General features: G+C 69.4%; 232 protein-coding genes, 1 tRNA gene and 4 pseudogenes (2 of these 237 running past the window's edge). 102 read left to right on the forward strand and 135 right to left on the reverse strand.

Going from position 1 to position 221,389, the window contains the following annotated elements:
- The 6 genes from rfbB to AB0B45_RS11425 all read right to left on the reverse strand — a co-directional run.
- Window positions 1-594: the 5' portion of a dTDP-glucose 4,6-dehydratase gene (rfbB, locus tag AB0B45_RS11400; RefSeq protein ID WP_358128495.1), read on the reverse strand. Its footprint begins 333 nt before the window's first position; 594 of the gene's 927 nt are visible here — the first part of the coding sequence; the start codon lies at window positions 592-594; its stop codon lies beyond the left edge, outside the window.
- Window positions 591-1,655: a glucose-1-phosphate thymidylyltransferase gene (locus AB0B45_RS11405; RefSeq protein WP_358128498.1), complete on the reverse strand. Its 1,065-nt coding sequence runs from the start codon at window positions 1,653-1,655 to the stop codon at window positions 591-593. Before AB0B45_RS11405 ends, rfbB begins: the two co-directional genes overlap by 4 nt.
- Before the next feature lie 2 nt (window positions 1,656-1,657).
- On the reverse strand, window positions 1,658-3,112 hold the full coding sequence (locus tag AB0B45_RS11410) for a sugar transferase (RefSeq protein ID WP_358128500.1): 1,455 nt from the start codon (window positions 3,110-3,112) through the stop codon (window positions 1,658-1,660).
- A 228-nt stretch (window positions 3,113-3,340) separates the two neighbouring features.
- Window positions 3,341-3,682: a hypothetical protein gene (locus AB0B45_RS11415; RefSeq protein ID WP_358128503.1), complete on the reverse strand. Its 342-nt coding sequence runs from the start codon at window positions 3,680-3,682 to the stop codon at window positions 3,341-3,343.
- Window positions 3,683-3,710: 28 nt separating this feature from the next.
- Window positions 3,711-4,325 carry a GntR family transcriptional regulator gene (locus tag AB0B45_RS11420; protein WP_358128506.1) on the reverse strand — a complete coding sequence of 205 codons (615 nt, stop codon included), beginning with the start codon at window positions 4,323-4,325 and terminating at the stop codon, window positions 3,711-3,713.
- Window positions 4,288-5,175 carry an EamA family transporter gene (locus AB0B45_RS11425; protein WP_358128509.1) on the reverse strand — a complete coding sequence of 296 codons (888 nt, stop codon included), beginning with the start codon at window positions 5,173-5,175 and terminating at the stop codon, window positions 4,288-4,290. The genes AB0B45_RS11420 and AB0B45_RS11425 overlap by 38 nt, the downstream gene beginning before the upstream one ends.
- A gap of 63 nt (window positions 5,176-5,238) precedes the next feature.
- On the opposite strand from AB0B45_RS11425, the gene AB0B45_RS11430 reads away from it, so the two are divergent.
- From AB0B45_RS11430 to AB0B45_RS11440, 3 genes are all read left to right on the forward strand, one after another.
- The gene (locus tag AB0B45_RS11430) at window positions 5,239-5,646 is read left to right on the forward strand and encodes a ribonuclease domain-containing protein (RefSeq protein ID WP_358128512.1); all 408 of its coding nucleotides are present in this window, start codon (window positions 5,239-5,241) and stop codon (window positions 5,644-5,646) included.
- Window positions 5,643-5,945, forward strand: a complete 303-nt coding sequence (locus AB0B45_RS11435) for a barstar family protein (RefSeq protein WP_358128515.1) — start codon at window positions 5,643-5,645, stop codon at window positions 5,943-5,945. The genes AB0B45_RS11430 and AB0B45_RS11435 overlap by 4 nt, the downstream gene beginning before the upstream one ends.
- Window positions 5,946-6,034: 89 nt before the next feature.
- Window positions 6,035-6,361: a DUF742 domain-containing protein gene (locus AB0B45_RS11440; protein WP_358128518.1), complete on the forward strand. Its 327-nt coding sequence runs from the start codon at window positions 6,035-6,037 to the stop codon at window positions 6,359-6,361.
- 39 nt (window positions 6,362-6,400) lie between these two features.
- Here AB0B45_RS11440 and AB0B45_RS11445 read toward each other — a convergent pair whose 3' ends face one another.
- The 6 genes and pseudogenes from AB0B45_RS11445 to lpdA form a co-directional block, all read right to left on the reverse strand.
- Window positions 6,401-6,793 (reverse strand): hypothetical protein, encoded by a 393-nt coding sequence (locus tag AB0B45_RS11445; RefSeq protein ID WP_358128520.1) that lies wholly within the window; start codon window positions 6,791-6,793, stop codon window positions 6,401-6,403.
- 22 nt (window positions 6,794-6,815) lie between these two features.
- Window positions 6,816-7,070 (reverse strand): annotated as a pseudogene (locus AB0B45_RS11450) (GNAT family protein); the annotation flags it as partial.
- A 43-nt stretch (window positions 7,071-7,113) separates the two neighbouring features.
- On the reverse strand, window positions 7,114-7,926 hold the full coding sequence (locus tag AB0B45_RS11455) for a phosphotransferase (protein ID WP_358128522.1): 813 nt from the start codon (window positions 7,924-7,926) through the stop codon (window positions 7,114-7,116).
- A gap of 14 nt (window positions 7,927-7,940) precedes the next feature.
- Window positions 7,941-8,462 carry a hypothetical protein gene (locus AB0B45_RS11460; RefSeq protein ID WP_358128525.1) on the reverse strand — a complete coding sequence of 174 codons (522 nt, stop codon included), beginning with the start codon at window positions 8,460-8,462 and terminating at the stop codon, window positions 7,941-7,943.
- Window positions 8,463-8,497: 35 nt separating this feature from the next.
- On the reverse strand, window positions 8,498-8,830 hold the full coding sequence (locus tag AB0B45_RS11465) for an MmcQ/YjbR family DNA-binding protein (RefSeq protein WP_358129415.1): 333 nt from the start codon (window positions 8,828-8,830) through the stop codon (window positions 8,498-8,500).
- 59 nt (window positions 8,831-8,889) lie between these two features.
- A complete protein-coding gene (gene lpdA / locus AB0B45_RS11470; protein WP_358128527.1) occupies window positions 8,890-10,269 on the reverse strand; it encodes a dihydrolipoyl dehydrogenase in 1,380 nt (459 codons plus the stop codon).
- Between the two features lie 74 nt (window positions 10,270-10,343).
- On the opposite strand from lpdA, the gene AB0B45_RS11475 reads away from it, so the two are divergent.
- Both AB0B45_RS11475 and AB0B45_RS11480 read left to right on the forward strand, forming a co-directional pair.
- Entirely contained in the window at window positions 10,344-10,859 is a 516-nt protein-coding gene (locus AB0B45_RS11475) for a TetR/AcrR family transcriptional regulator (protein ID WP_358128530.1), read from the forward strand.
- Window positions 10,860-10,938: 79 nt separating this feature from the next.
- Window positions 10,939-11,166: a DUF4267 domain-containing protein gene (locus AB0B45_RS11480; RefSeq protein ID WP_358128532.1), complete on the forward strand. Its 228-nt coding sequence runs from the start codon at window positions 10,939-10,941 to the stop codon at window positions 11,164-11,166.
- A 27-nt stretch (window positions 11,167-11,193) separates the two neighbouring features.
- On the opposite strand, the gene AB0B45_RS11485 is transcribed toward AB0B45_RS11480, so the two are convergent.
- Entirely contained in the window at window positions 11,194-11,553 is a 360-nt protein-coding gene (locus AB0B45_RS11485) for a hypothetical protein (RefSeq protein WP_358128534.1), read from the reverse strand.
- Between the two features lie 170 nt (window positions 11,554-11,723).
- Between AB0B45_RS11485 and AB0B45_RS11490 the strand changes: the two genes are divergently transcribed.
- Genes AB0B45_RS11490 through AB0B45_RS11505 form a run of 4 tightly spaced genes read left to right on the forward strand, consistent with a single transcriptional unit; the run spans window position 11,724 to window position 15,475 of the window.
- Window positions 11,724-12,326 (forward strand): biotin transporter BioY, encoded by a 603-nt coding sequence (locus AB0B45_RS11490; protein WP_358128536.1) that lies wholly within the window; start codon window positions 11,724-11,726, stop codon window positions 12,324-12,326.
- Between the two features lie 7 nt (window positions 12,327-12,333).
- Window positions 12,334-13,695, forward strand: coding sequence for an AMP-binding protein (locus tag AB0B45_RS11495; RefSeq protein ID WP_358128539.1), 1,362 nt, complete (start codon window positions 12,334-12,336; stop codon window positions 13,693-13,695).
- A gap of 1 nt (window position 13,696) precedes the next feature.
- Window positions 13,697-14,800, forward strand: coding sequence for a thiolase family protein (locus tag AB0B45_RS11500; protein ID WP_358128542.1), 1,104 nt, complete (start codon window positions 13,697-13,699; stop codon window positions 14,798-14,800).
- Window positions 14,801-15,475: an ABC transporter ATP-binding protein gene (locus AB0B45_RS11505; protein WP_358128544.1), complete on the forward strand. Its 675-nt coding sequence runs from the start codon at window positions 14,801-14,803 to the stop codon at window positions 15,473-15,475.
- 40 nt (window positions 15,476-15,515) lie between these two features.
- On the opposite strand, the gene AB0B45_RS11510 is transcribed toward AB0B45_RS11505, so the two are convergent.
- Window positions 15,516-16,709, reverse strand: a complete 1,194-nt coding sequence (locus AB0B45_RS11510) for a transposase (RefSeq protein ID WP_358128547.1) — start codon at window positions 16,707-16,709, stop codon at window positions 15,516-15,518.
- Window positions 16,710-16,849: 140 nt separating this feature from the next.
- On the opposite strand from AB0B45_RS11510, the gene AB0B45_RS11515 reads away from it, so the two are divergent.
- On the forward strand, window positions 16,850-17,446 hold the full coding sequence (locus AB0B45_RS11515) for an energy-coupling factor transporter transmembrane protein EcfT (RefSeq protein ID WP_358128550.1): 597 nt from the start codon (window positions 16,850-16,852) through the stop codon (window positions 17,444-17,446).
- Between the two features lie 71 nt (window positions 17,447-17,517).
- Complete coding sequence (locus AB0B45_RS11520; protein ID WP_358128553.1) at window positions 17,518-18,249, forward strand: hypothetical protein; 732 nt, start codon at window positions 17,518-17,520, stop codon at window positions 18,247-18,249.
- Window positions 18,250-18,343: 94 nt separating this feature from the next.
- Here the strand turns inward: AB0B45_RS11520 and AB0B45_RS11525 are convergent, their stop codons facing one another.
- Together AB0B45_RS11525 and AB0B45_RS11530 are read right to left on the reverse strand one after the other, a co-directional pair.
- Entirely contained in the window at window positions 18,344-18,823 is a 480-nt protein-coding gene (locus tag AB0B45_RS11525) for a pyridoxamine 5'-phosphate oxidase family protein (RefSeq protein WP_358128555.1), read from the reverse strand.
- Complete coding sequence (locus AB0B45_RS11530; RefSeq protein WP_358128557.1) at window positions 18,820-20,205, reverse strand: MFS transporter; 1,386 nt, start codon at window positions 20,203-20,205, stop codon at window positions 18,820-18,822. Before AB0B45_RS11530 ends, AB0B45_RS11525 begins: the two co-directional genes overlap by 4 nt.
- Before the next feature lie 121 nt (window positions 20,206-20,326).
- On the opposite strand from AB0B45_RS11530, the gene AB0B45_RS11535 reads away from it, so the two are divergent.
- The 8 genes from AB0B45_RS11535 (at window position 20,327) to AB0B45_RS11570 (ending at window position 25,329) form a co-directional block, all read left to right on the forward strand.
- Window positions 20,327-20,725 (forward strand): helix-turn-helix domain-containing protein, encoded by a 399-nt coding sequence (locus tag AB0B45_RS11535; RefSeq protein ID WP_358128560.1) that lies wholly within the window; start codon window positions 20,327-20,329, stop codon window positions 20,723-20,725.
- A gap of 38 nt (window positions 20,726-20,763) precedes the next feature.
- Complete coding sequence (locus AB0B45_RS11540; RefSeq protein WP_358128563.1) at window positions 20,764-21,138, forward strand: hypothetical protein; 375 nt, start codon at window positions 20,764-20,766, stop codon at window positions 21,136-21,138.
- 156 nt (window positions 21,139-21,294) lie between these two features.
- Window positions 21,295-21,795, forward strand: coding sequence for a hypothetical protein (locus AB0B45_RS11545; protein ID WP_358128566.1), 501 nt, complete (start codon window positions 21,295-21,297; stop codon window positions 21,793-21,795).
- 13 nt (window positions 21,796-21,808) lie between these two features.
- On the forward strand, window positions 21,809-22,228 hold the full coding sequence (locus AB0B45_RS11550; protein WP_358128569.1) for a hypothetical protein: 420 nt from the start codon (window positions 21,809-21,811) through the stop codon (window positions 22,226-22,228).
- Between the two features lie 2 nt (window positions 22,229-22,230).
- Window positions 22,231-22,458 (forward strand): helix-turn-helix transcriptional regulator, encoded by a 228-nt coding sequence (locus AB0B45_RS11555; protein WP_358128571.1) that lies wholly within the window; start codon window positions 22,231-22,233, stop codon window positions 22,456-22,458.
- Between the two features lie 5 nt (window positions 22,459-22,463).
- Window positions 22,464-23,432, forward strand: a complete 969-nt coding sequence (locus AB0B45_RS11560) for an NAD(P)-dependent alcohol dehydrogenase (RefSeq protein WP_358128574.1) — start codon at window positions 22,464-22,466, stop codon at window positions 23,430-23,432.
- A 110-nt stretch (window positions 23,433-23,542) separates the two neighbouring features.
- Window positions 23,543-24,682, forward strand: coding sequence for a histidine kinase (locus tag AB0B45_RS11565; RefSeq protein ID WP_358128577.1), 1,140 nt, complete (start codon window positions 23,543-23,545; stop codon window positions 24,680-24,682).
- Window positions 24,679-25,329, forward strand: coding sequence for a response regulator transcription factor (locus AB0B45_RS11570; protein WP_358128580.1), 651 nt, complete (start codon window positions 24,679-24,681; stop codon window positions 25,327-25,329). Before AB0B45_RS11565 ends, AB0B45_RS11570 begins: the two co-directional genes overlap by 4 nt.
- Before the next feature lie 17 nt (window positions 25,330-25,346).
- On the opposite strand, the gene AB0B45_RS11575 is transcribed toward AB0B45_RS11570, so the two are convergent.
- Window positions 25,347-26,084 (reverse strand): DUF2306 domain-containing protein, encoded by a 738-nt coding sequence (locus AB0B45_RS11575; RefSeq protein ID WP_358128583.1) that lies wholly within the window; start codon window positions 26,082-26,084, stop codon window positions 25,347-25,349.
- Window positions 26,085-26,287: 203 nt separating this feature from the next.
- On the opposite strand from AB0B45_RS11575, the gene AB0B45_RS11580 reads away from it, so the two are divergent.
- Complete coding sequence (locus AB0B45_RS11580) at window positions 26,288-27,274, forward strand: NAD(P)-dependent alcohol dehydrogenase (RefSeq protein WP_358128586.1); 987 nt, start codon at window positions 26,288-26,290, stop codon at window positions 27,272-27,274.
- Window positions 27,275-27,362: 88 nt separating this feature from the next.
- Here AB0B45_RS11580 and AB0B45_RS11585 read toward each other — a convergent pair whose 3' ends face one another.
- Both AB0B45_RS11585 and AB0B45_RS11590 read right to left on the reverse strand, forming a co-directional pair.
- Window positions 27,363-28,367, reverse strand: coding sequence for an NAD(P)-dependent alcohol dehydrogenase (locus AB0B45_RS11585; protein ID WP_358128589.1), 1,005 nt, complete (start codon window positions 28,365-28,367; stop codon window positions 27,363-27,365).
- Window positions 28,368-28,400: 33 nt separating this feature from the next.
- On the reverse strand, window positions 28,401-28,796 hold the full coding sequence (locus AB0B45_RS11590) for a nuclear transport factor 2 family protein (RefSeq protein WP_358128592.1): 396 nt from the start codon (window positions 28,794-28,796) through the stop codon (window positions 28,401-28,403).
- A gap of 88 nt (window positions 28,797-28,884) precedes the next feature.
- Here AB0B45_RS11590 and AB0B45_RS11595 point away from each other — a divergent pair, with 88 nt between their 5' ends.
- The gene (locus AB0B45_RS11595; RefSeq protein ID WP_358128595.1) at window positions 28,885-29,469 is read left to right on the forward strand and encodes a TetR/AcrR family transcriptional regulator; all 585 of its coding nucleotides are present in this window, start codon (window positions 28,885-28,887) and stop codon (window positions 29,467-29,469) included.
- On the opposite strand, the gene AB0B45_RS11600 is transcribed toward AB0B45_RS11595, so the two are convergent.
- Both AB0B45_RS11600 and AB0B45_RS11605 read right to left on the reverse strand, forming a co-directional pair.
- Window positions 29,466-29,906 (reverse strand): pyridoxamine 5'-phosphate oxidase family protein, encoded by a 441-nt coding sequence (locus AB0B45_RS11600; RefSeq protein WP_358128597.1) that lies wholly within the window; start codon window positions 29,904-29,906, stop codon window positions 29,466-29,468. The genes AB0B45_RS11595 and AB0B45_RS11600 overlap by 4 nt on opposite strands.
- Window positions 29,907-30,028: 122 nt before the next feature.
- Window positions 30,029-30,514, reverse strand: coding sequence for a MarR family transcriptional regulator (locus AB0B45_RS11605; RefSeq protein ID WP_358128600.1), 486 nt, complete (start codon window positions 30,512-30,514; stop codon window positions 30,029-30,031).
- Window positions 30,515-30,758: 244 nt separating this feature from the next.
- Here AB0B45_RS11605 and AB0B45_RS11610 point away from each other — a divergent pair, with 244 nt between their 5' ends.
- A complete protein-coding gene (locus AB0B45_RS11610) occupies window positions 30,759-32,057 on the forward strand; it encodes an MFS transporter (protein ID WP_358128603.1) in 1,299 nt (432 codons plus the stop codon).
- A 298-nt stretch (window positions 32,058-32,355) separates the two neighbouring features.
- Here AB0B45_RS11610 and AB0B45_RS11615 read toward each other — a convergent pair whose 3' ends face one another.
- Complete coding sequence (locus AB0B45_RS11615; protein WP_358128606.1) at window positions 32,356-32,760, reverse strand: nuclear transport factor 2 family protein; 405 nt, start codon at window positions 32,758-32,760, stop codon at window positions 32,356-32,358.
- Window positions 32,761-32,853: 93 nt separating this feature from the next.
- Here AB0B45_RS11615 and AB0B45_RS11620 point away from each other — a divergent pair, with 93 nt between their 5' ends.
- Window positions 32,854-33,387: a helix-turn-helix domain-containing protein gene (locus AB0B45_RS11620; RefSeq protein WP_358128609.1), complete on the forward strand. Its 534-nt coding sequence runs from the start codon at window positions 32,854-32,856 to the stop codon at window positions 33,385-33,387.
- On the opposite strand, the gene AB0B45_RS11625 is transcribed toward AB0B45_RS11620, so the two are convergent.
- On the reverse strand, window positions 33,384-34,466 hold the full coding sequence (locus tag AB0B45_RS11625) for an IS630 family transposase (protein WP_358128613.1): 1,083 nt from the start codon (window positions 34,464-34,466) through the stop codon (window positions 33,384-33,386). The genes AB0B45_RS11620 and AB0B45_RS11625 overlap by 4 nt on opposite strands.
- A gap of 106 nt (window positions 34,467-34,572) precedes the next feature.
- Here AB0B45_RS11625 and AB0B45_RS11630 point away from each other — a divergent pair, with 106 nt between their 5' ends.
- A complete protein-coding gene (locus tag AB0B45_RS11630; protein ID WP_358128616.1) occupies window positions 34,573-34,917 on the forward strand; it encodes a hypothetical protein in 345 nt (114 codons plus the stop codon).
- Between the two features lie 213 nt (window positions 34,918-35,130).
- Here AB0B45_RS11630 and AB0B45_RS11635 read toward each other — a convergent pair whose 3' ends face one another.
- From AB0B45_RS11635 to AB0B45_RS11645, 3 genes are all read right to left on the reverse strand, one after another.
- Window positions 35,131-35,493 carry a DUF2203 domain-containing protein gene (locus tag AB0B45_RS11635; RefSeq protein WP_358128619.1) on the reverse strand — a complete coding sequence of 121 codons (363 nt, stop codon included), beginning with the start codon at window positions 35,491-35,493 and terminating at the stop codon, window positions 35,131-35,133.
- 1,155 nt (window positions 35,494-36,648) lie between these two features.
- Window positions 36,649-36,861, reverse strand: coding sequence for a hypothetical protein (locus tag AB0B45_RS11640; RefSeq protein ID WP_358128622.1), 213 nt, complete (start codon window positions 36,859-36,861; stop codon window positions 36,649-36,651).
- Window positions 36,862-36,890: 29 nt separating this feature from the next.
- Entirely contained in the window at window positions 36,891-37,640 is a 750-nt protein-coding gene (locus AB0B45_RS11645) for a L,D-transpeptidase (RefSeq protein ID WP_358128624.1), read from the reverse strand.
- A gap of 90 nt (window positions 37,641-37,730) precedes the next feature.
- On the opposite strand from AB0B45_RS11645, the gene AB0B45_RS11650 reads away from it, so the two are divergent.
- From AB0B45_RS11650 to AB0B45_RS11665, 4 genes are all read left to right on the forward strand, one after another.
- Entirely contained in the window at window positions 37,731-38,417 is a 687-nt protein-coding gene (locus AB0B45_RS11650) for a response regulator transcription factor (RefSeq protein ID WP_358128627.1), read from the forward strand.
- Complete coding sequence (locus AB0B45_RS11655; protein WP_358128630.1) at window positions 38,414-40,207, forward strand: ATP-binding protein; 1,794 nt, start codon at window positions 38,414-38,416, stop codon at window positions 40,205-40,207. The genes AB0B45_RS11650 and AB0B45_RS11655 overlap by 4 nt, the downstream gene beginning before the upstream one ends.
- 297 nt (window positions 40,208-40,504) lie before the next feature.
- Window positions 40,505-41,107 (forward strand): hypothetical protein, encoded by a 603-nt coding sequence (locus AB0B45_RS11660; protein WP_358128633.1) that lies wholly within the window; start codon window positions 40,505-40,507, stop codon window positions 41,105-41,107.
- Window positions 41,108-41,805: 698 nt separating this feature from the next.
- Window positions 41,806-43,179, forward strand: a complete 1,374-nt coding sequence (locus tag AB0B45_RS11665; protein WP_358128635.1) for a hypothetical protein — start codon at window positions 41,806-41,808, stop codon at window positions 43,177-43,179.
- 286 nt (window positions 43,180-43,465) lie between these two features.
- Here AB0B45_RS11665 and AB0B45_RS11670 read toward each other — a convergent pair.
- Window positions 43,466-43,573, reverse strand: a pseudogene (locus AB0B45_RS11670) (peptide-methionine (S)-S-oxide reductase); the annotation flags it as partial.
- Window positions 43,574-43,649: 76 nt separating this feature from the next.
- Window positions 43,650-44,507, reverse strand: coding sequence for a hypothetical protein (locus AB0B45_RS11675; protein ID WP_358128638.1), 858 nt, complete (start codon window positions 44,505-44,507; stop codon window positions 43,650-43,652).
- Window positions 44,508-46,165: 1,658 nt separating this feature from the next.
- Here AB0B45_RS11675 and AB0B45_RS11680 point away from each other — a divergent pair.
- Window positions 46,166-46,771 (forward strand): SMI1/KNR4 family protein, encoded by a 606-nt coding sequence (locus tag AB0B45_RS11680; RefSeq protein ID WP_358128640.1) that lies wholly within the window; start codon window positions 46,166-46,168, stop codon window positions 46,769-46,771.
- Between the two features lie 175 nt (window positions 46,772-46,946).
- Here the strand turns inward: AB0B45_RS11680 and AB0B45_RS11685 are convergent, their stop codons facing one another.
- Complete coding sequence (locus tag AB0B45_RS11685; RefSeq protein ID WP_358128644.1) at window positions 46,947-47,267, reverse strand: hypothetical protein; 321 nt, start codon at window positions 47,265-47,267, stop codon at window positions 46,947-46,949.
- Entirely contained in the window at window positions 47,264-47,917 is a 654-nt protein-coding gene (msrA, locus tag AB0B45_RS11690; protein ID WP_358128647.1) for a peptide-methionine (S)-S-oxide reductase MsrA, read from the reverse strand. The genes AB0B45_RS11685 and msrA overlap by 4 nt, the downstream gene beginning before the upstream one ends.
- Before the next feature lie 114 nt (window positions 47,918-48,031).
- Between msrA and rarD the strand changes: the two genes are divergently transcribed.
- Window positions 48,032-48,973: an EamA family transporter RarD gene (rarD, locus tag AB0B45_RS11695; RefSeq protein ID WP_358128649.1), complete on the forward strand. Its 942-nt coding sequence runs from the start codon at window positions 48,032-48,034 to the stop codon at window positions 48,971-48,973.
- A 409-nt stretch (window positions 48,974-49,382) separates the two neighbouring features.
- Here rarD and AB0B45_RS11700 read toward each other — a convergent pair whose 3' ends face one another.
- The 19 genes from AB0B45_RS11700 to AB0B45_RS11790 all read right to left on the reverse strand — a co-directional run bounded on the left by AB0B45_RS11700 (window position 49,383) and on the right by AB0B45_RS11790 (window position 68,755).
- Window positions 49,383-50,372 (reverse strand): polyprenyl synthetase family protein, encoded by a 990-nt coding sequence (locus tag AB0B45_RS11700; RefSeq protein WP_358128651.1) that lies wholly within the window; start codon window positions 50,370-50,372, stop codon window positions 49,383-49,385.
- 9 nt (window positions 50,373-50,381) lie between these two features.
- Window positions 50,382-51,884: an NADH-quinone oxidoreductase subunit NuoN gene (nuoN, locus tag AB0B45_RS11705; protein ID WP_358129417.1), complete on the reverse strand. Its 1,503-nt coding sequence runs from the start codon at window positions 51,882-51,884 to the stop codon at window positions 50,382-50,384.
- 44 nt (window positions 51,885-51,928) lie between these two features.
- A complete protein-coding gene (locus AB0B45_RS11710) occupies window positions 51,929-53,446 on the reverse strand; it encodes an NADH-quinone oxidoreductase subunit M (protein ID WP_358128653.1) in 1,518 nt (505 codons plus the stop codon).
- Window positions 53,446-55,272, reverse strand: coding sequence for an NADH-quinone oxidoreductase subunit L (gene nuoL / locus AB0B45_RS11715; RefSeq protein WP_358129420.1), 1,827 nt, complete (start codon window positions 55,270-55,272; stop codon window positions 53,446-53,448). The genes AB0B45_RS11710 and nuoL overlap by 1 nt, the downstream gene beginning before the upstream one ends.
- A 66-nt stretch (window positions 55,273-55,338) precedes the next feature.
- A complete protein-coding gene (gene nuoK / locus AB0B45_RS11720) occupies window positions 55,339-55,635 on the reverse strand; it encodes an NADH-quinone oxidoreductase subunit NuoK (RefSeq protein ID WP_358128655.1) in 297 nt (98 codons plus the stop codon).
- Window positions 55,632-56,444, reverse strand: a complete 813-nt coding sequence (locus AB0B45_RS11725; RefSeq protein ID WP_358128656.1) for an NADH-quinone oxidoreductase subunit J — start codon at window positions 56,442-56,444, stop codon at window positions 55,632-55,634. Before AB0B45_RS11725 ends, nuoK begins: the two co-directional genes overlap by 4 nt.
- A complete protein-coding gene (nuoI, locus tag AB0B45_RS11730) occupies window positions 56,437-56,952 on the reverse strand; it encodes an NADH-quinone oxidoreductase subunit NuoI (protein ID WP_358128658.1) in 516 nt (171 codons plus the stop codon). Before nuoI ends, AB0B45_RS11725 begins: the two co-directional genes overlap by 8 nt.
- Window positions 56,939-58,285, reverse strand: coding sequence for an NADH-quinone oxidoreductase subunit NuoH (gene nuoH / locus AB0B45_RS11735; protein WP_358128660.1), 1,347 nt, complete (start codon window positions 58,283-58,285; stop codon window positions 56,939-56,941). Before nuoH ends, nuoI begins: the two co-directional genes overlap by 14 nt.
- Window positions 58,282-60,654 carry an NADH-quinone oxidoreductase subunit G gene (locus AB0B45_RS11740; protein WP_358128662.1) on the reverse strand — a complete coding sequence of 791 codons (2,373 nt, stop codon included), beginning with the start codon at window positions 60,652-60,654 and terminating at the stop codon, window positions 58,282-58,284. Before AB0B45_RS11740 ends, nuoH begins: the two co-directional genes overlap by 4 nt.
- On the reverse strand, window positions 60,651-61,940 hold the full coding sequence (gene nuoF / locus AB0B45_RS11745; protein WP_358128665.1) for an NADH-quinone oxidoreductase subunit NuoF: 1,290 nt from the start codon (window positions 61,938-61,940) through the stop codon (window positions 60,651-60,653). Before nuoF ends, AB0B45_RS11740 begins: the two co-directional genes overlap by 4 nt.
- Window positions 61,937-62,593, reverse strand: a complete 657-nt coding sequence (nuoE, locus tag AB0B45_RS11750; RefSeq protein WP_358128668.1) for an NADH-quinone oxidoreductase subunit NuoE — start codon at window positions 62,591-62,593, stop codon at window positions 61,937-61,939. The genes nuoF and nuoE overlap by 4 nt, the downstream gene beginning before the upstream one ends.
- Window positions 62,594-62,657: 64 nt before the next feature.
- The gene (locus AB0B45_RS11755) at window positions 62,658-63,983 is read right to left on the reverse strand and encodes an NADH-quinone oxidoreductase subunit D (RefSeq protein ID WP_358128670.1); all 1,326 of its coding nucleotides are present in this window, start codon (window positions 63,981-63,983) and stop codon (window positions 62,658-62,660) included.
- Window positions 63,980-64,657, reverse strand: coding sequence for an NADH-quinone oxidoreductase subunit C (locus AB0B45_RS11760; RefSeq protein ID WP_358128672.1), 678 nt, complete (start codon window positions 64,655-64,657; stop codon window positions 63,980-63,982). Before AB0B45_RS11760 ends, AB0B45_RS11755 begins: the two co-directional genes overlap by 4 nt.
- Entirely contained in the window at window positions 64,654-65,205 is a 552-nt protein-coding gene (locus AB0B45_RS11765; protein WP_358128673.1) for an NADH-quinone oxidoreductase subunit B family protein, read from the reverse strand. The genes AB0B45_RS11760 and AB0B45_RS11765 overlap by 4 nt, the downstream gene beginning before the upstream one ends.
- 2 nt (window positions 65,206-65,207) lie before the next feature.
- Window positions 65,208-65,567, reverse strand: coding sequence for an NADH-quinone oxidoreductase subunit A (locus AB0B45_RS11770; RefSeq protein ID WP_358128674.1), 360 nt, complete (start codon window positions 65,565-65,567; stop codon window positions 65,208-65,210).
- Between the two features lie 76 nt (window positions 65,568-65,643).
- Window positions 65,644-66,882 carry a geranylgeranyl reductase family protein gene (locus AB0B45_RS11775; RefSeq protein WP_358128676.1) on the reverse strand — a complete coding sequence of 413 codons (1,239 nt, stop codon included), beginning with the start codon at window positions 66,880-66,882 and terminating at the stop codon, window positions 65,644-65,646.
- 281 nt (window positions 66,883-67,163) lie between these two features.
- Window positions 67,164-67,403 carry a DUF397 domain-containing protein gene (locus tag AB0B45_RS11780; protein ID WP_358128678.1) on the reverse strand — a complete coding sequence of 80 codons (240 nt, stop codon included), beginning with the start codon at window positions 67,401-67,403 and terminating at the stop codon, window positions 67,164-67,166.
- A gap of 225 nt (window positions 67,404-67,628) precedes the next feature.
- A complete protein-coding gene (locus AB0B45_RS11785; RefSeq protein WP_358128680.1) occupies window positions 67,629-67,835 on the reverse strand; it encodes a DUF397 domain-containing protein in 207 nt (68 codons plus the stop codon).
- Window positions 67,836-67,894: 59 nt separating this feature from the next.
- Window positions 67,895-68,755, reverse strand: a complete 861-nt coding sequence (locus tag AB0B45_RS11790; RefSeq protein ID WP_358128681.1) for a DUF5753 domain-containing protein — start codon at window positions 68,753-68,755, stop codon at window positions 67,895-67,897.
- Window positions 68,756-69,057: 302 nt separating this feature from the next.
- Between AB0B45_RS11790 and AB0B45_RS11795 the strand changes: the two genes are divergently transcribed.
- Window positions 69,058-69,681: a hypothetical protein gene (locus tag AB0B45_RS11795; RefSeq protein ID WP_358128683.1), complete on the forward strand. Its 624-nt coding sequence runs from the start codon at window positions 69,058-69,060 to the stop codon at window positions 69,679-69,681.
- Here the strand turns inward: AB0B45_RS11795 and AB0B45_RS11800 are convergent.
- Entirely contained in the window at window positions 69,663-70,382 is a 720-nt protein-coding gene (locus tag AB0B45_RS11800; protein ID WP_358128685.1) for a demethylmenaquinone methyltransferase, read from the reverse strand. The genes AB0B45_RS11795 and AB0B45_RS11800 overlap by 19 nt on opposite strands.
- 78 nt (window positions 70,383-70,460) lie before the next feature.
- Between AB0B45_RS11800 and AB0B45_RS11805 the strand changes: the two genes are divergently transcribed.
- Window positions 70,461-71,642 (forward strand): hypothetical protein, encoded by a 1,182-nt coding sequence (locus tag AB0B45_RS11805; RefSeq protein ID WP_358128687.1) that lies wholly within the window; start codon window positions 70,461-70,463, stop codon window positions 71,640-71,642.
- Here AB0B45_RS11805 and AB0B45_RS11810 read toward each other — a convergent pair.
- Window positions 71,639-71,857 carry a DUF4229 domain-containing protein gene (locus AB0B45_RS11810; RefSeq protein WP_358128689.1) on the reverse strand — a complete coding sequence of 73 codons (219 nt, stop codon included), beginning with the start codon at window positions 71,855-71,857 and terminating at the stop codon, window positions 71,639-71,641. The genes AB0B45_RS11805 and AB0B45_RS11810 overlap by 4 nt on opposite strands.
- A gap of 255 nt (window positions 71,858-72,112) precedes the next feature.
- On the opposite strand from AB0B45_RS11810, the gene AB0B45_RS11815 reads away from it, so the two are divergent.
- The gene (locus tag AB0B45_RS11815; protein ID WP_026214226.1) at window positions 72,113-72,334 is read left to right on the forward strand and encodes a BldC family transcriptional regulator; all 222 of its coding nucleotides are present in this window, start codon (window positions 72,113-72,115) and stop codon (window positions 72,332-72,334) included.
- A gap of 215 nt (window positions 72,335-72,549) precedes the next feature.
- Here AB0B45_RS11815 and AB0B45_RS11820 read toward each other — a convergent pair whose 3' ends face one another.
- Both AB0B45_RS11820 and AB0B45_RS11825 read right to left on the reverse strand, forming a co-directional pair.
- Window positions 72,550-72,792, reverse strand: coding sequence for a hypothetical protein (locus AB0B45_RS11820; RefSeq protein ID WP_358128691.1), 243 nt, complete (start codon window positions 72,790-72,792; stop codon window positions 72,550-72,552).
- A 10-nt stretch (window positions 72,793-72,802) separates the two neighbouring features.
- Window positions 72,803-73,843: a hypothetical protein gene (locus tag AB0B45_RS11825; RefSeq protein ID WP_358128693.1), complete on the reverse strand. Its 1,041-nt coding sequence runs from the start codon at window positions 73,841-73,843 to the stop codon at window positions 72,803-72,805.
- A 253-nt stretch (window positions 73,844-74,096) separates the two neighbouring features.
- Here AB0B45_RS11825 and AB0B45_RS11830 point away from each other — a divergent pair, with 253 nt between their 5' ends.
- Window positions 74,097-74,396, forward strand: a complete 300-nt coding sequence (locus tag AB0B45_RS11830) for a PLD nuclease N-terminal domain-containing protein (RefSeq protein WP_358128694.1) — start codon at window positions 74,097-74,099, stop codon at window positions 74,394-74,396.
- Between the two features lie 36 nt (window positions 74,397-74,432).
- Here the strand turns inward: AB0B45_RS11830 and ccsA are convergent, their stop codons facing one another.
- Genes ccsA through AB0B45_RS11855 form a run of 5 tightly spaced genes read right to left on the reverse strand, consistent with a single transcriptional unit; the run spans window position 74,433 to window position 78,950 of the window.
- Window positions 74,433-75,431 carry a cytochrome c biogenesis protein CcsA gene (gene ccsA, locus AB0B45_RS11835; protein ID WP_358128696.1) on the reverse strand — a complete coding sequence of 333 codons (999 nt, stop codon included), beginning with the start codon at window positions 75,429-75,431 and terminating at the stop codon, window positions 74,433-74,435.
- A complete protein-coding gene (locus AB0B45_RS11840) occupies window positions 75,421-76,977 on the reverse strand; it encodes a cytochrome c biogenesis protein ResB (protein WP_358128698.1) in 1,557 nt (518 codons plus the stop codon). The genes ccsA and AB0B45_RS11840 overlap by 11 nt, the downstream gene beginning before the upstream one ends.
- Complete coding sequence (locus AB0B45_RS11845) at window positions 76,977-77,699, reverse strand: cytochrome c biogenesis protein CcdA (RefSeq protein ID WP_358128700.1); 723 nt, start codon at window positions 77,697-77,699, stop codon at window positions 76,977-76,979. The genes AB0B45_RS11840 and AB0B45_RS11845 overlap by 1 nt, the downstream gene beginning before the upstream one ends.
- Entirely contained in the window at window positions 77,692-78,261 is a 570-nt protein-coding gene (locus tag AB0B45_RS11850) for a TlpA disulfide reductase family protein (RefSeq protein WP_358128702.1), read from the reverse strand. Before AB0B45_RS11850 ends, AB0B45_RS11845 begins: the two co-directional genes overlap by 8 nt.
- A 56-nt stretch (window positions 78,262-78,317) precedes the next feature.
- Window positions 78,318-78,950 carry a histidine phosphatase family protein gene (locus AB0B45_RS11855; protein ID WP_358128704.1) on the reverse strand — a complete coding sequence of 211 codons (633 nt, stop codon included), beginning with the start codon at window positions 78,948-78,950 and terminating at the stop codon, window positions 78,318-78,320.
- 50 nt (window positions 78,951-79,000) lie between these two features.
- Between AB0B45_RS11855 and AB0B45_RS11860 the strand changes: the two genes are divergently transcribed.
- Entirely contained in the window at window positions 79,001-79,843 is an 843-nt protein-coding gene (locus AB0B45_RS11860; RefSeq protein WP_358128706.1) for an EamA family transporter, read from the forward strand.
- A 26-nt stretch (window positions 79,844-79,869) separates the two neighbouring features.
- Here AB0B45_RS11860 and AB0B45_RS11865 read toward each other — a convergent pair whose 3' ends face one another.
- Window positions 79,870-80,787 carry a LysR family transcriptional regulator gene (locus AB0B45_RS11865; RefSeq protein ID WP_358128707.1) on the reverse strand — a complete coding sequence of 306 codons (918 nt, stop codon included), beginning with the start codon at window positions 80,785-80,787 and terminating at the stop codon, window positions 79,870-79,872.
- Window positions 80,788-80,860: 73 nt separating this feature from the next.
- Here AB0B45_RS11865 and AB0B45_RS11870 point away from each other — a divergent pair, with 73 nt between their 5' ends.
- The gene (locus tag AB0B45_RS11870) at window positions 80,861-81,754 is read left to right on the forward strand and encodes an EamA family transporter (protein ID WP_358128709.1); all 894 of its coding nucleotides are present in this window, start codon (window positions 80,861-80,863) and stop codon (window positions 81,752-81,754) included.
- A gap of 18 nt (window positions 81,755-81,772) precedes the next feature.
- Here AB0B45_RS11870 and hemL read toward each other — a convergent pair whose 3' ends face one another.
- The 7 genes from hemL to AB0B45_RS11905 all read right to left on the reverse strand — a co-directional run bounded on the left by hemL (window position 81,773) and on the right by AB0B45_RS11905 (window position 89,302).
- Window positions 81,773-83,062, reverse strand: a complete 1,290-nt coding sequence (gene hemL, locus AB0B45_RS11875) for a glutamate-1-semialdehyde 2,1-aminomutase (RefSeq protein WP_358128711.1) — start codon at window positions 83,060-83,062, stop codon at window positions 81,773-81,775.
- A gap of 82 nt (window positions 83,063-83,144) precedes the next feature.
- Window positions 83,145-83,771 (reverse strand): bifunctional DNA primase/polymerase, encoded by a 627-nt coding sequence (locus tag AB0B45_RS11880; protein WP_358128713.1) that lies wholly within the window; start codon window positions 83,769-83,771, stop codon window positions 83,145-83,147.
- A gap of 132 nt (window positions 83,772-83,903) precedes the next feature.
- Window positions 83,904-84,887 carry a porphobilinogen synthase gene (gene hemB, locus AB0B45_RS11885; protein ID WP_358128715.1) on the reverse strand — a complete coding sequence of 328 codons (984 nt, stop codon included), beginning with the start codon at window positions 84,885-84,887 and terminating at the stop codon, window positions 83,904-83,906.
- Between the two features lie 38 nt (window positions 84,888-84,925).
- Window positions 84,926-86,431 carry a uroporphyrinogen-III synthase gene (locus AB0B45_RS11890; RefSeq protein ID WP_358128716.1) on the reverse strand — a complete coding sequence of 502 codons (1,506 nt, stop codon included), beginning with the start codon at window positions 86,429-86,431 and terminating at the stop codon, window positions 84,926-84,928.
- Between the two features lie 35 nt (window positions 86,432-86,466).
- Window positions 86,467-87,366, reverse strand: coding sequence for a hydroxymethylbilane synthase (gene hemC / locus AB0B45_RS11895; RefSeq protein WP_358128718.1), 900 nt, complete (start codon window positions 87,364-87,366; stop codon window positions 86,467-86,469).
- Window positions 87,363-88,619, reverse strand: a complete 1,257-nt coding sequence (locus tag AB0B45_RS11900; RefSeq protein ID WP_358128720.1) for a glutamyl-tRNA reductase — start codon at window positions 88,617-88,619, stop codon at window positions 87,363-87,365. The genes hemC and AB0B45_RS11900 overlap by 4 nt, the downstream gene beginning before the upstream one ends.
- Entirely contained in the window at window positions 88,616-89,302 is a 687-nt protein-coding gene (locus AB0B45_RS11905) for a redox-sensing transcriptional repressor Rex (RefSeq protein WP_358129423.1), read from the reverse strand. Before AB0B45_RS11905 ends, AB0B45_RS11900 begins: the two co-directional genes overlap by 4 nt.
- 102 nt (window positions 89,303-89,404) lie before the next feature.
- On the opposite strand from AB0B45_RS11905, the gene AB0B45_RS11910 reads away from it, so the two are divergent.
- Window positions 89,405-89,641, forward strand: a complete 237-nt coding sequence (locus tag AB0B45_RS11910) for a glutaredoxin family protein (protein ID WP_358128722.1) — start codon at window positions 89,405-89,407, stop codon at window positions 89,639-89,641.
- A gap of 19 nt (window positions 89,642-89,660) precedes the next feature.
- Here the strand turns inward: AB0B45_RS11910 and AB0B45_RS11915 are convergent, their stop codons facing one another.
- Window positions 89,661-91,238, reverse strand: coding sequence for an antibiotic biosynthesis monooxygenase (locus AB0B45_RS11915; protein ID WP_358128724.1), 1,578 nt, complete (start codon window positions 91,236-91,238; stop codon window positions 89,661-89,663).
- A 255-nt stretch (window positions 91,239-91,493) separates the two neighbouring features.
- Between AB0B45_RS11915 and AB0B45_RS11920 the strand changes: the two genes are divergently transcribed.
- The 3 genes from AB0B45_RS11920 (at window position 91,494) to AB0B45_RS11930 (ending at window position 93,672) form a co-directional block, all read left to right on the forward strand.
- Window positions 91,494-92,069 carry a sigma-70 family RNA polymerase sigma factor gene (locus AB0B45_RS11920; protein WP_358128726.1) on the forward strand — a complete coding sequence of 192 codons (576 nt, stop codon included), beginning with the start codon at window positions 91,494-91,496 and terminating at the stop codon, window positions 92,067-92,069.
- A gap of 71 nt (window positions 92,070-92,140) precedes the next feature.
- Complete coding sequence (locus tag AB0B45_RS11925; RefSeq protein WP_358128727.1) at window positions 92,141-92,770, forward strand: DUF5667 domain-containing protein; 630 nt, start codon at window positions 92,141-92,143, stop codon at window positions 92,768-92,770.
- A gap of 29 nt (window positions 92,771-92,799) precedes the next feature.
- Complete coding sequence (locus AB0B45_RS11930) at window positions 92,800-93,672, forward strand: HAD-IB family hydrolase (RefSeq protein ID WP_358128730.1); 873 nt, start codon at window positions 92,800-92,802, stop codon at window positions 93,670-93,672.
- Between the two features lie 25 nt (window positions 93,673-93,697).
- On the opposite strand, the gene AB0B45_RS11935 is transcribed toward AB0B45_RS11930, so the two are convergent.
- From AB0B45_RS11935 to AB0B45_RS11970, 8 genes are all read right to left on the reverse strand, one after another.
- Window positions 93,698-94,690 (reverse strand): alpha/beta hydrolase, encoded by a 993-nt coding sequence (locus tag AB0B45_RS11935; RefSeq protein ID WP_358128732.1) that lies wholly within the window; start codon window positions 94,688-94,690, stop codon window positions 93,698-93,700.
- Between the two features lie 16 nt (window positions 94,691-94,706).
- Window positions 94,707-95,750, reverse strand: coding sequence for an LCP family protein (locus AB0B45_RS11940; protein WP_358128735.1), 1,044 nt, complete (start codon window positions 95,748-95,750; stop codon window positions 94,707-94,709).
- A 2-nt stretch (window positions 95,751-95,752) separates the two neighbouring features.
- Complete coding sequence (locus AB0B45_RS11945) at window positions 95,753-96,334, reverse strand: RNA polymerase sigma factor (RefSeq protein ID WP_358128739.1); 582 nt, start codon at window positions 96,332-96,334, stop codon at window positions 95,753-95,755.
- Between the two features lie 98 nt (window positions 96,335-96,432).
- Window positions 96,433-97,299 (reverse strand): lysophospholipid acyltransferase family protein, encoded by an 867-nt coding sequence (locus tag AB0B45_RS11950; RefSeq protein WP_358128741.1) that lies wholly within the window; start codon window positions 97,297-97,299, stop codon window positions 96,433-96,435.
- A 23-nt stretch (window positions 97,300-97,322) separates the two neighbouring features.
- On the reverse strand, window positions 97,323-98,303 hold the full coding sequence (locus AB0B45_RS11955) for an NAD-dependent epimerase/dehydratase family protein (protein WP_358128743.1): 981 nt from the start codon (window positions 98,301-98,303) through the stop codon (window positions 97,323-97,325).
- A gap of 20 nt (window positions 98,304-98,323) precedes the next feature.
- Window positions 98,324-98,422 carry an AURKAIP1/COX24 domain-containing protein gene (locus AB0B45_RS11960; RefSeq protein ID WP_018654693.1) on the reverse strand — a complete coding sequence of 33 codons (99 nt, stop codon included), beginning with the start codon at window positions 98,420-98,422 and terminating at the stop codon, window positions 98,324-98,326.
- Between the two features lie 153 nt (window positions 98,423-98,575).
- A complete protein-coding gene (locus AB0B45_RS11965) occupies window positions 98,576-98,779 on the reverse strand; it encodes a helix-turn-helix domain-containing protein (RefSeq protein WP_026214222.1) in 204 nt (67 codons plus the stop codon).
- Window positions 98,780-99,091: 312 nt separating this feature from the next.
- Window positions 99,092-99,874, reverse strand: coding sequence for a phosphatase (locus tag AB0B45_RS11970; protein WP_358128746.1), 783 nt, complete (start codon window positions 99,872-99,874; stop codon window positions 99,092-99,094).
- A gap of 122 nt (window positions 99,875-99,996) precedes the next feature.
- Here AB0B45_RS11970 and AB0B45_RS11975 point away from each other — a divergent pair, with 122 nt between their 5' ends.
- Window positions 99,997-100,644, forward strand: a complete 648-nt coding sequence (locus AB0B45_RS11975) for a Chromate resistance protein ChrB (RefSeq protein ID WP_358128749.1) — start codon at window positions 99,997-99,999, stop codon at window positions 100,642-100,644.
- 25 nt (window positions 100,645-100,669) lie between these two features.
- Here the strand turns inward: AB0B45_RS11975 and AB0B45_RS11980 are convergent, their stop codons facing one another.
- Entirely contained in the window at window positions 100,670-101,833 is a 1,164-nt protein-coding gene (locus AB0B45_RS11980; RefSeq protein ID WP_358128752.1) for an acetoin utilization protein AcuC, read from the reverse strand.
- Window positions 101,834-102,013: 180 nt separating this feature from the next.
- On the opposite strand from AB0B45_RS11980, the gene AB0B45_RS11985 reads away from it, so the two are divergent.
- From AB0B45_RS11985 to AB0B45_RS12000, 4 genes are all read left to right on the forward strand, one after another.
- Entirely contained in the window at window positions 102,014-103,111 is a 1,098-nt protein-coding gene (locus AB0B45_RS11985; protein ID WP_358128755.1) for a histidine kinase, read from the forward strand.
- Window positions 103,108-103,752, forward strand: coding sequence for a response regulator transcription factor (locus AB0B45_RS11990; protein ID WP_358128757.1), 645 nt, complete (start codon window positions 103,108-103,110; stop codon window positions 103,750-103,752). The genes AB0B45_RS11985 and AB0B45_RS11990 overlap by 4 nt, the downstream gene beginning before the upstream one ends.
- 81 nt (window positions 103,753-103,833) lie before the next feature.
- Window positions 103,834-104,727, forward strand: a complete 894-nt coding sequence (locus AB0B45_RS11995) for an ABC transporter ATP-binding protein (RefSeq protein ID WP_358128760.1) — start codon at window positions 103,834-103,836, stop codon at window positions 104,725-104,727.
- Window positions 104,724-105,473: an ABC transporter permease subunit gene (locus AB0B45_RS12000; RefSeq protein WP_358128763.1), complete on the forward strand. Its 750-nt coding sequence runs from the start codon at window positions 104,724-104,726 to the stop codon at window positions 105,471-105,473. Before AB0B45_RS11995 ends, AB0B45_RS12000 begins: the two co-directional genes overlap by 4 nt.
- Before the next feature lie 81 nt (window positions 105,474-105,554).
- On the opposite strand, the gene AB0B45_RS12005 is transcribed toward AB0B45_RS12000, so the two are convergent.
- The 6 genes from AB0B45_RS12005 to AB0B45_RS12030 all read right to left on the reverse strand — a co-directional run bounded on the left by AB0B45_RS12005 (window position 105,555) and on the right by AB0B45_RS12030 (window position 111,359).
- A complete protein-coding gene (locus tag AB0B45_RS12005) occupies window positions 105,555-106,739 on the reverse strand; it encodes an ABC transporter permease (protein WP_358128766.1) in 1,185 nt (394 codons plus the stop codon).
- A complete protein-coding gene (locus AB0B45_RS12010; RefSeq protein ID WP_358128769.1) occupies window positions 106,736-107,524 on the reverse strand; it encodes an ABC transporter ATP-binding protein in 789 nt (262 codons plus the stop codon). The genes AB0B45_RS12005 and AB0B45_RS12010 overlap by 4 nt, the downstream gene beginning before the upstream one ends.
- A complete protein-coding gene (locus AB0B45_RS12015) occupies window positions 107,521-108,852 on the reverse strand; it encodes an efflux RND transporter periplasmic adaptor subunit (RefSeq protein WP_358128773.1) in 1,332 nt (443 codons plus the stop codon). Before AB0B45_RS12015 ends, AB0B45_RS12010 begins: the two co-directional genes overlap by 4 nt.
- A gap of 22 nt (window positions 108,853-108,874) precedes the next feature.
- The gene (locus AB0B45_RS12020) at window positions 108,875-109,111 is read right to left on the reverse strand and encodes a hypothetical protein (protein ID WP_358128777.1); all 237 of its coding nucleotides are present in this window, start codon (window positions 109,109-109,111) and stop codon (window positions 108,875-108,877) included.
- A 417-nt stretch (window positions 109,112-109,528) separates the two neighbouring features.
- Entirely contained in the window at window positions 109,529-110,323 is a 795-nt protein-coding gene (gene proC / locus AB0B45_RS12025; protein ID WP_358128781.1) for a pyrroline-5-carboxylate reductase, read from the reverse strand.
- Between the two features lie 148 nt (window positions 110,324-110,471).
- Window positions 110,472-111,359: a proline dehydrogenase family protein gene (locus AB0B45_RS12030; RefSeq protein ID WP_358128784.1), complete on the reverse strand. Its 888-nt coding sequence runs from the start codon at window positions 111,357-111,359 to the stop codon at window positions 110,472-110,474.
- 376 nt (window positions 111,360-111,735) lie between these two features.
- Here AB0B45_RS12030 and AB0B45_RS12035 point away from each other — a divergent pair, with 376 nt between their 5' ends.
- From AB0B45_RS12035 to clpB, 6 genes and pseudogenes are all read left to right on the forward strand, one after another.
- Window positions 111,736-112,155, forward strand: a complete 420-nt coding sequence (locus AB0B45_RS12035; protein WP_358128787.1) for a hypothetical protein — start codon at window positions 111,736-111,738, stop codon at window positions 112,153-112,155.
- Window positions 112,156-112,654: 499 nt separating this feature from the next.
- Window positions 112,655-114,526, forward strand: a complete 1,872-nt coding sequence (gene dnaK, locus AB0B45_RS12040; RefSeq protein WP_358128790.1) for a molecular chaperone DnaK — start codon at window positions 112,655-112,657, stop codon at window positions 114,524-114,526.
- Window positions 114,527-114,528: 2 nt separating this feature from the next.
- The gene (gene grpE, locus AB0B45_RS12045; protein ID WP_358128793.1) at window positions 114,529-115,119 is read left to right on the forward strand and encodes a nucleotide exchange factor GrpE; all 591 of its coding nucleotides are present in this window, start codon (window positions 114,529-114,531) and stop codon (window positions 115,117-115,119) included.
- A gap of 24 nt (window positions 115,120-115,143) precedes the next feature.
- Window positions 115,144-116,328, forward strand: a complete 1,185-nt coding sequence (dnaJ, locus tag AB0B45_RS12050) for a molecular chaperone DnaJ (RefSeq protein WP_358128796.1) — start codon at window positions 115,144-115,146, stop codon at window positions 116,326-116,328.
- Window positions 116,329-116,332: 4 nt separating this feature from the next.
- Window positions 116,333-116,629, forward strand: a pseudogene (locus AB0B45_RS12055) (helix-turn-helix transcriptional regulator); the annotation flags it as partial.
- A 58-nt stretch (window positions 116,630-116,687) separates the two neighbouring features.
- Window positions 116,688-119,255, forward strand: coding sequence for an ATP-dependent chaperone ClpB (gene clpB, locus AB0B45_RS12060; protein ID WP_358128799.1), 2,568 nt, complete (start codon window positions 116,688-116,690; stop codon window positions 119,253-119,255).
- A 53-nt stretch (window positions 119,256-119,308) separates the two neighbouring features.
- Here clpB and AB0B45_RS12065 read toward each other — a convergent pair whose 3' ends face one another.
- From AB0B45_RS12065 to AB0B45_RS12075, 3 genes are read right to left on the reverse strand one after another with little or no spacing between them, the layout of a single operon-like run.
- On the reverse strand, window positions 119,309-122,503 hold the full coding sequence (locus tag AB0B45_RS12065; RefSeq protein ID WP_358128802.1) for a DUF87 domain-containing protein: 3,195 nt from the start codon (window positions 122,501-122,503) through the stop codon (window positions 119,309-119,311).
- Complete coding sequence (locus AB0B45_RS12070; RefSeq protein WP_358128805.1) at window positions 122,500-123,123, reverse strand: hypothetical protein; 624 nt, start codon at window positions 123,121-123,123, stop codon at window positions 122,500-122,502. The genes AB0B45_RS12065 and AB0B45_RS12070 overlap by 4 nt, the downstream gene beginning before the upstream one ends.
- Window positions 123,065-124,036, reverse strand: coding sequence for a DUF559 domain-containing protein (locus AB0B45_RS12075; protein ID WP_358128808.1), 972 nt, complete (start codon window positions 124,034-124,036; stop codon window positions 123,065-123,067). The genes AB0B45_RS12070 and AB0B45_RS12075 overlap by 59 nt, the downstream gene beginning before the upstream one ends.
- Window positions 124,037-124,285: 249 nt before the next feature.
- On the opposite strand from AB0B45_RS12075, the gene AB0B45_RS12080 reads away from it, so the two are divergent.
- Window positions 124,286-124,924: a hypothetical protein gene (locus AB0B45_RS12080; RefSeq protein WP_358128811.1), complete on the forward strand. Its 639-nt coding sequence runs from the start codon at window positions 124,286-124,288 to the stop codon at window positions 124,922-124,924.
- A gap of 134 nt (window positions 124,925-125,058) precedes the next feature.
- On the opposite strand, the gene AB0B45_RS12085 is transcribed toward AB0B45_RS12080, so the two are convergent.
- Complete coding sequence (locus AB0B45_RS12085) at window positions 125,059-125,556, reverse strand: hypothetical protein (protein WP_358128813.1); 498 nt, start codon at window positions 125,554-125,556, stop codon at window positions 125,059-125,061.
- Window positions 125,557-125,752: 196 nt separating this feature from the next.
- Here AB0B45_RS12085 and AB0B45_RS12090 point away from each other — a divergent pair, with 196 nt between their 5' ends.
- Window positions 125,753-126,073 carry a hypothetical protein gene (locus AB0B45_RS12090; RefSeq protein ID WP_358128817.1) on the forward strand — a complete coding sequence of 107 codons (321 nt, stop codon included), beginning with the start codon at window positions 125,753-125,755 and terminating at the stop codon, window positions 126,071-126,073.
- Here AB0B45_RS12090 and AB0B45_RS12095 read toward each other — a convergent pair.
- The 4 genes from AB0B45_RS12095 to AB0B45_RS12110 form a co-directional block, all read right to left on the reverse strand.
- Window positions 126,045-126,614 carry a TetR family transcriptional regulator gene (locus AB0B45_RS12095; protein ID WP_358129425.1) on the reverse strand — a complete coding sequence of 190 codons (570 nt, stop codon included), beginning with the start codon at window positions 126,612-126,614 and terminating at the stop codon, window positions 126,045-126,047. The two genes, AB0B45_RS12090 and AB0B45_RS12095, sit on opposite strands and share 29 nt — an antisense overlap.
- Window positions 126,615-126,780: 166 nt before the next feature.
- Entirely contained in the window at window positions 126,781-127,569 is a 789-nt protein-coding gene (locus tag AB0B45_RS12100; protein ID WP_358128820.1) for an alpha/beta fold hydrolase, read from the reverse strand.
- Window positions 127,570-127,578: 9 nt separating this feature from the next.
- On the reverse strand, window positions 127,579-128,652 hold the full coding sequence (locus AB0B45_RS12105) for a CapA family protein (RefSeq protein ID WP_358128822.1): 1,074 nt from the start codon (window positions 128,650-128,652) through the stop codon (window positions 127,579-127,581).
- A gap of 14 nt (window positions 128,653-128,666) precedes the next feature.
- Window positions 128,667-129,515, reverse strand: coding sequence for a helix-turn-helix transcriptional regulator (locus AB0B45_RS12110; RefSeq protein WP_358128825.1), 849 nt, complete (start codon window positions 129,513-129,515; stop codon window positions 128,667-128,669).
- A 69-nt stretch (window positions 129,516-129,584) separates the two neighbouring features.
- Between AB0B45_RS12110 and AB0B45_RS12115 the strand changes: the two genes are divergently transcribed.
- The gene (locus tag AB0B45_RS12115) at window positions 129,585-130,973 is read left to right on the forward strand and encodes an MFS transporter (protein WP_358128828.1); all 1,389 of its coding nucleotides are present in this window, start codon (window positions 129,585-129,587) and stop codon (window positions 130,971-130,973) included.
- 403 nt (window positions 130,974-131,376) lie between these two features.
- On the opposite strand, the gene AB0B45_RS12120 is transcribed toward AB0B45_RS12115, so the two are convergent.
- Window positions 131,377-131,601 (reverse strand): DUF397 domain-containing protein, encoded by a 225-nt coding sequence (locus tag AB0B45_RS12120; protein ID WP_358128830.1) that lies wholly within the window; start codon window positions 131,599-131,601, stop codon window positions 131,377-131,379.
- Window positions 131,602-131,654: 53 nt separating this feature from the next.
- Entirely contained in the window at window positions 131,655-132,491 is an 837-nt protein-coding gene (locus AB0B45_RS12125) for a helix-turn-helix transcriptional regulator (RefSeq protein WP_358128833.1), read from the reverse strand.
- A gap of 584 nt (window positions 132,492-133,075) precedes the next feature.
- Here AB0B45_RS12125 and AB0B45_RS12130 point away from each other — a divergent pair.
- From AB0B45_RS12130 to AB0B45_RS12155, 6 genes are all read left to right on the forward strand, one after another.
- Window positions 133,076-133,309: a hypothetical protein gene (locus AB0B45_RS12130; protein WP_358128835.1), complete on the forward strand. Its 234-nt coding sequence runs from the start codon at window positions 133,076-133,078 to the stop codon at window positions 133,307-133,309.
- A 1-nt stretch (window position 133,310) separates the two neighbouring features.
- Window positions 133,311-133,949 carry a hypothetical protein gene (locus AB0B45_RS12135; protein WP_358128837.1) on the forward strand — a complete coding sequence of 213 codons (639 nt, stop codon included), beginning with the start codon at window positions 133,311-133,313 and terminating at the stop codon, window positions 133,947-133,949.
- Between the two features lie 124 nt (window positions 133,950-134,073).
- Window positions 134,074-136,170 (forward strand): molybdopterin-dependent oxidoreductase, encoded by a 2,097-nt coding sequence (locus AB0B45_RS12140; protein WP_358128839.1) that lies wholly within the window; start codon window positions 134,074-134,076, stop codon window positions 136,168-136,170.
- 46 nt (window positions 136,171-136,216) lie between these two features.
- Complete coding sequence (locus AB0B45_RS12145; protein ID WP_358128843.1) at window positions 136,217-136,837, forward strand: HD domain-containing protein; 621 nt, start codon at window positions 136,217-136,219, stop codon at window positions 136,835-136,837.
- A 30-nt stretch (window positions 136,838-136,867) separates the two neighbouring features.
- Window positions 136,868-137,752, forward strand: coding sequence for a Rieske 2Fe-2S domain-containing protein (locus AB0B45_RS12150; RefSeq protein ID WP_358128846.1), 885 nt, complete (start codon window positions 136,868-136,870; stop codon window positions 137,750-137,752).
- 28 nt (window positions 137,753-137,780) lie between these two features.
- Window positions 137,781-138,599, forward strand: a complete 819-nt coding sequence (locus AB0B45_RS12155; RefSeq protein ID WP_358128848.1) for an NAD(P)H-binding protein — start codon at window positions 137,781-137,783, stop codon at window positions 138,597-138,599.
- On the opposite strand, the gene AB0B45_RS12160 is transcribed toward AB0B45_RS12155, so the two are convergent.
- From AB0B45_RS12160 to AB0B45_RS12175, 4 genes are all read right to left on the reverse strand, one after another.
- Window positions 138,578-138,826: a hypothetical protein gene (locus AB0B45_RS12160; RefSeq protein ID WP_358128851.1), complete on the reverse strand. Its 249-nt coding sequence runs from the start codon at window positions 138,824-138,826 to the stop codon at window positions 138,578-138,580. The genes AB0B45_RS12155 and AB0B45_RS12160 overlap by 22 nt on opposite strands.
- 29 nt (window positions 138,827-138,855) lie before the next feature.
- Window positions 138,856-139,611, reverse strand: coding sequence for a sulfite exporter TauE/SafE family protein (locus AB0B45_RS12165; RefSeq protein ID WP_358128853.1), 756 nt, complete (start codon window positions 139,609-139,611; stop codon window positions 138,856-138,858).
- 300 nt (window positions 139,612-139,911) lie between these two features.
- A complete protein-coding gene (locus tag AB0B45_RS12170) occupies window positions 139,912-140,832 on the reverse strand; it encodes an SPFH domain-containing protein (RefSeq protein WP_358128856.1) in 921 nt (306 codons plus the stop codon).
- A gap of 82 nt (window positions 140,833-140,914) precedes the next feature.
- Window positions 140,915-141,703, reverse strand: coding sequence for an ABC transporter ATP-binding protein (locus AB0B45_RS12175; RefSeq protein ID WP_358128859.1), 789 nt, complete (start codon window positions 141,701-141,703; stop codon window positions 140,915-140,917).
- 66 nt (window positions 141,704-141,769) lie between these two features.
- Between AB0B45_RS12175 and AB0B45_RS12180 the strand changes: the two genes are divergently transcribed.
- A complete protein-coding gene (locus tag AB0B45_RS12180; RefSeq protein WP_358128862.1) occupies window positions 141,770-142,483 on the forward strand; it encodes a hypothetical protein in 714 nt (237 codons plus the stop codon).
- Between the two features lie 340 nt (window positions 142,484-142,823).
- Here AB0B45_RS12180 and AB0B45_RS12185 read toward each other — a convergent pair whose 3' ends face one another.
- Window positions 142,824-145,742, reverse strand: a complete 2,919-nt coding sequence (locus tag AB0B45_RS12185) for a serine/threonine-protein kinase (protein WP_358128864.1) — start codon at window positions 145,740-145,742, stop codon at window positions 142,824-142,826.
- A gap of 191 nt (window positions 145,743-145,933) precedes the next feature.
- On the opposite strand from AB0B45_RS12185, the gene AB0B45_RS12190 reads away from it, so the two are divergent.
- Entirely contained in the window at window positions 145,934-146,593 is a 660-nt protein-coding gene (locus tag AB0B45_RS12190) for a hypothetical protein (RefSeq protein ID WP_358128866.1), read from the forward strand.
- A 385-nt stretch (window positions 146,594-146,978) separates the two neighbouring features.
- Here AB0B45_RS12190 and AB0B45_RS12195 read toward each other — a convergent pair whose 3' ends face one another.
- Window positions 146,979-147,584, reverse strand: coding sequence for a response regulator transcription factor (locus AB0B45_RS12195; RefSeq protein WP_358128868.1), 606 nt, complete (start codon window positions 147,582-147,584; stop codon window positions 146,979-146,981).
- Window positions 147,581-148,666 (reverse strand): GAF domain-containing sensor histidine kinase, encoded by a 1,086-nt coding sequence (locus AB0B45_RS12200; RefSeq protein WP_358128872.1) that lies wholly within the window; start codon window positions 148,664-148,666, stop codon window positions 147,581-147,583. Before AB0B45_RS12200 ends, AB0B45_RS12195 begins: the two co-directional genes overlap by 4 nt.
- Before the next feature lie 123 nt (window positions 148,667-148,789).
- On the opposite strand from AB0B45_RS12200, the gene AB0B45_RS12205 reads away from it, so the two are divergent.
- From AB0B45_RS12205 to AB0B45_RS12215, 3 genes are all read left to right on the forward strand, one after another.
- Window positions 148,790-149,446, forward strand: a complete 657-nt coding sequence (locus AB0B45_RS12205) for an SDR family NAD(P)-dependent oxidoreductase (RefSeq protein ID WP_358128874.1) — start codon at window positions 148,790-148,792, stop codon at window positions 149,444-149,446.
- Window positions 149,447-149,556: 110 nt separating this feature from the next.
- Window positions 149,557-150,555, forward strand: coding sequence for an S-adenosylmethionine:tRNA ribosyltransferase-isomerase (locus AB0B45_RS12210; RefSeq protein WP_358128877.1), 999 nt, complete (start codon window positions 149,557-149,559; stop codon window positions 150,553-150,555).
- A 113-nt stretch (window positions 150,556-150,668) separates the two neighbouring features.
- On the forward strand, window positions 150,669-151,217 hold the full coding sequence (locus tag AB0B45_RS12215) for a hypothetical protein (protein WP_358128880.1): 549 nt from the start codon (window positions 150,669-150,671) through the stop codon (window positions 151,215-151,217).
- A gap of 66 nt (window positions 151,218-151,283) precedes the next feature.
- On the opposite strand, the gene AB0B45_RS12220 is transcribed toward AB0B45_RS12215, so the two are convergent.
- On the reverse strand, window positions 151,284-152,165 hold the full coding sequence (locus AB0B45_RS12220; RefSeq protein ID WP_358128883.1) for a lysophospholipid acyltransferase family protein: 882 nt from the start codon (window positions 152,163-152,165) through the stop codon (window positions 151,284-151,286).
- Window positions 152,162-152,845 (reverse strand): GNAT family N-acyltransferase, encoded by a 684-nt coding sequence (locus tag AB0B45_RS12225; RefSeq protein WP_358128886.1) that lies wholly within the window; start codon window positions 152,843-152,845, stop codon window positions 152,162-152,164. The genes AB0B45_RS12220 and AB0B45_RS12225 overlap by 4 nt, the downstream gene beginning before the upstream one ends.
- Before the next feature lie 104 nt (window positions 152,846-152,949).
- Here AB0B45_RS12225 and serB point away from each other — a divergent pair, with 104 nt between their 5' ends.
- Window positions 152,950-154,164 (forward strand): phosphoserine phosphatase SerB, encoded by a 1,215-nt coding sequence (serB, locus tag AB0B45_RS12230; RefSeq protein WP_358128889.1) that lies wholly within the window; start codon window positions 152,950-152,952, stop codon window positions 154,162-154,164.
- A gap of 33 nt (window positions 154,165-154,197) precedes the next feature.
- Here the strand turns inward: serB and AB0B45_RS12235 are convergent, their stop codons facing one another.
- The 5 genes from AB0B45_RS12235 to AB0B45_RS12255 all read right to left on the reverse strand — a co-directional run bounded on the left by AB0B45_RS12235 (window position 154,198) and on the right by AB0B45_RS12255 (window position 160,751).
- Window positions 154,198-156,231: an FUSC family protein gene (locus AB0B45_RS12235; RefSeq protein WP_358128892.1), complete on the reverse strand. Its 2,034-nt coding sequence runs from the start codon at window positions 156,229-156,231 to the stop codon at window positions 154,198-154,200.
- A 13-nt stretch (window positions 156,232-156,244) separates the two neighbouring features.
- Entirely contained in the window at window positions 156,245-156,712 is a 468-nt protein-coding gene (locus AB0B45_RS12240) for a histidine phosphatase family protein (protein ID WP_358128894.1), read from the reverse strand.
- Window positions 156,713-157,115: 403 nt separating this feature from the next.
- Window positions 157,116-159,431 carry a sodium-translocating pyrophosphatase gene (locus tag AB0B45_RS12245; RefSeq protein ID WP_358128897.1) on the reverse strand — a complete coding sequence of 772 codons (2,316 nt, stop codon included), beginning with the start codon at window positions 159,429-159,431 and terminating at the stop codon, window positions 157,116-157,118.
- Between the two features lie 538 nt (window positions 159,432-159,969).
- Entirely contained in the window at window positions 159,970-160,398 is a 429-nt protein-coding gene (locus tag AB0B45_RS12250; protein WP_358128899.1) for an ATP-binding protein, read from the reverse strand.
- Window positions 160,399-160,400: 2 nt separating this feature from the next.
- Entirely contained in the window at window positions 160,401-160,751 is a 351-nt protein-coding gene (locus AB0B45_RS12255; protein WP_183652283.1) for an STAS domain-containing protein, read from the reverse strand.
- 140 nt (window positions 160,752-160,891) lie between these two features.
- Between AB0B45_RS12255 and AB0B45_RS12260 the strand changes: the two genes are divergently transcribed.
- Window positions 160,892-163,510, forward strand: a complete 2,619-nt coding sequence (locus AB0B45_RS12260) for a DEAD/DEAH box helicase (RefSeq protein ID WP_358128902.1) — start codon at window positions 160,892-160,894, stop codon at window positions 163,508-163,510.
- A 259-nt stretch (window positions 163,511-163,769) separates the two neighbouring features.
- On the opposite strand, the gene AB0B45_RS12265 is transcribed toward AB0B45_RS12260, so the two are convergent.
- The gene (locus AB0B45_RS12265; RefSeq protein ID WP_358128905.1) at window positions 163,770-165,404 is read right to left on the reverse strand and encodes a hypothetical protein; all 1,635 of its coding nucleotides are present in this window, start codon (window positions 165,402-165,404) and stop codon (window positions 163,770-163,772) included.
- 718 nt (window positions 165,405-166,122) lie between these two features.
- On the opposite strand from AB0B45_RS12265, the gene AB0B45_RS12270 reads away from it, so the two are divergent.
- Window positions 166,123-166,806, forward strand: a complete 684-nt coding sequence (locus AB0B45_RS12270) for a GAP family protein (RefSeq protein WP_358128908.1) — start codon at window positions 166,123-166,125, stop codon at window positions 166,804-166,806.
- Between the two features lie 87 nt (window positions 166,807-166,893).
- On the opposite strand, the gene AB0B45_RS12275 is transcribed toward AB0B45_RS12270, so the two are convergent.
- The 8 genes from AB0B45_RS12275 to AB0B45_RS12310 all read right to left on the reverse strand — a co-directional run bounded on the left by AB0B45_RS12275 (window position 166,894) and on the right by AB0B45_RS12310 (window position 173,796).
- Window positions 166,894-167,562 (reverse strand): Rv3654c family TadE-like protein, encoded by a 669-nt coding sequence (locus AB0B45_RS12275; RefSeq protein WP_358128910.1) that lies wholly within the window; start codon window positions 167,560-167,562, stop codon window positions 166,894-166,896.
- Complete coding sequence (locus tag AB0B45_RS12280) at window positions 167,484-167,819, reverse strand: TadE family type IV pilus minor pilin (RefSeq protein WP_358128913.1); 336 nt, start codon at window positions 167,817-167,819, stop codon at window positions 167,484-167,486. Before AB0B45_RS12280 ends, AB0B45_RS12275 begins: the two co-directional genes overlap by 79 nt.
- A gap of 383 nt (window positions 167,820-168,202) precedes the next feature.
- Window positions 168,203-168,451 (reverse strand): DUF4244 domain-containing protein, encoded by a 249-nt coding sequence (locus AB0B45_RS12285; protein ID WP_358128916.1) that lies wholly within the window; start codon window positions 168,449-168,451, stop codon window positions 168,203-168,205.
- Window positions 168,452-168,597: 146 nt separating this feature from the next.
- Entirely contained in the window at window positions 168,598-169,365 is a 768-nt protein-coding gene (locus AB0B45_RS12290) for a type II secretion system F family protein (protein WP_358128918.1), read from the reverse strand.
- The gene (locus AB0B45_RS12295) at window positions 169,362-170,063 is read right to left on the reverse strand and encodes a type II secretion system F family protein (protein ID WP_358128921.1); all 702 of its coding nucleotides are present in this window, start codon (window positions 170,061-170,063) and stop codon (window positions 169,362-169,364) included. Before AB0B45_RS12295 ends, AB0B45_RS12290 begins: the two co-directional genes overlap by 4 nt.
- Before the next feature lie 148 nt (window positions 170,064-170,211).
- Window positions 170,212-171,381 carry a TadA family conjugal transfer-associated ATPase gene (locus tag AB0B45_RS12300; RefSeq protein WP_358128924.1) on the reverse strand — a complete coding sequence of 390 codons (1,170 nt, stop codon included), beginning with the start codon at window positions 171,379-171,381 and terminating at the stop codon, window positions 170,212-170,214.
- Window positions 171,378-172,418 carry a septum site-determining protein Ssd gene (ssd, locus tag AB0B45_RS12305; protein ID WP_358128927.1) on the reverse strand — a complete coding sequence of 347 codons (1,041 nt, stop codon included), beginning with the start codon at window positions 172,416-172,418 and terminating at the stop codon, window positions 171,378-171,380. Before ssd ends, AB0B45_RS12300 begins: the two co-directional genes overlap by 4 nt.
- Window positions 172,419-173,010: 592 nt before the next feature.
- Entirely contained in the window at window positions 173,011-173,796 is a 786-nt protein-coding gene (locus AB0B45_RS12310) for an oxidoreductase (RefSeq protein ID WP_358128930.1), read from the reverse strand.
- Between the two features lie 199 nt (window positions 173,797-173,995).
- On the opposite strand from AB0B45_RS12310, the gene acs reads away from it, so the two are divergent.
- The 5 genes from acs (at window position 173,996) to AB0B45_RS12335 (ending at window position 179,219) form a co-directional block, all read left to right on the forward strand.
- A complete protein-coding gene (acs, locus tag AB0B45_RS12315) occupies window positions 173,996-175,984 on the forward strand; it encodes an acetate--CoA ligase (RefSeq protein WP_358128932.1) in 1,989 nt (662 codons plus the stop codon).
- A gap of 222 nt (window positions 175,985-176,206) precedes the next feature.
- Window positions 176,207-177,433, forward strand: a complete 1,227-nt coding sequence (gene nhaA / locus AB0B45_RS12320) for a Na+/H+ antiporter NhaA (RefSeq protein ID WP_358128935.1) — start codon at window positions 176,207-176,209, stop codon at window positions 177,431-177,433.
- 31 nt (window positions 177,434-177,464) lie between these two features.
- The gene (locus AB0B45_RS12325; protein ID WP_358128938.1) at window positions 177,465-177,875 is read left to right on the forward strand and encodes a phage holin family protein; all 411 of its coding nucleotides are present in this window, start codon (window positions 177,465-177,467) and stop codon (window positions 177,873-177,875) included.
- Window positions 177,868-178,785, forward strand: a complete 918-nt coding sequence (locus AB0B45_RS12330) for an alpha/beta hydrolase (protein ID WP_358128941.1) — start codon at window positions 177,868-177,870, stop codon at window positions 178,783-178,785. Before AB0B45_RS12325 ends, AB0B45_RS12330 begins: the two co-directional genes overlap by 8 nt.
- Window positions 178,782-179,219 carry a DUF309 domain-containing protein gene (locus AB0B45_RS12335; RefSeq protein WP_358128944.1) on the forward strand — a complete coding sequence of 146 codons (438 nt, stop codon included), beginning with the start codon at window positions 178,782-178,784 and terminating at the stop codon, window positions 179,217-179,219. The genes AB0B45_RS12330 and AB0B45_RS12335 overlap by 4 nt, the downstream gene beginning before the upstream one ends.
- Here the strand turns inward: AB0B45_RS12335 and AB0B45_RS12340 are convergent.
- Entirely contained in the window at window positions 179,216-180,409 is a 1,194-nt protein-coding gene (locus tag AB0B45_RS12340; protein WP_358128947.1) for a MarP family serine protease, read from the reverse strand. The genes AB0B45_RS12335 and AB0B45_RS12340 overlap by 4 nt on opposite strands.
- An 82-nt stretch (window positions 180,410-180,491) precedes the next feature.
- On the opposite strand from AB0B45_RS12340, the gene AB0B45_RS12345 reads away from it, so the two are divergent.
- Window positions 180,492-181,004, forward strand: a complete 513-nt coding sequence (locus AB0B45_RS12345) for a HEAT repeat domain-containing protein (RefSeq protein ID WP_358128950.1) — start codon at window positions 180,492-180,494, stop codon at window positions 181,002-181,004.
- Here the strand turns inward: AB0B45_RS12345 and AB0B45_RS12350 are convergent.
- Together AB0B45_RS12350 and nth are read right to left on the reverse strand one after the other, a co-directional pair.
- The gene (locus AB0B45_RS12350; RefSeq protein WP_358128953.1) at window positions 180,966-181,613 is read right to left on the reverse strand and encodes a CoA pyrophosphatase; all 648 of its coding nucleotides are present in this window, start codon (window positions 181,611-181,613) and stop codon (window positions 180,966-180,968) included. The genes AB0B45_RS12345 and AB0B45_RS12350 overlap by 39 nt on opposite strands.
- Before the next feature lie 187 nt (window positions 181,614-181,800).
- Window positions 181,801-182,520: an endonuclease III gene (nth, locus tag AB0B45_RS12355; RefSeq protein ID WP_358128956.1), complete on the reverse strand. Its 720-nt coding sequence runs from the start codon at window positions 182,518-182,520 to the stop codon at window positions 181,801-181,803.
- 192 nt (window positions 182,521-182,712) lie between these two features.
- Here nth and AB0B45_RS12360 point away from each other — a divergent pair, with 192 nt between their 5' ends.
- A complete protein-coding gene (locus tag AB0B45_RS12360; RefSeq protein ID WP_358128959.1) occupies window positions 182,713-183,393 on the forward strand; it encodes a Crp/Fnr family transcriptional regulator in 681 nt (226 codons plus the stop codon).
- On the opposite strand, the gene AB0B45_RS12365 is transcribed toward AB0B45_RS12360, so the two are convergent.
- The 4 genes from AB0B45_RS12365 to AB0B45_RS12380 are packed head-to-tail and all read right to left on the reverse strand — an operon-like array spanning window position 183,375 to window position 185,614.
- Window positions 183,375-184,163 carry an MBL fold metallo-hydrolase gene (locus tag AB0B45_RS12365; RefSeq protein ID WP_358128962.1) on the reverse strand — a complete coding sequence of 263 codons (789 nt, stop codon included), beginning with the start codon at window positions 184,161-184,163 and terminating at the stop codon, window positions 183,375-183,377. The genes AB0B45_RS12360 and AB0B45_RS12365 overlap by 19 nt on opposite strands.
- A complete protein-coding gene (locus AB0B45_RS12370) occupies window positions 184,160-184,963 on the reverse strand; it encodes an NUDIX hydrolase (RefSeq protein ID WP_358128965.1) in 804 nt (267 codons plus the stop codon). Before AB0B45_RS12370 ends, AB0B45_RS12365 begins: the two co-directional genes overlap by 4 nt.
- Window positions 184,964-185,006: 43 nt before the next feature.
- A complete protein-coding gene (locus AB0B45_RS12375) occupies window positions 185,007-185,462 on the reverse strand; it encodes a RidA family protein (protein WP_358128968.1) in 456 nt (151 codons plus the stop codon).
- A complete protein-coding gene (locus tag AB0B45_RS12380; RefSeq protein WP_183652343.1) occupies window positions 185,459-185,614 on the reverse strand; it encodes a hypothetical protein in 156 nt (51 codons plus the stop codon). Before AB0B45_RS12380 ends, AB0B45_RS12375 begins: the two co-directional genes overlap by 4 nt.
- Before the next feature lie 164 nt (window positions 185,615-185,778).
- On the opposite strand from AB0B45_RS12380, the gene AB0B45_RS12385 reads away from it, so the two are divergent.
- Both AB0B45_RS12385 and AB0B45_RS12390 read left to right on the forward strand, forming a co-directional pair.
- The gene (locus AB0B45_RS12385) at window positions 185,779-186,783 is read left to right on the forward strand and encodes an ArsA-related P-loop ATPase (RefSeq protein WP_358128971.1); all 1,005 of its coding nucleotides are present in this window, start codon (window positions 185,779-185,781) and stop codon (window positions 186,781-186,783) included.
- A 55-nt stretch (window positions 186,784-186,838) separates the two neighbouring features.
- Window positions 186,839-187,993, forward strand: a complete 1,155-nt coding sequence (locus AB0B45_RS12390; protein ID WP_358128974.1) for an ArsA family ATPase — start codon at window positions 186,839-186,841, stop codon at window positions 187,991-187,993.
- Between the two features lie 96 nt (window positions 187,994-188,089).
- Here the strand turns inward: AB0B45_RS12390 and AB0B45_RS12395 are convergent, their stop codons facing one another.
- Window positions 188,090-188,386, reverse strand: a complete 297-nt coding sequence (locus AB0B45_RS12395; protein ID WP_148036282.1) for a WhiB family transcriptional regulator — start codon at window positions 188,384-188,386, stop codon at window positions 188,090-188,092.
- Between the two features lie 244 nt (window positions 188,387-188,630).
- On the opposite strand from AB0B45_RS12395, the gene AB0B45_RS12400 reads away from it, so the two are divergent.
- A complete protein-coding gene (locus AB0B45_RS12400; RefSeq protein WP_358128977.1) occupies window positions 188,631-190,907 on the forward strand; it encodes a transglycosylase domain-containing protein in 2,277 nt (758 codons plus the stop codon).
- A gap of 81 nt (window positions 190,908-190,988) precedes the next feature.
- On the opposite strand, the gene AB0B45_RS12405 is transcribed toward AB0B45_RS12400, so the two are convergent.
- On the reverse strand, window positions 190,989-191,441 hold the full coding sequence (locus AB0B45_RS12405) for a GatB/YqeY domain-containing protein (protein ID WP_358128980.1): 453 nt from the start codon (window positions 191,439-191,441) through the stop codon (window positions 190,989-190,991).
- 30 nt (window positions 191,442-191,471) lie between these two features.
- Here AB0B45_RS12405 and AB0B45_RS12410 point away from each other — a divergent pair, with 30 nt between their 5' ends.
- Window positions 191,472-192,365: a metallophosphoesterase gene (locus tag AB0B45_RS12410; protein ID WP_358128983.1), complete on the forward strand. Its 894-nt coding sequence runs from the start codon at window positions 191,472-191,474 to the stop codon at window positions 192,363-192,365.
- 63 nt (window positions 192,366-192,428) lie between these two features.
- Window positions 192,429-192,502, forward strand: a tRNA-Pro gene (locus AB0B45_RS12415).
- 314 nt (window positions 192,503-192,816) lie between these two features.
- Here AB0B45_RS12415 and AB0B45_RS12420 read toward each other — a convergent pair.
- Window positions 192,817-193,473, reverse strand: coding sequence for a hypothetical protein (locus AB0B45_RS12420; protein WP_358128985.1), 657 nt, complete (start codon window positions 193,471-193,473; stop codon window positions 192,817-192,819).
- Between the two features lie 92 nt (window positions 193,474-193,565).
- Here AB0B45_RS12420 and AB0B45_RS12425 point away from each other — a divergent pair, with 92 nt between their 5' ends.
- Window positions 193,566-194,510: a D-2-hydroxyacid dehydrogenase family protein gene (locus AB0B45_RS12425; protein WP_358128988.1), complete on the forward strand. Its 945-nt coding sequence runs from the start codon at window positions 193,566-193,568 to the stop codon at window positions 194,508-194,510.
- 132 nt (window positions 194,511-194,642) lie between these two features.
- On the opposite strand, the gene AB0B45_RS12430 is transcribed toward AB0B45_RS12425, so the two are convergent.
- Both AB0B45_RS12430 and AB0B45_RS12435 read right to left on the reverse strand, forming a co-directional pair.
- On the reverse strand, window positions 194,643-195,020 hold the full coding sequence (locus tag AB0B45_RS12430) for a DUF2255 family protein (RefSeq protein ID WP_358128990.1): 378 nt from the start codon (window positions 195,018-195,020) through the stop codon (window positions 194,643-194,645).
- Between the two features lie 237 nt (window positions 195,021-195,257).
- On the reverse strand, window positions 195,258-195,773 hold the full coding sequence (locus tag AB0B45_RS12435) for an alcohol dehydrogenase catalytic domain-containing protein (protein WP_358128993.1): 516 nt from the start codon (window positions 195,771-195,773) through the stop codon (window positions 195,258-195,260).
- Window positions 195,774-196,134: 361 nt separating this feature from the next.
- Here AB0B45_RS12435 and AB0B45_RS12440 point away from each other — a divergent pair, with 361 nt between their 5' ends.
- Entirely contained in the window at window positions 196,135-196,977 is an 843-nt protein-coding gene (locus AB0B45_RS12440; protein ID WP_358128996.1) for a hypothetical protein, read from the forward strand.
- 71 nt (window positions 196,978-197,048) lie between these two features.
- Here AB0B45_RS12440 and AB0B45_RS12445 read toward each other — a convergent pair whose 3' ends face one another.
- From AB0B45_RS12445 to AB0B45_RS12455, 3 genes are all read right to left on the reverse strand, one after another.
- On the reverse strand, window positions 197,049-199,817 hold the full coding sequence (locus AB0B45_RS12445; protein WP_358128999.1) for a molybdopterin cofactor-binding domain-containing protein: 2,769 nt from the start codon (window positions 199,815-199,817) through the stop codon (window positions 197,049-197,051).
- The gene (locus tag AB0B45_RS12450; RefSeq protein ID WP_358129002.1) at window positions 199,814-200,653 is read right to left on the reverse strand and encodes an FAD binding domain-containing protein; all 840 of its coding nucleotides are present in this window, start codon (window positions 200,651-200,653) and stop codon (window positions 199,814-199,816) included. Before AB0B45_RS12450 ends, AB0B45_RS12445 begins: the two co-directional genes overlap by 4 nt.
- A 70-nt stretch (window positions 200,654-200,723) precedes the next feature.
- Window positions 200,724-201,692 carry an antibiotic biosynthesis monooxygenase gene (locus AB0B45_RS12455; protein ID WP_358129005.1) on the reverse strand — a complete coding sequence of 323 codons (969 nt, stop codon included), beginning with the start codon at window positions 201,690-201,692 and terminating at the stop codon, window positions 200,724-200,726.
- Window positions 201,693-202,013: 321 nt separating this feature from the next.
- Between AB0B45_RS12455 and AB0B45_RS12460 the strand changes: the two genes are divergently transcribed.
- Genes AB0B45_RS12460 through AB0B45_RS12470 form a run of 3 tightly spaced genes read left to right on the forward strand, consistent with a single transcriptional unit; the run spans window position 202,014 to window position 203,841 of the window.
- On the forward strand, window positions 202,014-202,355 hold the full coding sequence (locus AB0B45_RS12460; protein ID WP_358129008.1) for a metalloregulator ArsR/SmtB family transcription factor: 342 nt from the start codon (window positions 202,014-202,016) through the stop codon (window positions 202,353-202,355).
- Window positions 202,356-202,367: 12 nt separating this feature from the next.
- Window positions 202,368-203,447, forward strand: coding sequence for an ACR3 family arsenite efflux transporter (gene arsB / locus AB0B45_RS12465; protein ID WP_358129011.1), 1,080 nt, complete (start codon window positions 202,368-202,370; stop codon window positions 203,445-203,447).
- Window positions 203,440-203,841 carry an arsenate reductase ArsC gene (locus AB0B45_RS12470; protein WP_358129014.1) on the forward strand — a complete coding sequence of 134 codons (402 nt, stop codon included), beginning with the start codon at window positions 203,440-203,442 and terminating at the stop codon, window positions 203,839-203,841. The genes arsB and AB0B45_RS12470 overlap by 8 nt, the downstream gene beginning before the upstream one ends.
- A gap of 34 nt (window positions 203,842-203,875) precedes the next feature.
- Here AB0B45_RS12470 and AB0B45_RS12475 read toward each other — a convergent pair whose 3' ends face one another.
- Window positions 203,876-204,256 (reverse strand): metalloregulator ArsR/SmtB family transcription factor, encoded by a 381-nt coding sequence (locus AB0B45_RS12475; protein ID WP_358129016.1) that lies wholly within the window; start codon window positions 204,254-204,256, stop codon window positions 203,876-203,878.
- 76 nt (window positions 204,257-204,332) lie between these two features.
- Window positions 204,333-205,727 (reverse strand): FAD-dependent oxidoreductase, encoded by a 1,395-nt coding sequence (locus AB0B45_RS12480; protein WP_358129018.1) that lies wholly within the window; start codon window positions 205,725-205,727, stop codon window positions 204,333-204,335.
- Between the two features lie 313 nt (window positions 205,728-206,040).
- Between AB0B45_RS12480 and AB0B45_RS12485 the strand changes: the two genes are divergently transcribed.
- The 11 genes and pseudogenes from AB0B45_RS12485 (at window position 206,041) to AB0B45_RS12535 (ending at window position 211,999) form a co-directional block, all read left to right on the forward strand.
- Window positions 206,041-206,529, forward strand: a complete 489-nt coding sequence (locus tag AB0B45_RS12485; RefSeq protein WP_358129020.1) for a hypothetical protein — start codon at window positions 206,041-206,043, stop codon at window positions 206,527-206,529.
- 5 nt (window positions 206,530-206,534) lie between these two features.
- Window positions 206,535-207,767 carry an SRPBCC family protein gene (locus tag AB0B45_RS12490; protein ID WP_358129022.1) on the forward strand — a complete coding sequence of 411 codons (1,233 nt, stop codon included), beginning with the start codon at window positions 206,535-206,537 and terminating at the stop codon, window positions 207,765-207,767.
- 31 nt (window positions 207,768-207,798) lie between these two features.
- Window positions 207,799-208,002, forward strand: a pseudogene (gvpJ, locus tag AB0B45_RS12495) (gas vesicle protein GvpJ); the annotation flags it as partial.
- A gap of 241 nt (window positions 208,003-208,243) precedes the next feature.
- Window positions 208,244-209,023: a GvpL/GvpF family gas vesicle protein gene (locus tag AB0B45_RS12500; RefSeq protein WP_358129024.1), complete on the forward strand. Its 780-nt coding sequence runs from the start codon at window positions 208,244-208,246 to the stop codon at window positions 209,021-209,023.
- On the forward strand, window positions 209,023-209,283 hold the full coding sequence (locus tag AB0B45_RS12505) for a gas vesicle protein GvpG (protein ID WP_358129027.1): 261 nt from the start codon (window positions 209,023-209,025) through the stop codon (window positions 209,281-209,283). Before AB0B45_RS12500 ends, AB0B45_RS12505 begins: the two co-directional genes overlap by 1 nt.
- Window positions 209,284-209,287: 4 nt before the next feature.
- A complete protein-coding gene (gvpO, locus tag AB0B45_RS12510) occupies window positions 209,288-209,617 on the forward strand; it encodes a gas vesicle protein GvpO (protein ID WP_358129030.1) in 330 nt (109 codons plus the stop codon).
- An 11-nt stretch (window positions 209,618-209,628) separates the two neighbouring features.
- Entirely contained in the window at window positions 209,629-210,015 is a 387-nt protein-coding gene (gene gvpJ, locus AB0B45_RS12515; RefSeq protein WP_358129033.1) for a gas vesicle protein GvpJ, read from the forward strand.
- Entirely contained in the window at window positions 209,999-210,796 is a 798-nt protein-coding gene (locus tag AB0B45_RS12520; RefSeq protein ID WP_358129036.1) for a GvpL/GvpF family gas vesicle protein, read from the forward strand. The genes gvpJ (AB0B45_RS12515) and AB0B45_RS12520 overlap by 17 nt, the downstream gene beginning before the upstream one ends.
- Window positions 210,789-211,016, forward strand: a complete 228-nt coding sequence (locus AB0B45_RS12525) for a gas vesicle protein (protein ID WP_358129039.1) — start codon at window positions 210,789-210,791, stop codon at window positions 211,014-211,016. The genes AB0B45_RS12520 and AB0B45_RS12525 overlap by 8 nt, the downstream gene beginning before the upstream one ends.
- 5 nt (window positions 211,017-211,021) lie before the next feature.
- A complete protein-coding gene (locus tag AB0B45_RS12530) occupies window positions 211,022-211,324 on the forward strand; it encodes a gas vesicle protein K (protein WP_358129042.1) in 303 nt (100 codons plus the stop codon).
- 63 nt (window positions 211,325-211,387) lie between these two features.
- Window positions 211,388-211,999, forward strand: a complete 612-nt coding sequence (locus AB0B45_RS12535) for a hypothetical protein (protein WP_358129045.1) — start codon at window positions 211,388-211,390, stop codon at window positions 211,997-211,999.
- A 10-nt stretch (window positions 212,000-212,009) separates the two neighbouring features.
- Here AB0B45_RS12535 and AB0B45_RS12540 read toward each other — a convergent pair whose 3' ends face one another.
- Entirely contained in the window at window positions 212,010-213,626 is a 1,617-nt protein-coding gene (locus AB0B45_RS12540) for a beta-N-acetylhexosaminidase (RefSeq protein ID WP_358129048.1), read from the reverse strand.
- Window positions 213,623-214,864 carry a Gfo/Idh/MocA family oxidoreductase gene (locus AB0B45_RS12545; RefSeq protein ID WP_358129051.1) on the reverse strand — a complete coding sequence of 414 codons (1,242 nt, stop codon included), beginning with the start codon at window positions 214,862-214,864 and terminating at the stop codon, window positions 213,623-213,625. The genes AB0B45_RS12540 and AB0B45_RS12545 overlap by 4 nt, the downstream gene beginning before the upstream one ends.
- Window positions 214,865-214,943: 79 nt before the next feature.
- Here AB0B45_RS12545 and AB0B45_RS12550 point away from each other — a divergent pair, with 79 nt between their 5' ends.
- The 5 genes from AB0B45_RS12550 (at window position 214,944) to AB0B45_RS12570 (ending at window position 220,350) form a co-directional block, all read left to right on the forward strand.
- Window positions 214,944-216,098 carry an ROK family transcriptional regulator gene (locus AB0B45_RS12550; protein WP_358129054.1) on the forward strand — a complete coding sequence of 385 codons (1,155 nt, stop codon included), beginning with the start codon at window positions 214,944-214,946 and terminating at the stop codon, window positions 216,096-216,098.
- Between the two features lie 72 nt (window positions 216,099-216,170).
- Complete coding sequence (locus AB0B45_RS12555; RefSeq protein ID WP_358129057.1) at window positions 216,171-217,412, forward strand: sugar ABC transporter substrate-binding protein; 1,242 nt, start codon at window positions 216,171-216,173, stop codon at window positions 217,410-217,412.
- Window positions 217,409-218,356, forward strand: a complete 948-nt coding sequence (locus tag AB0B45_RS12560; RefSeq protein ID WP_358129060.1) for a sugar ABC transporter permease — start codon at window positions 217,409-217,411, stop codon at window positions 218,354-218,356. The genes AB0B45_RS12555 and AB0B45_RS12560 overlap by 4 nt, the downstream gene beginning before the upstream one ends.
- The gene (locus AB0B45_RS12565; protein ID WP_358129063.1) at window positions 218,349-219,173 is read left to right on the forward strand and encodes a carbohydrate ABC transporter permease; all 825 of its coding nucleotides are present in this window, start codon (window positions 218,349-218,351) and stop codon (window positions 219,171-219,173) included. The genes AB0B45_RS12560 and AB0B45_RS12565 overlap by 8 nt, the downstream gene beginning before the upstream one ends.
- Before the next feature lie 22 nt (window positions 219,174-219,195).
- Complete coding sequence (locus tag AB0B45_RS12570) at window positions 219,196-220,350, forward strand: hypothetical protein (RefSeq protein WP_358129065.1); 1,155 nt, start codon at window positions 219,196-219,198, stop codon at window positions 220,348-220,350.
- Window positions 220,351-220,396: 46 nt separating this feature from the next.
- On the opposite strand, the gene AB0B45_RS12575 is transcribed toward AB0B45_RS12570, so the two are convergent.
- Window positions 220,397-220,570: a CsbD family protein gene (locus AB0B45_RS12575; protein ID WP_358129068.1), complete on the reverse strand. Its 174-nt coding sequence runs from the start codon at window positions 220,568-220,570 to the stop codon at window positions 220,397-220,399.
- A gap of 101 nt (window positions 220,571-220,671) precedes the next feature.
- Here AB0B45_RS12575 and AB0B45_RS12580 point away from each other — a divergent pair, with 101 nt between their 5' ends.
- Window positions 220,672-221,389, forward strand: partial view of an alpha/beta hydrolase gene (locus AB0B45_RS12580; RefSeq protein ID WP_358129071.1) — the 5' portion only. It continues 170 nt past the right edge of the window; the window shows 718 of its 888 coding nt (coding positions 1-718); the start codon lies at window positions 220,672-220,674; its stop codon lies off the right edge, out of view.

A 221,389-nucleotide genomic window follows, 5' to 3' on the forward strand; every position in this document is an offset into this window, starting at 1 on the left:
GTACAGGGGGACCTTCCTGCCTGTGAGCAGGTTGGTCACGAACAGCGGGATGACCTTCTCCGGGTACTGCATCGGCCCGTAGTTGTTGCCGCATCTGGTGATCGACACGTTCAGCCCGTGCGTGATCGCGTAGGCGCGGGCGATCAGGTCTCCGCTCGCCTTCGAGGCCGCGTACGGCGAGCGCGGCCGCAGCGGCGCGTCCTCCTTCCACGACCCGGCGTCGATCGAGCCGTAGACCTCGTCGGTCGAGACCTGCACCACCCTCGGCACGGCCGCCGCGACGCAGGCCTCCAGCAGCGTCTGGGTGCCGAGCACGTTGGTGCGCACGAACTCGCCCGCGCCCTCGATCGAGCGGTCCACGTGCGACTCGGCGGCGAAGTTGACGACGAGGTCGTGCCCGGGGACCGTCTCAGCGAGCACGCTCGGGTCGCAGATGTCGCCATGGACGAAGGTGTGCGGGACCCCTTCGAGGTTGCGCCGGTTGCCCGCGTAGGTGAGCTTGTCGAGCACGGTCACCTCGGCCTCGCCCGACATGAGCCGGGCGAAGTGCGAGCCGATGAAGCCGGCGCCCCCTGTCACCAGGATTCTCTTCATGAACTGATCTGCACCTTGCTGTGATCGCCCAGCACGAGTCTGTGGGCTCTTGGTGTGTTGGGCGCCGGCGTCACCTGGACGTCGTGGCCGATGAGCGACGACTCGATCCTGCCCACCCCTTCGATGGAGGAGCGGGCCAGCACGATCGAGTACTCGATCTCGCTGTGGGAGATGACGCAGTCGGCGCCGATCGAGGTGAACGGGCCGACGTAGCTGTCGCTGACGCGCGCGCCCGAGCCGATGACCGCCGGCCCGACGATACGTGAGTTCTCGACCGTCGCGTCCGCCTCCACCACGACCCTGCCGATCAGCTCGCTGCCGGTGGACGTGCCGAGCAGGCGTGGTTCGAGCGACTCCAGGACCAGCCGGTTCACCTCCAGCATGTCCTCGACGTTGCCGGTGTCCTTCCAGTAGCCGGTGATCGGGGTGGACTCCACCCTGCGGCCGTCGTCGATCAGCCACTGGATCGCGTCGGTGATCTCCAACTCGCCCCGCCACGACGGCTTCAGCTCGGCCACCGCCTCGTGGATGGCCGGGCTGAACAGGTACACCCCGACCAGGGCGAGGTCGCTCTTGGGCGCGGCGGGCTTCTCCTCCAGCCCGACCACCCGGCCCGCGTGATCGAGCTCGGCCACGCCGAACTGCCGCGGGTCGCCGACCCTGGTCAGCATGATCTGCGCGTCGGGCCGCTCGGCGGTGAACGACGACACGATCTCGTTGATCCCGCCGACGACGAAGTTGTCGCCCAGGTACATGACGAAGTCGTCGTCGCCCAGGTAGTCGCGGGCGATGAGGACGGCGTGCGCCAGGCCGAGCGGCGCCGTCTGGCGCAGATAGGTCACCTGTACGCCGAAGGCGGAGCCGTCGCCGACCGCCGCCTCGATCTCGGCGTGGCTGTCGCCGACCACGATGCCGATCTCCGCGATGCCCGCGGCCGCGATCGACTCCAGCCCGTAGAAGAGCACGGGCTTGTTGGCCACGGGCACGAGCTGCTTGGCCGAGGTGTGGGTGATCGGCCGCAGCCGGGTACCCGATCCTCCCGCCAGCACGAGTGCTTTCACCGCTAGTAAGCCCCTTCTCCGCGGGTCACGACCGACCAGGTCTTCCAGAGGATCTGCAGGTCGAGGATGAGCGACCACCTCTCGACGTAGCGCAGGTCGAGCCTGACCGATTCCTCCCAGCTGAGGTCGGATCGGCCGCTGACCTGCCAGAGGCCGGTCATGCCCGGCTTGACGACGAGCCTGCGGCGCACGTCCGTGCCGTACTCGGCGACCTCTTCGGGCAGCGGCGGCCTGGGCCCGACCAGCGACATCTGACCGCTGATGACGTTGAACAGCTGGGGGATCTCGTCGAGCGAGTAGCGGCGCAGGAAGCGGCCGATCCCGGTGATCCTTGGATCGTTCCTTATCTTGAAGAGAACGCCGTCGACGTCGTTGGCCTCCAGCAGCGAGCTCTTGAGCCGTTCGGCGTCCACGACCATCGTCCTGAACTTCCACACCCTGAACTCCCTGCCACCCTTACCCACCCTGACCTGCCTGAAGAAGGCGGGCCCCGGGCTGGTCACCCTGATCAGCAGCGCGATCAGCACGAACGCCGGGAGCAGCACGACGAGCGCGAGGCTGGCCATCACGCGGTCGAAGATGTTCTTGACGATCTGCTTCGCCCCGTCGAACTCCGGATGGTCGACGTGTAACAGCGGCATCCCCGCGACCGGGCGGATGCTGATGCGCGGCCCCGCCACGTCCATGAGAGCCGGCGCGACGAACAGGTCGGTGCGCTGCTCCTCCAGGCTCCAGGCGAGCCTGCGCAGCGTGCCGCCGTCGAGTTCGGGGCAGGCGGCGACGGCGACGGCGTCGGCCTGTGTGCGGGACACGGCCTCGGCCACGTCCCCGAGCCCGCCGAGCACGGGCAGGCCGTCCACGTCGCGGTCGCCCTGCGTTATGGGCAGGCAGACGCCCACGACCCGCATCCCGTGATGCGGTTCCCTCCTGAATTGCATGATCAGATCGAGTACGGCGGCGCGATGGCCCACGGCGATGACATGACGCATGTACTCCCCGCGGACCCTGGCTAAATGGAGTTTTTTGCGCACCCGAAATCTGAACACCAGGGTCAGGACGAGTGCGAGCGGAAGGGCGGCCATGACGAAACTCCGCGCGATGCCGGTCTGCGTGGCATAAGCGCCAATCGCCACCGCGGCCATCAGTCCCACACCGCCGTTGAATACCGCCCTGAACTCCTCGCTCCCCTCGCCGTGTCCCCTTTCCCTGTAGGCCGCGCTCAGCTGCATGCTGACGGGCCACGACACCGTCAGCACCGCGCCGACCATGAGATCCTCGGTCGGAATGTAGGCCCCGAACAGCAGTTTCGTCCCCACCACCACGGCGCACGCCGCGAAGGCGCACGCCACGTCACCTGCTCGTAGAAACCGGACATAGGGCCGAGTCCAAATGCTCGGCGCCCTTTCTGGCACCCTTTGGAGAAGCACGACATCGGGCTCCCCCGCTCCCACGCTCATAGCACCCCACCCTGGAAATCTGCTACGACATCGCAAGACGCCCATCCGCCCCGGTGGTTTACACCCTTCGCTTCGACACCAAGAGCGGCAATCCCCACTAAAGAGTAAAGATCAAGTCGGGATCCGGATATAAGAGCAGATGACCAACATCGGACGCATTTCGCGCTTGACGGGAACGGTCCATTAGTGCCAAAAGCACAGGTGATCACATGCTGTGACAGTGTGTGATCAGTCGTATTCGAGGTCAGGGAGCGAGGAGGGCGGCTCAGGACTCCGCCACACCACGATCACTCCGTCACGGGCGGTCTCCGCCGCCAGGTGCAGCCGATCGAGATCGAAGTCGGGCAGGTAGCGCAGCCGGGCGAGGAACGTGGCGTCGGTGGCCGACCTGGGCACGACGCAGCCCTCCCCGTCGCGGTCGAGGAGGATGTAGAGGATCTCGGTTTCGGTCTCGGCCGCGACTCGAACCTCGACGACGTCCTCCCAGGCGAGGGCCTCGACGCTGCCGTCAGCGTAGTGACGGGTCACGCCCTCCTCTGTGACGTACACGTAGGAGTCCGGCACGTGCATGGCCGCGATTCTTGCGACCTTTGCCCTGTTACCGCAAGGGATCGGAGCCCCAGGAATGGCCGAGATGCTCCTTGACAACAGTCTGTGCGTCGCCGCCCGCTATCGCGTCAAGAAGTGCGCGGTGTTCGGCGACCAGTTGCTCGCGGTCCTCGTACACCCTGCGCAGCCCGACGAGCCCCAGCCGCGTCTCCGCGGCGAGCGCCCCGTACAGCCTGACCAGCCGCGGGCTGCCCACCGCCTCGATCAGCGCGGCGTGCAGCGCCATGTGCTCGGCCACCACGTCCGACCACGGCGCGTCGTCCGGCAGCGCGGCCATCCGCTCCAGCGCCGCGTCGGCCTCGGGCACCCTCCGGCCCGCCAGTGCGCGCGCCATCAGGTCCTCCAGCGGCCTGCGGACGAACATCAGGTCGTCGAGGTCCTCGATCGTCACCTCGGGGACATAGGCGCTGCGGTTACGCTCGCGCCTGAGCAGCCCCTCGTGGACGAGCGCGGCCAGCGCCTCCCTGACCGTGGGCCTGGCGACGCCGTAGAGTGCGGCGAGCTCCTGCTCGGGCAACGGCGTGCCCGGATCGATCTCGCCCGACAGCACCCGCTGCCGCAGCGCGTCAGCGAGCGCGCTGACCGTCGACACCGGCCTCAGCACTGATCGGCTCCCTTTCTGGTGCCGGCCGTCCTTCCCTGGTCGGCTTTCTGCTCGGGACGGCCACCGCCACGAGGCTAACGCCCAGGAGCACCAGCCCGCCCCATGACACGGGGCTCAGTGTCTCGTGCAGCACGACCAGGCCGAGCAGCGCGGCGACCGCGGGCTCGGTGAGGGCGAGGGTGGCCGCGGTGGCGACGGGGGTGGTGCGCAGGCCCCTGCCGTACAGGAAGTAGGCCAGGGCCGTGGTGCCGAGGCCGAGGTAGAGGGCGGCGAGCAGGCCGCGCGGCTCGGCGAGCCAGCCGGGACCCGTCGCGATCAGGATCGGCAGCATGATGGCGGCGGCGCCGCCGAACATCACGCCCATCACGCCGTCGGACGGCGCGCCTGCGTCGATGGCGCGGGCCGCCGTGACCGCGTAGAAGGCATAGAGGAGGCCGCCGAGCAGAGCCAGGAGCACGCCTTCGACGACCTGGTCGCCCGCTTGGGCCCCGCCGCCCGCGACCAGCGCGGCGCATCCCGCGATGGCGGCGGCCGTCGCCGCTGCCCACCGCGCGGAGAACTGCCGGGAGAGCAGTCCGGTGAAGACGGGGCCGCTGCCGATCGCGACGACGGTGCCGATGGCCACCCCCGTACGGCTGACCGCGGCGAAGAAGCACAGCTGGTAGGCGGCCACGGCGACCGCGCCCAGCAGCAGGGCGGGCGTGATCCGCACCCCTCTGGCCATGAAGGCGAGCACGAGCCCGCCGATGACGAGGCGAGCCGCGGCGACGGAGACGGGATCGGCGGTGATCAGCAACCCTGCCGTGCCGGCCGTGCCCCAGAGGACCGCGGCAGCGAGGACGTTCTTCATAAGAGGATTGTCTGACAACTAGACAAAGTTCGTCCAGTCATTTGTCCGGGTACGCCAGGAGAGGTGAATCTCAGGGGCATCGCGGCGCTCCCGCTCGCCATCGGAACGTTCATCGGGGGCTGCGGCGCCGCCACCGCTCCGGCGACACTGCCCGAGGAGTCGCGCTCCGCGCCCCCACCGGCGGCACTGCCCGAGAAGGCGCTGTCCGCGCTTCCTCCTGAGGCGGCCAAGACCTGGCGGCTCATCCAGAGCGACGGCCCCTTCCCCTACCGGCGCGACGGCGTGGTCTTCCAGAACCGCGAGCGCATCCTGCCCCAGCAGAAGCGCGGCTACTACCACGAGTACACGGTGCCGACCCCCGGCTCACCCGACAGGGGGGCGCGCAGGCTCGTCACCGGCGCCAGGGTCGACGAGCTCTACTACACGGGCGACCACTACCGGTCCTTCGTCGCGGTGGACGTGAAGCGATGAGATTCGAGCACCGGGTCGACGGCGCGCGGCTCGACACCTCCGACAGCGTGATGACCGCCATCGCCTCCGCGCTGAAGTTCCCCTCCTACTTCGGCTACAACCTCGACGCCCTCTACGACAGCCTCACCGACCTGTCGTGGCTCCCCCCTGGTGAGCACGTGCTCGTCTGGACGAACCCGGGGGCGTTGCGCGCGGCCGACGCCACCGCCTACGACGCGATCGCCGTCGTGCTGGCCGACGCGGTCGCCGACGGCACCGGCGGCGACGCCTATCTGTCCATCGTCCTGCGGGCCGACTGAGCCCCGCTTGTCGGCGGGGAAGCGCCCCGCCGATACTGTCTCCGACGGGTCAGAGGTTGCTACTGTTGGCCGCTCCCCGGAGGCGAGGAATGAGTGAAGACTGGTTAGTACGGCCGTACATGATGACGCGCGGCCGGACCCGCCCCATCGGCGAGGACTTCGACCTCATCGCCATCGTGGCCGCCACGGGCGTGCCCTCGCCCTCGGCGGGTCTCACCCCCGAATACCTCAAGGTGCTCGCCGCCTGCCGCCACCCCGTCTCGGTCGCCGAGGTGGCCTCCGCCACCGGGCTGTCGATCGGCGTGGTCCGCGTGCTGCTCGGCGACCTGCGCGAGCGCCAGCTGGTCACCGTACGGCAAGCCGCCGAGGACGTGGGCGTGCTGCGTGAAGTACTGCAGGGCCTCAGGTCTCTGTGATCCCGTCCGGCCCCTCCATGAGACGCGCGCCGCAGGCCCTCACGTCTCCGTGACCTCTTCCGCGATCTCCTCCATGAGCTGCTCGAGCAGCCACCTCGCGGGCGAGACGACCTCCCCCACCTGCTCGTCCAGCAGGGATAACGCCTCGTGGATGCTCTCCGCCCTCACGGTCGGCAGCTCGACCAGCGCCCGCTCCTCCACCATCGCCTCGCCGCTGACCTGGAAGAATGTCTCCGAGTGGGCGAAGGACACCGAGAAGCGCACCGCCCGCCCGTCCGGCAGGGAGAACAGCACGCCCGTCGTCCATCCACCCGGCTGGAACCAGGTCAGCGACTCGCGCCTGAGAAAGGGATGGCGCAGCTCGTCGAACGCGGCCGCCGCCCGGCTCATGGCCGCCAGCAGGCCGGCCGCCGCCCGGCTCTCGCTGTCCACAGCCTGAGGGTAGAGGAGCGGATCAGTCGGTGGCCAGCCGAGCGTGCCGTTCGACGTCGTGGCGAACCCCGTCGTAGACGAGCTTTCCGCGCTCCACGCCCTCGGGACGGAAGCCCGCGTTGATCGCGACCCGGCACGAGGCGGGGTTGTTCATCCGGTGCCCGAGCTCCAGCCGGTACAGGCCGCGCTCGGCGAACGCCCACTCCGCCAGCAGGCTCGTGGCCCGCGCGGCCACACCCCTGCCGCGGGCGCGGGCGGTGGTCCAGTAGGAGACCCAGCCGTTGTCGTGCCTGTCGTCGTACGTTGCCGGTGGGCGTCGTTCAACGGCTCGTCACCCTGGCCGCGGGCTCCGGTGATCGACGGATGGCGGTCCGCGCCTCCTGCCCGAGGGTGAGGCGGGCCGCCACGCCCTCCAAGCCGGACTCGACGCTGGACGGATCATCGGTGTCGAGGCCGTAGAGGACCTCGTGCCAGGGGCCCAGCCGGTGCCAGACGAGCGCGCGGTCGCGCTCCTGCTCGCTCACGCCGTACTCGTCGGCGACGGCGTCGGCGAAGGGGCGGGGCGTGCCGTACAGGATCCAGGACAGATCCAGCGCCCGGTCGCCCACGTGGGCATCGGAGAAGTCGATCACGCCGGTCAGCTCGCCGCCCTCGGCCAGCAGGTGCTCAGGGCCCAGGTCGCCATGGACCACGGTGTCGGCGGGCAGCTCGCCGACCCTGTCGAGCAGCGCGTGGGCGGGGGCGCGATCAGCGACCATGGGGACGACCACGTCACGGAGCCGTTCGACGAGGGCTTCGCGTTCCTCGGCGGCCCTGTCGGGCAGGCCGCGCTCGACCGCCTCAGCCACGTCCGCGCGGTGGAGCGCCCTGAGGAAGGCGCCGATCCTGCGGCCGTGGGCGGCGGTCAGCTCACCCACCGGGCCGCCGGGAACGGCCTCGTGCCTGACGACCAGCGGATCCGCGTCGACCACCCAGGGAACGGGAACCCTCATCGGGAGCTGCGGGGCCAGCCACGGCATCACCGTGGTCTCCATCATCAGCAGCTCGGCCACCTCGGGCCTGCGCGGCCGCCGCTCGATCCATCTGCCGTCGACCAGCGTCGCCACGCTGTCCCAGCCTTGCGTCAGATCCACGGCGTCGAAGTAGATCACACCGCCGCGGACCGCCGCCGCCCGATTTCCAGCGCTCGCCTGTGACCAGGGGGCCTCACCAGGATGCGGCGCGCTGTCGCGATGCCAGGCCGGTTGAATGTGAGCAGCATCCGGGGCGGACGCCCCCTGCTGCCGGCTGCCCAAGCAACGATCTTCGGAACGGAGTCAGCATGACAGTCCAGATCGTCTACGAGACCCATTCGCTCACCGATGACAACGAGAAGGGCATCGCGACCGGCTGGCTGCCCGGCAAGCTCTCCGAGCAGGGACGGCGACTCACTGTCTTGGCCGCCGAACGTGCCAAGCACATCGACGATCCCTTTCCCGGCGGGCAAAGCTACCGTCAGGTCCTCGAAGCCACCAACGACTTCCTGCACGATCTGGCGACTGACTGGGACGGCGGCCACGTCCTCGTGATCGCACACTCCGCCAACAAATGGGCGTTCGACTGCCTGCTGGCCGGAGCCTCGATCGAGGACCTGATCGACGCCCCCTTCGGATGGCAGGAAGGCTGGCACTACGTCCTCCCCACCGGCGGGCATGGCCTTCGCCGTCACACGGAGGTCAGCAGCCGCTTGGGCGCCGACAGCGACCAGGCCTCGAAGACCATCTCGGTCAGCTCGTCGGCCTCGATGCCGCCCAGCCGCACCACGACCCAGCCGAACCTGCCCGCGGTGAACTGGACCTCGAACACCTCGGGCCGCTCGGCCACCAGTGCGAGCTGCTCCTCCACGGTGGCCTTGAGCCCGACCGTCTCGGTCTCCTCCCACAGGTAGCCGAACCCCTTGCCCGCCACCTTGAAGCCGACATAGCCGGCGCTCTCGTGCTGCGACACCTCGGGCAGCCGCATGACGATCCGCAGGAACTCCTCGACGCTCACACCCATGTCCCCGATGTAACCAGACGGCACCGACAGTTCGGACGCGTCCCTCGCAGCCGGGAAACTCACATGTTGATCATGTGACCCGCGAGACCGTGGATCGCCTCCTTGACCGCCTCGCCCAGCGTCGGGTGGGCGTGGACGTTGCGCGCGACCTCGTGCACGGTCAGGTCCCACTGCTGGGCCAGGGTCAGCTCGGGCAGCAGCTCGGTGACCTCGGGACCGATCAGGTGGGCGCCGAGCAGCTCGCCGTGCGTGTCGTCGGCGACGATCTTCACGAAGCCCTGGGCGTCGCCGAGCCCGTGGGCCTTGCCGTTCGCGGTGAAGGGGAACTTGACGATCTTCACGTCGTAGCCCAGGTCGCGCGCCTGCGCCTCGGTGAAGCCGAAGCTGGCGATCTGCGGCTGGCAGTAGGTCGCGCGCGGGATCATCACGAAGTCGAGCTCCATGGTCTCCGCGCCGCCGATCGTCTCGGCCGCGATGACGCCCATGGACTCGGCGGCGTGCGCCAGCATCAGCTTGGCGGTCACGTCGCCGATGGCGAAGATGTGCGGCACGTTGGTACGGCCGCGCCCGTCGACCTCGATGGCGCCGCGGTCGGTGAGCTTCACGCCGGTGTTCTCCAGGCCGTAGCCCTCGACGCGCGGCTGGAAGCCGATCGCCTGCAGCACCTTGTCGGCCTCGAGCACCTGCTGCTGACCGTCCTTGGTGACCGTCACCTTCACGGAGGCGCCGGTGTCCTCGATACCGTCGACCCTGGTCGAGGTGAGCACGTCGATGCCGAGCTTGCGGTAGCGCTTGGCCAGTTCCTTCGACACCTCCTCGTCCTCCAGGGGCACCATCCGGTCGAGGAACTCCACGATCGTCACCTTGACGCCGTAGTTGTGCAGCACGTAGGCGAACTCGACGCCGATGGCGCCCGCGCCCGCGATGATGATGCTGCCGGGGAGCTCCTCGGTGAGGATCTGCTCCTCGTAGGTGACCACGCGGTCCGACAGGCTGGTGCCGGGGATGAGCTTGGTGGTGGTGCCCGCGGCGATGATGCAGTGGTCGAAGGTGATCGTCTCGCCGTTCACCTCGATGGAGTTGGCGTCCCGGAAGGTGCCGCGACCGTCGAACTCGGTGATCGCGTTCTTCTTCATCAGGAAGTGGACGCCCTTGACGCGGCCGTCGGCGACCTTGCGGCTGCGCTCGAAGGCGGCGCCGTAGTCGAAGGTCACCTCGCCGTTGATGCCGAAGGTCTTGGCTTCCTTGGTGAAGATGTGCGCCAGCTCCGCGTTGCGCAGCAGCGCCTTGGAGGGGATGCAGCCCACGTTCAGGCAGACGCCGCCCCAGTACTTCTCCTCGATGACGGCCGCGCGAAGGCCGAGTTGGGCGGCGCGGACGGCCGCCGTGTATCCCCCGGGGCCCGCGCCGAGGACGACAACGTCGAAGTGAGTGCTCATGACCCGGACACTATTGGACGGCGCTCGGTGCGCCGAACTTGACCCCGTTAGTGATTAGCCACTAACTTACTTTCATGGTCAGAATGAGCGCCGAGGAACGGCGCGAGAGCGTCATCCGCGCCGCGATCTCCGAGTTCGGGCGCGGCGGCTACCACGGCACCTCCACCGAGGCGATCGCCCGCCGCGTCGGGGTCAGCCAGCCATACCTCTTCCGGCTCTTCCCCGGCAAGCAGGCCATCTTCCTGGCCGCCGCCACCCGCTGCCTGTCGGAGACCCGCAGGATGCTGGAGGAGGCCATCGACCCCGACGACCCGCACATGTCGATGGCCGCCGCGTACAAGGAGCTCATCAAGGACCGCGACATGCTGTTCATGCAGATGCAGGTCTACGTGGCCGTCGCCGCGATGGAGGAGGAGTTCGGCACGGAGATCCGCAAGGTGTGGGAGGACTGGTGGGACTCCATGCACCTGCTGCTCGGCGCGGACGTGCACGAGACCACCTTCTTCATGTCGTACGGCATGCTGATCAACACGCTGGTGTCGCTCGGCTTCCCTCCCGACCACCGCGTCTGGTCCAATTTCGCCCCCTGACCGCCGCCCTTCCCCCATCCCACGGGAAGGCATATTCCCGCAAAACTTAGTGACCAATAACTAACAAAGGAGCACGGCCATGTCCCGTGTCGCCACCGCCCTCGCGGTGCGCGCCCTCGGCTTCACGATGCTCGCCATAGCCTTCATCCCCCTCGGCGACGCCGTCGTCGTCCTCAGCCAGCACGGGGTGCCCGCCCTGGCGTACCTCATGCACGGCGGCACCGCCGTGATCGTCGCCCTGACCGGCGCGCTCCTCCTGCGTACCTCCCGCCCCCAGCCCACGCCCGCCCAGCCGCGCAACGCCTGAGCTCCACGGGTTCCCACCGGGACTCCGTCACGGTTCCTCGGCCGGCTCGGTGTCCTCCTGGGAGGGCTTGAGCATCCGCCCGACGACGAAGCCCACCGCGACCGCTCCTACCGCGAAGAGCACGGGGCGCTTCCTGGCGAACTCCCCGACGTCCCGTGCGATCCCGGCGAATCCCCGCCGCTCCAGATAGTCGGCCGCCCGCTGTCCCACGTCCGCGATCTCCTGGACCGCCGCGTCCACCGGCGAGCCCGGCTCACCGCCGCCCGTCGTCGACGCCAGCTCGTCGGCCCACTGGCGGATCCCGCGCGCGGCCCTGTGCGCCTGGGAGTCCGCCTCCCTGCCGACGCGCTCCTTGAGGTACTCGACGACTCCGTTGGGCTCGGACATCACGACGACACCTCCAGACGACGGGGCCTGCTTCTACCCACGCCAGGGCAAACCACGCATGTCAGTGGGCCAGGTACCGTTGTCACGTCCTTGTAGCTCAGACGAACGCCAAGAATGTTGTGGGATCTCTCCATGCTTGAACCCAGACGTCCTGGTGTGGGATCAGACGCATGATGAATGAATCCCCCAGCCGCCGCAGGTTCCCGACCGGGGACCTCGCCAGGATCAGCGTGTTCGCCGCGCTGATCGCCGTCCTCGGTCTGCCGGGCGCGCTCAACGTCTTCGGCAACGCCGTCCCCATCACGCTGCAGACGTTCGGCGTGATGCTGGCCGGCGCGATCCTCGGTTCGTGGCGCGGCGCGCTCGCGGTCGCGGTGCTGGTCCTCCTGGTGGCGGCGGGTCTGCCGCTGCTGGCGGGCGGGCGCGGCGGGCTCGGCGTGTTCACCGGCCCGTCGGTGGGCTTCCTGCTCGGATGGATTCCAGGAGCGGCCCTCACCGGGTGGATCGTCGAGCGCGGTGGCAAGTCGCCCGGTATCTTCCGGCTGCTCGTCGCGTGCCTCGCGGGCGGCGTCGGCGTGATCTACCTGTTCGGCATCCCCGTCCAGGCCGCCGTCACCGGGCTGCCGCTCGGCAAGGCGGCACTGCTCAGCCTGGCGTTCGTGCCCGGCGACGTGGTCAAGGCGATCCTCGCGTCGGTCGTGACGCGCGGCACGCAGCGGGCCTACCCCGACGCGATCCCCGCCGTCCACCGCGAGCGGATCAAGGCCGGTTGAGCCGAGCATGCCCGTCGCCGCGCAGGTCCAGCGCCATGCCATCGAACGCCCTCACCAACTGGCGCTGTGCGGCCCCGAAGGTTCCCTCACCTACGCCGAACTCTGGCGGGAAGTGATCGCCCGGCCCCTTCCAGGCAAGGGGCTGGTCGCGATCACCCTGACCGACCCCGTCGACCAGCTCGTCGCCGTGCTCGCCGCCGACCTGGCGGGCGCCACGCCGCTGCTCTGCGAAGAGGACCAGCGCGCGAGGGTGGCGGCCACGGTCCCCGTCGACCTGCACGTCGACATACCCCTCCCGGCCGCGGCCCCCTTCGACCTGCACGTCGACGCATCCCTCCCGGCCACAGGCACCGCGGAGGCGTCGGCGGATCCCGCCGACGACGACCTGGCGTGGGCGTGCCTGACCTCGGGCAGCACCGGCAGGCCGCGCGCCGTGGTGCGCACCCGCGCGTCGTGGGCGGGCTCCTTCCCGCATCTCAGCGAGCTGACCGGCGTCGGCCCCGACGACGTCGTGCTGGTGCCCGGCCCGCTGGTCTCCTCCCTGTACGGCTTCGCCGCCGTCCACGCGCTGGCGACCGGCGCGACGGTCGTCGTCCCCGGACGCTGGTCGCCCGGCTCGCTGACCGTCCAACTCAGGCGGGCGACGGTCGTCCACGTGGTGCCGCACCGGCTGCCCGCCGTGCTCGACGTGCTGGAGGAGGTCGGCGGCCCGCTGCGCACCGCGATAGTGGGCGGCGCGGCCCTGCCTCCCCACGCGCGGGACGCGGCCGCGCGCGCCGGAGTCAGGATCGTGTCGTACTACGGCGCGACCGAGATGTCGTTCGTCGCCGTCGACGCCGACGGCACGGGACTGCGCCCCTTTCCCCAGGTCGAGATCCAGGTGCGCGAGGGCGAGGTGTGGGCGCGGTCGCCGTGGCTGGCCGAGGGCTACATGGCAGGGGCCAAGGGCCCGCTGAAGACCGACGGCGAGGGCTGGATGAGCGTCGGCGACCTCGCCGAGCCGTACGCGCCCGGGCAGCCGCTGCGGCTGCGCGGGCGCGGCGACGGCGCGATCCAGACCGGCGGCGCGACCGTGGTGCCCGAGGACGTCGAGGCCGTGTTGCGCGGTGTGCCGGGCGTCACGGACATCGTGGTCATCGGCTCGCCGCACCCCCAGCTCGGCTCGGTCGTGACCGCGGTGCTGGAGGGATCCCCTCCCCCGCGGGCGGCGCTCGAAGCGGTCGCGCGCGGCGGCCTCGACGCGGCACAGCGGCCGAGACGCTGGTACGCCGTGGGCGACCTGCCCCGCACCCCCACGGGCAAGCCCGCGCGCGGCCTGGTCGCCGCCCGGCTGGCCAGTGGCGATCCCGAGATCAGGCGGCTCGTCTGAGATGAGCGAACAGCCCGTCGTCGTGGCCGCCCGCCGTACCCCCATCGGCACCGCGGGGCACGCCTACAAGTCGTTGACGGCCGACCAGCTCGCCGCGCCCGTGATCGCGGCGGTGGCGCGGGAGGTCCCGCACCTCGCGGTCGACGACGTCGTGCTCGGCAACTGCATGGGTCCCGGCGGCAATCTCGCCCGCGTCTCGGCGCTCGCGGCGGGCCTGGGGCACGAGGTGCCGGGCGTCACCGTGGACCGCCAGTGCGGCAGCGGCCTGGCCGCGATCCTCCTGGCGGGGCAGGCCGTCCGCGCGGGAGAGGCGGGCCTGGTCGTCGCCGGTGGCGTGGAGAGCGCGTCGACCGCGCCGCTGCGGACCATGCGCGGCGCCGCCGAGCCGTACCAGAGGGCGCCCTTCGCGCCCGAGGGCCACCCCGATCCCGACATGGGGCCCGCCGCGGAGGCCCTCGCGGCCGCGCGCGGGGTGTCGAGGGAGCGCCAGGACGACTACGCCCGACGTAGCCACGCCAGAGCCGTCGCCGCCCGCTTCGACCACGAGCTCGTCGAGATCGACGGCAGGCTCGCCGACCAGCGGCCCCGCGTCCTGCGCGAGGAGACGCTCGCGCGGCTGCCCGCCGCCTTCGTCCCCGGAGGCACGGTTACCGCGGGCAACTCCTCGCCCATCAGCGACGGCGCGGCCGCCGTCGCCGTCGTGCCCGAGCGGCTGCGCGCGGGGATGCCGGGGCTGCGGCTGAAGGCGGGCGCGGTCGTCGGCTGCGACCCTTCGCTGCCCGGCTGGGGTCCTGTGCCGGCCGTACGGCGGGTGCTGAGCCGTACCGGAGTGACCATGGAGGACATCGCCGCGGTGGAGATCGTGGAGGCGTTCGCCGCGCAGGTCCTCGCGGTGACCGACGCTTTGGAGGCCGACATGGACCGCGTCTGCTCCGAAGGCGGCGCGCTCGCCCTCGGCCACCCGTGGGGCGCGACCGGCGCGGTGGTGGTGACCAGGCTGTTCACCAGGCTCGTGCGTTCGGGCGCGCCCTCGGGGACCCTGGGACTGGCGACCGCAGCGGTCGGCGGCGGCATGGGCGTCGCGGCCCTGTTCGAGGTGGTGTGAATGATCGAGTTCACCGGCGTCAACGTCACGCTCGGCGAGCGCGAGGTGCTGTCGGACCTGACGCTGGCGCTGCCCGAGCGCAGGATCGGCGTCGTCGGCGCGAACGGCTCGGGCAAGAGCACGCTCGCCCGCCTGATCAACGGCCTGGCCCTGCCGACCTCGGGCGAGGTCACCGTCCTCGGCCTCGACACGCGCCACCACGGTTCCCGCATCAGGCGCGACGTGGGGTTCCTGTTCACCGACCCCGACGCGCAGATCGTGATGCCGACCGTCGCCGAGGACGTCGCGTTCTCGCTGCGCCGCAAGGGCCTGTCCCGCGCCGAGGTCGAGGAGCGGGTGCGCGAGGTCCTGACCAGGTACGGCCTGGCCGACCACGCCGATCACCCCGCCCACCAGCTGTCCGGCGGGCAGAAGCAGCTGCTGGCGCTGTGCGCGGTCCTGGTGCTCGAACCACAGATCCTGATCATGGACGAGCCGACCACGCTGCTCGACCTGCGCCACTCCCGCCTGGTCGCCGACCTGCTGCGCGTCCTCCCCCAGCAGGTCGTCGTCGTCACCCACGACCTCGGCCTGCTCGACTCCTTCGACCGCGTCATCGTCCTCGACCAGGGCCGCGTCGTCGCCGACTCGACACCCCAGGCGGCGGTCGACCACTACCGGAAGCTCATGTCTTGACATCCTCCCCCTCGTGAACGAGGAGGATTCCAACCCGTTCCTACGCTGGAAGGAGGACAGGTTGAGGTTCGCGGTTCATCCGCCCCGGCAACCCGGAGCGTCCCCGCGCAGCCACCGCATGCCCTGCGGCGGTATCTCGGACGTTGCGTGCCGCGTTCACGTCGGCGTTGGCCCGATGCCCGCAGGCCACGCACAGGAAGAGGGCTTGGCTCTCGCGACTCTCCCTGGCGAGGTGCTTGCAGGCGTTGCAGGTCTGCGACGTGTAACGCGGGTTGATCTTTTGGACGCGATCGGCAGCCTTGTGCTCCAGCCGCTGCACGAGCCGACCCCATCCAGCGGCGAGGATCCCCCGGTTCAGGCCCGCCTTCTGCCGGACGTTCCTGCCCGGCGCTTCGATGGTGCCCTTCGCCGACCGCGTCATGTTGCCGATGGTGAGGTCTTCGACGGCGATCACATCGAACCGTCGCGCGAGATCGGTGCTGGTCTTCTCCACCCAATCCTTGCGCCGGTCGCTCTCGCGCGCCTTCAGGCGCGCGATGGCGGCCTTGATCTTGCCGCGCCGGTTGGAGCCGCGCTTGGCGCGGGCCAGCTTGCGCAGCAGCCGCACCAGCCGCCTCTTTTCGCTCTCCCGCAGGCCGGGCGCGTGCAGCAGCTCGCCCGTGGACAGTGCCGCGCTGACGCTCACGCCACGGTCGACTCCCACCACCTCGCCCGTGCCCGGTCCGGCGATCGGCTCGGGGATGGCGGCGAAGGCGACATGCCATCGTCCCGCTCGGTCGCGGGTGACCCGGTAGGACTTCACCCCGTCGGGTACGGCACGCGACCAGCGCAACCGCACCCACCCCACCTTGGGGATCTTCACCTCGCCCACCTGCCGCGAGACGCGGCGCACATCGCCCGCCTTGACCGCGACAATTCGAAACCCTTCGTGCCGTCCGGCCTTGCGCCAGCTCGGCCGCCGGTGCGTCCCGGCGAAGAAGTTGGCCATGGCCTGGGCGAAGTCACGCAACGCCTGCTGCTGGACGGTCACCGATCCCGCGGCCAGCCAAGGGTTGGCCGCTCGCGCCTCGGTCAGCTGGCGGCACTGTTCGGCAAAGCCCGGCGCGCCCTTGCGGCCCGGCTTCCAATGCGCGTGCTGCTCGACGGCGAGGTTCCACACATACCGGGCGTGCCCGCAATGCTCGGCCAACGCCTGCTCTTGGGCGGGCGTTGGCTGAAGGCGGTAGCGGGACACGCCGATCAACCTAGCGGGAAGGACCGACAAATCTTGATGCGCGCTTCGCGCTCAGGGCTGTCCTGGCTTCGCCGGGCCACCCCTTGCAGGGTCCGGATTCCTCCCGGCCCTGAAGAGCCGAGCTTCCTCCAGAGGTTCCGGTGATCGGGTTCTACGTGCCGGGCGACTCGCTTCTGCACCGGCTGCCCGCGGGCGCGAAGCTGCTCGGCCTGGCACTGCTGTGCACGACGCTGCTCCTGCTGGGGGCGCCCGTGGCGCTCGGCGCGTTCACGACGCTGGTCGTGCTGCTGTACGCCGTCTCAGGGGTGGGCCCCGCCGCGGCGTGGGCGCAGGTCAAGCCGGTGCGCTGGTTCGCGGCGGTGCTGTTCGTGATGCAGTTCGTGCTGGTGGACCTCTACGGGGCGGTCTCCTCCACCTTGCGGATCGTCCTCGCCGTGGCCCTGGCGGGGCTGGTCACGCTCACCACCAGGTTCGCGGACATGATGGCCTTCATGGAGCGCTGCTTCGGCCCGCTGCGCTCCCTCGGGATCGACCCGTTCCGCGTCTCGCTGCTGCTGTCGCTGACCGTGCGCAGCGTCCCCGTCATCGCGGAGCTCGCCACCAGGGTGCGAGAGGCGCAGCGGGCGCGCGGCGTCTCGTGGAGCATGCGGGCCTTCGCCGTCCCGCTGGTGGTCAGCGCCCTGCGGCACGCGGACGCCCTGGGCGAGGCCCTGAGCGCCCGCGGCCTGGACGACTAGTACCAGGACTACCCCACACTCTCGCCTCAGCGCCCATGTGCCCCTCTGCCTGCGCCGATTCAATGGCAGACATGACGATCAACCACCCCGCACCCCGTCCGACACTCCCCGGTCCCTGGGTCGAGGGTGTCGGCCTCCTGCTCGGTCCGCTGCTGCTCATCGCCGGCGTGCTGGCGCGGCTCGGCGAGAGCGACTTCTTCCCCGGCCAGCTCGCCGCCTACGCCGCCGCCCCTGGCCGGATGATCCTGTCCTACAGCCTGTTCGCCGCGGGAGTCGTGCTGCTGTGGCCCGCTGTGACCTCCCTGGCGCGCGGGATCGGCCTGTCCCACCCCGGCTGGGCCCGCTGGGGCGCCACCCTGGTGATCCTCGGACTGTTCGGGCGCGTCTTCCACGCCGGCGTCAGCCACCTGGCCTTCCAGCTCGTCGACGTCCTCGGGCTGCCCGCCGCCCAGAAGGCGGTCGAGACCACCTACGGCGCCTTCCACGTCTTCAAGGCCGTCAACCTCTTCATCATGACCGGCTGGATCGTGCTGGCCGTCGGCGCCTTCCGCGCCAAGGCGTTCGGCGCGGGCCCGGTGGGCATCGTCCGCTGCCTCGCCCTCGCCCTGGCGGCCGGGCTGCCGCTCGGCGTGCTCAAGGGCAGCAGCGACCCGATCTCCCTCGTCGCCCTCCTCGGCCTGGCCGTCGCGCTGATCCCCCTCGGCGTCACCGTCCTCAAGCAGGCGCCCGCCCCCAGGTGGTGGGCCGTCGCCCTGACCGTCGCCCTGGTTCCCGTCGCCTTCGTCCTCGGCGTCTCCGGCTGACCTCCGAGGATCCTGGCGACGTCCCCCGAAGAACCCCGGCCCGCATCCCGCACGCGCACGGGGTTCGGTCCGGCTGGACGGGGTGCCGTCCGCGCTAGGCGAGCGCGGGGCTCTTCCGCCAGATCCTGCTGCGCAGGTCCCTGCCGCGGATGACCTGGATGCGGTACGGCTCCAGCCGCAGGACGTGCAGCTTCGGGTCGGACGGCGAGCGCCAGAAGTTCCCCAGGTCGTAGCCCGCCCCTCTCGGGCTGGTCCTGCGGTACAGGTCCCACACGCGACGCCTGGTGTCCAGATCGTCGACCCACTCGGCGACCGCGTCGATGGCCACGGAGTCGTTGCCGCGCGACCAGTAGGAGAAGCTCGTGTTCGGGTTCCCCGCCAGGTGGGCGGCCTTGACGGGCGTCTTGTAGGTGGCCAGCCAGCCGAGTGGCTGACCGTCGGCGTTCTCCCAGATGGGGATGAGCACGCGGGTGCGCGGCCTGTTGGCGGCGTCGACCGTGACCATGGTGGAGTACACGATCGAGCCGACGAAGGCGTTGAACTCCTGCTCGATGTCGGCGAAGGCGGTGGTCATCGGGTGCTTCCCTTCCTGAGTCCGAAGGCGCTGACCGCGGCGGCCAGCCCTGCCGCGACGAGCGGCACGACGAGGGCGGACCTGTAGCTTTCGGCGAGGTCCTGCGAGGTGACGATGACCGCGGTGGTGGCGGCCAGGCCGAGCGCGGCCCCGAACTGGAACGAGGTGTAGAGCAGGCCGCCGGCGAGCCCCTGCTCGCTCTCGTCGATGCCGTCGGTGGCGACGATCGTCAGCGGGCCGTAGGCGAGCGCGAACGCGACACCGAGAATGATCATCGTGGGGAACATGGCGGCGTAGGTCCAGTCCATGCCGACGGGCAGGAACAGCGCGTACGACAGTGCGGCTAGCAGCAGGCCGTACAGGATGACCTTGGCGTTGCCGAAGCGGTTGACCAGCCTGGGTGTCAGCGTCGGCGCGAGGATGGCGTCGGCGCCGATGGCCAGCATGGCCAGGCTCGTCTCGAGCGAGGTCCAGCCGCGCAGCTCCTGCAGGTAGAGCACGGCGACGAACTGGAAGCCGAAGAACCCGGCCGAGAACAGCAGCCCGGCGAGGTTGGCGCGCAGCAGCGGTCCCGAGCGGAGGATGCCGAGCCGTACGAGAGGATGAGGCGACCTGCGCTCGATCACGATGAAGGCCGCGAACAGCGCCAGCCCCGCGGCGATCGTGGCCGCTGTCACGCCGGGACCCACGTGGGTCGCCCGCTCGATGCCGACGACCAGCAGCATGATCGCGCCGGTGACCGTGACCGCGCCCGCCAGATCGACCCGCTGCCCCTTCGGCCGCCGCTGGTCGGCCTTCGGGATCAACGGCACCGCCGCCACCAGGATGACGAGCGCCAGGACGGCAGGCGCGAACAGCACCCACCGCCAGTCGGCCTCGGCGAGCAGGCCACCGAGCACCAGCCCGAGCGAGAACCCGCCGGCCGCGGTGCCCGAGTAGACCAGAAGCGCCTGGTTGCGCTGCCTGCCCTCCTCGAAGCTGGTCGTGATGATCGACAGGCCGGCCGGCGTCATGACCGCCGCCGCGACCCCCGCCACGAAGCGGGCGGCGATGAGCATCCACCCCTCGACGGCCATGCCGCCCACCGCGGAGACCACGAGGAAGACCGCGAGCCACCACAGGAACATCCTGCGCCGCCCGAACAGGTCGGCGGCCCTGCCGCCCAGCAGCATGAACCCGCCGTAGCCGAGCACGTAGGCGCTCATCACCCACTGCAGCTCGCCGGTGGTCAGGCCGAGATCGGTCCTGATCGCGGGCAGGGCGACGTTGAGCATGGCGACGTTGATGCCTTCGAGGAAGATCGCGCCACACAGGACGAAGAGCATGCCCCACGCGCGCGGCGTCATCCGCTCGAGCGGAGGCGATTGAACGATGGCAGACACGGCGAATCCTTAGGTATCGAAAGGTATGTCGGTTCCTTCTTGTAACCGAGAGCATCATGCGTCACCATGGGGAACCATGGAAGACGGCACTTCAAAGGCACCGAGTTACTGCTGCGGAACCATGGATGACGAGGTCATCCAGTGGGACACGCGGGCTGACTGCGAGGTCCGTCAGATCCTCGACCGCATCGCCGACAAGTGGTCGCTGCTCGTGATCGCCCTTCTTGAGCGCCGCACCATGCGCTTCACCGAGCTCCGCCGCGAGATCGACGGCGTGAGCCAGCGCATGCTGACGGTGACGCTGCGACAGCTCGAACGCGACGGGCTCGTCCAGCGGACGGTCCACCCCGTGGTGCCGCCGCGCGTCGACTACGCCCTGACCCCGCTCGGCGCGACGTTGCACGAGGCGATCAAGACACTGGTCGTCTGGACCGAGGAGCACCAGAACCACATCGCGGTCGCACGGTCCGCCTACGACGCCAGGGTCGCCGCCGAGGAGCGGCCGCTCGGCGTCTCCTAGATCAAATCTGTCGTAGGTGATCGCTACTGTGGCTCGCCATGAGCCAAGAGACCGTGATCGCGACCTGGCGGCAGCTCCTGCACCCCGCCAAGTCCTGGGTGCTGTTCGCCAACGGCACCTGCGTGATCCTGATGGAGCCCGCCGGCGACCTCGCCGAGCAGGCGAAGGAGCTGCTGAGCGAGTACGGCCCCGCGCGGGCCGGCACGCCCGCGGGTGACTTCACCACGATCGACCTCGACGACGCGCCGGGGTGGGCCGTGACGGGCCACCACCCCGACATCCTCACCTACGTCGCGGAGGACGAGCTCGACGCCCGTGACGACCTGACCGTCGGGCTGTTCGGGCGGGGCAAGCGCGACCAGGACGGGCACGAGCTGACAATCGTCCACGTCGAGGACAAACGCGCCTCCTGAAGCCCCTCTCGGAGCGGTCTCCTCATCGCCTCCACAACTCGTGCACGTCGGCCGCGTGGTCCTCGACCACCCGGCTGTCCTCGTCGAACACCATCGTCGGCCTGGTCGCCTCGGACCAGGCGGGCCATCCTGGGGCTCGCCGAGCGACAGCCGCGGATGCAGCGCCTGGTACCCCTTGAGCACGCCGCTGCGCACCCGCAGCTTCAGCAGCGCCAGGCGCACCACGAACGGCTTGAGCCGCGCGGCCAGACCGGTCGGCACGAACCAGAGCCGATACTCCTCGCTGGTCTGCCAGAAGATCACCGGCTTGCCCGGGTCGAGGTCGAGCCCGGTCAGCAGCTCGCCGTCCAGCACGGGGCCGAACCCAGGCCCGCCCATCAGCGAGCCCTTGCGCGCCACCGCCACCTGCGCGTCGAGCACCGCTCGGGGTCGACGGCGGCGAAGGCGGCGGCCGTGGCCGGCACGCCGAGTCGTTTGGCGATCATCGCGGTGGTCTTCCTGGCGGCCTCGACGGTGCCCGCCGCGGGCGGTCCGCTCTGCACGATCACCCGGCTGAACAGCCCGGCGGCGGCCGCCGCTCGACCTTCAACGGTGATGTTAAGAATCGTTGACGTGATGTATGCGTTGCTTTACATTCGTCATGTCAGCTTTCTTTGACATTGGGGCATGCATGTCAGCCGAAGAGAAACGTGTCTGGATCTACGCCGTCATCGCGATCGGCGTGCCCGCGGTCTACTTCACGATCATCCTCAGGCAGGTTCCGACCACGGACGTCACACAGATCGCCTACGTGTGGCCGCTCCTCACGGCCATCGGCATCGCGATAGCCGTGAACGTCGTCGCGAGCATCGTGACCGCGATCGCCTCCCCCAAGGAGGCGAACCTGAAAGACGAGCGAGACACCGACATCCACCTGTACGGCCAGCGCGCCGAGTACTACGTCCTCGTCATCGGCGCCGTGGCGGCGTTGGGCCTGACACTGGCGAGTTTCGAGCACTTCTGGATCGCCAACGCGCTCTACCTGACCTTCGTCCTTTCAGCACTCACCTCGTCGATCGTGAAGATCGTCGCCTACCGCCGGGGCTTCTAGCGATGGTCAAGCCCACCAAGGTCACGAACGTGATCCGAGCTCTCCGGTTCGCGCACGGCGAGATGACACAGGCGGACCTGGCGGATCGCATCGGAGTGACCCGCCAGACCGTCATCGCCATCGAGCAGGGCCGTTACTCGCCTTCGCTGGAGATGGCCTTCCGGATCGCCCGGGTGTTCGACGCCCCCCTCGACGAGGTCTTCCAGTACCCCGACACCGAAGAAGCGTGATGGCGATGAAAGCCATGGTCCGAGAGACCTACTGTTCCCCTGACCTGCTGCGACTCGCCGACATCGACCAGCCGGACGTCGGGGACGACGACGTGCTCGTCCGTGTGCGCGCGGCCGGCGTCGACCAGGGCGTCTGGCACCTCGTCACCGGCCTGCCGTACCTCAGCCGGCTCTCCGGCGGACTGCGCAAACCGAGGGCCCGCGTTCCCGGCCAGGACGTCGCGGGCCGCGTCGAGGCCGTCGGCAGGAACGTGACCCGGTTCCGGCCCGGCGACGAGGTGTACGGCACCTGCGACGGCTCCTTCGCCGAATACGCGTGCGCCCGGGAGGACAGACTCGCCCCCAAACCGGCCAACCTCACCTTCGAGCAGGCGGCGGCAGTCCCGGCCTCCGCTCTCGCCGCCCTCCAAGCCCTTCGCGACCGGGGCTCGGTCCAGGCAGGCCAGAAGGTCCTGATCACCGGCGCGGGCGGCGGAGTGGGAACCTACGCCGTCCAGCTGGCCAAGGCGTTCGGCGCGAACGTCACCGGCGTGTGCGGCACAACGAAAACGGACCTGGTCCGCTCGCTCGGCGCCGACGACGTCGTCGACTACACCCGCGAGGACTTCACCGAAGGGACGCGCCGGTACGACCTCATCCTCGACGCCGCGGGCCATCGTTCGCTGTCACGCCTCCGGCGCGCCCTCACCCGCACGGGAACGCTCGTCATCATCGGCAGCGAAGGAGGAGGGCGGTGGCTGCAAGGCACCGATCGCCAGCTCCGCTCGCTCCTGCTGTCGCCGTTCGTACGCCAGAGGCTGCGCGCTCTCCTCTCGACGCCACGTCAAGAAGACCTTCGGACCCTGACGGAACTCATCGAGACGGGCAGGATCACGCCGGCCGTCGACCGGACGTACTCACTGGACCAGCTCCCCGAAGCCGTCCGCCACCTGAGAAACGGCCACGCGGCCGGCAAGGTCGTCATCACCCTATGAGTCCCATCCCCGAACCGAGGACCCTGTACGGGTGGGCAGAAAGTAGGCACGTCGGCGAAATGTCCCGTCGCGTACCTCGAGCTCGGCACGGGCTCTCGTACCATGATTTGGTGCACGGCCTCATTCGCTCCATATGGAACGAGCCACGTCCCCCCGGCCCGCCGCTGCGGGTGTGGCGGGACTGGGCGCTCGTGGGGGTGCTCGTGCCGATCGCGGTGCTCGAAGGAGTCCTGCGGCCGGATCTTCCGTGGCGGGCCATCGCGACGATCGTCACTGTCGGGCTGGTGCCCACGCTGTTGTGGCGCAGGAGCAGACCGCTGCTGATGCTCGCGATCGTCTTCGGCACCACGAGCCTGGCCCCGCTGCTGACGGGCGGCGACCCGGTAGAGACGTACACGATGGTGTATCTGCTGTTCTTGGTGTACGCGCTGTTCCGGTGGGGGTCCGGACGCGAGGCCGCGATCGGCTTGACGATCATGCTCGTCTCGGTCTGTCTCTCGATCGGCTTCGACCGCCTCGTCCTCGCCGACGCGGTCGCCGCATTCGCCGTCATGTTCTCGGCCATCGCCATGGGCGTGGCGCTCCGGTACCGGGCCAGGGCGAGGGCGCGCGAGCTCGACCAGGTCAAGCTGCTCGAACGTGAACAGCTGGCCCGTGACCTGCACGACAGCGTCGCTCACCACGTCTCGGCGATGGCGATCCGCGCGCAGGCGGGCCTGGCGACCTCGGCCTCACGACCGGAGGCGGCGACGGAGGCGCTCCGCGTGATCGAGGCCGAGGCGGCGCGAGCCCTCGACGAGATGCGCACCATGGTCGGCGTCCTGCGCCAGAACCAAGCGGCGGACCTGGCTCCCGGCCGGCGCGTCTCCGATCTCGAACAGCTGGCGAGCCGAGGCCCCTCGGGCCCGTGCGTCGACGTGGAGATCGCGGGTGACCTCGACGACCTCCCCCCGTCGGTCGGGGCCGCGATCTACCGCCTCGCCCAGGAGGCGGTCACCAACGCCCGGCGACATGCGCGTCACGCCACCCGCATCGAGGTCCGCGTCGCCGCCGACGACACGTCGGTGCACCTGCGCGTGAGCGACGACGGCGACAGCGGCCCCATCCGCCAGACCGGCTCTCCGGGATACGGGCTCATCGGCATGATCGAGCGCGCCGACCTGCTCGGCGGCACCTGCGTGGCCGGTCCCGACCCCGATCGAGGCTGGACGGTGACCGCCGTACTGCCTCGAACCCGGCCGGCGACATGAGCATCCGGGTGATCGTCGCCGACGACCAGGAGATCGTCCGCACCGGGCTCACCATGATCCTCGGCGCTCAGCCGGACATCGAGGTCGTCGGTGAGGCCGCCGACGGGCGGCGAGCCGTCGAGCTCGCGCGGCGCCTACGCCCCGACGTGTGCCTGTTCGACATTCGCATGCCCGGCCTCGACGGCATCGAAGCCACCCGTTGCCTCGCGGGGCCGACCGTCGACGACCCCCTCGCCGTCGTCGTCATCACCACGTTCGACCTCGACGAGTACGTCTACGCCGCCCTGAGAGCCGGTGCCCGGGGTTTTCTGCTCAAGAACGCCGGCGCCGAGCTGCTCTCCCAGGCCGTCCACGCCGCCGCCAACGGCGACGCGCTCATCGCCCCGAGCATCACCGCACGACTGCTCGGCACCTTCGCCCGCAGCGGGCCCGCTTCACCGCCTGCGCACCCCATCGAGACGCTCACGGACCGGGAAGAACAGATCCTGGCCACCGTGGCACGCGGGCGAACCAACAGCGAGATCGCCGACGAGCTTCACATCTCTCTCAGCACCGTCAAGTCCCACATCGCGAGCCTGATGGCCAAGCTCTGCGCCCGCAACCGCGTCGAGATCGCCATGTGGGCCTACCAGACCAACCGCGTCTAGAGCCGCGCCGACACCCTTCACCGCCCCGTGGCAGTGGCGTCGGTACGGCCTGGCGAAGGGACGCGCCGGATGGGCGCCGACCGCCTACGGATGATCCATTCGACCACGGCGAGGTTGATCACCCATCCGGCGCCCATGAGCAGCGCTCGGGGGAACTCGCCGGGCGTGCCGATGATCAGGAACCAGGGCAGATGGGTCAGCGCCTGCGTGCCCGCGCCCAGGCCGATCGCGTAACCGCGCATCATCCAGGCTTGGTGCCCGGCGATGTCCCGCCTCCGGATCGCGGCGAGGCCGAGGACAAGGGACAGAACCATGGCCGCGCCGAACACGAGCCGGAAGCAGGTGACAAGATCTCCATCACCCTCGGGGCGGGGGTAGAACAGGGTCATCCACAGACCCGTCAGCGCCGCGACGAGTCCAGAGGGGACCAGGAGTCGTCCGGCGACGCGGTGCCAGCCGGGCCTCCGGCGGCGGAACCCGGGAGCGAACTGGAAGGCCCCCAGCAGGCTGTACAGACTGACGCTCATGATGTGCAGCACCACGGGCAGCGGCGCGGCGAAGAACCGCGCGTTCTCCGGGGTGATCGCCGCGCCGCCGAGCAGACCGGTCATGCGGACGGCACCGGCGGCCACGGGAACGGCGCTGAGTGCGAGCAGCGCGGCGGGCACGAGCCACCCCGCCCTCGCGGAGGAGGGTCTGGCAGGAGTCCGCGCTTCGCTCCGGTCGTCCGTCAGCTTCGTGCTCTCGTCTGTCATGACCCGATCGTGACGGCTGAGGCGATCGCGGCTCATCGACAGAAAGGCCCGACCTGAGGTGGCCGATCGTCCGTCAATCAGGCGTACTTTCGGCCGATGAGCCCTCTGTGCAGGTCTTCTACGGTCATGTCATGCCCCGCCGTCGATCTGTGAGTGCGGCGGTCCCCGGGGGACCCGCACCCGCGGTGAATGAGGAGAATGTGATGAAGGCGTTCGTCCTGCGCTCGTTCGGCTCGCCCGACGTACTGGATCTCACCGACGTCGGCAAGCCCGTGCCTCGCGACGACGAGGTGCTGGTCCGGGTACGCGCCACCTCCGTCCAACCGTACGACTGGCACTTCATGAGAGGGGAGCCGTACATCGCGCGCCTGATGGGCGGCGGCCTCGGGCTGCGCAAGCCGAAGATCGGCATCCTGGGCGCCGACATGGCCGGGCAGGTCGAGGCGGTCGGCAAGGACGTCACGGAGTTCCGCCCCGGCGACGAGGTGTTCGCGATGCCCAAGCAGGGCGGCTTCGCCGAGTACATGTGCGTCGGGGAAGGCGAACTGGCGCCGAAACCGAAGAACCTGTCGTTCGAGCAGGCGGCGGCGGTGCCGATGGCGGCCAACACCGCCCTGCTGGGCCTGCGCGACCAGGGACGCGTCCGGCCTGGGCAGAAGGTTCTCGTCAACGGAGCCTCAGGAGGCGTGGGCACGTTCGCCGTGCAGATCGCCAAGGCGTTCGGCGCGGAGGTCATCGGCGTCTGCAGCACCCGGAACGTCGACCTGGTCCGATCGATCGGCGCGGACGAGGTCATCGACTACACCGAACAGGACTTCACCAGGAACGGACAGCGCTACGACCTCCTGCTGGACGTCGCGGGAAGCCACTCGGGACCGGCATGCCGGCGGGCGTTGACCCCCAAGGGGACCTACGTCGGCGTCGGCGGGCCGGCCGGCCGATGGCTGCAACCCGCTGGTCGCATGTTCGCGACGCTCGCGGTGTCACCGTTCGTGTCCAAGAGAATGGTCATGGCGGACGTGGTCCGATGCACCGAGAACAAGCGGAACCTGGTGACGCTGACCGAGTTCATCGAGGACGGGAAGATCACTCCGGTCATCGACCGGAGTTACCCCTTCGAGGAGATCCCGGCGGCCATCAGATACCAGGAAGAGGGGCACGCCCAGGGAAAGGTCGTCATCGTGGTCTGACGCCGAACCCGCCGCGTGCACGACGGTCGGCGTCTCCGCCCACGTCGGGCCCATGGGGCAGCGCCTTTCCCCGAACCGGCCGAGCGGTTCACACGGCGATGACGACCTTGCCGAATGCCTGGCCCGACGCGTAGTAGCGGTAGGCGGCGGGTGCGTCGTCGAAGGCGAAGACCCTGTCGATGACCGGGCGCAGCCGATGGGTGTCGATCGCGTCGTTCATCGCGAGGAACTGGGCGCGGCTGCCGACCGCGACGGCCCGGACGGTGGCCCCGGAGGCGAACAGCGTTCGGGGGTCGAGCGGCGGGACGGTTTCGGAGAGGAAGCCCACGCAGGCGACATGCCCTGCTATCGCCACCGCCCTGAGCGACTGCTCCAGCAGACCGGCGACATCGATGACGCGGTCGGCCCCTCGACCGCCGGTCAGCTCGACGACCTTGCCGGGCCAGTCAGGGTCGGCCCGGTAGTCGAGGACGTGGTCGGCGCCGAGTTCGGTCAGCCGTGCGGCCTTCGCAGGACTGCTCGTGGTGGCGATGACCCGGGCTCCGAGCGCTTTGGCGAACTGCAGGGCGAACAGCGAAACGCCGCCTGACCCTTGGACGACCAGGGTGTGGCCCGGTTGCAGGCCGACGCCGTCTCCGGTCAGGGCGTTCCAGGCGGTGACCGCGGCGCACGGGAGTGTCGCGGCCTCCTGGTAGGTGAGGTGACCGGGAATCGGGACGAGCGCGCGCTCGTCGACCAACGCGAGCTCGGTGAGCATGCCATCCAGCGAGCCGCCCAGCTGCGGCAGATGCTCGACTCCGAACGGGCCGTCCTGCCAGCTGGGGAAGAGGGTGGCCGTGACGCGGTCACCGACGCGTGCCGTACTCACGCCAGGCCCGACGGCGACGACGTCGCCGGCGCCGTCCGAGACCGGGACCACATCGGGTTTCACCGGCAGCACGTAGTCGCCGCGCAGAACCATCAGCTCGCGGAAGCTCAGCGAGGTGGCCCGTACGGCGATCAGGACCTGCCCGGGGCCTGGAACCGGCTCCTCGTGCTTCCTGATCGCCAGACCTTCCAGCCCGGCACCGCTGTCCAGGTGATAGCTACGCATGAACGGGGTTCCTTCTCTCTCGACGTACGGCGATCAGCCGTTGAGGCCGGTCTCGACGGCCAGCGGCACACCGGCCGTCTTGCTGAACCCGAGGGCCTCGATGATCAGGCCGTCACGCACGTGCATGACGTTCACGCCACTCACCCAGTCGGCGGGGCCGTCGCCGAAGCGGTACCGCCAGCGGATCGTCGCCCGCTCGCCGGCGACGATGACCTCCTGGGGCTCGAACTGGGTGGTGCGGTCCTCGGCGAGCGCCCCCCACCACGCCAAGCAGGCCTCGCGACCCACGACCCGCTCGCCGCTGGGGGCGGGCTGGACCGCCTCCATCACGCAGTCCTCGCCGACGAGATCGGTGAGCACGCCGGCGTCGTGGTGGATGAAGGCGTGGTTGAAGCGGTCGATGACTTCGGACGTCGTGCGGACAGACATGGGTTCTCCTCAGTAGATAGACCGATCGGTCTCCCCAAACCATATAGACCGGTTGATCTACTCGTCAACTGGTGGCAAGCTGGAGCCCGTGAGTACACGCACCGCTCCGGGGCCACGCGAACGCCTGCTGAAGGCCGCCAAGCACCTGACCTACAGCCATGGCATGGGCATCGGCGTCGACGCCGTCCTGAAAGAGGCGAATGTCGCCAGACGTTCGCTGTATGAGCACTTCGGTGGCAAGGACGGGCTGCTCGCCGAAGTCCTGCGCCTGAGCACCGCCGAGGACGAAGCCCGCTACCGGCGGACCATGGACGCCGCCGGGCAGGACCCCCGCGACCGCCTCCTGGCCGTCTTCGACGAACTCGCCAGGGTCATCGACACACCGGACTTCCGCGGCTGCCGTTACCTGGCCGCCGATCTCGCTTTGACCGACCCCGCCCATCCTGGACACGCCATCACGCGTGACTACCGCGACCACGTCCACCAGCTGCTCGAACACGAGCTGGTCGCGCTCGGACACCCTCAGCCGGGACTGGCGGCCGGCCAACTCCTCCTGCTCATCGACGGCATACTCGCGGCCGGAGCCACCCGACCGGAAACCCACCCCGCGGCCGCCGCCCGCGAACTCGCCGAACACATCCTCGACACGCAAGCGCGCTTCACCCGGCGCTAGCCGCTGAACTCCTTGCTGAAGTCGTAGGTCCGCCAGCGCTCGGGCCGCACGCGGACGGTGACCATCGTCCGCACGAAGTCCTTGATGTCGTCGAAGAACCGCTCGCCCGCCTCGGCGCCGAGGTAGCGAATCGACCACTTGCGGTACTCGTCCACATCGGTCGGCTCATAACCCACAACAGTGCCTTCAACAGAGACGTACTTGTACGGCATCGCCTCCTGTTGCGCCGTGAATCCGATCTGGCCCGCTTCGCGGATCAGAGCCATCTTCACGCTGTCAGGGCTCGTGGCGAACGTGATCTCACCACCGGGCTCGTAGCCGTACCAGATGGGCACCGCCATGGGCGGCCGCCCGTCGGAACCCGCCACGCTCAGCACCCCGATGTGCGTCTCGGCCAGGAAGCTCTCCCGCTCGGCCGTGGTCATCCTCGTCGACATGATCTGCTCCTCAGGTCCGGGTTCGTGCCTTCACCCTGCCCGGGGCCGCTGATGGTCGACTGACGGTTCGCTGGGGGTAGACGTCGGCACCCTCATAGGCGCGAAAGGGCCGCACACCTGGCTTACGTGGTCCGAGCTGCGCCCGTGCCCGACTTGCGGTCACCCGGAAGGGGGAGAGCGGCGAGCGCGTCGACCAGAGGCGCCAGTTCCGGCAGCTCCTCACCCTGTCGCAGGGCGCCGGCCAGCGACTCGTCGTGGGTCGGCCGCGCCCGTTCCAACGCTGCCCGGCCGTCGGTGGTGAGCTCGGTGTAGATGCCTCGGCGATCGTCGGGGCACAGGTACCGCTGCAGCAGCCCGCGCTGTTCGAGCCGGGTCACCAGCCGGGTGGTGGCCGACCGGCTCAGCACCACGGCCCTGGCCAGCTGATTCATCCGCAGGTAAAAGCCGTCCTGCCGGGACAGCACGTCGAGCACGCTGTACTCGCTCACCGACAGGTCGTGCTCGCGCTGCAGCGCCCGTTCGAGCGCGTCCTCGATCCTCGCGTACAGCGCGGCCAGAGTGCGCCAACCCTGCGCGCGGGCCTCGGCGGCGTCGTCATCGATCTCCACGGGCACCACACCTCCTTGCGAACAACTGCTTGCATGCGACACTATTGCTGATGCAACATGGCGCGTGTGCAACTATCGCGGACGCCGCTGGTTGCATACGCTCCAGATCAGTTTACGGGAGAGGACGAGCGTGACTCGGAGTGAAGAGCGAGCGGGAGGCGACGCCTCGGCGGTGCCCGCGTTCCGGAAGCATCCCCTGCGCTGGTCGGCGCGGCAGTGGATCGCGCTTCTCGTCTTCAGCGGGGTGATCCTGCTCGACGGCCTGGACATCTCGATGATCACTGTCGGGATACCGGAAATCCAGCACGAGCTCGGGATCAGTGCGGCCACCGCGCAGTGGTTGCTGAGCGGCTACATCCTGGCGTTCGGCGGCTTCCTCCTGCTGGGTGGACGATGCGCCGACTTGTTCGGCCGGCGGCGGGTGTTGGTGATCGCCATGGCCGTGTTCGCGATCGTGTCGCTGCTGGGCGCGTTCGCCGACAACGCGGTCCTGCTGATCGTCTCGCGCTTCGTCAAGGGTATGGCGGCAGGCTTCACCGCCCCGGCAGCCATGTCGCTGCTGACCACGACCTTTCCCGAAGGCCCGCAACGGAACAAGGCGTTCGGCATCTTCAACGTCTTCGAAGCCTCGGGATACTCCTCCGGACTGCTGATAGGCGGCCTGCTCGCAGGGCTGAACTGGCGAGGCATCTTCGTCCTGCCGGCCCCGATCGCCGTACTGATCCTGGTGGGAGCGCTGTGGGTCCTGCCGCCTGATCCGCCGCGCACCGAGCGGCCGCGGCTCGACATCGGCGGCGCCGTGACCCTACTCGGCGGGATGCTGCTGCTCATCTACACCGTGGTCGCCGCAGCGGATGTCGGCTGGACCTCGCTGCCGACGCTGACCGGCCTTGCCCTATCGGTGCTGTTGCTCGTTGGTTTCCTCGCCATCGAGCGAACGGTGAGACAACCGCTTATTCGGTTGGGCATCTTCCGCAACCGGAGCCTGGTGACCGCCAACATCAGCGCCGCCCTGCTGTACGGGGGCGCCATGGGCTTCCAGTTCCTGCTTGCCTTGTACCTGCAGAACCTACAAGGCTGGCAACCGTGGCAGATGGCATTGGTACTGCTGCCGGCGGGGCTCATGGTGGTCGTCATCGGACCCAGACTCGGGGCTCTGATGGACAGGTACGGCGTGACCAAGGTACTGATGGCCGGGCTCGTAGCATTCGTACCGTGCTACCTGCTGATGCTGGGCATCGGCCCCGAGCCGGACCTGTGGACAGTGTTGCTGCCCGCCTCACTCCTGTGGGGTGTGGGCTTCGCGCTCAGCATCGCGGCGCTGATGGTCGCCGGCACCAGCGGGGTAGCCGACCACGAGCAAGGGGTCGCCGCCGGGCTGCTCAACAGCTCGCTGCAGGTCGGCGGCGCCTTCGGCCTCGCGGTCGTCACCGCGGCGATCGTGCCCGGCACGCAGCTGGCCATGCTCTATCCGGGAGTGGCGGTCATCCTCGCATTCGCAGTCCTGACGCTGCTCGCGCAGCTGATACGCAAACAGGGATGACCATCACGCGGCGGAGCGGAGTCGAAACCGTCGCACCCGAGCACGCCAGCTCGATCTGCTCGACGCCCAGCTCCACAAGGTTGCCGAGTCGGTGTACCGGGGTGACGAGCAGGCCCTGCGCGACCAGGGCAGGTTCCTCGAAGACCGCTTCGGCGGCTCCGGCCTGGATCTCTGACCGCCCCGGCTTCGTCACTCGACGGGACGGAAGACGAGCAGCGAGCGCGGGCGCTTGCCTAGTGCAGCGCCGCAGAGATCCCTGAGGGGTGGTCGACTGTTCGTTACGGGAAGTCGCTCAGGGCTATCCGGCGCCCAGGGGCGCCCGCCGGGCACGGACCTTGCGGTGGGTGATCCGCCAGCCGCGGTCCCCGCGCGAGATCGTGTCCTCGTACGTCGCGCTTCCGCACGTGCCGTCCGCCATGATGCCGATGCCCTTGGACAGCGCGCGTACGTGATCGTCGGCCACCTTGGTGATGACGACGTTGGTCACGTGATGCCCGACCGGATTGCCCTCGCCCAGCGCGAGCGCCGCCTCGCGGATCGCGGTCAGCCCCTGGACGACCCCGAAGCCGAAATCGCTGACGTCGTAGACGACGTCGGCGGTGAACAGCTCGTCCAGCCGGTCGAGCTCGCCGTTGTCGATGAGGTGGCCGTGCATCGAGATCAGCTCGGTGACGGCGATGCGGTCGTCGGCGGTAAATGCCATGAGAGTCCTCCAGCCCCACGAAATGGGGAGCTCCCCGTTTACGTCCACTACAGTAACCGGGGATGTCCCCATTTACAACGCTGGAGCGAGCTCATGGCACGCAGAGCGGATGCAGCAAGGAACGCCGAGTCGCTGATCTCGGCGGCGAGGGAGCTCTTCGACGAGCAGGGGTCCGACGTGGCGCTGGACGACATCGCGCGGCGCGCGGGGGTGGGCAATGCCACCCTCTATCGCCATTTCCCCACCCGCGGCGATCTGCTCGTCGCCGTCTACGCCGAGGAGGTGGCCGAGCTGTGCGAGCAGGGCCAGGCGCTGCTACACGCGCCCTCGGCGGCCGACGCGCTCTTCAACTGGCTGGATCGCTTCGTGGTCCACGTCGCGACCAAACGCGCCCTCGCCATGGGCGCCACCGACAGCAGGCGGGCGGAACTGTTCGACCGCTGGCACGAGTCGATGAGGTCGGCCGCGTCGGGCCTCCTGCTTCGCGCGCAGCAGGAGGGCGCCGTCCGTTCCGATCTCGACGTGGCTGACCTGCTGGCCCTGACGAGCGCGGCGGCCATGACCGGCGCCGAGGCCGGCCACGCGCAGCGCCTCCTGCGGATCCTGCGGCACGGCCTCCAGGTCTAGTCGCTGCGACGAACGAGATAGCGGTCGTGTTCCACGCGGGCGTCGTAGCGCCAGCGGTAGGGCCGAGCTATCGCGTTGTAACGGATGGTGAAGTCGTCGATCTGGGCCATCAGATCCTCGCGGGAGGTGAACTCGCCACGTCGCAGCAGGCGACGGGTGAGCGCGGAAGACCACATCTCGATCATGTTCAGCCAACTGGCGTGCTTGGGCGTGTAAGTGACCTTGAATCGGGGGTGCGCGGTCAGCCAGGCGCGGGTGGCGCGGGAGGTATGGTTGGACCCGTTGTCCATGATCAGGTAGATGGTCAGGCGCGGATCGATCACCTTGTCGAGCATCGCCAAGAAGGCGATGAAGTTCACCGAGTTGTTGCGGTCGATTCGCTCGGCCCAGACCTGGCCGTCGGCCACGTCCATCGCGGCCAGGATGGAGACGGTGCCGTGCCGGATGTACTCGAACTCGCGGCGTGCAGCCTGTCCCTTCCCGGCCGCCCGTTCGGGATACTTGCGGGACTTGGCCTGCATGCTGGTCTTCTCATCCACGCTGAGCAGCACGCCATCGGCCGGTGGCCGCAGATAGAGATCACATACCTGTGCGGCCAGGTGCCAGAACTGCTCGTCATCGAGGCGGTTCAGCCAACCGCGGACCTTGTGCGGTCGCAGGTCCGCCTCGGCCAGGACCCGGCCAACCTGCGATGGCGAGATGCCCACCTCGGCCGGCCGCTGCGCGATCAAGGCGTGCGTCCAGGTCGCCGCCCCCGATGGCGGGGCGCTGGTGGCACAGGCGATCACCTGCAGCCGGACTTCGGGCCCGTAGGTCTCTGGCCGTCCTGGCCGGGGTAAGTCGAGCAGCCCCTTGATGCCATAGTAGGCAAACCGGCCGCGCCACTTGCGCACGGTGGTCTCGGTCGTATCCAACCGGGCTGCCACCTTGGCCGAGGACAGACCCTCAGCCACCAGCAGCACAATTCGGGCACGCAGCACCAGGAACTGCGGGCTCGATGGTCGCGCCACGATCTTCCCCAGCCGGCGGCGACGCCGATGACCCACCTTGACCGCGACAGCACTGACCGGACCGGCCATCGCCCCTCCTCCCACAGTCGGGCGATCTCCTCCAGATCGCCCGACAATGCCCGCATCCGGCTTGCGGGGTGGGACGACACGCCATCCATCGGCCACAATCGGATCCATGCCAGTGCCGCCCAAGCAGGTCAAAACCCTCGTCGAGGACGATGTCGACTCGCACGCCTTCCAGCACTGGCCGCAGTTGGGCGAGGTCACGGTCCGCTGGCGCGGCTCCTACGGCTATCTGACCGGCCACTGGGACCACGACGTGGACGACACCGGCTTCCCGCTGGCCCGTATCGAGTACCTCAGCGATCCCGACGCGTGGGCGTTCGCGATCTACCAGGCCAGCAGCGACACCTTCCAGGACACCACCCTGCTCACTGGCCAGCGAACCGGTTCGCCCAGCCAAGCGCTCGACTGCGCGTGCACCGTCCACCTCGCCACCGAATCCGCTCGCGATCAGTGACCGGACGAACCCCTTAAGGATCTCTGCGGTGCTGCACTAGAGCCTCTCCGATCACGATCTGCCCCGGCCAGAGGCTCCTGGGAGAGACCGATCCTCAAAAAGAGAGGCGACGTCTCCCGCCTTCGGATCGGCCCTCAAGAGAAAGGCAACGTCGGCCACTCCGGGTCAAGCTTCAGGGAGGGGAGGCAGCGCCGACCGCCGTCGGGTCAGGCTTCAGGGGAGGCGGCGCCGACCGGGAAAGCCGAGCTCGCTGCGGTGGTACCAGCCGAGCTCGGTCTCGCCCTCGATCCAGCACAGTCGCACGGACACCCCACCGAGAACCGCCGGAAAGTCTACGAGCACCGGCGCGATGCCTTTGATCTCGATCTGCCGCTCCTCGAACCAGCCGAGGATCTCGGCGATGCGCGCTTCCATGGCCTTGGCCTCGGGCAGGCCGCCGAGCGGAGATCGCACGCCGCCTCTGAGGTCGTGGCCGAGCTCGGCGAGATCGGCGCGGATGGCGACGAGCTCGTCCACGAGCCCGCACACCTGCGGCATGAGACCCCGCGCCTCCTCGACCGTGAAGATTCTGTCCACAGGAGAACGCTATCGGCGGCATTCACCCCAGAGCACCGCCGACGTCACCTCGATCAGAACCTCTGGCAAGCAAGTACGGCTTACGCCTTGCCCGCCGCCATCCCCGAACCCCCAGCCGGAACTTGACCTACCGAGGTGCTCGGCCCAGCAGACCGAGACCCCGTCGACGATCGACGTCCGCACCAGCAGTGCGTCCGATAGCCGTAGAACTCACGCGAACAGATCTCCTCAGTCACCGGCTCGATCCTCAGCCGCGACAGGTACCACCTGAGGCGATCACTTTTCACGCGTACATCTTGCGCCTCGATCGGCGTCATCGCACTGACGACGACCCGGAAGTCGTTGTCCTGTGCCTCCCGTACGATCGCGGTCGCCCGCTGGTCGGCCTCACACCACTTGACGAGCCCCTCGCAGTCCAGAACGACGGTGCCCGCACTCAGCTTGCTTCGGGCGCGCGCCACCCGTCCTCCTCCAGGAGCTCGGGTGCGGACTTCACGCTGCGGAACAGTTCGGCCGCCTCATCGCGAAACGGCGCCTACTCCCACGAGGTCGTAGCCCGGTGGCCGGATCACTCAGGCTTGACGCTGGCGCCTCCTATCCAGCAGCAACCTCCGGGATTCTTCAAGGTACTGGTGGTGGTAGCACTGGCCTCACGCATCGATAGCCCGCTATTCGGTGCCCCTAGGGTGTCGAGGCGACGCATAGATCACCAGACGGTACGGATGGCACCGAAGGACACAGCGGAGGAACGTAAGGGACGTCGGTCCCTCCACCTGCTTTGAAGAACGAAGCATCGGGCCGCTCTCTCGATCCAGGGAGGCGGCGTCTCTTCATGTTCGGGCAAGCCCGCGCAGGCGGTGTTGGCGCACGGGGTCCTGCTCCTGCCCGCGATGGCCTGGTCGCTGACGCGACCGCGGGCAGGAGAGGAGGTACGGCCGCACCTGGTACAGCTGGCCGGCGTGCTCTACGGCGGCAACACCGCGCTCGTCTCGGGCCTGGCGCCGGCCGGGATCACCGTGGTGAGCCCGTCGACCGCGTCCGTGCTCCGCTCGGGGCGGTCAGCACCCTCGCCCTCGTCGCGCTCGCGGCGAGGGCGAGGGCGAGGGCGCCAGGGTGCAGCGCCGCAGACCCGAGGGCTGCGGCGCCGCACCACGATCAGCCGGTGTAGGCCGGCCTGGCGACGACTGGCTCCGGACCCGCCGTCGTCTTGACCGTGGGCCGCTGGTCGGCCGGCGCCGCGGCGGGCGAGGCGGCGGGCGAGGCGGACGGCTTCGTGGGATCGGCCGTGGCCGTGCCCGAGAAGCCTGCGAGGCCCGCGGTCAGGGCCAGCACCGCGCTGATGCCGACGAGTGTGGCTTTGATCTTCATAGGGTTCCCCTGTTCATTCACGTCGGGCCTCAGCCCTTGACGACGACCGGAGTACCGATCGCCAGGTTGTTCGCCATCCAGGTGATGTCGTCGTTGCTGACCCGGACGCAGCCGTGGCTGGCCCGCGTGCCGATGGCGGAGGGTTTGTTCGTCCCGTGGATTGCCAGCTGGCCTGGGCCGCCGGCGAAGCTCTTCAGCACCGGCGAGAAGCCGCTCAGCCCGAAGGCGTAGGCACCGAAGGCCCCGCCCTGGTCGACGGGCTTCACCAGCTCGGTGAAGAAGTAACGACCTGGCGGTGTCGGCGTGCCCGCTTCGCCGGTCGCGACCTTGCCCGTCCTGACGGCCCTGTCACCGTCATAGACCGTGAACCTGAACGCCCCGCGATCGATCTCCACCCGGTAGGCGGTCTCCGCGAGCGTCACGTCGGTGGCCTTGATCCAGCCCTTGCTGCCGTTCGGCCGGATCGGCAGCAGCACCTGGAGCCACGCGCCCTCGTCACGTTCCACCAGAAAGACACGCGCCGCTCCGTAGGCGTTGGGGCTCGTGATCGTCCTCTGTGCCACCCCCTCCTTGTTTCCGTAGACCGTGATCCGAGATCCCTTGACGGTCGCGATCTTCGAACTGGCGCCGGTCGCCGGCTCGCGCCGTACGGCGCTGCTCGCGGAACTGGCGCCGGCCGCCGGCTCGCGCCGTACGGCGCTGCTCGCGCTGCTCACACAGCCGGCCAGCAGGAAGGCGAGTGTCGCCGCAGCAGCCGTACGAAGCAGGTTGGTTCTCACCTGCCGCAGCCTGGCGACAGAATGTGTGAAACCTGTTTGGTCGTCATGCGGATCCCATGTGCACCCCTGACATGGGCATAACCTCAGCCCATGTGCGCGTACGTGCTGGTCGCCGAGGATGATCCCAAGCAGGCCGAACTGCTCAGGCGGTATCTGGAGCGGGAGGGCCACGAGGTCCTCGTCGTGCACGACGGGCGTTCCGCGATCGACGAGGCGCGGCGGGCGGATCCCGACCTCGTGGTGCTCGACGTGATGATGCCGAAGGTTGACGGGTTGGACGTCTGCCGGGTGCTGCGTGCCGAGTCCGACCTGCCGATCCTGATGCTGACCGCCAGGTCCACCGAGGAGGATCTGCTGTTGGGGCTCGACCTCGGTGCTGACGACTATGTCGCCAAGCCGTACAGCCCGCGTGAGCTGATGGCCCGCGTGCGGACCCTGCTGCGCCGTACCGGGAAGTCCCAGGACGCCGATCGGCAGGTGTTCCAGGCGGGCGATCTCCTCGTCGACCCGGTCAGGCACACCGTCACCGCGGCGGACACGCGGGTGGATTGCACGCTCGCGGAGTTCCGGATCATCGAGACGCTGGCCGCCGAGCCGGAGCGGGTGTTCACCAGGAAGCAGTTGCTGGAGCGCATCCACGGCTTCGACAGGTTCATCACCGAACGCACGGTCGACGTGCATGTGATGAACCTGCGCAAGAAGATCGAGCCTGATCCGCGCCGCCCGGTCCGGCTGCTGACCGTGTACGGCGTCGGCTACAAACTGACCCACGCATGAGGTCGTTGTTCGTCAGGCTGCTCACGAGTTCGGCTGTCGTGGCGGTCTGCTCGATCACGGCGACCGCGTGGCTGGCTGCCAGCAGCACCTCTGGCGCCATCCAGCGCGAGCAGGGCCAGACGCTGGCCAGCGACGCCCGGATCAACAACAGCCTGCTCGGCTACGCCTCCCACCATTCGGACTGGTCGGGCGTCGCCGCCACCCTGCGCGATCTCGCCGCCCAGAACAGCCGCCGCATCGCGCTGGCCACCGAGAACGGCACCCTCATCGCGGACTCGGCGACCGCCGGGATCCCACTGCCCGCCAAGGTGTCGGCCGTCGTCGACCCGCTGGCCGTGGACGTGACCCTGGTGCCGGGGGCGGCCAGGGACCGTATCGATCCACGCGCGGTGGGTCCTTTCCTGCTGTCCGCCCGCGATCGCGCCCGGCTGAGCAAGGCCGCCGACACCTACGCCGCCTGCGCGGGCCGCACCGGGCAGGCCGTACAGGTGACCGTCTCGAACACCGGGAGGCCCCTCGTAACGACGCTCAGCCAGGGGGTCAGCCAGGAGTCGAGCCCGATGCCGAGCCCGATGCCGACCGCGGCCCCCGTCGTGGTGGGCGCCTGCGACGCCACCACCTTCAGCACGCCGACGCGCACCGAGAAGACCGCGTTGAAACAACTCAACCTCCTGGTCAGCAGGTGTCTCAAGGGCAAGGGCGCGGAAAGGGGCTCGGTCGGCCTCGACTTCACCTGGGTCTCCAAGGAGAAACAGCCGATGCCGCCGGTCGCCGAACCCGATCAGGTGATCTCCTCCTGCATCGTCACGGCCCGCAAAGAACAGCTCGATCCCTACGTCGCCCCCGCGGCGTACCTGTACATCGGCTCTCCCGCCGAGGCCACCGGCCAGCGCATCCCGCTGCCCTCGATCGCCGGTGCCGCCCTCCTCGTGCTCGTGCTGACCGTGGGCGTGAGCGTCATGGCGGCCAGGCGCCTGGTCAGGCCCGTCAACGCGCTCACCCACGCCGCGCAGCGGATGCGTGACGGGGACAGCTCCGCCCGCGTCACGGTCAGGACCACCGGCGAGATCAGCGAGCTCGCCACGGCGTTCAACGAGATGTCGGAACACCTCCAGCGCATGGAGGAGCAGCGCAAGGCCATGGTCAGCGACGTCTCCCACGAGTTGCGCACACCGCTGAGCAACCTCAGGGGCTGGCTGGAGGCCGCCCAGGACGGCGTCGCCGAGTTGGACCCCGCGCTGATCGCCTCGCTGGTCGAGGAGATCCTGCTGCTGCAGCACATCGTCGACGACCTTCAGGAGCTCGCCCTCGCCGACGCGGGCAAGCTCCGTCTGCACGTCGAACCCGTCCACCTCGGCGACCTTCTCGACCAGGTGACCACCGCTCACCGAGGCCGGGCCGAAGCCGCAGGGCTCACGCTGACCACCGTGATTACCGATGACCCCCCGCTGACCGCGGATCCGGTACGGCTCCGCCAGGCCATCGGCAACCTGGTGACCAACTCCCTGCGCTACACGCCACGCGGTGGGCACATCACACTGGGCGCCCGCCAGGATGGCGACCAGGTCGTCGTCGAGGTGACCGACACGGGGATCGGGATCCGCGCCGAGTATCTCCCCCACGTCTTCGACCGGTTCTGGCGGGCGGAGAAGTCCCGCAACCGCCAGACCGGCGGCAGCGGGCTCGGGCTCGCCATCGTGCGCAACCTGGCTGAGGCGCACGGCGGCACAGCCACGGTCGCCAGCGTGCCAGGTGTCCGCACGACGTTCACCCTGCGTCTTCCGTCGTAGTGGCCCGCCGTGCCACCAGGAGCAGGCGGGGGGCTCCGCTCGATCTGACGCTCCGCTGCGGCGTCAACGTAGGCGGAGAACCCGCGAGCTCCAACTCATTTCCGGACCGCCCGAATGTTCCCTGCTCGCAGGGAAACACCGACCTTGGCGCGGGGCCGGTCCTACATCCGAGAAGCCCTTCTGGCAGTGATCATCTGTCCGGCCGGAAAAGGACGCAGGAGATTTGGCCCGACCTGCTTGAGCCGATCTGGCGAGAGGACTGCGAACCAAGCCGTTCCCTCCGGCATCAAACTCTTCATGATCAGCGTGACACTCTCCTTGCTGCTGGCCCTGTCCCCGGCGACGGTGACCGAGATGCCGAAGAACTTCCTGCTCACCGAACGCGACGCGCGCAGGCACCTGGGCCCCGACGAGGCAGAGGAACAGGGCTACAAGATCAGCGACAAGCTCACCGAGCCGTTGGAGCTGAACCCGTGCGGGCACCAGCACGCCGTCGACCGCGACCGGGTGGCAGCCCGCACGATTACGCACTGGACCAGCGCACCTAGCGCCTCCTCCGAACAGCTCGTCATCTACAAGAGCCCCCGTGCCGCCCATTCCGCGCTTACCCGTCTGCGCACCGAGGTCAAGCGGTGCGCGCGCAAGGGCGACCCGTCGGCGCCCGAACTCAAGATCCAGTGGCGGACGAGTAAGGCCAAGGCGGGAGACGAGGCCATAGGCATGGGTTATCAGACCTGGCAGGACGGCAGCGTGAACCAGACGATCACCGGTATCGCCGCGCGCCGAGGCAGTGCACTGATGATCTACACGACCGACGAGGGAGCCTACGACCCCGGCCGACTGACCAAGGACGCCAGGAAGATGGCCGCCAGGGTGTGTAAGGTTCCCGGCGTTTGCTAGCGGGTTCTAAGACACTCTGAGCCCAGGACGTCCAAAACGTCCTCCGCATCCCCAAGAAGACTGTCTCCCTTGTTCAAGGGGCGACAGTCTTCTTACTCACCTCATCAAATCGCCGATCACAGCCGGACTTCTACGGACGCAACCGGACGCACACCCAAGAGCCCGTCGTCCCCTCGCAGCAAGACCGCAGCGCTCGGCGAATCACCGCAAGGCACACACACGAATCCAGGCAAAGAGATCCCACGACTACCGATGACCCGTCGGATAGACCCGGCCCGACAGCAGGTGTCCACGCAGAGCGCGCCATCCACCTTCTCGCCGCACTCCATTCCTGTTTCTCGCTGCTGGTACCACCGCCATAGGCCGTCTTCCGGCTGCTGTCGCCGAAACGCCTCTGTCTCCTGATCGACACCGGACGTGCCGGGCGATCCGAGGCCAGGATCTAACTATCTCCGCAGGTCTACGCCTCGCCAGAAGTCAGGCCGACCGGGCAGGAAACGCCCGCCCCTACGAGCGTGTATCTATGTGGGGCAAACCCGTCCTCGTCGCCAGGTCCTGCATCGTCGAACTGGTAGCACGCTGCCTGGTGGTTCCGGTTGCCGCGCAAAGGACGAGACGCTGTGGCCCTCGCTTACTAGATCTTGGAAGCGGGCTCCACTACTATGCGAACACAAGTTCTATAATCGCGGGGAGCGCCCGTGTCCTCGCCAAGACAGTTACCGAGCGGCACATTAAGCCGACGATTTAACGGACGATTTACCCGCAAGCTGACGGTCGTATGCGTCACTCTCGCGCTGGTAACCAGCTTGGCCGTCTCGCAAGCGACAACCGCCACGGCCGCCGACTCGCTCACCTACCTGGGCGACCTCACAGGCAGCAGCGATGTGGCCGTCGGTGGCGGCAAGGTCTTCGTCGCCGTGGACGACCGGATCATCGTCGCAGACACCGAAGGCACCCTTACTGGGGTCATCACCGGCGTGTCCGAAACACGCGACCTGGTCACCTCACCTGACGGCACTCGCTTGTACGCAGCCCTCCGAGGGTCGAACGAAGTGGCCGAAATCAACACCACCGACCTAGCCATCACCCGGCGCATCAATCTGACCGCCTACCCCTGCCCGGACCGGCTCGCGCTGTCTGGACATTGGCTGTGGGTCTCCCACGGTTGCCCAGCCACAAGTTCCGGCGGCGCACTCAGCCTCGATATGTCTCTCTCCACGCCACAGCCTGCCCCCGTGTCCATCAACCCCGTCAATGCGCCACAGATCGTCGCCGCAGGGAACACACTGGTGCTCACTGAGGACAAGGACCTGTGGGTGTACGACATGCAGGGCGGCACCGTCACGCTTCGCGGCACTATAGACGCCTATGACCATGGCCTTTGGAACGGCTGGGGGGACATCGCCCTGGCCCCGGACGGCTCGACTGCTTACACGACACCCGGATCTGCGAACGACTTCGAAGCCTGGGACCTGACTACCCTCACCCGGACCCGTTCCTACGGCAAAGAAGAGGGCGTCCTGGGCTACAGGAGCATTACCGTCAGCCCGGACGGAGCCCAACTAGCCGTCTCTCGAGACACCGATAACGTGGACGACGAGCCGTTAGTGCTGTTTGACGTGAACACGGGGGCGAAGGCTCAGATGTTCGGCGAGTCCCTCCTATGGACTCATGGTCTAGCCTTCTCCGATTCCGACCTGTTCGCCGTGGTCGAGAAGACCATTGATCGCAGCCTTCACCTGTTGCGGCTACATGGCGCCAGACTCCCATCATGCAAGCTCGTCGTGACTGGTCCGGAGAAGTCGCAGCCGCGCAAGACCATAACGTTCACTGGTCAGCTCACGGAGCATGACAGCTCCGCTCCCGGTGTTCAGCAGCTCACAGTTGCCCTCCGCCGGCGGGACGGCACGACTACGATGCTGCCGGACGTCACAACGAACGCGGACGGCACGTACACCTTCAGCCACACCCCCTATCTCGAGGACGAGTGGAGCTATGACGTCTACCGCGAAAACACTCCAAATAGCCGGAGCTGCAAAGCCTCCGCGATCGTGAACGTCTCCAGGTTCTGACCGCCTGGAATCTACAGCGCTGCCCAACATGCACGCCTGACATCTCGGAGATCGTCCGGCCCGGTGTGCGAAGCGGCTCCCCGCCGAACGGAGAGCCGCCCAGGCCCACTCCCGCCAGCTCCGAGCCGCGTCAGACCCCAACAGCTCGGAAGGGTTCTCGCATGTTGGACGCCTGGATATCCAAGAGCTCACTGCCGCTCCCAACACCTGACAACAGCGCCGGCCCCGTCTCAAGCAAGGTTCTCGCGCTCTCTTCCTGCTTCATCCAGCGTGGATCAGGTACTGATCAGGCATCGCCAGACGTGAGCCCGACCGGGCAAGAGACTCCAGTCCCGCCGATCCCGCAATACCCTCCGGGGTTCTTTAAGAGATACTGCTGGTGGTAGACCTTCGCCAGGCGCGATCGGGAGCTCCCCCATGGCTCAGCGTTGAGGATCGAAGACGTCCCGTCGGCTACCGTTCAGCCGGAACTACTCGGAGCCCTGCCCGAACTCCGCTTGGACCTGAAGGACGATCTGCTCTTCGCTGGGCAGGTAGGCGGCATAAAAGGCTTTGCCGCACTCGAGGTCGTCAAGGGCTACCTTGATCTCCCGGTCCAGGTAGCGCCGCGCCTCGGAGGCCGAGAGGTCGGTCGGCATGTACCACGGCCCCTTGACAGGGTCGAAGGCTGGGACGTCATCACCGCCCTCCCGGCGCGCGATCTCGTGCATCTCCTTCGCGAACTTCTTCTGCCCCCATGCCACCATGGCCGTCGGGTTGGTGGAGGACACTTGGTACCCCTTACCCGTCATGCAGTCGGCCATGGCCGAGGCAAGCCCGGCGAGATTCGAGTCGCCGTCGAGCACGCGCTTGGTGCGCTGATCTATGAGGTCGCTGGCCTGGTCGAGCCAGTCTCTTTGTGACTTCACGTTCTTGCCGGTGACCTGGTTGATCGCCAGGGCCTCACAGGCTTCCGACGCGTTGTCATAGGCCTTCTGCTGGGTGAGCGACAGGTCCTGCTTGAACGCATCGTTGGGGTTCGCGGGCGGTTCGCCGGACTCGCGACCCCGCGTCTCCCGGCGGTTGACCAACATGTAGGAGACGTTGAAGCCGTACTTCGAGCGATCAGCCCTCATGGCCGCGTAGTCGCCGGCTGCGGCATTGTCCTGCTCCCTGTTCAGCTCCGTCGCGACAGGCACGAACGCGACATATCGGAAGCCTTTCCCTTTCATGCAGTTCGCTTTGAGCGCCTGGATCTTGTGCCTGCTGTCCCGCTTGGGGGTTGGCGAGGCCGACTGCTGCGCGGTGGTTCCGGTGCCGCATCCGGTCAGCACTACGAGGGCGGCCAAGACCAGCAATGATCTTTTTGGCATGCCGAGGACCATACTACGCGTAACGAAGTATGGTCAACGAGATCAGATTCTTCTTCGGCCCCAGCAACGTCGCCATTCACGACGTCGCGGTTGCCGTGGAGCTGGGCGACGCCGACGAAGCCATCCGCCGTGGCTCCTCACTCACTCTGGCCGCGAGCGTCCCCGCCGAACGAGCCAGCCATCACTACATCGACCTGTCCCGCGCTTGGCTGTGGGCAGGCAAGCGCGACAAGGCCCTGAGCTGCGTCCTGACCGCCGAGACGATCGCACCCCAGCGAACCCCGCTACCACCCGATGGCCCGCGAGACAGTGGGCCGCCTCCTCACCGTCCAACGGCGCATCCCCGAGAACCTGCGCGGTGTAGCCATACGCATGGGCCTGGGCCGGGCCCGGAGTATCACAAGGTCGTGAAACTTGTGACCTTCAGGGGCATGCACGCTTCGATTCATGGACGCCACAAGCCCCCAGGCGCGAGGACCGTTCAGGACAAACGAAGGCACTTCGCAGCCATCAACGTACGCGGTTGATGCCGCCGAACGCCTCCTGATACCCCATGACATCGCGGCCGACGTTCACGACGGCCACGAACTGGCCTTGGTGTCGGTGTGGGTCGGCCTGGTGGTCTGGTGCGACGGCGACCGCTTCTGGTGGCGCAGTGGCTGGGACGCTCGGCGCAGCAGGGCTGTCTACGCCTGGCACCCACAATGGAAGCCGACCGGGCCGCCGCTCGGATTGCCCGCCGCTACGCCCAACTGCAAACGGAGACTGTCACCGCAGCCACGCACGGATCAACGAGGGCGGCCGAAGGCTCGCGGTGAACCCGGATCAACCAGGAGTAGGCGACCGAGTCAAGATCGTGGATCTGCTCCGCAGCCACGCCCGCACCAGGGCATACGCCAGTTGGCTACTCGGACGATGCGGCACGGTCGTAGCCATCTTGCAGTACGGCAAGGTCGCGCAGGTCGAACTCGACGGCCAAGCGTCCGAATTACCCGGCGGTGTCCGCCGCTGGCCCCTGGACTGGGCTGACCTCCTCGTAGAACCCGTGATGCCTACACCAGCCGAACCCACCACGAGCTACGGCACGGGCGTATGTGTGGCGGGAAACCAAAGGCTCAGACATGCGGTGCGACCGAAACAGGCAAGAGGACTATGCCCCGAACCGGTACGTCCATTGATGATCAGCAACTGGCAGGTCCCGTTCGCGCCCAACCTGGCTCACACCTGCGAGAAGTGCATTCACCTGGCGGCAATCACCAGCTGACCTTCCGCTTTTCGGGCGGAGCAATCACCCTGATCGTCTTGCCCAACATGAGGTCAGACGGTCGTGCACGGCTGCCGCCGTATGCTCATGGAAGCCGATGTTGTCGTCAACAGCACCACCCTGCCCGTTGGCAAGACCCGACGAAGGAGGGTCGCGGCAGCGATCGCCCCAGCCCGCACGGACAGCACCGAAGTGGCGATCGTCATGGCCTCAGCAGGACTCTCACGGAGGACACCCGCGTTAGGAGAGCGACGCTCCTGTGGTCCGGTGTGCTGGGTGACCTGCGGGATGCCAAGCATCGATAGATGCCGTACCTTGATCATCTCGCGCATGTCCCACACCTGGTTATCGGGAGGGACGGCCCAAGCTTGTGCTGCACGTGCAGCAGCCACTCGAAACGGGATATCTTCTCGCGATGAGTGCCCAGTACGCATGGTCTGAACGCTTCCCTGCAAGCCATCCGGTGACCGAGGGTTCTGATCACCCGGCGGTCAGTCCACTCGGCGATCTGTATCCCCCGGCTACCGAAGCAGAGATCCGCGAGCTTGAAGAGCGGCTGGGCGTGGAGCTGCCGCCGAGTTACCGGCAGTTTCTCCTGTTCGCCAACGGGTGGGGCAGCGACGATGACTGCTGCCTGCTGCGTGTCGAAGAAGTCGGCTGGCTCCGTGATGTCGATCCCTCGATCGCCGAGAGCTGGTCAGAACCCAAGCAGGAGAACTCATGGAGCGTGCCCGACGAGCTCTACTTCGTCTACGGACTGGAGCAGGACTCCATTCATTACAGAGGGGAGTATGTGCCCGACACCCTTCTGGCCGGGTATTGGGATGATGGAGTGGCTCTCCTCAATCCCCACGTCCGCACCGCTGAAGGTGAGTGGGAAGCCTGGTATCTCGCGCCATGGAAACCCGGCGCTGAGCGTTACAGGTCCTTCTGGGACCTCGCAATGGATGAGCTGCGAATGCGATACGCGCGTTGATGTCCCTTTCGTCGTTGAGTTTCGCCGTCTCGGTCCTTCGTGGCGGTGGTGATGCGCGTGGGCGGCGCTGGCCGCGACCGGCCGGAGAGCCGCAGCGCGGCCAGTGACCGCCCTGACGCGCGCCGACCGCCGCAGGCGGGCGGCCCTGACCCAGTAGAGAAAATCGTCGCCGATGTTACTGTCCGTGACGGTCAGCCAGCGTAACCCGGCCGAGGATCTGGTCCGTGATCCTGACGGACCGGGCCACATAGGCGCGGGCCTCGCAGCCACGAACGCGCTTCGACACCCAGCGCAGATCACGGGCGCACGAGCTCAGGATGCGCCGCTGCTCAGCATCGATCGCACCCCGCTGGGAACCAACGTACGAGGTCACGATGCCTGCCATATAGGAGTCGGCCAGCACGAAGTCCGGGAAGACCTCTGCCATGCTCGGGTACGGCTGGCCGACGTGCTGCGCCCACAGCACCGAGACCTCGTCGAAGACCGCCTTGTTCACTCACCAGCAGGCGCGACGCCTACCGGGCAGGCGACCCCGGTCCCTCCTATCCCGCAGTAGCCGTCTTTGTTGCGGTGAAGGTACTGCTGGTGGTAGTCCTCGGCGTAGTGGAACTCGCCTGCCTGAGCGATCTCCGTGGTGATCTCGCCGTACCCCGCCGAAGCCAGCACCTGCTGGTAAGCGTCACGGGACGCCAGTGCCGCCTTCTCCTGCTCGGGCGAGTGGAAGTACACCGCCGAGCGGTACTGCGAGCCCACGTCGTTGCCCTGGCGCAAGCCCTGGGTCGGGTCGTGCGCCTCCCAGAACACCTTGAGCAGTTCCGTGTACGACACCTTGGAGGGGTCGAACACCACCCTCACGACCTCGGCGTGTCCTGTGAGCCCGGAACACACTTCCTCGTACGTGGGGTTCGGGGTGTAGCCGCCCTGGTAGCCCACCGCGGTGGACACCACGCCCGGAGTCTGCCAGAACTTCCGCTCGGCGCCCCAGAAGCACCCGAGCCCGAAGTCCGCGATCTCGCCCTCGGCTCCGACGAGCGGTGCGTCGAGCACCGCGTGGCGCGCGGGTACCGGCATCGGCGTCGAACGCCCAGGTAGGGCGTCCGAGGGGTTCACCATCGATGTCTTGTGCGAGCCGAACAGCCAGCCCATGATCCACCTCCTCCTTCATCAACCCTACGTCCCACAACACTTAAGAACCCCTACATCATCCCAGATAGCAATACGCATTTGTATTTAATGAAGTAAGGGGCGAAAATTGGTTACATGCCTGACCAACGTCGTGGAGTCCTCTATGGTGTCGCCGCCTACGCGCTCTGGGGACTCTTCCCGCTCTACTGGCCACTGCTCAAGCCCTCAGGGGCGATCGAGATTCTCGCGCACCGCATGGCGTGGTCGCTGGTGGCCGTGGTGGCGATCCTCGCCGTACGCAGGCACTGGTCGTGGTTCAGGCAGCTTCAGCCCAAGCAGTTCGGGCTGCTGGCGCTGGCGGCGCTGCTCATCACCGTCAACTGGGGCACCTACATCTACGGCGTCAACTCAGGCCACGTGGTGGAGTCGGCGCTCGGCTACTTCATCAACCCGCTGGTGAGCGTCCTGTTCGGGGTGATCCTGCTGAAGGAGCGCCTGCGGACGCTGCAGTGGGTGGCGGTCGGGTTCGGCACGCTGGCCGTACTGGTGCTGACCATCGACTACGGCCGCCTGCCGTGGATCGCGCTCACGCTGGCGATGAGCTTCGGCATCTACGGCCTGGTGAAGAAGAAGGCGAACGTCGGGGCGGCGGAGAGCCTCACGATCGAGACGCTGGTGCTGCTGGCGCCCGCGCTGGTCTACCTCGTGTATTTGGAGCAGTCCGGCGGCTCGACGTTCGGCCACCACGGGCCGTGGCACGCGCTGCTGCTGGCGGGCGGCGGCGTGGTGACGGCGGTGCCGCTGCTGTTCTTCACGGCCAGCGCGATCAGGGTGCCGCTGACCACGATCGGGCTGCTGCAGTACATCGCCCCGATCCTGCAGTTCCTGGTGGGCGTGCTGATCGCGAAGGAGACGATGCCGCCCAGCCGGTGGGCGGGGTTCGCGATCGTGTGGCTGGCGCTGGCGGTGTTCACCTACGACAGCCTGCGGGCGGCGCACCGGGCCCGCCGCGCCGAACCGCAACCCGTCTCATCCGGTACGGCAAGCCACCCTGGCGCCTCCGCCGGTCACCGCTGACCGTCCGGCGAAGGCGCGCCGCCCAGCAGGACTCCGGTCCCCGCCGCCACGGCGCCCCCACGATCCATCACGCCCCAACTCGCGACACAGGGCGGCGGCGAAGATCTCTCGAGGCGAAACCGCCGCCGAGAACGTGTGAGGTTCCGCAGGGTGATGGCGGCTGCCTGGCGGGAGGCGCCACTGACCGTGAAGGCCCGTCGAGGGCACCACCGACCAGGACCCCGGGGTCCCGCAACGCCCGCCGACCGACCGTGAAGGCCCGGAGGTCACCGACGAGGACGTCGGAGGTCCATCATGGGACGGGATGGCGACGGTCCCCGGAAGGCCCCACCGACGAGGGCGTCAGGACTCCCGGGCGGCGACACCGGCCAAGCGGGCGGGTCACCACGGCGAGCCGCGTGCGCGGGCGTCAGCCCGAGCGCTCCACCACGTAGTCGCACAAGGCCAGGAACGCCGCCCGCGCCGGAATGTCAGGCAGCGCGCCCAGGTCGGCCCGAGCCCTGTTCACCCAGGCGTCCAGTTCCTGCCGGGCCCGCGCCATCCCCTGGTCGGCCCGCAGCAGTTCCAGCGTCTCAGCCACGTCCTCCTCGGCCACCGGCCCTGCCAGCAGCTCCCGAAGCCGCGCGGACGGCGACGACTCCAGCGCGTAGAGGACGGGCAGTGTCCTGATCCCCTCGCGCAGGTCGGTGCCGGGCGTCTTGCCCGACTCGGCGGACTCCGACGCCACGTCCAGGAGGTCGTCGCCGAGCTGCCACGCCACCCCGATGGCCTCGCACGCGCTGGACAGTCGTTCGACGACGTCGGCGGGCGCGCCGGCCAGCAGGCCGCCGAAGCGTCCGGACGTGGCGATGAGGGAGCCGGTCTTGTCGGCGAGCACCCTGATGTAGTGGTGGATCGGGTCGACGCCCGCGGAGGGGCCGATCGTCTCGCGGATCTGCCCGCGCACCAGGCGGGAGAACGTCTGCGCCTGGATCTTGATGGCCTCGGCGCCGAGGTCGGCGAGGATCTCCGACGCCTGGGCGAACAGGTAGTCGCCGGTGAGGATCGCCACGGTGTTGTCCCACCGGGCGTTGGCCGAGGGGGATCCCCTGCGTACGGGGGCCTCGTCCATGACGTCGTCGTGGTAGAGCGTGGCGAGGTGGGTGAGTTCGATCACCACCGCGGCGGGCACGACGCCCGGCGCGGAGGGATCGCCGAACTGCGCGGCCAGCAGCACCATCATCGTGCGGAAGCGCTTGCCGCCCGCCTCGATGAGATGCTTGGACGCCTCCGTGACGAAGGCGTCCTCGCTCTCGACCGAGGTGCGCAGCAGCTTCTCGACGGACGCGAGACCGCTGGCCAGGTCTTGCGCCAACCGCTCATCGTCGATGGGCAGATCAACAACCGGTGGCGCAGACATATATACCCCTTAGCGGATGAACAAGGCAGAGGCAGCCTTGTCGGCGAGATCCAGGACAGGCTGCGGGAAAACCCCCAGCACTACCGTAACCGCTGCCGCAAGAGTGATAACAGCCGCGGTGGCCGCAGAGGGCACCGCGATGGTGGGACCGTCGGCTGCGGGCTCGCTGAAGAACATCAGCACGATCACGCGAACGTAGAAGAACGCGGCGATCGCGGAGGTGACCACACCGACGATGACCAGCGGCGTCGCGCCGTTGGCCACGGCGGCGACGAAGACCGCGTACTTGCCGAAGAACCCGCTGGTGAGCGGGATGCCGGCGAAGGCCAGCAGGAAGAAGGCGAAGACGCCCGCCAGCACGGGCGACCGCTTGCCGAGGCCGGCCCAGCGAGACAGGTGGTTAGCCTCGCCGCCCGCGTCGCGCACCATCGTGACGACGGCGAACGCGCCGACCGTGGAGATGCCGTAGACGAGCAGGTAGAACATGATCGCCGACAGCGTGCTGGAGTTGCCCTCCGCCTGCCTGCTGGTCGCGATCACGCCGATGAGCAGGAAGCCCGCGTGCGCGATCGAGGAGTAGGCCAGCATGCGCTTGATGTCCGTCTGGGTGATCGCGAGGACCGCGCCGACGACCATCGTGAGGATGGCGACGCCCCACATGACCGGACGCCAGTCCCAGTCGAGGTTGCCCAATGCCACCCAGAAGACCCTCAGAACCGCGCCGAAGGCCGCGACGAGCGTGCCCGAGGCCATGAGCGCGGTGATGGGGGTCGGAGCGCCCTGGTAGACGTCAGGCTTCCACGCCTGGAAGGGCGCGGCGCCGATCTTGAACATCAGGCCGACGCCGAGCAGCGCGAGACCGATGAGGAGCATCGTGTCCAGGCCGCCCACCGAGCCGAGCGCCGCGCTGATCTTGGCCAGGTCGACCGAGCCGGCGAAGCCGTAGATGAAGGCCATGCCGTACAGGAAGAAGGCCGAGGAGAACGCGCCCAGCAGGAAGTACTTCATCGACGCCTCCTGCGACAGCAGGCGGCGACGGCGGGCCAGCCCGCACAGCAGGTACAGCGGCAGCGACATGACCTCGAGGCCGACGAACATCACCAGCAGGTCGTTCGCGGAGGCGAACAGCAGCATGCCGCCGACCGCGAACAGGATCAGCGGGTAGATCTCGGTGTGCGCGCCACCGGTGATCTCTGCCTCCTCCTCGGCCGCGCTGCCGGGTACGGCGGCGGCGGAGGCGACGAAGTTGTCGTCGTCGAGGACCATCAGCGTGCTGGCGAAGGCCAAAACGAGGATGACGCCCCAGAAGAACAGGGAGGGACCGTCGACGGCGACGGCGCCCATCGCCGCGGCCGAGGACGGCACCCCGCTGATCACCTGGAAGATGACGAGCACGAACGCGCCCGCCATGCTGAGCAGCGTCAGCGGCACTTGGATCGACTTGCGCAGGTAGCGAGGCGCGAACGCCTCCACCAGCACGCCGATGATCGCCGCGCCGAAGATGACGAGCATCGGCGCCAGCAGGCCGTACTCGATCGTCGGCGCTTGGATGGTGTTCACTGTCCGGCCCCCTTCTCGGCAATCGCCGGGGTGAACTTCTCCACCTGGACGGAGACCAGGGTGTGGTCCACGGCCGGGTTGATCACGTCAAGCAGCGGCTTGGGGTAGAAGCCGAGCCCGATGATCAGGGCGATCAGCGGGGCGACCACCCACAGCTCGCGGCCGTTGAGGTCCTTGAACTCCTTGACCGGCTCGGCCGTCGGGCCGGCCGCGACCCGCTGGTACATCCACAGGATGTAGATGGCCGCCAGGATCACGCCCGTCGCCGCGATGATCGCAGGGACCATGTAGCGCTCGTAGGTGCCGATCAGCACCATGAACTCGCTGACGAACGACGACAGCCCGGGCAGCGACAGACCGGACAGGCCCGCGATGAGGAACACCCCGGCCAGCTTCGGCGTCACCTTCTGCACGCCTCCGTAGTCCTCGATGTACGGCGAGCCGCGCCGCGCGATGAGGAACCCGGCGATCAGGAACAGCGCGCCGGTCGAGAAGCCGTGGTTGACCATGTAGAGCGTGGCGCCGGCGCCCGCGTCGTTCGTCATCGCGAACACGCCGAGGGCGATGAAGCCGAAGTGCGAGATCGAGGTGTAGGCGATCAGGCGCTTCATGTCGGTCTGGCCGATGGCCACGATCGCGCCGTAGATGATGCCGACCACCGACAGCACGATCACCAGCGGGGTGAAGAACTTCGACGCGTCGGGGAACAGCTCCAGACAGAAGCGGAGCATGCCGTACGTGCCGACCTTGTCCAGCACACCCACCAGGAGCACGGCCGCGCCCGCGGGGGCCTGCGCCGCCGCGTCGGGCAGCCAGGTGTGGAACGGCCACAGCGGCGCCTTCACGGCGAAGGCGAAGAAGAAGCCGGCGAACAGCCACTTCTGCGTGGTCGGGTCCTGGATGGCGCCGATCAGCTCGGGGAACAGGAAGGTGTTCTTCCCCGCGATGACGTAGAGGCCGATGACCGCGACCAGCATGAGCAGGCCGCCGAACAGCGAGTAGAGCAGGAACTTGACGGCCGCGTAGGACCGCTGCGCTCCGCCGTACGACCCGATCATGAAGTACATCGGGATCAGCATGGCTTCGAAGAAGACGTAGAACAGGAAGATGTCGGTCGCCGCGAAGACGCCGATCATCATGGCCTCGAGCACCAGCAGGAGCGCGAAGTACGTCTTCACCGAGTACTTGGCGTGCGGAGCGTCGGCGTCGTACCAGGAGGCCAGCACCACGATCGGCACCAGCACCGCCGACAGCGCGATCAGCACCAGCGCGATGCCGTCGACGCCGACGCCGTAGTGGACGCCGAAGCGCGGGATCCAGTCGTAGGTCTCGACGAACTGGAAGCGCGGCCCCTTCGGGCTGAACTGCACGGCCATCGCGATGGTGAGCGCCAGCACGACGACCGAGACGCCCAGCGCGAGCTGCTTGGCCAGCTTGCCGTTGCCCTTCGGCGTGAGGGCCACCAGGACGGCGCCCACCACGGGCACCGCCATCAGGATCGTAAGCCAGGGCATCACAGGTTCCCTACAAGGAGCAGAGCGCCGGCCAGGAGTGCGGCGCCGAAGAGGATGGACAGCGCGTACGTCCGCGCGAAGCCCGTCTGGAGCCGGCGCAGCCGTCCCGACGTGCCGCCGACGGCCGCCGCCAGCCCGTTGACCAGGCCGTCGATACCGCGGTTGTCGAAGAACACCGCGATGCGGGTGAGCCACTGTCCTGGACGCATGAGCAGTGTCTCGTTGAGTGCGTCGCCGTACAGGTCACGCCTGGCGAACGTGGTGAGGAATGAGCCGCGAGGCGCGGTCTCGGGGACCTCGGCCCTGCCGTACCTGACCCAGGCGAACGCGGCGCCCACGGCCACCAGTGCCAGCGTCGCCAGGCCGGGAACGCTGGCGAAGTGGAACACCGGCAACTCCTCGGGCAGGCCGACGGCCGGAGCGAGGAACTTCATGAGCCGGTTGTCCAGGATCAGGTAGCCGCCGAGGAAGATCGAACCGATCGACAGGATGATCAGCGGGACCGTCATGACGGAGGGCGACTCGTGCGGGTGCGCCTCAGAGTCCCAGCGACGCTTGCCGAAGAAGGTCATGAAGACCATCCGCGACATGTAGAAGCCGGTGATGCCGGCGCCGATGACGGCGAGCCAGCCGAGGATCTGGTTGTGCTCCATCGCGGTCTCGATGATGCCGTCCTTGGTGAAGTAGCCGGACAGCAGCGGGAAACCGATGATCGCCAGGTAGCCGATCATGAAGGTCACCGCGGTCACCTTCATGACGGAGAACAGGCCGCCGTACTTCCTCATGTCGACCTCGTCGTTCATGCCGTGCATGACCGATCCGGCGCCGAGGAACATGTTGGCCTTGAAGAAGCCGTGCGTGATCAGGTGGCCGATCGCGAACGCGTACCCGGCGGGGCCGAGGCCCGCGCCCAGCATCATGTAGCCGATCTGCGACATCGTCGAACCGGCCAGGCCCTTCTTGATGTCGTCCTTCGCGCAACCGATGATGGCACCGGCCAGCAGCGTGGCCACGCCGACGATGGTGACGACCAGCTGCGCGGTGGGCGCGGCCTCGAAGATGAATCCGGAGCGGACCACCAGGTAGACACCGGCGGTGACCATGGTCGCGGCGTGGATGAGGGCCGAGACCGGGGTCGGGCCCTCCATCGCGTCCAGGAGCCAGGACTGCAGCGGCAGCTGGGCGGACTTACCGCAGGCGCCGAGCAGGAGCAGCAGGCCGACGGCGGTGAGCGTGCCCTGCGAGGCCTCGCCGACCTTGGCCGAGATGTCGCCGAAGGCGAGGGAGCCGAACGTCGTCCACATCGTGAAGATCGCGATCAGCAGGCCGAAGTCGCCGACGCGGTTGACGATGAAGGCCTTCTTGGCCGCGACCGCCGCCGACGGCTTGAACTGCCAGAAGCCGATCAGCAGGTAGGAGGCGAGACCGACGCCCTCCCAGCCGATGAACAGGCCGACGTAGTTGGCCGACAGCACCAGGAGCAGCATGGCCGCGACGAACAGGTTCAGGTAGGCGAAGAACCTGCGCCGGTCGGGGTCGTGCGCCATGTAGCCGATCGAGTAGATGTGGATCAGCGAACCCACACCGGTGATAAGCAGGCAGAAGCTGATCGACAGCGGGTCGATCAGCAGGCTCATGTCCGCCATGCCGGGAATGAAGTCGTACAGGTGAATGCTGTAACGACCACCATTGAGCTGGAGGAAGGCAAGCACCGCGACGACGAACGAACCCACCGGCATCAGGACGCCCAGGTAGTGCCCCCAGGCGTCGGTACGGCGGCCGCCGAGCAACAGGATCGCCGCGCCCAAGAGGGGCAGTGCGATCATCAGCCATGAGGCCCCGATCACTCCACCGGAGTGCGGGATGATCTCAGCCGGTTCCACTGTCACCTCTTAGTACTTCAGCAGGTTGGCATCGTCAACGGATGCCGACCTGCGGGTTCGGAAGATCGTCACGATGATCGCCAGACCGATCACGACTTCCGCGGCGGCCACGACCATCACGAAGAAGGCGATGATCTGGCCGTCGAGGTTGCCGTGCATGCGGGCGAAGGTGACGAACGCGAGGTTGCAGGCGTTGAGCATGAGCTCGACGCACATGAAGACCACGATCGCGTTGCGCCTGATCAGCACGCCGAGCGCGCCGATCGAGAAGAGCAGTGCGGAGAGGACCAGGTACTCGGTGGTCACTTGGTCACCTCGCCCATGTGCTCGGATTCCTTCGACGAAGCCTCGGTCACGGGTTTCTCCTCGACCGCGTGCTTGATGGCCTCGGCGAGCTTGGGGTCGTCGGGCAGGTGACCCTGCTCGACGTCGTAGCGCGCGAGGTGCCGGTTGACCGACAGCTCGGAGACCGAGCCGTCGGGCAGCAGCGCGGGCATGTCGATGGCGTTGTTCCTGGCGTAGGTGCCGGGCGCGGGCAGCGGCGAGGGGTCGCCCTCGGCGAACCTGGCGCGGGCCAGGTCCTTCTGCGAGGCCCTCGGCTCGGCCTTCTCGCGGTGCGCCAGCACCATCGCGCCGAGCGCGGCGGTGATCAGCAGCGCCGAGGTGACCTCGAAGGCGAAGACGTAGCGGGTGAACACCAGCCTGGCCAGCGCCTGCACGTTGCCGCCGGCCTGCTCGGTGGCGGCGGCCATGCCCGCGGGCTCGGGGACGAACAGCGCGTTCCCGATCGCGAGGATCACCAGGACGGCGAAGCCGATGCCGGCCAGGCCGGCCCAGAAGCGCTGTCCCTTGAGCGTCTCGACCAGCGAGTCCGCCGAGTCGACGCCCACCAGCATGAGCACGAACAGGAAGAGCATCATGATCGCGCCGGTGTAGACGATGACCTGCACCGCGGCGAGGAAGGGTGCCTCCTGCACGGCGTAGAGCACCGCGAGGCTGAGCATGACGCCGCCCAGGAGGAGCGCCGAGTAGACCGCCTTACGGCTGAAGATCATTCCGAGTGCCGCGCCGACGGATACGACGGCGAGCACCCAGAACGTGATGGTCTCACCCATTCTCGCGCCCCAAGCGGTAGTAGTCCTCTTCGGTCTCGCCGAGCCGCATGGGGTGCGGAGGCTGCTCCATGCCCTGGGTGAGCGGCGCGAGCAGCATCTCCTTGGTGAAGATGAGGCTCTCGCGGCTGGAGTCGGCGAGCTCGTACTCGTTGGTCATCGTCAGCGCCCTGGTCGGGCACGCCTCGATGCACAGGCCGCACAGGATGCACCGCAGATAGTTGATCTGGTAGGTGCGTCCGTAGCGCTCGCCGGGTGAGTAGCGCTCGTCCTCGGTGTTGTCGCCGCCCTCGACGAAGATCGCGTCGGCGGGACACGCCCATGCGCACAGCTCGCAGCCGACGCACTTCTCCAGCCCGTCGGGCCAGCGGTTCAGCTGGTGACGACCGTGGAAGCGAGGAGCCGTCGGCTTCTTCTCCTCCGGGTAGTTCGTCGTGACCGGCTTCTTGAACATCGTGTGAAAGGTCACGCCGAACCCCTTCACGGGGTTCAGCCAATCAGTTGCTCCCACTGGGAACCTCCTTGCGCTCCACCCCGTGGTAGTGCGGCAGGTCAAGCGGCGGCACAGGGAAGCCGCCGGCCGTCGGCTCGCTGGCGAGCTGCTCGAACTCGGCCGCGACCCTGGCCTTCTCCGCGTCCTTGCGACGCTGGTTCACGGTGTCGAAGCGCCACCAGATGGCGAAGGCTCCGACGATCACGATCGCCCCGATGACGTACACGAACGTCTTGTCGACGCCGTCGGTCCTGAGCAGCTTGACGGTGGCCACGAGCATGATCCACGCCAGGTTGAGCGGGATCAGCACCTTCCAGCCCAGCGCCATCAGCTGGTCGTAGCGCACGCGGGGCAGCGAGGCGCGGACCCAGACGACGAACGAGAAGACCAGGATGAACTTGATCAGGAACCACAGGAACGGCCAGTAGCCGGTGTTCGCGTCGTCCCACAGCGAGATCGGCCACGGAGCCCGCCAGCCGCCGAGGAACAGCGTGATCGCCATCGCCGAGGCGGTGAAGGTGTGCAGGTACTCGCCCATCATGATCAGGGCGAACTTCAGCGACGAGGAGTACTCGGTCTGGAAGCCGCCCACCAGCTCGCCCTCGCCCTCGGGCAGGTCGAACGGGATGCGCGCGGCCTCGCCGAAGGCGCAGACCACGTAGATCAGGAACGACGGCAGCAGCAGGATCACGTACCACGACGGCATCGGGATGCCCAGCCCGCCGAGCTGCAGCGTGCCGCCCGACGCCTGGGAGTGGACGATCTCCGAGGTGGACAGCGTGCCCGCGAACAGGAACACCGCCACGAACGACAGACCCATCGCGATCTCGTAGGAGACCACCTGGGCCGCCGACCGCAGACCACCGAGCAGCGCGTACGGCGAGCGGGACGACCAGCCCGCCAGCACCACGCCGTAGACCGACACCGCGCCCATCGCCAGCATGAACAGCACCGCGACCGGCAGGTCGACCAGCTGCAGCGGCGTCTTCACGCCGAACATGTTCACGATCGGCCCGAACGGGGTGATGGAGAAGGCCAGGAAGGCGGGGACCACCATGATGACCGGGGCCAGCAGGTAGAGCACCTTGTCCACGGTGTTGGGGAAGAGGTCTTCCTTCAGGCCCATCTTGATGCCGTCGGCGACCGACTGCAGCAGACCGAACTTGCCGGCCCTGTTGGGGCCGTAGCGGTTCTGCATGCGGGAGATCAGCTTGCGCTCGTACCAGACGCCGAACAGGATGCCCAGCATCAGGAAGGCGAAGACGCCGACCGCCTTGATGATGGTGATCCAGAGCGGATCCTTGCCGAAGTCGGCGAGGGTCGGATCCGTCGCGAGGACTGTCAAGCTCATGAGGCGCTCCCGATCCTGACGATGTCGCCGGCCAGCACGCGCAGGTCGCGCGTGACCGCGCTGCCGGCGGAGTTCGTCGGCAGCCAGACCACCCGGTCGGGCAGGTCCGCGACGCGCACCGGCAGTGACACCGTCTCACCGATTACGATCTTGCCGCCGTCGACCACGCCGATCTCGGCCGCGGTGCTCTCCGACACCAGCGCCTCGACCGGGCGGGCGGTGCCCGCGAGGTACGGCTCGCCGTCCTGCAGGCGGCCGGCGTCGAGCAGCTGGTGCCACGTGGCCAGCACGGCCTCGCCCGCCTGCGGCGCAGGCTGGGCCGCGGCGGCGGCGTTCGGCGCGCCGACGCGGGTGCCGCGCCACGCGCCGAGGCCGCTGAGCTCCTTGCGGGCGGCGGCCGCGTCGGGCAGGCCGAGGTGCACGTCCATGTGGTCGGCGATGGCGGACAGCACGCCCAGGTCGCTCATGATGCCGGGGACCCGCAGCGCGCGCTCGAACGAGCGGCCGCGGCCCTCCCAGTTCACGAACGTGCCGGCCTTCTCCGCGACGGCGGCGACCGGCAGGACCACGTCGGCCCTGTCGGTGACGGCGCTGGCGCGGATCTCGAGGCTGACGATGAACGGCGTGTTCTCCAGGGCGGCGAGCGCCGCCTCGGAGTCGGCCAGGTCGTGCGGGTCGACGCCCGCGACGAGCAGCGCGTCGATCTCCTCGTTCAGCGCGGCGGCCAGGATCGCGTCGGTGCCGCGGCCAGGCGTGGCCGGGATGGAACCGACGTTCCACGCCCTGGCGACCTCGGCCCTGGCGCTCTCGTCCTCGACCGGGCGGCCGATCGGCAGCAGGTTGGGAAGCGCGCCCGCCTCGATGGCGCCGCGCTCACCGGCCCTGCGCGGGATCCACGCCAGCTTGGCGCCGGAGGCGGCGCTGAGCCGTACCAGAGCCGACAGCGCGCCGGGGACGGCGGCCAGCCGCTCGCCCGCCAGGATGATCGTGCCCTCGGCCACGGAGCCGAGCTCGTTGAGAGCGTCGGCCTCGCGGCCCGGCAGCGTCCTGATGAGCGCGCCGCCCATCTTGGCCAGGCCCTCGGTGGCGAACGGCGCGATCGAGGTGACCTTCAGGCCCTTCTTACGCCACGCCTTGCGCAGGCGCAGGAAGACGATCGGCGACTCCTCGTCGGGCTCGAATCCGACCAGGAGGACGGCCGGGGCCTGCTCCAGGTCGGTGTAGGAGATCTCGATGCCCTTGCCTGCGACCGCGTGCGCGAGGAACTGCGCCTCCTCGGCGCTGTGCGGCCTGGCGCGGAAGTCGACGTCGTTGGTGCCGAGCGCCACGCGGGCGAACTTGGCGTAGCCGTAGGCGTCCTCGACGGTCGCGCGACCGCCGACCAGGACTCCGGCCTTGCCGCGCGCCTTGGCCAGACCGGCGGCGGCGACGGCGAGGGCCTCGGGCCACGAGGCGGGGACCAGCATGCCGTCCTCGTCGCGGATCAGCGGCGTCCTCAGCCGGTCGGGCTGCGTCGCGTACGTGAACGCGAAGCGGCCCTTGTCGCAGTTCCACTCCTCGTTGACCTGCATGTCCATGCCGGCCAGACGGCGGGTGACCTTGCCGCGGCGGTGGTCGGTGCGCAGCGCGCAGCCGCTGGCGCAGTGCTCGCAGGCGCTCGGGGAGGAGACCAGGTCGAACGGCCTGGCGCGGAAGCGGTAGGCACCGCTGGTCAGCGCGCCGACCGGGCAGATCTGGATGGTGTTGCCGGAGAAGTAGGAGTCGAACGGCTTGCCGTCGGCGACGCCCACCTGCTCCTTGGCCCCGCGCTCGAAGAATTCGATGAGCGGGTCGCCCGCGATCTCGTCGGAGAAGCGGATGCAGCGCTTGCACTGCACGCAGCGCTCCCTGTCCAGCAGGACCTGCGCGGACAGCGGGAGCGGCTTGGGGAAGGTGCGCTTGTGCTCGTGGAAGCGCGACTCGCCCTGCCCGTTGGACATCGCCTGGTTCTGCAGGGGGCACTCGCCGCCCTTGTCGCAGACCGGGCAGTCCAGCGGGTGGTTCATGAGCAGCAGCTCCATCGCGCCGCGCTGCGCCTTCTCGGCGACCGGCGAGGTGAGCTGGGTCTGCACGACCATGCCTTCGGCGACCTCGATCGCGCACGACGGCTGCGGCTTCGGGAAGCCGCGGCCGTTGCCCGCGTCGGGGATGTCGACCAGGCACTGGCGGCAGTTGGCCGCGGGGTCGAGCAGCGGGTGGTCGCAGAACCTGGGGATCTGGATGCCCAGGAGCTCGGCGGCCCTGATGATCAGAGTGCCCTTGGGCACGGTGACCTGGAAGCCGTCAATCGTGAGGGTGACGACTGTGGTCTCTACGGCTGTCGTTGTCACTTGTCACCCCACAGAGTGGACTTCTTGCGGTCGAACGGGCAGCCGCCGACCTCGAAGTGCTTGAGGTACTCGTCGCGGAAGTACTTCACCGACGAGTGGATCGGGCTGGTCGCGCCGTCGCCCAGGGCGCAGAAGGACCGGCCCAGGATGTTGTCGGCGATGTCAGTGATCAGCGAGAGGTCGTCCTCGGTGCCCTGACCGGCCTCCAGGCGCTTGAGCACCTGCTTGAGCCAGTAGGTGCCCTCACGGCACGGCGTGCACTTGCCGCACGACTCGTGGGCGTAGAACTCCGTCCAGCGCAGCACCGTGCGGACCACGCAGGTGGTCTCGTCGAAGATCTGCAGCGCGCGGGTGCCGAGCATCGAGCCCTTGGCGCCGACCGCCTCGAAGTCGAGGGGGACGTCGAGGTGCTCGTCGGTGAAGATCGGCGTGGAGGAGCCGCCGGGCGTCCAGAACTTGATCTGGTGCCCCTCGCGGATGCCGCCCGCCATGTCGAGCAGCTCGCGCAGCGTGATGCCGAGCGGCGCCTCGTACTGGCCCGGACGGGTGACGTGGCCGCTCAGCGAGAAGATGCCGAAGCCCTTGGACTTCTCCGTGCCCATCGAGGCGAACCAGTCGGCGCCGTTCGCGACGATCGAGGGAACACTGGCCACAGACTCCACGTTGTTCACAACAGTGGGCGAAGCGTACAGGCCCGCCACGGCAGGGAACGGAGGCTTGAGACGCGGTTGACCCCTGAAACCCTCCAGCGAGTCGAGCAGAGCCGTCTCCTCGCCGCAGATGTAGGCGCCGGCGCCGCTGTGGACGACCAACTCCAGGTCGTAGCCCGAGCCGAAGATGTCGTTGCCGAGGTAGCCCTTCTCGTACGCCTCGCGCACGGCCGCGTGCAGCCTGCGGATGACGTGCAGCACCTCGCCGCGCACGTAGATGAAGGCGTGGTTGGCGCGGATGGCGTAGGAGGTGATGATGACGCCCTCGACCAGCGAGTGCGGGTTGGCCATCATCAGGGGGATGTCCTTGCAGGTGCCGGGCTCCGACTCGTCGGCGTTGACGACGAGGTAGTGCGGCTTGCCGTCGCCCTGCGGGATGAAGCCCCACTTCATGCCGGTGGGGAAGCCTGCGCCGCCGCGGCCGCGCAGACCGGAGTCCTTGACCGCCTGGATGACGGCGTCGGGGTCCATGCCGAGCGCCTTCTTCGCCGCGTCGTAGGGCCCGTAGCCCTCCAGCGTGAAGGAGTTGGCCTGATCCCAGTTGGCCGTCAGGACCGGGGTGAGAGTCGTGCTCATGCCTCGGGGGCCTTCCATCCGTTGGCCTTGGCGACCTTCAGGCCCTCCAGCGAGGGGCCCGCCGCCGACGGGCCGTCACCGGCCAGGTCGTCGGGCAGCCCTGCGAGCACCCGCGAGGCCTCCTTGAAGGTGCACAGCCGCTTCGGACCGCGCGTGGGCGAGACGCTCTTGCCGTCGCGCAGATCGTCGACGAGCTGCTTGGCCGTCTCGGGCGTCTGGTTGTCGAAGAACTCCCAGTTGACCATCATGACGGGGGCGAAGTCGCAGGCGGCGTTGCACTCGATGCGCTCCAGCGACACCCTGCCGTCGGAGGTCGTCTCGTCGTGGCCGACGCCGACGTGCTCGGACAGCTCGTCCCAGATCTGGTCGCCGCCCATGACGGCGCACAGCGAGTTGATGCACACGCCGACGTGGTAGTCGCCCATCGGCTTGCGCTTGTACATCGAGTAGAACGTCGCCACGCCCACGACCTCGGCCTTGCTCACGCCGAGCATCTCCGCGCAGAACTCCTGGCCCTCGTCGGAGACGTAACCGTCCTCCGACTGCACCAGGTGCAGCAGCGGCAGCAGCGCCGAGCGCGCCTTCGGGTAGCGCCCGATGATCTCCTTGGCGTCCCTCTCAAGACGCTCCCGGACTTCCGGCGAGTAACTCATGCGTCCTCCTTCGTCGGACCCATGAGTTGCACTGCTGTGTCCATTGTTCGGTCTCTGCGCTCCCTCACCTGTCAACACCTCCCATGACCGGGTCAATGGATGCCACGGCCGCGATCACGTCGGCGACCTGGCCACCCTCGCAGGTTGCCGGTACGGCCTGCAGGTTCGTGAAGGACGGCTCGCGGAAGTGGACACGGTACGGGCGGGTGCCGCCGTCGCTGACCACGTGCGCGCCGAGCTCGCCGCGGGGAGACTCCACCGAGGCGTAGACCTGGCCGGCCGGAACCCTGAAGCCCTCGGTGACCAGCTTGAAGTGGTGGATCAGCGCTTCCATGGAGCTGCCCATGATGTGCGCGATGTGGTCGGGCGAGTTGCCGAACCCGTCGGGGCCGAGCGCCAGCTGGGCGGGCCAGCCGATCTTCTTGTCCTCGATCATGACGGGCTTGTTCTTCAGCGGTCCCGCGATGCGGTCGAGAGCCTGCTCAATGATCTTGAGCGACTCCTCCATCTCCTTCATGCGAACGAGATAGCGGCCGAAGACGTCGCAGCTCTGCTCGGTGGCGATGTCGAACTCGTAGGTCTCGTACCCGCAGTACGGCTGCGCCTTGCGCAGGTCCCACGGCAGGCCCGCGGCCCTGAGCATCGGACCCGTGACGCCGAGCGCCATGCAGCCGGTCAGGTCGAGGTAGGCCACGTCCTTGGTGCGGCGGGTGTAGACCGGGTTCTCGTCGAGCAGCTTGCGGATGTCCTTGATGCGCTTGGGCATCTCCTTGAGGAACTCGCCGACCTTGTCGACCGTCCCGGCGGGCAGGTCGACGCTCACGCCGCCCGGCCTGACGTAGGCCATGTTCATCCGCAGACCCGTGATGTACTCGAACAGGTCCATGACCATTTCACGGTCGCGGTAGCCGAAGAGGAACGGCGTGGTCGCGCCCAGCTCCATGCCGAACGTGCCCATCGCGACCAGGTGCGAGGAGATCCTGTTGAGCTCCATCATCATGACGCGGATGGCCTGCGCCCGCTCGGGGACGCGGTCCTCGATGCCGAGCAGCCGCTCCACGCCCAGGCAGTAGGCCGTCTCGTTGAACAGCGGCGCGAGGTAGTCCATGCGAGTGACGAACGTGGTCCCCTGGGTCCACGTCCTGAACTCCATGTTCTTCTCGATGCCGGTGTGGAGGTAGCCGATGCCGGTACGGGCCTCGGTGACCGTCTCACCGTCGAGGGTCAGGATGAGCCTGAGCACGCCGTGTGTGGAGGGGTGCTGCGGGCCCATGTTGATGACCAGGCGCTCGTCCTCGGAGTCGCGCACCGCGCCGACGACGTCGTCCCAGTCGGCGCCGTTGACCGAGTAGACCTTGCCCTCGGTCGCCTCGTCGTAGCTCGTACTCATGCGTACGACCTCCTGTTGTCCGGGGAGGGGATCTCGGCGCCGCGGTACTCGACGGGGATGCCGCCGAGCGGGTAGTCCTTGCGCTGCGGGTGACCGTCCCAGTCGTCCGGCATCATGATCCGGGTCAGCGCGGGGTGGCCGTCGAAGACGATCCCGAAGAAGTCGTAGGCCTCACGCTCGTGCCAGTTGTGCGTCGGGTAGACGCTCACCGTGGACGGGATGTGCGGGTCGGAGTCCGGCGCGCTCGCCTCGACGCGGACGCGCCTGTTGTGGGTGATGGAGCACAGGTGGATGACCGCGTGCAGCTCCTCGCCCACGAGGTTCGGGTAGTGGACGCCGCTCACGCCCAGGCTGAGCTCGAAGCGCAGCTCGGGCTCGTCGCGCAGGCGCTGGCAGACCTCCACCAGCTTCTCGCGCTTGACGTGGAGGGTCAGCTCGTTGCGGTCGACGACGACGCGCTCGACGGCGTCGTCGACGAACGACTCCAGCTTGTCGACGAGCTCGTCGAAGTAGCCGCCGTATGGGCGGGGGGTCGACAGGCGGGGCGCCCGCCGTACGACGAGGCCGCCGAAACCGGAGGTGTCGCCGGTGCCGGCCGCGCCGAACATGCCGTGGCGGACCACCGGCTCTTCGGGCAGCCGCTCGCTCGGCACCTCGGGGAGGTTGTCGCTCACTTGGCGGCCTCCTGGTCGATCAGGGGGAGCGTACGGAGCGCCTGCAGCTCGAGCTCGTCGATCTGCTTGGCGCGGTGCGCGCCGAACTTCGTGTTCTGGATCTTGTCGTGCAGCTTCACGATCGCGTCGATCAGCATCTCGGGCCGAGGGGGGCACCCCGGCAGGTAGATGTCGACGGGCACGATGTGGTCGACGCCCTGCACGATGGCGTAGTTGTTGAACATGCCGCCGCTGGAGGCGCACACGCCCATGGCGATGACCCACTTGGGCTCGGCCATCTGGTCGTAGATCTGCCTGAGCACCGGCGCCATCTTCTGCGACACGCGGCCCGCGACGATCATCAGGTCGGCCTGCCGGGGAGACGCCGAAGCGCGCTCCATGCCGAAGCGCGCCAGGTCGTAGTGCGATGCACCGGTTGCCATCAGTTCGATCGCGCAACAGGCGAGACCGAACGTGGCCGGCCACACCGAGTTCTTCCTGGCCCATCCAGCGGCCGCTTCGACCGTGCTGAGGATGAACCCGCTCGGGAGTTTCTCTTCAAGTCCCATATCTAGTCCCAGTCCAGACCCTTGCGGCGCCACACGTAGGCATAGGCTACGAGCACGGTGACGATGAACAGCACCATCTCGACCAGCCCGAAGACCCCGAGCATGTCGAACGACACGGCCCAGGGGTAAAGGAAGATGATCTCGATGTCGAACACGATGAACAGCATCGCGGTGATCATGTATTTCAGCGGGAAGCGTCCACCACCGACGGGCTGGGGCGTCGGCTCGATGCCGCATTCGTAGGCGTCAAGCTTGGCGCGGTTCCAGCGCTTGGGACCGGTGAACGGGGCGATCGCGACCGAGAAGAGCGCGAACCCTCCCGCGAGAACGGCGAGCACCAGGATGGGCACATAGAGATCCATCGCTACGCCTCCTCTCCCATCTCCACGCGCGCGGGCGCGCAGTCTGATCTGTAAGTGTGCCGGGCGGATGAAAGGTTCATGCTGGTGGGACGACCTTCGCGAGAGCGTTGATGATCCGGTCTGACGCGTCGCCTCGCCGGTCGGTGAGATTACCAAGGAGTTTGAGGGCGAAGCGCATCAGCCTGGGGTGGTGCAGCCCATGGCGTGTGCCGAAGCTCATCACGCCAGGCTTCCCAATAGCTTCGACAAACCACCTGCCAAGCGTGAAATATCCGCCGTATGCGTCTTTGAGCACCTGCGGGTAGGCCCGCAGGATCCGCTCCTGCTGCGCGGACGTGGTGCCGCGCAGCGCCTTGACGATCACCTCGGCCGCGATCTCGCCGGTCTCCATGGCGTAGGCGATGCCCTCGCCGTTGAACGGGTTGATCGCGCCGCCCGAGTCGCCCACGAGCACCAGGCCCCGGGTGTAGTGCGGCTGCCTGTTGAACGCCATCGGCAGCGCCGCCCCCCTGATGGAGGTCGTCATGTTGTCCTCGGTGAAGCCCCACTCGGCGGGCATGTTCCTCGTCCACCGCTTGAGCAGGTCGCGGTAGTCGATGTTCTTGAACGCGTCGCTGGTGTTGAGCAACCCGAGGCCCACGTTTGAGGTGCCGTCGCCCACGCCGAACACCCAGCCGTAGCCGGGCAGCAGCGTCTCGCCGTCCCAGAGCTCCAGCCAGATCTCCAGGTAGTCGTCGTCGTGGCGGGGGGACTCGAAGTAGGTCCGTACGGCGACGCCCATCGGGCGGTCTTCCCGCTTGTACAGCCCCATCGCCAGCGCGAGCCTGGTGGAGTTGCCGTCGGCGGCGACCACCAGGCGGCTGCGGTAGGAGACGCCGTCCTTGGTCGTGACGCCGACGATGTGGCCGCTGCGGTCGTCCAGGATCGGGCCGGTGACGTTGACGCCCTCCATCAGGCGGACGCCGCCCTTCACCGCGTTGGCCGCGACGATGTGGTCGAAGTCCTGCCTGGTGCGCACGAGGCCGAAGTCGGGGAAGCTGTCGAGCTGCGGCCAGTCGAGGTCGTAGCGCCCGCCGCCGCCCACGACGCGCAGGCCCTTGTTCCTGACCCAGCCGGGGGCGTCGATGTCGACGCCCATGTTCATGAGCTGCTTGACCGCCCGCGGGGTCAGACCGTCGCCGCAGACCTTCTCACGGGGGAAGCGCGTCTTCTCGAGAAGCAGGACGTCGAGCCCGGCCTGGGCGAGATAGAACGCCGTCGCCGAACCCGCGGGACCCGCGCCGACGACGATGACGTCAGCGTCGGTCGCGTTCACTGTCGCGCCCGCTTCGCCGCTGGCCGGCTCGTTCCTCGCGCTGTCACGGCGGGCTCCTGCGCTTGCCTGATGTCGGCTGGCACGGTCACGGACCTGTCCTGTCCTACACGCTGGTCGGCCTCGGAGTGTTGGCCTTCGTTCCTTTGTGAAGCTCTTCACAAACTTTGTCGGCACGCAGTCTAGCGCTTTTCCGGCACCAGGTGGCAGCCGGGTAGGCGCTTACCCATGAAGAAGGCCCCCCGTCCACGACAGAGGGCCTTGACTCGAGCACCGGTTCGGGGTCAGACGTCGAACTCGGCGTTGCGAACCCCGGCGACGAACGCCCGCCACTCACCCAGTGTGAAGGCCAGCACCCCGCCCGACGGGTCCTTCGAGTCCCGGATCATCACCCCGCCGTCGGCACCCCGAGCGAACTCGACGCACTCCCCTGTCGGGCCACTGAATGAGCTCTTGCGCCAGGTGGTGTCCGGGCCGCTAGAAGGGACGCTGGGAAGATCTGCCCCGAACACCGCACTGTTCACATCTCATCCAAGAAGAAGTAGGCGCAATGGCGCGTCGTCGCAGCCGCGCGCAGGTGTGGACCAACGGGCCAATCCTGAAGGGATTGAACCTCAAGATCGTCGATCGACACCAGACAGTTATCAAAACGAGGCTGGCAGGTTAGAAACTTATCACCCTTATACTCTGGATACTACGGTCTTACCTGCACAAATGCCCGCACGGGCGGCCGCGCCCGCCCGTGCCGTTCACTCCTCGTCGAACTCGCCGTTCATCACCCCGGCGAGGAAGGCCTTCCACTCCGCGAGGCTGAACACCAGGACCGCGCCGTCCGGCTGCTTGGAGTCCCTGACGAGCCTTGCCTGGCCGGCCCTTGCGACCTCCACGCACTCACCGCTGATGTTGCTGAAGCTGCTCTTGCGCCACACGATCTCTTCAGAGGTCGTTGACTCCATGGGCATATCCTCACTGTCGGGGGGCCAAGGAGGGCATACCCCAACAGAGAGAGGCCAATTCACCGAGCGTGCTCTCCGATGAGTTTCAGCGAATCCTCTTCCGATAGCGCGGAGGCGGACACCTGGTCAAAGACACGCTCGTAGGCGAAAGTCTTCTGTTCGTTCTCCTCGAGAATCGCGTCGGTGGCGTTTTCGATGTAGATGAGGTCGTCGTGAAGCCGATCGAGCCCCTCACGCTGCGGAAACTTCAGCAGAACGAAGCTGTGATAGGCCGACGAGCGGTCGAGCGGCACCACCCGAACGGAGACGTTCGGCAGCTCGGCAACCTGGAGCACGTGCCTGAGCTGGTTACGCATGACTTCGGCTGAGCCGAACCTCCGCAGGATTACCGACTCCTCGAGCAGAGCCACGAGTTTCAGCGGATCGGGCGTCTCGAGAATGCGCCCTCGCCGCGCTCGTACTTTGACCAGCCGGTCAATGTGCGTCTGCGGCTGCGGGCTCCACGCGTCGCCGAAGCTTATGAGCGCCTGGGCGTATTCGGCGGTCTGCAACAAGCCGGGAAAGATGACGTTCTGCCATGTGAGCATGGTCTCGGCACCGGACTCGAGGCCGATGAAGGTGGCGTAGGACTCGGACAGCGAGTCGCCGTGCGCCTCCCACCAGCCCTTGCCCTCCGCCTCCGCCGCCAGAGCGAGCAAGGCTTCACGGACGGCGGGCCGTACCTGATAGAAGTCGGCCAGCCTGGCGACATCCTCGCGATGGGCGGCCACTTGGGCCTTCTCCATGCGGGACACCTTGGATGAGGATCCGTCCAGGACCTGGGCGACCTGGGTGCCCGTTACCTGGGCATCCTCGCGGAGTCGACGCAGCTCTGCGGCGAGACGGCGTCGGCTGACGGTGGGGCTCGGCTCCCGCGCCACTCAGCTCTCCTCACAAGCGTGTCGAAGTACTACCCATCGCTTGGAAGGGTTGAACCCTTCCAAAGGCGGGCATCTCTCCAATAATCCCAGCGGGAATTGCACGACACTTCCCGGAGGGAAATCTTCATTCTAGCTCTTGGCCGTGCGAGAAGCGGTGAATCGACGTGAAGAAGCGCGCACCTCCCCCACGAACGTTCGAGCCGGATGTCCACGCAGACGACGCGGGCGGATGGTCCCAGCTCCATCCGCCCGGAAGTCCCTCAGCACCGCGTACCTACGACAGGGCATCGGAGCCGTGAGACATGACCAGAGTCACCCCCCGGTGTGGATCGCGCAAGGGGAGCTTCCTCCTCTGGAGCTCGGCGAATATCGGCACGACGAAGAACGACCCCCGCTTACGCGAAGCGGTAGGTGACGGCGGCGGACATCCGCGCAACCACCCGCGCATCCCGCAGGCGCGGGACCTGCCCGCGCGCCTCGGGGCGGTGTTCAGGTGGCGGACGGAGGCGGCGGTGGCCGGCCTGCTCTCGATGGCCGCCGCCCAGGTGGCGGCGTGGACGAACGGCCTCACGGCGGGAATGGCCGTGGTCGGCGTCGCGCTCGCCTGCACGGGCACGCCGTACGTCAGGCGGGAGATCGTGGGCCAGGCGGTGGCGGTGATCGTACGGCACCGCTTCCAGGGCCTGGCGAAGAGGACGTCCATGCGCACGGAGAAGGGCCGCCTCCCGCTCGTGCTCAGGATGAGCGTGGAAGGCACGAGCGTGCTGCTGCTCCTCGGGTTGCGGTCGGGGCTGAGCCTCGAACTGCTGGAGGACTACGCGGCCGAGATCAGGACCGCCTGCCTGGCGCAGGCGGTCGTCTTCTACCGGCACCCGGCCAACGGCGGCCTGGTGACCATGGAAGTGGTTCAGCCCTGGGGCTTGTAGCCCCGGTGGATGGCGACGATGCCAAGGTTGAGGTTGCGCCAGGCGACCCGCTCCCAGCCGGCCCGCTGGATGATCCTGGCCAGGGCCGGCTGGTCGTGCCAGTCCCTGATGGACTCGGCGAGGTACTCGTAGGAGTCGTCGTTCGAGCCGAAGACCTTGGCCACCACGGGCAGCAGCTTCATCAGGTACTCCCGGTAGACCAGGTCGAAGGACTTGACCGTCACGTGGGAGAACTCGAGGATCACCAGCTTGCCGCCCGGCTTGGTGACGCGGAGCATCTCGCGCAGCGCCTGCTCGGTGTCGTGTACGTTCCGCAGGGCCACCGAGATCGTCACGGCGTCGAAGACATCGTCGGCGAACGGCAGGTTCAGCGCGTCGCCCGCGATGAACGGCACGCCCCTGCCCGTGAGGGCGTTGCCGCCCCTGCGCCTGACGCCGGTGGCGAGCATGCCGAGGGAGAAGTCGGAGGCGATCGCGCGGGCGCCGAGCCCGGTGAAGGAGTCGGTGGAGGTGCCCGTTCCGGCCCCGAGGTCGAGGACGATCTCGCCAGGGCCCGCGTCGACGGCCTCGGCGACGGCCTTGCGCCACAACCGCACCTGGCCGAGCGAGATGACGTCGTTCACGAGGTCGTATCGCTTGGCCGTGCGATCGAACATCGCGGCGACCTCATGCGGCTGCTTGTCCAACTGAGCGCGGGTCATGGGGACAAGCCTAGGGCTTAAGCGACAATAAACCGGAAGTAGCAACTCGATTACTCAGAGTCTGCTAAGACTTTGCAAATGCTTGCCCGAACCACCCTCGCGGCGCTCGTCGCCGTCATGCCCATCGCGCACGCACGCGTGGTGGCGACGAATCCCGTCGACACCACGCCCCATGTCCTCGATGGCATTGTCAACGCCATCACCGTGGTCGGCGACACGGTCGTCGTCGGCGGCGCCTTCACCGAGGTGAGCGACGCAAGCCAGTCATTCACCGTGGAACGTGACAATCTCTTTGCCTACAACCTGCATACGGGCGAGATCCTGCCGGACTTCGCCCCCTCGTTCGCGGAGCCCGTCTACGCGCTGGCCCCCGGCGCGGGCGACACCGTCTACGTCGGCGGCAGCGGTCTCGTACGGCTGCGCATGGCCGACGGCTCCGCCGTGGAGAGTTTCGACCCGCGCATCAGCGGCGGCACGGTCTCGACCCTGGCCATGAGCGGTTCGAAGCTGTACGTCGGCGGCGACTTCACCAGCCCGCGCGTGGCTCTGGCCAGGCTCAACGCCACGACGGGCGCGCCCGACCCCGGCTTCGCGATCAGACCGGGCGCCCCGCGCACTCCCAAGGTCAAAGTGCACGCGCTGGCCGTCTCACGCGACCGGCTGATCGTCGACGGCAGCTTCACCACCCTGGACGGCCTGCCCAGAGCCCAGCTCGGCCTGATCGACATCAGCCATGTACGGGCGAAGGTCGCCGACTGGCGCACCGACGCCTACGCCGCGACGTGCATGGACGTCTTCCCCTCCTACGTGCGAGGCCTCGACGTCGCCCCCGACGGGAGCTACTTCGTCATCGTCACGACGGGCGGCCCAGGCCGCGGGGGCAAGCTGTGCGACAGTGCGACCAGGTTCGAGACCCACGCCACGGGCGTCAGGGTCAAGCCGACCTGGGTCAACTACACAGGCGGCGATTCGCTCTATTCGGTGGCCGTGACGGGCGCGGCCGTCTACGTAGGCGGCCATCAACGCTGGATGGACAATCCGCGGGGCCGAGACTCGGCGGGACCCGGGGCAGTGCCACGCGAGGGGATCGCGGCCATTCACCCCCGCTCAGGAAAGGCGCTCAGCTGGAATCCCGGCAGGGAGCGTGGGATCGGAGTCAAGGCATTTCTGGCGCACAAGGACGGACTACTCGTTGGTAGTGACACAACGCGACTGGGACGGGAGTACCATGCCCGGATTGGCATGTTCCCCCTGCCCTAGTCGTCCTCCGGCTTCGGCCGGTCGACCTTGTCGCTGATGCGTGCGCTCATGGCGTCACGCTGCTTGGACAGCAGGACGTAGCTGGCAATCCCACTGATCACGAACGCCACGGCGATCAAGAGCAGTGGGTCTCGGACGTTCAACAGGTACAGCACACCCAGGGTCACGACAAACAGGCTGATCCGCGACGCGGTGTAAACGAGAACGGGACGCACAGGTCGAGGTTACTCGGCCCTGAGGTCGGTCGCTCTACGCACCAGGCGCGAGCGCTGCTACTGTTCCCAGTAAGGCGCTTTCGTAAAGAAACACCCACGAGAGCCCCAAAAAGGCTCTATCATATAACAATCGGGCAGTCGGCCGATAACATCCCGTGATCTTTGTTGAAAAGCGCGGATATATCAGGCTTCGCTCGACACACTGGGTACCTGTCCGCCCGCTGGCAGGAAGCGGGATGCGAGGGGGAGAGATTGGTGGAGAGTAGCAGCGAGCGTCTGCTGACGCCGGGAGAGGTCGCCGCCCTCTTTCGGGTAGACCCAAAGACGGTGACGCGCTGGGCCGCGGCAGGCCGCATCAGTAGCATCCGTACCCCCGGAGGGCACCGTCGCTTCCGCGAGTCGGAAGTACACGCCCTTCTTCGTGGCGAGGACGTCCTTACGGCCGACCGGCCCGCAGGTGAGTCCCCGCGCGTCTGACGTCCGTCATCGGTGATCCTGCGCGTGCAACCCGGAAACACGCAGGGTCACCCGACAGACCTGTCAGCCGTACGGCAAGCCAAGCCGAGCCCACCGCGGGCACGTGGCCGAGGCCCGTCCTCCACGCCACTCCAGCGGGACTCCGGCCGGCCGCCGTCACGTCGCACGGTCCAAGGGTCGAGTCGTGATGCGCTCCCCCGCCCCGCCCGTGAGGGTCAGCCGTCCTCCTGCTCGGACTTGAAGGCGAGGAACGCGCGCTCCAGCTCGTCGTTCTCCTCCTTCCACCGCCTTCGCCGCTCGGCCAGTTCCTCCTCGGTCAGCGCCTCGGCCAGCCACCGCTCGTAGTCCGGGTCGCCGGGCCCCACCTCGACGTACGCGTTGCCGATGAGACGCCCGTCTTCGCTGGTCAGGCTCTCCGGCACGCGCAGAGTCCCGTCAGCGAGCCGGATCACGTACATGGCTGATCACCTAGATTCCGTAGCGCCGGTTGAAGAACAACATGACATTGAGCGCCATCCGCGTGTCACCGCCCAACATGTCGACCAGAGCGGGGCGCTGGCGCGAGGCGATCGCCGCGAAGGCGTCCGCGAAGAACTCCTTGCGCCCGAGCCCGCCGCCCTGGCGGTGGAAGGAAGAGGCCAGAAGGGGTTCGGCCTGCTCGTAGAGTGCCACGAACTCCGGGGAGTCCGACACCCAATCGCCGTACGGCGCGTCGACGTCGTCGATGGCGTGGCCGACCTCGTGCATCATCACGTCCGGCGTGGGTGAGGGGCGGTCGCCGACGACGATCTTGCGGTCGCCGTACGCGCCCGCGCAGATGTCCCACGTCGCCCGTCCCGACGGGAGCGGCGCTCCGCGCAGGTAGCCCATGTCGTCGAGGTCGGGGACGCCGCCCTCGCCGACGTAGATGCCCTCCAGCCCGTCGGCGAGCAGTTCCTTGAGCCGTTCCGGCAGCCTGGCCAGGCTGTCCACGGCTCTGACGGCGTCGGCCGACGGCGGGCCGTTCCTGGCGTCCCACTGGCGGTGCAGGATGGCTTCGAGGCGCCCGCAGTGGGTCAGCCCGTCGCCCTTGGCCGGTACGTCGGGCCGGTTGGGCTGCGCTCTCGGGCGCTCGTCGACTCGCTCGAAGTCCTGCCAGGTGTACTGCGGCCGGTCGATCACGGAGGCGGCGTGACGGTCGCTCCTGACGCCGTCGCCGCGTTCCTTCTCCAGGCCTCCCGCGTAGGGATGCCCGCCCGCCCTCCCGTCCTGGCGGTACAGGCTCTCGTACGGCCTGCCGTACACAGGACCGGCAGGCCGCGCCGTGCCGCGCTCAGCGGGCCACACGGGCGGCCCCTGCTCGGGGCCGCTCTCGGGCTCCTGCGGACGGTCGGCCCTGTCACCGCCCCAGAACGACTCGCGTGCCGCGTCCGAACGACGCGACGACAGGTAGGAACCTCTCCGCCACCAACGACTGCCCCTTCGATGACGGCCCCTGTCGCCGGTCCGCCGATCGTCAGAAAAGGCCATCGCACCTCTCCACGACGTTGGAGCCGCCGGCTCCATGCCCTCGCCCGCGGCGCGGCGCCGCGGTGACCGCTCTCCCGCGTCATCCCTGCGCGGGAACTTCGAGACGTGCAGTCGCCCGGGCGGTGCCCTGTGGCGCCTCCTTGGCCGGGCTCCCGAGAAACAGCTACCACGGTACGACGCCGATCTTCCCGAGTCACCCGATATGGGGCAGCACGCCGGCACGATCACGTGATTGATGGCCTACAGTACGGGCATGCCTGGCGTGCTTCTCGGACTGGCTGTTCTGGCCTTCTGGCTCTACTCGTTGTTCGACGTCATCACGACTCCCGACGAGGAGTCCAGGAACCTGCCGAAGATCCTCTGGGTGCTCATCGTCGTCTTCGTGCCGCTGATCGGCAGCGTGTTCTGGCTGCTGCTCGGCCGTCCGACCCGTTCACGCCCGTTCCATCTGCCGGGCCGCTCCATCATGGACAAGGGCGAGGCCCCCCGCGGCCCCGACGATGACCCCGACTTCCTGCGCGACCTCGACCGTCGCATGCGCGACGACGACTGACCGACACCGCCGCCACTCGCGGCACGTGGCGGCGGGTCAGCCGCCGACGTCGGCGTAGCTGTGCAGGCCGCCGAGGAAGATGTTGACGCCCACCAGATTGAACAGCAGGCACGCGAACGCCACCAGCTGCACGATCGTGGCGGCGCGCCCGCGCCAGCCCGCGGTGGCGCGCGAGTGCAGGTAGGCGGCGTAGGCGATCCACGTGATGAACGCCCAGATCTCCTTCGGGTCCCAGCCCCAGTAGCGGCCCCACGCCTTGTCGGCCCACATCGCCCCCGCGATGACGGCGAACGTCCAGATCGGGAAGGCCAGCACGATCGCCCTGTGGGCGACCCGCTCGAGGTCGTCGCGAACGGGCAGGCGGGAGAAGCCCTCGCCGCGGAGCAGGTAGAGGATGCCTGAGACGCCCGCCACGATGAACAGGCCACTGGCGATGACCGCGGCCGAGACGTGGATGGCGATCCAGTAGGAGTTCAGCGCGGGGACCACGGGGCCCGCCTGGACGTGCAGCCAGATGACCGCGAACCCGAGCCCGAGCGCCGCCGTCACCATGACGAACGCGCCGAGGAAGCGGACGTTGGCCCGCAGCTGGGTCACCAGGAAGGCGGTCACCGCGGCGAAGCAGATGGCGACCACGAATTCGTACATGTTGCCCCACGGCCAGCGGCCGACGGACACGCCGCGGGTGACGATGGAGCCCAGGTTGGCGGCCCAGCCGAGCCAGCCGAGCACGACGGCGATCCGCCCCGCGATGGGCGCCCACGAGGGCGGCTCGGGCGGGCTGACGACGACGGCGCCACCCCCTGCCTCGGCCAGACCGCCTCCTGAGGAGCCTGCGGCGACCGTGGCCTTCGCGGCGTCGGGCACGCCCTCGGTGACCCCGGCCTCGGTGACGGTGATCGAGGTGGCGCCCGAGTTGGTGCGGGCCCTGCCGAACGCCAGCTCGAGCGCGAACCCGATCATCGCGGCCAGGTAGAGCAGCACTGTCGCGAGGACGAGGTCGTCGCTCAGTCCTGCCAGTTGGTCAGCGGACATCCTTCACTCCTGCGGATAGGACCTTGACGATGTCGGCGAACTCCTCGGCGAAGCCCGCACCCGAGCCTTCTGTGCGCGTCAGCCCGCCCACGTCCGCGGCGCCGTCCTTGATCCGGACGAAGACGCGGCGGCGGCGGATCATGAGCGACATGACCAGGGCGACGGTCGCGAGCGCGGAGGCCAGCAGCGCTGGCATGCGTCCTGGGTCGTGGGCGATCTGGAGCGTCATCCACTCCTTCACACCGGTGAACTCGATCTTCCCCACGCCGCCCGGCAGGTCGAATGACTGGCCGACCGCCAGCGGCTCGGGCGCCTTCGACCCCATGACGAGGGGGTTCAGCTTCTTCATGACCTCGGGCGGCGCCAGCTCGTACACCGACTGCGGCTTGCCCGACCGCACGCCCAGGTCACCGGAGAAGGCTCCGAGGATCTTCGCCTCGGGATTGGCGGCACCGGGGAAGGCGGAGACGGAGCTGCCGTCGCCCAGCCGCACGCTGGTCGGCAGGAAGGTGAGCAGGAGGCCCAGCTGCGTGGGCTGGGCGTCGGGCACCTTGACGACGCAGCCGGAGGTCAGCGTCGCCTTCTGCTCGATGAGGCACGGCACGGGCCCGTCGAAGGCCACCTGCCCCTTGCCGTCGGTCACCTTGAACACGGGCGCGTAGCCGTGGCCGATCAGGTAGGTGAGCGTGCCCGCGATGTCGAGCGGCTCGTTGACCTTGAGGTCGTAGTCGCGCGGGGCGGCCTCGGGCGAGTCCTGCACCGACAGCTTGGCGGTGTAGGCGAGCTCCTGGCCGCGCTTGGCGCCCCCGACCTGGTAGGAGGCCTGGAAGTCCTTCAGCGTGAAGGAGAACGGCTCCAGCGACTCGGCGGAGACCCGGTTGCCCGGCATGTAGCGGTCGTAGGCGGCCACGGTGTTGGCGAAGCCGTCGCCCTCGACGACCAGCACGTTGCCGCGGTAGCCGTACAGGGAGCCGATCCCGACCGAGACCAGCAGGCCGAGCAGCGCGACGTGGAAGAGCAGGTTGCCCGTCTCGCGCAGGTAGCCCTTCTCCGCCGACACCCAGCCGGGTCCCGTGGTCACCCTGAAGCGCAGCTTCCGCAGCCTGCGGGCCGCCTCCTCGGCGTCGAGCGAGCCCTCGACCGCGGCGTGGTACGGCAGGCGCGACAGGTTCTTCGGGGCCGTCGGCGGCTTGCGGCGCAGCTCCTTCAGGTAGGTGGTGGTGCGCGGGACGACGCAGCCGATCAGCGAGGTGAACAGCAGCAGGTAGATGGCCGCGAACCAGGGCGCGCTGAAGACGTCGAACAGGTGGAGCCTGTCGTACCACTCGGCCAGCGCCGGATCGTTCTGGTAGATCAGCGCGACCTTGTCGGGTTCGACCGAGCGCTGCGGCACCAGCGAGCCGGGGATGGAGGCCAGCGCGAACAGGAACAGCAGGATGAGCGCGGTCTTCATCGAGGTCAGCGTGCGCCAGAACCAGCGCAGCCAACCGACGAGGCCGAGCCTGGCGGGCTTGGGCGTCTCCGTCTGCAGCTCGTCGACCGTCATCAGATCACCGGCTCGAATCCGCCGATCCACGTCTGCATGCCCGCGATGATCTGCCCCCAGAACCCGGTGACGAGCAGGAGGCCGACCGTCACGAGCATGCCGCCGCCGATCCTGGTGATGAGCCGTGAGTGCTTGCGGATGGCGCGGAAGGTGCGCAGCGCCTTGCTGTAGGCCAGGGCTGCGATCACGAACGGCAGGCCGAGCCCGAGGGCGTAGGCGACGGCGAGGAAGGCGCCTCTGGCCGCGCTGCCCTCGTTGTAGCCGAGCGAGAGCACGACGGCGAGCGTGGGACCGATGCACGGGGTCCAGCCCAGGCCGAACACCACGCCGAGCAGCGGCGCTCCCGCCAGCCCCGCGTTGGGCACCCGGTGGATGCGCACGTCGCGCATGAGCCCGGGGATGACGCCGAGGAAGGCGAGGCCGAGCACGATCGTCAGCACGCCGACGATCTTCGTGATGACATCGGCGCTGCCGTACAGGGCCGAGCCGAGGCCGCCGAACAGCGCGCCGCCCGCGACGAACACCACCGCGAAGCCCGCGACGAACAGGCCGGTGCCGAGCACCAGCCTGCCGCGCTTGGGGTCGGCGCTCATGCCCGTCACGTACGACAGGTAGCCGGGCACCAGCGGGAGCACGCACGGCGACAGGAACGACACCAGGCCCGCCAGCACCGCGATCGGCACGGCGAGCAGCAGCGAGCCCGAGGCGACGACGTCACTCATCGCGCACCTGGGTCACGGCTTTGAGCAGGTCGTTGTACTTGACCGCGCCGAGCGCCCTGGCCGCCACCCTGCCCTGCTCGTCGATGATGAGCGTGGAAGGGATCGCGGCGGGCGGCACGGTGCCCTGGAACGACAGCGCCACCTTGCCCGGCTGGTCGAAGATGCTGGGGTAGCCGGGCTGCTCGGTGCGCTCGAAGGCCAGCGCGTCGGCCTGGCGGTCCTTGAAGTCGATGCCGACGAACTCCACGCCCGCCGACTTGGTCTTGGCGTGGATGTCCTTGAGCACCGGCGCCTCTGCCCTGCAGGGGCCGCACCACGAGGCCCAGAAGTTGAGCACGACGACCTTGCCCTTGTGCGCGGCGATCGAGGCCTTGGAGCCGTCGAGGGTCGTGCCCTCGACGGCGGGCGCCTGCTTGCGGTCGGCCGCGGGGAACACGGTCACCTTGCCGTCGCCCGCGACGAACCTGGTGTCGCCCGCCTGGGGCTGACCGCTCGCGCTGCCAGCGCAGCCGGAGACGGCGAGCATGGCCACGAGGACGAGGGCATGGGGTTTCGCGCGCACGGGAGAATGATCTCCTTGTACTACAGCCGGTAGAGCTTGCCACTCTACCGGCGGAGTCACGCGCCCGGGACGCTGGGGCCGCCCTTGACGAGCGCGGCGGCGGGCTCGCTGTAGCCGATGCTGACCAGCCTGTCGCCCTCGAACGTGAAGGTGGTCAGGCTGGCGAGCGCGCACTGGCGGCGGCGGGGGTCGTGCCACAGCCTGCGTCCTTCCGCCGCCGTCCTGATCATCCAGATCGGCAGCTGGTGGCTGACCAGCACCGCCTCGTGGCCGCGGGACTCGACGCGCGCGCTGTCGACCATGGCCCGCATCCGCGCCACGACCTGCACGTACGGCTCGCCCCACGAGGGCCGTCCCGGATGCCAGAAGTGGCGGAAGTTGCGCGGGCTCCTGACCAGGCCCGCGACCTTCCGGCCTTCGAGCACGTTGCCCGCCTCGATCAGCCGGTCGTCGAGGACGACCTCGAGCCCGAGCTTGTCGGCCACGGGGGCGGCGGTCTCCTGCGCGCGTTCGAGCGGGGAGCTGTAGACGCGGACGATGTCGCGGTCGGCCACGGACTTGGCGACCGTCTCGGCCATGAGGTGGCCGGTCTCCGACAAGTGGTAGCCGGGCAGCCTGCCGTACAGAATGCCTTGGGGATTGTGCACCTCGCCGTGCCGCAGCAGGTGAACGACGGTGGTCTCAGCCATGGTGGCCCCACCCTATCCGTTCCGATCGTTACGCCTGCGAAAGTGGAGGTGTGAACCCCCTCGCACTCGCCCTCGTCATGGTCGCCGCCGTCTCCCACGCCGGATGGAACCTGCTGAGCAAGCAGGCCGCGAAAGCCGACGCCGTGGTCTTCCTGTGGTTGGTCGCCGCCGCGTCGACCGTGCTGTGGACGCCCGCCGCGCTCGTCTCCGGCGCCGTGCCGTCGTGGCGCGTGGTGCCGCTGATCTGCGTGAGCACGTCCCTGCACCTGGCCTACTTCGTGCTGCTCCAGCGCGGCTACCGCTACGGCGACCTGTCGGTGGTCTACCCGGTGGCGAGGGGCACGGGGCCGATGCTGGCCAGCACCGTCGCCGTGGTGTTCCTCGGCGAGCACCCGACACACCTCGGCATCGCGGGCATCCTGCTGGTGGGCGTCGGCGTGTTCCTGCTCAGCGGGGGCGGCGCGGGAGACGTCAAGGGGCTGCTGTTCGGGCTGATGACGGGCATGTTCATCGCCGCCTACACCGTCTGGGACGCCCAGATGGTGAAGGAGTTCGCGGTCGTCCCGATGGTGCTGATCTATCTCGGCGAGATGTTCAGGATGCTGGCGATCACGCCGTTCGTGCTCGGGGGCAGGCGGCGGCTGATCGCCGAGGTGTGGCGGGAGCACTGGAAGCGGGTGCTGGGCGCGGCCGTGCTGGTGCCGCTGTCGTACCTGCTGGCGCTGTTCGCCTTCCGGCTGGCGCCGGTCAGCGTGGTCGCGCCGATGCGGGAGGTGAGCGTGCTGATCGCGGTCGTTATGGGAGGGCGACTGCTGGCCGAGGGCGACCTGCGGCGCCGGCTGGTCGCCGCGGGGGTCATCCTCGGCGGGATGGTCGCGATCGCGATCAGCTGAGAGGGGTGCGCACGCACCCCTCGTGATCAGCTGATCCAGCCGAGCTCCAGCTCCTTGCTGGCCTCCACGAGCGCCTCGACGGCCGCGCGGATCGCGGGCCGCCTGGCCGCGTCCTTGCGCCACAGCGCGTAGATGCGGCGGGTCTGCCTGGGCCTGATCGGGACCATCCGCACCCCCGCGGGGACGTGGACCCTGCCGAGCCTTGGCACGATCGCGCAGCCGAGGCCCGCCTCGACGAGCGCGAGCTGGGTCGGGTACTCGTCGGCGGTGCAGGCGATCTCGGGCTCGAGCTCGGCGCTGCGCAGGGTGAACACCAGCCAGTCATGGCAGATCGTGCCGGCCGAGGAGCTGATCCACCTGTCGTCGCACAGCTCGGCCAGCTCCACCTCCTTGCGCTCGGCCAGCGGGTGGGCGGCGGGCATGGCGACGTCGGCGATGTCGTCGAGCAGTGTCGCCCTCGACAAGCCCTCCGGTACGGCGAGCGGCCTGTTCATCCAGTCCTGCACGACCACGAGGTCGAGCTCGCCCCGCGCGACCTCCCTGAGCTGCCGCTCGGGCTCGCGCTCGCTCAGGTGCACGGCCAGGTCGGGATGGCGCTGCCGCAGCAGGTTCAGCGCCTGCGGCATCAGGCCCCTGGCGGCCGTCGGGAACGCGCCCACGGCGAGCCTGCCGACGACCTCGCCGCGCAGCGCCTCGAAGTCGGCCTCGGCGGTCTCCACCAGGGCCAGGATGCGTTCCGCGTGCTCGGCGAGCAGCCCTGCGGCGTCGGTGAGCTTCACGCCCCTGCCGTTGCGTTCGAGCAGCGTCGCGCCCGTCTCCCGCTCCAGCTTGGCGAGCTGCTGGGAGACGGCGGACGGTGTGACCATCAGCGCGTCGGCGGCGGCGCCCACCGACCCGTAAACATGGACGGCATGCAGCGCCTTCAGCCGGTTCAGGTCGAGCATGTAGCTATTCTAAACCTTTCCCCTTAGAAGATGTCGCTTGTGCTCAATAGTCGCCTCTTGTGAGCATGGACGCATGCGTTTGCGGCATTTGTTGCTGGCTGTCGGCCTCGCCGCTGTGTGGGGATTCAATTTCGTCGTCATGGAGGTCGGGCTCAGGCACTTCCCTCCCCTGCTCTACGCGGGGCTGCGCTTCACGCTCGCGGCCTTCCCCGCGCTGCTGTTCGTCGGCAGGCCGGGCGTGGCATGGAAGTGGATCGCCGGCGTGGCCGCCTCGGTCGGCGTCGGGCAGTTCGGCCTGCTGCTCGTCGGCATGCGGGCCGGCATGCCGCCGGGACTGTCCTCGCTGGTGCTGCAGACCCAGGCGCTGTTCGTCGTGGTGTTCGCGGCCGTCCTGCTCGGCGAGCGGCCCGGCGTGCGCAGGATCACAGGACTCGCCGTCGCCTTCGCCGGGCTGGCCATCGTGGCATACGACTTCGGCTCGGGCGGCCCCGTGGGCGCGTTCGTGCTGTGCGTGGGGGCGGCCGCCGCCTGGGGCCTCGGCACCGTCATCCAGCGCAAGGCCGCGCCGCCCGACTCGCTGCGCTTCATGGTGTGGGTCAGCGCGCTGTCGGCTCCCCCTCTCCTGCTGCTGTCGCTGGCCGTGGAGGGCGTGCCGCACCTGACGTTCGCGTGGGAGGGCGTGGGGTCGCTGGTGTACGTGGCGTTCGTCTCGACGCTCGGCGGATTCGGGGTGTGGGGGTGGCTGCTGCGGCGCTACGACGCCTCGACGGTCGCGCCGTACACGCTGCTCATCCCGGTCTTCGGACTGTCGTCGGCGGCGCTGGTGACCGGGGAGAGCATCTCCTGGCTCAAGCTGGCGGCGGGGGTCCTCATCGTCTCCGGCGCGCTGTACGCGGGCACCAGGCCCCGAGCCGCCCGCCGGCGCGACGAACCCCTCACCCCGGCCGTCACGGCCGGCCGCCCCTGACCCCCACCACCCGAGGTGCTAGCTCGCCGCCGCGGCGGCCTCGGCCGCCGCGGGGAGGGCCTCGACGATCGCGCCGAGCGCCTCCTCGTCGTGCGCCGCCGACAGGAACCACGCCTCGTACGCCGACGGAGGCATGTAGACGCCCTGGTCGAGCATCGAATGGAAGAACGCGGTGTACGCCTTGGTGTTCTGCGTCTGCGCCGCGGCGAAGTCAGTGACCTCCCGATCGGTGAAGAAGATCGAGAAGAGGCTTCCCGCGCTCTGGAGCCGGTGCGGGACGCCCGCCGCCTCCAGCGCCTTCGTGGCCGCGAGCGAGACCGTCGAGGCCGCCGCGTCCACCCTGGCGTAGGCGTCGTCGTCCAAGCCGCGCAGCGTGGCCAGGCCCGCCGCGCACGCCAGCGGGTTACCCGACAGCGTGCCCGCCTGGTAGACGGGCCCCTCGGGCGCCAGGTTCGCCATGACGTCGGACCTGCCGCCGAAGGCCGCGGTAGGCAGGCCGCCACCCATGACCTTGCCGAACGTCATGAGGTCGGCGTCGACGGGGTCGAGACCGTACCAGCCCGCCTTGGACACCCTGAAGCCCGTCAGCACCTCGTCGAGGATGAGCAGGGCGCCGTTGGCCGCGCACAGCTCCTTCAACCGCTGGTTGAAGCCCGGCAGCGGCGGGACCACGCCCATGTTGGCGGGGCAGGCCTCGGTGATCACACACGCGATCTCGGCGGAGCGGAAGGCCTCCTCGACCGCCGCCAGGTCGTTGTACGGCAGGACGATCGTGTCGGCCGCCGCGGCACCCGTGACGCCAGGCGTGTCGGGCAGGCCGAACGTGACCACGCCCGAGCCGGCGGAGGCGAGCAGCGCGTCGACGTGGCCGTGGTAGCAGCCGGCGAACTTGATGATCTTGGAGCGGCCGGTGAAGCCGCGGGCCAGCCGTACGGCGCTCATGGTCGCCTCGGTGCCGGAGCTGACCAGGCGCAGCTTCTCCACCGGCGCCACCCTGGCCACGATCTCCTCGGCCAGCTCGACCTCGCCCGGGGTGGCGGTGCCGTACGACATGCCGTGCTGGAGCGCGTCGGAGACGGCCTCGACCACGGACGGGTGACGGTGACCGAGGATCATCGGACCCCACGAGCAGACCAGGTCGACGTAGCGGTTGCCGTCGACGTCGGTGATGTAGGGGCCCTGGCCCGACGCCATGAAGCGGGGCGTTCCCCCTACGGCGCCGAACGCCCTCACCGGGGAGTTGACGCCTCCGGGGACGACGGCGCGGGCTCGCTCGAAAAGGTCCTCAGACTTCTGTGTACGGCTCACGCGTTCCAGCCTACGGTCCCCCGCACTCGCCCACCTCGACGGGCACGGACCTCACCCGCCGGCTCGGCCAGGGAGCCGGACGTCAGACGAGCCAGTCCAGGACGCGGAGCGGGTCGGGAAGGGGGCGGCCGTCGGGGGGCCGCAGCCAGGAGACCGGCTGCCCGGTGGCGAGGGAGGACGGCGGGGCGAGGACGTAGCTGTCGCGGCAGTGCCACCGAAGGCCAGGCGTCTCGTCGATCGTGGTGGGCGCGACGTCGAGGCTGCACGACCACCACTCGTCCTCGTCCTCGGGGTTGCCGCGCGTGGCCACATAAAACAGGACCCGGTCGCCATGAGAGGCGACCGGGCCGGAGGGGAAGTCGGCGGCGTCCATGCGGGACAGGGCGGTGAGGCCTGCCGTGAGCGGTACGTCGAAGACATCGAACACGCGTCCCGTCGGGAGGATCACGTTGGCTTCGGGCTCGCGCTGCCACCAGCGGGTCAGCAGCGCGGTGTCCGTCGTGGCCTGCAGGGACCAGGCCGGCGAGAGGGGGTGCGCGCCGGGGTCGGGACAGCCGATGCGGTCGCAAGAACAGGCGCGGGCTCCACGGCGTAGCGGATGAGCGCCCGGCACGCTGGCCCAGCCGAGGGCGGCGTACTGCAGGACCGAGTCGACGCGGGTCGGGCGCGCCCGCTTTTTGGTACGCCGAGCGAGTGGTACCCCCACCATGGTGTCTCCCCGTTCGAGTCCCGTGCCGAAGAAGGGTCCCCGGGCACTCGAGAAGGCTTCACAAGGGACACACCAGCACTTGTCCTCGCACTCTAACGCATAGGTCCCATGACCCGACGGGAAACCCCGCCGTCAAATGCGCCGGGCCACTTCCGTCGCCCAGTACGTGAGAATCAGGTCCGCCCCGGCGCGTCGGATGGCGACGAGCGACTCCATGATCGCGCGGTCGCGGTCGATCCAGCCGTTGGCGGCCGCCGCCTCGATCATCGCGTACTCGCCGCTGACCTGGTAGGCGGCGACGGGCACCTCGGCCGTGTCGCGGACCTCGCGCAGGATGTCGAGGTAGGCGAGGGCGGGCTTGACCATGACGATGTCGGCGCCCTCGGCGACGTCGAGCCGTACCTCGCGCAGCGCCTCCCCCACGGGGCCCGCCGGGTCCTGCTGGTAGGCCTTGCGGTCGCCGAAGTTCTTCGGCATCTCGACGGCGTCGCGGAAGGGGCCGTAGAAGGCGGAGGCGTACTTCGCCGCGTAGGCCATGATCGGGATCTGCGAGAAGCCGGCCGCGTCGAGGCCCGCCCTGATGGCGCCGACCTGGCCGTCCATCATGCCGCTCGGCGAGATCATCTGGGAGCCGGCGCGCGCCTGGGCGACGGCCATGGAGACGTAGCGGTCGAGCGTGGCGTCGTTGTCGACCTCGCCGTCGGGCGTCAGGATGCCGCAGTGGCCGTGGTCGGTGACCTCGTCGAGGCAGGTGTCGGCCATGACGACCAGCGCGTCGCCCACCTCGGACACGATGTCGCGCAGCGCCTGCTGGGTGATGCCGTCGGGGTCGTCGGCGGCCGTGCCGTACGAGTCCTTGACCGCCGGGACGCCGAACAGCATCACGCCGCCCACGCCTGCCTCGGCCGCCTCGTGGACGGCCTTGCGCAGCGAGTCGCGGGTGTGCTGGACCACGCCCGGCATCGAGCCGACGGGCTGCGGCTCGATGATGCCCTCCTTGACGAACGCGGGAAGGATCAACTCGGAGGCGTGCAGCCGCGTGCCGGTCACCAGCCTCCGCAGGGCGGGCGTACGGCGCAGCCGCCGCGGACGGACGGTCGGGAACTCGGCGGTCATGACTCTCCTCACACTTCCCCGGAGTGGGGCTACCAGGGTTATTTGGTGCGCCTGCGCGCGCCCCGGCGGTTCTGTGACGGCCTGCGCGGGACATCGCCCGACTCCAGCGCCGCCTGCCTCTGCTTACGACCGTACTCCGCCAGAGCGGCGGCGAGGGCGGAAGCCGACGGCTTGTCGGCCATGACGTCGACGCGCAGCCCGAACTCCTCGGCCGTCTTGGCGGTCTGCGGCCCGATGACCGCGATCACGGTGACGTTGTGCGGCTTGCCCGCGATGCCGACGAGGTTCCGCACGGTCGAGGATGAGGTGAACAGGACGGCGTCGAACCCGCCGCCCTTGATCGCCTCGCGGATCGGCGCGGGCGGAGGAGCGGCGCGGACGGTCCTGTACGCCGTGACGTCGTCGCACTCCCAGCCCAGCTCCGTCAGCCCCGCCACCAGCGTGTCGGTGGAGATGTCGGCGCGCGGCAGCAGGACCCTGTTGATCGGGTCGAGCATCGAGTCGTACGGCGGCCACTCGGCCACCAGGCCCTCGGAGGACTGCTCGCCCGAGGGAAGCAGGTCCGGCTTCACGCCGAAGTCCACCAGCGCGCTCGACGTGGCGTCGCCGACGGCCGCGACCTTGAGCCCGGCGAAGGCGCGGGCGTCGAGACCGTACTCCTCGAACTTCTCGCGCACGGCCTTGACGGCGTTGGCGCTGGTGAAGGCGACCCACTCGTAGCGGCCCGTGACCAGGCCCTTGATGGCGCGGTCCATCTGCTGCGGGGTACGCGGCGGCTCGACCGAGATGGTCGGCACCTCCTCGGGCACCGCGCCATAGGACCGCAGCTGCTCCGACAGGCCCGCGGCCTGCTCCTTGGTGCGCGGCACCAGCACGCGCCAGCCGAACAGCGGCTTGGTCTCGAACCACGACAGCCTGTCGCGCAGGCCGACCGCCTCGCCGACCACGATCAGCGCAGGCTCGGTGAAGCCTGCGTGCTTGAGGTCGGGCTGGAGCCTGCCGAGCGTGGTGGCCACGGTGAACTGCTCGGTCGTGGTGCCCGCGCTGCTGACGGCGACGGGGGTGGAGTCGGCCTTGCCGTTGGCGAGCAGCGCCTTGCCGATCGCGACGGCCTGGTCGATGCCGTTGTAGATGACCAGCGTGCCGGGGCAGGCGGCGTGGGAGGCCCAGTCCTGATCCTGCGAGGCGTCGACGATCCTGAACTCAGGGACGTCGGAGGCGGGCGGGATGCCCGCGTAGGTGAGCACGGCCGTGGCGGGAGGGACGCCGGGCACGATCTCGAAGTCCACCTCCGCGGCGGCGCACGCCGCGACCTCCTCGGTGATCGAGGAGAACAGCATCGGGTCGCCCTCGCACAGCCGTACGACGAGCTTGCCTGCCTTCGCGCGCTTCACGAAGTCGTCCTGGACGACCTCCACGCCTTCCTTGCAGTGCTTGAGAAGGTGCCCGAAGGTCTCCTGGTCGAGCACGACGGCGTCGGCCTTGCCCAGGAGCTCGGCGCCGCGGAGCGTGAGCAGGCCTGCGTCGCCTGGACCCGCGCCCACGAAGGCGACGAAAGCGGAGGTTGGACTATCGGAGCTCAAAGGGACTGCTCCCCCATCAATCTGTCGGCCCCCTCGGCGATCATGGCGGCCGCGAGCTCGCGGCCCAGCTCCATGGCCTCCGAAGGAGAACCGGCGGCGGACTTGCGCACCGCTTCCCGGCCGTCGAGGGCGACGACCGCTGCGGTCAGGTTCAGCGTGTGCCCGTCATCGAGGGCGAACGCGCCGACCGGGGCCGAGCATCCCGCCTCGAGAGCGGACAGCACCGCGCGCTCGGCCGTCACCGCGGACCTGGTCCGCGGGTCGTCGAGCACGCTGAGGAAGTCGACCAGGTCAGACCTGGTCGAGAGGCACTCTACGGCCAAAGCGCCCTGACCGGGAGCAGGCAGCATCTCCTCGACCTCGAAGATCTGGGAGATCTCCGCCTGCCTGCCGATGCGGGTGAGGCCCGCGGAGGCCAGGACGACCGCGTCGAGCTCGCCCGAGGTGACCTTGCCGATGCGCGTGTCGGCGTTGCCGCGGATCGGCACGTAGTCGAGATCGTCGCGCAGGGCGCGCAGCATCGCGATGCGCCGCGGCGAGCCGGTGCCGACCTTCGCGCCAGGCGCCAGGTCGGCGAACTTCGTCCTGCCCACCAGCGCGTCGCGGACGTCGTGACGCTCGGGCAGCGCCGCGAGCGTGAAGCGAGGGTCCTGCTTGGTCGGCAGGTCCTTCAGCGAGTGGACGGCGAAGTCGATCTCGCCCTCGTCCAGCTTGTCGCGCAGCGCGCTGACGAAGACGCCGGTGCCGCCCAGCTGGGACAGCTGAGCCTTGGACACGTCGCCGAACGTCGTGATGCCGACCAGCTCGATCGTCTGGCCGGTCTTCGCCGTGTACAGGTCCGCGACCATCTGCGACTGGGTCGTCGCCATGAGGCTCCGACGGGTGCCGAGCTTCACAGGTCCACCCCTCTCACGGCCTCGGGCACGGTGGGATCGAGATCGAACAGCTCGCGCAGAGCCTCCGCATAATGATCACCGGCAGGCGAGGTCGCGAGCTGCTTGACACGCACAGTCGGCTCGTGCAGCAGTTTGTCGACCACCCGCCTGACGGTCTGCGCGACCTCGTCGCGGGCCCGCCCCTCGAGCTCGGGCAGGCGCATCATCAGCCTGCCGAGCTCGGCCTCGACGACGTCGGCCGCCTTGCTGCGCAGCGCCACGACGGTCGGGGTGACGCGGGCGGCTCGTTCGGCCGACAGGAACGCGTCGAGCTCCTGCGCGACCAGCCGCCGCACCGCCTCGACCGCGTCCCGCTCGCCGGCGCCGACGCCCGACTCCTGGATCGTCTCCAGGTCGACGAGGGTGACGCCGTCGATGGCGCGGACGGCGGGGTCGATGTCGTGCGGCAGCGCGAGGTCCAGCAGGAAAGCGGGGCGCTCGAGCATGTCGGGCGTGATGACGTGGTGGCCGGCGCCCGTGCAGGAGATGACGAGGTCGGCGTCCCTGAGCTCGTGGGAGACGCCGGACAGCTCGACGGCCCTGCCGCCGACCGACTCGGCCAGCCGTACGGCCTTGTCATAGGTGCGGTTGGCGACCACGACGTCGGTGACGCCCACCCGTGCCAGCGTGGCGACGGCCAGGCCGCTCATCGCGCCGGCGCCGACCACCAGGGCGCGCCTGCCGGTCAGGTCGCCGGCGAACGACAGCCCCGCGGTGACGAGCGAGGCGCCCGCGCGGTCGATGCCGGTCTCGGCGTGAGCGCGCTTGCCGACGCGCAGCGCCTGCTGGGCCAGTTCGTTCAGGGTGGCGCCGACCGTGCCGTGCTCCTGGGCGAGCTTCAGCGCCTGGCGGGTCTGGCCGAGGATCTGCCCCTCGCCGACCACCATCGACTCCAGGCCTGAGGCGACGGAGAACAGGTGCTCGACCGCGCTGTCCTCGTAGTGCACGTAGAGGTGCGGCGTCAGATCCTCCACGGGGACGCCGGAGTGCACTGCCAGCAGGTTCGTGATCGCGGTGACACCCGCGTGGAACCTGTCCACCGCGGTGTAGACCTCGACCCTGTTGCAGGTCGAGACGACCATGACCTCTGCGACGTTCACCTCCCTGTGAACGTCCTGCAACAGTTTCACCAGCGCGTCGCCGGACACCGACACACGCTCGAGCAAAGACACCGGAGCGGTCCGGTGACTGAGTCCGATCGCAAGAACGCTCACTGGCTGTCCACGGCCATCAACGGCCCCCCACTCATCCGATCCGCTTTGCGTTGCTCGTGGAACGCGAGGATCTGCAGCTCGATCGACAGGTCGACCTTTCGGACATCAACAGTGTCAGGCACGGAAAGCACGACTGGGGCGAAGTTCAGGATGCTGGTCACGCCTGTGGCGACCACACGGTCGCACAACTCTTGCGCCGCTGCCGCCGGTGTGGCCAGCACGACGATCGAGACCCCTCGCCTCTTGATGACGGCTTCCAGTTCGTCGATGTGCTCAACATTCAACCCCGCTATGTCGTCGCCCACGATTTCGGGGTCGGCGTCGAGCAGCGCCGCGACGCGGAAGCCCCTGGAGACGAACCCCCCGTAGTTGGCGAGCGCGCGGCCGAGGTTACCGACTCCGACGATCGCGACGGCCCAGTCCTGGGTGAGGCCGAGCTCCCTGGAGATCTGGTAGACGAGGTACTCCACGTCATAGCCTACGCCCCGGGTGCCGTACGAGCCGAGGTGCGACAGGTCCTTGCGGAGCTTGGCCGAGTTCACCCCCGCCGCGGTGGCCAGGTCCTCCGAGCTCACCGTGGCGATGCCGCGCTCTGCCATCCCGTTGAGCGCCCGCAGGTACAACGGGAGCCTGGCCACCGTCGCCTCGGGGATGCCGCGGTCGCGCGGTTGGGACTGACGCATCACGTGCCGAGGCTCCTTGGGACTGCGCGAAGAGTAATGTGGCCGCCTTTCAGACTAATCCCTTTGTGAACCGACGCACAAAGTCGTGACTAGGCTGAGGGCATGCACCGCATCACATTGCTGGGCAAGCCAGGCTGCCATCTGTGCGAAGACGCGCGCGCGATCATCGCCAGAGTGGCGGCGGACATGGGCGTGCCGTGGGAGGAGGTCGACATCAACTCCTCACCCGAGCTGACCGAGAAGTACTGGGAGATGATTCCCGTCACTCTCATCGACGGGGTGCAGCACGACTTCTGGCGGGTCTCCGAACCCCGCCTGCGCGCTGCCCTGTCCGGCTGACCGGTCGGTACGGCACGCGTCAGAGCTGGAAGGCCGTCGGCAGCGGCACGACCTTGGCCGCGTTGACGTTGAGCTCGATGACGTTGGTGGCGAGCACCATCGACTGGCGTTCGGTGAGGAAGCGCTCCATGTGGGGCTGGCGCTGGTGCTCGCCGTAGGCGACCTCGTCGCGGTAGAGCTCGTAGACGATCCGCTGAAGCGGGGCCGACTTGACCGCGTGGCAGGCGTAGACCAGCGTGTCGGGCTCGCTGCGCCGTACGGCGTCGACGGTGTGCTCGGCCAGCCGGTCGAACGCGTCGCCGGAGCCGTCCATGATCGTGAAGACGGTCAGCAGGCCGTAGATGCTCGGCGAGGGGCGCGAGGTGCCCTCGGCGGGGACCGTGGTGGAGCCGGTCGTGAATCCGGGGATCTCGGCGCCAGGGTAGACGGCGCCGGTGGCGGGCATGCCGTACTCGGGCTCGCGGGCGCGTGAGCCGTACCCGTGAGGGCCCGCTGACAGGCCCTCGGGCACGCCGAACATGCCGGTCTCAGGCGGCGCCTGGGAATGGGCGCCCGGCATGCTGTGCGGGCCTGTGTGGGGGTTCGCGTTCGGGTTGTTCGGGTTCAGGTGGGCGCCGGTGTGCTGGCCGGGCTGCGGGCCGCTGGGCGGGATCGAGCCGTAGCCGCGGTCGTCGCCGTTGGCCATGAAGGAGCCGGTGGCCGGGCCCGAGGCGAAGGGATCCATCCTGGCCGCGTAGTCGACCTCCTGCTCGCCCGCACGGTACTCGGCGACCAGGTCGCCGAGCCCCGACCTGCGGGGCTGCGCGGCCGGCTGCTGGACGGCCTGGGGCTGCGGCGCGGCGGGCTGCGGCGAGGACGCGGCCCTGCGGCCCGCAGGACGGGAGCCCCAGGCCTCCTCGCCGATGTCGTCGTCCTCCTCGTCGTACGGCGCGAGCGGGCGCAGCACGGAGTACCAGATGGCGGCCGCGGCGACGACGAGCAGCGCGACGGTGAAGAAGGCGGGCACGCTGAAGCGCACGGAGCCGACCAGCGCGATGGCGCTGGGCGCGACGACCAGGCTGGCGTGCAGGTTGTCGGTGTCGTATTCGTCGCCGTTGCGCCAGCGCAGACCCGCCACCACCAGGCAGCCGAGCATGGTGAGGACGACGAGCGCGTGGACGCCGGTCAGGACCGATCCCGCGACCAGGTCCCAGTGGAGGCTGCCGGAGGGCAGGGTCTCGTTCTTGAGCTTGGCCTCCTCGACCACGGGGTCGAGAACCAGGATGTAGGTGGAGACGATGGTGACGGCGGCGCCCAGGAGCCAGGAGACGAAGCTGGCACGGCCCTTCTCGGCGAGCAGCTGGACCAGGCCGATGGTCAGCCACAGCGGCGCCAGGAGCGCCCCGAACAGCTGGTAGAGCCTGAAGGTGAGAGGTCCGAAGGTCTGAAGGCCGCCCAGGCCGACCACGGCAAGGCAGAGGCAGAGGGCGATCGCCGCCACGATCCAGGCGATCAGCCAGCCGTCACGGTCTTCCAGAAAGCGGCGCACCAGCGCGAACGCGGCGATCCCGGCAAGCAGGGCGCCGGCGAACGCGATCACTGCGACGAGGAGTTCCATGGTGCCCCCAATGCTGCCGGACATTACCTCTCAACCGGTAGTCGAAGAGGGAAGCAGGTCGATCCACACGGTATCCGCCGGTTTCTGGTAGTCATGCCGTGCCCTGTGTGGATTGTGGAATTTCCAGTTGATTTCTAGAGTGTTCGAGCACGCCGCACCCCTTACCCCTAGGGATACCGGATGCCTGACTCGTGGTCGTTCGCCGGGCTACTTCCTCCATCCACGACCGGAGGAGCACGGACGAGCGAACTTGCCGTGCGCGAAGACGTCCCAGACACGGAGCACGGTGAGCTGCGCGCGCTGGTCTTACGGGCGAAGGCCGGCGACAACGACGCTTTCGGAACGCTCTACGACCGCTATCTCGATCTGGTCTATCGCTACATCTACTTCAGGGTCGGCTCCCATCCGCTCGCCGAGGATCTCACCAGCGAGACCTTCCTTCGCGCCCTTCGACGAATCACCGACTTCACCTGGCAGGGCCGTGACTTCGGCGCCTGGCTCGTGACCATCGCGCGAAACCTCGTCACCGATCACTTCAAGTCGAGCCGCTACCGCCTGGAGGTCACGACGGCCGAGGTCCTCGACGTCCCCATCGACGGGGCGCACATCCCTGAGAACGCCGTCGTCACGGCGATCATCAACGACCGCGTGCTGCGCGCCGTACGGGAGCTCAATCCCGAGCAGCAGGAATGCGTGGTCCTGAGGTTCTTGCACGGCCTGTCACTCGCGGAGACCGCACTGATCATGGGGAAGAAGAGTGGAGCGATCAAAGCGCTGCAGTTCCGAGCGATCCGATCGCTGGCCAGGGCCCTCAAGCCCGATCTGGCGTAACCTCACCCCTCGGCAGGTCGTTAGGCATGTATCACCGGTAGATCGTCATTCGGGGGCGGCAGGGAGCATTCATGGGTAGGTCGTCATTCCAACGTCGGCTGTCCGCTCATGATGCCCTCCTAGGCCAGCTGAACGACCTCGGCGAGAACCTCCCGCTCGGCGGCGGCCCCGACCCCGCGTTCAGGGCGAGGCTGCGCGAGACGCTCATGTCCGAGACCCTGGCCGCCGCGCCTCCCCGGCGCGGGCGCAGGCCGCTGCGCTGGCTGTCGCCGCTGCTCGCGGCGGGCCTGGCGACGGCCATGGTGCTGTCGGTGCTCGTGACCTACCGCGCGGTGCCCGGCGACATGCTCTACCCGCTCAAGCGGGCGGCGGAGGGCGCGATCACCGAGCTGAACCCCGACAAGGCAGGCAGCGCTCTCGACGCCGCCGGCGAGCGGGCCGAGGAACTCGGGGCGCTGCTCGACGCGGACGGCGGAGGACCGCACGTCGGCGCCACCCTCCAGGAGATGGAGGAGAGCACGCGCTCGGCGATCGAGCGGATGGACAGGGCGGTGCCGCGCGACCAGTCGAAGATCAACAAGTTCGTCGAGGAGCAACACGAGAAGGTCGACCCCATGCTGGAGCGGCTCAACGACGTCGACCAGCAACAGGCAAACGGTTACCTGGACTACATCGACGGGCTACGTCTGCCGACGGGATAGTCACCGTATCCCGGTTAAGCTGAGGGGCTATGAGGCGGCTACTACGACGGCATCGGGCGACTGAGGCGGAGATCGCCGGCGAGGTGGCGGCAGCCGCCGCGGTGGCCACCGTCCCCGCCGACCCCGACCTGCAGGCCGCGGCCTTCTTCGACGTCGACAACACGATGATGCGCGGCGCCTCGATCTACCACTTCGCCCGCGGTCTGGCCACACGCGGCATGTTCACCACCTCCGACCTGCTGAAGTTCGCGGTCGGCCAGGCGGTCTTCCGGCTGTTCGGCAACGAGAACCCCGAGCACATCGCGGTGGCCCGCGAGACCGCGCTGGCCTTCGTCGCGGGCAGCAAGGTCGACGACGTCGTACGGCTCGGCGAGGAGATCTACGACGAGGAGATGTCGGACAGGATCTGGGCCGGCACCAGGGCACTGGCCCAGTCGCACCTCGACGCGGGGCAGCGGGTCTGGCTGGTCACCGCGACCCCGGTCGAGCTGGCCAGGGTCATCGCCCAGCGGCTCGGTCTGACCGGGGCGCTCGGCACGGTCGCCGAGTCGCAGGAAGGCGTCTACACGGGGCGCCTGGTCGGCGACCTGCTCCACGGTCCCGCCAAGGCCGAGGCGGTGCGGGCGCTGGCCCGCCGTGAGGGCCTCGACCTGACCCGCTGCACCGCCTACAGCGACTCGGCCAACGACCTGCCGATGCTCTCGCTCGTGGGGCGGGCGGTGGCCATCAACCCCGACTCGGAGCTGCGCGAGCACGCCAAGAAGCACAGCTGGCCGATCCGCGACTTCCGTACCGGGCGCAAGGCCACGCTGACCGCGCTGCCGATCGCGGCGGGCGTGGGCGCGGTCGCGGGCGGCGTCGCAGCGGGCATCGCGCTGCGCCGCCACTACCGCTCCACCTGACTGCTCCACCCGCCCGCCAGAGCCCTCAGACGCGCTCTTCCCGAGGCGCGCGGTCCCCGAGGCGGGCGGAGCAACGTTCCAGCAGGGCGGCGAGCTCCACGCTGACCGCCGTCGGGCTCTCCAGCCCGACCATGTGTCCCGCGCCCTGCACCACGACCAGCCTGGCCGACGGCAGGGCGTCGGCGATCCTTCGGCTGTGGACGAGCGGGGTGAGGCGGTCGAGGTCGCCGACCAGCACCAGCGTCTCCACCGACGCCAGCGCCTGTAACGCCGCCAGCTTGTCGTGGGCGACCATGCCGTGGAAGAAGCCCGCCATCACCGTCGCGGGCGTGGCCGCGATCATCCTGTTGACGAAGCGCAGGTGCTCCCTGCGCGGGCCGAACGCCATGGAGCGGGTGAGGGGCAGTGTCGTGACCGGGGTGATCAGCCGATCCCGCAGTCCGTTCACGAGCAGCGGGGTGACGCGCGGCGCGAACCTGCCGATCGGGCCAGGCAGGCCGAACGCGCTCTCCCCCAGCCGGCCCGACGACGTGCTGACGAGCGCCGCGCCGACGATGCGCGACCCGAACAGCGAGGGGCGGGCCGCGGCCAGCCCCATCACCGTCATCCCGCCCATGGAGTGGCCGACCACCACCACGGGCAGTTCCGGCGGCACGACGGCCTCGATGACCGTGTGCAGGTCCTCGCCGAGCTGCTCGATCGTGCAGCGGTCCGCGGCGCCCTCGGTGGATTCGCCGTGCCCTCGCTGGTCGTAGAAGACGAGCATGGCGCGTCCGGCCAGCGCCTCCCGCTGGAAGTGCCACGAGTGCCTGTTGAGCACCCAGCCGTGGGCGAACACCACGGCGTACGACGGCGACTCGGGCTCATCGACGTCCACGGCCAGCCGTACGCCGTCAGGGGTGGTGACGGTGCGGACGCGTCCGCGCATCGTCACCAGGTGAGGGGCGCGCCGCGCTCGGGCGGCCGCCCCGATGGCCACACCTGCCAGCACCCCTGCCGCCATCGCCCACGCTCGCATGACGCAGACGATACTCCTACTGGACTTTTTGTCCAATAGGCTGGTCGTGGGCGATCGCCTTGAACAGCCGACCCGCCTCGGGGTCCTTCCACTTCAGACGATTCTGGTCTTGAGGATGGGGCACGACGGGGACGGTGAGGAAGGAGACCTTGGCGCCCGACATGCCCCGCGCGATGTCGGACATCTCCTTCACCCCGAGCTTCTCATCGGTGGTGACGGCCTTGCTCGCGGCCTGGATGAACGCCGCGAGCTTGGTCGGATCGCTCCTCACCTCGCGCACCATCGCGGTCATGAACCCCTGCTGGCGCCTGATCCGGCTCAGGTCGCTGCCGTCACCGTACGCACGGAGCCTGACGTAACCCAGCGCCTGTTCCCCGTTGAGCTCGTTCTCGCCCGCCGGCAGCGTCAGCTTCGACTTCGCGTCCTTGATGGGGGTGGGCACCTTCACGCGGACGGTCCCGATCGCGTCCACCATCTCCTTGAACCCGGAGAAATCGATCTCGACCGCGTGGTCGACCCTGACGCCCGTCGCCTTCTCCACGGTCTGCCACGCGCACTGCAGTCCGCCCGCGTTCAGCGCGGAGTTGATCATTCCCTCCGACACCTTGGCGCAGGCGGGCAGCTTCACGATCGAGTCGCGCGGCAGGCTGACCGCTGACACGGACTCGCCGTCGGCCGACAGGTGCAGCAGCACGATCGTGTCGGACCTGGCGGAGTCCATCCGGGCTTCCACCGGCCCGTACTTGGCGTTGCCCTCGCCCTGACGGGTGTCGGAGCCGACGAGCAGCACATTGAGCGCCTCGCTCGCCTTGACGGGGCGGTTCCCCACGGGCGGTGGCACCGTCCTTCCCGCCAGCTGCTGGCCTCCCTGAAGCAGGACCATGGGGACGGCGACGGCCGCCGCCGTCGCGACGGCGGCGAGGCCGAGCGTCGGCCAGCCACCCAGCCTGAACCTGCGGCGCGGCCGTTCCATGAAGCGCGCGCGCTGGCGGACCAGCGAAGCGGGCGGCTCGTGCTCCAGCCCGTTCCCGAAGTCGCGAAGCATCCTGAGATCGTCCATGGTCACGCCTCCTCCAGCATCGGATTGGTGTCGCCGAGCGCCGCGCGGACCTTCCTGCGCGCTCTGTTGAGACGGGAGCGCACGGTTCCGACCGGAATGGACAGCGCCTGCGCCACCTCCTCATAGGCCAGGTCGCCCCATGCGACCAGCAGCAGCACGTCCCTGTCCCTCGCGGGCAGCGCGGCGAGCGCGCTGGCCAGCAACGGCCTGACAGCCTGCGCCGTCACCCCCGTCACGACCCGCTCAGCCGGCGACTCGGCCACGCCGTCCAGCGGCATGCGCAGCAGCGCCCGGTAGCGGGCCGCCTCGCTCCTGTGATGGCGCGAGAGCAGTTTGGTGAGGATGCCGAACAGCCAGGGCCTGGCATCGACGTACGACGTGTCGTACTTCTTTCGTTTCGAGAACGCGACGAGGAACGTCTCCCCGACCAGATCCTCTGCGGGCTCAGGACCCAGGCGTCGGGAGACGTAGCGGTACAGCATCCCTGAATAGCGGTCGAACAGCTCGGCGAACTGTTCGGGGTCGGCCAGGGAGCCTCGGATCAGCTCATCGTCCCTGAGCCTGACGGCAAACGGCGCGGTCAACAGGCCGCCCCCTTCGTGGAATCAACGCGGTCCCCGGTATCTCTCCGTTCGGCGCCATCCGGGTTCACGCGCCGCGGGTACGGCGTGCCGTACCGAGGTCAGAAGAAGGCGTGGCCGCGGCGCAGGCGCAGGGCCGTGAGCATCTGCTGGACGACCTCGCGGACGTGGTCGGTGAGCTCGAAGACGAGCATCGGGTCGTCGGCCGCCGCGGGCTCGAGGACGTCCGTCCTGATCGGCTCGCCGAACTCGATCATCCACTTCGACGGCAGCGGGATCAGGCCCAACAGGCCGAACCACGGGAAGAGAGGCGTGATCGGCAGGTACGGCAGGCCGAGCAGACGCGCGAGGAACCGGAGATCACCGATCTTGGGGTAGATCTCCTCCGCGCCGACGATCGCCGTGGGCACGATGGGCACGCCCGCGCGGATGGCGGAGGCGACGAAGCCGCCCCTGCCGAAGCGCTTCAGCTGGTATCTCTCGGAGAAGGGCTTGCCGACGCCCTTGAAGCCCTCGGGGAACACCCCGACGAGCTCGCCCTTGCGCAGCAGGCGGTCGGCATCCTCGGGGCAGGCCAGGGTGTGGCCGGTCTTGCGGGACAGATGGCCGAGCACGGGCAGCTGGTAGACGAGGTCGGCGCCGAGCAGCCGCAGCGCGCGCCCGGCCTCGTCGTGGATGGCCACCTGCATCATCAGGGCGTCGACGGGGAGCGTGCCCGAATGGTTGGCGACCATCAGCGCGCCGCTGTCGGGGGGGATGTTGTCCAGGCCGACGGTCTCGACGCGGAACCACCGGTGGTAGAGCGGCCTGATCAGCTCCAGCAGGACCTTGTCCGTGAGCTCGGCGTCGTAGCCGAACTCGTCCACCTCGTACTCGCCGGTGAGGCGGCGGCGCAGGAAGGCCAGCAGGCGAGCGACGGCGTCGTCGTCGCCACCGGCGTAGGAGGGCGCCTCGGTGATGGGAATCACCCGGCGCTCCTCGGGAGAGGCGCTCAACTCCTGACACCTTTCCTCGACCGCAGGAAGTCGTCGAACGCCGCGGCGGTGGTGAACTTGGGCTTCCAGCCGAGCTCGGCCGCCAGCTTGGCGCCGTCGACGGCCCTGCCGTGGGACAGCAGCCGCAGCTGCTCGGGCGAGAAGTCGACCAGTCCCGCGCCGCGGGCCGCCTCGCCCAGCATACGGAAGGCGGGGGCGAGGAGCGGGAAGGCGAAGGCGCCCGCTCTGCGCGCACATTGCGACAGCAGAAGCACGCCTTCCCCGGTCACGTTGTACGTGCCGGGGTGATCTTCCAGCGCCATCCGCCGCAACACCTCGACCGCGTCGTCCTCGTGGACGAACTGCAGCCGGGGGTCGAAGCCGAACACGGTCGGCAGGACGGGCTGGCTGAAGTAGCGCGTCAACGGCGAGTCGACGCCGGGGCCCATGAAGTTGGCGAAACGCAGCATCGACACCGTCAGGTCGGGACGACGGCGCGCGAAGCCCCGGACATAGCCTTCGACCTCGGCCGCGTCCTTGGCATAGCCGTGGGACGGGCTGTCGTGAGGTTCGACGTCCTCGGTGAACACCGCCGGATCCATGGGCGACGAGCCGTAGACCGCGGTGGTGGAACGGACCACCACACGGCGCACGGTCGACGACCGCTGACAGGCACCGAGCAACTGCATGGTGCCGATGACGTTGTGCTCTTTCATGGAGGCTCGGCCCGCGCTCCGCGAGGGAGCGCTGACGAGGCTCATGTGCACAACGATGTCGATGTCCGCAGCCGCGATCACCTGAGCGATGTCGGGGCTGCGAAGATCCACCCGGACGAATTCCGTCCGGCCGAGGGAGATGCCGCCATCTCGGGTGAGCGAGGGGGGCGGCACGGTGTCCACTCCGATGACACGACTGATGTCCGGGTCCGCCGCGAGAACGCTCGCCACCCGGGCACCGATGTGGCGCGAGACCCCGGTGACAAGCACGGTGTGGGTCATCGGCGCCTCACAGACTGCGTCTACTTCTTGTTACGGCGCTGGATGCGCGTCTTCTTCAGCAGCTTGCGGTGCTTCTTCTTGGCCATCCGCTTGCGGCGCTTTTTGATCACAGAGCCCACGGGACCCCCAGGTAACTGATAGCAAGGCTGAATCGGTGTGCGAGCGCACACCGGTCAACAGACTACCGGCGATCCACGGTAGATCGCCCCCTGGGGGTAACCGTGTGGCAACACTCGCGATGTGACCACCGATCACACCGCTACCTCCAAAGCCTATCCGGCCTCGATGTACGCCTCCCTCAGGTAGTCGTGGACCGCCTGCTCGGGAACTCGGAACGAGCGGCCGACCCTGATGGCCGGGAGCTCGCCGGAGTGCACCAACCGGTACACCGTCATCTTGGACACCCGCATGACCGTGGCCACTTCAGCAACGGTCAGGAACTTCACCTCGCTGAGAGGTCTTTCGCCTGCACCCATCGGACGCCTCTTCCGCACGTGTTTCCGGGTTATCCCCACTGGTGCCATTGCTCACGCACGTGTACTGCCGTCAGCGTAAGTCGGGACTCCGAGTGCGCAAACCCCCTACTTTCCCAGTTATCGGAGCCGCCTGTCAGCGGAACCAGCAAACTCGCTGGCCAGCAGCCGGGCCGTGCCCCTCGCCTGGACGTTGGAACCGTCCATGTTCGTACACATAAGAGTCGCCCAGCCCCCCTCAAAAGTTGGCAAAGGGACGACGAGCCTCTTGGAATGCAGGCGCGAAAAGACGGTATAGGGAGGGCCGAATTCAACTCAAAGGGCGTGTGAGACTCGTGTGACGAGCCGATCGGTCAACGGCGCGTAATAGCGCGGTAGCACATTGTCATCGAGCGGCACCACAACGTCGATCTTCCCCTCCGCCTCGCCGAGGAAGAGCGCGGGGTCGTTGCTGTCGGCGAACCCGACGGTCGGAATGCCCGCCTGACCCGCCGCGCCCGCCCAACCGTGATCGGCGATCACGAGGTCGGGGCGCTCGTCGCCGAGCTCGGCCAGCATGGCCTCCATCGGCGTCGAATCGTGCGTGTGGACGAAGCCGCCCCTGTCGTCGAGCATCGCCACGTCGCCCAGGTAACGGATCTTACGCTTCCTGCCGAAGCCCGCGCCCCAGTAGGTCCAGCCTTCGGCCGGGGTCAGCAGCGTCGCTCCCCTCGCCGCCACGGCCGCGGCCAGCGGCAGGTGGATGGCGAGCAGCCCGGTCGGATGTCCTGTCGCGAACAGCACGCGCGGCGAGGGCCTGGTCAGGACGGCGGCGATCCGCTCGGCCATGAGGTCGAGCGCGTCGATCGTGCGCTCGGGGTCGATGGTGTCCTGGCCCTCGCGGTGTCCCGGGTCGGCGACGACGCCGGCCGACTTGGCCATCTGGGCGAGGACGTCGCGGTAGGACCAGTTCTCTAGGCCGGTCAGACCGAACAGGAAGTAAGGATCACGGTTCGCGACGGACCTGTAGTGGTCGAGGTTGTTCTCCCTGCTGGTGGCCACATCTCCGGCGATGCGCGTCCTGATCAGGTGCTCGCGGAGCTCGTCGCGGGTCAGCACTTGACTCTCCTTCCCACCTGTCGGAGCCTAACGCCTCCACAAATGGTCTGAACCACCGCGTACCTCACGAAATTCCTATCGCCTCGCCGGTAGTGTTGGTCACTTCCATCAGGGGAGTGCCGATGACCTCGCCCGCTTCTGCCTCCGCCTCGCGGAGGAGGGGGAAGACCCAGCCTCGTCCCGAGGCCGCCGCGTCAGGCCGGCCGACGGTACCGCCCTTCTGGCTGCTGCTCACCTACAAGGTGCCGAGCGAGCCTTCACGGGTACGGGTCTCGGTCTGGCGCGAGCTCAAGCGCCTGGGAGCGCTCTACCTGCAGCAGGCGGTCTGCGTCCTGCCCGACGTGGGCAAGGTGGGCGAGGACCTCGACCAGATCAGGCAGCGGATCAGGAACCTGGACGGCACGTCCTACTTCTTCAGGGTCCCGCCGGGCGACCACGAGCAGGACGCCTCGCTGGTGGCGAGCTTCAAGGAGATGGCCGCCAAGGAGTACAGCGAGATCGTCGAGGAGTGCCGGACGAAGTTCGTGAAGGAGATCGAGTTCGAGCGCTTCCGCGAGAACTACTCCTTCGAGGAGGCCGAGGAGATCAGGCAGGACCTCGAGAAGATCCACCGCTGGTTCGCCAGGGTGGTGGAGCGCGACTGGTTCGGCGGCCCTGGCCGTACCGACTGCGAGCAGTGGCTTTCGACGTGCGAGAGCCTGCTCGAGGAGTTCGAGGCCGACGTCTATGAGCGCACGTCGGGCACGGGGAGGGCGGGAGAGGCGCCGTGAGCGTCTCCCATGGGCGCTTCGCGGGTCAGGGCATCGGGTCGAGGCCGTGGAAGGGGAACACCGCGTGCCTCGTCGCCATGATCGCCCGGTCGATGGCGTCGTCGGGATCGTAGACGCCGGACAGCTCCCTGAACACCGGGGTCCTGCCGTCGGTCATGGTGAGGGGCGGGGTCTCCCTCGTCCGCTCGCGGACCAGCGCCTGCCAGGCTTCACCCGTCCTGGTCGAAGGGTCCAAGGGATGGCCCGACACCTCGGCGATGAGGTGCGTCCACGCCCTCGGCACCACCTGGACCAGCTCGTAGCCGCCGCCTCCCGTCGCGATCCAGCGCCCTCCCGCCGTCTCGTGGGCCAGGCGGTGCAGCGCCTCGTAGGCGGTGCGCTGGCCGTCGAGGCTGAGCATCAGATGCGCCAGCGGGTCGAGCGCGTGGCTGTCGCAGCCGTGCTGGGTCACCAGGATCTCCGGACGGAACTCCCTCAGCAGCGGCGGCACGACCGCGTGGAAGGCGCGCAACCAGCCCTCGTCGCCGCAGCCCGCGGGCAGCGCCACGTTGACCGCGCTGCCGTCCACACCGGTCTCCTCCGGCCATCCCGTTCCGGGGAAGAGCGTGCGGGGGCTCTCGTGCAGGCTGATGGTCAGCACGCGCGGGTCGTCGTAGAAGAGCGCCTGGACGCCGTCGCCATGGTGGACGTCGACGTCCACGTAGGCGACCTTCGACGCGCCCTGGGCCAGCAGCCAGGCGATCGCCACGGCGGGATCGTTGTAGACGCAGAAGCCGCTGGCGACGTTGGCCATGGCGTGGTGCAGGCCGCCCGCGATGTTGACGGCGTGCTCGGCCGTACCCTCCCAGACCGAACGGGCGGCGGCCAGCGAGGCGCCGGCGACGAGCGCCGAGGCCTCGTGGACGCCCTTGAAGGCAGGATTGTCAGGGGTGCCCAGACCGGCGGTCAGATCGGGGCCGCCGTGCGCCGAGACGCGTTTGACGGCCTCGATGTAGTCGCGCTTGTGGACGAGAGCCAACTCGTCGTCGGTAGCGGGCGCGCAGCCGACGACCTCGGTCCTGTCGAGGACGCCCAGCTCGCGGGCGAGCGCCATGGTCAGCTCGACCCTGACGGGAGCGAGGGGGTGACCCGGGCCGAAATCATAGGCAGTGAGGGCGTCGTCCCAGACGACTCGCACCGACTCGCTCATGCGCCGACGTTACCGCAGTCGACCGCGTCGAGGTCGCCCGCCCAGCCGAGGCCGGCGGCCGGGGTAGTCCGGGGAGCCGAGGTGGGGAGCTCGGGCCTCCCCCGAAGAAGGCCCGTCGCGGATGGGCCCGAAGGGCTCGGCCACGCGTTCTGCGTCGCGGGCTGATTTAGGGTTCAGGCCATGCGTGCAGGGCGGGCGATATGGCGGTTCCTCGGCCGCCCCGAGGTGTTCGACGCGACGCTGGTCGTCGTGCTCGGCGGCATCGCCGTGCTCGGGATCGTCACCACCGGTGCCGACAACCCGCCCATCGCGGCCGGCGCGGCGATGTTCCTGGTGTCCGTCCCTCCCCTCCTCGTACGGCGCCGCCACCCCATCCCCGTCGCCGTGGCCGTCGTCGCGTTCGACATCGCAGGCACGTTCGCCTTCTCCACGAACCCGACCGTCACCAGCGCGATGATCGCCCTCTACAGCCTCGGCCGCTACACCGCGGGCAGGAAGACGCTGGTCACCACTGCCGTCCTCACCGCCGTCTACGGCGTCGCCCTCGTCCTCGAGGCGCCGACGCAGAGCCTGGCCATCACGGTCTACCCGGTGGCCGCGGGCGTCGGTCAGCTCGTCAGAGCGCGGGCCGAGCTGCGCGAGCGCGCGAACAGGGAACGCGCCGACGAGGCGGTCCGCGCCGAGCGCCGCCGTATCGCCCGCGAGCTGCACGACGTCGTCGCCCACCACCTGAGCGTGATCAACGCGCTGGTCGGCGGGGCGCGAGCGGTCATGCCCCCGGAGCCGCCGGAGGCCCGCGAGGCGCTGCTGTCGGCCGAGCAGACCGCCAGGCAGGCGCTCACGGAGATGCGGCATCTGCTCGACGTGCTCAGGGCCGACGGTCCGGGCGGCGGCGAGGCGACGGGGGCCGGCGCGGCCGGGTTACCGGCCCTGATCGAGCAGGCCGGCGCGGCGGGGTTGCCCGCGAGCCTGGCCGTGGAGGGCTCGCCGGTGCCGTTGCCCGCGGCGATCGATCTGGCGGTCTACCGGATCGTCCAGGAGGCGCTCACCAATACGCGCAAGCACGCGAGCGGGGCGCGGGCCACCGTACGGATCAGCTATGAGGAGCGGGCGGTCGAGGTCGAGGTGCTGGACGACGGGATGACGGTGACCACCTCCTCCCCCGGCGGCTTTGGGCTGGCGGGGATGGCCGAGCGGGTGGCGCTCTGCGGCGGGCGGCTGCGTACGGGCCCCCGCGAAGCGGGCGGCTTCGAGGTCCATGCGAGGCTTCCGCTGTGATCACCGTGCTGCTCGTGGACGACCACGCCCTCGTCAGGACCGGGTACCGGCTCATGCTGAACGCCCAGCCCGACATCTCCGTCGTCGGCGAGGCGAACAATGGCGTGGAGGCGCTGGCGCGCTGCCGCGACCTGCGCCCCGAGGTCGTGATCATGGACTTGCACATGCCGGGGATGGACGGCGTCGAGGCGACGTCGGCCATCGTCGCCGAGTTCGCGCGGACCAAGGTCCTCATGCTCAGCACGTTCGACCTGGACGAGAACGTCGTGGCCGCGCTCAGGGCCGGCGCGGACGGCTTCCTGCCCAAGGATGTCTCGCCCGAGGACCTGATCGAGGCCGTCAGAGTCGTACACGGCGGCGAGGCGGTCGTCGCGCCGCGCCTGCTCACCGCGCTGATCCGCACCTATGTCAGGGGCGACCGCCCTCGGGCGAAGATCGACGGGCTCACCGCGAGGGAGCGGGAGGTGCTCGTGCTCATCGCCAAGGGCCTGTCCAACGCCGAGATCGCCCGGGGCCTCGACGTCTCGCCGAGCACGGTGAAGAACCACGTGACCGCGCTGTTCGCCAAGATCGAGGTCAGGGACAGGGCGCAGGCGGTGATCGTCGCCTACGAGAGAGGGCTCGTCAGCCCTGGGGAGTAGGGCCTTCCTCCCAGGCGTCCGCCCGCGAAACGGTCCCACAGCAGGAAGGAACCGGCGCGTTCCGCCGCGAGCCTTGAAGGCATGACGACAGCGATACGGGCGGCCGGCCTGACCAAACGGTACGGCCAGATCACGGCCGTGGCAGGACTGTCCTTCGACGTCGCTCCTGGACGGGTGACGGGCTTCCTCGGGCCCAATGGAGCCGGCAAGTCGACCACCATGCGGATGATCCTCGGGCTCGACCACCCGACGAGCGGCGCCGTCACCGTCCACGGCGTGCCGTACGCGAAACTCAAGCACCCGCTGCGCAGGATCGGCGCGCTCCTGGACGCGAAGGCCGTGCACGGCGGGCGCAGCGCCCGCAACCACCTGCTGGCCATCGCGCAGAGCAACGGGATCCCCGCCTCGCGGGTGGCCGAGTGTCTGGAACTGGTAGGGCTCACCGAGGCGGCGAAGCGGCGGGTGGGCGGGTTCTCGCTGGGCATGTCGCAGCGGCTCGGCATCGCGGCCGCGCTGCTCGGCGACCCGGAGATCCTGCTGTTCGACGAGCCGGTCAACGGGCTCGACCCCGACGGCATCCTGTGGATCCGCACGCTGATGAGGAAGCTGGCCGCCGAAGGGCGCACGGTCTTCGTCTCCAGCCACCTGATGAGCGAGATGGCGCAGACCGCCGACCACCTGATCGTGATCGGCAGGGGTGCGCTGATCGCCGACACCAGCGTCGAGGAGTTCATCGGGCGCAGCTCGCAGGGCTACGTCAAGGTGCGCTCGCCGTACCTGGCGGAGGTGGCGGCCCTGCTGCCGCACGCCGAGCGGCACGACGACCACCTGCGGGTGGCGGGGGTGGCCCCGCTGGAGATCGGCGCGCTCGTCGCGCAGCGGGGGCTGGCGCTGGAGGAGCTGACGTTCGTGCAACCGACGCTGGAGGCCGCCTACATGGAGCTCACCAAGGACAGTCTGGAGTACACCTCGTGATCGACGTGCTGCGCTCGGAGTGGACCAAGATACGGTCCGTCCGCTCCACCATGTGGACCCTGGGTACGGCAGGCGTGCTCATGCTCGCGTTCGGCGCCCTCATGGCGGTGGTGGTGTCGGGGCAGAGCGGCGGCATGGAAGGCCTGGAGCCCGCCGGCATGAGCCTCACCGGCCTGCCGTTCGCCTCGCTCGCGCTGGCGACGCTGGGCGTGCTGGTGATCAGCGGCGAGTACCGGTCGGGAGCCATCCGCACCACGCTGGCCGCCGTGCCCAACCGGCTCGAGCTGCTGACCGCCAAGGTGGTGGTCTTCGCGGCCGTGGCCTTGGTGGTCAGCACGGTGGCCTCGTTCGGCGCGTTCTTCGTCAGCCAGGCGGTGTTCGCCAGGGAGGGCCTGTCGGTCGCGCTGACCGAGCCCGGCGTCTTCCGGGCGGTCGTCGGGGCGGGGTTGTATCTGACCGCGAGCGGGCTGTTCGGGCTGGCTCTCGGCGCCCTGATCAGGCACACTCCCGGCGCGATCGTCATGGTCATCGCGCTCATCCTGGTGCTGCCCAGCCAGACGGCGATGCTGCCGGGCGAGTGGGGGCCGTTCGTGCATGAGCACTTCACCTCCAACGCGGGGATGCGGATCACCGACGTGAACCCGGTGGGCGGGCTCCCGCCGTGGCAGGGGTTCGCCGTCTACCTGGGCTGGATCGCCGTCACCCTGGTGGCCGCGGCCGTCCTGCTGAAGAAGCGCGACGCCTGACCCCGCGCATCCTGTCCCTCGCGCAGTCCTGTCCCGCGCGGGCCTGGCCGACGTGGGCCCGTCCCGCGCGGGCCTGGCGGGTCACTCCGCGCGGAGGGCGATGACCGGGTCGAGGCGGCCCGCTCGGCGGGCAGGGGCGACCCCGAAGAAGACGCCGACGGCGGCGGACACCCCGAACGCCAGCGCGACCGACCACCAGGTGATCGCCGCCGGTACGGGCGTGAGCGCCTGGATGGCCAGCGCGCCGCCCACGCCCAGCAGGATGCCGAGCACGCCGCCGATGGTGGTCAGCAGCACGGCCTCGATGAGGAACTGGGTCAGGATGTCGCGCTGGCGCGCGCCCAGCGCCTTGCGCAGGCCGATCTCGCGGGTGCGTTCGCGGACGCTGACGAGCATGATGTTGGACACGCCGACGCCGCCCACGAGCAGCGAGATGCCCGCGATGGCGGCCAGCACGCCGGTGAGCATGCCGAGGACGCTGCCGATGGTGCCGAGCAGCTGGGTCTGGGTGACGGCGGAGAAGCGCTCGCCCGGGTAGCGCTGGCTGAGGGCGGCGACGACCTTCTGCTGGAGCGGCTCGATCTCGTCGGGGCCCGAGGCGCCGACCGCGATACCGTTGATCTTGTTGGCGCCGATCAGCCGCTGGGCGGTGGTGACGGGGATGTGCACCTCCTTGTCGCGGGCCACCCCGAACGTCGCGCCCACCGTGGTGTAGACGCCGACCACCCGGAAGCGGGCACCCGAGACGGTGATCTGACGGCCCACGGGGTCGACGTCGCCGAACAGCTCGTCGGCCACCTCCGCGCCGAGCACCGCGACCCTGCGGCGGGTGTCGACGTCGGTCTCCGTCAGGTAGCGGCCGCGGTCGAGGGGGCGTTGGAAGATGTTCGGGAGGTTCTCGTCCGTGCCGACGATCGTGACGAACGCCTCCGTCCTGCCCACGCGTACGGTCTCTCCCGACTGGACGGAGACGGTGACCTTGCCGGGGTCGCCGACGACGCGGCGGACGTAGGCGGCGTCGGACAGGTTCATCCTGCTCTGCGTGGGGGCGGCGCCGACGCTGAGCTGGCCGGGGACGACGAGGATGATGTTGCTGCCCAGGCCGGAGATCTCGCGCTCGATGGCGTTCTTGGCGCCTGAGCCGATGGCGACGAGGATGACGACGGCCAGGACGCCGATGATGACGCCGAGCATGGTGAGCGTGCTGCGCAGCCGGTTGACCCTGAGGGCCTCCAGCGCCATGAAGAACGCCTCCGCGCCCCTCATGCGTCTCCCTCCTGACGGTCAGCTTCGGGTGTGACGCCGCGTCGCGGTACCCCGGTGTGCTCACTCTCCGGGGAACCCGCGCCGCCGGTGAGCTCAGCGGGGCGGGCGGTGTCGAGTTCGATGAGGCCGTCGCGGACGTGGATCTGGCGGCGCGCGTGGGCCGCGACCTCGGGCTCGTGGGTGACCAGGACGATGGCCACGCCGCTGTCGGCGTTCAGCCGGTCGAGGATCGCCATGACCTCGTCCCCGTTGCGCGTGTCCAGGTTTCCCGTCGGCTCGTCGGCCAGCAGCACCGACGGCTCCCCCACCAGCGCCCGCGCGATCGCCACCCGCTGCTGCTCACCGCCGGACATCTGCGACGGCCGGTGGTCGAGCCGGTGTCCCAGCCCGACCGCCTCCAGCGCCCGTCGAGCGCGCGTCCTGCGCTCCGCCTTCCCGACCCCGCGATACACCAGCGGCAGCGCCACGTTGTCCAGCGCCGACGTCCGCCCCAGCAGGTGGAACGACTGGAAGACGAACCCGATGGTCCTGTTCCGCAGCGAGGCGAGCGCGGTGTCGGACAGGACGGAGATCTCCGTCCCGTTCACCCGCAGCGCGCCTGACGTGGGCCGGTCGAGGCAGCCGAGCAGGTGCATCAGCGTCGACTTCCCCGACCCTGACGGTCCGATGATCGCCACGAACTCGCCCTGGTCGATCCGCAGGCTCACCCCTCGGAGCGCGTCGACGGAGACGCCTTCGAGCTGGTAGGAGCGTGTGAGGTCGATCGCCTCCAGCGCGGGGTTCATGACAGCGGCTGGCCCTGCCGTACGGCGTCGGCGCCCTTGACCACCACGCGCTCGCCCACGGTCAGCCCGCTCACCACCTCGACCATGACGTCGCCCTGGGCGCCGAGCTTGACCACGCGCCGCTGGGCCGTACCGTCGGCCGAGACCCAGACCACGCTCTCCCGCCCGCTGGAGACGATCGCGGAGGCGGGCACGGCGACGGCGGAGGTGACCTCGCGCACGGTCAGCCTGGCGACCGCGCTCATGCCGGGTTTGGGCGTGGGCGCCTTGGACCCGTCGTCGAAGGCGCCGGTGCCGAGGGACAGCTGCACGGGGTAGCTGACGCCGCCGGTGGTGGCCTCCATGGGCTGAATGCCGACACCGGTCACCGTCGCGGTGTACGTCGCGCCCGGCACCGCGTCGAGCTCGACCTCCGCGCGGGTCTCCGGCTTCACCAGCAGCACGTCGGTCTCGTCGATGTCGGCGGACAGCGTCAGCTTGGACACGTCGGTGACCGTCACGATCGGGTCGCCCGCCGACACGGGGACGCCGACCGCGACCGCCGCGCCGCCACCCGAGGACCCACCCGCCGGTACGGCAGGCAGCTGCTGCGCCGCGCCACCGGGGATCTGCCCGAGCAGCCCGCTCAACGCGCTGGACCCGCCCCCGCCGGAAGGGCGTCCGAGCGTGACGACGCCGCTGAAGGGCGCCTTGATCGTGAGCGCCTTCACCGTGGACTCGGCCGCCTTGACCGCGGCCTTGGCCTGCGTACGCGAGGCGGCCTGCAGCGACGACATCGAGGCGGTCAGCCCGCTGGTGAAGCCGCTGACGGTACGGCTGAGCGAGGCGGTGATCTGGGACAGCGCCTGCTTGTTGGCCTTGTGCTGGGTCTCGGCCATGTCGATGGCCGACAGCAGCTGTCTGCGCGCGGCCGCGTCGTCCACCTTGCGCGCCTCCGCCCTCGCCTTGGCGAAGTGCCTGGCAACCTTGCGGTCGAAGGCGCTGGTGTCGATGCTCGCCAGGCGGGGCGTCGAGGGGGCGGCCACGGGGCGCGCCGCCTTTCGCGCCTGGTCGAGCTGGCCGGTCGCCTGCGGCGAGCGGATCCTGGCGAGGATCTGGCCCTTGTCGACCTTCTCGCCGTCGCGCACGTACAGCTTGCTCACCGTGCCCTGGGCGGGCGCGCGCAGCGTGGCGGTGGCTCTGGCGCCGATGCTGGCGGGCGCCTCGACGACCTCGGTCACAGGGGCTCGCTGCACCTGGGCGAGCTGGAAGGCGGGTGGCTCATCGGCGGTGCAACCGGTAAGCGCTAACAGGACGAGCAGCGGGAGAGTACCGCGACGAACCGTCACGCCGCCTAGCGTAAAGGGAGGGTCAGACGACCGCCTGCCTCACCCCTCTCACAGCGGGTACGGCCAGCAGCACCGCGCATCCGGTGATCGCGACCACCGCGGAGAAGCCCAGGACGTTCTCCGGGCCGACCACGCCCGCCACCGGGCCCGCGATCGCGTTGCCGACCGGCCTCGCCATGACCGAGCCGCCGATCTCGTAGGCGCTGACCCGGTTGAGAGCGTCCCCCGGCACCATGGTCTGCACGCTGGTCGCCCACATCACCGACCAGAACGCCCACGACGCCGGTGGCGCCGTAGCCGGCTTGGCGCATGCCTAACGCGGTGGCGACGGGCATCATGGCGAAGCCGAGCATGGACACGGTTCTCGCGGTGAAGAACAGCCGGAAGTCGCGGGTCCAGACGGTCATGGTGAGCAATGATGGTACATTAAGGAAAGTTTCCTATTAGTGATCTTGAGGCCCACGTCCCGCTCGTCCACCGCGCGCGGGGTGGTCGCTCACCTGACGGGAACAGCACCGCCGCGCTAACGCCGCACCACCGGACACGCGCGACACGGCACGGCGCGAGACGGCGCCGGGGTGGGGCGGAGACCAGCCCCGAGCCAGCGCGGGGCGCGCGGCGCAGACCCACCCGAGCCGAGGCGGGGCGCGAGGCCCGAGCGCGAGGGTCGGGTGGGTCAGCCGGAGGCGAGTTGGCGGCCTCGGTCGCGGGCGGCCTCGATGGCGGCGAGGAAGGCCGCGCGGACGCTGTGCCGTTCGAGCTCGGCGATCGCCGCGATCGTCGTCCCGCCGGGCGAGGTCACCGCCTCGCGGAGGATCACCGGGTGCTCCCCCGAGTCGCGCAACATGACCGCCGCGCCCACGATCGACTGGGTGACCATGTCGAGCGCCGCCGCGCGCGGCATCCCCAGGAGGATCCCGGCGTCCACCATCGCCTCGACGAGGTAGAAGAAGTACGCAGGCCCGCTGCCCGACAGCGCCGTCGCCGCGTCCTGCTGCGACTCGGGGATCCGCAGCACCTTGCCGACCGGCTTGAGCAGGCTCTCGGTACGCTGCAGGTGCTCCTCACCCGCGAAGGTCCCCGCCGAGATCACGCTCATCGCCTCGTCGAACTTGATCGGCGTGTTCGACATGACCCTGACCACGGGCACGTCCACCCCGAGCCGCTGCTCGACGAAGAAGGTCGTGATGCCCGCCGCCGCCGAGATGACGAGCCTGTCGGCAGGCACGTACGGGGCGATCTCGGCCAGTAGGGCGGCCATGTCCTGCGGCTTCACCGCGAGAATCAGTGTGTCGGCGGCCTTGGCGGCCTCGGTGTTCGACACGGTCCGCACGCCGTACGTCTCCCGAAGCGCCTGGGCCCGCTCCTCCCTGCGCGCGGTCGCCAGGACGTCGCCCGGCTTGAACCCCGCCCGCAGCAGCCCCGACAGCAGGGCCTCGCCCATCTTGCCGGTTCCCAGAATCGCAATCATGCGGGCAGCCTACCTAGGCGGCGGAAACCAATGTCGGGGCGGCGGCATCCAACGGCTCATCGCGCTGCTGGTCGTGCTGGCCGCCACCCTCACGCCGCCGTCGGACGATCAGCCGGTGCCCTGTCCCGTCCGCCGCGCCGAACCGCGCCTAACCCCTGGAAAGGAATGAGCGAACGAAGAAGGCGAGGTTGGCGGGGCGTTCGGCGAGACGGCGCATGAGGTAGGCGTACCAGTCGTCGCCGTACGGCACGTACACCCTGACCTGCGAGCCGATCCCTGCCAGGCGGCGCTGCTCGGCGGGGCGGACGCCGTACAGCATCTGGAACTCGAACCCGGTCGTGTCGCGCCCGTGCAGCACCGCCAGCGCGGCGGCGATCTCGATCAGGCGCGGGTCGTGGGTGGCGACCATCGGGTAGCCGGTGCCGGCCATGAGTGTCCTGAGGCAGCGGACGTAGCTGCGGTCGATGTCCCCGGTCGAGGTGAACGCCAGTGCTTCGGGGGCGACGTACGCGCCCTTGCACAGCCGTACCCTGGCGCCGTCGAGCTTCGCGCAGCGCTCCCGCGCGTCGCGCAGGTAGGACTGGACGACCACGCCGACGTCGGGGTGCTCCTTGCGGAGCGTGGAGTGGATCGACAGCTGGGCCTCGATGGTGTCGTGCTCCTCGGCGTCGAGGGTGACCGTCAGCCCCTTGGCCGCCGCCGCATCGCAGATCGACGCGGCGTTGTCGAGGGCGAGCTGCTCCGACAGACGCAGGCCGAGGGCGGTCAGCTTGACGGAGACGTCGGCTCCCGTGGGGAGGCGCTCCAGGAGGGCCAGGTAGGCGCGGACCTCGCGGTCGGCCTCGGTCCTGTCGGTGACGTCCTCGCCGAGGTGGTCGACCGTCACCAGTAGGCCCCGGTCGGACAGGTCGTGGACGACGGCTCCGACGTCGTCGGCGACGTAGCGGCTGACCACTCCCCTGGTGAGCGGGGACGAGGAGACGAGGCGCTCGGCGCGCCGGCTTCGCGAGGCGGTGAGGAGGACGTGACGCAGCACGTATCCAGCGTAGACCCGGGACCCGCCCAGATCACCGATCTTCGCCCGCGCCACCAGGAGACCTCGTCAGGAGTCCGGCGTCTGTCCGATGGCCTCTGCGAGGGGGCTGGCCGACGCTCTCACGCCTGGGGGTCTGACCGCTGGATTCGGGTGAGAGGTCTGAACGACGGGCTCGAGGTCACGGGTCGGCGGACGAACTCTGGCCAGGAGGTCGGCCGACGGACTCAGGGCGAGGGGTCGGCCGGCGGGTTCGGGTCGAACGGCCCCGCAGGGGAGGCCGGGGGATCCATAGCGGGGATGACAGGAGGGTGAACCGGGTCGTGGCGAGATTCGTCATACGGATATGCGGACAAAAGCCCTTGTGGCCGGGTGCCTGATGCTGACTGTGAGCTGCGGCGCGGCCGCCACCGACACGGCAGGCCGCGCCAACCCCCACCAACCCGTCACCGCCCAACCGGTGATCACCACGCCTTCCCAGTCGCCCACCCGGCCGCCCAAGCAGGTCAAGCCGGTCGGCGACACGGTGAACACACGGAAGGTCCCCTTCATCAACGCCAAGGCCAAGGGCCGGCAGGTCAAGCTCGTCTGGTGGTCGGGCGTCGAGCCGTGCACGGTGCTCGACAGCGTGAGGGTGAAGGAGACGGCCAAGCGGGTGACCATCACCCTGTACGAGGGCACGGCCGCCAAGGCCAAGAACGTCGCCTGCATCATGCTCGCCATCGAGAAGACCACGACGGTCAAGCTGAAGTCCCCGATCGGCAAGCGCAAGATCGTCGACGGAGGCAAGCAGCGCTAGTCGGTCACCGCACCCTCTGCGCCTTCTCGCCGAATCGGCCCGAGCTCCTCACCGAACTCATCGGGACCCGCGCGGAGTGGATCCACCGAACCTCATCGAGGATTCACTCCGCCCGAGCGGTCCATCGCCTCGTCGTACACCTTCGTGCCGCGGGCTCGGTGAGCAGCCGCTGTGGGCCTCTGGCCCACGGTTCGATGGGTGTCCGCACAAGGGTGGCCGTCGGCGGCGAGGACTCCTCGAGGGTCTACGTGAAAGCCGGGGTCGGGCCAGGTCTGGTCGTACGGCAGACGGCCCGCCCGCAGGGAGCAACTCGAGCGGCGGGGAACTGTCAGGGCACCACGCCTCGTTCGGCATCCCGAGTCACCCCTTTTTCCCGAAATGCGGGAATGCTGGCGCACGCATCCAGGTTGAGTCGCGTAGGCTCAAGTCGTTTGACAAACCACCTGGCTCTTCGTACGTTGAGCCCAAGAAGCTCAACTTTGACTACAAGGACGTACTCATGGCACGTGCGGTAGGTATCGACCTGGGGACGACCAACTCCGTCGTCTCGATCCTCGAGGGCGGTGAGCCCACCGTCATCGCCAACGCGCAGGGCTCTCGGACCACGCCGTCCGTGGTCGCCTTCGCGAAGAACGGCGAGGTCCTCGTCGGGGAGGTGGCCAAGCGCCAGGCCGTCACCAACGTGGACCGGACGATTCGCTCGGTCAAGCGTGAGATGGGCACCAACTGGTCCCAGGAGATCGACGGCAAGAAGTTCTCCCCTCAGCAGATCAGCGCTTTCGTCCTGCAGAAGCTCAAGCAGGACGCCGAGGCCTACCTGGGCGAGAAGATCACCGACGCCGTGATCACCGTCCCGGCCTACTTCAACGACTCGCAGCGGCAGGCCACCAAGGAGGCCGGCACGATCGCGGGCCTCAACGTGCTCCGCATCATCAACGAGCCGACCGCGGCGGCCCTCGCCTACGGCCTCGACAAGGACAAGGACCAGACCATCCTGGTCTTCGACCTCGGCGGCGGCACCTTCGACGTGTCCCTGCTCGACGTCGGCCAGGAGGACGGCCACGGCTTCGTCGAGGTGAAGGCCACCTCCGGTGACAACCACCTCGGCGGCGACGACTGGGACCAGCGCGTCGTCGACGAGCTCGTCAAGCGCTTCCAGAACGCGCACGGCGTCGACCTGGCCAAGGACAAGATGGCCCTCCAGCGCCTCCGCGAGGCCGCGGAGAAGGCCAAGATCGAGCTGTCCAGCCAGGCTGAGACCAACATCAACCTGCCCTACATCACCGCCTCCTCCGAGGGTCCTCTCCACCTGGACGAGAAGCTGACCCGCTCGGAGTTCCAGCGCCTGACCGCCGACCTGCTCGAGCGGACCAAGGGCCCGTTCCACCAGGTCATCAAGGACGCCGGCATCAAGGTCGCCGACATCGCCCACGTGGTGCTCGTCGGTGGCTCGACCCGCATGCCCGCCGTCTCCGAGCTGGTCAAGGAGCTCACCGGCGGCAAGGAGCCCAACAAGGGCGTCAACCCCGACGAGGTCGTCGCCATCGGAGCCGCGCTCCAGGCGGGTGTGCTCAAGGGTGAGGTCAAGGACGTCCTGCTGCTCGACGTGACCCCGCTGTCCCTCGGCATCGAGACCAAGGGCGGCATCTTCACGAAGATCATCGAGCGCAACACGACGATCCCGACCAAGCGCTCCGAGGTCTTCACCACGGCCGAGGACAACCAGCCCTCGGTGCAGATCCAGGTCTACCAGGGCGAGCGTGAGATCGCTTCGTACAACAAGAAGCTGGCCACGTTCGAGCTGACCGGCATCGCGCCGGCTCCGCGCGGGATCCCGCAGATCGAGGTCACCTTCGACATCGACGCCAACGGCATCGTCAACGTCTCCGCCAAGGACCTCGGCACCGGCAAGGAGCAGACGATGACGATCACCGGCGGCTCCGCTCTGCCGAAGGACGACATCGAGCGCATGATGCGCGAGGCCGAGTCCTACGCCGAAGAGGACAAGAAGCGTCGCGAGGAGGCCGAGGTCCGCAACAACGCCGACGGACTCGCCTACCAGACGGAGAAGTTCCTCCGCGAGAACGACGACAAGGTTCCCGGCGAGATCAAGACCGAGGTGAACGACGCGCTCGGCGAGCTCAAGAAGGCTCTCGAGGGCACCGACACCGACGTGATCCGCAACTCGGCGGAGAAGCTCGCCACGGTCAGCCAGAAGATGGGTTCGGCGATCTACGCTCAGAACCAGCAGGCAGGCGGCACCCCCGAGGGTGACACCGCGCAGGCCAAGGCCGACACCGGCACCGACGGCGACGACGACGTCGTCGAGGCCGAGATCGTGGACGAAGACCAGCCCAAGAAGGACCAGTGACGATGTCTGACCCGCGCGATAACGGGCCCGAGACGGAGCCAGTGATCCGCGACAACCGCAAGATCGACCCCGAGACCGGCCAGGCGAGGTCCGCCATGGAGGAGCAGGTCCAGGCCGCTCCTCCGGCGGCCCCGGCGGCCGGTGGTGACGCCGCGGGCCTGCTGGCCGAGCGCACCGCCGACCTGCAGCGTCTGCAGGCGGAGTACACCAACTACCGCAGGCGGGTCGAGCGCGACAGGATCGCGGTCCGCGAGCAGGCGGTCGCCGGGGCGCTCTCCGAGCTGCTGCCGGTCCTCGACGACATCGGCAGAGCCCGCGACCACGGCGAGCTGACCGGCGGTTTCGCCAAGGTCGCCGAGTCGCTGGAAGCTGTCGTCACCAAGCTGGGGCTGATCTCGTTCGGTCAGAAGGGCGAGCCCTTCGACCCGACCGTTCACGAGGCGCTGATGCACAGCTACTCCTCGGAGGTGACCGAGCCGACCGCCATCGAGGTGCTGCAGCTCGGCTACCGCATCGGCGACCGGGTGCTGCGTCCCGCTAGGGTCGCGGTCGCCGAGCCCGAGGACGCCCCCGCCGCGTCCGACGAAAACTAAGAGACCCCCGAAAGGACGCCATAGATGAGCACCAAGGACTACCTGGAGAAGGATTACTACGCCGTCCTTGGTGTGCCCAAGACCGCCACCGCCGACGAGATCAAGAAGGCCTACAGGAAGCTGGCCAGGCAGTACCACCCTGACGCCAACCAGGGTGACGCCGCCAAGGAGGCCAGGTTCAAGGAGATCTCCGAGGCCAACGACGTGCTCTCCGACAGCAAGCGCCGTAAGGAGTACGACGAGGCGCGCACGCTGTTCGGCTCGGGCGTGGGCGGGCCGCGGCCTGGCGGCGGTGGCGGTGGTTTCCCGTTCGACTTCGGTGACCTGTTCGGCGGCACGGGACAGCAGAGCGGAAGCACGAGCGAGCGCATCGGCGACCTTTTCGGGGGGCTGTTCAACAGGGGCGGCGCGGGCGGCGCCCGCACCACGGGCACGACGACCAGGCCGCGCCGCGGCCAGGACATCGAGTCCGAGGTGACGCTCACCTTCACCGAGGCGGTGGAGGGCCACACCGTCTCGCTCAGGCTGACCACGTCGTCGGCGTGCAAGGCGTGCAGCGGTACGGGGGCCAAGGCGGGCACCACCCCGAGGGTCTGCCCGACCTGTGAGGGCACCGGTGCGGCCAGCCGTAACCTGGGCAACTTCGCCTTCTCCGAGCCGTGCCGCGACTGCAAGGGCCGTGGACTCCTCGTCGACGACCCGTGCCCCGTCTGCGACGGCAGCGGCAGGGCCAAGAGCACCCGCACCATCCAGGCGCGCATCCCCGCCGGGGTCGCCGACGGACAGCGGGTCAAGCTCAAGGGCAAGGGCGCGCCGGGCGAGAACGGCGGGCCCGCAGGCGACCTCTACATCCAGACTCACGTCAAGCCGCACGCGGTGTTCGGGCGGTCAGGCGACAACCTGACCATCACCGTTCCCGTCACCTTCACCGAGGCGGCGCTCGGCGCGGAGATCAAGGTGCCCGTCCTCAAGGGCCTGCCTGTCACTCTGCGCATTCCGGCGGGCACGCCCAACGGCCGCACCTTCAGGGTTCGCGGTAGGGGGGCCACCCGTAAGGACGGCACCAAGGGCGACCTGCTCGCCTCGGTCGAGGTGCTCGTTCCGCACGAGCTCGACGACAAGTCGCGCGAGCTGCTGAACGAGTTCCGCACGGCCACCGCGAGCGAGGACCCGAGGGCCGACCTCATCCAACGTGCCAGGAGCGAGTAGGCCGATGGACGCCAACTACTTCAACCTGTCCGACGAGACACCCGTCTATGTCATCTCGGTGGCCGCGCAGCTGTCCGGTCTGCACCCGCAGACCCTCAGGCAGTACGACCGCCTCGGGCTGGTCAGCCCGGGGCGTACGGCGGGGCGCGGCCGCCTCTACTCGATGCGAGACATCATCCAGCTGCGCGAGGTGCAACGCCTGTCCCAGGAGGAAGGCATCAACCTCGCCGGCATCAAGCGGATCCTTGAACTGGAGAACGAGGCGCTGAGGTTGCGTGAGGAGGTCCACCGCCTCAGGGCCGAGATGTCCATGGTCAAAGCTCTGATCCGATACGAGCTGCCACCGGGGGCCTGAACATATGGACTACAAGCTCACGCAGAAGAGCCAGGAAGCGCTGTCGGTCGCGATGCGGCGGGCCGCCGCTGAGGGGAATCCCGAGATCGCACCCGCGCACCTGCTCTCCGCCCTGCTCTCCCAGACGGGCGGCACCGCCGTACCCCTGCTCGAAGCGGTCGGCGTCGACTGGAAGACATTGCGCGCGAAGGTGGAGACCGCGCTGGCGGCCCTGCCGAAGGCGCAGGGCGCCACGGTGAGCGCGCCCTCCAGCTCGCGGCAACTGCTCACGGTGATCAACACCGCGGCGCAGCGGGCCAAGCGGCTGGAGGACGAGTACGTCTCGACCGAGCACCTGCTGGTCGGTCTCGCGACCGACGGCGGCGAGATGGCCACGCTCCTGAAGGAGACGGGTGCCACGCCGCAGGCGCTGCTCGACGCGTTCGAGAAGGTGCGCGGGCACGCGAGGGTCACCAGCGAGACCCCCGAGGACACCTATCAGGCGCTGGAGAAGTACGGCGTCGACCTGACCGAGCGGGCCAGGAGCGGCAGGCTCGACCCGGTGATCGGGCGCGACTCCGAGATCAGGCGCGTGGTGCAGGTGCTGTCGCGCCGTACCAAGAACAACCCCGTGCTGATCGGCGAGCCCGGCGTCGGCAAGACCGCCGTCGTCGAGGGGCTGGCCCAGCGGATCGTCGCCGGCGACGTGCCCGAGTCGCTGCGCAACAAGAAGCTGATCTCGCTCGACCTCGGCGCGATGGTCGCTGGCGCGAAGTACCGCGGCGAGTTCGAGGAGCGGCTCAAGGCCGTCCTCTCCGAGATCAAGGAGAGCAACGGGCAGATCGTCACCTTCATCGACGAACTGCACACCGTGGTCGGGGCGGGCGCCGCCGAGGGCGCCATGGACGCGGGCAACATGCTCAAGCCGATGCTGGCGCGCGGCGAGCTGCGCATGATCGGCGCGACCACTCTCGACGAGTACCGCGAGCGCATCGAGAAGGACGCCGCGCTCGAGCGGCGTTTCCAGCAGGTGTTCGTCGGCGAGCCGTCCGTCGAGGACACGATCGCGATCCTGCGCGGGCTGAAGGGCCGCTACGAGGCCCACCACCAGGTGCAGATCGCCGACAGCGCCCTCGTGGCCGCCGCCGCGCTGTCCGACCGCTACATCACCAACCGCTTCCTGCCCGACAAGGCCATCGACCTGGTCGACGAGGCCGCCTCGCGGCTGCGCATGGAGATCGACTCGCGTCCCGTCGAGATCGACCAGCTCCAGCGCAACGTCGACCGGATGAAGATGGAGGAGCTGGCCCTGGCCAAGGAGACCGACGAGGCCTCCATCCAGCGCCTCGAACGGCTGCGCGCCGAGCTCGCCGACCGGCAGGAGGAGCTCAACGCCCTCGTCGCCAGGTGGCAGCGGGAGAAGGCGGGCCTCAACAAGGTCGGCGACCTGAAGAAGCAGCTCGACGAGGTGCGCGGCGCAGCCGAGCGCTTCCAGCGCGACGGCAACTACGCCGAGGCGTCCAGGTTGCTGTACGACGAGGTGCCGCGCCTGGAGAAGGAGCTGTCGGCCGCCACCCAGGAGACCCCCGACCAGCAGATGGTCAAGGAGGAGGTCGGCTCCGACGACATCGCCGAGGTCATCTCCTCGTGGACCGGCATCCCGGCGGGCCGCCTCCTCGAGGCCGAGACCGCCAAGCTGCTGCGGATGGAGGAGGAGCTCGGCAGGCGTCTCATCGGCCAGCGCGAGGCCGTCAGGGCCGTCTCCGACGCCGTACGGCGCAGCCGCGCGGGCATCGCCGACCCCGACAGGCCGACAGGGTCGTTCCTGTTCCTCGGCCCGACGGGCGTCGGCAAGACCGAGCTGGCCAAGGCGCTGGCGGAGTTCCTGTTCGACGACGAGCGGGCGATGACCCGCATCGACATGTCCGAGTACTCCGAGAAGCACAGCGTCGCCCGCCTGGTCGGCGCGCCTCCCGGCTACATCGGCTACGAGGAGGGCGGCCAGCTCACCGAGGCAGTGCGGCGGCGTCCCTACACCGTCGTGCTGCTGGACGAGGTCGAGAAGGCGCACCCCGAGGTCTTCGACATCCTGCTGCAGGTGCTCGACGACGGGCGGCTGACCGACGGGCACGGCCGCACGGTCGACTTCCGCAACGCGATCCTCATCCTGACCTCCAACATCGGCTCGCAGTACCTCGTCGACCCGAAGCTGGAGAACGGCGCCAAGCGCGACGCGGTGATGGGAGCGGTGCAGACGGCGTTCAAGCCCGAGTTCCTCAACAGGCTCGACGACGTCATCCTCTTCGACTCGCTCGGCACGGAGGAGCTGACGAAGATCGTCGACCTGCAGGTGGAGCGTCTCGGGCAGCGGCTCGCCGACCGGCGGCTCTCCCTGAACGTCACGCCCGCGGCGCGCGACTGGCTGGCGATCACCGGCTACGACCCGATGTACGGCGCGCGGCCCCTGCGGCGGCTGGTGCAGTCGGCGATCGGGGACAAGCTCGCGAAGGCGGTGCTGTCGGGTGAGGTGATCGACGGCGACACGGTCCTGGTCGACCTGGGCGACGACGAGCTGACGATCGCCCGCGCCTGACCCGCTCGATCGGCCCCGGACGCTCTCGTCCGGGGCCTCTCCGCTTTCCGGGGTCAGCAGCCGTCCGCTCGGGCCAGGGACAGGACCTCCTCGGAGGTGGGCGGAGACGCCGGGTGGTGGCTGAGGCACATCGGCACCCGGATCTGGCGGAAGCCCGCCCCCTCGGCCGCCACGTAGAACTGGCCCGCCCGCAACCGCCCGATCTCCGGCGCCCCTCCCCCCTTCGACCTGGCCATCTCCTGCGCGGCCGTGACCTGGATCGGCGCGTTCAGGAAGCCGAAGAACTGCGTGGCGGCGTTTCCAGGGATGTGGTTGTGCAGGCCCTTCGGCGCCTGGGTGGCGAAGACCAGGCCCAGGCCGTACTTGCGGGCCTGCGAGGCGAGCATCAGCGTGCTGCCGGTGGCGGGCGTGCTCCTCCCGTGCGGCGCGAACGTCTGCGCCTCGTCCATGACCAGCAGCCCGCCCAGCGGCCTGTCGCCCGCGGGACGCCGCCTGAACCAGGCGAACAGCCCGAGCTGCAGCCGGTTGACGAAGCTCTGCCGCTGCCCTTCCTCCTGCAGCCCGGCCAGGTTGATCACCGATACCCGCGCCCGCCGCCCCGGTCCCGGCGTCAGCAGCACGCCAGGGTCGACCGCGGTGCCCTGACCGCCGAACATCGGGTCGTTGATGACCGCGGCGCGCAGGTTCTGCGCCACCTCCGCGGCCAGCTTCGCCGCGCCGTCCAGGTCGCTGACCTCCTCGGGCAGCTCGGACAGCAGCGCGATCAGCCCTTCGAGCCCGTGCGAGCCGACCCTGGCGTGGTAGGCCATCGCCTCCCTCAGCACGGCCTGGGTGCGCTGCGCCTTGGCCGTCGGCCCGTCGATCCTGGCCCTGGGCGCGAGGGCGGCCACCGCAGCGTCGAGCGCCAGGCGGAACTCGTCGGGGTCGTCGGCGAGGCCGCTCAGGTCGGGCAGCGGCTGGAAGGTGAGCGGGCGGCCGGTCTGCATGCCGGGGGTCCAGACGATGACGTCGGTGTTCGCGAGGTAGGCGGCGGCCTTCCGCTCGTCGCCGTCCTCCCAGGTGGGCGGGGGCGTAGGCCATGCCGTACCGAGGCGGGACAGGTCGTTGTTCGGATCCAGCACGATGGCGGAGACGCCCTGCAGCGCGCACTCCTCGATGAGCCTGCGGATCAGCACGGTCTTGCCCGAGCCTGAGCCCGCGAAGATGACCGTGTGCTTTCTGAGGGCGGCCAGCTCGACGCGCACCGGGGTGCCCGTGCTCTCCTCCCTCCCGACGACGAGCGACCCGTCCGTTGCGGCTGCGGCGGGCACGTCCACGAGCACGGCCTCCCCCGAAGCGGCCCCATCCGCCTCAGATGAGCTCGCCGGGGACGGAACCACGGCTGACGGGGTCGCGGCGATCGGGCCGGTCGCGGCGGGGGCGTCCGGCGGGCTCAGCCTCTGGGAGTCCGTGACCGGCTGGCGCAGGGCCTCGACCAGCAGTTTCACGTCGTCGGCCGGGCGCCGGGCGGCCAGCCACTCCTGCAGGTGCGGGGGCTCCTCGTCGAGCAGCGCCCGCAGCGCCGACAGCGTCCGCAGGTCCGCCTCGTCCACCTGCAGCACCCTGCCGCCCGCCGCCTCGAACGACGCCAGCGCCTCCTTCGTCTTCGGCCCGCCCGACCAGTGCGCGTTGCGCAGCACGAACAACTGCCGTCTCGGCACCCCCGCCCGCAGGCCCGCCGAGACGCACGCCGCCCTGAGCCGGTGCAGGGCCGCGACGGGGCTGGCGCTGGCGATGCCCCTGAAGCACCAGTGCACCTCGTCCTCCGTCGCCTCGTCGAGCGTCAGGCGCAGGCGGGCGTGCAACGGCGGCTTCCTGCTCGGCGGCGGGTCCTGGGCGTACCTGTGGGCCGCCGCGCCCCTGCCCGCCATCCAGGCGGTCAGCCCCGCCGAGAGCAGCCCTGGCATGACGGCGTCCTCGGTCCTGGGGTCCAGCGCGGGCTCGACGTCGGCGCGCTCCCTCAGCAGGGCGAAGTGGGCGTCGAGCGCCGCCAGCCCCGAGGGGCCGACGTCGGACGGCGGGACGTCCCCTCCGCCTCCGCCGTCCCCTGGCTCGTCCAGCCGGTCGAGCTCGCTGATCTCGCCCTCGGCGAGGCAGGTCTGGACATGCTTGTCGATCTTGACGAGGATCTGGCGCGGGGTCAGCCCGACCGCGCTGTTGAAGGCGTCCTCCTTCACCGGCCAGGTCGGGTACGGCGGGACGAACCCCGCCCGTCCGAACCCCGCCGCGAAACGCCGCTCGACGATGGCCCTCGCGGTCTGCGCGTCCTTCAGCACCCTGAGCGTGGCGGGTTCCCTGAACCTGTCGCGGACCGTGGCGGTCGCCTGGTCGCGGATCAGCATCCAGGTGTGCGGCAGGCACGACAGCACGGTCAGCGTGCGCCTGGTGACATCGCGCAGGGCCATCAGCCCTCCGGCCACCTGCTCGATGACGACGCCCTGCCCCTCGTCCACCAGGCGGGAGCCGGACTGCGCGACCAGCGCGTCGACCTGGTCGACGGCGATCACCGAGGGACCTGTCAGCGCCAGCAGCCGCGACAGGTCGCGCACCACCTCCTGCGGCGACCGGTAGCCGCCGGTCAGCCCCCATTCCTTCCCCAGCCCCTCGTCGGGGACCGATGACAGGTAGGCCTGGCCCACGTCCTGCGCCGCCAGGTCGTCGGAGGCCAGCAGTACCAGCGCCCTCGCCGTTTCGTGCGCGTCCCTGAGCACGGTGCCGCCCTTGCGGCGCAACGCCTCCACGAACAGGTCGAGCGCCCTCCTGTCCAGCTGACCCCTGCCGTCGACGGCCCGCCGTACCATCCTCGGCACGTCGGCCAGCTGGGCCAGCCGGTTCAGCAGCAGCCGCAGCTGCGACTGGCCGTCCTCGGCCGGACGCCAGAGGCTGTCGAGCATCGCGATCACGATGCTGTCCCAGAAGCTCCTGGCGTCGAGCAGGCCAACCAGGAAGAAGTAGCCGCCCTCCCGCTGGGCGTGCTCGCGCGCCCAGCCGAGCAGGTGGGTCTTGCCGGTGCCGCGCTGCCCCTGGATCACCACCCCGATCGGGCTGGCGTCGGCGCTCTCCTTCGCCTCCGTCACCCCTCGGCGCAGGTCGAGCGCGGCCATCGGGTGCAGGCTCTCCACGTGGTACGGCGAAGGCCGCCACACGTCGTCGGGAGCGTGGACGGCGTTGAGCCTCAACGCGCCCAGCGCCTCCCATTCCGCCGTCATCGCGCGCCGATCGACAGGTAGTGCTTGTCCTGGTCGCCCACGGCCAGCGCGGCCCTGCGGTCCTCGGGCCTGAGCGCCTTCTGGTTGTCCTCGGGCACCATGACGACGTCGGGCTGCCTGTTCAGGCTGCGCAGGGCGTCGTCCATCACGTCCTTGGGCACGTCGGCCAGCCGTACGCGCACGTCGGTCAGGCTCACCCAGCCGCCCGGCTCCCTGGTCAGCTCGGCGTAGACGGCACGTACCCTCGCCTCGACGTCCTGCTCGTCCTCGACCGCCGCCTGTGCGGGCTGGAAGACGTCGCCGAGGCGCTGGTCCGTGCGGGACAGGAAGCGCACGAGCCCGGCCAGCACCGCCCTGAGCGCGGCGCCGTTCGAGCCGGAGGTGACCTTCACGCCCGCGCGGATCTCCTCGGCGAGCCGCGCCCACCCGTCGTCGGTCAGCACATGCGCGAACGACCTGCCCCGTTTGTGACTCTCGACCAGCTTGAGGTCGTTCAGGTGACGGCGATCCTTGCCGTCGAGCGTGATGTTGTACCGCTCCTTCAGCTCCGGGTTGGTCACCTCATCGGCCTCGGCCATGAGGACGATCATCGCGGAGATCTGCGGAACCGACAGTGCCATTTCCTACCCCTTCGTTGACGAACGCCGCGATCTCGCGGGCCACTGCCTGCGCGTCCGTCAGAACGGCGCGACTGGTGAAGCGCAGCACCACGTAGCCGTCCCGCGCCAGGCGCACGTCACGCCGCCGGTCCGACTCGAACTTCTCCTGCCTCAGGTGGCTGTCGTCGTCGATCTCGACGACCAGCCGCGCCTCCCGCCAGAGGAGGTCGACCCTGATCGGGTTGCTGAGCGGGTGGGAGGCGTAGACCTGGTTCCACTCCCTGTCGGCCGCCCAGTCGCACCACCTGAGCACGCTCTCCATGCGCTGCTCGGCACGACTCGCATGATGCGGCCGACCCTTCCTCGGCCCCCACGGCCCCCGCCCTCCGGCCCCGTCGCCCGGCACAGGCGCCTGGTACGGCGAGGTCCGGTCGTACGGCACGGGCGCGTCGCGCGGCACGGGCCGGTCGTGCGGCGAGGGTTCGTCGGAGGCGCATGGCGGGGCTTGCAGGACGTGGAGGCCCGTCCAGCGTTCGAGCCACTGGCAGGCCGCGAACAGCACGTCCGCCTCGCCCCGGCTCAGCTCGCCTGGCGCCTGCACCGCGATCGTCGAACCGGTTCCGAGGACCCTGCCGAGCCCGGCCGCCCGCACCTCCGCGGAGAAGCGTGCCGTACAGGGCCGACCCCGGAGCGCCGCCTCGGCCAGGTCGGCGAGGAATGGCCCGAAGTGCCTGTCCCCGGCCGCCAGCCGTACGGCGAGCACGCGCACGGCCCTGACCCCCGCGCCGCCGGGCCCCGCGATGTCCTCGGCCCCGGGTAACCACCGGGGGAAGCGGCGCACGGCGAGCTCCTCCATGTCGCGCAGCACCGCCGTCACCAGGTCGCCCACTCGGTGCGGGGCGGTCGCGGCGTGCGTGAGGACGACCGGCGACACTGCGGAATCCCCTCGTTCGCGGACCATCCACTCTTTGCTGAAGCTATACGTAATCGGCCCCTCCAGGCGCCAGTGTTACGAGATGTTCGCGGCACGCGTCTCGATCATTAAGAGCTTCACCACTGTTGACCCAAGCCACGCCACCCACCGTGTCGTCGTCACTAGCTTCGTCATTCGTCGGATCACCGAACACGATCAGGGGGAACGTGCATGTCCCACGCATCACGGGGAATTCGGAGCGTCCTTGCGGTGGCCGTCCTGGCGACCGGCATGGGCCTGGCAGGGGGACCCGCGTCGGCGGGAGTCTGCGGGCGGCAGATCTCCGCGAACGACGGGTCGACGGTGGCGTCGTTCTGCGACGACGCGGCGGAGCTGCGCGCCCAGGCCACGCACACCTCGATGGCCGTTCCGGCGAGTTCCGAGGCGGCGATGGCGGCCGAGAAGCTCGCCAAGAAGCTGGGCCTGCCCGGCATGTCCCGCACGAGCGCGGTCCTCAGCGTCGCCGACATGGGTGGCGTCGCGGCGGGCGCCGGACTTCCCTCTCTCCCCGCGGGGCTGCCCGGCGAGGCGGGCCTGCCGGAGGTGTCGCGCCTGTCCGGTTCGCCCGACCTGCCGGGACTGCCTTCGCTGCCGAACCCCGACAAGCTCCCCGTCCTGCCGATGGTCCCGGACATGCCGTCGCTGTCCGAGCCCGCGCTGCCTGACCGGATCGGGAAGAGAGACCTGAAGACGCCGACCAACCTGCACGCGCCGGTGGACGCGGTGGCAGGGAAGGTCAAGGGGCTCGTGCCCGAGGAGCTGGCGAAGTCGCTGCGGCTGGACGACATGCCGAAGGCGGAGGACGCCCTGCGCGTGGCGGAGCTGGACTCGACTCTCGACCAGGGCTGAACGCCTGATGCCGCCCGTTGAACGGGAGCGCGCCCTTCCGTTCACGGGTCCACATAGATCAGGGCCGTGCCCCCTTTCCCGGGCACGGCCCTTCCCCGTCTCCTGCGACTGACAGCCCGGGTCGGGTACGGGGGTCAGGAGACCAGCGAGTCGAGTTCGTCCTCGGGCAGGCCCAGGTCGAGCCTGATGCGGTAGCGGGTGCGGAGCAGGGCGACGTGCTCGGGGTCGTCCTCGGCACAGGCGAGCACCGCCTGGGTCGCCCACTCGAGCCCGCCCTGCAGATCCCCGTACGCCACGAGCGTCTCGGCGATGTTGTGCGCCGTGGCGGGCGTCGTCGTGCCCTCCGCCCTGAGCGCCTCGATGATCTCGCGTGCCTCGCCGGGCCTGTCGAGTTCGAAGAGCGTGTCGGCGATGCCGGCCCGCGGATCGATCATCGACTCGCCACCGTCCTCGACCGCCCGCTGGAAGCATTCGAGCGCACGGGTCGGCTGCCCTGCCTGCTTCCACTCGTCGGCGGCCAGCGCGAAGATGGCCGCGCGGGAGATGTCGCCCGAGGAGTAGGTGAGGGCGAGCTCGCTGAGCTGCCTGGCCAGCGAACTGTGGTCGTCCGCCAGGAGGGCCTGCTCGAGCATTCGATCAAGGTGCTCACGGGTCACATGCGCCACACCGCGAGACTACCCAGGTGCTTCCGGTTTTGCCGGGACAATGCACATCACGGCCTGTGCACAGCTTCGGCAACGATTCGCTCAAACCCCACTACATACCGCGTGTCCCTACAGGACCAAGGGCATAAACGGCACACGTCATCAGGGGCGGAAGGGGCTGGGCATGGCCAAGCATTTCACCTTCGTGATCGCCTGCGCAGCCGTGTTGTCGACCGTCATCCCGGGCGCCGCCGGATATTTCTCCGCCCGGATGGAGGCCGTGGAGGCGGCCGAGCGAAGAGTCGCGATGCTGCAGGTGCGACTGGAGAACAAGATCGAGATGGTCTCGCTCCCCCGTCCCTGTTCGCCTGTTCCCGCCACCCGACTGAAGGGTGGCTATCCCCCGCCGCGAGCGTTCGTGCCCGCGCCCGAGACGGCCGGCGAGCAGCGCGCCCGCCGGCAGCAGTCCGAGCCGATCACGCCTGGCGTGGCCGACGAGGAGTGAGCCTGCGCGACAGGAACGACCTGATGAGCTGCTTGGCGGCCTCGATGAAGTCAGGCGCGCCGGCGGGGTCGCGGCGGAAGGCCAGCTTGAGTACGGCGTCGCCCGCCTCGACCGCCACCAGCACGGCCACGTCGAGCTCCTCGCTGTCGGCCAGGCCATACTCCTGGAGCAGCAGCCCGCGCAGCCGCCCCGCGATCACCATGTTGTTCTCGGAGTCGGAGTCGAGCAGGTTGAGGTCGACGACGTCGCCGAAGTGGAGGCTCTTGAAGCCTGGAACGGTCCTGTGCATGTCGACGTACTCGTCGATGATGGCGTCGACGGCCTCCCACCACCCCCTGTAATCCTCGTCGAGGAAGCGGGCGCCGACCCTGGAGACGAACAGCTCGACGTTGCGCCTGGTCAGTTCCTGGGTGATGGCCCGTTTGTCGGGGAAGAACTGGTAGACGGACCCGATCGCGACTCCTGCGCGTTCGGCGATGCGGGTCGTCGAGAGGGCTTCGTAGCCGACGTCGTCGAGCAGGTGGGCGCAGGCGTCGAGCATCCGCTCGACTCTGCGGGCGCTACGGCGCTGAGTGGGCTGACGGCGGAGCGGAGCGAGCTCGGTGCCGTCCTCGTCTACCGGCAGAGATGACACGAACTTCATCTTGCCCCCAATGCGCCGGGCGTCGCCGGGAAACCTGGGATTGTAGAACCGCGTGTAATGCCGCTCACGTTTCCTCCCGCGAGTCGACGAACTCGGCGACCAGCTTGGCGACCGTTCCGGGCTGCGTGCGCTGCGCCCAGTGATCGGCGACGATCCGTTCGCGTCTGAACGTCGGCGCCCACTGCCTGAGCGAGGCGAGCAACCAGGGGGAGACGAAGGGGTCGCGGGTGCACTCGATGAGCTGCACGGGTGTGTTCACGCGCGGATCGCCCGGTCGGCGCAGGCGGTTGAGCATGTTCGCGCGGTAGAGGTTGAGCCCGTTGCGGGCGTCGGCGACCGAGGCTCCCAGCGAGGGGGCGAGCGCGCCCATGATCAGCTCGGGCAGCACGGGCAGCTGGAATCCGGCGATGTACCAGGACCGCAGCAACTGCCCGATCGCTCTGGTACGGCCCGCCTGACGGAAGAACGCGGCGGTCTGGTCGAGCCCTGGGCCGCCCATCGTGGTGAAGGAGGCGAACCTGTCGCTCCTGGCGACGGCGTACCAGCCCTGGATGGAGCCCCAGTCGTGGGCGACGAGGTGGACCTTGGGCTTGCCGACGGCGTCGAGCACGGCGTCCATGTCGGCGGCGAGCCGTTCGAGCAGGTAGCCGCTGACCGAGCGGGGCGTGGAGGACCCGCCTGTCCCCCGCACGTCGTAGCGGACGATGTGGTGGCTGCCCTCCAGCCGGTGGACGACCTGGTCCCACACGCGGTGGTCGTCGGGATAGCCATGCAGGAACAGGATCGTCGGCTTGGCAGGGTCGCCCTGCTCGTGGACGGCTAATCGAACCTCACCGGAATCTATTAGACGCACCGTCCAAGATTAGCTGTCGGCCGGACTCCCGGCCAGACCCGTACACGAACGCAGGCTCTTCCAGTTGGAGACGGCCTGTGTCCTGGCCGCCGCGGTCAGCGGGATCGGCACGCCGCCCTGGATGGTCGCGGGCGTCCACCGGTCCTTGATCACCTTGCGCCCGTCGATCGTGAGCGTGAGGACACCGGTCCTGCCGGTCTCGGGACCCCAGTTGTAGAAGACGAAGTTGCCCAGGCCGTAGCTGACGTAGGAGTTGCCGATGAAGCCGCTGCCGAGCAGGATGTGCGCGTGGCCGCCGACGATCACGTCCGCGCCCGCCTTGACCAGCTTGGGGGCCAGCGAGCGCTGGGCGGGGTTGGGGCACTTCTGCATCTCGGTGCCCCAGTGGAGGTGCACGATCACCGTGTCGGCGCTCTTGCGGGCCTGCCGTACCGCCCGGATCAGGCGATCCTCGTTCTTCGCCGAGGCCAGCCCGCCCTTGTCGCCCGCGGCGGTCCACGACTGGACGAACTCGGCGTCGAGCACCTGGGTGGCGCCGATGATCGCCACACGGTTGCCGTTCACCGTGACGCGGTAGGGCTTGTAGGCCTCGGTCTCGTTCCTGCCGATGCCCACGACGGGGAATCTGGACTTCTTGATCGCGGCGAGCGAGTCGGTCAGCCCGCTCTCCATGTAGTCCATGCCGTGGTTGTTCGCCATCGAGGCCACGTCCACCCCCGCGGCCTTGAGCGCGGTGAAGGCGGTGGCGGGCGCGCGGAAGGTGTACTGCTTGCCCGGTGCCGGCGTGCCACCGGTGGTGATGGCCGTCTCCAGGTTCACCATGGCCAGGTCCGACGACTTCAGCACCTTGGCGATCGGCCCGAGCGCGGTGCGCGGGTTGCCGAGCCTGCCCCTCAGAGCGCCCTCGAAGTGCACGTCACCCCCGAAGGAGATCGTGTACGGCGTGCGCTCGGCCTCCTGCGGCAGGCTGGGCGAGATGGTCGGTTTCTCCGCCACATCCGTGACCGGGTCGCCCTTAGCCGCCGAACAAGCGGTCAGCGCGATCGCGACAGCAACGACGGCCACGGCGCGGCTCGGTCCCATTTGCCCTCCCTTTATCAGGCACCGAGCATGCCATGCGCGCGCTCGCTGTGCGCGGTCAGCCACACCAGAGCCGAATGTGTGGCCTCGTCGACGGGAGTGTAAACGATCATCCGGGTCTCGGGGGCGCCCGTGCAGTTGAACATCGTGCTCGTGAACCGCAGCCGCCCCACCATGTCGTTGTCGAACGCCTTCTCCCGCGAGCGCGGGTCGGCCACGTCGTGGGTGGCCCACAGCTCGGCGAACTCGGGGCTGGCCGCAGACAGCCGCCGCACGAAGTCGCGCCACATGGGGTCGTCGGCGTGGCGGGTGTAGGCGCCGCGGAAGACGGCGACGCTGCCGTGCAGCTCCTGCTCCCTGTCGACCAGCGCGGTCCGCCACTCGGCGTTGACGAAGCACTGCCACAGCGTGTTGCGCTCGTCCTCAGGGGCGCTCACCAGTTCGGGGAAGAGCGCGGCGTAGGCGGCGTTCCACGCGAGGACGTCGTGGCGGCTGGTGCTGAACGCGGCGGGCAACGGGCTGAGCCTGTCGATGATCTGCTGCATCGCGGGCGTGACACGGGTGGAGTCGCGCACGGGCGCCGCGACGGCGTGTCCCGCCAGGAGGTAGAGCTGCTGGCGCTCGGCGGTGTCGAGCATCAGCGTACGCGCGATGGAGTCGAGGACCTGCAGGCTGACGTTGATGGGCCGACCCTGCTCCAGCCACGTGTACCAGGTGACGCCCACGCCCGCGAGCTGGGCGACCTCCTCCCTGCGCAGGCCGGGGGTGCGCCTGCGGGTGCCGGGCGCCACGCCCGCCATCTCGGGCGTCACCCGCTCTCGGCGCGACCGCAGGAAGGCCGCCAGGTCATCGCGTCGCTTACTCATCCAGGTGCCACCAATACCGGGATAAAGGGACTCTTTTTACTAGTATCCACCGTCTAGCAGATTAGTAGCATGACCCAAACTGCGGCCACTACCACGAACACGACCAGGAGCAGTGGTCTGCTCCTGGTCATCGTTCTGCTCGGACAGTTCCTTGCCATCTTGAACGTCAACATCGTCAACGTCGCCACCCCCACGATCGAGGCCGACCTGCATTCGTCGGGCGCGGGGCTGCAGATGATCGTCGCGGGCTACACCATCACCTATGCCGTCCTGTTGATCACCGGAGCCAGGGTCGGCGACCTGTTCGGCTATCGCAACGCCTTCCTGACCGGCTTGGCCCTGTTCACGTTGACCACGCTCGGCTGCGGGCTCGCGCCGTCCACAGGAGCGTTGGTGGCCTTCCGCTTCGCACAGGGCGCGGGAGCGGCGCTCATGATGCCGCAGGTGCTGACGCTGATCCAGCGCAACTACCAGGGTGAGGCGCGCGGCAGGGCGCTCGGCCTCTGGTCGGCGGTGGTCAGCGGCGGCATCGTCGTCGGCCAGGCGCTCGGCGGCATCCTCCTGGGGTTCGGCGCGGGCTGGCGGATCGTGTTCCTGGTACTCGTGCCGATCGGCGCGCTGCTGCTCGTCGCGGGGCTACGGGTGCTCCCCGCCGACCAGGGCGGCGGCAGGGCGGGGCTGGACCCGCTCGGCCTGGTCACGCTGTCCTCGGCGGTGCTGCTGGTCATCGTGCCGCTGGTGCTCGGCCGCGATCTCGGCTGGCCGCTGTGGGGATGGGTGTCGATGGCGGCCGGCCTCGCGGTCTTCGCGTTGTTCATCCGCGTGGAGCGCTGGGTGACCGCCCGTGGCGGCCGCCCGCTGGTGGACGCCAGGGTCCTGCGCGCGCCGGGCATGCGGCCGGGGCTCGCGGTCCTGCTGTTCGGTCCCGCCACCTGGGGCGCGTTCCTCTTCACCTCGGCGCTGCACCTCCAGGGCGAGCTGCACCTGACGCCGCTGATGTCGGGGCTGATGCTGGTGCCGTGCGCGCTGGCCTTCGCCGCCGTCGGGCTGGCGTGGCCCAGGCTGCCGCTACGGCTTCAGCGTTCGCTCGTGCCCTTCGGGTACGTCGTCGCGGCGCCCGCCTATCTCGGGCTGGCGGCCGCTTCGGGGGGCGGCCTGCCGTACGCGCTGCTCAGCGCGCTGATCGGCGCGGGACTCGGCGTGCAGATCGCGGTGACCAACATGGCCACCCAGCAGGTGGACGCCGCCTACGCGGCCGACGCCAGCGGCGCGCTGCTCACGGTCATGCAGCTCGGCCAGGTGATCGGCGTGGCCACGGTCGGCACCCTGTTCATCTCGCTCATGCAGGGCCACACGGGACAGGCCTCGTTCGGAACGGCTGTCGCCTTGGCGGCACTCGCCGTACTGGCCGGACTGAGCTCGGTCTTCCTCGTCCGCCCAAAGCTCTCCCAGGCATGAACCTGAATGGCTTCGTACGGCGGGGCTCCGGGTAACCGGACCCCGGCTCGCGATCCTTGAGACGATCAGCCCTCCCCGGGCGCGGGCCCTGCCCTCATTGTGAGGTCATGAGGCTCCTGTTCATGGTGCTCGCGATCGGCTTCGCGGTCACCGCGACCCGCGGCCAAGAACCGTCGTCACGCGCGGTTCGCCGCGATCCTCGACGGCGTGTGGGAGGCCACGCCTCCGCCGAAAGGGGGCGCCGCGGCGGTCGGTACGGCGGCGCTGGTCGGGCTGATGCTGTGGGTCAGGAGGGCTCGCGGCCGGCGTGTGTCATGATGTGAAGATCTTCTGCACTCGTCTTGCGGGCGGGCTGAAGTGAGCGGCCCTGAGGGTTGTGCCAGCAACCTGCCAGGGCCGTTCTTTATGCGCCCGCCGCGAGCGCGGCCAGGTCGAATTCGCCATCGCGAACCCCGGCCGTGAAAGCGTCCCACTCGCTCGGGGTGAAGACCAGGACGGGACCGTCCTGCTCCTTGCTGTCCCTGAGCGCGACGCTGCCGTCGGCCAGGCCGGCGACCTCGACGCAGGTGGAAGCGCCGTTGCAGAAGCTGCTCTTCTGCCAGGCCGCCCTGGAGGTGTCGATGTTCATTTTCTCCCCAAATGGGTAAAAGGGGCGCCATTGCCCCTGTTAAGACTTCGTCGTCACCTGCCCCACATCATGGCTTTGCGCTGGATCAGAACGCGTGATTCGTTCTCGTCCAAGGCCTCTGACCTGATGTGGTTGAAGGCTGTTTCGTATCCAGCCACCAGCTCGAGGTCTTCGACGAAGCGAGCATTGTAGAGCTGCTCCAGATATACAACATCGTCGAATGCCGCGAACCGCAGATGGATGAAGGCGCCTGTGTTGACCGGATGGAGCGACTCCAGCGGCAGCACCTGGACGCACACGTGAGGCAGGACGGACACCTCGATCAGGTGCTCCATCTGCGCGCGCATCACCGAGGGTTCGCCGAAGCGCCGCATCAGGGCCGACTCGTCCAGGACGACATGGAGCGTGCACGGATCAGGTCTGTGCAGGACGCGCTGTTGCCTGTCGAGCCGGGCCTCGACCCGGCTTCGGACACCGCTGTGCGTGATGCGCACGATGCCGCGGGTGGCAAGGATGACCTCCCGCGCGTAATCCTCGGTTTGCAGCAGGCCCGGCACTACCTGGGGTTCCCAGCCTCGTTGGACCCTGGCCTCCGCCTCCAACCCGAGGAATCTGGTGTACGCCCCGGGCAGGGTTCCTTCGTAATCTTCCCACCAGCCCCGCTGGTACGCATCCATCAACAGGCCGAGCAGCTCGCCAAGTTTCCGATCGTCAACCTTGTAAAGCTTGGCCAGTGCCTTGACGTCGTCGGAGCTCGCCTTGGTCTTGGCCGCTTCGATCCGGCTCACCTTGCTCGGCGACCAGCCCAGCTCGCTCGCGGCCTTGGCTCCCGTCATGCTCCTGCGCTCACGTAACTGGCGCAGCTCCTGGCCGAGCTTGAGCCTGCGCACCGTCGGGCTGCTCTGCTCTGGTGGCACCGTCCGCTCTCCTCACCGGGAACGAAAGTGTGATGGAGACCGTGCAAGTTGCACGGGGACTCGCACGAAGACTTGCCACAAGGCTTCCACGGGAGGACGGTGGGGGCAAGAGAAAAACCTTCGGTGCGCAGGGGGTAAGGCGCCGGCTGCGGTCCCTCCCGCCTCAGGTGTCACCGACACGTCGCGTGCAAGTTGCATACGCACGTGCGCCGCATCTCGCAGCGGGAATTGCGAAGAAATTTGAATTTTCTTTCGCTGGAGCTATTGCCGCGGCCAGGTCGCAGGGGGACGATCAGGCCAGGAAGGCGAGATGGCGATACGCATACGGGGTCTTCCGCTGACGCTCCCAGCGCGGCCGACAAGGCCGCCCCTTTTTCGGCAACGGCGCCGTTCAGATAAAGGCGACACAGTACCGACACAGGTACTCAGCACAAAGCCGGACCGACGCTGATCCCGAATCGTCACACTGACGGGCTGCCACCCGGGTGACGGTCGAGCCCTCAGCGCCCGGCCCGGCCAAGAAGTCCACCTCAAGAATGCCGCGAAAGGGGTCTTCTATGTACTCACAAGGTACCAAGGGACTCAGCCGAATCAAGTCCCTGATCCGGGAACTGGTCGCAGGGTGGATCGCGCGGGCGGACAGGGAGATCTGCATGGAGCCCGACGAGTTCGCCCACCGGCGCGGCTGGACCGTCGGCCGCACGGGATTCGGCTCCCGCCTGTACCGCGACCCGCGGTTCGACCAGCTCAAGGTGTCGCGCACCTCGCTCGTCCCAGAGGAGGTGTCGTGAGATGTCGCGCAATCCTCGGCACCAGGTTCACCCGTCCGTCGCGGACCTGCCCGCGGCGGAGCGCTCCGGCGCGCTGGTCAGGCTCTGGCGGATCCGCACCGAACTGCTGCTCGCCGCGGGGCTCGTCGTGATCGTGCTGGGCGCGTTAGGAGGCGGTCGCTGGGTGCCGTTCATCGCGCTCACCAGCGCGGTCTCGGTGCCCGCCGCCACCCGTGCCGGGCGCGGCTGGCTCGTCGCGCACGCGTGGTGCGTCGCCTCCCGCCACCGCCTGCAGCGGGTCTGCCTGGAGACGACCATGCACACCCGCTCGGGCAGGATCCCGCTCATCCTGTGGATCACGCCCACGGCCGTCGGGGAGAAGGCACTGGTGCTCACCAGGGCCGGCATCTGCGCGGAGGACTTCGAGGCCTTCGCAGGGGAGATCGAGGCGGCCTGCTTCGCGCGGGACGTCAGGATCCACAGGCACCGCAGGTGGACACACCTGGTGATCGTCGAGATCATCCGGCGCGAGGCGCCCGCCGGCGCGGTGAGTCCCGGCCTGGAGCGGCTGTACGGCAGGAGCGGATGGGTCGCGCTGCGTTCCACCCGCGCCGACATCGAGGAGCCGCCCGATACCGCCAGACTGCTCGTTCCCGCCTGATCCATCCAGGAGGGGGCCGGGGTCTTCGGGGGACGAGACGCTCCCGAAGACCCCGGCCCTCGGGCCTTCCCACGGCCTGCCGTACAGGACAAGATGAGTTCAGATGACGAACTCAGGAGCAGCGATGACGACCGTGCACCGCACCTGCCCCCTCTGCGAGGCCGTCTGCGGCCTGACGCTCACCCTCGACGAGGGTGGCCACGTCACCAGTGTGAAGGGCGACAAGGACGACCCGTTCAGCAAGGGGTTCATCTGCCCCAAGGGCGCCAGTCTCGGCCGTCTGGACGAGGATCCCGACCGCCTCGGCAAGCCGCTGGTCCGCGAGGGCGACCTGTGGCGCGAGGTGACCTGGGAGGAGGCCTTCGACACCGTCGCCCGCGCCATCGCGACCGTGAAGGACCGCCAGACGATCGCCGTCTACCTCGGCAACCCCGGCGCGCACACGATGGCGGGCGCGCTCTACGCCGCGCCGCTGATCAGAGCGCTCGGCACCAGGAACGTCTTCTCCGCCAGCACGGCCGACCAGATGCCCAAGCACGTGTCCAGCGGGCTGATGTTCGGGCACCCGCTGCGCATCCCTGTCCCCGACCTGGATCGCACCGACTACCTGCTGATGCTCGGCGCCAACCCCCTGGAGTCGAACGGCTCGCTGTGCACCGCGCCCGACTTCCCCGGCAGGCTGAAGGCCATCAGACGGCGAGGCGGCAAGGTGGTCGTGGTCGACCCGCGGCGCACCAGGACCGCGGCGCTGGCCGACGAGCACGTGTTCGTACGGCCCGGCGCCGACGCCTACCTGCTGTTCGGCCTGGTCCACACGCTGTTCGCCGAAGGGCTGACCTCGGTGTCGTGCGAGGTCAACGGCCTGGAGGAGGTCAGGGAGGCGGCCAAGCACTTCACTCCCGAGGTGGTCGCCCGCCGTACCGGCGTGCCGGAGGAGACGATCGTCCGGCTCGCCCGCGAGGTGGCCGCCGCCCCCACCGCCGCCGTGTACGCGCGGATCGGCACCTGCACCCAGGAGTTCGGCACGCTGGCCCAGTGGCTGGTCGACGTGCTGAACACGCTGACCGGCAACCTCGACAGGCCTGGCGGGGCGATGTTCCCCATGCCGGCGACCGAGGCGCCGAGGACCCGCAGGCCGTACACCACGGGCAGATGGAAGAGCAGGGTGCGCGGCCTGCCCGAAGCCAACGGCGAGCTGCCCGTGGCGACGCTCGCCGACGAGATCGAGACGCCGGGCGAGGGCCAGGTGCGCTTCCTGGTGACGGTGGCGGGCAATCCCGTGCTGTCGGCGCCCAACGGGGCCCGGCTGGACGAGGCGTTCGAGCAGCTCGACTTCATGGTCAGCGTGGATCCCTACCTGAACGAGACGACCAGGCACGCGAACGTGATCCTGCCGCCGCCCCGGGTGCTGCAGTCGGGACACTACGACTTCGCGCTGACGGGGTTCGCGGTGCGCAACTACGCGCGCTACTCGCCGCCCATCCTGCCGCTGGGCGAGCGGCCGTCGGAGTCGGAGATCATGGCCAGGCTCGCGATGATCGCCTCGGGACTCGAGGGTGACCTGGACGAGTTCATCATCGACCAGACGCTCCAGAAGGCCGGAGCGGAGCTCCAGCTCGACGGTGAGACGGGCGCGGAGCGCAGGCTCGACATGATGCTGCGGCTCGGCCCCTACGAGCTATCCCTGGCCAAATTGCGCGAGAACCCGCACGGGCTCGACCTCGGCGCGCTGGAGCCCCGGCTGCCCGGCGCCCTCCACACGGCCTCGGGACGGGTCGAGCTGGCGCCCGCGCAGCTTCTGGAGGACGTCGAGCGGCTGAAGGAGCGGCTGGAGCACGCCCCTCCCGAGATGGTGCTGATCGGCCGCCGCCACCTGCGCTCGAACAACAGCTGGATGCACAACGTCAGCACCCTGGTCGGCGGCAGCAACCGGTGCACGCTCCAGATCAACCCTGCGGACGTGGAACGGCTCGGACTCGACGGCGAGGCGGTGGTCACCTCGGCCACGGGACGCCTCACGGTCACGCTGGAGCCCACGGACACGATCATGCAGGGGGTGGTCAGCCTCCCGCACGGCTGGGGCCACACGGGCAGCGCTCAGGCGGTGGCCGCCGAGCATCCGGGAGTCAGCGCGAACACGCTGACCGACGACGCCGCGATCGACGTCCCATCCGGCAACGCCGTGTTCAACGGGGTTCCCGTCACCGTCGAGGCCTTGTGACGTAGAGCGGGTCACGTGATCTTTCGGTCGACCGGACGCGTTGGTCATGCATAGGGTGTCGCGCGTGACTAGCGCCCCGGAAGAGGACCGACTGAACACCCAGATCGCCTTCGCCCTGGAGATCGACAAACTGAAGAGGGTGATCCGCCGCAACAGCCTCATGGACGGCTCGCGGCGGGAGAACGACGCCGAGCACTCCTGGTACGTCGGCATGCTGGCGATGATCCTCGGTGAGCACGCGCCGCCCGGCACGGACATCCAGCGCGTGGTGGCCATGCTTCTCGTGCACGACCTGGTGGAGATCGACGCGGGCGACACCTTCATCTACGACGCGGCGGCGGTGGCGGCCCAGATCGAGACCGAGCGCGCCGCCGCCGACCGGATCTTCGCGCTGCTCCCCTCGGACCAGGCGACCCTTTTCAGGGAGCTGTGGGACGAGTTCGAGGCGCGCGAGACGGTGGAGGCACGCTTCGCCAAGGCGCTCGACAGGTTCGCCCCCATTTTGGCCAACCACCAGACCGAGGGCGGCACATGGCCACTGTTCAAGGTGCGGGCCGACCAGGTGCGCGAGAAGGTGAAGATCATTGAAGAGGGGTCGGCGTCGCTCGGCGCCTACGCGTACGAGTTGGTCGACCTCTCGGTCCGCAGAGGTCACCTGCCCGAGTGATCCCCTTACCACGGGGGTAGGGGTCCGATCGTGAAGGAGAAAGTCAGGCTGGCGGGACCGGTCGATCTCGCCGACAGGCTCGAGAAGAGCAGGTCGATGGACCGGCCGATCAGAGCGCTGGCGAAAGCCGTACGCGAGAAGATCAGGCCCGGCACGCTGCGCGACCTGCTGCACGGGGTGCCCACGGGCAAGCCGCTGCACCCGCCGCTGGCGAACGTCACGATCGGCTGCTGGGTGTCGGCGACCCTGCTGGACTTCGTGAAGGCCGACCCGCGCGCCGCGCGGACCCTGATCGCCGCCGGCCTCGCAGGGGCGCTGCCGACGGCCGCCGCCGGGGTCACCGACTGGTCCTCGCTCCACCTCGAGCAGCAGCGGGTGGGGTTCGTCCACATGCTGGTGAACCTGTCCGCGCTGGGGCTCTTCTCCGGATCCCTGGCGCTCAGGCTGGCGGGGCGGGAAGGCGGCGGCAAGGCACTGTCGCTCGTGGGGCTCGGCGCGGCCGCCGTCGGCGGCTACCTGGGTGGCCACCTGGCCTACCGGCAGGCGGCGGGCGCCAACCACGCCGAGCAGGTCGCGCACCTGGTCCCGCTCGGCTGGCACGACCTGTGCCGGCTCGACGACCTGCCCCAGGGCAGGCCCGTGGCCCGCAGGCTCGGCTACATCCAGCTGTTCGTGCTGCGTCACAGCGGCGGCGTGACCGTGCTCGCCGACCAGTGCTCGCACCTGGCGGGCCCGCTCCACCAGGGCAGGATCGTGATGGAGAACGGCGTGCCGTGCGTGGTCTGCCCCTGGCACGGCAGCACGTTCAGGCTGTCCGACGGCTCGGTCAAGCACGGCCCCGCCACCGCGCCCGCGCCCACCTTCGAGACCCGGATACGGCAGGACGGCACCGTCCAGGTCCGGCCCTTGACTTAAACCTTCGTTCAACTCCTACGGTCGTTCCATGATTCTCGTCACGGGAGCGACCGGCAACGTCGGTCGCCACGCAGTCAGCCTGCTCGTCGCCGAAGGAGCCCAGGTCAGGGCGCTCGTCAGGAACCCCGCCACGGCCGCATTTCCCGAGGGAGTCGAGGTCGTCAAGGGCGACCTCACCGACCCCTCCTCGCTGCCCGACGCCCTCGAAGGGGTCGACAGGGTCTTCCTCGTCTGGCCCGGCTTCGCCGCCGAGACCGCCGCCAAGGTCGTTGACCTGGTCGCCGAGCACGCCCGAGGCATCGTCTACCTGTCGGCGAACCTTCCCGAGGACTCCACGATGTTCCACAAGGACGTCGAGCGCCTCATCCAGGCGTCACCGCTGGAGTGGACGTTCCTGCGACCTGGCGGGTTCGCGGCCAACACCCTCGGCTGGGCCGAGCAGATCCGCGGCGGAACCGTCCGCTGGGTGCACGGCGCGGCCGCCCGTTCGCTGATCCACGAGGCCGACATCGCCGCCGTCGCGGTGAGGGCGCTGCTGTCGGACGAGCTCGTCGGGCAGGCTCCCGTGCTCAGCGGGCCCTCCGCCGTCACCCAGGCCGAGCAGGTGCGGATCATCGGCTCGGCCGTGGGACGCGACGTGCGGTGGGAGGAGATGCCTCCCGAGGAGGCCGTGGCGCAGATGGCCGCCGTCTGGGGCGATCCCGTGCTGGCGCGGGAGGCGGTCGAGGCATGGGGGAGTTTCGTCACCACTCCCGAGGAGGTCACGGACGCGGTGGAGCGGCTGACGGGGCGCCCAGCCAGGTCATTCGCGGAGTGGGCCGCCGATCACGCGGCCGACTTCCGCTGACCCGCGGGACGGGGGGCGTCGGCGGGGTGTTCGACGAGGGCGAGGATCCTGCTGGACATGAAGCGCGCGGTGCGTACGGCCGTGCCGCTTCTTGTCACCTCGCTGACTTCGACCAGGCCGCGTCTGGTGGCGACTTCGACGCGCCTTCCGGCTTTGGTGGCGATCACTTCGTAGGTGCGCGGGGTGCCTCCCGCGTCGATCACGATCTCGACTCGATCACCCTTCATGCCCTAATTTATACCCATTTAGCTGGGATTTATCCGTACACCAGTTTGATGATGGCGATGACTCCCACGCACACGATGAACCCGCGCAGCACCGGAGCGGGCAGCTTGCGACCCACCTTCGCGCCCAGGAATCCGCCCAGCGTCGCGCCGAGCGCCACCATCAGCACCGCCCACCAGTCCACCGGCGCGATGATCGTGAACAGGACGGCCGCCGTCGCGTTGACGATCAGCGACAGGACGTTCTTGGCGGCGTTGACCCGCTGCAGATCCTCGGTCAGGAAGGCGCCGAGCAGGCCGATGAGCAGCACGCCCTGGGCGGCGCCGAAGTAGCCGCCGTAGACGCCCGCGCCGAACACGCCCAGCCACAGCATCGGGCCGCCGTCGGGGTGGGCGTGCTCGCGCCGCGCGGCCAGCCAGCCGTTCAGCTTGGGCTGCAGGACGACGAGCACGCAGGCGATCGCGATCAGGACGGGCACGACGACCTGGAAGACGCCACGGTCGAGGACCAGCAGGAGCAGGCCGCCGAGCAGGGAGCCGAGCGCCGAGCCGACACCCAGCTTGATGAGGCGGTCGCGCTGGCCCTTGAGCTCGGCGCGGTAGCCGTACGCGCCGGTGAAGGAGCCCGGGACGAGGCCGATGTTGTTGGAGACGTTGGCCGCGACGGGGTCGATGCCTACGGCCACCAGCGTGGGAAAGGTGATCAGCGATCCCGACCCCACGACGGCGTTGATGGCCCCGGCTGCGACTCCGGCCGCACAGATCGCGACCGCTTCCCACGGCGTCAAGTCCCGCCCCTTCCGCATTCCGTATGCACTGCCGCCAGAGCCTAGACGTCAGCTCCCACCTGCCCCCCTTCGGGGTCGACACTCCCGGTCAGGCGCGAGCCTGGTCTTCGGAACGGCCCGGGCCGCGGCCACCCGTGGCGGGGTCGAGGTCTTCGAGGGGGTAGCGGTCACTCGCGCGGCGGACTGGACCTCAAGGGCGTTCGCCGGTGACTCGTGTGTGAGCGGGGCCTGAGGCTCCTTGGCGCGTCGGGGCTCGGAGGCGGGGTCTTCGGATGGACCGCCCGTACACAGAAGGCCCGGTTACTCGGGCTTGTCCTTCGTGCCGCCGAACAACCCGCCGAGATTCTCCAGGGCCTTCCCCATCTCGGAAGGCACGATCCACAGCTTGTTCGCGTCCCCCTTGGCGATCTCCGGCAGCATCTGCAGGTACTGGTACGCCAACAGCCGCTCGTCCGGCTTTCCCTCGTGGATCGCCCTGAACACCATCCCGATCGCGTCCGCCTGCCCCTTGGCCCGCATCGCCGCCGCCTCCGCCTCTGCCTGAGCGCGCAGAACCGCCGCCTCCGCCTCCCCGCGAGCCCGGAGCACCGCCGCCTGCTTCTCGCCCTCGGCCGTCAGGATCGCCGCCTGCTTCTGCCCCTCCGCCGTCAGCACCGCGGCCCGCTTGTCACGGTCGGCCCGCATCTGCTTCTCCATCGAGTCCTGGATCGAGGCGGGCGGGTCGATCGCCTTCAGCTCGACCCGGTTCACCCTGATCCCCCACTTGCCCGTCGCCTCGTCCAGCACGCCGCGCAACTCGGTGTTGATCTCCTCGCGAGAGGTGAGCGTCCGCTCGAGGTCCATCCCGCCGACGACGTTCCGCAGCGTCGTGACCGTCAGCTGCTCGACGCCGACGAGGAAGTTCGCGATCTCGTAGGTGGCCGCCTTGGGGTTGGTCACCTGGAAGTAGATGACCGTGTCGATGGAGACCACGAGATTGTCGGAGGTGATGACCGGCTGCGGAGGGAACGACACGACCTGCTCCCGCAGGTCGATCATCTCCTTGATGCTGTCGATGAACGGCACGACGAGGTTGAGCCCAGGGGTGAGCGTGCGGTGGTAGCGGCCGAGCCGTTCGATGATCGCCGCGGTGGCCTGCGGGATGATCCGGACCGTCCTCGCCAGCGCGAACCCCACGACCGCGACCAAGACAAGTGCGACGATCAGCTGCTCGGTGCCCATGGCCACACTCCGAGAGTCGTAGGGTCCGGCTCCGAAGATGATATTTGGTTTTCCCTTGTAGCAGCCGTTAACCGCACAAATGCTATTGCGGCCTGGCGTACCAGCGGCCCAGGGAGTTGCGCTCCAGAACCAGCGGCACGCCGAACGTCCGCGAGAGGTTGTCGGCGGTCATCACGTGCTCGATCGGCCCCTGAGCGACGACAGAGCCGTGGCGCAGCAGCATCGCGTGCGTGAACCCGGCGGGGACCTCCTCCACGTGGTGCGTGACCAGCACCATCGTGGGCGAACGGTAGTCTCCGGCCAGGGTCGCGAGCCGCCGTACGAGATCCTCGCGGCCGCCCAGGTCGAGCCCCGCCGCGGGCTCGTCGAGCAGCAGCAGCTCGGGATCGGGCATGAGGGCGCGGGCGATCTGGACGCGCTTGCGCTCGCCCTCCGACAGGGTGCCGAAGCGCCGCCTGATCAGGTGCGCGACGCCCATCATGTCGATCAGCTCGACGGCGCGGGTGACGTCGTGGGAGTCGTACTCCTCCGTCCAGCGGCCGAGGATCGCGTAAGACGCGGTCAGCACCAGGTCGATGACCTTCTCCTCGGCGGGCACCTTCTCCGCCAGCGCCGAACTGGCGAGCCCGATCCGCGGCCGCAGGTCGAACACGTCGGTCTGGCCGATCCGCTCGCCCAGCACCTCGACCACGCCCTCGCTGGGGAACAGCAACGTGGCGGCGACCTGGAGCAGCGTCGTCTTGCCCGCGCCGTTCGGCCCGATGACGACCCAGCGCTCGTCCTCGTTGACCGCCCAGTCGATGCCGCGTATCAGGGCCGCCCCGTCCCGGCGGACGCCCACGTCCTGGAGCCGCAGCACCTGACCACCCATCGCTGATACCTCCCTATGGAACGCTCGGGACAAACCTATTGCAGGGCGAGCGCATATCGTGGACCGGTGCGCCCTCAAACGCCTATCTCATCGCCGCTCGTCGCGTGGGGCAACGCGTGGCTGACCGGACACGTCGGCCTCGACGAGGCCGCCGACCAGGTGGAGAAGCTGTCAGGACCCGTCGTGGTCGACTCACTGCCGCTGCGCGGATATCTGGCCGAGCTTCGAGTCAACGGTCTCACCGAACTCCGTCTCGCGCTGCCCGCTCCCGGTGATCCGCTGGGACTGTCGGGGCCACCGGCCTTCAACGCGGCCGCAGTGGAGGCGGGAGAGGCGGCGATAGCCGTACTGAGGGATCGGGTCATCGGGCTCGTACCCGCGCAGGACCTGCGCGGGTCGTCCTACGTGGGGGTGCGGCTCGCCGTCCACGAGTCGGGTCCGCCGCGCGCCGACCTGCCGTCGCTCGCGGAGGCCGAACGGGAGCTGACCGGCGCGATGCTGGAGGCCACCGAGGCGCTGGCGGACGTGCAGGGGCCGCTCCAGGGACATCCAGGACAGCTGCGGGCCGGGGGCGAGCTGGCGCCCGGGTACCCGGCGCGCGCCCACCGGGTGTCGGCGCTGGCCGCCCGCCTGTCGGCGGCGCTGCGGATGGCCGACGACCGCGGGCTGACGTCCGCGCAGATCGCCACCCGAGCGGTGGCGCTCCGCTCACTCGACGCGGCCATCCGCCGCGCGCTCATCTCCGCCCACCACGCCGTCTTCGAGCCCCCGCACGTATAGGGTTTCCTGTACGGCAAGCACCCGCGTTCATTGGCTTCCTGTACGGCAAGCACCCGACAGCCCACCCAGGTCACCGGCTGACGTCCGTCCAGGGAGACGCTCCTCCAGCCCACGTGGCGAGCCGCCGTCACGCCGCACCACCCCACGGATTCCCCGGCCCGCGTCTTCCCGAGGCCGCACATTCCCTACGGATTCCCGAGCCGCCCACCCCTCCGAAGAACCGCCGCCCTCACGCTCCTGAGAGCCGGCACCCTCACCCTCCGGCACCCTCCGAAGGACCTGCGCTTTCACCCTTCGGCAGGCTCTCTTGGGTCCCTCAGAGGGGAGCCGTCATCCCGGGTCAGGGGCTTCCGGGGGTTGGGGTGGGCGAGGGGGTGCCGAAGCGCCAGATCTTGATGCGTTTGTCCTTGCCCGCCGACACCACCGCCGGAGCGCCCTCCACCGTGGCGACCGCCACCGAGTACACCCCGCCCCCGTGCGCCTTCACCGAGCCGCCCAGCGCCTGCCGGCTCGCGGGGTCCCACAGGCGGATCGTCCCGTCCGTGCTCCCCGACGCCAGCACCGCCTTCCCGTCCACGGACCCGAACGACAGCGAGTACACGTTGCTCGAGTGCCCCGACATGGGCTTGCCGATCGAGCGCCCGGTCTTCGGGTCCCAGAGGCGGATCTTCTCGTCCTTGCCGCCCGATGCCACCACGGCCTTGCCGTCCACCTGGCCGACCGCGACGGAGAACACGGCCTTGCTGTGGCCCTTGTACGTCTTGCCGTACGCCTTGCGCTTGGCCAGGTCCCACACCCGCAGGCTCTTGTCCTCGCTCGCCGAGACGACCACGGGACGGTCGCCGACCCGGCCGACGCTCAGCCAGTTGACGTCCCTCTTGTGCGCTTTGACCGAGCCGATCTGCTTGCGCTTCTTCACGTCCCAGAACCGCAGCATGCCGTCGCCGTCGCCGGTGACCGCGATGTACTTGCCGCCCACCTTGCCCACCGCGACCGCGAACACCGCGATCGGGTGCCTGCCGAGGACGGTGCCCTTGCGGGTCTTGAGGTTCCACAGGCGGACGGTGTGGTCGTAGCCGCCGGTCACGGCCATCGGTGTGGAGCCGACGGTCACGCAGGCGACCGCGTAGATGTCGTTGTCGTGGCCGCGCAGCTTGGCGACGGTGGTGCGCTTCACGGGGTCCCAGACGCGCAGCAGGCCGTCCTGCCCGCCCGACACGAACCGCAGGCCATCGCCGATCTTGATCGCCGACAGCGACTGGACGGCCTCGCTGTGGCCGGACAGCGACTTGCCGTCCTGCTTGCCGAGAACGGGCAACGCCTGGGGAACCCCGGTCGTCACGCCAGTCGGGGTGGGGCTCGGCGGAGCGGACCCCGTCACCGAGACCGACGGGGTCGCCGACGGGGAGAGCGAGGGAGAGGCCGATGGCGAGACCGAGGGTGAGGGCTGCGCCGTGATGGTCCCGTTGGCGAGCGGGGTCGGCGACGGCTCCACCGGGCCCTCGAACGCGCGCGGCACGAAGAGCAGCACGCCCGCCGCCAGCGCGAGCGCCAGGACCAGTGTGCCGCCGACCATCATCGCTCTGCGGCGGCGCGACGTGTCCTCCGCGTGCTTCTCCTCGGGCCTGGTCTCCCTGAAGAACGCGTCGTTGTCGTTGTCGCGTGCGGACGCCGTCCCCGGCGCTCCAGCGCGCTTCGAGCCCGCGTCGGGCGACCCGGGGTCGGAGCGACCACCGCTCCCGTGCGGCGGCATGCCTCCGGGATCCTGCCCCGGGTACGGCATGCCCGGTCGCGATGAACCGGAATGCGGCGAACCCTGCTGCGACGGGCCCTGCTGCTGAAGCCCACGCTGCGGCGAACCCTGCTGCTGAAGCCCCTGCTGCGGGCCGCCCTGCTGCGGAGGCCCTTGGCGAGACGGCCCCTGAGGCGGAGCGCTTTGGGGAGAGCCCTGGTAGGGGCCGTGGTGTGGTGGGTCCTGTCGGGGCGGGCCTTGGTGGGATGGGCCTTGGTGGGATGGGCCCTGATGAGGCGGGCCCTGATGAGGCGGGCCCTGATGAGGCGGGCCCTGATGAGGCGGGCCGGGCTGGGGCGGGCCGGGCTGGGGCGGCACGTAAGCCTGCGGCGGCGGCCCGTACGGCGAGGCGGGCGGCTGCGGCGGAACGTAGGGCGTGCCCGAGGGGTTGGCCCACCCGCCGGGGTAGGAGTCCGACGGATTCACCCAGCCACCGGGGCTCGACTGCGCAGGGGTCGAGCCCGACGGGCCGGCCGAGCCCTGGCCGAACTCGCCGGGGTTTGGCGGGGTTGGGGCGGCCCAGCGGTTGGGGGCGGGGTCCTGCGGCCTCATCCACCCGTCCGGGAGGGAGTCGAACAGTCCCTGAGGTGTCGCCTCCTCTGCCGCAACCTGCGACCCCGTGGTCATCGCCACCTCGGCGTCTCGCTCGGCCGTCGCCCCCTGGTTCTCCAGCAGCGAGAACAGCGCCTCGGCCGCCGAAGGCCGTTCGTCCGCCCGCTTGCTCAGACACGCCTGCACCAGCGGCCGCAGGCTGTCGGGGAACGCCGACAGGTCCGGCTCGTCGTTCATCACGCGGTAGATGACCGCGGGCAGGCTGTCCTGGCCGAACGCGGGCGCGCCGGTGGCCGCGTACGTCATCGTCAGAGCCCAGCTGAACAGGTCGCTCGCCGGCCCGACCCGCTCGCCCGAGATCTGCTCGGGGGACATGTATGCGGGCGTGCCCACGACGCCGCTGCTGAGCGTCATCGACGAGTCGAGCGCTCTAGCGATGCCGAAGTCGATCACTCGTGGGCCGTCGGGGCCCAGCAGCACGTTGCTCGGCTTGAAGTCACGGTGCACGATTCCTGCGCGGTGGATGGCCGCGAGCGCGGTGACCGTACCCACGGCGAGGCGGTAAAGGGCGCCGCCGGAACGCGGGCCGTCCATCTGCACCACGCGCTGGAGAGAGACGCCCTCGACCAGCTCGCTGACGATGTACGGCAGCTCGCCGTCCATGTTCGCGCCGAGCACCTGCGCGGTGCAGAACTGGGCCACCCGCCTGGCGGCGGCGACCTCGCGCATGAAGCGTTCGGCGTCGATGCCTGGGGCGTCGAGCCTGGTGTTGAGAAGCTTGATCGCGACCAGTTCGCCGTCAGGGCCCTCGGCCTTGTAGACGATCCCCTGCGCGCCCTTGCCCAGCCGCCCGAGCAACCGGTATTGACCCAGCTCAGCCGGGTCTCCTGGCTGTAACGGGTGCTTGTCAGGCACCTGAGGCCCTCCCCTGTGCGATTCCCCCCAGTCGCAAGAGTGACCGGCTCGCTGCACGGCGTGCAAGCAACGTCATATCACGATAGATCATCACTCTTTGCGAAATCTTTGCCGGGGGCAATAATCGCCTAGACAATGGGGGATTTCCAGTTCCGTTAGGGGGGAGCTGCACGATGCGCCGAGCAGTCGGCATGTTCTTAGGGCTTGGCCTGATCGCACCACTGGCCCCACTGGCCGCGGCGGCGCCTGCGGCGGCGGCGGTCGCGCCCTTGGCCGGCCCTGTGGTGGCGACGGCCGAGAAGGACCCGTTCTCCAAGTTCAGCGTGAGCGTCTCGTACAACAAGGCGACCAAGCGCGGCGGCAAGATCACGTACTACATCAAGGCCAAGAACCTCGGGCCCTACGACGCCGACTACTTCGGCATCGGCGGCTTCCTGCCCAAGGGCGTCGTGCCGACGCTGAAGTGGGGCGGGCCGAAGGGCACCAAGTGCATCTGGCAGGGTCAGGTCTTCCTGTGCATGCCGCGGTACCAGGTGCCGGTGGGCGGCTCGACCTGGCTCAACTTCCAGCTGACGCTGAAGAAGGACAGCAAGGGGTCGGCCAACGCCAAGCTCGGCGTCGTCGCCTACGACCTGCCGACGGGCGCGGAGGACATCGACCAGGAGGAACTTGCCCGGATGGGCCTCAAGGGCCACCTGTACATGAAGAACACCAGGACGAAGATCGTCTGGCCGCAGAAGAAGCGGCGCACGGGTACCGGGACCTACACGCCTCCCCCGCCGCCTCCGCCGCCGAAGTGGAACCCGCCGTCTCCGACGCGGGTGGAGCGGAACGAGAAGAAGGACACCTGACGCCTTTCGGGGGCTTCGTGCGGTTGTGAAACCCAGTCGAAGGCCCCCGACGGCACCGGCCCCCGGACGCGCGCACGTGTCCGGGGGCTCAGGTTTTCCCGGGGACACATCGCCTGGGCGACGTTCCCGGAAGGCCGCCGGACTTCGAGGCCCGAGGGTCAGGCACCGCCGAACTGACGGCCCCCCAGAGGAGCGCCGGACTACGAAGGGCGGGCGCGGGGTCAGCCGCGACCGAACTGGACGGCCTCCAGAGGAGCGCCGGACTTCGACAGGGCGGACGCGGGGTCAGGCACCGCCGTACTGGACGGCTCCCAGGGGGTGCTGGGCTTCGAGGGACAGGGACCCGGCGCGTTCGGTCGGGTGATGGGGGTTCCGAGGGGGTGGGTCAGGCCAGGCCGTGGCGGACGGCGTAGAGGGCGGCTTGGGTGCGGTCCTGGACGCCGAGCTTCATCAGCACGTTCGACACGTGGGTCTTGACCGTCTTCTCCGCCACCGTCAGGTCCCGAGCGATCTCCTTGTTCGATCGTCCGGCCGCGATCAGGCGGAGCACCTCCCGCTCCCGCTCAGTCAGCGGCACCGGTGAGGCCTCGGCCGACATCATCGCCGCGGCCGCCTCGGGAGCCAGCAGCACCTGCCCACCGTGCACCGCCCGCACCGCCTGGACGAGCGCGTTCGGGTCGACGTCCTTGTAGAGGAACCCCGACGCCCCCGCCCGCATCGCCGGTCCCACGTCGGACCGATCGCTCACCGAGGTCAGCACGAGGATCCTGGTCGCGGAGCCGCCGAGCCGTTCGAGCGTGCCGAGGCCGTCGAGCACCGGCATCTTGAGGTCCAGCAGCAGCACGTCGGGACGGAGCGTCTCCACCAGCGAGACCGCCTCCTCGCCGTCTCCCGCCTCGCCGACGACCATGATGTCGTCCTGCAGGTCGAGGAAGGTGCGCAGGCCCTGCCGTACGACCGGATGATCGTCAGCGATCAGCACCTGGATCACACGCCCACCTCCATGCGGACCGTCGTGCCCTGGCCCGGCACGGACGTCACGGCCACCTTGCCGCCGACGGATTCGGCGCGGTCGCCCATCGACACCAGTCCGAGCCCACGCAGTTGCCCGGAGTCGTCGAACCCTACGCCCTCGTCGCGCACCAGGAGCGCCAGCTTGCCTGAGGCGTGCGTGAGCCGTACCTCGACCCGTTCGGACCCGGAGTGGCGCAGCGCGTTGTGGAGCGCCTCCTGGGCCACGCGCAGGACGGCCACCTCGACCTCGGCGGGCACGGGAGGCAGCTCGTCGCCCTCGAAGGTCACCTGGCACGGCTGGAGCCGGTCGAGCAGCCGCACATGCTTGCGCAGCGTCTCGGCGAGGCCGTGCCTGTCGAGCTCGGCAGGGCGCAGCTCGACGATGACGGCGCGCAACTCGGCCAGCGCCTCTCCGGCCAGGCGCTGGACGCGGTCGAGCTCGACGGCGGCGCGGGTCGGATCGACGGGCAGCAGGGCGTTGGCGGCCTGCGCGGTCAGCCGGAGCGAGAACAGCTTCTGGGTGACCGCGTCGTGCAGTTCGCGGGCCATCCTGTTGCGTTCCTCGAGCATGGCGAGCTCGCGTCCCCGCTCGTAGAGGCGGGCGTTGGTCAGCGCGAGCGCGGCGTGCGCCGCGAACATCGTCAGCAGCTTCTCGTCGTCCTCGGTGAACCCGCCTGGCACCTTCTTGTTGGCCAGGAAGATGATGCCGAGCACGTCGTCGCCGTCGAGGATCGGCACGCCGAGGAAGTCGCGCATGACGGGGTGGGCCTTGGGCCAGTACTCGAACCTGGGGTCCTTCGTCAGGTCGGGCAGGCGGACGGGGACCCCGTCCCGCAGCATCGCGCCGAGCATGCCATGCTGGCGGGGCAGCGGCCCGATGGCGTCCCACTGCTTGTCGGTGATCCCCTCGGCCACGAACTCGGCGAAGGAGCCGTCCTCGTCGGGCACGCCGAGCGCCGCGTATCTGGCGTTGAGCAGTTGCTGCGCCGAACGGACGATGACCTGCAGGACCTCGCGCACCGACAGGTGGCGGGTGACGGCCAGGACGGCCGAACTCACCGCTCGCAAGATGTCGGATTCCGGGCTCACGGCCTCAGCCTACGGTCCTAGGTCGAAGTGCTCAGCACGGGCTCGGCCGCGCGCCCGATGTCGGGGAAGGGCGCGCTTCCTACCGTCGTTCGTATGACGAACACCGCACTCATCACCGGCGCTTCCCGCGGGCTCGGACTCGCGCTCGCTCGATCGCTGGCGGCCGCCGGATGGCGGCTCGTCCTGACCGCCAGGGGCGCCGACGAGCTGGAGAAGGCCGCCGCTGAGCTGGGCGCGACGGCCATCGCGGGCGACGTGGCCGACCCGGCGCACCGGGCGAGGCTCGCGCAGGCCGTACCCGAGCTCGATCTTCTGGTCAACAACGCCAGCGGCCTCGGCGTCACCCCGCTGCCCCGCCTGGCCGACTACCCGCTCGACGCCTTCGACGCCCTGCTGACGACCAACGTGGTCGCGCCGCTCGGGCTGACGCAGGCGACGCTGCCGGCGCTGCGCCGCCGCCGCGGATCCGTGGTCAACCTCTCCTCCGACGCCGCCACCGGCGCCTACGAGGGATGGGGCGGGTACGGCGCGACGAAGGCCGCCCTCGACCAGCTCTCGAACGTGCTGGCCGCGGAGGAGCCCGATGTGGCGGTCTGGTGGGTGGACCCGGGCGAGATGAACACCCGCATGCTCGCCGACGCCGTGGGCGCCGAGGAGGCCGCGAACGCCGTCGACCCCGCCGCCGTCGCCGCCACCCTGCACGACCTGATCAAGAGCCGTCCCGCCAGCGGCCGGGTGAGCCTCTCATGAGTGTCAACCCCGACCCAGAGCGCAGGAGCCACAAAAGCCCACGAGGAGCGAAGCGGCGATGAGCCCGAGCGCAGGAGCCGCAGGAGCCAACGAGGAGCGAAGGGGCGATCATGAGCACTGACTTCGCGCTTCCCGAGGCGTTGTCCGCGCACGAGCCGCCCGAGGCGAGGGGGGTGGCGCGCGACGCCGTACGGCTGCTGGTGTCCGATGCGGAGGGCGACTCCCACCACACGTTCGCGGATCTGCCTTCCCTCCTGGCGCCCGGCGACCTGGTGGTGGTCAACAACTCCGCCACCCTGCCCGCCGCCGTCAGGCTCGACCGGCTGGCCGTGCACTTCTCCACCGCGCGCGAGGACGGCACCTGGCTGGTGGAGCTGCGCCGTCCGTCCTTCGAGCCCTACGCGGGCGGCGAGCCGGGCGAGTGGCTGCCGCTGCCCGGTGGCGCGACGCTGCGGCTCATCGCGCGGGAGACGCCCCGCCTCTGGCGCGCTTCACTGGACCGCCACGTGGAGAGCTACCTCATGTCGTACGGCATGCCGATCCGCTACTCCTACGTCGACAAGGACTGGCCACTCGCCGACTACCAGACGGTGTTCGCCACGGTGCCGGGCAGCGCGGAGATGCCGAGCGCCGGACGGCCGTTCACGACCTCGCTGGTGACCGAGCTGGTCGCGCGCGGCGTCCGGATCGCGCCCATCACCCTGCACACCGGCGTCGCCTCCGTGGAGAAGGACGAGCCTCCCTACGCCGAGCGCTTCGCCGTGTCCGAGTCGACCGCGCGCCTGGTGAACCTGACGCGTTCGGAAGGCGGCAGGGTCATCGCCTCCGGGACCACGGTCGTGCGCGCCCTGGAGGGCGCGGTGAGCCGCGACGGGCTGGTGCACGCGGTCTCCGGGTGGACCGACCACATCGTCACACCGGCGAAGGGCGTCACGTCGGTCACCGGGCTCATCACCGGCCTGCACGAGCCGCGTTCGACCCATCTCATGATGCTGACGGCGATCGCGGGAGAGGAGACGTTGGCACGTTCCTACGCGACCGCCCTGCAAGAGGGCTACCTGTGGCATGAATTCGGCGATTCGCACCTGATTCTTTCGAATAAAAGGTAGATCTTTCCTGGCCAAACGTGGTAAAAATCTGCGGTCTTAACGGGGGCTCACAAACCTGGGCATCCTCGTCCTCTTCCTCATCGGAGACGTGAATGCGCCGCATCGCTTCTTTCATGCTCGCTGCCCCGGTGGCGGGCGCCCTTGTCTTCAGCGCCACGCCTGTTTCGGCCGCTCCCACGGCGCCCGTCGCCGCCGTCGCGGCCGCGAAGTCGGCCGCCGACCCGTTCTCCGTCTTCGACGTCAAGCTCACCGCGACCAAGAAGGCGAAGGCGGGCGGCAAGATCCGCTACACGATCACCGCCGTCAACACCGGCCCGCACGAGGCGACCGCGGGCACCTGGTTCGTGGGCGGCCTGTTCCCCAAGGGCGTCGACCTGCGCAAGGTCAGCTACCGGACCAGCGTCGACGACACGGCCTGCGAGCTGATCAAGCGTGAGCTGTTCTGCGTTCTTCCCGCCACGGTGAAGAAGGGCCAGTCGATCGCCATGGTCTTCGACGCGCGGCTGACGAAGAAGGCCTCGGGATCGCAGAAGGCCGTTCTCGGCGTCGTCTCCTACAACGTCGAGACCGGCATGGAGAACCTCAGCAAGGAGGAGCTCGACCGCCTCGGCGTTCCCGGGTTCGGTTACGTCAAGCGCGCCACGACCAAGGTCGTTCGCTGACGCTTGAGCCGACGCCCGCTCCCGCTTGTCGGGAGCGGGCGTTCTCGTGTCCACGAGTCCCGTGGCTCAGGTGAGGGCCGGAGCGGGGGCGGGGGCGGGGGTGTGGCGGGGCATGGGCAGGCGGCCCGTGGCGGAGGCGACGGCGGCCTCGGCCAGGCCCGCGAGCTCCCTCCTGTCCGTGGCGCTCACCGGCGGCAGGATGGTGACCTCGACGACGAGCTTCCGTACCGCGATCACCCGCAGCAGGGACGCGGCCAGCGTGTCGTCCCCGACGTACGCGGGAGCGGTGGTCCTGGGCCCTCCGGCCTCCCTGTAGGCGATGGCGAGCGGGGTGACGCTCACGCCCGCGTCCACCGCCGCCTGGAAGACCGCGGGCCTGAACGTCCCGCTTCCCCTGCCGCACCAGGTCGTCCCCTCGGGGAAGGCGGCGACCGTCTCACCCGACCGAAGCGTGTCGGCGATCCTGGCCACCGCGCCCGGCAGTTCGAGCAGCGAGTCGCGGGCGATGGGCAGCGCGCCCGACCCCGTCGCCAGGCCGCCGACCACCGGCCACGTCGACACCTCGCTCTTGGCCACCAGCCTGCACGGCAGCGCGGCGGCGACCACCAACGGGTCGAGCCACGAGATGTGGTTGGCCACGACCAGGCGTGCCGCCTGAGCCTCCTCCGGCTGCGCCTCTTCGGGGGACGGCACGGCGCCCGCGAAGAACGCGAACCCCTGACGCACCTCGACCTTGACGCCCAGCGCCCTGAGCAGCGCGCGCGACCACGCCGGCGTCACGCGCCGGCGTGCCGTACCTCTGACCAGGCGGGCGAGCGGCACGCCTACCAGCACCACCAGGACGGCCGCTAGCCCGCGCAACACCTTGCGCAGCACGCCCGCGGCCCGCATGGGGACATCCACGCACCTGGTCGTCGTGCAGGGCGACGTGGGGAACCACGGGCTCATGAGGACCCCTGGAGGAAGTGCCGCAGGTAGCGCTGGTCCACCCGGTCCATCGACAGCAACACGAGGAAGTCCGCGCACCCGAACGCCGCGTCGTAGGCGGGTTCGCCGCAGATCCACGCGCCGAGCCTGAGGTAGCCGCGCAGCAGCGGCGGCATCACGAACGTCGACGAGCCCTCGCCGAGGTCCGACCACGGCAGCAGCGGCTTGACCCGGTACTCCTCAGGAGCCAGCGGCGCCCTGTCCATGATGGCGGCGGCGTCCTCCAGCGGCACCGAACAGCAGCCGACGAGCCAGCCGTACCCGCCTTCGGTCATGTAGCGGGCGATGCCCGCCCACATCAGCCCGATGACCGCGCCCGCGCGATGATCGGGGTGCACGCAGGAACGTCCGACCTCGACCAGGTCGTCCCGCAGATGAGACAGGGCCGCCAGATCGAACTCGGTGTCGGAGTAGAGGCGGTCCTTCCGCTTCGGAGGCAGCAGCCGGTAGGTGCCGACCACCTCGTCGCCGTCGCGGACGAGCAGGTGGTCGCAGTAGGTGTCGAAGGGGTCGGAGTCCAACCCCGTGACGGGCGAGTCGAGCCGCGCGCCGAGCTCCTCGGCGAACACGCGATAACGCAGGCGCTGGGCGGCCTGGAGATCGGCGGGCGTGCGGGCCAGTCCCACGGTGTAGCGGTGCATGTACCTATGAAGGCAGCCGATGATGGCCACACGCCCAAGGTCAGCCGTCCGAATGGTGAACCTCGATGCCAAGCATGGTGGCGGTGCCAGTAGCGTGGCCTGATGTGGACCAGCGCACGCTCCTGATCACTCTCACCGGGCCCGACCGGCCTGGTGTCACCTCGAGGCTCTTCTCGGTTCTCGCGGGCTTTCCCGTGACCGTGGCCGACATCGAGCAGGTCGTCATCCGCGGCCGCCTCACCCTCGGCGTCCTCGTCGCCTACGCCGGAGGCCCCTCGACGGGCACGGGCGGCACGATCGGCGCCCTGTGGACGGCCGTCGAGCGGGTGGCCGAGGACCTCGGCATGGAGATCGACCTCGCCACCGGCTCCACGACCAAGGAGAAGCGCCGCCGCGGCCGCCTGTCGGTGAGCGTGCTCGGCGCGGCTCTGCCGCCCGCCGCCATCGGCGGCATCGCGGGACGCATCGCCGCCGCCGGCGCGAACATCGACCGCATCGAACGCCTCGCCCAGTGGCCGGTCACCTGCATCGAGCTGTCGGTCTCCGGGGCCGACCCCGACGCCCTGCGGGTGGAGTTGGCCGCCGAGGCCGCCGCCCAGCGGGTGGACGTGGCCGTGCAGCGCACAGGACTGTCCCGCAGGGCCAAGCGCCTGATCGTCATGGACGTCGACTCCACGCTCATCCAGGGCGAGGTCATCGAGCTGCTCGCCGCCCACGCGGGCTGCCTCGAGGAGGTCGCGAAGGTGACCGAGCAGGCGATGCACGGCGACCTCGACTTCGCCGAGTCGCTGCGCCGCAGGGTCAAGCTGCTCGAAGGCCTGCCGGAGGAGACCTTCGGCAAGGTTCGCGACGAGCTCGTGCTCACCCCCGGAGCGCGGACGCTGGTGCGGACGCTGAAGCGCCTCGACTACAAGTTCGCCATCGTCAGCGGCGGCTTCACACAGATCACCGACGCGCTGGTGAGCGACCTCGGCATCGACTACTCGGCGGCCAACACGCTGGAGGTCGTCGACGGCAAGCTGACCGGCAAGGTGGTCGGCGAGATCGTCGACCGTCCAGGCAAGGCGCGCGCCCTGGAGCGGTTCGCCCGCGAGGCGATGGTGCCGATCAGCCAGACCGTCGCCATCGGCGACGGCGCCAACGACCTCGACATGATCGCCGCCGCCGGTCTCGGAGTGGCCTTCAACGCCAAGCCCGTCGTACGGCAGGCCGCCGACACCGCGGTCAACACGCCCTACCTCGACTCGATCCTCTACCTGCTCGGCATCTCCCGCGACGAGATCGAGGCCGCCGACGCCGAGGACCAGGCCGCAGGCTGACCCCCGGGCGGATCTCGGGGGCCGACCCGCCGGTCACCCTGTGACGTCGACGGTCAGGCGCAGCGCGTCGGCCGTCAGCGTCCGGAGGGCGGGATGCGCCGTGGCCGCGTGACGCAGCTGCCGCTTGACCGCCGTGTCGTCGGTGGCGGACGCCTCCTCGATGAGCGTTTCCACCCGGTCGGCCATCTCGGCGAGGCTGGCGTCCAGCTCGTCGGTCTCCGGCGGCGGCTCCTCGTGCCGTACGGCATGCGCCACCGCCTCCATCCTGTCGGCCACGGCGTCGAGTACCGCGACGGTCGCGTCCGTCCCGTCGGGGGCACCCTTCATGACGGCCGCGAGCAGGATCGCGTCGTCGCGCAGCCTGCGGGCGTCGGTCACGGCCTGCCGCAGCCGTTCGGGTGCCCTGCCGCCCGGTTCCTTGTCCACCTTGTCGAGCGACTCGTCCAGCCGTTCTCCCGCCTGGCCCGCCGCCTCCGTGTGCTCGGGCAGCTCGTTCCAGCCGTTCCCGGCCAACGTCCGCACCATGCTCGCGTGCTCCTTCAGCAGGTCGACCACCCGGTCCCTGAGCTTGCGCCGCTCGCCCCTCGGCCACAGCAGCCTGGCCGCCAGCAGCGCGAGCACGCCGCCGCCGATCGTGAGCAGTACCCTGGCCCCCGCCACGCCCCAGTCGAGCCTGAGGAAGAAGTCGCTCAGCATGAGCGCGAGCGGCGTGGCGAACACCGACCAGTAGGCGTAGCTGACCTCGCGCAGCGCGAACCCCACCGTCGCGAACGCCCACACGACCACCACCAGCGTCGCGTGCCCGGGGACCGCGGCCAGCAGCAGCGCGGCCATCGTGGAGCCGATCATCGTGCCCACCACCCGCAGCGCCACTCTTTCGATGGTGTCGCCGTAGCTGGGGCGCAGCGCCAGCAGCACCGTGAACACCAGCCACCTGCCGTGCTGCTCGTGCAGGCCGGCCACCAGCGCCATCGAGATCGCGACCGCGATCCCCGATCTGGTCGCGTACGCGGCGGCTTCGGCGCTGAGCGGGGGCAGCTGCCAGGTGAGGTGCGGCAGCGTCGTCGGCGCCCGCACGCCCTCGGTGGCCTGCGCCGACACGGCCCTTACCGCCACGCCGACGCGGTCCATACACCTGCGGACCTGGCCGAGGATCGCCCGCTGGACGGGCGTCAGCTGATCGCGCACGGCCGCCACCCGCTCGGCGAAACATGCCACCGCCGCCAGCGCCGCCTTGCTGTCCGGCCTGCCACCCGGGTGAGCGGCCACCCGGAGTGCCTTCGAGAACGCGGAGACCACCTCGTCCAGCTCGGGCGGCATCGCCTCCGCCTTCACCGCCTGGGCGCGCAACGACCGCAGGGCGACGCTCTCGTGGAAGATCCTGGTCAGCGACGACACGACCGCGTGGGGCGAGCGGTCGCTGTCCTCCGGGCTGTGGAAGGCGGCCGAGGCGGTCTCCGCCTCCCGCAGTGCGCCCGACGCTCGCTGGCGGAGCGCCGCCCACTCCTCCCCCTGCTCGTCGAACCCGTCCAGCAGGTCGGCCATCGCCGTACTCGCCGTCGCCAGCGCCTGCTTCAGCGGGTCGAGCCTGCGCGCCGGCCACAGCGCCAGGGCCAGCGCGCAGTACAGGATCCCGCCGAGCCCCATCATCAGCGGAGGGCCCACACCAGGGGGCAGGCCGCCGTAGAAGCCGCTCACCACCGCCAGCACCGGCGGCAGCCCGATCGCCTTCCACTGCGCGCCCGCCGCCGCGACCAGGCCCACGCCCAGCACGGCGGCCCACGGGTTCAGCGCCAGGAAGGAGCCGAGCCAGAAGCCCACCACCAGCAACGGCACCGTGCGGGACAGGGTCTTGGCCCGTTCTCCGTACGGCAGGCCGTACGTGTCGCCGAAAGCGGTGAAATAGGCGCCGAGCGCGACGACCGCACCGTCGCGCGGCCGCCCTGACAGCGCGCCGACCGCCAGCGGAAGCGCCACGGCCACGCCGCACAGCAGGCCGTACCGCCAAGGGGGCTTCGCAGGCAGCGACAGGAACCCGTCGCGCAGCGCGGCGATCGCCCCCCGCATCCGAGCCCCCGGTTCAGTGCTCCTTGGGATCCCAGTGCGTGACCAGGCGTCCCTCCCCTGGCCAGAGCTCTACCCACGGGGAGTCGACCTCGACCACGGCGAACGCGCCAGGCTTGAACGTGAAATCCCCGCTGGTCAGGCTGATCGCCATCTCGTGCACGGCAGGGTTGTGCCCGCACAGGACCAGCGTCTCGACATCGGGGTCCAGACGACGGATCAGCTCGTAGAGGTCGTCGGGGTAGGCCTCGTAGATGTCCCGCTCGAAGCTGGTCTCGACCGTGGGGAAGGCCAGCTCGGCCGTCCTGCTGGTACGGCGGGCCGGCGAGCACAGGACCAGCTCCGGAGCCAGGCCGAGCGCCTTGACCGCCTTGCCCACCCTGACGGCGTCGCTCTCACCCCTGTCGGTGAGAGGACGCTCACGATCGACCAGCCCTGGCACCTGGGCGGCTTTGGCGTGCCGCAGCACGATCAGCGTGCGCACGCGCTCAGCCTCCGCTCGACGCCCACACGGCCAGACCGGCGATGACCGCGAGGATCGCCAGCATGGCGAGCAGGATGATCACCAGCGTCTTCGCGCCGGAGTTGGCAGGCTCTCCCATGCCTCCCAGTCTTCCACCTGGCAGCGCCGCCCCGGTAAACGCCCTTCCCCACCGCACACCCGGATACCGGCCTCTTCTCCGGCCCCGTCTGCCCCCGGTGCCGGCAGAGCCCGACAGCCCCTCCCACCGCACAGCCGCCCTCCACAAGACCCCCACCCCCGAGCGACCAGCCTGGCCGTGCACGCGAGATGCGGGCCAGGCGTGTTCGGGTGCGAGACGGGGAGCGGGTCCGGACACGCGTACGGCCCGCGCCAACGGAAAGCGCGGGCCGTACGGGAAAACGGATCAGGAGCTGACGGCCTGCGCCGCCCTGTCGCTGCTCTCCGCGGGCGCGACGCTCACCGAGCGACGCTTGGAGATGATGATCGCCACCACCACGACGATCACGGCCACCGCGGTGATGCCCACCCGAAGGGCGACGTTGTCCGCGTAGACCACCACGGCGGGTGCGATCAGCAGCGCCACCAGGTTCATCACCTTGATCAGCGGGTTGATCGCAGGACCTGCCGTGTCCTTGAACGGGTCGCCGACGGTGTCGCCGATGACGGTCGCCGCGTGCGCCTCGGAGCCCTTGCCGCCGTGGTGCCCGTCCTCGACCAGCTTCTTGGCGTTGTCCCACGCGCCACCGGAGTTGGCGAGGAAGACCGCCATCAGCGTGCCGCACGCGATCGCGCCCGCCAGGAAGGCGCCCAGCGGCGCGTATCCGAGGGCGAAGCCGACCGCGATCGGGGTCAGCACGGCGAGCAGACCTGGCGTGGCCAGCTCGCGCAGCGAGTCGCGGGTGCAGATGTCGACGACGCGGCCGTACTCGGGCTTCACGGTGCCGTCCATGATGCCCGGGTTGTTGCGGAACTGGTCGCGCACCTCGAACACCACGCGCATCGCCGCCCTGCCGACGGCCATGATCGCCAGGCCGGCGAACAGGAACACGACCGCGGCGCCGATGATCAGACCGACGAGGACGTTCGGCTGGTCGATGCCGAGGCTGAAGTTCTGGAACGCCCCGAGCGCAGCCTTCACCGTGGTGCTGGCCACCGCCAGCTCGGATTCGACGGCGGTGCGGAACGCGCCGAACAGCGCGGTCGCCGCCAGCACGGCCGTGGCGATCGCGATGCCCTTGGTGATCGCCTTGGTGGTGTTGCCGACCGCGTCGAGGCTGGTCAGGACGCGCGCGCCCTCGCCGTCGACGTCGCCGGACATCTCGGCGATGCCCTGCGCGTTGTCGGAGACGGGGCCGAAGGTGTCCATGGAGACGATGACGCCGACCGTGGTCAGCAGGCCCGTGCCCGCCAGGGCGACCGCGAACAGCGCGATCGTCACGTTCCCGAAGCCAAGCAGGAACGCGCCGTAGACCGCGCCGCCGATGATCAGTGCCGAGTAGACCGCCGACTCGAGGCCGACGCTGATGCCCGACAGGATGACGGTGGCGGCGCCGGTGAGCGAGCTCTCGCCGATCTCCTTCACCGGGCGCCTGTTGGTCTCGGTGAAGTAGCCGGTGAGGATCTGGATGGCGCTGGCCAGCACGAGGCCGATCAGCACCGCGCCGATCGCGATGATCCGCGGGTTGGCGCTGGATTCGACGGTCGCGCCGGACAGCTCGCTGAAGGTGGCCGGCAGGTACCAGTACGCCGCGGCCGCCACCAGCACCGCGGAGATCGCGGCGGAGATGAAGAAGCTGCGGTTGATGGCCGCCATGCCGTTGCGGTCCTTGTCGCGCAGGCCGGTGACGAAGATGCCGATGATGGCGGTGACGACACCGATCATCGGGACGATGAGCGGGAAGATCAGACCCTGCTCGCCGAAGGCGACCTTGCCCAGGATGAGGCTGGCCACCAGCATGACCGCGTAGGACTCGAACAGGTCGGCCGCCATGCCCGCGCAGTCGCCGACGTTGTCGCCCACGTTGTCGGCGATCGTCGCCGCGTTGCGCGGGTCGTCCTCGGGGATTCCCTGCTCGACCTTGCCGACCAGGTCGGCGCCGACGTCGGCGGCCTTGGTGAAGATGCCGCCGCCGACTCGCATGAACATCGCCAGCAGCGCCGCGCCGAAGCCGAAGCCCTCGAGCACGCCAGGCGCGTCACCCTGGTAGAGCAGGACGACGACCGCCGCGCCCAGCAGGCCCAGGCCGACGGTGAACATGCCCGCCACGCCGCCGGTGCGGAAGGCGATGCGCATCGCCTTCTTCTCACCCGACGTGCGGGCGGCAGCGGCGACACGGACATTTCCGCGTACGGCAAGCCACATGCCCATGAAACCGGTCAACGCGGAGAAGCCCGCGCCGACCACGAAGAAGACGGAACGCCCGATCTTGACGTCGGTCGCTCCGGGAAGGAACCAGAGCACGATCGGGATCAGGATCACGAAGATCGCGAGGGTCCTGAACTGACGGGTCAGATATGCCGCCGCGCCCTCCTGCACGGCGCGCGCGATGTTCTGCATGCGTTCGGTGCCCTGGTCGGCGGCCAGGACCTCGCGCACGAGGCCGCCGGCCACGGCTAGCGCGATCAGGGCCACTGCGGCGACCACGACGACGATGGTGAGATTGTTTCCGCTCAGGGACAGCGCTGAGGCTGGCTCGGCGGCCAGATAGAGGCTAGACATCCGTTCTCCTCGGCAAGACGGGTACGTCCTGCCCGGACGGCGCTGTGATATGCGGCGGGCGGTATCAGCGGCGTCCGGGTTATGGGCTGCCGCTTCCGGTTGAGTCCCGCTGTTGTGCCGGATCACCTTGGCCGGTGCCGGGAGTCTACGCAGGGGTTCCGCGGATATGAAGGCTCTCGGGGTCGCCAATTATCGGCGCGTCCACTAAGTCCCTGACAGTGAGCCGATTTGGTATTGACACGGAGGTATGTCCGGTTGGTTACGGCTGCCACCGGTCACCAATTATGGTCGGACCGGAACGTCGTCACCTGGCGCGTCACGATGCCCGGCCCCGTGCGCTGGAGTGGCGTCTCCCTGGAGGGACGCCGGCCCCGGTCGGCGGGTGGGGCCAGACCGGCTTGCCGTACGGGAGGAGGGTCCGCGCATGGAAGAACGGCGGGGCGCCCATCACGGCGGCCCTCGCCGAACATCTACTCGACCTGCGACACCCGCCCCCGCGCGCAGCGGAGCGACCCCCTCTGCGGGCGCGGACGGGCGGCTACACCAGGCGCGCGTTGGTGGGGGCGGGCCAGCTCATGCGAATACGCATGCCCTTGGGGCTGGGAAACACCTCGACGTCGTCGGCCAGGCCCGCGATCACCGCGATACCGAAGCCGGACATGAAGGAATCGGACAGCGCCCCGAGGTCAAGGGGCTGCTCCTGCTTGATCTCGTCACTCGGAGCCTGGTCGCTGACCGTGACCTCGAAGCGCCCCGAGTCATCCTTGAGCTCGATGCGGATCGGCTCCCCCGGGCAGTGGGCGCGATGCGCCTCCACGGCCCGGGAGCAAGCCTCTCCGACGGCGAGCCTGACCTCGTCAAGGAGCGACTCCTCCACACCGGTGCGACGGGCGATCGCCGTGGCGACCAACCGCGCGGTTCGCACGTGCGCGGGGAGAGCGCTGAACGTCAGCTCGACGGTAGCCATGACTACTTGTCTCGGCCGTGAGCTTCCTTGGCCTCGTCGACCGAAGCGTAGATGCCGAAGACCTTGGTCAGGCCCGTGATCCTGAAGATCTTCAGGATGCGCTCCTGCGTGCAAACCAGCTCGAGAGAGCCGTCGTGCGCCCGAACCCGCTTGAGCCCGCCGACCAGGACGCCCAGTCCCGTCGAGTCCAGGAAGTCGACCTTCTCCATGTTCACGAGAAGGTGGTAGCTCCCCTTGTTCACCAGGTCGATCAGAAGCTCACGCAGCCTGGGCGCGGTGTAGACATCGATCTCACCCTCGACCTCAACGATGGTGAGTCGATCGTCCTGGTGGTGATCCAACTTCAGATCCACAGATCCTCCAGCGCCTCGCCTGCGAAAGTACCCTTGCGGGCCTGGCAGTGTGGAACTGCCCGACCCCGACGCGCGGCATTCAACCACGGTCGCTGCTTGTGTCTATACGAAATCACGATTCCCGGCCACTTTGCCCATGGATGTCAGACTGGAAACCAGTGAGTTCCTCCGCTTCCTCCCCACACCGAGTCGGTCCACTCCTCCATCACCTGCTCGGCGTTCCCGCACGCCACGAGCGAGTGACCCATGTGGAGCACGTTCCCGCACGTCAAGCGGGTAATGTTCGCTGGCCGGAGTGGGTTCATGACCTTCTGATTACGCGCTTGGCGAACCAGGGGATCGCGGGACTCTGGTCACACCAATACGAGGCGGCCGATCTGGCAAGACGTGGCCGAAACGTGATCATTTCCACAGGCACGGCCTCGGGCAAGTCGCTCGCCTACCTCGCTCCCGCGGTCACGGCCGCCCTCGAAGGCGGCACGATCCTCTACCTCACGCCCACCAAGGCGCTGGCCGCCGACCAGCTGCGCGGGCTCAGGGACCTGCGGATCGCCCAGCTTCGCGCGGCGACCTTCGACGGCGACACGCCGTTCGAGGAACGCCAGTGGGTGCGCCAGCACGCCAACTACGTCCTGACCAATCCCGACATGCTCCACCGTGGCCTGCTACCCCAGCATTCGCGCTGGTCGTCATTCCTCCGGCGGCTGCGGATGGTGGTCGTGGACGAGTGCCACGGGTACCGCGGGGTCTTCGGCTCCCACGTGGCGCAGATTCTGCGCAGGCTGCGCAGGGTGTGCTCCCGGTACGGCACCACGCCGGTGTTCATGCTGGCCTCCGCCACGGCCAGCGAGCCCGCGGCGTTCGGGATGCGGCTGACCGGGCTTGAGATGGACGAGGTGACTTCCGACGCCTCGCCCAAGGGTGCGACCACCTTCGCGCTGTGGGAGCCGCCTCTGACGGACCTGCGGGGCGAGAGAGGGGCGCCGGTACGGCGGACGGCCACGGCTGAGACGGCCGACCTGCTGGCGGACCTGGTCCTGGCGGAGGTACGGACGCTCGCCTTCGTCCGGTCGCGTCGGGGCGCGGAGACGGTGGCGCTGACGGCGAAGGCCCGGCTGGAGGACGTCGCCTTCAGCACCCCCCGCCACTTCGCCCATACCTTCCCCACGCCCCTTTCGTCCGGCCCCTCCTTCCCCGGCGCCCCGGAATCCCTGGACTTCCCCGTCGCCCCGGAAGACGCCCCCCTCGACGACCGCCCGCAGGACGCCGTCGAGCCCCCGGCCGCCGACCAACCCCCAGCGCCCGACGACGACCCCCGCGCGCGTCAGGTCCCGGCCCCCTCTGACGAGCCAGGCCCCCACGCCGTGAGGTCCACGCTCGCCGACCTCCCGAACCGGGTCGCCGCCTACCGGGCCGGGTACCTCTCCGAGGACCGCAGGGTCCTGGAGAAGGCCCTCCGCAGCGGCGAGCTCCTCGGCCTGGCCACCACCAACGCCCTCGAACTCGGCGTCGACGTCTCCGGCCTCGACGCCGTCCTCATCGCGGGCTGGCCGGGCACCAGGGCCTCCCTCTGGCAGCAGGCCGGCAGGGCGGGACGCGCGGGACAGGACGCCCTCGCCGTCCTCGTCGCCCGCGACGACCCGCTCGACACCTACCTCGTCCACCACCCCGAGGCGCTGTTCGGCCGCCCGGTGGAGGCGATCGTGCTCGACCCCGACAACCCCTACGTCCTCGGCCCGCACCTGTGCGCCGCCGCCGCCGAGATCCCCCTCACCGACGACGACCTCCCGCTCTTCGGCCCGACCGCCGAGGCCCTCGCGGCCGACCTCGTCGAGCAGGGCATGCTCCGGCAGCGCCCCGCGGGCTACTTCTGGACCCGTCGCGAACGCGCCACCGACCTCGCCGACATCCGCGGCTCGGGCGGCGCGCCCGTCCAGGTCGTCGAGTCGTCCACCGGCCGCCTGCTCGGCACCGTCGACGAGCCCTCCGCGCATGCCACCGTCCACACCGGCGCCGTCTACCTTCACCAGGGCGAGACGTTCCTCGTCGAACTTCTCGACCTTGAGGCCGGTGTCGCCCTGGTGTCATCCGCCGAACCCGAATACAGCACGTTCGCCCGCGATGTCACGGACATCTCCGTGCTGTCCACCCTCCGCTCCCATGACCTGGGTACGGCCCGCCTCAACTTCGGCGAGGTCGAGGTCACCCGGCAGGTCGTCTCCTACCTCAAACGTCGTCTGCAGACCGGCGAGATGCTCGGCGACGAGCCGCTCGACCTGCCCCCGCGCACACTGCGCACCCGAGCCGTCTGGTGGACGCTCCCGGCTTCCCAGGTGGCCCCGCTGGCCGAGGAGGGCATCGACCTCGGCGGCGCGGCCCACGCGGCCGAACACGCCTCGATCGGACTGCTCCCGCTGTTCGCCACCTGCGACCGCTGGGACATCGGCGGCGTGTCGACCGAGCTGCACGCCGACACGGGGCTGCTGACGGTGTTCGTGTACGACGGGCACGAGGGTGGAGCGGGATTCGCCGAACGCGGCTACGCCCGCGCCACCGACTGGCTCACCGCCACCCGCGAGGCGATCGCTTCCTGTGAGTGCGAGCGGGGTTGCCCCTCGTGCATCCAGTCACCCAAGTGCGGCAACGGCAACGACCCCCTCGACAAGTCCGGCGCCCTCCGCCTCCTCGACACCCTCCTCACCACTCCACCCGCCCCCAGCCCCGCCTCCGCTCCCGACCAGACGGACCCGACCGACTAGCTCCCCCGACGACGCCCAGCGTGGGTGGGTGCAGCGGGAGATGGGCCTGGAGGTGCAGCTGCGGCGAGGGGAGCCGCGATGGGGCGGTTGTGGCCACCGCCAAACGTCCCCTCCTCTGCGACGCCGGCCTTGCCGCGAGGTCCACCCACCCGCTGCGCCATCGGTCGGGTCCGTTACGAACACCGTCTCGCCAGCATCGCGGGACCAGACGCAGAACGGCCCGCGCCCCATGCGAGGACGCGGGCCGTACCGGAAGAAGTCAGCTCTCGCCGCCCAGGTGCCGACGTCCGATGTAGGCGGCCTCGTCATCATCCGCCGCCCAGAAGTCGCCCGCGCCAGGCTGCGGACGCTCCCAGAACCCGCTGTCCTCCATCGAGCGCGGCGCCGGCGGCAGGTAGTCGTCCCAGCGGTCCTCGATCCGCGCCGCCGGCCGTACCGGCGGGATCTCGGGCTCGGGCGCCACGGTGGTCACCGCCGAGCTCGGCAACGCGAGCCGGACCGGCTCCGGCCGTACGGGAGGCTCGGCCGTCTTCGCCTCCCCCGCGCTCATGTACATCGGCAGCCGCAACCCCGCGCTCTCAGGCCCCGGCTGCTCGGGGACATGCGGCTGAGGTTGCGGCTGCGGCTGCGGCTGCGGCTGCGGCTGCGGCTTGCGGGTCTTGGCCACGGCCAGCACGACGGCAGGACGGCGCGGCGCGGCCGCGGTCGGCGGGATGCTGTCGCCAGGCTGCGGCGCGTCGGCCATTGTCGGTGCCGGCGCGGCGGCGGGCCCACCGCTCGCGGAAGCGAGCGAGCGCCTGCGCGCCCAGGCGCCGCCCTGCGCCGCCAGCAGCAGGAGGAGGAGCCCGCCCGCCACATAGATGCCGTACTGTCCGATGTTGCCGATCGGCGACTCCGACGACTGCGCCTTGACGCTGGTGTCGACGGCCTCCGCCTCGGTCCGCTTCGCGGTCTCGTCCTCGGCGGCGGGCACCAGCGTCTCGTCGTCGGACTTCTTGGGCTTGGCGGCGGGAAGCTTGTACTCGCCCTTCTTGTCCGTCTCCGTGGCGGGCAGCGCAGGCATCTTGCTCACGCTCTTCGGCACGGTCTGCTGCGGTTTGACCGTCGGCGTCACCCGCTTCTTCGGCGGGATCGACGGCAACGACTCCACGGTCTTCCGCGTGTTCTTGGCCTGCTGGTTGCCGGCCGTCTGCGGCTGGGCCTGCTTGGTCTGCGCCGCCTTCGGCTGCGCGGGCGCCGGGGGCGCGGGGATGGTCACGTAGGCCGCGTTCGAGTTGCCGGAGCCGAGCATCCCGCCCTCGCCGTCGCTCCTGTAAGCCTTGATCGTGAAGCCAACCTGCTGTCCAGCGGCCTTCCCCGGTACGGCGAGCGTCGCCTTGCACGAGCCGCCCGAGCACGCGCTGTCGGCCGACACCTTACCCACCGAACCCGACTGGCTGGTGGCGATCTCGTAGGACTGGAGGTCGGGCTCGGACCCCTTGCTCCACGTCACGACGATCTTGTCGTTGCCGGACAGCGCGGCGGCCACCCCCGACGGAGGCTCGGCGGGGATCGCCTGGCGCAGCGTCGAGGTGCTCTCGTCCCACTTGCCGCCGAGCAGCTTGCCCTTCTGGACCAGCCGGACCTGGAAGCTGCCGTTGGCGTGCTCGGCAGGGTTCCACGTGTAGGTGACGCGCTGGTTGCCCTTGGCGACCTCAGTGCCGTCGACGTAGAGGACGGCGTCAAAGGCCAGGTCGACGGTGCCCTGGATGGTGACGGGGGCGCTCGTCGTCACCCGTGACGGCATGTCGATATCCGCTCGGGCCTGCGCCGGCGTCGCCACGCCGAACACCGTGACACCGATCACGATCGGCATCACCACGCCTGCGGCCATCAGCCTGCGAACTGCCGTCACGACGCTTCCCCTTCATCGAGAGCCTCGCACCGCCCGACCCCTCGCCCCCGACGAGCGACCAAACGGCGACCGGAAGTGCCAGTTCCTCGAATCCGCAACCGTCAGCCTCGACGGTGTCGTGCAGCCTAGCGACAAAGGTCGGCGACATTACAGACCTCAACACCAGACGGCATGGACCGAAGTAAGCGCGACCTTATGTGAGAATTCCTACTCTTGGACACGTCGTCTAAGAAGTCGTGATTCGATTGCGACATTGCCCCTCTGGCCCCTTCCGCCCCTCTCCGTCTGCCGAGCCGGCGCATCGCGGGACGAACCCTTCGACCAGCCACTCAGGCACATCGCACGCCGGCCCCTGCGCAGCCCGCCCACCGTGACCAGCCGGAAGATGAGGGCCCCGCACCAGCAGCAAGCGGACGCCATCGCCCTGGTCGGCCAGGTCCGATCAGCTCTGGTCGCGCCTCCCTCAGCAACGTCTCGTCGACCACCACGACGGCGTCGCCGCATGCCGCGGGCGCCAATGCGACGAGAACCCGATGACCCGGGGATCAGACCCGCCGGCCAAAGAATCACTGCGCCTGACAAATCCACCCGCGGCACCCCGACCCAGATCGACGGCCACCCCCTCGACAAAGCGGGCGTCCGGGTGAGCACAAAGATGTACACCTCGTTGGGTCCGAGGGAGGAGGGGATCCGGCCAACCGGCCGGAAGGATCGAATCATGACAATCGCCTTGTTGCTGACCCTCGCCGCACTGGCGATCGTCGACAGCACGAGCTTCGGCACCCTGGGCATCCCCGTCTTCCTGTTGCTGTCCTCGCAGCGGTCGCAGGTGTCGCGCCTGATGGTCTATCTCGCCACTGTCGCGATCTTCTACTTCCTCGTCGGTGTGGCGCTCATGCTGGGACTGTCCACGCTGCTGGAGAACTTCGGTGACGTGCTGCGCAGCCGTCCTGCCTACATGGTTCAGCTCGCCGTCGGCGTGGGCCTGTTCGCGCTGAGCTTCCGGTTCGACCCCAAGCGGCGCAGGAAGCTCGGCAAGCCCGAGCACCGCTTCGAGCCTCGCCTCGGCGGGCCGCGGGTGATGGTGGTGCTGGGGCTTACGGCGGGGCTGCTCGAGGTGGCGACCATGGTTCCGTACCTCGCCGCCATCGGAATGATGACGACGTCGAAGCTGCCCGTGGCGCAGTGGGTGCCGTTGCTCGTGGCGTACGTCCTCATCATGATCTTGCCGCCGCTGGTACTCCTCGGGCTTCGCAGCGTCGCGAGGGGCTGGCTGGAGCCCAAGCTGGAGCGGTTGCGCGCCTGGATGGCCAAGCACTCGGCCTCCGCTGTCAGCTGGGCCCTCGCCATCGTCGGCTTCCTCGTGGCTCGTGATGCGGCGATGTACCTGTTCTTCCGCTGAAATCCGGAGCCGCCCTCTTCCTGATGGGCAGACTGGTGGCCAAGCGCGGCCCACCCGTGGCCCGGCTTCGGTGCGACACCGTGCGATTCACGGGCTTGAGGGCGTCGGGAGCCCGGGGGTGGCGGTGGTCGGACCAGCGCGAGCGCGGGCGTGGACGGTCCGGTCGCCGACGCCGGGGAGTGAGAGTCCGACGGAGACCGTCACGTCGGCCGTTGCCTCGGTGAGAGCACACCGGACGAGCTCGGCACCGTTCTGAACCGCGAGGCGGACCGCCTGTGCGCACGCCTTCTCGGGGGAGGCGAGCGCCCATCTGGCAGCTGCGAGCGCACTCAGGTCCGCAGCGCTCTGGGCGCGATGGTGGGCGACCCGAACCGTCCCGACCAACGCGAAAGCCATCGCGACCGTGAACAGCAGAGCCGACAGCGCCACACACCACAACGTCGCCGAACCTCGCTCACGTGACACTGCGGCTCGGTGTCTGCCACGCGTGGGGGCCGGCCGCTTGAGACCTCTCGGCGTAGGTGGTCGTCGGGGGCCACGAGGGTGTGAGTGACGGCAACGGTCCCTGCCGAACACCTCGCCAGCAGCCGGGATGCCGGCGGCGGTCAGGCGGGTTGTTTTCATGGCGACTCCTGAGCGGGGAGAGGGTGCGGCCGTCATCCGGGCGTCGTCTCGGGTCAGGGTTGGGCGGCGCCGGGTTCGGTGGCCGTGACGGCTGAGGCTTTGACTTCCACGGGAGGCAGAGCGGAGGCCCATGGCGGGCGAGCTTGGGTCGTGATGTCGACGCGGGTGATTTCGGCGCCTCTGGCGATTTCCACGTGGGCGCCTCGGGGAGCGACGGCCTTGATTCGTTCGCGGACCTGAGCGAGGGGTTCGCCACGGGCGGCTGCTCGGGCGCCTGTACGGGCGGCGTCGACGCAGCGCAGGTGGATGTTGACCACGGTGACCGCCCACAGGGCCGCGGCGAGGACGACCATGAGGGCAGGCAGTACGGCCGCGGTCTCCGCCGTCACGGAGCCCCTCGAACGCCACCTCGGTGGAGTGGGTGGGACGGCGGGGCTGGACTGGGTCTGGCCGTCGTTCCAAGACCGATCGCGCCCGATCGAGGCCATGCGAACGCCCATCAGCCGACCGAGCGGGGCGAGGCCACTGCTCATCGGCCGGCCCCGGGAGGTCGAGGGGATCGCGCGTCCGCCGGACGAATGGGGGTTGCTGCTCATGGCTGATCGAGTTGGACGGCGACGTTACGTGACCGGTGTGGGTTGGTCGACAACCGGGACATCTGCGGGGCTCCGCTGTGGTCGAGGAGGGAAGCTCGGGGGCCGGGTGCGAGAAGTGACCCCCGAGGTCGGCTGATGTGAGATCGCGAGGTGTCAGGCGGGGCTCGGTCGAGGATCTAGCTGGCTGTGTTGAGGGCGCGGTTGACCAGGGTGGTGAGCGCCTCTTGGACTTCGGTGCTGGTGACGACCTTGAAGAGCAGGGCCGCGAAGCCGCATGCGGCGATGGTGCCGACGGCGTACTCGGCGGTCGACATGCCCCGGTCGAGGCCGAGGCGGGCGGCCTGGGCGGTGCGGGTGGTCCACAGCCTGTGGACCGTGGCGCGGACGCGCTGGGTGATCGAGGTGATGGAGCGGGGGTTTCGCATCGTTGCCTCCCAGGGTGGGGCCGGGTGGTGTCCGGCGCTTGGGGACCAGATTCGCTGAGCGGCGGGGGGTGGGGATGAGCCGAGTGCGGTTCTGTGGATGAGCGGGGAAAGGGGCCGAAGGGTTGTGGATAACGCGCCCCGGATCTTCAAGGGATGAGGACGCCCGCGGCCAGGCCTGCGACGACCGGAATGATGCCGAGCAGGACGAAGGCGGGCAGGAAGCACAGGCCCAGAGGGGCGACGGCCTGGACTCCGACCTTGCGAGCGGCGGCGAGGGCGGCCGTACGAGAGGCTTGGCGGGCGTCGTCCGCGAGGCGGGTCAGCACGTCGGCGACGGGCGCGCCGCTCTGGGCCGCGCGGGACATCGCGCGGGCGAGCGGGCCCATGGAGGGCTCCCGGGCGAGGGCCATCCAGGCGGGTTCGGGGTCGGCGCCGAGGCGGAGCTGACCGCTCACCCAGCGAAGGCGCTGCCCGAGGGGGCCGCCGACGGCCGCGGCGGCGATCTCCGTGGCGGCGCTGACAGGCTGGCCCGCCTGGAGGCAGGCGACGATCAGATCCGTCGCGAACGGCAGGTCGGCGGTGACGCGCTCGCGGTCCCCGCGGGAGTGGTGGGCCGCTTTCTTGTGGATGAGTACGGTGGCCACCGCGCCGACGACCAAGCCCACGATGGCGCCTGAAAAGCCGCCGACCAGGAGCGCGACGATGACGGCGACCCCGCAGCCGGACATGATCGCCCGGCGGTCGGGGCCTCGTCCCCTGGTGACGGCGTGACGGGGGAACCAGTCGGTCGACGCGGACTGCTCCCCGCCGTCGAGCGAGGCGGTGGGGCGGAGGGCGACGAGGCGGTCGGCGGGGCTCCGCGAGGGGAACCACAGCCACACCGCCAGGAACGCGCAGGCGATCGCGACGATCACGCGGACTCCGCCCGGGACGACATCCGGTGGGTCCACCACAACCCGCAGGCATCGAGTGCCACCCCGACGACGAGACAGCCCAGCCCTGGCAAGCTGCCGAACAGGAACCCCAGTGGGTTCATGCCGAGCCCCGCCGCCATGAGCAGGCCGAGCGCAGGCAGGGCGGCGAGCATTCTGGCGGTGGCTCTGGGCCCTGCGAGCTGGGCGGACACCTCACCTCGGTGGGCCTGGGCGGCGCGCAGGGAGTTGCCGACCCGGTCGACCAGCCCCGACAGGCCCGCGCCTACGGACACGCTGACCTCCCAGCAGGCCGCCAGCCTTCGCAGTCCTTCGCCGCCCTGCGCGGGGGCGACCTCGCGCAGGGCCGCTGCCACGTCGCCGCCGTCCCTGGCGGCTGCCATCAGGGGGTTCAGCGGGCGGGGGAGATCGACTGCGGCCAGGGCCCGGGTGAGGGCCTCTCCAGGGGTACGGCCAGCGGCCAGCTCGGCGGAGAGGGCCTGGCACAGCTCGATGGAGGCGACGTGCCAGGACTCGGCTGTGCGGGCGGCGGACGGGCGTTTCATCCTGGCCCAGAGGGACGACGGCCACGGGGGTGGCGATTGGGCGCCGAAAAGGCGGTCGAGGCGGCGGTGGGCGGGGGTGGGGCCGGTCCACAGCCAGAGGGCGAGCGCTCCGCAGAGCGCGGCGGTGATGGTCATGTGGCGCTTCCGTGAGTGCGGGGTGATCTGGCGCGCGATGGCGACAGGCGATGGGGCGACAGGAACCCGCGCATGTGGACGCGACGGCGGCGGGTCGGCTCTGAGGTTGGGGAAAGCGGGCGGGTTGGGGTTTCGAGAAGACGGGGGGTCAAGGTGGGGGTGGGGAGGGTGTGCGGGCGCTCAGGGCGGGGTAGGCGGGGCCGATGCTTGGGCGCCCCCGTTCGTCGAAGGTCAGAGCGGGTTCCGCCTCCACGAATCCCGACGGTCGACGCGACAGCAGGCAGATCTCCGACACCCGCCGCCTCCCGTCAGACCGCCGCCTGGACAGGTGGATCACCACGTCGAGCGCCGCGGCCAGCTGGCTGTGCACCGCCTCACGGCTCAGCCCCGCCGCGCAGGCCAGCGCCTCCAGGCGGGGTGGCACGTCGGCCGCCGTGTTCGCGTGGAGGGTGCCGCAGCCGCCCTCGTGGCCGGTGTTGAGGGCGGCCAGAAGGTCCACGACCTCGGAGCCGCGCACCTCTCCGACCACCAGCCGGTCGGGTCGCATGCGCAGCGCCTGCCGTACGAGATCGCGCAGGCCGACGCCGCCGGCTCCCTCCAGGTTGGCGGGGCGGGTCTCGAGGCGGACCACGTGGGGGTGGAGGGGGCGGAGCTCGGCGGAGTCCTCCACGAGGAGCAGGCGTTCGCCGTGGTCGGCCAGGGAGAGCAGGGCGCTGAGGAGGGTGGTCTTGCCGGTGCCCGTGCCACCTGTGACCAGGAACGCCAGCCGGGCCTCGACGACGGCGGAAAGGACGGCGACCGCCTCGGGTGGGATGGTTCCCGCGGCGACCAGGTCGGTGAGCGTGAAGGTACGGCGGGGCGGCAGGCGTAGCGACACGCACGTGCCGTCCGAGGCGATGGGTGGCAGGATCGCGTGGAGGCGCACCCCGCCCGCGAGACGGGCGTCCACGTGCGGGGACGCGTCGTCGAGGCGGCGACCTGCGGCGGCGGCCAGTCGTTGGGCGAGGCGGCGGACCGCGCCGTCGTCGGGAAAGGTGACGGTGGTGCGGCGCAGGCCGCCGCCGTCGTCGATCCACACCTCGCGCGGCCCGTTGACCAGCACGTCGGTGACGTCCGGCGCGGCCAGCAGCGGCTCCAGCGGCCCTGCGCCGATGAGGTCGGCGCACAGCGCGCGGGCCACGGCCAGGATCTCGGCGTCGCCGTACACGGACTTCTCCGCGCGCAGGGCGACGGCGACCTGGGCGGCGCTCGGCTCGACTCCGGCGCGGGCGAGGCGGACCCTGACCGCCTCGACCAGTTCCTTGGAGACGCCGCTCATGCGGCCATGAGGTCGGTGAGGAGTGTGGCGCAGAAGTGTCCGAGCACCGAGCGGCCGTCGACGAGGCTCAGGTCGCCCTTGTTGAGCGCGCCCGCCAGGCGGGGCTGGTCGGCCAGGTGGCCCGCGCACGGCAGGTCGAGCGAGGCGGCCACGACCGCCTCCTCCAGCACCCCTGGCCGCAGCACCATGCTCACCTCGCCGGTGTGGCGCCTGACCTCGCCGAGCACCTGCGCGGCCGCGAGCACGCCTCTGACGTCGGCCGTGACCAGCAGCAGGGTCGCCGAGGCCCGACTGAGCGCCTCGGCGGAGGCGGGGTCGAGATGGCGGGGCAGGTCGACGACCACGAGGTCGAAGCCGCGCCCGCCCGCCTCCAGCACCGATCGCATCGCCTCGGCGGGGATGGCGGCGACCTCGCCCCTGTGGAAGGCGAGCACGGTCAGATCGCCGAAGGCGGGCAGCGCGGCCCGCAGCGCCGCGGAGCTCACACGCCCCTCGCGGGAGACGAAGTCGGCCCATCGCGCGCCCTGCGCCTCCTCATGGCCGAGCAGGACGTCGATGCCGCCGCCGAGAGGATCGGCGTCGACCAGCAGCGTACGGAGCCTGCGACGTGCGGCCGCGAGCGCGAGGCAGGCCGACAGCAGGCTGGCGCCCGAGCCGCCGTTGCCGCCCACGACGCACACGACGACTCCGGCCCTCGGGGAGGGATCGAGGGCGTCGGCGAACTCCTCCACCAGCCGCAGCTCACCCTCCGGCAGCTCGACCACGGCCTGGGCGCCCACGGCGACGCAACGGCGCCAGCTGTCGGGTTCGCCGGGCTGCCGCGTGGCCAGGAACACCCTGGGTCTGCGGGGCGGCCCCGTCGCGGCGACCGAGTCGGCCAGGTCGTCGCCGACCACCACGATCGGCGCGTGTGCCCAGAAGGGGCGCGCGAGCGCGGGGGCGTGGGCGACGTCGAGCTGGGAGCCTGCCGCGGCGGCGACGCGCACCAGATCGTCGAGCAGATCGCGGTCCTCGGTGATGACGAGGGGTCGGGTCATGGGTGCCTCCTGACGAGCGGAGGCACAGCATGTGCGAGGAGGCGGTCGGCGCGCGGGACAGAACGAGGTTCTGTGGATAAAAAGCGGCGACCCCCGCCGGGGGGGAGAGCGGGGGTCGCCTGACCGGTCCGGCTCCGGGGGGGTAGAGCCGGGCCCGTTTCAGAAGAAAGCTTTCAACACTTAACCAGAGCATGGCAAGGGACTTGCAAAGCTATCCCGTGCACAGTCACCCCAGTTTCGGGAGATACCCCCGTATGCTGCCCGATCGACTCGAGTTTCGTCGAGGAGCAATCTCCAATTTTCGCGAGTTTTTTTGGGGTGTAGTTGAACGACTACAGACCGCTAGATCACCCTCTGTGATCACCAGACCCGAGTAAAGGTCTTGGTCCAAGGGGTTCCCATCGACCCTGATTCGTCGTAGAAAGGTGACACGGACGACATGTCCGGGTGCGTCAGCCGGGTACCCACGCGCGACCAGCCGCGGGAGGCGCGTCGTGACGGGCTTGACCCGGTCCGACGAATGTAAGTTGCACGCTTGGTAACCCGGTGTGACGCGCCGGCGGACGGCGTCTCTTGATTGGGGCGCCGTCAGCTATGCGCGCTGCATCGCCTCACAGATCGCAGTGGTCTCCCTGACTCCCAGCGTCACCGCGGCGGCACACTGCCGTACCCATGCGGCGACGCCCTCGGCCGTGCCCGACAGGTAGGAGCGAAGTCCCTCCGCGTAGGGCAGCTCCAGGTGGCCCACCTCCGCGGGGACCAGCGACTTGGGGTCCAGGCCGTACTCCACGAGCGTGAGCCGCTCGGCGGCGCGCGCGACCACCCCGTCGGCCACCCCGAAGGGGCGCAGTACGGCCAGCTCGGCGTGCACGATCGCGGCCAGGACCAGCGCGGGCGCCTTGGACGGGCTGCCGATGAGCGAAACGAGGGCGTCCATCCTGACGGCCGTCTCCTCCACGCTCGGGACGGGACCGAGCCCGAGCGGATCGGGCGCGAAGTCGCCGGATCCGTGGCGAGGACGCCCGAGGTCCTCCTGCGCGGCGAGGCCCACGGCGGCGAGCGTGTGCAGCCTGGCGAGGACCTGCCTCGGCGCGCTCCTCCACGTGGGACCCAGCCGTCCCAGCTCGGCCGACGCCCTCAGCGCCCCCTGCACGACGGGCGAGGACACCTCTCCCCTGCGCAGCACGTCCAGCGGCACGTCGTCGCCCGCCAGCGCGGCCGACGCCCGCGCGCCGCGCAGCGCGGCCTCGGCCGACACCTCGGGACTACGGCGGCGCAGAACGCGATGCCGGTACAACCGGTCGACGGCCTCGCGCGCCTCTTCAACGGCTTCGGGAACTCCGGGAAGGTCGGCAATGACTGCCAATGGGTCACTCACAGGATCCGACCTTACCCGCCAGTAGCAAGCAATTCGTGCGACCCCATTCCATAATTCTGAGATTTCAGGATTACAACGGTTTAATAGCATTGTCAGCAGCCCTGGTCAGCGGCAGGCTCTTGGTACAGACCTGTCTAGACCTCTTGTGGAGGGCCTGGGTGGGCTGGTGAAGTGGGACAGCAACACTCAATCTGGCCATATGAAGGAGCATGAAGTGGCCCCCGAGACCCCTGGCACCGAGCCTCAGGCGCTGTCCAACCTGCTGGAGGAGAACCGCCGGTTCGCACCACCAGCGGACCTGGCCGCGGCCGCGAATGTGACCGCCGCCGCCTACACCGAGGCTGACGCGGACCGGCTGGCGTTCTGGGAGAGTGCGGCCGAACGGTTGACCTGGGCCAAGCGCTGGGACACCACGCTCGAATGGAACCCGCCGTTCGCCAAGTGGTTCGTCGGCGGCCGGCTCAACATCGCCTACAACTGCGTCGACAGGCATGTCGAGGCGGGCAACGGCGAGAAGGTCGCCTACTACTGGGAGGGCGAGCCGGAGGGCGACAGCCGTACCATCACCTATGCCGACCTCCAGCGGGAGGTCAACAAGGCCGCCAACGCCCTCACCGAGCTGGGCGTGGGCAAGGGCGACCGCGTGGCGATCTACATGCCCATGATCCCCGAGCTGCCCGTCGCGATGCTGGCGTGCGCCCGCATCGGCGCGGTCCACTCGGTGGTGTTCGGCGGCTTCTCCGCCAGCGCGTTGCAGAGCCGGATCGAGGACGCCGACGCCAAGCTCGTCATCACCGCCGACGGCGGCTACCGCCGCGGCGCGCCCTCCGCGCTCAAGCCGACCGTGGACGAGGCCGTCGCGCGGACCCCCGGCGTGGAGCACGTGCTCGTGGTCCGCCGCACCGGCCAGGAAGTCGCCGCGCAGGAGCGCGACGTCTGGTGGGACGACGTGGTCGAACGGCAGAGCGACCAGCACGAGGCGCAGCCGCACGACGCCGAGGACCCGCTGTACATCCTCTACACCAGCGGCACCACAGGGAAGCCGAAGGGCATCCTGCACACCACGGGCGGCTACCTGACGCAGACCGCGTGGACCCACCACGCCGTCTTCGACCTCAAGCCCGAGAGCGACATCTACTGGTGCACCGCCGACATCGGGTGGGTGACCGGGCACTCCTACATCGTGTACGGCCCGCTCGCCAACGGCGCGACCAGCGTCATCTACGAGGGCACGCCCGACACCCCGCACCGTGGCCGCTTTTGGGAGATCGTCCAGAAGTACAAGATCACGATCCTGTACACCGCGCCCACGGCCATCAGGACGTTCATGAAGTGGGGCGACGACATCCCCGCCAAGTACGACATGTCGTCCCTGCGCATCCTTGGGTCGGTCGGCGAGCCGATCAACCCCGAGGCGTACGTCTGGTACCGCGAGCACATCGGCGGCGAGCGCTGCCCCGTCGTCGACACCTGGTGGCAGACCGAGACGGGCGCCATCATGATCAGCCCGCTGCCCGGCGTGACGTCGGGCAAGCCCGGCGCGGCGATGCGCCCGCTGCCGGGCATCACCGCGGACGTCGTCGACGACCAGGGCCACAGCGTTCCGAACGGCGGCGGCGGCTTCCTCGTCGTACGGGACCCGTGGCCTGCGATGCTCAGGACGATCTGGGGCGACGACCAGCGCTACATCGACACGTACTGGTCGCGGTTCGAGGGCATGTACTTCCCCGGCGACGGCGCGAAGAGGGACGCGGACGGCGACCTGTGGCTGCTCGGCCGCGTCGACGACGTCATGCTCGTGTCGGGGCACAACATCTCGACGACCGAGGTGGAGTCGGCGCTGGTGTCGCACCCGAAGGTCGCCGAGGCGGCGGTCGTGGGCGCCACGGACCCGGTGACGGGGCAGGCGATCGTGTCGTTCGTGATCCTGCGCGGGAGCGCGGAGGAGAGCGACGACATCGCGTCCGACCTGCGGAACCATGTGGCGAAGACGCTCGGGCCCATCGCCAAGCCGCGGCAGATCCTGGTGGTGCCCGAGCTGCCGAAGACGCGGTCGGGGAAGATCATGCGGCGGTTGCTGCGTGATGTGGCGGAGAACAGGAGCATCGGGGACGTCACGACGCTGGCGGACAGCACGGTGATGAACCTGATCTCGGAGAAGCTGCCGAGCGCGAAGTCGGAGGACTGAGCGCGTCCCTTCGTTCGGGAACCTCTGCGGAGACCCCGGCCACCGCCCCATCCCTGGGCGCGGGACCGGGGTCTTTCGCGTTCGGGGTCCAGCGGCCCTCACCGTGGGTGTGGGGGCCTCGAAGGTTGGGGGAGGGGTCTGGGTAGGATCATGCCCAGGTGTGCCGGGAAGTCTGGTCGGCGGGGAACGACCGATCGCACCCGAACACCGAGGGGGAAGACCGTGCGCCGAGCCGCCGAAGTGTGGCCGCTCCGACCGACCGTCCGCTACGCCCGCACACTCGCCGAGGCGTTGCGCGCGGAAACCATCGGCGGCGTCATCATGCTGCTCGCCACCGTCGCCGCCCTCATCTGGGCGAATGTCTCGTACGACTCCTATGAGGCCCTCCGTACGACCACCGTCGGCCCCGCAGAACTCCATCTCGACATGGAGCTCTACAAGTGGGCGCAGAACGGCCTGCTGACGATCTTCTTCTTCGTCGCGGGCCTGGAGGTGAAGGAGGAGTTCGTCCACGGCGAGCTCGCCAACCTCCGCAAAGCCGCCCTGCCCATCATCGCCGCCGTCTCCGGCATGGTCGTCCCCGCGATCGTCTACCTCGCCGTGAGCTGGGGCGCGGAGAACGCCGCCAGAGGCTGGGCGATCCCGACCGCCACCGACATCGCCTTCGCCCTCGCGGTGCTCGCCGTGACGGCCAGCGCGATGCCCGCCGCGCTGCGCGCGTTCCTGCTCACGTGCGCGGTCGTCGACGACCTCGGCGCCATCACGATCATCGCGATCTTCTACACCGACCACCTCGCCGTGGTCATGCTGCTGATCGGCGTCGCCCTGCTCGCGCTCTACGGCGTGCTGCAGCGCAGGCGCGTCAGGAGCCTCTGGGTCCACCTGCCGCTCGCCGTACTCACCTGGTACTTCATCGAGGCCAGCGGCGTGCACGCGACGGTGGCAGGCGTCGCGCTCGGCCTGCTGACCAGGGTCACGATCGACGGCGACGAGGACAGCTCCCCCGCCGAGCGGGCCGACCACTACGTCAGGCCGTTCTCGGCGGGGTTCGCGGTGCCCGTGTTCGCGTTCCTGTCGGCCGGTGTACGGCTCGACGGGAACAGCCTGAGCATGATCTTCAGCGATCGGGTAGTCCTGGGGGTGATGGCAGGACTGGTCCTCGGTAAGTTCCTTGGCGTGTTCGGCGGATCGTGGCTGTCGGTACGGCTGGGCCTGGCCAGGCTGTCGGAGGAGTTGCGATGGCGGGACATGGCGGCGGTCTCGTTGCTCGGCGGCATCGGGTTCACGGTGTCGCTGCTCATCGGCGACCTCGCGTTCGGCGCGGACCAGTCGCGAACCACGGCCGTGACGACGGGGATCCTCGCCGCCAGCCTCGTGGCGTCGGTGCTGGCGGCGGTGCTTCTCCACGTCCGCGTGCGCAAGCGTCGCAATGGACTGGATGATGTTTGACACGGGCACCTGGCCCCGATAGGAGACGTTCATGCCGCAGACTTCCGAGGAAGAATCCCTGGGCGCGCTGGTCGCTCAGGCGACCGACCAGATCTCGACCCTTGTCCGCTCGGAGATCGAGCTCGCCAAGGCCGAGCTCAGGTTCGACGCCAAACGGGTCGGCACCGCCGCAGGGCTGTTCGCGGCCGCGGCCTTCATGGCACACCTGTGCCTGATCCTGGCCTCCTTCGCCATCGCCTACGTGCTCGTGGAGCTCGGCGTGTGGCAGTGGCTGGCCTTCACCATCGTCACGGTGTTCTACCTGCTGGTGGCGGGGGTGCTGGTGTTCGTCGGCATCCGCAGGCTGAAGGGTCTCGCGGGGATGAAGCGCACCACCAGGTCGCTGAAGGGCCTGAAGGAGATCGCCACGCCGGAGGGCGAGCTGGTGAAACCTGATGCCTGACGAGAGTTACGTCCAGCTGGAAGGCCCCTGGACGCATCGGGGGGTCCACGCGGGTGGCACCCGTTTCCACATCGTGGAGGCGGGCGAGGGGCCGCTCGTGCTGCTGTTGCACGGCTTCCCGCAGTTCTGGTGGACGTGGCGGCACCAGCTGAAGAGCCTGGCTCGGGCGGGCTACCGCGCCGTCGCCGTCGACCTGCGCGGCTACGGCGGCAGCGACAAGCCGCCGCGCGGCTACGACCTGCCGACGCTGGCCGGCGACGCCACGGGCCTGATCCGCGCGCTCGGCGAGACGGGCGCGATCGTGGTCGGCCACGACTGGGGCGGGCTGCTGGCCTGGACGATGGCGGTGACCGACCCCAAGTCCGTGCACCGCCTGGTCGCCGTGTCCGCCCCACATCCCGTACGGCTGCGCAGCGCCCTGCGGACCGACCCGTTCGGCCAGCTCAAGGCCAGCGGGTACTCCTTCGGCTTCCAGCTGCCCTTCCTGCCCGAGCGGCGGCTGACCCGCCACGACGGCGAGCTGGTGGGCCGGCTGCTCGACGACTGGTCGCGGCCCGGCTGGCCCGACGCCGACACCGCGCGCGTATACCGGGAGGCGTTCGGCATCCCGGCCGTCGCCCACTGCGCGCTGGAGTACCACCGCTGGTTCGGCCGCTCCCAGCTGCGCCCCGACGGCATGCGCTACGCCCGCGCCATGCGCGCCGAGATCGAGGCGCCCACCCTGCAGTTGCACGGCGCGCTCGACACCTGCATCCTGCCGCGCACCGCGAACGGCTCCAGCCGCTACGTCGCCGCGCCGTACAGGTGGCGGCTGGTGGAGGGGGCGGGGCACTTCCCGCACGAGGAGGCGCCAGAGGCGTTCGACGCCGAGCTGCTGGCCTGGCTGTCCGACCCGGAGTCTGACCGATGAGGGACAGGGACCCGCAGGGGCGTCCGCGTAACGCGAGACCCCGCGACGAGTACGGCAGGCCGCTCCCCCACGGCGCCGAGGGCGTCCCCAGGGTTCCCGACGACTACGCGCCCACGACCGAGCAGGCGCTCGCCGACGCCCGCGCCTTCCTGTCGGCCGGACGCCCCTTCCACGCCCACGAGGTCTTCGAGGGCCGCTGGAAGTGCGCTCCCGACGACGAGAGGGAGCTGTGGCAGGGGCTGGCGCAGATCTGCGTCGGGCTGACCCATCTGCAGCGCGGCAACGGGCGCGGCGCCGTCACGCTGCTCTCCCGCGGCGCGGCCCGCGTCCAGCGGTACGGCACGCCGTACGACCAGGTGGCCGGCCTGGCGCTGGCGCTGGAGGAGGGCAGTGACCCCGCGGCGGCGATCGCCGCCTTCCTCGACGCGCTCTAGTCGCACTCCATCGTGTCGGCGGGCGTCGTGTCGTGCTCGCCCTTGACCGCGTCGGGCCTGACCTCACCGGCGGTCAGCACGTAGCCGGTCTCGGCCTGGTTGGTCGCGGCGGCGAAGATGACGCCGAACACCTTGCCGTCCACGGTCAGCAGCGGGCCGCCCGAGTTACCGGGCAGGACCTTGCCGCGGATCGCGTAGACCTCGCGCTCGACCTCGCTCGCGCGGTAGATGTCGGGCCCCTTGGCCATCTGCTTGATCCTGATGCGGGCCGACTCGGCGGTGAACCCCTGCCCCTTCGGGAAGCCCGCGATGATCGCGTTGTCGTTCTTCTCCGCGATGCTGTCGAAGGCGAGCGGCTGGATGCCCAGGTTCGGCACGTGGAGGATGGCGATGTCGCGCTTGGGGTTGTAGACGACGACCTCGGCGTCCCGCGATCTGCCGTCCTGGTCGGTGACCCTGAGGTCTCTGGTGACGCCCGCGACCACGTGCGCGTTGGTCATGATGCGGTCGGGGGCGTAGACGAACCCGGTGCCCTCGATGCGCTTGCTGCAGCTCGGCGCCGTGCCCTGCACCTTGAGGATCGCCTTCTGCGCCTTCTGCAGCCTCGGGCCCTGCAGTTGGCTGCGCGGCGCGGGCGGCGGCACCTCGACGAACGGCCCGTTGGCTATGGCGTCGAAGACGGGCGGGAACTCCGACCTGTCGATGAAGTCCTTGAACGGCTTCTGCCAGTTGCGCGCGGCGTCGGGAACGGCCTCGTCGACGGTGCCGAGCAGCAGGGAGTCCTTCACCTGGGTGCTGAGCACGGTGAAGGACGTGGAGACGACGAGTGAGCCGATGAGCCACGCGATGACCAGCACCGACAGCGCGCTGGCGAACGTGCCGCCCACGGCGTCGGCCACCCGCGCGGGCTCCCAGGTCACGTGGCTGCGCACCACCGCGCCGATCGTGGAGGAGGCGAACTGGCCGATCGTCGCCGCCAGGAAGACGATCACGATCGCGAGCAGCGCCTGCTCTGTCTCACCGCCGACCACCGCTTTGGCGATGGGCGGCGCGATGTACACGCCGAGCACGGCCCCGCCCACGAACCCCACGAAGCTCATCGCGCCGATGATGAAGCCCTGGCGGTAACCCGAGATGCCGAAGGCGATCACGAGGCCGATCAGGATGAGGTCGAGCAGATCACCGCGCACGTTTCAAAGGTATCCACCGATACGGTCAAGCGTGAACGTCTTCCGCTAGGACCGCCCCTGCATGGGCAATAGCCTGCCCATGATGCGCGAGCTCATCGAGGCGGCACTCGACGACACCGATCCGGACGGACCGGTGCGCTGGCACGTGATCTCCACGCTGCAGGAGCGCGGGGATCTCGAGACGTTCACGGAGGCGCGCCGGCTGTGCGCTGGCCACGACGTCTCCGAACGCCTGCTCGGCGTCGACATCATGGGCCAGCTGGCCGCGTTCAAGGACAGGGCGCTGCCCGTGCTGCGCTTCCTCGCCGCCAGCGAGGACGACCCCATGGTGCTGTTCTCGGTGCTGATCGCCTTCGGTCATCTCGGGGATTCGCGCTCGCTCCCATCGGTGATCGAGCTGGCCGCCCACCTCGACGCCAGAGTCAGGTACGGCGCGGCCTACGCGCTGCCGAACGTCCTCGGCCGCCCACCGGATCCCGCGGGACTGGCGGCGCTGCGCAGGCTCACCCGCGACGGCGACGACGACGTGGCCGACTGGGCGACGCTCGGGCTCGCGCTAACCACGGGCAGCCAGGTCGAGGACGTCGGGGGGTAGGTCCTCCACAAGATCGGAGTTCCACGGCCGCTCCAGGCCGCCCTCGCGCAGCACCGCGTCGAGGACCATCGCGGTGAACCCCCACACCAGCATCCCCCGCACCCTGAACGCGGGGCCCGCATGCCCGCTCGGAGTGCGCAGCATGATCCTGTTGGCCGGGTCGAGCAGCTCGGCGAGCGGCACCCGCTCCACGGACTCCACCTCGTCGGGAGCCGCGGCGTACACCGCGCACGGGGTGTGCCACCAGCCGATCACCGGGGTGACCCTGTTGTCGCTGTGCCAGACGAACAGCTCGGGGAGCGTGCAGAGCACCTTCACGCCCTCGGGGTCGATGCCCGTCTCCTCCATGGCTTCCCTGAGTGCAGCTCCCACGGGCCCGTCATCGTCGGGGTCGACGCCGCCGCCGGGGAAGGCGGGCTGGCCCGCGTGCCTGCGGCCTCGGGAGCTGCGCTGGATGAGGAGGAGGTCGGGGCCGTCGGGGCCCTCGCCGAACAGCATCAGCACCGCGGCGGGGCGGCCGCCTCTGGCAGGCGGACGGAGGCCCTGGGGGACGGGGGTGTGGACGGCTCGGGCGGCCAGCCTGTCCAACCAGTCGGGGACGTCGGTCACGCATACCTCCAACGCATCGCGCCTCCGCGGGCTTCCCTGCCGCGTGGGGCCACCTTCCCAGCCGTCGGCACCATTCTCCGGCAGAACACCGACCTTTCCTGGCCGCCGACCTCCGGGCGCCGGACGGCCGGCGGAGGTTCCGAGGGGGTCAGGGAGGGCGGCGGAGGTTCTGAGGGGGCAGGGAGGGCTACGAGAAGGGGCCTGAGCGGACGAGCTTGGCGGCCTGGTCGGCGGCCGTGGGGCCGGTGCCGTACGACGGGCAGAGGGCCGCCAGCGGGCACACCCCGCAAGCGGGCTTGCGGGCGTGGCAAATGCGCCGGCCGTGCCAGATCACCCGGTGCGAGAACACCGTCCACTCGCGCTTGGGGATCAGCTCCCCCACCACGTGCTCGATCTTGACCGGGTCCGTCTCCTCGGTCCACCCGAAGCGCCGCACCAGCCGCTGGAAGTGTGTGTCCACGGTCAGCCCCGGCACCCCGAAGGCGTTCCCGAGCACCACGTTCGCGGTCTTGCGCCCCACCCCGGGCAGCTTGACCAGGTCGGAGAGCCGGCCGGGCACGACGCCGCCGTGTTCGGCGCACACCGCCTGGGCCATCCCGATGATGCTGTTCGTCTTCGCCCTGAAGAACCCGGTGGACTTGATGATCCCTTCCACCTCGGAGGGGTCCGCCGCCGCATAGTCCTCAACGGTGGGATATTTCGCGAACAGGGTGGGGGTGACCATGTTGACCCGCTTGTCGGTGCACTGGGCCGACAGGATCGTGGCCACGAGCAGCTCGAGCGGGTTGGTGAAGTCGAGCTCGCAATGAGCGTCAGGGTAGGTCTCGGCGAGGATCCTGTTCATCCGCCGCGCCCGCCGTACCCGACCCAGCTGGGTCTCCGACCCCCATTTACGGTTCGTCGCCATCCCGCAAGCGTATGGCCAGCCGGTTCATCCCGGGAAACGATCCGTTGAGTAACGCTTTGCAGTGTTCAGTCCGTAAACTCCCTCCTGGGAACTTCGTGGCGACCAGCAGGTGGCATCCCCTCAAGCCATTGCGCATGGGTCACTCCTGACCTCTGCAGTGGGGTACGTCACAATGGCTGCTGAGGAGGCAGAGTGAACACCGAAGACGTGCTGGGCAAGGCCCCCCTGTTCGCCGCGCTCGACCGCGAGAGCGCAGCTGCGCTGCGCACGAGCATCACCGAGGTTCAGCTGTCCAAGGGACAGACGCTGTTCAGCGAGAACGAGACGGGCGACAGGCTCTATGTCGTTCTCGAGGGCAAGATCAAGCTGTCACGCACAGCTCCCGACGGCCGTGAGAACCTGCTGAGCGTGCTCGGGCCGAGCGAGATGTTCGGCGAGTTGTCCCTGTTCGACCCCCGGCCACGTACGGCCACCGCCTCCGCGCTGACCGATGTGCGGCTGGCGGGGCTCGGCCACGACGACCTGCGCCCATGGCTCACCGGCCGCCCCGAGGTGGCGCTCCACCTGCTGCGGGCGCTGGCCCAGCGGCTTCGCAGGACCAACGACGTGCTGGCCGACCTGGTCTTCACCGACGTGCCCGGACGCGTGGCCAAGGCGCTGCTCGACCTGGCCGAGCGGTTCGGCACCAAGACCGACGACGGCCTGCGCGTCCACCACGACCTCACGCAGGAGGAACTGGCCCAGCTGGTCGGCGCCTCACGCGAGACGGTCAACAAGGCGCTCGCCGACTTCGCTCAGCGCGGCTGGCTGCGCATCGAGGCCAAGGCCGTGGTCATCCTCGACATGGAGCGCCTCTACAACCGGTCCAGGTAGTCCAGCTGGGCGCGCACCGACATCTCGGCCGCGTGCCACAACGCGGTGTCGACGTCCGCGTAGACGATCTCCACGATCTCACGCGGCGTCTTCGCCCCTGAGGCGCGCGCGGCCCTGATCTGGTCGAGGCGCTCCCGCCGGTGGGCGATGTAGCCGTCGAGCGCGAAGACGGGGTCGGCCAGCGCGGGCCCGTGGCCGGGCAGCAGCGTCTCCGCTTCCAGCTCCTCGGCCGTGGCGCGCAGCAGGTCGAGCGTGCGCAGGTAGTCGGCCAGGTTCCCGTCGTGCGCGATGACCGTGGTGCCCCTGCCGAGGATGGTGTCGCCGGTCAGCATGGCGCTGTCGGCGGGCAGCCAGAAGCACAGGGAGTCGAAGGAGTGCCCGGGCGTGCCGTACACCCTCAGTTCCAGGCCGCCGACCTCGATCACGTCACCGTGGGACAGCCCCTCGCCACCGAGCCTGTGCCGCGGGTCGAGCGCCCGCACGGGCGCGCCGACCAGCTCGGAGAAGCGCTTGGCGCCGCCGCTGTGGTCGTGGTGCCCGTGGGTGAGCAGGATCTCGGTGACCCTGCGCCTGCCCACGTGCTCGGCGACCCTGCGCAGGTGCGCCTCGTCGTCGGGGCCTGGATCGACGACGACCACGTCGGTCGTGCCGATGACCCACGTATTGGTCCCTTCGAGCGTCATCTCCGAGGGGTTGGGCGCGAGGACGTTCTCCGCGTGGTCGGTGCGCGTCCCGTCGGGCCCCGCCAGCGGGACGTAGAGGCCGCTCATGTCGTCAACCACACCTTGCCGTCGCGTTCGACGGCCCTGGGCATGATGGTGACGATCTCCCGCTCGGCCGTGAGGATCGCCTCGATGTCGCCGTGTCCCGCCAGCTCGGCGAGCGTCCGGTAGGTGGGTGGCATGAGAAAGATCTCCCCCTTGTGCGCCAGCTCGATCGCCTCGGCGGGCCGCTGCCAGACGACCTTGTCCGCCTCTCCTCCCACGTCGCGGGTGCGCTGCCCCTCGGGGAGCACGGCGACGAAGAAGCGGGTGTCGAACCTCTTGTGCTCGACCTCGGGCGTGATCCAGTGTGCCCACGGTTTGAGCAGGTCGGAACGGAGCACCAGGCCCCGCCGGTCGAGGAAGTCGGCGAAGGCCAGGCTCCTGTCGATCAGCGCGACCCTGTCGGCCTCCCAGTCGTCGCCCGTGGTGTCGGCGACGACCGTGTCGGGACCCGGGCCGGCGAGCAGCACGCCCGACTCCTCGAAGGTCTCCCGTACGGCCGCGCACACCAGCCCCCTGGCGGTGTTCTCCTCGGCGTGGAACACCTGGCCCCACTCCTTCGGCGAAGGGCCCGCCCACGCGACGGAGTGATCGGTGTCGCGCGGGTCGACCGAGCCGCCGGGGAAGACGTAGGCGCCCGCGGCGAAGGCCATGGTCGCCTTGCGTCTGAGGAGGTAGACCTGTGGCCCCTCGCGCAGGATCACCACCGTGGCGGCGTCCCGCGCGGGGACCGGCTGGACACGTCCTGCCAGGATGTCTCGTGCTCGCTCGCCGAACTCGCCGGGGAGCGGGATCCCGTTGTCCACATGACCTCCTCTAGAACATCACTCGGTCATGATGGACTTTCTACTAAACTTCCGCGATCAGTTCGACCTCGACCGGCGCGTCCAGCGGCAGTACGGCGACGCCGACCGCGCTGCGCGCGTGCACGCCGAGGTCGCCGAGCACGTCCCTCAGCAGCTCGCTGGCGCCGTTGCCGACCTGCGGCTGGGCGGTGAAGTCCGGCGCGCTGGCGACGAACACGACCACCTTCACGATCCGCTTCACCTTGGACAGGTCGCCGATCTGGGACTTGACCGCGGCCAGGGCGTTGAGCGCGCAGATCCTCGCCAGGTCGCGGCCCTCCTCGGCGCTCACCTCGGCGCCGACCTTGCCGGTCTGGGGCAGCTTGCCCTCGACCATCGGGAGCTGTCCCGAGGTGTAGACGTAGTCACCCGTGCGCACGGCCGGAACGTAGGCGGCGAGGGGGGCGACGACCTCGGGCAGGGTCAGGCCCAGCTCGGCCAGCTTCTCCTCGGGGGTCATGCCTTCTCCCTCTTGAAGTAGGCGACGAGGCCCTGGCCGTCGGGACCCTGCACGATCTGGACCAGCTCCCAGCCGTCCGCGCCGAAGTTGTCGAGAATCATCTTGGTGTTGTGGATCAGCACCGGAGCGGTGAGGTACTCCCATTTCTTCATGGGGGCAAGCGTAGTGACCCGCCCTCCCTTCGGCCCGCGCGCGGGCACCCCGAGTCACGGCCGGTGGCCGTGGGGCCGCCGTGGCCGCGGAGGCCGCGTGTGGCGGCCCAGTGTGAGGAATCTCAAAGGCGGACAGCAAGTAACCGTTCGGTAGCCTGGCAGGTGTGACTGCTAGGGACACCGATTGGGACGGCGTGCGACTTCACGTCGTGACCGGTAAGGGCGGCACCGGCAAGACGACAGTGGCCGCCTCGCTCGCCCTGGCTCTGGCCTCAGGCGGTCGCAAGGTGCTCCTCGTCGAGGTCGAGGGCCGACAGGGCATCGCGCAGATCTTCGACCTGCCGCCGCTGCCGTACGAGGAGCGCAAGATCGCCGTCGCCCCCGGCGGGGGCGACGTCTACGCGCTGGCCGTCGACCCCGAAGAGGCCATGCTCGAATACCTCGAGATGTTCTACGGCATGCGCCGCGCCGGCCGCGCGCTCACCAAGATGGGCATCGTCGACTTCGCCACCACCGTGGCTCCCGGCTTCCGCGACGTGCTGGTGACCGGCAAGACCACCGAGGCGGTACGGCGGCGCGGCAAGAACGGCAAGCGCGTCTACGACGCCGTGGTGCTCGACGCCCCGCCCACGGGTCGCGTCAGCCGCTTCCTCAACGTGACTCAGGAGGTCGCGGGCCTGGCGAGGGTCGGCCCGATCAAGAACCACTCGGAGCTCGTGAGCGGCGTGGTGAAATCTCCCGAGACGGCTGTCCACTTCGTGACGGTTCTGGAGGAGATGCCGGTTCAGGAAACGCTCGACGGCATTGCCGAATTGCGTTCGGCCGGTCTTCCGGCGGGTGGAATCTTCATCAACATGGTGCGTGAATCACTGCTTCCCAAGGCCGTTCTTGACTCGGCTGTCAAAGGACGATTCGACGCCGCGGAGATCGCCATGGGCCTCAAGGCGGCCGGCCTGGCCGACGGGGCGAGCGATGCGACGGCGGTGGCGGAGGCTCTGGCCGAGGAGGTCGTGGAGCACGCCCGCCGTACCGAACTGGAGAAGAGCGAGCGCGCCGCGCTGCTGGAGGCGGCCGTGCCCAGCTACGAGCTGCCGCTGCTGGCCGACGGCGTCGACCTCGCGGGGCTGTACGAGCTGGCCGAGACCATCTGCACCAAGGGAGCGGCGTGATCGAGCGGCGCGAGGTCACCCACAGACACAGCAGTTCGGTCACGAAGGAGGCCTCGTGAGCAAGACGCCGCCGGTTCTGGACGTCGACGCGATCCTCGACGATCGCGGCACGCGCATCGTGGTCTGCTGCGGCTCGGGCGGCGTGGGCAAGACCACGACCGCCGCCGCGCTGGGGCTACGGGCCGCCGAGCGGGGGCGCAGGGCGGTCGTCCTGACCGTCGACCCCGCCCGCAGGCTGGCCCAGTCGATGGGCCTGACCGAGCTGGACAACACCCCGCGCCTGGTCCACACCGCGGGCGAGGGCCAGCTGTTCGCCATGATGCTCGACATGAAGCGGACCTTCGACGAGATCATCGAGGCTCACGCCGACCCCGAGCGGGCCCGCCAGATCCTGACGAACCCCTTCTACCAGTCGCTCAGCTCCAGCTTCGCCGGCACCCAGGAGTACATGGCGATGGAGAAGCTGGGCCAGCTCCGCCGGTCGGACGAGTGGGATCTGATCATCGTCGACACGCCGCCCTCCCGGTCCGCGCTCGACTTCCTCGACGCGCCGGAACGGCTGGGCCGCTTCCTCGACGGGCGCTTCATCAGGCTGCTGATGGCCCCCGCCAAGGCCGGGGGCCGCAGCGCGTTCAAGCTGCTCAACGCCGGATTCGGACTCGTCGCCGGAGCGATGACGAAGCTCCTCGGCGCGCAGGTGATCAAGGATCTGCAGACGTTCGTCTCGGCGCTCGACGCGGTCTTCGGCGGGTTCAGGCAGCGCGCCGAGATGACCTACAAGCTGTTGCAGGCGCCGGGCACGGCCTTCGTGGTCGTCGCGGCGCCCGAGCGTGACGCGATGCGCGAGGCCTCCTACTTCGTGGAGAGGCTCGCCGAGGAGCGCATGCCGCTGGCCGGGCTGGTGATCAACCGCGTGCACCTGTCGCCCGCGGGCGGGCTCTCGGCGGCCCGCAGCGCGGCCGCGGCCGAGGACCTGGAGACCAGGGGCGAGCACGAGCTGACCGCCGCCGTGCTGCGCCTGCACGCCGGACGGATGCAGCTCGCCGCCCGTGAGCACCGCGAGCGCGAGCACTTCGTCTCCGCCCATCCCACGGTGCCCGTCGTCCAGGTGCCCGCGATGCCCCAGGACGTCCACGATCTGGAGGGTCTCCACGAGATCGGGCGGCTCCTCGCGGGGGGCGCAGACGTGGCCGCCCCGCGCAGCGCCTGATGGCTTCGCCCACCACAAGGGCCCACGAACCAGGGCCCACGACGAGGTTATGGCGGTACGGCCGGCGGGGCTCCCGCCGGCCGTACCGCCATGACATCAGCCGGCGATCAGCTCGTTCGTCCGCTCGTACTCTTCCTTCGCGGACTCGAGCAGCTCGCGCCACGAGTCCACGTCGGGCCGCCGCCGGAGCAGCGCTCGCCGTTCCCGTTCCGTCATACCGCCCCACACCCCGAACTCGATGCGGTTGTCCAGCGCATCAGCGAGGCATTCGGTACGGACCGGGCATCCTCGGCAGATGAGCTTCGCCCTGTTCTGAGCGGCGCCCTGGACGAACAGCGCGTCCGGGTCCGCACCCCGACAGGCGGCACGGGAGGTCCAATCCGTGATCCACATGTTTCGACCCCACTCCCCTTAGGTGGTCAGTCGTCATTTGGGGCCGACGGGCGCGGGCGCCGAGCCTCCGTATTCTGTTGCCGCAGAGGAGAACGTACGCAATCAGACCTTCGGGCCGACAGACCCCGGCAGGACCAATTTCTCGCCAGAGCCTTGACCGGGAATGACTAGTCACCTCGGCCAGTCAAGGCGAAATGAGCTCCGGTTACCGATTACGCCTCGCTTTCGACGTAGTCTTGGTTCCGTGCAAGCTCAGGGCAAAGATCAGTCGAACCCGATCGTGAACGTCGTGCGGCTACTCGCCGCCGGCACGGCCGCGGGAGTGCTGGCGGCCGCCGTGGCCCTGCCGGCCGTGGGCGGGGTGGGTCTGACCGCCAAGTCGACCACCGAGACCTTGGCGCTCAGGCCGGAGAAGCTGGACGAGCCGCCGCTCCCTGAGCGCACCGAGATCTACGATGCCAGCGGCAAGCAGGTCGCGCAGTTCTATTACCAGAATCGCGAGTCCGTGAAGATCGACCAGATCGCGCCCGTGATGCGCACCGCGATCATCTCGATCGAGGACTTCCGCTTCTACGAGCACGGCGCCATCGACCTCGAGGGCACGGCCCGTGCCATGGCCAAGAACGTCACCGGCGGCGGCGTGGTCCAGGGTGGCTCCTCGATCACCCAGCAGTACGTCAAGCTGGTGCAGTTCAACAAGGCCAAGACGAAGAAGGAAGCGATGGCGGCCATCGCGCCGACCGTCAACCGCAAGCTCAACGAGCTGCGCTACGCCATGGCCATCGAGGAGAAGTACACCAAGGACGAGATCCTCGAGAAGTACCTCAATATCTCCTACTTCGGCGCCGGCGCCTACGGCATCCAGGCCGCGGCCAAGCGTTTCTTCGGCAAGTCGGCGTCCGACCTGGACCTGTCGGAGGCGGCGACGCTGGCCGGAGCCGTGCAGAACCCGGTGCGCACCGACCCGATGCTGGGCAAGACCGCCAGGGACAACCTGCTCAACCGCCGCAACACCGTCCTCGACCGGATGGCCGAGCTCAAGAAGATCACCCTGGTGGACGCTGCAGCGGCCAAGAAGGAGAAGCTGGGCTTCAAGGGCACCAAGATCCCTGGCGGCTGCGAGGAGAGCAAGTACCCGTACTTCTGCCTCTACGTCAAGAACGAGATCCTCACCAACCCCGACTTCGGCGCCACCCCCGAGGACCGGGAGAAGCTGCTCCAGCAGGGCGGCCTGCGCATCAAGACCACGCTCGACCCGAAGATGCAGGCGGCCTCCGAAGAGGCGATCAAGAAGTACGTCTTCGCCAAGGACAAGCCGGCCGCCGCGCAGGCGATCGTCGTCCCCGGCACCGGCGAGATCAAGGCGCTGGCAGCCAGCCGCAAGTTCGGCGACAACAAGAAGAAGAACGAGACCCTGATCAACCTGGCCGCCGACAGCAAGCACGGCGGCGGCGTCGGCTTCCAGCAGGGTTCGACCGCCAAGGCCTTCACGCTGGCGGCCGCGCTCGAGAACGGCTGGAAGATCGACGACGGCAACTCGACCGGCAAGACCTACGACGTCCCGCCCGTCGAGAACACCCCGTTCCGCGACTGCAAGGGCCTGCGGGTCGGATCCTCGCACCAGGTCTTCAACTCCAGCGAGGGCGGCGGCGGCTTCAAGACCCTGAGGACAGGCACGCTGGGCTCGGTCAACACGTTCTTCATGAAGCTCGAGGAGCAGGTCGGCCTCTGCAAGGTCGTCAAGATGGCCGAGAAGCTCGGCATCAAGCGCGCCGACGGCGGCAAGCTCCAGCAGGTCCCGACCTTCACGCTGGGCGTCAACGAGATGGACCCCGTGACCGTCTCCAACGCCTTCGCGGTCTTCGCCAGCCGCGGCCAATACTGCAGGCCGATGGCCATCACCGAGGTCCGCGACAGGACCGGCAAGGTCACCGCCGCCAAGCCCAAGTGCAAGCAGGTCATCGACGAGGACGTGGCCGACGCGGTCAGCGAGGTCATGTCCGGCGTCTTCACCAAGGGCACCATGAGCGAGGTCGGCGGCATCGGCCGCGACGCGGCGGGCAAGACCGGCACCACCGACGGCTACACCGCCGCCTGGTTCGCCGGCTACACCCCCAACCTGGCCTCCGCCGTCAGCCTGGGCGACCCGCGCGGCGCCTTCAACCACGACCTGACCGGCGTCACGATCGGTGGTCGCTTCTACGCCTACGTGTACGGCGCCTCCATCTCCGGGCGGATCTGGAAAGATTCGATGATCAAGGCGCTCAAGGGCATCGAGGCGACCTCCTTCGCCCCCTACGACAGCTCCAAGTACGGCGGGTGCACCAAGAGCTGCGCGCCGAAGCCGCCGAAGAGGGACAAGGACGGGGACAGGGGCGACCGCGGTGACAACCCGTTCGGGAACCCTGACGACCAGCAGAGCCCGCTGGACATCTGGGACACCGGCGACGACAACGGCGGAAACGGGCCCACCACTGGCAACGGCAGAGACAAGCCCATCACTCCCGGGCGGCGGCGCTGACCTACCGCGCGCCGGAGGCCTCCACGGGCCTCCGGCGTCCTGTCTTCCGTACTACGGGCTTGGCCGGCCGCCCGCTGAGGCCTATGCGAGACGCGAGCGGACGATCTGGGCCACGCGCCCACCCTCGGCGCGCCCGGCGACCTTCGGGTTGACGACCTTCATCACCTGGCCCATCGCCTGCGGACCCGACACCCCGAGCTCGGCGACGGCCTCGTCCACGATGCGGCCGAGCTCCTCGTCCGACAGCTGCGCCGGCAGGTACTCGTCCAGCACCGCCTGCTCGTCGAGCTCCGCCTTCGCCTGCTCCTCACGGCCCGCGTTGCCGAACGCCTCCGCGGCCTCACGACGCTTCTTGGCCTCCTTGGTGAGGACCTTGATGATCTCGTCGTCGGACAGCTCCCTGGCCTGCTTGCCCGCGACCTCCTCCACGTTGATCGCGGCCAGGGCCATACGGATCGTCCGCAGGCGTACCTCGTCCCTGCTCTTCAGCGAAGCCGACAGGTCGGCCTTCAGCTTGTCCTTCAATGCGCTCATGCGCTCCATCCTTTCAGGCATGATGAAGAGATGAGGAAAGCTGTCGCAATCCCCCTGTCCCTGATGGGCGTCGGTCTGGCCGGGCTCGGCTACGCCTCCGTCATCGAGCGCAACAGCTTCCGCCTCAGGCGCTTCGACGTGCCCGTCCTGGAGCGCGGCCAGCGGCCCGTGCGCATCCTGCACCTGTCCGACCTCCATCTGACGCCCGGGCGCCGCATGCTCATCAACTGGGTGCGCTCCCTCGGCTCCCTCGAGCCCGACCTGGTCGTCAACACCGGCGACTCCATCGCCCACGTCGACGCCGTGCCGTCCCTGCTGCACGCGCTGGAGCCGCTGCTGTCGCGTCCCGGCCTGTTCGTGTACGGCTCGAACGACCTCTACGCGCCCAAGCCCAAGAACCCCGTCCGCTACCTCTGGCGGACCTCCAAGAACGACCGCCGCCAGCACGTCCCCTCCCTGCCGTGGCGCGAGCTCGGCGAGGGCATGGCCGCCGAGGGCTGGCTCGACATGAACAACACCACGGCCCGCATCAAGGTCGGCGACCTCGACATCGCCGTCGCGGGCATCCACGACTCCCACATCGACCGCGACCGCTACGACCTCGTCGCCGGCCCCGCGCCACGCGACGCCGACCTCCGCCTCGGCGTCATGCACTCCCCCGAGCCGCGCAACCTGAGCCGCTTCGCCTCCGACGGCTACCAGCTCCTGCTCGCCGGCCACACGCACGGCGGCCAGCTCTGCATCCCGTTCTACGGCGCGCTGGTCACCAACTGCGGCATCGACAGGGCCCGCGTGAAGGGTCTGCACAGGCACTCGTCCGCATGGCTCCACGTGTCGGCCGGGCTTGGGACGTCGCCTTACGCGCCTGCTCGGTTCGCGTGCTTCCCTGAGGCCTCGTTGCTGACGTTGGTCCCTCGGCGCTGACGGGTCACATGTACTGCTGAAGTCCGCTAGACTCATGCAGGCACGAACAAGACGGGCGTGCACCGGGGTGTAGCGCAGCTTGGCAGCGCGCTTCGTTCGGGACGAAGAGGCCGTGGGTTCAAATCCCGCCACCCCGACCCAGCACGAAGGCCAGTTTCCTTGATTGGAAGCTGGCCTTTCGCGTGTCTGAGCTCCAGATCCGATGCACTACCTCCGTGAAGACCGAATCATGGTCACAGCCCCGGCTTGGCGAACTTGCGGATCTAGTGCGGCCGGCGAGCCGGAAGATCTCCTCCGGCGGGATGCCGTCACGGGGACGGCGCCGGCGCGCTACCCGCAGGCGGCCCGCACCGGCCCCGCCGAGTATCCGCACGAACCGGTGACCTGTGCGGTGCGCGCGGGCGCTGTTCGCGGACCCGCGCGCTCGACCGGCTCCCCGCGGGCCGACCTGTCACGCGACCTTGGCGGGCGAGGCCTTCCAGGTGTTGCAGGCGCTCGGCCCGCCGGCCTTGTAGCCCCGGTCGAACCAGGCCAGCTCGTTGCCCTTCAGCAACGACTTCCAGCTCTTGGCCGGGCGGCCGAGCGCCCTGGCGGCGGCGCCGGCGAAGCACGACTGCTGGTAGGCGTAGCGGCGCTCCTGCTCGTCGAGCTCCTTCTGGTCGCCGTGGAAGTCGAGCGTCTTGGCCGCCTTGGCGATGCCGGTCTGCACCTGGACGACCTCGCCGTAGACGGAGGCCAGCTCGTGGAAGACGCGCAGGTCGTTCTTGGTCTTGATCCAGTCGTCCGCGAGCCCGACGTAGATCCCGTCGAAGGTGACGAAGGGCCAGGACTTGTACTTCTTCTTGCCGTCGCGCTGGTAGTGGATCTCGACCTTGATCCCGGGCCTGTTCCAGGCCTCGCTCAGGCAGACGACCAGCGACCGCACGTACTTCTCGGTGGCGGACCTGGTCGTGCCTTTCTTCAGGGCGCACGGCGTCTTGGTGAGCTTGCCCTCCTTGTAGAGGGGGTTGCCGGTCAGGGCGGGGGCGCCGTTGATGGGGTAGGCGGCGGCCGTACCGGAGAAAAGGAACAGGCCAGCCGCGGTGGCCGCCAATGCTCGAATCATCACGAAGCCGGATGTTAGGGGCGTGACATCGCCAATATCATCTTCGCCGGCTCTCACCTTGATAACGTCCCAGTTGCACTTGGTAGGGTCCGGCCATGCCGCGCTGTGTCATCCTCGACGACTACCAGAACGTCGCTCTCACCCTGGCCGACTGGACCGCCGTCGAGGCGAGGAGCATCCAGGAGCACATCGACTCGATCGACGACCTCGTCACGGCGATCGCCGACGACGAGATCGTGGTGATCATGAGGGAGCGCACGCCGTTCCCCGCCGAGGTGTTCGCCAGGCTGCCGAAGCTGCGGCTGCTGATCACCTCCGGCATGCGCAACGCCTCCGTCGACCTCGACGCCGCCAGAGCCCACGGCGTGACCGTCTGCGGGACCGGCAGCTTCTCCACGCCGCCCGCCGAGCTGACGTGGGCGCTCATCCTCGGCCTGGCCAGGCACCTGGTCCCCGAGTCCGCCGCCATGCGCGCAGACGGGCCCTGGCTGACCACCGTGGGCACCGACCTGCACGGCGCCACTCTCGGCCTGGTCGGCCTCGGCAAGATCGGCTCCCAGGTCGCGAAGGTCGCCCAGGCCTTCGGCATGGACGTCGTGGCCTGGAGCGAGAACCTCACCCGCGCGCGTGCCGACGAGGCCGGCGTACGGCTGGCGCCCTCGCTGGAGGCGCTGCTGTCCGAGTCCGCCTTCGTCTCCATCCATCTCGTCCTGAGCGAGCGCACCCGCGGCCTGATCGGCGCCAAGGACCTGGCGGCGATGCGCTCGAACGCCTACCTGGTGAACACCTCACGCGCGGCCATCGTCGACCAGCCGGCACTCATCCACGCGCTGGAGAGCCGCGCGATCGCCGGCGCCGGCCTCGACGTCTTCGACATCGAGCCGCTGCACGCCGGCCACGCCTTCAGAGTGCTTCCCAACGTGCTGGCCACCCCGCACCTCGGCTACGTCACCATGGCCAACTACCGCACGTACTTCCGCGAGGCCGCGGAGAACGTCACCGCCTTCCTCTTCGGCACCCCGCTCCGCGTCCTGACCTGAGCTGGACTCGTCGGCCATCAGCGAGGGGCCGGCCGCCGCTCGCGGTGACCGCCTGCCGGCGCCCGGCCGACCGGCTCCTCATCGGCGCAAGGGCCGTACACGTCCTGGGTCCCCTTCGATCAAGGACGCCGGTCACGAACGCGGCACGAGTTTGATCGTCGCCGCGCGCGCGCCTGGGTTGACGACGCCGCCGACGACGCCGTCGCTGTAGCGGCGGTACTTGGTGCGGTAGACGGCGTCGATCTGGTCGTCGAGGTCGCGGTCGGCGTCGGCGAAGGTGACGTCCTTGTCGACGCCGCCGGCCTGGATGTGGCCCTCGCGGCGTGTCAGGGTGCCGCGGAACCAGGCGCCGGAGCGCCCGTGCATGGACCGGACGTACAGGTCGTCGCCGTGGCGGACGACCCACATGATCACCGGTTTGCGTAGGGTGCCGTCGGATCGCAGGGACGCGAGCTCCAGCTCGTCCGCGTTTCCGATCTTGGTGAGCTCATCGCTGGTCCACGTGGCCATCGGCGCGTCTCCTTTCGGCATGCCAGTGATGTGGTCGGTCATGAGCGGCGTGCGGGCGTGCCCGGATGCCGGCCGGCTCGTGGCGGGATGTCATCGCGTGTGTCCGCGAGCCCAGCGCGGAGCTGACGGGTCACGGCTGGATGAGCACCTTCAGCGCCTCGCGGCCCGCCATCGCGCGATAGCCGTCCGGCACCTCCTCCATGCCGATGGTGCGGTCGAACACCCGGCCCGGCTCGATCATGCCGTTGAGCACCTCGGGCAGCAGTTCCTCGATGTAGGCCCGAGCCGGCGCCACGCCGCCGGTGAGCGTGATGTTGCGAAAGAACACGTCGGCGAGTCCTCGTCGACGGGCAGCTTCACCAGCGTCCCCTGCGCCTGCGGCACCCGTACGGCCTCGCCCTGGCCGCCGTCCACGCCGTCCGCGCCCCACAGCCCACCGTGGCGGCAGGACGTCTGCAGGCCCTCGCGGCAGAAGTCGCAGGTGTTGTCCGACCACACGAACGGCGCCAGCACGACATCGCCGACCTTCAGCCCGGACACCTCCGAACCGAGGTCCTCGACCACGCCGAGGAACTCGTGACCGATGCGGTCGCCCTCCTCGGTGGCAGGCCTCGACCCGTACGGCCACAGGTCGCTGCCGCAGATACACGAACGCAGCACGCGCACCACCGCGTCGGTCGGCTCCCGGAGCACTGGGTCGGGCACGTCCTCCACCCGGACATCACCGGCACCGTAGATCAAAGTTGCTCGCATGAGGATCTTCCGATCATTTCGTCTCGTCGACACAGGTACCCAGGGATGGCCGACATCGCGTCATCGGCATGCCTGTTCCATGTCCGCGGTTGGCAAAAACGGCTCCCGTCGAGGAGCGGTCCCGCGAGTGGCCTGACCCCGGGCACCATTCCTGGAACAGGGAGCGGCGCCGCACGTGCCTTACCAGCTCGAGGGCAACACCGCGTATCCTCCCTGAGGACGTGTCAGCCCCCCGGCGGCCTGCTCGCTCGCGTCGGCCGCCTCCCCGGCTCCTGGACGAGATCCAGGTCCGGACGCGCATGAGGGATACGGCCTCGTGCCCCGATGACAGACCCGTCCTCGTCTACGAACTGGACGCTCCATGACCCAGGCGCTCCCCTGCCACGCCACGCTCACCGACCTCTTCACCGACGACCCGATGTCCGCGCCGCTGACCTACCCCGGCCGTCTCCCCCAGACCTCGGGCCTCCTGCAGGACGAGAGTTTCCCTCCGCTGACCGAGGTGGCCGGCGCGCCCGCCGCGGACTGGCGGATCGAGGCCGGCGGGCATGCCGTACGGCTCGACGACCACCTGGCCGCGCTCGGGGCGGCGCCCATGTCCGCACGGCACGCCGTCGTGGCGGTGGGCTCCAACGCGGCCCCGAGCCAGCTCCACCGCAAGTTCGTCGCCGGCGGCCTGCGGCCGGTCGTCCCGCTGACGCGCTCCACCGTGCGGGGCATCGCGCCCGGAGTCTCAGCTCACGTCAACCGCAACGGCTACGTGCCCGCCGCACCGATCACCGCCCGCACCGCCTCCCGGCTGTTCGTGCTGTGGGTGGACCAGGCCCAGCTGGCGGTCCTGGACAGGACCGAGCCGAACTACCACCGGCGCGTGCTGCCCCCGCGCACCCATCCCGTCACGCTCGCCTCCGGCGTGGCAGCTCCCCTGAGCCACCTCTACGCGGGCAGGCACGGCTGCCTCGTCGACCAGGCGGGCCGGCCGATGCGGCTCGACGCCCAGGCTCCCCTGATCACCCGTCTGCTCGCCCGGTCGGCGGAGCTGCGCAGGCTGTGCGGGACGTCCCCTGAAGCCTTCGTGACACGGGTCCAGAAGCCCGTGGTCAGGGAGACCGCCTACCACCTGTTCCGCAGCCTCGGTCTGGCCCGCGAACAGCCGGAACTCCTGAACCTGCCTGCCGGCGGATCCGGACTCAACGCCTCCTGATCGGGCCTACCTCGGCCATGGCAGCACTCCGACTCCGGGCATCCCAGCAAGGCCCGCGATGACTGAGGGGCTCAACCCGGCGGCCCGGACACGGATCGTCGTGCCGATCGCGGCTCCCCCGCGGCGTGTGCGTCGCGCGCCGCGGTGCCGGCGATGGCGAGGCAGACGCGGTCGCGGGCCAGCGGCAGCGTGCTGAACCGGATTCCGATGGCATCCCGCAGCGCGTTGGCCAGGGCCGGAGCGACCGGGAGGAACGGGCTCTCGCTCATCGACTTGGCCCCGAGCGGGCCGATGGCATCGGACGTGTCGGCGAAGTACACCTCCGTCCTGGGCACGTCGGCGAAGGCCGGGACGTGGTAGCTCCGCAAGGTCGTGGTGGTGACGCGGCCGGACTCGTCCAGGATCACCGACTCGTACATCGCCGCGCCCAGGCCCTGCGCGACGCCGCCTTCGATCTGGCCCCTGCACTGCATCGGATTGATGACGCGGGCGGCGTCCGCCGCGTGGACGCTCTGCAGAACTCTGATCTCGCCGGTTCCCGCGTTCACCGCGATCCGGAAGCCCTGCACGTTGAACGCCACCGAGCGCGGTGTGCCGTCGCAGGTGCCGCTCGCGATCAAGTCCCGTCCCGCCGCGGACCACAGGTCGGCGAGTGGGACACGCACGCCGCCGCACCGCACGTGGTCGGCGCCGAGTTCGCAGGCCGAGGGGTTCACCTCGGCGTGTGCGGCGGCGGCCGCGACGATGCGCTCACGTAGCGCCTCCGCCGCGCGCAGGGTGGCCTGGCCCGCCACCATCGTCCCGGTCGAACCGAACGCCCCGGTGTCGTGGCCGACACAGTCGGTATCGGCCTGCACGACATGGATCCTGTCGACGACGGTGCCCAGCGCGGTGGCGGCGAGCTGCCCGTGCACGGTCGTCGTGCCGTTGCCGAACTCGGCCGTGCCGACGGCGAGTTCGTACGCGCCGTCGGCCAGCAGCCTGATGCTCGCATCCGCCCAGTGCCCGTACGGCGGGATCGTGTCCAGCATTCCCAGCGCCACACCCTGCCCGACCAGCCACTCGACGCCGGGCGCCGACACGCCGTTGCCGCGGCGTAGTGCGTCGCCGACGATGGCGAGGCACTGGTCCAAGCCGTAGCTGCCGATCTGGACGTCGGTCGGTTCGGTGCCGAACGACACCATCTGGTCGCCCGGTCCGATGATGTTGTGTTGCCGGAAGGCGATCGGGTCCATGCCGAGCTCGTGAGCGAGCTCGTCCATGGCCGACTCGACCGCGAAGATCGTCTGGCTGAGCCCGTACCCGCGGAAGGCTCCGGCCGGCGGCGTGTTGGTGTAGACGGCGTAGCCGTCGACCTTCTTGTTCGGGCAGCGGTAGACCGCGATCGACTCGTTGCTGCCGTGGAACAGCGTGTCGCCGGCGTGGTTGCCATACGCGCCGGTGTTCGACACGGTTCGCAGCCGTATGGCGGTGAGCGTGCCGTCGCGGCGTGCGCCGACCTTGATGTGCACGGTGACCGGATGGCGGGTGGTGCCGCCGACGAACTGTTCCTCCCTGGTGTACTCCAGTTGCACCGGCCGTCCTGTGCGCAGCGTCGCCAGCGCGACGACGTCCTCGGTGAGCATCTCCTGTTTGCCCCCGAACCCTCCGCCGACGCGACCGCAGAACACCCGGACCTTCTCGGCGGGCAGGTCGAAGACATCGCACAGTGCCCGCCGGGTGAGGAACGGCGTCTGTGTGCTCGATCGCACGTTGAGGCGGCCTGACTCGTCCAGCCAGGCGATCGACGCATGCGTCTCGAGAGGCACATGCTGGACGCGCTGGGAGAAGTAGCTCTGCTCGTGCACCACGTCGGCCTCGGCGAAACCCGCGTCGACGTCGCCGATGTCGCCGTGCACCTCGGCGACGACGTTGCGCTCGGCACGGGCCACGCGCTGCTCGGGCCCCTTGTCGTGCAGCACGGGAGCGCCGGGCGCCATCGCCTCCTCGGGGTCGAACACCGCAGGCAGGATCTCGTAGCGGACGATCAGCCGACGACACCCCTCCTCCGCGGCGGCCACGGTGTCGGCCACGACGGCCGCGACCCGCTGACCGGCGAAGCGGACGACATCGTCGAACACCAGCGTGTCCGCGGGATCGGTGTCGGAGTTGTCGTGACGTGCCGTCGAGAAGAGCCGCGGCGGTGAATCCTCGCAGGTGAACACGGCCTGCACGCCGGGAAGGGCGAGCGCTTCGCGCGCGTCGACGGCCACGACCCTGGCGTGCGCGTGCGGCGAGCGCAGCAACTTCAGATGCAGCAGCCCGTCGACGGCGACGTCCAGGGTGTAGCGGGCCGTCCCTGTCACGACCTCGGGGCCTGCGGGCGCGGGCAGGTTCCGCCCGCATGACTGCCCCGGCATGGCCTCCTCGACGTGCACGATCCCGCGAATCGCGTCCTCGATGGACCGGTAGCCGGTGCACCGGCACAGGTTTCCCTTCAGCGCCCGGGGAAGGTCCTGCAGTTGGTCCTCGTCGAGGCCGGTCACGGTCATGAGCATCCCGGCGGTGCAGAAACCGCACTGGAAGCCCTGCGCATTGAGGAAGTTCCGCTGCACGGGCTGTACTTCCCCGTCGCGGGCGAGTCCTTCGACCGTCGTCACGCTCCGGCCGGCCGCGCGGAACGCGGGGAACACGCAACTATGGACCGGGCGGCCGTCGACGTGCACGGTGCACGCCCCGCAGTCGCCCGCGTCGCAGCCCTTCTTCACGCCGAACCAGCCGAGATCCCGCAGGAACGTCCGCAGGCACTGTCCTGCGCGTGGCTCCTCGTGGAAGACCTCGCCGTTCACCTCGACCTTCATCCCTGCCACGCTCCGTTCCGTCTCGACAGCTCGCGACTGATCTCCTTGGCGAACGCGACGGTCATGTGCCGGCGCCACGCCGGCGCTCCGTGCACGTCGCGGTGGTAGAGCTCCGGTGGGATCCGCCGCTCCAGGGCAGCGAGCAACTCGGCCGGATCGGGTGGATCGGGGAACGACAGCTGGATCGGACGGACGGTCGAGGCGGTCACCGTCAGGACGAACGAACCGTCATCAGGGGAGCGCCTGCCGATGAGCAACGCCGCGGACCTGCCGTACGGGCTGAGCGAGATCTGGCGGAAGGCCGCACGGCAGCGCAGCGCCGAGGCGGGCACCGTGATCGAACGCAACAGCTCCCCGGGTTCCAGCACGTTGGCTTGGACCCCGGCGACGAAGTCCACGCACGGCACCTGCCGCTCGCCGCCTCCAGGCCGCCAGATCGTGCACACCCCGTCGAGAGCCGCGATGAGCGAGATCATGGGACCGGCGGGCAACGACAGGCAGAGGTTGCCGCCCACGGTCGCCGTGTTCCAGATCTTGAACGAGCCGAGCAGCGCGCGGCAGCACTGGCCCATCAGCGTCGCCGCTTCCCACTCCGGCGGCGTGACCGCCCCGAAGAGCTGCGCCAACGTGCAGGTGGCCGCGATCTCAAGCCCTCGCTCGTCGATGCGCAGCGGCTGCCAGCCGAAGCCCGTCAGATCGATGAGCCGGCGGAGTCCCGGCTGCGGCTCGGAGAACAGCCACGTGCCGCCCGCCAGCCACGCGTCGCCCGGCTGCCACTCCGGCAGCTCCGCGGAAGAGCGCGCCTCGACGACCGAGGTGATCGTGTTCAGGTCCATCCAGGCCTCCTCCTCGACGACGACGTCAACGGCGGCAGTGCATGCGAACCTCCGGCTCTGCTCTGTGCCTCTAACCGGTGATCAACCCGAAGACGGCGATGGAGAGCGCGTAGCAGAGCACGATCACCGCGGCGCCCGCCAGGTTCACGCGGGCGGAAACGGCCCGGCCGGGTATGAGCCATGACGCGAAGACCCTGTTCACCAGGGGCATCGCGAACCACGCCAGTACGGCGACGCTCAACACGTTGCTCATGAACATGGCGAGGTATCCAGGCAGGTGCGCCGCCTCGAACACATGGCCCACCGTCAGGGTAAGGATCATCACTGTGGGATAGAGAACCAGCAGCACGCACATGGCCTGCTTCCAGTTCGGCGGGAGGCCCTCTCCTGCTTCGCTGTCGAACCGGAACCAACCGCTGAACGCTGACGGCACCTTTCGTACGTCGTAGTCGACGAAGTAGTCGCGACCCTCCTCCAGCAGTTTCTTGCGGGTATCGGACTCGAGCCATTCGTCCAGATGCTCACGGGTGTCGTAGCGAAGCAGTACGACCCAGCGGTCCTGGATACCACTCACGGGCTCGAACTCCTCGAACCCCATGAATCCCTGGAACTTCTCCTGCGCCCTGCCGAACTTCTCCTGCCAGCGGACGAACTCGCTCTCGCGGCCCGGCCGCACGTCGTGTGAGATAACCGCCGTCACGGCGTCCTGGGGCGATGTCCCCCCGGCGAGCACCTCCTGCGACGCGGGCTCCTCCAACATCGGACGGACCTCGTCGAGCAGCTGCCGTCGCACCTCGGAATTCAGCCACGTCGTCAGGAGGTCGATGCTGGAGAAGCGGAAAACGACGACCCATGAATTCTGCCCGTCAGCGACCGGCGGATAAAGTTCCGCGCTCTCGAAACCTGGGAATCCACGCGCGATCTCGCTCGTCTTGTCCTGCCACCGCTCGTAATCATTGTCGCGGCCTTGGCGAACCCTTGAGGAGATAACCACGGTCGCGCCGCGACCGCCGAGACCGTGGCTTTCACCAGGCTTCATATAGCTCAGTGTAGTGCAGTGGCGTCTGTTGGAAGAAGCATGGCGACGCACAAGGAGAAGGGCCGACATAAGGCCGAAACTTCAACCGTATTTTAGCGGATCGAAGGATTCGGGATGGAATCCGAGGATTTCATGGCCGAAGCGATACGACTTGTGCCGCCCTTTCCATATCGGTGAGAGACCGTTCTCGACCTCCGTCCCGGCGGCGGCATCGACGTGCCGCCCTCCGGGTCCAGGCCACCGGGCGGCCGAAGCCGGAATAGACCTGTGTCAATATAGATGGTAGTCGAGTTCGATGGGCGTCTATACGGGAAGGTCGCGATGGAGCTGCTGGAGATCCTGGAGTGCAGTCCGCCGCTGGCGCGTAAGCCCTTGGACGCCGAGCAGGCCGCCGGGGTCGCCAGGGTGTTCAAGGCGCTCGGAGATCCCGTACGGCTGCGCATCCTGTCGATCGTGGCCAGCCGCCAGGGCGGCGAGGTCTGCGTCTGTGACATCACAGGCGCGTTCGAGCTGTCCCAGCCGACCATCAGCCATCATCTCAAGGTCCTCAAGGACGTCGGCCTGCTCACCTCCGAGCGCCGCGCCTCCTGGGTCTACTACCGCCTGGTCCCCGAGACCCTCGGCGAGCTGTCAGCCCTGTTGAACGTCCCCGCCGCCGTCTGAGGGGAAGAGCTCATGACCGCGAATCCCACCCAGCGCGCGGGAGTGATCGGCGGCCTTTCCACTCTGGACCGGTTCCTGCCGGTGTGGATCGGGCTCGCCATGGGCGCGGGGCTGCTGCTCGGCCGCCTGGTACCCGGACTGGACGCCGCCCTGGAGGCGGTGAAGATCGGTGAGATCTCGCTGCCGATCGCGCTCGGCCTACTGCTGATGATGTATCCGGTGCTGGCCAAGGTCCGCTACGACCGGCTGGACACCGTCACAGCCGACCGGCGCATGCTCCTCGCCTCCCTGGTCCTGAACTGGGTTCTCGGGCCTGCGCTGATGTTCGCCCTGGCGTGGCTGCTGCTGCCCGATCTGCCGGAGTACCGCACCGGACTGATCATCGTCGGCCTGGCTCGCTGCATCGCCATGGTGCTCATCTGGAACGACCTGGCGTGCGGTGACCGGGAGGCCGCCGCCGTCCTGGTCGCCATCAACTCGGTCTTCCAGGTGGTGGCCTTCGGCGTGCTCGGCTGGTTCTACCTGGAGTTGCTGCCCGGCCGGCTCGGCCTCTCCCAATCGGCGCTCGAGGTGTCGGCCTGGGACATCGCCCAGTACGTGCTGATCTTCCTCGGCATCCCGCTGGCGGCCGGATACCTCTCCCGCGAGCTGGGCGAGCGCGTCAGGGGCCGCGACTGGTACGAGGCCCGGTTCCTGCCGCGCGTCGGCCCCGTCGCCCTCTACGGCCTGCTGTTCACCATCGTGATCCTGTTCGCGCTGCAAGGCGACACGATCACCTCCCAGCCTGGCGACGTGGCGAGGATCGCGCTGCCGCTGCTGGCCTACTTCTTCCTCATGTGGGGCGGCTCGTTCCTGGCCGGGCGCGCGATCGGCCTGCCGTACGAGCGGACCACGACGCTCGCCTTCACCGCGGCGGGCAACAACTTCGAGCTGGCCATCGCCGTCGCGGTCGGCGTCTTCGGCGTCACGTCGGGCCAGGCGCTGGCCGGGGTGGTCGGCCCGCTCATCGAGGTGCCCGTCCTGGTGGCCCTGGTCTACGTCAGTCTGTGGGGCCGTCGCCTCTTCCGACCCGAGGAGACCGTTCGTGTCTGACAAGCCCAGCGTCCTGTTCGTCTGCGTCCACAACGCGGGCCGCTCGCAGATGGCCGCCGGATGGCTCACCCACCTGGCGGGCGACCGTATCGAGGTGCGCTCCGCGGGCTCGGCGCCCGCCGATCAGGTCAACCCGGTCGCCGTGGAGGCCATGCGCGAGGCGGGCGTCGACATCACCGGCGAGCAGCCCAAGATCCTCACCACGGACGCCGTCGAAGCCTCCGACGTGGTCATCACCATGGGCTGCGGGGACGCCTGCCCCATCTTCCCCGGCAAGCGGTACGAGGACTGGAACCTCGACGACCCCGCGGGACAGGGCATCGAGGCCGTCCGCCCGATCCGCGACGAGATCCGCACCAGGATCGAGAGGCTCGTCGACGAGCTGCTGCCCTGAGCCAGGCCCGACGCCCAGTGCTGTTCGACAGGGGTCACGCGGTGATGAGCTCCACGTCCACCGGCCCGCTCGAGCGGGCGGGCTCGGCCGGCGGCGTGAACAGCGCGCCGAGCCTGTTCACCACCTCGGGGATGATCCGGTAGTAGACCCAGGTGCCGCGCCGCTCGCCGTCGATCAGTCCGGCGGTGCGCAGCACCTTGAGGTGGTGGGAGATCGTCGGGGCGGTCAGGTCGAAGGCGTCGGTGAGGTCGCACACGCAGGCCTCGCCCCCGGCATGGGAGCCGATCATCGACAGCAGGCGCAGCCGTACCGGATCGGCGACCGCCTTGAGCAGCCCCGCCAGCTCGGCCGCTTCGTCCTCGCGCAAGGGCTCGCGGGCGATGGGGGCGCAGCACTGGGCGGTGGTGGCGGTCATCCGGCGGCTCCCTATTTCGACCTCGGTCTAAATTATAGGCGCCCAGACGGCGGTCACCACCCTCCAGCGGTGCGGCTCAGCCGCAGCAGCCGCCTTGAGTGGAAGCGGAGGCCGCGGCCAGAGGGAGCGGCGTGGCCGGCAGGCCGCCGCTGATGCCGGTGGCCAGGCCGAGGCGCTGCTCCTGGGCTTCGGCGAGGGTGGAGGAGCAGACGCCGGTCTCCGGCAGGTCGAGCTGGACCTGGCGGGCCGCCTCCCATTCGCCTGCGAGGGCTGCGACAACGGAGCGGACCTGCTCGTAGCCGGTGGCCAGCAGGAAGGTGGGGGCGCGGCCGTAGCTCTTGACGCCGACGGCGTAGTAGCCGGTCTCCGGGTGGGACAGCTCGTCGACGCCGTGGGCGGGCACCGTGCCGCAGGAGTGCAGGTTAGGGTCGATCAGCGGGGCGAGCCGCCTGGTCGAGCCGAGGATCGGATCGAGGTCCAGGCGTAGTTCGGAGGCGATGGAGTGGTCGGGGCGGTAGCCGGTGGCGCTGATGATCCGGTCGACGACGACCGTCCGCTCGGCCCCCGACGGATCGCGGCTGACGACCTCGACGCCCTCGTCCGCGGCGTGGACGCGGTGGGTGAAGAAGCCGGTCAGCAGGCGGATGCGACCTGAGTCGACGTGCGCGCGCAGGCGGGTGCCGAGCGCGCCGCGGGCGGGCAGCGCGTCGGCCTCGCCTCCACCGTAGGTACGGCCGGCGCTGCCGCCGCGGATCGCCCAGGTGATCGGGGTGTTCTCCAGCTGGGCCAGGGCCAGCAGGGTGGTGGCGGCCGAGTGGCCCGCGCCGACGACCAGGGTGCGCCTGCCCTCGTAGCGGTCACGGTCCGTGCCCAGCACGTCGGGCAGCGCGTGGTCGACGAAGACGCCCGTCTCGCCGTGAGCGGGCAGCCCGCTCGCGCCTAGGACGTTCGGGCTGGTGTAGGTCCCGGAGGCGTCGATGATCGCCCGCGCCTGGAGCTCCTCGCCGCCGTCGAGCCGGATGAGGAACGGCACGTCGTCGCGGCCGCTGGAGCGCACCCGGTCGTAGCCGAGGCGACTGATCGCGGTGACCTTGGCATTCAGACGGATCCGGTCGCCGAAGAGCTCGGCCAGCGGAGCGAGGTAGTCGGAGATCAGCTCGGCGCCGGTGGGCAGCCAGTCAGGGTCGGGCGCGGTCCAGCCGTCGGCCTCCAGCAGGCGGCGGGCGGCGGCGTCGATGTCGAACTTCCATGGGCTGAACACCCGCACGTGTCCCCACTGCGCGACGGAGGCTCCAGCCTGCGGCCCGGTCTCGAGGACCAGGAAGTCGAGGCCGCGTTCGGCCAGGTGGGCGGCGGCTGCCAGACCGACGGGGCCCGCGCCGATCACGACGATGGGCAGGGTGCCGGTCTGCTCCCGGCCGGTGAACCGCTCGATCTCGATCGCGGCGGTGCCGCAGCAAACATCGCTCATGGCCGTTCTCCCCACACTGAATAGACGTTCATCTAAACAATAAGCAGCATGCCGCAGAACTTAGAGGAATGTCAAATTAGACAGCTGTCAAAATAGAAGGAGTGCTGACGCGAGAGCGCGATAGCCGGAGATCGCGGCATTCACGCGCGATCCCAGGCGATGGACAACGGGCGACCGATTCGTCACCACTTGAGATCCAACGTCAAGTTTGTCCATCTTTTTCTCGTATATGGATGTTTATCCGATTTCGGGGGAGATGTGGGACCGATTCGAGAGGCAGGCGTCCTCGAAAAAGGATCAAGGAGTGCCCATCATGAAAGACCGAACGCGCGTAGTCATTGCCGTCGCGGCCGGGTACTACCTCGGCCGGCGGCACAAGTTGCGCTTGGCGGCCGCGCTGGCCGCCGCTGGGCTGGCGAGCCGCATGAAGCGGGGCGAGGGCGGCGGCCTCCTGCAGCAGGGCACCAAGCTGCTCGGCTCGTCCCCCGAGCTGCAATCGCTGACCGACCGCCTGCGCGGCGAGCTCGTGGAGGTCGGCAAGGCGGCGGCCGTCGCGGCGACGAGCAGGCAGATCGACACGCTGACCTCGCGACTGCACGACCGCGCCGAGTCGTTGCGCAAGCCGGGCGGCACCAGGAAGGCGGACGAGGAAGAGGCCGACGAGGTCGAGGAGTACGAGGGCGACGAGTACGACGAGGAGCCCGAAGAGGAAGAGGAAGAGGAGAAGCCGCCGCCGCGTAAGGCGCCGGCGAAGCCGAGGGGCCAGCGTCCTGTCCGCTCGGTCACCAAGGCGAGGAGGTGAGCTCGATGGCGGCACCCAAGGTCGCCGAGAAGGTCTCGGGCAAGGTCGCGGGGAAGGTCGTCGGGAAGGTGTCGGAGAAGGTCGAGGAGAAGACCGGGCAGGCGCTGCCGACCGAACAGCTCACGCAGGAGCTGCAGAACCTTCTGACAGCGCTCGCCGTGCGGGCGCTGGGCTCGGTGACCGGCAAGGTCGAGGGGATGACCGGCCGGTTGACCGACTTCGCGGAGGGCGGCGGGACCAACCTGCTCGGCGCCATCACCGGCAAGCAGTCAGGCGACGGAGGGTCCGGTGGCCTGGGGCCGTCCATGGCGAAGGGGGCGATCATGGGGGCGATCAAGGGCGCCCTCGGTGGCAAGTCCAAATCGGGCACGCTGAAAGTGACCAACATCGTCGAGGCGATCGACGTCGGCGCTCCCCTCCGGGTCGTCTACAACCAGTGGACGCTGTTCAAGGAATTCCCGAGCTTCATGAAGAAGGTCGAGAACGTCGAGCAGGAGTCGGACGAGACACTCACGTGGAAGGCACAGATCTTCCTGTCGCACCGCGACTGGAAGTCGAAGATCCTCGAGCAGGTGCCGGACGAGCGGATCATCTGGCGCTCCGAGGGCAAGAAGGGCTACGTCGACGGTGCTGTGACCTTCCACGCGCTCACCCCTGACATCACCCGCGTGCTGCTCTTCCTGGAGTACCACCCGCAGGGACTTTTCGAGAGCGTCGGCAACCTCTGGCGCGCCCAGGGGCGGCGGGCCCGCCTCGAGTTCAAGCACTTCGGCCGCCACGTCATGATGCAGGCGATGCTCCACCCCGACGAGATGGCCGACAAGGGCTGGCGGGGCGAGATCCACGACGGCAAGGTCGTCAAGGACCACGAGACCGCCCTTCGGGAAGAGAAGGAAGGTCGCGCCGAAGGAGAGGAGCCGGAGGAGAAGGCGGAACTGGAGGAGGAGCCAGAGGAGAAGGCGGAGCCCGAGGAGGCCGAGCTCGAGGAAGAAGAGGAAGAGGAGCCGGAGGAAGAAGAGGAGGAAGCGGGGCCCGAGGAGGCGGAGCTCGAAGAAGAAGAAGAAGAGGAGCCCGAAGAGGAAGAGGAGCCCGAGGAAGAAGAAGACGAAGAGGAGAAGCCTGTCGTCGCCAAGGAGCGGCCCAAGAGCGCGGGTGTCCAGCGTCCGGTACGGCGACGCCGCACGGCGGAAGAGGGTGACAGGCCGCCCCGAGCCACGCGGAGCACGCGAACGCGCTGACCCCCGGGGAAACGATCACCAAGGAGTAGGTATGACGGTGCAGCCTGCGGCAGGCGGTGGGAACAACAACCGCGGATCCGCGACGAGCCTGGCGGATGTCATCGACTCGATCCTCGACAAGGGGCTTGTCATCGATGCGTACGTCAGCGTCTCACTCATCGGCATCGAGATTCTGAGCATCGACGCTCGGATCGTCGTGGCCAGCGTGGACACGTATCTGCGCTTCGCCGAGGCGACGAACCGGTTGGACCTCACCAAGACCAGGAAGCCTGGCATCCCGGAGATGCTGGAAGGCATGACGCCGGGACAGGAGATGGGAGAGGCGGAGCAGATCGAGTCGATCGAGCAGATCGAGCAGGCCAGGAAGGGCGGAGCCCAGGGTTCGCTGGAGGCCGCCGGTGAGAGGTTGGGCGACTTCACCGCCGACCAGGAAAAGGTGCCCAGAAAAGCGCGGTCCCGAAGGGAGGAGGGGTGACATGGCCGAGAACCCTTCTGCGGAGCAGGGAAACGGGTGCTACATCTACGGCGTCGTGCCGGCCGAGGTCGAGGTCGACCATGAGGCGAAGGGCGTGGGGGACCCGCCCGCGCCGGTGCGGGTGGTACGGCACGGGAAGATCGCCGCTCTGGTGAGCGACATCAAGCTCGGCCGCCCGCTCGGCACTCCCCAGGACCTGCTGGCGCACGAGCAGCTCCTCGACGCGACGGCGGCGGAGGTGCCCGTGCTCCCCATCCGTTTCGGTGCCGTGGTGGCGACCTCCGACGCGGTGGTCGAGGAGTTCCTGGCGCCGTACCACGACGACTTCGCCGCCGCCCTGGCTGAGCTGGAGGGGCGCGCCCAGTACGTGGTCAAGGGACGCTACGTGGAGGACGTGGTTCTCACGGAGGTGCTCGAGGAGAACCCCGAGGCGGCGCGGCTGCGAGAGGAGATCCGCGAGCTGCCGGAGGACGCCTCCCGCAACCAGCGCATCCAGCTCGGCGAGATCATCAACGACTCGATCACGGCCAAGCGGGAGGCCGACACACAGGCGCTCGTCGACGGTGTCGAGGGCGTCAGCGTCATGTCGTCCGTCCGGCCGCCTTCGCACGAGCAGGACGCCGTTCACGTGGCCCTTCTCGTGGAGACCGGCCGGCAGGGCGAGCTGGAGCAGCTCATGGAGGAGCTCGGGCGGAGCTGGTCCGGCCGGATCGAGCTGCGGCTGCTCGGCCCGCTGGCGCCGTACGACTTCGTCGTGTCACAGAACCAAGGGGCACGGTGATGGTGGGACTGGTCACCGGCATCCTGGGCCTGCCGCTCGCGCCGCTCAAGGGGCTGATCCGCCTCGCGGAGCTCATACGCGACCAGGTCGATCGCGAGCTTTACGACCCTGCGGTGGTCAGGCGCGAGCTGGAGGAGATCGAGGCGGCGCAGGCGGAGGGCCTGATCTCCGAGGAGGAGGCGGCCGAGGCCATGAACCAGATCCTCCAGCGGATGATCGCGCAGCCGACGGCCGAGCCAGAGGACACGGAGAGGAGGTGACCCCGTGCCCGCCAAGCGCAGGGTCGTGCGTCCGGAGGAAGACGAGGCCGACAGGCCCATCAGGCGTCGCGCCCGCGAGCTGACGGCCGCGACTGCGAGCGAGGTCGGGCTGCGCCACATCGTCGACCTGACCTCGAGGGAGGTGGAGAGCGTCACGCTGGTGGAACCGGCGGAGGACGGGTGGGTGGTGGTCGTCGAGGTCGTCGAGGACCGGCGCATTCCCTCGTCCGGGGACATCCTGGCGCTCTACGAGGCCGATCTCGACCCGGAGGGGAACCTGTTGTCCTACCGGAGGAAGGGCCGCTACCGGCGAGGCAGTGGCGACAATGTGTGAGAGGTCATGACATGACGGAAGCCTCACGATTCACTCCTGCCGTACGCCCGGGGTCCTCTGTCGCCTCGGCGGGCCGCGAGTCCGCCAACCTCGGCGACATCCTGGAAAGGGTGCTCGACAGAGGCGTGGTGATCGCGGGCGACATCCGGGTGAACCTCCTGGACATCGAGCTGCTCACGATCAAGCTGCGCCTGGTGATCGCCTCAGTCGACACGGCCAGGGAGATGGGCATCGACTGGTGGGAGCACGACCCGTGGCTCACCGGGAACAACCGGGGCCTGCTGGAGGAGAACCGCAGGCTGCGAGCCCGGCTGACCGCGATGGAGGAGCAGCAGGCACTCGTGCTGGAGGAGGAGCAGGCCCTGGAGAGCGACCGACCGGATGATCACCGTGAATGACAAAGGGACCTACCTCTACGCGGTCACGCTCGACACCGACCTCGCCTGCCCCGAGGGCCTGGCCGGGGTCGCCGGCGCCGAGGTTCGCGCCATCCGGCACGCAGGGCTCGTGGCGTATGTGAGCACCGTCCCGCTGGAGCAGTTCGGCGCGGAGCCGCTACGGGAGTCGATGGAGGACCTCGACTGGCTCGGCGAGACCGCCAGAGCGCACCATCGCGTGGTGGAGGCGGTCGCCGAGGGCAAGCCGACCGCGCCGGTCAGGCTCGTGACCGTCTACAGCGACGACGAGCAGATCAGAGGCCTGCTGAGCCGGCGGCACGACGACTTCGTGGAAGTCCTCAGCCGCATCGCCGACCGCCAGGAATGGGGTGTGAAGGCCTATGTCGACCTGGCGTCGGCTCCTCCCTCCGAGGAGCGGGCGACGGGGGCGGGCGGCCCTGGTGCGGCGTATCTCAGGCGGCGGCAGGAGAGCATTCGCGGCAGGGAGGAGGCCTGGCGCCAGGCCGCCGCACGCGCGGAACGGATACACGACGCCCTCTCGTCCTTCGCCATCGCGAGCCGCCGGCACCGCGCGCAGGACCCGCAGCTGTCCGGCCGCAAGGAACTCATGATCCTCAACGGCGCCTACCTCGTCGAACACGACCGTGGGGAGGAGTTCACCCGCCTGGTCGAGGAGTTGCGCGGGCCGGGCGTCGACCTCGAGATCACCGGCCCGTGGGCGCCCTATTCCTTCACCGACCTGGCCGACCCGGCGGAACCCGAGGTGCTCGGTGATGGTTGAGGACCCTCGCGGCGCCGCGCTGGCCAGGGAGGGCCGGCTTCCGCCCGAACGGGTGGCGCTGGTCGACCTCCTGGACCGGCTGCTGGCAGGCGGTGTGGTCGTGAGCGGCGACCTGGTCCTGTCCATCGCGGACATCGACCTCGTACGGATCTCCGTACGCGCGTTGATCATGTCCGTGCGGGAATGCGAGACGACGCCGGACGACGGCATGCGGAGGTGAGCACGATGGAGGCCGGCCGACCGGCACGAACGAGCAGGCTGCGCATCGAGACCGATGCCGAGGCCATGGAGCGCGATCTCTCTCGGCTGGTGCTCACTCTCGTCGAGCTCGTCAGGCAGCTGGTGGAGCGCCAGTCCGTGCGGCGGATGGAGCAGGGAGACCTGTCGGACGAGCAGATCGAGGTGCTCGGCCTGACGCTGATGCGGCTGGAGGAGGCCATGACGGAGCTGTGCGAGCGGTTCGGGCTGACTCCAGCCGATCTCAACCTCGACCTCGGACCGCTCGGGACGCTCCTTCCCGAGGACTGAACCTTTCACCGGACCGTGCCATCTAAATCCCCGTAAAGATCCACATAACGGGGAGGCACAACGATGCGGATCGCACTGGTACTGGCGGGGGTCGCGGTGGCGGGGGCGCTCACGACCCAGCCCGCCGCAGCGGAGAGCACGTCGATTCCGAAGAACTTCCTGCAGTACGAGAAGGAAGCGCGCAAGGACGTCAAGGGCGAGCACTGGTACGTCAACGAGGGCGAGAACCGCGACCTGATCGAGGTCGAGAATCTCCAGTGCGACAACGCCAGGCTCGCGGGCTGGATCGACCGCAGGGACGTCTCCTACGACCCGGAGATCGGCGGCGGGGAGAAGACCGACTCGAAGTGGGGGGAGCAGGTCTTCCTGTTCGCCGACGCCGACCGGGCGGGGAAGATGCTGAAGCAGATCCGCGAGCGCATGGAGCGCTGCGACGACATCAAGATCACGCAACCGGCGATCGGGGACGGTGCGGTCACCGGCTCGCGCACGGTCAAGCCCACGAAGAGCGACCCGACCTCGCAGACGCAGAAGTTCGTCGCGGTGCGGAAGGGCGCCGCGGTGGCCCTCTACTGGGACCACCACAACGTGGCGAAGGCGCAGCGGACGATGGCTCAGCACCTGGCGGACGCCCAGCGGATGGCCGCCAAGCTCTGCGAGCTCGGCGGCTGCTGACCCGGCCCCGTCAGGGCGCCCCGTACCTGGAGACGATGTTGGCCGTCCAGGCGGCCACCTCCTCGTCGATCTCGGCGCGGGTGCGGGGACGCCCGGGGGCGTCGGGGCGGGACTGCCAGGGGCGGGGGCCGGTGGCGGGCCGATATTCGACGCCTACCGCGTCCAGGCGGCGTTCGTGGGCGCGGAGGCGCTCCTCGAAGCCGGTGAAGTCCCGCTCGCGAGGTCCCCAGACGACCTCGGCGAAGGCGGCCAGGCGGGGGAAGGCCATGTAGTCCAGCAGCCGGGGCGAGTCGATGTGCTCGGTCCACAGGTTGGCCTGCGCGCCGATGATCCGCTCGGCCTCGTCGGGGGTGAGGCCGGGCGGGACGGGCTCGACCTCGTACACGTCCCGCAGGGTGGTGATGCTGCCGATGGGGACGGGCTCGGCGGGGTCGGCCGACTGGCGGAAGTCGAGGTACAGCTCGGTGAACGGGCACACCACCACGTCGTGGCCGAGCCTGGCCGCGGTCACGGCGCCGTACCACCCCCGCCAGGCCGCCACGGTCGTGCCGCGCGGCGGCCCGCCTTCGAGGATCTCGTCCCACCCGTACGGCTTGCGCCCCCTGGCCAGCAGGTACTCGGTGAACTGCCCGATCATCCAGCTCTGCAGCTCGTCCTCGTCGCGCAGCCCCAGCTCCCGCATGCGCTCCTTGGCCTCGACGCTGTCGCGCCACTGACTCTTGGGCGCCTCGTCCCCGCCGACGCAGACGTAGTCGCCGGGGAACAACTCCAGGACCTCGTCCAGCACCGCCTGGAAGAAGGCGATGGTCCCGTCCGCCACGTTGAGGGTGTTCTCGCCGACCCCCCACTCGGTCCTGACGGGGAGCGGCTCGGCGAGGTTGCCCAGCTCCGGGTAGGCGGCGATGGCCGCCTGGGCGTGCCCTGGCAGGTCGATCTCGGGCACGACGGTGACGAACCGGTCGGCCGCGTAGGCGACGATCTCCCTGATGTCGTCCTGCGTGTAGTAGCCGCCGTGCGGGCGCCCGTCGTAGGTCCCGTGGACGACCGACCCGACGGGCGACTCGGTCCGCCAGCCGCCGACGTCGGCCAGCAGCGGGTAGCGCCTGATCTCCAGCCGCCACCCCTGGTCGTCGGTGAGGTGCAGGTGCAGGACGTTGAGCTTGTGCATGGCCAGCAGGTCGATGTAGCGCAGCAGCTCGTTCTTGGGCAGGAACCTGCGGGCGACGTCGATGAGCACGCCACGCCACGCGAAGCGGGGCCGGTCCTCGACGGTCACGGCGGGGACGGTCCACGGGCCCGTCGCGGTCCTGCCCGCTCTGAAGGCGTCGGCGGGGAGGAGTTGCCGCAGCGTCTGCGCGCCGTAGAAGGCGCCCGCGGGTCCGCCCGCGTCGATCGTGACCCGGTCCGGCCGTACGGCGAGGCGGTACTCCTCCTCGCCCAGAAGGTCGTCGCGGCGCAGTTCGATGCCGCCTGGCCCCGGCGGGAGCGCGAATCCTGTGGCGGCGCCGAGCACGCCGCGCAGCCAGCGGGCGGCCCGGTCGAACCCGGGGTCGGCGTGCAGCGCGGTGTCCTCGCCGAGGACGAACCGCCCGTCGGCCGGGGCTGCGTGCAGCGGTCGGGGGATCACAGCGCCTGCACCGTTCCCGTCTCGCGGGCCCGCTCGGCCGCCCACGTCAGCAGGTGACCGTCGAGCGCCTCGTCAGGGTCGCACTCCAGCACGCTCTGGTCGCCCGCGGCGACCGCGGCCAGGAACGCGGCGGTCAGGCCCTCGTCACCGCCGCCGTGCCCGCCCGCCATCGAAGCCCCGCCCGCGTAGGCGTCGATCTGTTCCTCGACGCCGGTGCGGAAGTCCACGACCCTGATCGTCCTGCCGTCGCCTTCCAGGTGGCCGTGGCTGCCGAACAGCCGGGTGCGGCGGTGCTCCATCGGAGTGAAGGCGGTCATCGTGAACGACGCGGTGACGCCGCCCTCGAACTCGATGTTCACCACCTGGTGGTCCACCACGTCGTTGTCGCACGCGTAGACGCACCTGCCGTACGGGCCCGTGGTCAGTGCCGCGATGACACCCGAAGGGGTGGGGTCGGTGGTGACCGCCGACAGCGGCCAGAACTCGGCGGAGGGGTCGCCGAGGCAGCCGAGGTAGAGGCGGGTCGCGGAGTAGGGGCAGCCGGGTTCGGCCGCGCAGTCGACGCAGCGCTCGCCCGCGTTCTCCGGCCGGTTCTCGGGCCTGAAGTGCGACAGGCTCCCGAACGAGGAGACCCTGGCCGGGCGCAGGCCGACGATGTGCAGCAGCCAGTCCATGTCGTGGCAGGACTTGGTGAGCAGCATCGGCCCCGACTCGTCCGCGCGCCGCCACGCTCCGCGGACGAAGGAGTGGGCCTGGTGCCACCAGCCCACGGGCTCCAGATGCTGCACGCTCGCCAGCCGGCCGAGCACGCCCGAGTCGAGGACGCCCCTGATCGCGCGGGTGTAGGGCGTGTAGCGCATGACGTGGCCGACCGCGAAGATGACCTTGCTCTCCCGCACGGCCGCCACGATCGCCCTGGCGTCCTCCTCCTCGGGGGCCATCGGCTTCTCCAGCAGGATGTGGTAGCCCAGCCGCGCGAAGGCGACGGCGGGTCCCGCGTGCATCCGGTCCTGGGTCGCGATCACCACCGCGTCGGCCAGCCGGTCGACCGCGGCCAGCTCGGCCCAGCCCACAAAGACCCCGTCCGCAGGGACGCCGAACTCCGCGGCGAACGCCCGCCGCCGCTCGGGATCCGGCTCGGCCACGGCGACCACCCTGCCGCTGCCTGTCCGCACCGCCTCGCGGGCGTAGCGCAGGCCCCGCATGCCCGCGCCGACCACCGCAAGATTGACGACCACTGTTTCTCCCCTGGCGTGGTGACTAATAATGGACTTCATCATTAGTTCCCAGGAACGCGACAACGTCAAGAGGTGAACCGTGGAAGTCGGCGGAGGAGATCTCCAGAGGCTGCGCCAGCTCAACTCGCTGGCCTGTCTCCGGGCGCTGCGAGGGGCGGCGCCGCTGACGGTCGCCGAGCTGTCGAAGAAGACGGGGCTGTCCAGGGCCTCGGCCGTCGAGGTGGTCGCCGACCTGCGCGAACGCGGCTGGGTCGCCGAGGTGCCGCCCGCGCAGGGCGCCATGGGCAGGCCCGCGCGCCGCTACCGCTTCCGCTTCGACGCGGGGCATGTGCTCGGCGTCGACATCGGCGTGCACAAGGTCCTGGCCGCGATCACCGATCTGAACGGCGAGGTCGTGGCCAGCGGCAGGACCTCCGTGAGCCCTGACGTCCCGCGCCGCGAGCGGCTGGCCGCCGTGGACCGTGCCACCGCCGCCTGCCTGTCGATGGCCGGCCTGACCCCCCGGGACATCTGGGCGGTCACCGTGGGGACGGTGGGCGTGGTGAACCGCAAGGGCCGGGTGACCACCGTCCACTCGATACCCGACTGGGCGGGCGTGGACCTGACCGCGCACTTCAAGGCGTCGTTCGACGCGCCCGTCCTGGTCGCCAACGACAGCAAGCTGGCCGCGCTGGCCGAGCAGCGGATGGGCGTGGCCCGCGACGTGCGCGACCTGGTCTACCTGCACGTCGGCAGGCGGCCCGGCGCCGCGCTCATCCTCGACGGCAGGCTCCACCACGGGTTCGGCGGCGGGGCGGGCGAGGTGGGCCTGCTGGAGGCGGTGCGCTGGCTGCGCATGGGCGAGCACCTGGAGGGGCTGCCCTCGTTCGCCGACGCGCCGCCCGACCAGGTGGCGGGCCTGGTCTTCGGCGCGGCGAGGAACGGCGATCCCGAAGCGGTCGAGGCGGTGGAGCGCTACGCGGGCGACCTGGCGGTGGGCGCGGCGGCCATGGTGCTCACCGTCGACCCCGAACTGGTCGTGCTGGGCGGCGGCTTCTCCCGCTCGGGCGACGTGCTGCTGGAGCCGGTGCGCCGCGCCCTGGAGTCCCTCTGCCTGCGGATGCCGGAGCTGCGCCTGTCGGCCTTGGGCGAGAACTGTGTGGTGCTGGGCGCCGCGTGCATGGCGATCGACGAGGTCAACGCGCTGCTGCTGTCCGCCGACGACCCGCTGGAGCGAGCACGACTTTATGACTAACTCTTGACGATTATTGCTCCGTGTCCATACTTACGATGCAAAACCTCGAAAGTATCCCTCACGGAGGCCCCCATGGCTGGACGCCTGTCATGCCTGATCGCCGGCGCGTTGGTGACAGCGCTCGCCGGCTGCGGCGGCAGCGGCTCAAGCGACTCCGCAGGTCCCGTCGAGATCACCTACGGGATCTGGGACGTCGACCAGCAGCCGGCCCTCGAACAGGTCGCTGCGGCATTCACCAAGGCCAACCCCGGCATCAAGATCAAGATCCAGACGACCGGCTGGGACGACTACTGGGCCAAACTGAAGGCCGCCGCCACCGGCGGCGTCGCGCCCGACGTGTTCTGGATGAACGGCTCCAACATCAAGCTCTACGCCTCCAACGGCATGCTGCTCCCGCTCACCGACAAGCGGGACCTGTCGGTCTACCCCAAGGCGCTGGTCGACCTCTACACCTACGAGGGCACCACGTACGGCCTGCCGAAGGACTTCGACACGATCGGCCTCTGGTACAACAAGAAGCTGTTCGACGCCGCCGGCGTGAAGTACCCCGACGCGTCGTGGACCTGGGCCGACGTGCAGTCCGCCGCCAAGAAGCTCACCAAGGCCGACGGCAGCGTCTACGGCATCGCCGCCGCCCTCAACAACCAGGCCGGGTTCTACAACACCATCGCCCAGGCAGGCGGCTACGTCCTGTCCCCCGACGGCACCAAGTCGGGCTACGACCAGCCCGCCACCATCGAGGGCATCAGGTTCTGGACCGACCTCGTCAAGAACGGCGTCTCCCCGACCCAGCAGCAGATGACGGACACCGAGCCGACCGTGATGTTCGAGTCGGGCAAGGTCGCCATGTACTACGGCGGCAGCTGGTACGCGGGCCGGTTCAACAAGAACCCCTCCACCAAGGACACCGTGGACGTCGCCCCACTGCCGGCGGGCAAGACCAAGGCGGTCGTCACCCACGGCGTGGCCAACGTCGTGTCGGCCAAGTCCGCCCACCAGGAGGCCGCCACGAAGTTCGTCGACTTCCTCGGCGGCAAGGAGGCCGCCGACATCGTCGGCAAGGCCGGCTCGGTCATCCCCGCCTACTCCGGCACCCAGCAGGCGTGGATCGACGCCGCCCCGCAGTTCAAATTGAAGATCTTCATCGACCAGCTCGACGTCTCCTTCCCCTGGCCCGGCTCCAAGAACACCCCCGCCTGGATGGACGAGGAGATGCCGGTGCTCGCCAAGGCGTGGACCGGCGAGGTCACCCCTGAGCAGGCGGCCGCCACGCTCGCCGCCACCATGAACAGCGCGCTCGGCGCCGAACGATGACGACCACCGCTCAGCCGCTCACCAGGCCCCGCGGGGAGTCCGCTCCCCCTGGCGGGCGCCGCTCCCTCCGCAGGACGACGGAGGCCAGGTGGGGGCTGCTCATGATCGCCCCGCTCGGCCTCGGGCTGGCGGTGTTCTACCTGTGGCCGATGCTGCAGACGTTCTACTTCGGCTTCACCGCGTGGGGGCCGTTCGGCGACAGCACCTGGACGGGGCTGGACAACTACCTGCGGCTGCTGGCGGACGAGAAGGTCTGGGCCGCGCTCCGCAACAGCCTGGCCTACACCGGCCTGGTCCTCCTGGGCGTGCCTCTGGCGCTGGTGTTCGCCGTCCTGCTCGACCAACGGAAGCTGCGCGGCCGCGGCCTGTTCCGCACGCTGTACTTCCTGCCGGTCGTCACGATGCCGAGCGCGGTCGCCCTGCTGTGGCAGTACCTCTACAACGGCGACTTCGGACTGGTGAACCAGGCGCTGGCGACGGTGGGCGTGGCGGGCCCGTCGTGGGCGTCCGATCCCGGCACCGCGATGTTCGCGCTGGCAGCGGTCGGCGTCTGGATGGGCTTCGGCTACAACCTGGTCATCCTGATGGCCGGGCTGCAGACCGTGCCCAGGCAGCTCTACGAGGCCGCCGCCATCGACGGCGCGGGAACGGTCAGGCAGTTCGTGTCGGTCACCGTGCCGATGATCAGCCCGACCGTCTTCTTCGTCTCCGTCATCACGATCATCAACGGGCTGCAGATGTTCGACCTGGTCTACCTGATGATGCCGCCGGGCAGCCCCGCGCTGCCGGCCACCCAGACGGTCGTGCACCTCTTCTATCAGAAGTCCTTCGTCCAGAACGATCCCGGGTACGGCGCCGCCATCGCCGTCCTGCTGTTCGCGGTCATCGGGCTGCTGACCGTCCTGCAGTTCCGGCTCCAGCGCAGGTGGGTGCACCGTGGCTAGCCGCCGGAGCGCCCTTGTCGTCTCCTACGCGGTGCTGGCCCTGGGCGCGGTCCTGGTGGTGGGACCGTTCGTCTGGGAGCTCCTCACCTCGTTCAAGACCTATCCCGACTCGGTGCGGGTGCCGCCTTCGCTGCTGCCCGCCACCTGGGACGCCTCCGGCTACACCAGGGTCTTCGAGCTGGTTCCGCTGGGCCGTCAGTTCGTCAACACGGCACTGATGGCGGCCGGCCGTACCGTGGCGCAGCTGGTCATCTGCTCGCTGGCGGCCTTCGCCTTCGCACGCCTGGAGTTCCCAGGGCGGCGGTTCTTCTTCGGGCTGTTCCTGGTCGTGCTGATGGTGCCGGCGCAGCTGTTCGTCATCCCGCAGTTCCTCATCGTGCAGCGGCTGGGCTGGCTCAACTCGATGGCGGCGCTGATCGTGCCGGGGATGTTCAGCGCCTTCGGCACGTTCATGCTGCGCCAGTTCTTCGCGGGGCTACCGCGCGAGCTGGACGAGGCGGCCGAGATCGACGGGTGCGGCCCGCTGCGCCGCTACTGGCGGGTCCTGTTGCCGCTCAGCCGTCCAGGGCTGCTCGCGCTGGCCGTCCTGACCCTGCTGTGGTCGTGGAACGACCTGCTGTGGCCGCTCATCGTCACCACCGATCCCGAGAGCACGACGCTCTCCGCCGGCCTGGCCACGCTCAGCGGCCAGCACAACGTCGAGTACCCGACCGTCATGGCGGGCGCGCTGCTGGCGACAGCGCCCGTGATCGTCATCTTCGCCATCCTGCAGAAACAGATCATCGAAGGCATCGCGACCACCGGCAGCAAGGGCTGAGTCCTCCCCCGAAAGGTGCGCCATGCGCAGAATTCTGCTGTTCGTTGTGCTCTTACTCCCGTTATGCCTGACCTCGTCGCCGGCGGCCGCGGCCGTACCTGCGCGACCGAAGGTCATGCATCTCAACCTCGCCGGCGGCGAGTGGTGGAAGGGCTCCAGGGTCCCCGTGGACTCCGTCGCCGCCACCGCCCGGCAGACCCGACCTGACGTGATCTCGCTCAGCGAGCTCTGCTACGACCAGTTCACCGCCCTGCGCGACGCGCTCAAGCCGCTGGACGCGAACGGATACCAGATCAAGGGCTGGGGCTTCGTCACCGAGGCCAACAGCCTGAAGTACACCAGGTGCCTCGGGCTGCGGGGGACCTCGGAACCCTGCTACGCGGCGGGGACCTGCCACCTGGCGATCGGCTCGGCGATCCTGACCCGCCGCGACGCGTGGGAGGGGACCACCTGGGACCTGCCCAGCTTCGTCCGTGGCGACGGTGCCCTCTACAAGCTGTACTGCCTGCACACGTGGCTTCCGGTGGAGACCTCCCCCATACGGCTGCAGCACTCGCAGGCCTGCACCACCCACCTGGACCCCACCGGTGGGGTCGTGGACACCTCCAGGATGGACAACGGCTGGTCCTCCTTCTGCCTGCCCAAGAGCAGCGGATGGGCGGGTGAGGACATCAGGCACTGCCAGGCCAGCGTGATCCGCGCCAGGATCGAGGAGAACCTCATGGTTCCCGATGAGAACGGCCACTACGCCCCGCTGGTCCTCGCGGGCGACATGAACAACCGGCTCGACGAACCCGCGTTCACCTCGTATCCGGCGATCCAGCAGCGGGCCGCGCAGGTCCAGACCTGGCGCAACTACTTCGGTTTCTCCGACTACCAGCTGCCGGGGACCACTCCGTTGAGGTTCCACTTCCGCGAGGCGGGTGCCGCCGAGAACCTGCCCACGTTCTGCCACGTCCTCGGCGTCCCCACGAACGCCCTGCCGCCGGCCACCGTCGCCTGCGACCCCGACTACACCCCCGTGAAGATCGACGACGTTCTGTTCCAGACCGAATACTGGGACTCGCCCGCGGAGACCGTGACCGTCCAGTACAGGACCCCTGGCTCAGCCTCGTCCGGCCTGCTGTCCGACCACCGCAGGGTGGAGGCCACCCTGTCGTGGGACCCGCTCCCCTGAAACACGTGAAAGGCCGGTTCCGAGATTTCGGAACCGGCCTTGCGGGTCACTTCTTGAAGGCGTCCTTCACCTTCTCGCCGGCCTGCCGGAGATTGCCCTTGGCCTTCTGGACCTTCCCCTTTGCCTGCATCGACTCGTTGTCGGTCGCGTCGCCCAGGCGCTCCTTGATCTTGCCCTTCGTCTCTTCGATCTTGCCCTTGGCCTTTTCGCTCTTCCCCATGATCATGCCTCCCCGGGTGTCGCGAATTATCCATATTTAGAGTGGTTAGACCGTTTATTCCAGCTTACGACTGCCCTTGAATTCTGGGCATAAACCCAGCTGTGACGACGATCGTGCGCACTCCCCGAGGCCGGAAACTCGCCGTCGAAGAATGGGGGTCCCCCAGCGGCCACCCCGTCTTCCTGCTGCACGGCACGCCGGGCAGCAGGCTGGGCCCCAGGCCGAGGGCCTCTGTCCTGTACCGGCTCGGCGTCCGGCTCATCACCTTCGACCGCCCCGGCTACGGAGGGTCCGATCCCGCGCGCGGGCGGCGGGTCAGCGACGCGGTCGACGACGTCAGCGCGGTCGCCGACGCGCTCGGCCTAGGCACGTTCGCCGTCGTCGGCAGGTCGGGCGGCGGGCCGCACGCCCTCGCCTGCGCCGCCCTGCTGCCCGAGCGGACCTCGAAGGCCGCGGTGCTCGTCGGGCTCGCGCCGCGCACCGCCGAGGGCCTCGACTGGTTCGACGGGATGGCCGAGTCGAACGTGGTCGAGTACAGCGCCGCCTCCGCCGGCTACGACGTGATCGCCGAACGCCTGGGCCGGGCGGCCGAGCGGATCAGGGCCAACCCCGCCCAGCTCGTCGCGGGCCTGTTCCACGAACTGCCCGAGGCCGACCGCAGGGTGGTGGCCGACGACGGCATCAGGAAGATGCTGTGGCGCAACTTCGCCGAGGGCCTGCGCCACTCCGCGGACGGCTGGGTGGACGACGCCATGGCCTTCATCGGCCCGTGGGGCTTCGACCCCGCGGTGATCGAGACACCGACGCTGCTGTGGCACG

Origin of the sequence: Nonomuraea sp. NPDC049152 (genome assembly GCF_040648355.1) — a bacterium.
Taxonomy (GTDB): Bacteria; Actinomycetota; Actinomycetes; order Streptosporangiales; family Streptosporangiaceae; genus Nonomuraea.

Coding starts and splice junctions, on each gene's coding strand:
- AB0B45_RS11410 (WP_358128500.1), bottom strand. CDS start 3,112: ATGAGCGTGGGAGCGGGGGAGCCCGATGTCGTGCTTCTCCAAAGGGTG.
- AB0B45_RS11415 (WP_358128503.1), bottom strand. CDS start 3,682: ATGCACGTGCCGGACTCCTACGTGTACGTCACAGAGGAGGGCGTGACC.
- AB0B45_RS11425 (WP_358128509.1), bottom strand. CDS start 5,175: ATGAAGAACGTCCTCGCTGCCGCGGTCCTCTGGGGCACGGCCGGCACG.
- AB0B45_RS11435 (WP_358128515.1), top strand. CDS start 5,643: ATGAGATTCGAGCACCGGGTCGACGGCGCGCGGCTCGACACCTCCGAC.
- AB0B45_RS11440 (WP_358128518.1), top strand. CDS start 6,035: ATGAGTGAAGACTGGTTAGTACGGCCGTACATGATGACGCGCGGCCGG.
- AB0B45_RS11465 (WP_358129415.1), bottom strand. CDS start 8,830: ATGGGTGTGAGCGTCGAGGAGTTCCTGCGGATCGTCATGCGGCTGCCC.
- lpdA (WP_358128527.1), bottom strand. CDS start 10,269: ATGAGCACTCACTTCGACGTTGTCGTCCTCGGCGCGGGCCCCGGGGGA.
- AB0B45_RS11475 (WP_358128530.1), top strand. CDS start 10,344: ATGGTCAGAATGAGCGCCGAGGAACGGCGCGAGAGCGTCATCCGCGCC.
- AB0B45_RS11480 (WP_358128532.1), top strand. CDS start 10,939: ATGTCCCGTGTCGCCACCGCCCTCGCGGTGCGCGCCCTCGGCTTCACG.
- AB0B45_RS11485 (WP_358128534.1), bottom strand. CDS start 11,553: ATGTCCGAGCCCAACGGAGTCGTCGAGTACCTCAAGGAGCGCGTCGGC.
- AB0B45_RS11490 (WP_358128536.1), top strand. CDS start 11,724: ATGATGAATGAATCCCCCAGCCGCCGCAGGTTCCCGACCGGGGACCTC.
- AB0B45_RS11495 (WP_358128539.1), top strand. CDS start 12,334: ATGCCCGTCGCCGCGCAGGTCCAGCGCCATGCCATCGAACGCCCTCAC.
- AB0B45_RS11500 (WP_358128542.1), top strand. CDS start 13,697: ATGAGCGAACAGCCCGTCGTCGTGGCCGCCCGCCGTACCCCCATCGGC.
- AB0B45_RS11505 (WP_358128544.1), top strand. CDS start 14,801: ATGATCGAGTTCACCGGCGTCAACGTCACGCTCGGCGAGCGCGAGGTG.
- AB0B45_RS11520 (WP_358128553.1), top strand. CDS start 17,518: ATGACGATCAACCACCCCGCACCCCGTCCGACACTCCCCGGTCCCTGG.
- AB0B45_RS11525 (WP_358128555.1), bottom strand. CDS start 18,823: ATGACCACCGCCTTCGCCGACATCGAGCAGGAGTTCAACGCCTTCGTC.
- AB0B45_RS11535 (WP_358128560.1), top strand. CDS start 20,327: ATGGATGACGAGGTCATCCAGTGGGACACGCGGGCTGACTGCGAGGTC.
- AB0B45_RS11540 (WP_358128563.1), top strand. CDS start 20,764: ATGAGCCAAGAGACCGTGATCGCGACCTGGCGGCAGCTCCTGCACCCC.
- AB0B45_RS11545 (WP_358128566.1), top strand. CDS start 21,295: ATGCAGCGCCTGGTACCCCTTGAGCACGCCGCTGCGCACCCGCAGCTT.
- AB0B45_RS11550 (WP_358128569.1), top strand. CDS start 21,809: ATGTCAGCCGAAGAGAAACGTGTCTGGATCTACGCCGTCATCGCGATC.
- AB0B45_RS11555 (WP_358128571.1), top strand. CDS start 22,231: ATGGTCAAGCCCACCAAGGTCACGAACGTGATCCGAGCTCTCCGGTTC.
- AB0B45_RS11560 (WP_358128574.1), top strand. CDS start 22,464: ATGAAAGCCATGGTCCGAGAGACCTACTGTTCCCCTGACCTGCTGCGA.
- AB0B45_RS11570 (WP_358128580.1), top strand. CDS start 24,679: ATGAGCATCCGGGTGATCGTCGCCGACGACCAGGAGATCGTCCGCACC.
- AB0B45_RS11575 (WP_358128583.1), bottom strand. CDS start 26,084: ATGACAGACGAGAGCACGAAGCTGACGGACGACCGGAGCGAAGCGCGG.
- AB0B45_RS11580 (WP_358128586.1), top strand. CDS start 26,288: ATGAAGGCGTTCGTCCTGCGCTCGTTCGGCTCGCCCGACGTACTGGAT.
- AB0B45_RS11585 (WP_358128589.1), bottom strand. CDS start 28,367: ATGCGTAGCTATCACCTGGACAGCGGTGCCGGGCTGGAAGGTCTGGCG.
- AB0B45_RS11590 (WP_358128592.1), bottom strand. CDS start 28,796: ATGTCTGTCCGCACGACGTCCGAAGTCATCGACCGCTTCAACCACGCC.
- AB0B45_RS11600 (WP_358128597.1), bottom strand. CDS start 29,906: ATGTCGACGAGGATGACCACGGCCGAGCGGGAGAGCTTCCTGGCCGAG.
- AB0B45_RS11615 (WP_358128606.1), bottom strand. CDS start 32,760: ATGGCATTTACCGCCGACGACCGCATCGCCGTCACCGAGCTGATCTCG.
- AB0B45_RS11620 (WP_358128609.1), top strand. CDS start 32,854: ATGGCACGCAGAGCGGATGCAGCAAGGAACGCCGAGTCGCTGATCTCG.
- AB0B45_RS11625 (WP_358128613.1), bottom strand. CDS start 34,466: ATGGCCGGTCCGGTCAGTGCTGTCGCGGTCAAGGTGGGTCATCGGCGT.
- AB0B45_RS11630 (WP_358128616.1), top strand. CDS start 34,573: ATGCCAGTGCCGCCCAAGCAGGTCAAAACCCTCGTCGAGGACGATGTC.
- AB0B45_RS11640 (WP_358128622.1), bottom strand. CDS start 36,861: ATGAAGATCAAAGCCACACTCGTCGGCATCAGCGCGGTGCTGGCCCTG.
- AB0B45_RS11650 (WP_358128627.1), top strand. CDS start 37,731: ATGTGCGCGTACGTGCTGGTCGCCGAGGATGATCCCAAGCAGGCCGAA.
- AB0B45_RS11655 (WP_358128630.1), top strand. CDS start 38,414: ATGAGGTCGTTGTTCGTCAGGCTGCTCACGAGTTCGGCTGTCGTGGCG.
- AB0B45_RS11660 (WP_358128633.1), top strand. CDS start 40,505: ATGATCAGCGTGACACTCTCCTTGCTGCTGGCCCTGTCCCCGGCGACG.
- msrA (WP_358128647.1), bottom strand. CDS start 47,917: ATGGGCTGGCTGTTCGGCTCGCACAAGACATCGATGGTGAACCCCTCG.
- rarD (WP_358128649.1), top strand. CDS start 48,032: ATGCCTGACCAACGTCGTGGAGTCCTCTATGGTGTCGCCGCCTACGCG.
- AB0B45_RS11700 (WP_358128651.1), bottom strand. CDS start 50,372: ATGTCTGCGCCACCGGTTGTTGATCTGCCCATCGACGATGAGCGGTTG.
- nuoN (WP_358129417.1), bottom strand. CDS start 51,884: ATGCTCGTCATCTTCGGCGCGGCGATCATCGGCGTGCTGGTGGAGGCG.
- AB0B45_RS11710 (WP_358128653.1), bottom strand. CDS start 53,446: ATGCCCTGGCTTACGATCCTGATGGCGGTGCCCGTGGTGGGCGCCGTC.
- nuoL (WP_358129420.1), bottom strand. CDS start 55,272: ATGATCGCACTGCCCCTCTTGGGCGCGGCGATCCTGTTGCTCGGCGGC.
- AB0B45_RS11725 (WP_358128656.1), bottom strand. CDS start 56,444: ATGGGTGAGACCATCACGTTCTGGGTGCTCGCCGTCGTATCCGTCGGC.
- nuoH (WP_358128660.1), bottom strand. CDS start 58,285: ATGAGCTTGACAGTCCTCGCGACGGATCCGACCCTCGCCGACTTCGGC.
- nuoF (WP_358128665.1), bottom strand. CDS start 61,940: ATGAGCACGACTCTCACCCCGGTCCTGACGGCCAACTGGGATCAGGCC.
- nuoE (WP_358128668.1), bottom strand. CDS start 62,593: ATGAGTTACTCGCCGGAAGTCCGGGAGCGTCTTGAGAGGGACGCCAAG.
- AB0B45_RS11755 (WP_358128670.1), bottom strand. CDS start 63,983: ATGAGTACGAGCTACGACGAGGCGACCGAGGGCAAGGTCTACTCGGTC.
- AB0B45_RS11765 (WP_358128673.1), bottom strand. CDS start 65,205: ATGGGACTTGAAGAGAAACTCCCGAGCGGGTTCATCCTCAGCACGGTC.
- AB0B45_RS11770 (WP_358128674.1), bottom strand. CDS start 65,567: ATGGATCTCTATGTGCCCATCCTGGTGCTCGCCGTTCTCGCGGGAGGG.
- AB0B45_RS11785 (WP_358128680.1), bottom strand. CDS start 67,835: ATGGAGTCAACGACCTCTGAAGAGATCGTGTGGCGCAAGAGCAGCTTC.
- AB0B45_RS11795 (WP_358128683.1), top strand. CDS start 69,058: ATGACCAGAGTCACCCCCCGGTGTGGATCGCGCAAGGGGAGCTTCCTC.
- AB0B45_RS11800 (WP_358128685.1), bottom strand. CDS start 70,382: ATGACCCGCGCTCAGTTGGACAAGCAGCCGCATGAGGTCGCCGCGATG.
- AB0B45_RS11805 (WP_358128687.1), top strand. CDS start 70,461: ATGCTTGCCCGAACCACCCTCGCGGCGCTCGTCGCCGTCATGCCCATC.
- AB0B45_RS11820 (WP_358128691.1), bottom strand. CDS start 72,792: ATGTACGTGATCCGGCTCGCTGACGGGACTCTGCGCGTGCCGGAGAGC.
- AB0B45_RS11825 (WP_358128693.1), bottom strand. CDS start 73,843: ATGGCCTTTTCTGACGATCGGCGGACCGGCGACAGGGGCCGTCATCGA.
- AB0B45_RS11830 (WP_358128694.1), top strand. CDS start 74,097: ATGCCTGGCGTGCTTCTCGGACTGGCTGTTCTGGCCTTCTGGCTCTAC.
- ccsA (WP_358128696.1), bottom strand. CDS start 75,431: ATGTCCGCTGACCAACTGGCAGGACTGAGCGACGACCTCGTCCTCGCG.
- AB0B45_RS11840 (WP_358128698.1), bottom strand. CDS start 76,977: ATGACGGTCGACGAGCTGCAGACGGAGACGCCCAAGCCCGCCAGGCTC.
- AB0B45_RS11845 (WP_358128700.1), bottom strand. CDS start 77,699: ATGAGTGACGTCGTCGCCTCGGGCTCGCTGCTGCTCGCCGTGCCGATC.
- AB0B45_RS11855 (WP_358128704.1), bottom strand. CDS start 78,950: ATGGCTGAGACCACCGTCGTTCACCTGCTGCGGCACGGCGAGGTGCAC.
- AB0B45_RS11865 (WP_358128707.1), bottom strand. CDS start 80,787: ATGCTCGACCTGAACCGGCTGAAGGCGCTGCATGCCGTCCATGTTTAC.
- AB0B45_RS11870 (WP_358128709.1), top strand. CDS start 80,861: ATGCGTTTGCGGCATTTGTTGCTGGCTGTCGGCCTCGCCGCTGTGTGG.
- AB0B45_RS11880 (WP_358128713.1), bottom strand. CDS start 83,771: ATGGTGGGGGTACCACTCGCTCGGCGTACCAAAAAGCGGGCGCGCCCG.
- hemB (WP_358128715.1), bottom strand. CDS start 84,887: ATGACCGCCGAGTTCCCGACCGTCCGTCCGCGGCGGCTGCGCCGTACG.
- AB0B45_RS11905 (WP_358129423.1), bottom strand. CDS start 89,302: ATGCGTCAGTCCCAACCGCGCGACCGCGGCATCCCCGAGGCGACGGTG.
- AB0B45_RS11910 (WP_358128722.1), top strand. CDS start 89,405: ATGCACCGCATCACATTGCTGGGCAAGCCAGGCTGCCATCTGTGCGAA.
- AB0B45_RS11915 (WP_358128724.1), bottom strand. CDS start 91,238: ATGGAACTCCTCGTCGCAGTGATCGCGTTCGCCGGCGCCCTGCTTGCC.
- AB0B45_RS11925 (WP_358128727.1), top strand. CDS start 92,141: ATGGGTAGGTCGTCATTCCAACGTCGGCTGTCCGCTCATGATGCCCTC.
- AB0B45_RS11930 (WP_358128730.1), top strand. CDS start 92,800: ATGAGGCGGCTACTACGACGGCATCGGGCGACTGAGGCGGAGATCGCC.
- AB0B45_RS11935 (WP_358128732.1), bottom strand. CDS start 94,690: ATGCGAGCGTGGGCGATGGCGGCAGGGGTGCTGGCAGGTGTGGCCATC.
- AB0B45_RS11940 (WP_358128735.1), bottom strand. CDS start 95,750: ATGGACGATCTCAGGATGCTTCGCGACTTCGGGAACGGGCTGGAGCAC.
- AB0B45_RS11955 (WP_358128743.1), bottom strand. CDS start 98,303: ATGACCCACACCGTGCTTGTCACCGGGGTCTCGCGCCACATCGGTGCC.
- AB0B45_RS11965 (WP_026214222.1), bottom strand. CDS start 98,779: ATGGGTGCAGGCGAAAGACCTCTCAGCGAGGTGAAGTTCCTGACCGTT.
- AB0B45_RS11975 (WP_358128749.1), top strand. CDS start 99,997: ATGACCTCGCCCGCTTCTGCCTCCGCCTCGCGGAGGAGGGGGAAGACC.
- AB0B45_RS11980 (WP_358128752.1), bottom strand. CDS start 101,833: ATGAGCGAGTCGGTGCGAGTCGTCTGGGACGACGCCCTCACTGCCTAT.
- AB0B45_RS11985 (WP_358128755.1), top strand. CDS start 102,014: ATGCGTGCAGGGCGGGCGATATGGCGGTTCCTCGGCCGCCCCGAGGTG.
- AB0B45_RS11995 (WP_358128760.1), top strand. CDS start 103,834: ATGACGACAGCGATACGGGCGGCCGGCCTGACCAAACGGTACGGCCAG.
- AB0B45_RS12005 (WP_358128766.1), bottom strand. CDS start 106,739: ATGAGGGGCGCGGAGGCGTTCTTCATGGCGCTGGAGGCCCTCAGGGTC.
- AB0B45_RS12010 (WP_358128769.1), bottom strand. CDS start 107,524: ATGAACCCCGCGCTGGAGGCGATCGACCTCACACGCTCCTACCAGCTC.
- AB0B45_RS12020 (WP_358128777.1), bottom strand. CDS start 109,111: ATGTGGGCGACCAGCGTGCAGACCATGGTGCCGGGGGACGCTCTCAAC.
- proC (WP_358128781.1), bottom strand. CDS start 110,323: ATGATTGCGATTCTGGGAACCGGCAAGATGGGCGAGGCCCTGCTGTCG.
- AB0B45_RS12035 (WP_358128787.1), top strand. CDS start 111,736: ATGCTGACTGTGAGCTGCGGCGCGGCCGCCACCGACACGGCAGGCCGC.
- dnaK (WP_358128790.1), top strand. CDS start 112,655: ATGGCACGTGCGGTAGGTATCGACCTGGGGACGACCAACTCCGTCGTC.
- grpE (WP_358128793.1), top strand. CDS start 114,529: ATGTCTGACCCGCGCGATAACGGGCCCGAGACGGAGCCAGTGATCCGC.
- dnaJ (WP_358128796.1), top strand. CDS start 115,144: ATGAGCACCAAGGACTACCTGGAGAAGGATTACTACGCCGTCCTTGGT.
- clpB (WP_358128799.1), top strand. CDS start 116,688: ATGGACTACAAGCTCACGCAGAAGAGCCAGGAAGCGCTGTCGGTCGCG.
- AB0B45_RS12065 (WP_358128802.1), bottom strand. CDS start 122,503: ATGACGGCGGAATGGGAGGCGCTGGGCGCGTTGAGGCTCAACGCCGTC.
- AB0B45_RS12070 (WP_358128805.1), bottom strand. CDS start 123,123: ATGGCACTGTCGGTTCCGCAGATCTCCGCGATGATCGTCCTCATGGCC.
- AB0B45_RS12085 (WP_358128813.1), bottom strand. CDS start 125,556: ATGCTCGAGCAGGCCCTCCTGGCGGACGACCACAGTTCGCTGGCCAGG.
- AB0B45_RS12090 (WP_358128817.1), top strand. CDS start 125,753: ATGGCCAAGCATTTCACCTTCGTGATCGCCTGCGCAGCCGTGTTGTCG.
- AB0B45_RS12095 (WP_358129425.1), bottom strand. CDS start 126,614: ATGCTCGACGCCTGCGCCCACCTGCTCGACGACGTCGGCTACGAAGCC.
- AB0B45_RS12105 (WP_358128822.1), bottom strand. CDS start 128,652: ATGGGACCGAGCCGCGCCGTGGCCGTCGTTGCTGTCGCGATCGCGCTG.
- AB0B45_RS12110 (WP_358128825.1), bottom strand. CDS start 129,515: ATGAGTAAGCGACGCGATGACCTGGCGGCCTTCCTGCGGTCGCGCCGA.
- AB0B45_RS12115 (WP_358128828.1), top strand. CDS start 129,585: ATGACCCAAACTGCGGCCACTACCACGAACACGACCAGGAGCAGTGGT.
- AB0B45_RS12120 (WP_358128830.1), bottom strand. CDS start 131,601: ATGAACATCGACACCTCCAGGGCGGCCTGGCAGAAGAGCAGCTTCTGC.
- AB0B45_RS12130 (WP_358128835.1), top strand. CDS start 133,076: ATGTACTCACAAGGTACCAAGGGACTCAGCCGAATCAAGTCCCTGATC.
- AB0B45_RS12135 (WP_358128837.1), top strand. CDS start 133,311: ATGTCGCGCAATCCTCGGCACCAGGTTCACCCGTCCGTCGCGGACCTG.
- AB0B45_RS12140 (WP_358128839.1), top strand. CDS start 134,074: ATGACGACCGTGCACCGCACCTGCCCCCTCTGCGAGGCCGTCTGCGGC.
- AB0B45_RS12145 (WP_358128843.1), top strand. CDS start 136,217: ATGCATAGGGTGTCGCGCGTGACTAGCGCCCCGGAAGAGGACCGACTG.
- AB0B45_RS12155 (WP_358128848.1), top strand. CDS start 137,781: ATGATTCTCGTCACGGGAGCGACCGGCAACGTCGGTCGCCACGCAGTC.
- AB0B45_RS12160 (WP_358128851.1), bottom strand. CDS start 138,826: ATGAAGGGTGATCGAGTCGAGATCGTGATCGACGCGGGAGGCACCCCG.
- AB0B45_RS12170 (WP_358128856.1), bottom strand. CDS start 140,832: ATGGGCACCGAGCAGCTGATCGTCGCACTTGTCTTGGTCGCGGTCGTG.
- AB0B45_RS12175 (WP_358128859.1), bottom strand. CDS start 141,703: ATGGGTGGTCAGGTGCTGCGGCTCCAGGACGTGGGCGTCCGCCGGGAC.
- AB0B45_RS12190 (WP_358128866.1), top strand. CDS start 145,934: ATGTTCTTAGGGCTTGGCCTGATCGCACCACTGGCCCCACTGGCCGCG.
- AB0B45_RS12205 (WP_358128874.1), top strand. CDS start 148,790: ATGACGAACACCGCACTCATCACCGGCGCTTCCCGCGGGCTCGGACTC.
- AB0B45_RS12210 (WP_358128877.1), top strand. CDS start 149,557: ATGAGCACTGACTTCGCGCTTCCCGAGGCGTTGTCCGCGCACGAGCCG.
- AB0B45_RS12215 (WP_358128880.1), top strand. CDS start 150,669: ATGCTCGCTGCCCCGGTGGCGGGCGCCCTTGTCTTCAGCGCCACGCCT.
- AB0B45_RS12220 (WP_358128883.1), bottom strand. CDS start 152,165: ATGAGCCCGTGGTTCCCCACGTCGCCCTGCACGACGACCAGGTGCGTG.
- AB0B45_RS12225 (WP_358128886.1), bottom strand. CDS start 152,845: ATGCACCGCTACACCGTGGGACTGGCCCGCACGCCCGCCGATCTCCAG.
- AB0B45_RS12235 (WP_358128892.1), bottom strand. CDS start 156,231: ATGCGGGGGGCGATCGCCGCGCTGCGCGACGGGTTCCTGTCGCTGCCT.
- AB0B45_RS12245 (WP_358128897.1), bottom strand. CDS start 159,431: ATGTCTAGCCTCTATCTGGCCGCCGAGCCAGCCTCAGCGCTGTCCCTG.
- AB0B45_RS12250 (WP_358128899.1), bottom strand. CDS start 160,398: ATGGCTACCGTCGAGCTGACGTTCAGCGCTCTCCCCGCGCACGTGCGA.
- AB0B45_RS12260 (WP_358128902.1), top strand. CDS start 160,892: ATGTCAGACTGGAAACCAGTGAGTTCCTCCGCTTCCTCCCCACACCGA.
- AB0B45_RS12270 (WP_358128908.1), top strand. CDS start 166,123: ATGACAATCGCCTTGTTGCTGACCCTCGCCGCACTGGCGATCGTCGAC.
- AB0B45_RS12275 (WP_358128910.1), bottom strand. CDS start 167,562: ATGGGCCTCCGCTCTGCCTCCCGTGGAAGTCAAAGCCTCAGCCGTCAC.
- AB0B45_RS12285 (WP_358128916.1), bottom strand. CDS start 168,451: ATGCGAAACCCCCGCTCCATCACCTCGATCACCCAGCGCGTCCGCGCC.
- AB0B45_RS12295 (WP_358128921.1), bottom strand. CDS start 170,063: ATGACCATCACCGCCGCGCTCTGCGGAGCGCTCGCCCTCTGGCTGTGG.
- AB0B45_RS12300 (WP_358128924.1), bottom strand. CDS start 171,381: ATGAGCGGCGTCTCCAAGGAACTGGTCGAGGCGGTCAGGGTCCGCCTC.
- ssd (WP_358128927.1), bottom strand. CDS start 172,418: ATGACCCGACCCCTCGTCATCACCGAGGACCGCGATCTGCTCGACGAT.
- acs (WP_358128932.1), top strand. CDS start 173,996: ATGAAGGAGCATGAAGTGGCCCCCGAGACCCCTGGCACCGAGCCTCAG.
- AB0B45_RS12325 (WP_358128938.1), top strand. CDS start 177,465: ATGCCGCAGACTTCCGAGGAAGAATCCCTGGGCGCGCTGGTCGCTCAG.
- AB0B45_RS12330 (WP_358128941.1), top strand. CDS start 177,868: ATGCCTGACGAGAGTTACGTCCAGCTGGAAGGCCCCTGGACGCATCGG.
- AB0B45_RS12335 (WP_358128944.1), top strand. CDS start 178,782: ATGAGGGACAGGGACCCGCAGGGGCGTCCGCGTAACGCGAGACCCCGC.
- AB0B45_RS12345 (WP_358128950.1), top strand. CDS start 180,492: ATGCGCGAGCTCATCGAGGCGGCACTCGACGACACCGATCCGGACGGA.
- nth (WP_358128956.1), bottom strand. CDS start 182,520: ATGGCGACGAACCGTAAATGGGGGTCGGAGACCCAGCTGGGTCGGGTA.
- AB0B45_RS12365 (WP_358128962.1), bottom strand. CDS start 184,163: ATGAGCGGCCTCTACGTCCCGCTGGCGGGGCCCGACGGGACGCGCACC.
- AB0B45_RS12375 (WP_358128968.1), bottom strand. CDS start 185,462: ATGACCCCCGAGGAGAAGCTGGCCGAGCTGGGCCTGACCCTGCCCGAG.
- AB0B45_RS12380 (WP_183652343.1), bottom strand. CDS start 185,614: ATGAAGAAATGGGAGTACCTCACCGCTCCGGTGCTGATCCACAACACC.
- AB0B45_RS12395 (WP_148036282.1), bottom strand. CDS start 188,386: ATGTGGATCACGGATTGGACCTCCCGTGCCGCCTGTCGGGGTGCGGAC.
- AB0B45_RS12405 (WP_358128980.1), bottom strand. CDS start 191,441: ATGAGCGCATTGAAGGACAAGCTGAAGGCCGACCTGTCGGCTTCGCTG.
- AB0B45_RS12410 (WP_358128983.1), top strand. CDS start 191,472: ATGAGGAAAGCTGTCGCAATCCCCCTGTCCCTGATGGGCGTCGGTCTG.
- AB0B45_RS12425 (WP_358128988.1), top strand. CDS start 193,566: ATGCCGCGCTGTGTCATCCTCGACGACTACCAGAACGTCGCTCTCACC.
- AB0B45_RS12430 (WP_358128990.1), bottom strand. CDS start 195,020: ATGGCCACGTGGACCAGCGATGAGCTCACCAAGATCGGAAACGCGGAC.
- AB0B45_RS12435 (WP_358128993.1), bottom strand. CDS start 195,773: ATGCGAGCAACTTTGATCTACGGTGCCGGTGATGTCCGGGTGGAGGAC.
- AB0B45_RS12440 (WP_358128996.1), top strand. CDS start 196,135: ATGACCCAGGCGCTCCCCTGCCACGCCACGCTCACCGACCTCTTCACC.
- AB0B45_RS12445 (WP_358128999.1), bottom strand. CDS start 199,817: ATGAAGGTCGAGGTGAACGGCGAGGTCTTCCACGAGGAGCCACGCGCA.
- AB0B45_RS12450 (WP_358129002.1), bottom strand. CDS start 200,653: ATGGACCTGAACACGATCACCTCGGTCGTCGAGGCGCGCTCTTCCGCG.
- AB0B45_RS12455 (WP_358129005.1), bottom strand. CDS start 201,692: ATGAAGCCTGGTGAAAGCCACGGTCTCGGCGGTCGCGGCGCGACCGTG.
- AB0B45_RS12460 (WP_358129008.1), top strand. CDS start 202,014: ATGGAGCTGCTGGAGATCCTGGAGTGCAGTCCGCCGCTGGCGCGTAAG.
- arsB (WP_358129011.1), top strand. CDS start 202,368: ATGACCGCGAATCCCACCCAGCGCGCGGGAGTGATCGGCGGCCTTTCC.
- AB0B45_RS12475 (WP_358129016.1), bottom strand. CDS start 204,256: ATGACCGCCACCACCGCCCAGTGCTGCGCCCCCATCGCCCGCGAGCCC.
- AB0B45_RS12480 (WP_358129018.1), bottom strand. CDS start 205,727: ATGAGCGATGTTTGCTGCGGCACCGCCGCGATCGAGATCGAGCGGTTC.
- AB0B45_RS12485 (WP_358129020.1), top strand. CDS start 206,041: ATGAAAGACCGAACGCGCGTAGTCATTGCCGTCGCGGCCGGGTACTAC.
- AB0B45_RS12490 (WP_358129022.1), top strand. CDS start 206,535: ATGGCGGCACCCAAGGTCGCCGAGAAGGTCTCGGGCAAGGTCGCGGGG.
- AB0B45_RS12500 (WP_358129024.1), top strand. CDS start 208,244: ATGGCCGAGAACCCTTCTGCGGAGCAGGGAAACGGGTGCTACATCTAC.
- AB0B45_RS12505 (WP_358129027.1), top strand. CDS start 209,023: ATGGTGGGACTGGTCACCGGCATCCTGGGCCTGCCGCTCGCGCCGCTC.
- gvpJ (WP_358129033.1), top strand. CDS start 209,629: ATGACGGAAGCCTCACGATTCACTCCTGCCGTACGCCCGGGGTCCTCT.
- AB0B45_RS12520 (WP_358129036.1), top strand. CDS start 209,999: ATGATCACCGTGAATGACAAAGGGACCTACCTCTACGCGGTCACGCTC.
- AB0B45_RS12525 (WP_358129039.1), top strand. CDS start 210,789: ATGGTTGAGGACCCTCGCGGCGCCGCGCTGGCCAGGGAGGGCCGGCTT.
- AB0B45_RS12530 (WP_358129042.1), top strand. CDS start 211,022: ATGGAGGCCGGCCGACCGGCACGAACGAGCAGGCTGCGCATCGAGACC.
- AB0B45_RS12535 (WP_358129045.1), top strand. CDS start 211,388: ATGCGGATCGCACTGGTACTGGCGGGGGTCGCGGTGGCGGGGGCGCTC.
- AB0B45_RS12555 (WP_358129057.1), top strand. CDS start 216,171: ATGGCTGGACGCCTGTCATGCCTGATCGCCGGCGCGTTGGTGACAGCG.
- AB0B45_RS12560 (WP_358129060.1), top strand. CDS start 217,409: ATGACGACCACCGCTCAGCCGCTCACCAGGCCCCGCGGGGAGTCCGCT.
- AB0B45_RS12570 (WP_358129065.1), top strand. CDS start 219,196: ATGCGCAGAATTCTGCTGTTCGTTGTGCTCTTACTCCCGTTATGCCTG.
- AB0B45_RS12575 (WP_358129068.1), bottom strand. CDS start 220,570: ATGGGGAAGAGCGAAAAGGCCAAGGGCAAGATCGAAGAGACGAAGGGC.